A 223,178-nucleotide genomic window follows, 5' to 3' on the forward strand; every position below is an offset into this window, starting at 1 on the left:
TCTGCGACAAGCTGATCGATCAGTCAGCATTCAACGAGGTAGACCCCAGTGACGACTGCAATGGCTCAACAAGGTGCTGCTGGCGTGGCCACAGCGGTAGCCGAAAGTGTTCAGTACCAGGGGCGCAAGGCCAGCCGCCAGGGCAGCGAGCAGCGCCGTCAGCAGATCCTCGACGCGGCCATGCGCATCATCGTGCGCGATGGCGTGCGCGGCGTGCGCCACCGTGCGGTGGCCGCCGAGGCCGGTGTGCCGCTATCGGCCACCACCTACTATTTCAAGGACATCGAAGACCTGCTCACCGACACCTTCGCCCAGTATGTCGAACGCAGCGCGGCCTACATGGCCAAGCTGTGGGAAAACACCGAGGTGCTGTTGCGCCAGCTGATCGCCAAGGGCGACGGCAGCCCCGGCGCCCGCGCGCAGCTGGCCGACGAAGTGGCGAAGATGGGCGCCGAGTACGTGCAGCGCCAGTTGCACAACCGCCGCGACTTTCTGATGGCCGAGCAGGCGTTTCGCCAGGAAGCGCTGCTGTGCCCGCGGCTGGCCGAACTGGTGCGCCTGCATGCGCAGATCCTGCTGCGCGGCACCTGCCAGCTGTTGCAGGTGGTGGGTTCGCGCCAGCCACAGCAAGATGCCATAGTGTTGACGGCCATCATCGAGCAGATGGAATATCAGGGCCTGCTCGATGCTGCACAACCCCAGGCCGAAGCGCAGATGCTCGCTATCCTTACCCGATACCTGCATCTGGTGCTGGCATCGGCCTGAGGCTCTACCTAATTCAAGGAGTATCGGATGAAAGCCTGGCGTGTGCTGTTGGCCCTGTCGTTTGTGCTGTTGAGTGGTTGCCTGGTGACGTTCAACGAGCCGATCCCGACCAACCAGCCGGCGCCCAAGGCCCTGCTCGGCAAATGGACCAGCAAGGACGCCTGGGGCGAGCCGCTGACGTTGCAGATCAGCCGCAGGGGCGACAACGCCTACAAGGCGGTGGCCACCGCCAAGGGCAAGAAGCCTGAAACCTACGCCTTCACCGTGGCCCGCCATGGCAACCGCTGGTACCTCTCGGCCGCCGTGCCCAAGCGCCTGGGGGGCAACTTCCTGATCGGCGGGTTCGAGGTGATCGACAACAAGCAACTGGTGATCTACAACCTGGATGTCGAGCAGATCAACCAGGCCCTGAAGAACAAGGAACTGAGCGGTCGCGCCATCGAGATACCGGAGGAAAACGGCCAGGGCGTGCTCATCGACAGCCCGGCGGCGCGGGTGCTGGCCTACCTGGACGACCCGGCCAACTCCGACCTGTTCATCGAAGTCGCACGTTTTCAGCGGGCCGGCAAGTAGGCTGGCCAACACAAGGAGTTTCGGGTGGACGAGTACCAGCAGACGATACGCACCCTGTCTGATCGCATTGTCCTGGCGCAAACCCCCATTCGCGTACTCGATGCGGTGAAATGGGACGACAGCATTCGCCAGGGTTTCCTCAAGGCCAAGGGCCGGGAAATGCCGGCCGTGGACCGCGCCTACTATCAGGGCAGGCCCTTGTCGTTCGACTCCAGCGCGGTGAAGCTCGAGTTCCAGAACATCGAGCGCGACATCACCCGCCAGCTCGGCCAGTTCAACCCGGTCGGGCAGATCATGCGGCGCATGTGCAAGGAATACCGCATGGTGGTGCGCATGCTCGAGGCGCGCGGCACCGAAGACTTCGGCCTGATTTCCCAGGAGCTTTACGGCGCCGCCTCCGACGCCTTCCATGCCGGCGACCCGACCCTGGCCGACCTGGGCCTGATGCTCTCGGACTACCTGAACAACATCGACGGGCGCGGCGACCTCAAGGACGAACCCAAGGACCTCACCGCCAAGCAGGCCGTGGAGCTGCTCCAGGGCCGCCTGAACAAGGTGTTCGGCGAGGCCGAGGAAACCATCCGCGTGTTCGAGTCCGACGGTATCGTCGCCGACGCGGCGGCGGGCGCCGACTATATCAAGATCCGCAGCGACGCGATGTTCAACAGCCGCGACGTGCGCGCGCTGGAGGTGCATGAAGGGCTGGTGCACGTGGGCACCACGCTCAACGGCCTCAACCAGCCGATCTGCACCTTCCTGGCCAAGGGCCCGCCCTCGTCGACGGTGACCCAGGAAGGCCTGGCGATCCTGATGGAAGTGATCGCCTTTGCCTCCTACCCCAGCCGCCTGCGCAAGCTCACCAACCGCACCCGCGCCATCCACATGGTCGAGCAGGGGGCGGACTTCATGCAGGTGTACGAGTTCTTCCGTGCCCAGGGGTTTGAAATGGCCGAAAGCTATGGCAATGCCAGCCGCGTGTTCCGCGGCTCGGTGCCCAATGGCCTGCCATTCACCAAGGACTTGTCCTACCTCAAGGGCTTCATCATGGTTTACAACTACATTCAGTTGGCCGTGCGTAAGGGCAAGCTGGAGCAGATTCCGTTGCTGTTCTGCGGCAAGACCACCCTGGAAGACATGCGCACCCTGCGCCAACTGGTCGATGAAGGCCTGGTGGAGCCACCCAAGTACCTGCCCGAGCAGTTCCGCGACCTGAACGCGCTGTCGGCCTGGATGTGTTTTTCCAACTTCCTCAACCACCTGAGCCTGGACCGGATTGAAGCCGATTATTCGAACATTCTCTGAGCACTGGCGGGTCGGCCTGCTGGCCGCGCTGCTGAGCCTGGCCGGCTGCAGTTCGCTGTTGTTCTACCCCGAGCGTGGCCTGCCGTTCACGCCCGAGAAGGCCGGGCTGGCCTACCGCGACGTGAGCCTGACCACCGAGGACGGCACGCGCCTGCACGGCTGGTGGTTGCCGGCCAAGGCCGGGGTGCCGGTCAAGGGCACGGTACTGCACCTGCATGGCAATGGCGGCAACCTGGCCTGGCATCTGGGCGCCAGCTGGTGGCTGCCCGAGCAGGGCTACCAGGTGCTGCTGGTGGACTACCGGGGGTACGGGGTGTCCCAGGGCGAACCGACCCTGCCGGCGGTGTACCAGGACATCGCCGCGGCGCTGGACTGGCTGCAGCAGGCCCCCGAAGTGCAGGGCAAGCCGCTGGTGCTGCTGGGGCAGAGCCTGGGCGGGGCGATGGGCATTCACTACCTGGCGCAGCATCCCGAGCAGCGCCAGCGCTTCAAGGCCCTGGTGTTCGACGGGGTGCCGGCCAGCTACCGCAAGGTGGGCCAGTTTGCCCTGAGCACTTCCTGGCTGACCTGGCCGTTCCAGGTGCCGTTGTCGTGGCTGGTACCCGATGGCGACAGCGCCATCGGGTCGATCGACCAGCTGAGCACACCGCCCAAGCTGTTCTTCCACAGCATCGACGACCCGATCGTGCCGTTGGCCAACGGCCTGGCGCTGTACCGCGCCGCGCCGCCACCGCGGGTTCTGCAACTGACCCGTGGCGGGCATGTGCAGACCTTCGCCGACAAGACCTGGCGCCAGGTGATGCTGCGCTTTCTGGATGACCCCGAGCATTTCAACGGGCTGCGGCGCTTGGCCGAAGTCCCCAATTACCCTGACGAGAAGTCGCAATGAGTGAAGAACGCAACGCCATCCCTCTGATCATTACCGGTATCTGCAGCATCATCGGTACGGTGGGCGTGCTCTGGTACTACGGCTACCTGCATTTCGCCAAGCCCCAGGATGCACTGTTGCTGGCCGACTACACCATGCTCAAGACGGTGCCGGGGGAGGACTACAAGATCTCGCTCAAGCCGGCGGCGCAGGTGGCGCAGTGCATCGATGGCGTGCTGGTGCTGTTCGACACCGAACAGAAGGGCCTGACCGGCGTGCTGGTGGACAACCGCAAGCAGGCGGTGCGCTGCATGGGGCAGGAGACGCCCCAGCAGGTCCAGCAGTAAGCGGTTCCCGGTACGCCGCGTGAACACCTGCGGCGTACCGGGCACGCGTCAGCTACGTGACGAAGGGCCCGGGCGCGGCTCGCGCAGAATGGTCCTGGTCAGTTCCATGCGGGCCTGTTCGACCCGTTTCATCAAGGCCTGGTAGGCCGCGCGGTATTCGCTGCTGTTGAGCGACAGCATGTCCGGCAGCGCTTCGTGCAGGCCCAGCCGACCACTCAGGTGCAGGATGTCGCGCAGGCGCGCCTGTTCATCCTCGCTCAAGGGCGGCGGCAGTTCTTCGTTGCTGACGGCGTCCAGGTATTCGCTGATTCGATCCCGCCAGCGGTTGACCTGCTCCAGTTGCGGTGACGCGGCAAAATCCAGGTAGCGCTGCCAGTAGGCCTGCCCATAGAGGTAGTCGGGCAACTGGCTCATCTGGGAGCGCAACACGGCCTCGCAGGCTTCATCGAGCATGGCCGGGGTAACCCAGCGGGTGTAGCCGGTGAAGGCCTGGGTGGCCGGCTGGTCGCGCAGCCCCAGGCGCGTGGTCAACGCTATCCTGAAGTGCAGTTCGATTTCGCTGTAGTCGATCTGGTGCCCCAGGCGGCGCCAGCCCGGCAGGTTGGCGCTGACATGCTCGCGCAGGCGCAGTGCGCGCCAATGGCTGATCGCCATGTCGATCAGTTCGCCCTCGGCTGCCGCATCGCCCACGCTGGCCAGCGCCAGGTCGGCGTGCAGCAGGTTTTCCAGTTGCGAGAACACCACCGCATCGCGGTCGATGCAACTCACCGCCTCGAGCGCCACCTCATACAGGGTTCTGCGCAGGTCCTGGCCGAAAGCCCCCCGGATCAATGCCTGGATTCGCGTGCGCATTGCCGTGTGCCTTGGCGGCAAGGCGTGCAGGCGGTCTTGGCGCAGCAGCAAGGCGAAGAACTCGATCACCGCCGAGCCGTTGTCTTCGAGCAATTGCCGGGCCCGTGCCTGATCGTCAGCGGACATGCCTTCGAACAGGCGCGGTGCGTCGCGCAGTGCCGTGGCGTGGCGCACCGAGGCCGGTTCGACGTCGGTGGAGCCCTGCGAGTCGGAGCTCCCGGCGCTGGATGCATCGGAGTCCTGCAGCGTGTTGCCCGTGGCGATCATGTCGTCCTCGAACCGCTGGCGCTGTGATTCGGGCAGGTACTCGTATGCCATGCGCAGGCCGCGTACAAGGCCGGCCCCTTCGGGCACACTGGTAATGGCCAGCCCGCGCAGGTCGGCGCTGTGCACCCGGGGCAGTCGCTCAAGGCCCGTGGGCCACTGGTCGACGGGCGAGGCCAGGTACGACAGGTCGAGCTCTTCCAGGGCCTGCAGGCGGGTCACGTCCGGCATGCGTGAAAGCGGGTTGGCGGACAGGTCGAGGCTGACCAGGCGCTGCAGGCCACCCAGATCGATGATGTCCTGTTCGCTCAAGCTGATGAGGTTCTGCGCCAGGTTCAGGGTGTGCAGGTGCGTTGCCTGCTGCAGTGCGGCGAAAACGCCCTGTTCGAAGCGCGCGCTCGAGCCCTGCAGGGTCAGAATGCGCAGCGAGTCGCGGGTCAGCAGACGGGTCATGTGCTGGGCCGTCCAGCTGAAGTCGGGCACGTCAATGTCGTTCAGGATCAAGGTCTGCAAGCCGCTCAGGGTGCCCAGTTCGGCCAGGCGAGTCGGGGTCAGTTGGGTACGCGACAGGTTCAGGTGACTGAGCCGGCGCAGGTTCTCCAGACCTTGCGGCAGCTCGGTCAGCGGCAGGTTGACCAGTTCCAGCCTGTACAGGTTCGGAAAGCGCTGCACGAAAGCTGCCAGGCCGTCGATGCGCGGTGTATCCAGGACCCTCAGCGCCACCACTGCCGGCAACGTCACCGACAACGGTGGCAACGCCTGCTGGCTGTCGATGCGAACCTCGTCCCGCCGACGCAGAATGCGGCATTCCCAGGCCCGCACCAGCTGCTGCGCCACCTCTGTGCGCTCGGCGCGGGCAGTGGCATCGGCACTTTGCTCGACCCACCGGTCCAGGCTGCCATCGAGTTGCAGGCGCTCCTGTTCCAGCTGTGTCACGTGCGCGCCGATGGGCTGGTTCTGGCTGAGCAGATGGGCGATGTAGGCATTGACGTAGCGGCGCGCAATGGGCAGCCGATGGTGGCTGATCAGGCGTTCGAGGCGGGTATGCAGTGGTTCGCGATTGAACATGTTCTGCTCGCCACGGCTGGGACTGCGTTGGGTCGGGGCATTGGCGGTGGTGGTCAACCAGCTTCTTTGCACCGGCAGGCCCAGCAGCAGACGGGCGCGGGTGGGGCGCGCCAGCGCCATTTCCATCAGGCGCTGGTGCAGGCGCTGCGGCTCGTTGAGTCCGAAGCCCAGGCGGGCGCTGCGCGACTCGCCCAGTGCATGCAGCAATGCGCGGTAGAACCCGAACTCGCTGGTGTCCTGGGCCAGCAGCACCTGGGTCGCGCTGATCGCGTGCCAGCCCTCGTCTTCATCCAGGTACACCGAGGTGGTATCGACATCGGTCTGGCCCAGCGCTGCAAGCGGGGTGCCGAACCGTGCGCCGCTGCGCAGCAGCAGCGCGGTACCGGCCGGCCAGTGGTCCAGGTGTTCGAGCAGGCGCACGGCCAGGATGAAGGTGTCCTGGTTGATCGAGGCCGGCTGGGTAAAGCCCTCCAGAGCATTGCTCAGGCGCGCGTCATGGTCGAGGGCACGCGCCTGCTCGGCCACGTCCAGAGGCAGGGGCAGCGGCGGGGTCGCCTGCAGCGGGGCATAGATGCGCTGGCGGTTTTCGTCCAGCAGTCGTTGCGCGACACTCAGTGGCAGGTTCGGATAGCGTTGCTGGAGCTCCAGCACCGCATGATCGGTATCCAGTTGTGCCAGTTCGAAGCGGTGCAAGGCGATCGCCCGATTGAGCCGTGGTGACCAGGCATCGTACAGGTCGGCCGGCGGCGGGTTGCAGCCAGTGGTGCAGGGGGTGGCGGTGTCGCCGGGGGTAGGGGTCGAATCGCCGCTGCGACGGGTTCGCCTCGATGCCGGTTCCTTGCCCAGATAGACGGCCACGGCCTGGTAGAAGGCCTGCAGCTGGGGCACATCATCGATTTCGGGTACCGCCAGCCCCTGGGCGATCAGGGCCATGCTGCGCGCTACCTGGTCCTGAATGCGTGCCCGCTGCAGCACATGCACCAGCAGCGCGGGCGCGGGTCGGTCGCGCAGGTACATCTGGCGCAGGCTTGAATTGTCAGCCCCGCTGACGCGCCCCAACTCCAGCAGGCGCGCATCGTCGAAGCCGGCCGCGAGCGGCCCCATGCGACGCAGCAGCGACAGGCGTTCCCAGCGCTGGGGCTGCTCGTGGCGATGGTGCCAGGCTCCGGCACCGTTGTGGTACAGAGGCGGGCAGTAGGCATCCTTGTCGGTGGGGTGGCGTATCTGCCAGTGGCCCTCGGGGGCCTGCTCCACCCGGTAGAACGCCTGGTTTATCATGATCGCCTTGTGCACGCCCTGGGTGTAGAGCCCCATGGCATCCGGTTGCCCGGTCGGGGAGCTGGCGGCGTCAAGGCGGTAACTGCTCAGGTCGGGTAGCCAGCGCCGATAGTCGGCGGGTGCCGGCTTGATCACACGCAGCGGTGTGACCCACTGCGAAGGTGCCTGGCCTTCGTCTTCCTCGGTGCAGCACAGGCCCGCGCCGGCGCCGATCAGCAGATGTGCTTCGAGAGCGCTGGCGAACGGGGTGCACAGGGTGTTCAGGCTGTCGGCCTGCTGCGGTGTGGTCGGGATCAGCAGGCGCGCATCGTCGAGCAGGCGCTCGATCATGTGCTTCTGCACGAACCAGCGCAGCCCCTGGTCCAGGGCGCTGGTGTCCATCGGCAGGTCCAGCATCGCGTCGCTGGCCTGCCAGCTGCTCACCACCCGCTGCTGGTGACGCAGGGGGATGAAGCGCAGAAAGTACTGCTGGAAGGCGGTGCTCGCCAGCGCGCCACGCAGGTTGGAAAAGAAGTGCGTGCGCGAGGGGTACTGCTTCAGCGGGTGCTGCGGGTGGCCCGGCATGTACGCGACGCACGGGGCATCGTCCACCGGCGGGCCGAGCAGAAGGATGCCGGGCACCAGCAGGTCGTCGAACAGCCTGAGCGATGCGCACACCGTTACATCCGGGCCGAAGTACGGGCCCTGTTGTGGGAACTCCACCGAACCGTCCGGATAGGCGCCGATGATCCACTCGAGCAACTGCCTGCCTTGTCTGCCCAGGTGGCCCCGGATGTGCGCGATGCTGTATTCCTCGCGCAGGGTCGCCAGGTAGGCATCCTGCTTGGCGTCAAGCAGCGTACGGCGCTGGAGCATGGCCTGCAGGTAGGTCAGGTAGACCTCGTCCAGGCTCCTGCGCTGCTGCACGCGATGGAACACCTGTGCGGTGACGGTGGCGAAGTCCTTCGCAGACAGGTCCAGAAGGTTGTAGGTGTACAGGCTCTGAACCTGCGCGAATGCCTGCGTTGCCCGCCGTCGGGCCAGTCGACCCAGTACCTGGTACTGGTGCAGCTGGCGTCGTTGCTCGGGGCTGGCCTGCTGCAGCCAGGCCGGTTGCTCCTGGGTTTCAAGCGGCGAGAACAGGGTATCGAATTGACGCACCTGCGCGTCGGTGTTGGAAGTGGGCATGGTGCACAGTCCTGGTGGAGGGGGAATGTGGCATTGATCCAGAGGCCCGGCAGGTGGCGGTGGTAGTTATTTGCGCAAGGGGCAGGCAAAAAAAATCCCGCCCTGTAACAGGCGGGATTCTGCGGGTTGCTCAGCCTGTCAGTAGGCTTTGCTTACCGAGCGTGGCGCTACCGGCTGGTTGTCGTTGGAGATGGTGACCTCCACGCGACGGTTCTGCGCACGGCCCGAGTTGCTGGAGTTGTCAGCCACCGGGAACTCCTTGCCGTAGCCCTGGGCCACGATGCGCGATGGGTCTACGCCGGCACGTACCAGTGCGGTGCGAACCGCGTTGGCGCGACGCTCGGACAGCGACTGGTTGTAGCTGGCAGAGCCCTTGCTGTCGGTGTAGCCCTCGACGATCACCTTGCGGTCAGGGTTTTCCTGGAGGAACTGCGCCAGGGTGGTGATGTTCGGCAGGGCGCTGCTTTTCAGGTTGGCCTTGTCGAAGTCGAACAGCACGTCGCCGAAGGTCACCAGGGTGCCGCGTTCGGTCTGCTTGGCGTTGAGGCTGTTCTGCAACTGCTTGATTTGCGCATCACGGGCATCCAGGCGGGCCTGGGCGCGTTTGGCGGCAGCACTTTTCAGGTTGTTCTCGGCGTCACGCAGGGCGATGGTCTGCTTGGCCACTTCCACGCGCTGGTTGGTCAGGTAGGCGAGCTGGTCGACTTTCTTCTCGTCTTCCTTGTTCATGTAGGCCTGGTCGGCCTTGTTCAGCCAGTCTTGCGCGTCCTTGGTTTCCAGAGCCGCGACCTTGCTCGCCTGCGGGTTGCTCTGCAGGGCGGAGAAGTTGGTGCGGGCGGATTCCAGGTTCGGGTTAGGCGGCGTGGAGCAGGCAGCCAGACCAACGCTCAAGGCCAGAAGGGCGGGGATCATCACGTGTTTACGCATAGTGGGTCATCCTTTATCGATTACGAATGCATGGGTCGGTGAGGCGAGCGGCTTACTGCACGCTGCGCATGCCTTCCTCACGCAGGTCCTGCACGCCCTGGTTGGCGTCCTGCACCGCTTTTTCGGCCTTGGCCGCCTGGGCTTTGCGCTCGGCGACGCGAGCGTCCCATTCGGCCTGTTCGGCCAGGCGCTTGGCCTCGTCGTACTTCTTGTCATGCATGGCGATTTCAGCTTGTTTGAGCTTGTCCTGAGCCGCCTTCATTTCCACCGCCGCGAACTCGGTACCGCCCGCGCTGACGGCGGAGTTCACCGCTGACTGCGTTACGGCGTACTGCTCGGTTGGCGGATTGCCTGCGCAGCCGGCCAGAACCAGGCTGCTGCCCAATGCCAGCGCAGCCAGCTTGAGCCCGCGCAGTTGGGTGAAGGAGGTTTTTTCGGTGCGGGTCTTCATGGTGGTCAACTCCATTGGATCACTCCTGATGAACAACGAATTCCGTAACAATCCATCGGCATGGCCCGTCAGCCTGGGGAACACGATATGCCCGTAGCTTAGGGGTTTTGCCGTAATGGCTATTGGCTGTGACCGAAGCGTTTTTTGAATAGTTCAGAAAAAAGTCTCGCCTTATCGTGTTTTTATCTGACTGATCGGTCAGTAGGTTTTCGGGGGAACTTTGCAGCGCGTGCGTAGTACGCGTGCCTGTATGGGTATAGACGGGGTTTGTGGTTCGGGCCATCAAAGGGTCTTGAATGCGGAGTTCTCGAGGCGGCTGCACGGCCCGTTGCAGAGGCCTGCGGGCTGTGGCGCTCCACAGCGCAGCCCGCAGCCGGCCAGCGGATCACTAGTGCGCCGGCCCGTCCTTGCGCTCACTCATGTCGCGCAGGTAACGGCGTGACAACGCCAGAAACCGAGGGGTGGGGCCGACGTCTTCGTAGAGCGGATTGTCTTCCTCGTCGGTGGCGATCACCTGCTGGCCCTTCACATACGGAAAGCTCGCCTCAAGCTCCTCCAGCGCCGCGCCGAGCAATTCGCCCAGCAACTCTTCGGGCCGGCGCTTGGGGTACATTTCGCTCAGCGCCGCCAGGCGCGCCGCCGCTTCGACGTCCAGGTGCAGGACGTGGCCGGTGGCGCTCAACGGGCCCTTGGCGCTGTGTTCCCAATGCTCGGCTAAATCACGGATCTTCATGGTGGCCTCCCACAGGTGGATGTGTTCGTTAGAGCATCGCCACCGCACATAGTTTGGTTGCATCGCCCACCCGGCTTGAAAGCCCAACCTCGACGGGGCACTCTGGACCCAGAGCTGTTTTCCCAGGATGCGGAGGCAAGGCTGATGACCGATATCGATGTGCGCTTGCGAGAAGATGTTCACCTGTTGGGCGAGTTGTTGGGCGACACCGTGCGCGAGCAGTACGGCGAAGCCTTTCTGCAAAAGATCGAAGACATACGTCGCAGCGCCAAGGCCGACCGCAGCGGCAGTGCCGAGCAGCTGAGTTCGACCCTGAACGACCTTGCCGAAGACGAACTGCTGCCGGTGGCGCGGGCCTTCAACCAGTTCCTCAACCTGGCCAACATCGCCGAGCAGTACCAGCTGATTCGCCGTCGTGATGCCGACCAGCCCGCGCCGTTCGAGTCGCGCGTGCTGCCCGAGCTGCTGGCCCGGCTAAAGGCCGCCGGGCACAGCGACGACGCCCTGGCTCGCCAGCTGGGCAAGCTCAGCATCGAGCTGGTGCTGACCGCCCACCCGACCGAAGTCGCGCGCCGTACGCTGATCCAGAAGTACGACGCCATCGCCGCGCAACTGGCCGCCCAGGACCACCGCGACCTGACCCCCGCCGAACGCGACCAGGTGCGCCAGCGTCTGCAACGGCTGATCGCCGAGGCCTGGCACACCGAAGAGATCCGCCGTACCCGGCCGACCCCGGTGGACGAAGCCAAATGGGGCTTCGCGGTGATCGAGCACTCGCTCTGGCACGCCATCCCGCATCACCTGCGCAAGGCTGACAAGGCGCTGCACGAGGCCACCGGCCTGCGCCTGCCGCTGGAGGCTGCGCCGATCCGCTTCGCCTCGTGGATGGGCGGCGACCGTGACGGCAACCCCAATGTCACTGCCAAGGTCACCCGCGAAGTACTGCTACTGGCGCGCTGGATGGCCGCCGACCTGTTTTTGCGCGACATCGATTCGTTGGCCGCCGAACTTTCGATGCAGCAGGCCAGCGAGGCGTTGCGCGCCAAGGTCGGTGATTCGGCCGAGCCTTACCGCACCCTGCTCAAGCAACTGCGTGATCGCCTGCGGGTGACGCGGGCCTGGGCCCAGAGCTCGCTGGCCAGCCCGCAGCCGGCCCCCGCCGAGGTACTGCACGACAACCGCGACCTGTTCGAGCCGCTGTTGCTGTGCTTCGAATCGCTGCACGCGTGCGGCATGGGCGTGATCGCCGATGGCCCGCTGCTCGACTGCCTGCGCAGGGCCGTTACCTTCGGGCTGTTTCTGGTGCGCCTGGACGTGCGCCAGGACGCCGCCCGGCACGCCGACGCACTCAGCGAGATCACCGAGTACCTGGGCCTGGGGCGCTACGCCGACTGGGATGAAGACGCGCGTATCCGCTTCCTGCAGCAGGAGCTGAGCAACCGCCGGCCGCTGCTGCCTGGCGACTTCAAGCCCCAGGCCGATACCGCCGAGGTGCTCGCCACCTGCCGCGAGGTGGCCGCCGCACCTGCCGCTTCGCTGGGTTCCTACGTGATCTCGCTGGCCGGCGCCGCTTCCGACGTGCTGGCCGTGCAACTGCTGCTCAAGGAAGCCGGCGTGCGCCGGCCGATGCGCGTGGTGCCGCTGTTCGAAACCCTGGCCGACCTGGACAACGCCGGCCCGGTGATGGAACGCCTGCTCGGCCTGCCGGGCTATCGCGCCAGCCTGCACGGGCCGCAGGAGGTGATGATCGGCTATTCCGATTCGGCCAAGGATGCCGGCACCACTGCGGCGGCCTGGGCGCAGTATCGTGCCCAGGAAACCCTGGTGCGCATCTGCCGTGAAGAACAGGTCGAACTGCTGCTGTTCCACGGTCGCGGCGGCACCGTGGGGCGTGGTGGCGGCCCGGCGCATGCGGCGATCCTGTCGCAGCCGCCGGGCTCGGTGGCGGGGCGCTTCCGTACCACCGAGCAGGGCGAGATGATCCGCTTCAAGTTCGGCCTGCCGGACATCGCCGAGCAGAACCTCAACCTGTACCTGGCTGCGGTGCTGGAGGCGACCCTGCTGCCGCCACCGCCGCCGCAACCGGCCTGGCGCGAACTGATGGACCAGCTGGCCGCCGACGGCGTGAAGGCCTACCGTGGCGTGGTGCGCGACAACCCCGAGTTCGTCGAGTACTTCCGTCAGTCCACCCCGGAACAGGAACTCGGCCGCCTGCCACTGGGCAGTCGCCCGGCCAAGCGGCGCGCGGGCGGCATCGAGAGCCTGCGGGCGATCCCGTGGATCTTCGGCTGGACCCAGACGCGCCTGATGCTGCCCGCCTGGCTGGGCTGGGAGGCGGCGCTGAACAACGCGCTGGCCCGTGGCCAGGGCGAACTGCTGGCCGAGATGCGCGAACAGTGGCCGTTCTTCCGCACCCGCATCGACATGCTCGAGATGGTGCTGGCCAAGGCCGACGCCGACATCGCGCGCTTCTACGACGAACGTCTGGTGCAACCGCAACTGCGACCTTTGGGTGCACATCTGCGCGACCTATTGTCGCAGGCGTGCCAGGTGGTGCTGGGTCTCACGGGGCAGCCGGTGCTACTGGCGCACAGCCCTGACACCCTGGAATTCATCCGTCTGCGCAACACCTATCTGGACCCGCTGCATCTATTGCAGGCCGAGCTGCTGGCACGCTCGCGTGCACGCGAAGCCGCTCTGGACAGCCCCTTGGAACAGGCGCTGCTGGTGACTGTGGCGGGTATTGCGGCAGGTCTGCGCAACACCGGTTGAGGGCGGGGCAGGGGTGGCGCGCCAGTGCCCGGCGCGCGCCCCGAGCACCCGGGCGAAGCGGTTTCGCCCCCGGTTGCGCCGGGCGCAACCCGGGCACGAACGGGCCTCACGCAGTATTTTTTTCCGACTTTCGACCGCTTGTGTGGTCCGGGTGCGCTGTGTATCTTGAGCAGCCTTTTGACCGATTTGCGGTCATCACCCGATTCTTGGGATTGGCCCTGAGTGGCGAATCCATTGATTTGCTTATAAAAAATTGAGGAGCACAAGATGCGCGTAATTCTGCTGGGAGCTCCCGGGGCCGGTAAAGGTACTCAGGCAAAGTTCATCACCGAGAAGTTCGGTATTCCCCAGATTTCCACCGGCGACATGCTGCGTGCCGCGGTCAAGGCCGGCACCCCGCTGGGTCTGGAAGCCAAGGCGATCATGGACGCCGGCAAGCTGGTGTCCGACGAGCTGATCATCAACCTGGTCAAGGACCGCATCGCTCAGGCCGACTGCGCCAAGGGTTTCCTGTTCGACGGTTTCCCGCGCACCATTCCCCAGGCTGAAGCCCTGGTGAGCGCCGGCGTCGAGCTGGATGCCGTGGTCGAGATCGCCGTTGCCGACGAAGAGATCGTCCAGCGTATCGCCGGCCGCCGCGTGCACGAAGGTTCGGGTCGCGTGTACCACGTGGTCTACAACCCGCCGAAGGTTGAAGGCAAGGACGACGAGACCGGCGAGCCGCTGATCCAGCGCAAGGACGACACCGAAGAAACCGTGCGTCATCGCCTGTCGGTCTACCACGAGCAGACCAAGCCGCTGGTGGACTTCTACCAGAAGCTGTCGGCTGCCAACGGTGGCAAGCCCAAGTACAGCCACATCGAAGGCGTGGGCTCGGTCGATGCCATCACCGCCAAGGTGCTGGCCGCTCTGAGCTGATCACTGCTCGGATGTGCACACAACGGCCCGCTTGCGGGCCGTTGTTGTTTATAATGCCGTTCTTTTTTCTTGCCCCCTGGAACCCCCGATGACCACCTTGCTGGCCCTGGATACCGCCACTGAAGCCTGCTCCGTTGCCCTGCTGCATGACGGCAAGGTGCTCAGCCACTATGAGGTGATCCCGCGCCTGCACGCGCAGAAGCTGCTGCCGATGATCCAGACGATGCTGGCCGAAGCGGGCATCGCCCTGTCGGCCGTCGATGCGATTGCCTTCGGCCGCGGCCCCGGCGCCTTTACCGGGGTGAGGATCGCCATCGGCGTGGTGCAGGGCCTGGCGTTCGCCCTCGAGTGCCCGGTGCTGCCGGTGTCCAACCTGGCGCTGCTGGGCCAGCGCGCGTTGCGCGAGCACGGCGCCGAGCAGGTGGCGGCGGCGATCGATGCGCGCATGGACGAGGTGTACTGGGGCTGCTACCAGCAGCAGGCCGGCGAAATGCGCCTGCTGGGCAGCGAGGCGGTGCTGGCCCCCGAACAGGTCAGCCTGCCGCCGGGCGCGGCCGGCGACTGGTTCGGTGCCGGTACCGGCTGGGGCTACGCCGAGCGCCTGCCGGTGGCCGTCAGTGGCCAGGACGCCGGCATGCTGCCCCACGCCCTCGACCTGCTGACCCTGGCGCGGTTCGCCTGGGACCGGGGCGAAGGTATTGCGCCCGATCTCGCCCAACCGGTGTACCTGCGCGACAAGGTGGCCACGCCCAAGGCGCGGTAAACCGCTGGTCGTCTATCGCCGTTGCGCATAAACCTTTTGCTCGATATGTGGTCCAGTTATCAGTCGGGCATTTGCGAAGTCTCTCAGGTGCCGCTAAATTGCCATCATTGCTCCTGAGTAATCGTTCATGCGTGTCGACGGCTTCTCTTCCCAGTCCTATCCGATCAAGCGCCCGCTGCGCAAGCCGCCGGTGCGCGAAGAGGACGTGGACGAAGACCTGCCGGGCGAGTTCGAGGCGCAGCCGTCGCCATCAGGTGCTGCAGGCGGCGCCAGCCGCAGCGGCCTGCCGGTGCGCCAGCAGGACATGATCTTCCCGCGGGCGCGCAACAAGCGCACCGCCCAGGCCCTGGCCAGCTACCTGACCACTGCCGGCTTCGTGGACTGGGAGATGGAAGTGCTGGGGTTGGACCTGTACATTTGAGGCATGACGCCTTTACCTTACTTTCTCGGTTGCCCGTCCTGGAGTGAAAACGCCTGGCGCGAGTACCTATACCCCGCCGACGCCAGACCCAGCGACTTTCTCGGCCTCTACTGCCAGGTGTTCAATGCGGTGGAGGGCAACACCACATTCTATGCGCGCCCCGCGCCCGCCACCCTCGAACGCTGGGCGCAGATCATGCCCGCGCACTTTCGCTTCACCGCCAAGTTCCCCGGCGACATCAGTCATGCAGACGACCTGCGTCAGCAATGCGTGGCCGCGCAAACCTTCATCAACCTGCTCAAGCCGCTGGGCGCCCGTGTGGCGCCCTACTGGTTGCAGCTGCCTGCCAGCTTCGGTCCGGCACGCCTGGGCGAGCTGGTGGCGTTCATCGACGAGGTGGACGTGCCGCTGGCGGTGGAGGTGCGCAACAAGGCCTTCTTCGCCAAGGGTGAGGAGGAACGTCTGCTCAATCGGCTGTTGCTCGATCGCGGCGTCGAACGCATCTGCCTGGACCCGCGTGCCCTGTTCAGTTGCACCTCGCGCGATCCGGGCGTGCTGCATGCCCAGTCCAAGAAACCGCGGGTGCCGCCACGCCCTGCCGCCTTCAGCCAGAGCCCGCAGGTGCGCTTCATCGGCCACCCGGAACTGGCGGCCAACGAGCCGTTTCTGCTGCCGTGGCTGGACAAGGTCGCGGCCTGGATCGAGGAGGGGCGCACCCCGTACGTTTTCCTGCATACTGCCGACAACCGCCTGGCAGCCGCGCTGGCGCAGCGTTTTCATCAGGGCCTGATGGAGCGCCTGCCCGGCTTGCCGGCCTTGCCTGAACTGCACAGGGCGCCCGCAGCCGAGCAGCTTGGCCTGCTCTGACCGCCCCGTACCGCCTGCTCTGGAGTCGTGATCATGGATGTGCAAACCCTGCGTGCCGAAGCCTTCAAGGCGCTGCATGAACGTGATGGCGCCTTTGTCATCCCCAACCCCTGGGATGCAGGCTCGGCCAAGCTGCTGGCCAGCCTCGGCTTCGAGGCGCTGGCCACCACCAGCGCCGGCCTGGCGTTCTCGCTGGGGCGCCCCGATGCCGAAGGCGCCATGAGCCTGGAGGAAACCCTGGGCAACGCGCGCAGCATCGTCGATGCCACCGCTCTGCCGGTGGCTGCAGACCTCGAGAACGGCTTCAGCGATACGCCCAAGGGCTGCGCCGAGGCCATCCTGCAGGCCGCCGCTGTGGGGCTTGTAGGCGGCTCCATCGAGGATGCCAGCGGCAACCCGCAAGAGCCGATCTATGGCTTTCATCAGGCAGTGGAGCGCGTCGAGGCAGCCGTTGCGGCGGCGCGCAGCCTGGAGTTCCCGTTCACCCTGTGTGCCCGCGCCGAAAACCTGCTGCACGGGCGCCTGGACCTGGACGACACCATCAAGCGCCTGCAGGCCTTTGCCGAGGCCGGTGCCGATGTGCTGTACGCGCCGGGCTTGCGCAGCGCCGAGGAGATTCGCCAGGTGGTGCAGGCCGTGGCGCCCAGGCCGGTCAACGTGCTGATGGGGCTGAGCGGGGTGGACCTGAGCGTAAGCGACCTGCAGGCGCTCGGGGTCAAGCGCATCAGCGTCGGCTCGTCGCTGGCGCGTGCGGCCTACGGCGCATTCTTCCACGCCGCCGAACGGATCCAGCAGCAGGGCCGCTTCGACTATGCCGAACAGGCGCTGCCGTTCGACCAGCTCAACCAGTTGTTCAGGCGCTGATCGTCCATGCGGGGAGTGGGCATTTTCCTGGTGATAGCGATGGCTGCGGGGTTGGTGGCCTGGCAACAGGGCTGGCGCCTGCCGGCTGCCTGGAACCCGTGGGCGGTGCTGGACGTCAAGGCGCCCCCGAACCTGCTGACCCCCTACAAGCTGAGCCGCCTGCAGGATGACCCCAGGCTTTGCGAACAGGCCCTGGCCACCTCGACGCTGCGCTACAGCAAGCAGGCCGACAGCGCGCCAGATGTGGCCTGCCCGCTGCACAACGTGGTGCGGGTGCAGGGCTCGGGCGTGCGCCTGAGCAGCAGTTTTCTGGCCAGTTGCCCGGTGGCGGTGGCCTTCGCGCTGTTCGAGCGCCACGGCCTGCAACCGGCCGCGCAGCGTGCATTCGGCCAGGCGGTGGTGCAGGTCGATCACCTGGGCAGTTTTGCCTGTCGCAATATGTACGGGCGCAAGGAAGGGCGGCGCAGCCAGCATGCCAGCGCCAATGCGCTCGACATCGCCGGGTTCAGGCTGGCCGATGGGCAGCGCATCGAGGTGCTGCGCGACTGGCCGGGTGAGGGGGTGAAGGCAAAGTTTCTACGCGAGGTGCAGGCTGGCGGCTGCGACAGTTTCAACACGGTGCTGGGGCCTGACTACAACGCTGCCCACCGCAACCACTTCCACCTGGATATGGGCTTCTGGCAGATCTGCCGTTAGGCGGCGATGCGCACGTTGTTCAGTACCACCGGACGGGCCCAGCTGAGGTCGAACTCCAGCTCCGACTGCTGCTTGAGCAGCGTGGCCTGGTCGAACGGCTCCGGCGCCGGGTCGAGCAGGCTGGCTTCCAGCTCCGCGATCGGCAGGTGCAGCGGGTAGGGTTGCGGCGCCGGGCCTGGCTGCGGCAGCGGATGACCCTGGCTCATCACCACCGGGCGCACCCAGTTGTTGCTGATGTCCAGCTGGCGCTGCTGCTCCACCAGTTCCAGCGCGCTGAATGGCGGCGCAGGCTTGTCCAGCAGGTCCAGTTCGAATTCGGCAATCGGCAGGAACAGCGGCTCGGGCGGGGCGACGATGGTGTCGTGCACGTCGCACAGGCGCTGGCTGTGGATCTGCGCCAGGGTCTGGCTGCCGGCAATCGGTTCGCCGGTGACGGTGTCGACCTCGGGGACCGCCAGCTGACCTTCCTGCGCACCTTCACCCTGCTGCTCTGCCAACGCCTGGGCAAAGAAGTCCTGCCACAGGTGGCTGACGCCGCCGAGGGTCTGGGTGTTGTGCCGGGCAAAGTCGCCGACGGGCGACAAATAACCGGAAGGGAGCTGAAGAATGTCTGACATGGCAGTCGAAGGCTGTCCGGGTCTGGCAAAATAGCGATTACTGCGGTTATCGGCACAGGCCGGCAATCATTTAATTTTTTTGTGTGGGGAAGGTGAGCGGTGGAGCAACTGGCGGACGGCGGTATCCGGGTCGAGGCGTTGGCTGCCGAGTATCAGGCACAGGCCGAGCACTGGGCGGTGCGCCTGGGCTTGCCGCTGCAGGATGCGTCGGCGGCCTTTGCCGTGCAGGTGGGCGAGACCGGCCTGCAGATCCAGCAGTTGGGCCCGCAGGCACCGGGCCCGGTGCGGGTGGATTTCGTCGAGGGCGCGGCGGCCCATCGTCGGGTGTTCGGCGGGGGCAGCGGGCAGATGATCGCCAAGGCGGTCGGCATCGCTCAGGGCGTGCGTCCACGGGTGCTGGATGCCACGGCAGGGCTGGGCAAGGACGCCTTCGTGCTGGCCAGCCTGGGCTGCCAGATGCAACTGATCGAGCGCCAGCCGCTGGTGGCGGCGCTGCTCGAGGATGGCCTGGCGCGTGCGGCAGCGGATGCCGAGGTGGGGCCCATCGTGGCCCGCATGCAGCTGCTGGCAGGCAACTCCATCGAGCGCATGCGCGACTGGCAGGGCGAACCGCCGCAGGTGATCTACCTCGATCCGATGTTCCCGCACCGCGACAAGAGCGCCCTGGTGAAAAAGGAGATGCGCGTGTTCCGCCCGCTGGTGGGCGATGACCTGGATGCCCCGGCACTGCTGGAGGCCGCCCTGGCCCTGGCCAGCCACCGGGTGGTGGTCAAACGCCCGCGCAAGGCGCCGATCATCGACGGGCCCAAGCCCAGCCATAGCCTGGAAGGCAAGTCGAGCCGCTACGACATCTACCCCAAGAAAGCCCTCAAGCCCTGACTAGGGGCGGTAGGCCCGTAAAAACACCGCCACCACGTCCTGCACATGTGCCTCGGCAGCCTCGGCGTCCAGCGCCGGGGAGTAGCCGAGCAGCAGGCGATAGTTCGGCGCCCCCTTGAGCAGGCAGAAGAAGTGCTCGGCCGCCCTGGCCGGCTGCTCGATACGCAGCAGACCATGCTGGTCGACGCGCTGCAGCAGTGCCTCCATCTCGCGCAGCACGCGCAACGGGCCGGCTTCGAAGAAGATCTGGCTGAGCTTGGGGTCCTGGGTGCCCAGGGCCATGATCAGGCGGCTGAGCTTGACCGATTGATCGCTGTTGATCAGCGCCTGGAAGCCGCGCCCGATGTTCAGCAGGACCTGCTCCACCGACGTGCCTTCGGTCAGTTCGAAGAACAGTTCGGGCAACTGGGCCGTGCAGGTGGCCACGATCGCCGAGGAGAACAGTGTCTCCTTGTCGTTGAAGTGGCTGTAGACCGTCAGTTTCGAAACCCCTGCCGCATTCGCGACCGCATCCATGCTGGTGTTGGCGTAACCGTGGGTGAGAAACAGGGCTTTGGCCGCCTCGAGGATGGCCTGGCGCTTGGCGAGGTCCTTGGGCCGGCCGGGGCCGTTGGGGGCGCTGGTTTCGTTTGGCATGAATGACACGTACAGGTTCGTTAAGGGGTACAGGGTACACCGTGGTCACCGCCTGGGGGCTGCAATCTGCGCTTTGAACGCCTATCAGCGCCAGTGATGGCGGGTGGAAGTGGCTATTTCGGCTCCACGGAGGGCCCAAGCGGCAGGTCCAGGTGTCAGTTCGGTGCGTGCGACGACCCTGAAATTTCTGTCCGACAATCGCTTCCCGGCGCCGTTGCGCTGATTTACTATACCCGCCGGTATAAATATTAGATGCGCTACTCACGGAAGGTTCTCGATCATGTTGCGCCATGCCTTGCCCCTTGCATTCCCGCTTACCCTTGCCTTGCTGCTGAGCGGCTGCGGGCAGGAGAGTCCCCCGCCAAGCACCCTGCGCCCGGCCATGGTGGTGCAGCCGCAGCTGTCCACGGCGGCGGTCGACAGCTACCCCGGCGAAGTGCGCGCCCGGCTCGAGCCGGAGTTGGCGTTTCGTATTCCCGGCAAGGTCAGCAAGCGCCTGGTGGAGGAGGGCCAGCGGGTCAAGGCCGACCAGCCATTGGCCGAGCTCGACCCGCAGGACGTGCGCCTGCAGCTGGAGGCCAGCCGCGCGCAGATGGCAGCGGCCCAGGCCAACCTGAGCCTGGTCAAGGCCGAGCGCGACCGCTACCAGACCCTGCTGGAACGCCAGATGGTCAGCCGCTCGCAGTTCGACAACGCCGAAAACCTGTACCGCGCAGGCCTGGCGCGAGCCAACCAGGTGCGCGCAGAATTCGATGTGGCCGGCAACCAGGCCGGCTATTCGGTGCTGCGCGCGCCACAGGACGGGGTGGTGGCCAAGCGTCAGGTCGAGGTGGGCCAGGTGGTGGCTGCCGGGCAGACCGTGTTCACCCTGGCCGCTGATGGCGAGCGCGAGGTGCTGATCAGCCTGCCGGAGCAGAACTTCGGGCGCTTCAAGGTCGGCCAGCCGGTGTCGGTGGAGCTGTGGTCGCAACCGGATACGCGCTTCGAGGGTCGCATCCGCGAGCTGTCGCCGGCCGCCGACCCCCGTTCACGTACCTTCGCTGCGCGCATCGCGTTCGCGGCCGGCAAGGTACCCGCAGAACTGGGGCAGAGCGCACGGGTGTTCATCCAGCACGCCGAGCAGGTGCCGCTGGCGGTGCCGCTGTCGGCCCTGAGCGCCGAGAACGGCCAGACCTACGTGTGGCGGGTGGAGCCTGACAATACGCTCAAGCGCACCGTGGTGCGGGTTGGCGCCTACGGCCAGGCCAGCGTGCCGGTGCTCGAAGGCCTCAAGCCCACCGATTGGGTGGTGGCGGCTGGCGGCCATGTGCTGCACGAGGGGCAGCAGATACGACCGGTGGACCGGTCCAATCGCGTGGTGAATCTGGCGGCCAAGGAGTAAGTCCCGATGGGTTTCAACCTTTCCGCCTGGGCGCTGCGCAATCGCCAGATCGTGCTGTTCCTGATGGTGCTGCTGGCCCTGGTCGGCACGCTTTCGTATACCAAGCTGGGCCAGAGCGAAGACCCGCCGTTCACCTTCAAGGCCATGGTGATCAAGACCAACTGGCCGGGGGCGAGCGCCGAGGAAGTCTCGCGCCAGGTCACCGAACGCATCGAGAAGAAGCTGATGGAGACAGGCGAGTACGAGAAGATCGTCTCGTTCTCGCGCCCTGGTGAGTCCCAGGTCACTTTCATGGCCCGCGACTCGATGCATTCCAAGGATGTTCCCGAGCTGTGGTACCAGATCCGCAAGAAGGTCGCGGACATTCGCCACACCTTGCCGCCGGGTATCCAGGGGCCGTTCTTCAACGACGAGTTCGGCACCACGTTCGGCAATATCTATGCACTGACCGGTGAAGGCTTCGACTACGCGGTGCTCAAGGACTACGCCGACCGCGTGCAGATCCAGCTGCAACGGGTAAAGGATGTGGGCAAGGTCGAGCTGCTCGGCCTGCAGGACGAGAAGATCTGGATCGAGCTGTCGAACCTCAAGCTGGCGACCCTGGGCCTGCCGCTTGAAGCTGTGCAGCAGGCGCTGGAGGAACAGAATGCGGTGACCACCGCAGGCTTTTTCGAAACTCCCAGCGAGCGCCTACAACTGCGCGTGAGCGGGCGTTTCGAGACGGTGGAGCAGATCGAGCAGTTCCCCATTCGGGTGGGCGAGCGCACCTTCCGTATCAGCGATGTGGCCGATGTGCGCCGCGGTTTCAACGATCCGCCCGCGCCACGCATGCGCTTCATGGGCGAAGACGCCATCGGCCTGGCGGTATCGATGAAGGCCGGTGGTGACATCCTGGTGCTGGGCAAGGCCCTTGAGGTCGAGTTTGCCCGTATCTCGGCCAATCTGCCGGCCGGCATGCAGCTGCGCAAGGTGTCCGACCAGCCGGCCGCCGTGAAAACCGGGGTAGGCGAGTTCGTGCAGGTGCTGGTGGAAGCACTGGCCATCGTGCTGCTGGTGAGCTTCTTCTCGCTGGGCATGCGCACCGGCCTGGTGGTGGCGCTGGCGATTCCGCTGGTGCTGGCGATGACGTTTGCCGCGATGTATTACCTCGGGATCGGCCTGCACAAGATTTCCCTGGGGGCGCTGGTGCTGGCGCTGGGGCTGTTGGTGGATGACGCGATCATTGCGGTGGAGATGATGGCGATCAAGATGGAGCAGGGCTTCGATCGCTTCAAGGCCGCCAGCTACGCCTGGACCAGCACCGCCTTCCCGATGCTCACCGGCACCCTGATCACCGCGGCGGGCTTTCTGCCGATTGCCACGGCGCAGTCGGGCACGGGCGAGTACACCCGCTCGATCTTCCAGGTGGTGACCATTGCCCTGATTGCCTCGTGGATCGCCGCCGTGGTGTTCGTGCCGTACCTGGGCGAGCGGCTGCTGCCAGACCTGGCCAAGCTGCACGCGGCCAAGCACGGCACCACCGATGGCGCCACCGACCCCTATGGCACGCCGTTCTACCAGCGTGTACGGCGGCTGGTGGGCTGGTGCGTGGCGCACCGCAAGACGGTGATCGTGGCGACCCTGGGCCTGTTCGTGCTCAGCGTGCTGTCGTTTCGCTTCGTGCCCCAGCAGTTCTTCCCGGCCTCCGGACGGCTGGAGCTGATGGTCGACCTGAAGCTGGCCGAGGGCGCCTCGCTGAGCAACACCGCCGAGCAGGTCACGCGCCTGGAGGCCCTGCTCAAGGAGCGCGCCGGCATCGACAACTATGTGGCCTACGTGGGCACCGGCTCGCCGCGCTTCTACCTGCCCCTGGACCAGCAGTTGCCGGCGACCAGCTTCGCCCAGTTCGTGGTGCTGGCCAAGACCATCGAGGAGCGCGAGGCGCTGCGCAGCTGGCTGATCGAGACCCTGAACGAGCAGTTCCCGGACCTGCGTTCGCGGGTCACGCGCCTGGAAAACGGCCCGCCCGTGGGCTACCCGGTGCAGTTCCGGGTCACCGGCGAGCACATCGAGGAGGTGCGTGCACTGGCGCGCAAGGTGGCGGCCCGGGTGCGCGAGAACCCGCATGTGGTGAACGTGCACCTGGACTGGGAAGAGCCGAGCAAGGTGATCTACCTGAGTATCGACCAGGACCGTGCCCGGGCCCTGGGGATCAGCACCGCGCACCTGGCCAAGTTCCTGCAAAGCTCGCTGACCGGTTCGTCGGTCAGCCAGTTCCGCGAAGACAACGAGCTGATCGAGATCCTGCTGCGCGGCACGCGCCAGGAACGCACCGAGCTGACCAACCTGTCGAGCCTGGCGGTGCCCACCGAGAATGGGCGCAGCGTTGCGCTGTCGCAGGTGGCGACGCTGGAGTACGGCTTCGAGGAAGGCATCATCTGGCACCGTAATCGCCTGCCGACGGTGACGGTACGTGCCGACATCTATGGCAAGGAGCAGCCGGCGACCCTGGTCAAGCAGATACTGCCGACCCTGGAGCCGGTGCGTGCCGAGCTGCCGGATGGCTACCTGCTGGAAGTGGGCGGTACGGTGGAGGACTCGACCCGCGGGCAGAACTCGGTGAATGCCGGGGTGCCACTGTTCATCGTGGTGGTGTTGAGCTTGCTGATGGTGCAGTTGCGCAGCTTCTCGCGCACGGTGATGGTGTTCCTCACCGCGCCATTGGGGCTGATCGGGGTGGTGCTGTTCCTGATGGTGTTCCGCCAGCCGTTCGGCTTCGTGGCGATGCTGGGCACCATTGCGCTGTCGGGGATGATCATGCGCAACTCGGTGATTCTGGTGGACCAGATCGAGCAGGACATCGCGGCCGGGCTGGACCGTTGGCAGGCGATCATCGAGGCCACGGTGCGGCGCTTCCGGCCGATCGTGCTGACCGCGCTGGCGGCGGTGCTGGCGATGATTCCGCTGTCGCGCAGCGTGTTCTTCGGGCCGATGGCGGTGGCGATCATGGGCGGGCTGATCGTGGCCACGGCGTTGACGCTGCTGTTCCTGCCGGCGCTGTATGCGGCGTGGTTCAAGGTGCGCAAGCCCTGAGAAGGCGTTCGCCGGCAAGGCCGGCTTCTACGGGGGCACTGCGCATCCTGTAGGAGCCGGCCTTGCCGGCGAAGGGCCCTAGAGGGCGCCGAAGACCTTCTTGGCCAGGCTGGTAGCCGCGGCCGCCGGGTTCTGGCGGATCGTCGCTTCCTGCTTGCCGATCATCTCGAACAGGCCATCCAGCGCCTGCTCGGTCACATAACCCTCGACGTTGGCGTTCTTGCTGTCCAGCAGGCCCAGCGACGAGGCCTGCCCGGCAAAGCTGTTGTACTGCTTGGCCAGGCCGACCTGGTCGGTGGCCTGCTTGACGATGGGCAGGAACTTGGCACGGATCTGCTCGCGGCTGGTCTTGTTCAGGTACTGGGTGGCCGAATCGTTGCCACCGCTGAGAATACCCTTGGCGTCGGCCACGCTCATCTTCTTGACCGCATCCACCAGCAACGCCTGGGCCTGCGGTACTGCCGCCTCGGCCGCCTTGTTCATGCTGGCCTCGAGCTGGTCGACCTCGGCGCCCATGCCGAATTTCTTCATGGCCTTGGCAGCCTTGCCCAGGTTGCCCGGCAGCTCGATGCGCACGTCCGGGTTGTTGCTGAAGCCGCCTGGGGTGCCCAGTTGCTTGACGGCAATCTGCGCACCCTGGGTCAGGGCATCCTTGAGGCCCCCGGTGGCGTCCTTCTGCGACAGGTCGCCGAGTGACAGCGCCAGCGCACTGGCCGACAACAGCAGGCCGGCACACAGGCCGGTAAAGGTAAGAGCAGGGCGGAACATGGCAGCATCCTTATCCAAAGGCAAAAAGGGGATCAGCGAACGGCGTCGACCTTGATTCGTACAGGCTGGGCGTCGCTACCGTCCAGCTGCACGCCGTGGTGTTCGGTGTTGATGAACAGCAGCTTGCCGTCCAGCTCGATGCGCGCGCTCACAGCATAGCGGTGGCCCGGCTTGACCTGTGCCGGGTCGTAGCTCAGGTGAAACGGCAGGGGCACCTGGCCTTTTACCGGGCCGCTCTGGTTGGCCAGGGTGACGGCTGGCGCATCGGCCAGCGACACGTCCTGCAGGCTGACGCTCAGGGTGGCTGCCGGTGGCAGGGCGATGCGCTGCAGGTAGAACACCTCGCCGTCCAGGCTGGCCTTGGAGGGTGACGGGGTGCTGCTGCAGGCGGCCAGCAGGCTGCCCAGCACAGCCAGGGTCAATTTCTTCATCGTGTACTCCTGTTCAGACTTGTTGCTCGGTGTGTTCGGTGGTTTCGTCGCTGCGCTGCAAGGCCACCTGGCGGATCGACAGGCGCACCTCGGCCGACAGCACGCGCTTGGCGGCGCCTTCGGCCAGCTCGCTGAGTTTTTCATGGTAGCCGAGCTTGCCCGCCGCATCCGGGCGCAGCACGCCCTGTTCGATCTGGGTCTGGATGAAGTGGCGGAACAGGCTCTTGTCGAAGAATTCCGGGGCGTTCAGGCCATGCAGGATCGACAGGCGCTGGGCCATGACCACGCACAGGTCTTCCAGCTCTTCGGCGCTGAGGGTGTGCTGGCCGCTGTTGAGCAGCAGCGCGGTGGCCATGTAGAAGCGCTGCAGGGTCTGGGTGATGGCCCGCGCCAGCAGGGTCAGCAGCACGAACTGGCGCGAACTCGGGGCCGGGCGCAGGTACACGCCGTTCTCGAAACGCAGCAGGCCCTGTTCGACGAATGCCTCCAGCCACTGGTCGATCACCCCGTCGAGCTCCTGGGCATCCCAGCGGATGAACAGCTCCGACTGCAGATACGGGTACAGCGCGTGGGTGTAGCGGCCGATCAGTTCGCGGCTGATGCGCGAGCTGCTCTGGAAGAAGCTCGCCAGCAGCGCCGGCAGGGCGAAGATGTGCAGTACGTTGTTGCGGTAGTAGGTCATCAGTACCGCGTTGTTTTCATCCAGGTACAGGATGCGCCCCAGCGCGTCCTGCTGCTCGGCCAGCAGGTCCATGCCGCGCACGTGGCCGATCAGCGCCAGGCCGTCGCCTTCGGGCAGGGTGGTATGGGCCGAGTAGGGCACCTGGCGCAGCAGCGCCAGGTACAGGTCCAGTACCCGCGCCAGGGCGCGTTCGTCCAGGGCCAGGCGGCTGGTGGACAGCAGCGCCAGGGCCACTAGGTTGACCGGGTTGATCGCGGCGGCCTCGTTCAGGTGCTGCGCGACCTTCTCGCCCAGGCGCGAGGTGGTTTCGTTGAGCCAGGCCGGGCGGAACTGCGGGCTGTGGTCCTGTTCGCGCCAGCCCGGTTGCTGCTGGTCGAGGAAGCTGGCCAGGCGGATCGGCTCGCCGAAGTTCACGGCCACCTGGCCGAAGCGCTGCTTGAGCGCGCCGATGACCTTGAAGATGTCGAAGATCGATTCCTTCTTCTTGCTCGCCCCGCGCAGCTCGCCCAGGTAGGTGCGGCCTTCGAGCACGCGCTCGTAGCCGATGTACACCGGCACGAACACGATCGGGGTGCGCGAGGAACGCAGAAAACTGCGCAGGGTGATCGCCAGCATGCCGGTCTTGGGCTGCAGCATGCGCCCGGTGCGCGAGCGCCCGCCCTCGACGAAGTACTCCACCGGGAAGCCCTTGGTGAACAGGGTGTGCAGGTACTCGTTGAACACCGCGGTGTACAGCGGGTTGCCCTTGAAGGTGCGGCGCATGAAGAACGCACCGCCGCGGCGCAGCAGGCTGCCGATCACCGGCATGTTGAGGTTGATGCCGGCGGCGATGTGCGGCGGCGTCAGGCCGTTGCGAAACAGCAGGTACGACAGCAGCAGGTAGTCGATGTGGCTGCGGTGGCAGGGCACGTAGATCACCTCGTGCCCCGGCGCGATGCCTTGCACCTGTTCGATATGGTTGACCTTGATGCCGTCGTAGATCTTGTTCCAGAACCAGCTCAGCACCACTTCGAGGAAGCGGATGGCGGTGTAGGTATAGTCCGAGGCGATCTCGTTGCCATAACGCAGGGCCTGAGCCTCGGCCTTGGCCAGCGGGATGTTCTCGCGCTGGGCCTCGTCGCTGATGGCCTGGCGTACCAGCGGGTCGTGGATCAGGCCCTTGACCAGGTTGCGCCGGTGCGAGATGTCGGGGCCGATGACGGCGGTCTTGAGGTTGCGAAAATGCACCCGCAGCAGGCGCTGGGCCATGCGCACGGTGCGTTCGTGGCCCTTGTTGTGCTCGACCAGCTCACGCAGATGGATCGGCGCGGAAAACTGCACGCGGGTCTTGCGCCCCAGGATCAGCACGGTGAGCAGCCGGCGCAGGCGCCCGGTGACGGCCCAGCTGTCGGCGAACAGCAGCTTCCACGGGCTCGATTCGCTGGCCGGCGACTGGCCCCAGAACACGCTGACCGGAATGATCTGCGCGTCCTGTTCGGCGTGCTGGCTGACCAGGTTGACCAGGCGCGTCAGCGTCGGCGGTGCGCCGCGCTTGTCGTGGCGGCCCAGCCAGTCGGGTTCGGGGGTCAGGTAGAAGAACGCCGCCGGCTCCATCACCGGGCCTACCGCCACGGGCAGCACCGGGCGCGGAAGCCCGGCTTTGGTGCATTCGCGGTCGAGCACGGCCAGATCGGTGAGCGCGGGTGATTGCAGCACGTAGAACACCGGACGGCTGCGGTCCAGGTTCAGCGAGAAGGATGACTGGTTGATGGTTTCGGAGCGCACCCACAGGTACAGCAGTCGGCGCAGGGCGCCGAAGATCAGACGGCGCAAGGGGGAACGGGTCATTCGGTAGGTGCCCTGGGTAATGGGATTCGAGCAGATGCTCGGTAGGTTAGTGTGCCGTATCCGCGCAAGTTCAGCAAAAAGCGCCCCGGTCATGAAAATTGTTGAATGGCTGCGTTATAGTCGGTCCGCCACTTGCAGGACAAATCCGCAAGCGGCGTAGGTGGGGCCTGGTGAGGCCCTGCCGACAAGGCGATTCCAAAATAAAAATCCGGAGTAGTTCAGATGTCGTCTCGTGAGACTGGAAGTGTGAAGTGGTTCAATGACGCCAAGGGATATGGCTTCATTCAGCGTGAGGGCGGTGCGGATGTGTTCGTGCATTACCGCGCGATCCGCGGTGAAGGGCATCGCACCCTGCTGGAAGGGCAACAGGTCGAGTACAACCTGACCCAGGGCCAGAAAGGCCTGCAGGCCGAAGACGTAGTGGGGCTGTAAAGCGGCAGGCGCCAGCCTTGCTGGCGATGGGCTGCGCAGCAGCCCCTTGGCCCGGCGATGCCGGGCTTCGCCAGCAAGGCTGGCGCCTAAGCAAAGCCGGTCAACGGCTCAACTGGTACGCCAGGTGATCTCTTCCTCGCCATCGGCGCTGATGCGGATCCAGCGGTCGGCGTCTTCTTCACCTTCCTCTTCCACCCAGCTACCCGGCGCGCAGCGTACTTCGACATTGAGTGCGGCGAATGCGGCGCGGGCGCAGGCGATGTCGTCCTCCCACGGGGTCTGGTCGCTTTCCAGGTACAGGCTGTTCCATTTGCCCACAGCCTTGGGCAGCCAGGTAACAGGTACGTTACCGGCCTTGCACTTGTAGGTCTGGCCCTTCTGCTGCCAGTCGCTGCACGGGCCGAGGGCCTGGCCCAGCCAGGCGGCGATCTGCTTGTGATCGACGTCGGCGTCCTTCAGGTAAATCTCGATATCGGGTTGGCGCATGGGGCTCTCCGGGTGCGGCTCAGTCTTGGCGCACAAAGTAATCGTAACGCATCGATACCGTCACCTCTAAGGGCTCGGGGTGATCGATGACGGCCGCGCGTCTTTCTGCGCTGGCGCGCCAGCCATGGGGGGTCATGGCCAGCAGGTTGGCGCGGTCGGCCGGGGCCGCCAGGCTCAGGCGAAACTCCAGCACTTCGCCGTGGGCGTGGTGCATGCCCTCGGGCACCAGGGCCAGGTGCTTGTCGTCGGCATAGTCGCGCACTTCATCGTACAGCCGTTCGCGCAGCTCCATCAGGTGACCGCGGGTGGGGCCGACCCGCATCAGGCCGCCGCCGGGGCTGAGCAGGCGCCTGGCTTCCTGCCAGTCCAGTGGGCTGAACACGCTGGCCAGGAACTGGCAGCTGGCATCGGCCAGTGGCACCCGGGCCATGCTCGCCACCAGCCAGGTGAGTGCCGGGTTGCGCCGGCACGCACGCTTGACCGCCTCGCGGGAGATGTCCAGGGCATAGCCGTCGGCCTGGGGCAGGGCGTCGGCCAGTTGCGCGGTGTAGTAGCCTTCGCCGCAACCGATGTCCAGCCAGCGCGCGGGGGCGCGCTCGGCCGCAAGCTCGGCCAGGCGCCGTGCCACCGGGGCGTAGTGCCCGGCATTGAGGAAGTCGCGACGTGCCTCGACCATGGCCTGGTTGTCGCCAGGGTCACGGCTGTTCTTGTGCTGCACCGGCAACAGGTTCAGGTAGCCCTGGCGCGCCCGGTCGAAGCGGTGCCCGGCAGGGCAGCCGACACCGTTGTCCAGGGCGCCGAGCGCGGCGCTGCAGATGGGGCAGATGAGCATCAGGCGAGCAACCGGGTCAGGGTCTGGTAGTAGATCTCGCTCAGCACGTCCAGGTCGCTGGCCAGGACCCGCTCGTTGACCTGGTGAATGGTGGCGTTGACCGGGCCCAGTTCGACCACCTGGGTGCCCAGGGTGGCGATGAAGCGCCCGTCGGAGGTGCCGCCGCTGGTGGAGGCCTGGGTGTCGCGGCCAGTCACGGCCTTGATGCTGGCCGACACCGCGTCGAGCAGGTCGCCCGGTTCGGTGAGGAACGGCAGGCCCGACAGCGCCCAGTCCACCTGCCAGTCCAGGCCGTGCTTGTCGAGGATCGCCGCCACGCGGGCCTGCAGCCCTTCGACGGTCGACTCGGTGGAGAAGCGGAAGTTGAACAGTGCGGTCAGCTCGCCTGGCACCACGTTGGTGGCGCCGGTCCCCGAGTTGAGGTTGGAGATCTGGAAGCTGGTGGGGGGAAAGAAATCGTTGCCCTCGTCCCAGTGCTCGGCGGCCAGTTCGGCCAAGGCCGGGGCGGCCAGGTGGATCGGATTCTTAGCCAGGTGCGGGTAGGCCACGTGGCCCTGCACGCCACGCACGGTGAGCCTGGCGCCAAGCGAGCCGCGACGGCCGTTCTTGACCACGTCACCGACCAGGGTGGTGCTCGACGGCTCGCCGACGATGCACCAGTCCAGGCGTTCGTTGCGCGCCGCCAGGCGTTCGACCACGGCCTTGGTGCCGTGATGGGCCGGGCCTTCCTCGTCGCTGGTGATCAGGTAGGCGACCTTGCCCTTGTGGTTCGGGTAGTCGGCGACGAAGCGCTCGGTGGCCACGATCATGGCGGCCAGGCTGCCCTTCATGTCGGCCGCGCCGCGCCCGCAGAGCATGCCGTCGGCGTCGATCAGGGCGTCGAACGGGTCGTTGGCCCAGGCCTGCACCGGGCCGGTGGGCACCACGTCGGTGTGGCCGGCGAAGCACAGTACCGGGCCGTCGTCGCTGCCGTGGGTGGCCCAGAAATTGTCGACGTCTTCGATGCGCATCGGTTCGAGCATGAAGCCGGCATCGCCCAGGCGCTGCATCATCTGTTTCTGGCAGTCGAAGTCCAGCGGGGTCACCGAGGGACGACGGATCAGGTCGCAGGCCAGTTCAAGGGTAGGCGAGAGGTCGGCTGGGGCCGTCATGAAGGACTCCGGGGTGCAAGGCTGGGGCAAAAAGAAGGGGCGTTATCTTATAGCAAAAGTGCGGGGAAGGGACTGTGGATCTGTGCTGTCTGTGCGGGCCTATCGCGGGTCAAGCCCGCTCCCACAAGGTACTGCGCAATCCCTGTGGGAGCGGGCTTGGCCCGCGATGGCGGTTTATCAGGCGGCAGGTGCGGGCTGCGTGACATCCGCAGGCTTGGGCAGCGACGACAGCATGGCCATGATCAGCGCCGCCAGGTACGGCAGCGACTGCACCAGCAGCATGGTCACCCAGAAGCGCATGTCGTTGCTCGGCAGGCCCTGCACCAGGTAGATGCCCAGCGCCGCGCCCCACAGCAGCAGCATGATGAACAGCTCCTCGCGGGCCTCTGCCAGTGCCACCAGCAGCCCGTGGCTGTCGGCGTTCTTCGGCGTGCGGAAGAACGGAATGCTGCTGGTGAAGAACCCGTACAGCACCGCCTTGGCAATGGTGTGCGACAACGCCAGCCCTGCCAGCGCCGCCGAGAACGCGTCCTTGAGGTTGACCCCTACCGCGCGGCGGTACAGGAACACGATCTTGCCCACCTTGAACACGAACAGCGCCAGCGGCGGGATCGCGAAGATCAGCAGCGGCGGGTCGACCCGCTGCGGCACGATGATCATGGCCGCCGACCACAGCAGCGCACCCACGGTGAAGAAGATGTTCATGCCGTCGGCGATCCACGGCAGCCAGCCGGCCAGGAAGTGGTAGCGCTGGCCGCGGGTCAGCTGGGTGTCCTTGCCGCGCAGCAGGCTGGAGGTGTGGCGCTTGATGATCTGGATCGCGCCGTAGGCCCAGCGAAAGCGCTGCTTCTTGAAGTCGATGAAGGTGTCGGGCATCAGGCCCTTGCCGTAGCTCTCGTGGGAATAGGCCGCCGAGTAACCCTTCTCGAACACGCGCAGGCCCAGTTCGGCATCTTCGCAGATGCACCAGTCGGCCCAGCCGAGCTCTTCGAGCACCGAACGCCGGGTCATGGTCATGGTGCCGTGCTGGATGATTGCGTCACGGTCGTTGCGGGTGACCATGCCGATATGGAAGAAGCCCTTGTACTCGGCGTAGCAGAGCTTCTTGAAGGTGCTTTCGTTCTGGTCGCGGTAGTCCTGCGGCGATTGCACCACGGCGATCTTGGGGTCGGCAAAGTGCGGCACCATGTGCTTGAGCCAGTTGCGGTCGACACAATAGTCCGAGTCGATCACCGCGATCACTTCGGCGTCCTTGGCGGTGTGCGGGATCAGGTAGTTCAGGGCGCCACCCTTGAAGCCGGCCAGCGGTGCCACATGGAAGAACTTGAAGCGCTCGCCCAGCAGCTCGCAGTGGGCCTTGAGCGGCTCCCACACGGCCGGGTCCTTGGTGTTGTTGTCGATGATCAGCACTTCGAAGTCCGGGTAGTCCAGCGCCGCGAGGGCATCGAGGGTCTGCTTGACCATCTCCGGGGGCTCGTTGTAGCACGGCACATGCACCGACACCTTGGGCCGATAGGCGCTGTCGGCCTCCACCGGCAGGAACAGCCGGCGGCGCTTGTGCGTCCATACCGCCTCGGCCAGTTCATGGGCCTCGGTCAGGAGCACGATGAACACTCCCAGCGCGCCGAGCGCCAGCAGGAAACCCACGGTGAGGCTGAACCAGGTGCTGTACTGCTGGCTGTAGTCATAGCCGATCCATACCAGCACCGAGCCGCACAGGAACGCGATGAAGGTCAGGAAGGTGCGCCCGCGCTGGCGCAGCGCCGAGCCGTCGATCAGCAGCAGGGTCAGCGACAGCATCGCCAGCACCACCGAGCCCACGGCCAGCACGCGCCACTGCGGAATGGCCACCACCGGGCCCTCGAAGTTGAATTTCTGCTGGCGCGCGGCATTGAACACGCCCCAGTAGGCGCCCACCGAACCTTCGTCACTGGCTTTCCAGGGCTGGTCGTAGGCTTCGATCACGAAGTAGTTGTAGCCCTGGCGGTTGAGCAGGTTGACCAGGCTGCGCAGGTAGATGGCCTGATCCGCCTGGGTGGCGTCGGCACCGCCGCGCATGCGGCCATTGCTGGGCCAGCCGACCTCGGACAGCAGCAGCGGCTTGCGCGGGAACAGTTGCTTGAGCTCGCGGGCGCGGTCGAGCACGAACTGCTCGGCCTGGCTCACCGGGATGAATTCCCAGTAGGGCAGGATGTGCGCGGCGATCAGGTCGGCGTGCCCGGCAAGCTCGGGGTTTTCCTTCCAGATGTGCCACTGTTCGCTGGTGGTGACCGGCACCTTCACTGCGGCGCGCACGCGGTCCATGTAGTCCATCAGGGCCTGGGGGGTGACCTCTTCGCGAAACAGCGCCTCGTTGCCGACCATCACCCGCACCACGCTGCGCGAGGTGTTGGCCAACTGGATGGCGGTCTCGATTTCGCGCTCGTTGCGTTCCAGGTCGGGGCTGATCCACACACCCAGGGTCACGCGCAGGCCGAACTCTTCGGCCAGACGCGGGATCAGCGCCTGGGTGCCTTCCACCGTATAGATGCGGATGCTGTCGGTCAGCTTGCTCAGTTGCTCGAGGTCTTCGCGCAGCTCGGCTTCGGTCGGGTACTGGCCCTTTTGCGGGCTTTCGCCCAGGCGAAAAGGCGAATACGAGAAGCCGGAGATCTGCTCCGGCCAGTCGGGGGCGGACACCGGGCGGTTGATCAGTGCCCAGAACCCGGTGAATAGCGCGGCAATCGCCATGACGACCACCAGGTTGATACCAAATTTACGCGATGACATAGATATTTCGGGTTCCGAAAAGTGGAACGGGCAAGCGCCGGCGGGCACGGATCCTACGCACCAGGCAGGTAGCGTGGTATAGGAAACGGGTGCATGTAGCGCTTGGATTTTCCTCAGATGCTGAAGTTCTGAAGCCCGTACAATTGCCGTCCAAAGCAGGGTTTGCACCGGTCATTAAAGCAGGGTTGGCGCCAGGTTTACCAATTCATGGCAATCAGTGCGTCGGTTGCGGGCTGTCATCCTGCGTTGTGGGGCCTATAATGCGCGCCGGTTTTTTCAGGGTTGGGCCATGAGTACAGAAGATCCACGCTTTGCCGGTGTTGCCCGGTTGTATGGCCAGCAGGGCTTGCAGCGCCTGCGCGAGGCGCATGTGGCGATCGTCGGCATCGGCGGTGTCGGCTCGTGGGCGGCCGAGGCCATGGCCCGCAGCGGCGTTGGCGAAATTTCGCTGTTCGACCTGGATGACGTGTGCGTGAGCAACACCAATCGCCAGTTGCATGCGCTGCAGGGCAACGTGGGCAAGCCCAAGGTCGAGGTGATGGCCGAGCGCCTGCGCGCAATCAACCCGGACTGCAAGGTGCACGCGGTGGTGGACTTCGTCACCCGCGACAACCTGGCCCAGACCATCACCGACCATATCGACTGCGTGATCGACTGCATCGACAGCGTGATGGCCAAGGCTGCGCTGATTGCCTGGTGCAAGCGGCGCAAGATCCAGGTGATCTGCACCGGCGGTGCGGGCGGGCAGCTCGACCCCACGCAGATCCAGGTGGCCGACCTCAACCGCACGGTCAATGACCCACTGGCCTCCAAGGTGCGTTCGACGCTGCGCCGCGACCACGGGTTTTCGCGCAACGTGAGCCGCAACTACGGGGTGCCGTGCGTGTTCTCCACCGAGCAGTTGCGCTATCCGCTGCCCGATGGCGGTATCTGCCTGCAGAAGAGCTTCGTCGGGGACGGGGTCAAGCTCGACTGCTCGGGCGGTTTCGGCGCGGTGATGATGGTGACGGCGACCTTCGGCATGGTGGCTGCCAGCAAGGCCGTGGAGAAACTGGTGGGTGGCAAGCGCCGCCCGGCCGATCGCGTAGCGGCTCAGGCGCCGGCGGCGAGCTGAGCCATGCGCCGCAGCACGGCGTTCAGGCCGTTGCTGCGGGACGGCGAGAGCTGTCGTCCAAGGCCCAGGGCGGTGAACCAGGCGGGCAGGTCCAGCTGCTGCAGCTGGCTGCCGGTCAAGCCGTCGGCCCGCACCAGCAGCAGCGCCAGCAGGCCGCGCAGCAGCCGCGCATCGCTGGCGGCCTTGAAGTGCCAGCGACCGTCGGTTTGTTCGGCCACCAGCCACACCTGACTTTCGCAACCGTGCACGCGGTTGGCCTCGCACTGCTGCGTCGCGTCCAGGGGGGGCAGGCGCTCGCCCCATTGCATCAGCAGGCGGGCGCGCTGCTCCCAGCCGGCAGCCTGTTCGAATACATCCAGCGCCTCGCGGGCGGCGTCGGGCAGGCTCATCGCAGCAGCTCCAGGGCCTGGTCCAGGGCGCTGAAGAAGCGCTCCAGGTCGTGGGAATCGTTGTACAGCGCCAGCGACACGCGGATCGCGCCATCCAGGCCCAGGCTGTTGACCAGCGGCATGGCGCAGTGATGACCGGCCCGCACGGCGATGCCCTGTTCGGTCAGCAGGTGCGCAAGGTCGGCATTGTGCACGCCCTCGACCACGAAGCTGGCCAGGGCCAGTTGCGGCACGCCCAGTATCCGCACCCCTTCACGATCGTTGAGGCCGCGCAGCAGATGGCGGTGCAGGGCGGCTTCATGTTCGACCACGCTGGTGGCGTCGAGGCTGGCCAGGTAATCCAGGCTGGCACCCAGCCCGATCACGCTGGCGATCGGCGGCGTGCCGGCCTCGAAACCCAGCGGGGCGGCGCGAAAGCTCGACTGCTGGTAGCCGGCCAGTTGCACCATCTCGCCGCCGAACTGCCAGTGACGCAGCAGGCCCAACGCCTCGCGGCGCCCATAGAGCACGCCAAGGCCGTCCGGGCCATACAGCTTGTGACTGGAAAACACATAGAAGTCGCAGCCCAGTTGCTGTACATCGTGACGCCCGTGCACCACGCCCTGGGCGCCATCGACCACGCTGAGGGCGCCCTGGGCGCGGGCGTGGTCGAGCAACGGTTGCAGCGGCTGCCAGGTGCCGAGCACATTCGACAACTGGCTCACCGCCAGCACGCGGGTACGCGGGCCGATCAGTTGCAGGGCCGCCTCCAGGTCGATATGCCCGTTGGCGTCGAGGGGCAGGATCACCAGCCTGAGGCCGCGGCGCTGGGCCAACTGCTGCCAGGGCAGCAGGTTGGCGTGGTGCTCCAGGGCGCTGACGGCGATCTCGTCGCCCGCCTCCAGGCGCCATTCCAGGCCATAGGCCAGCAGGTTGAGCGCCGAGGTGGCGCCATGGGTGAACACGATCTGCTGCGCATCGGCGGCATTGAGCCAGGCGGCGACTTTTTCGCGGCTGGCCTCGAAGGCCTGGGTGGCGAGTGCGCCGGGCAGGTGCTGGGCCCTGTGCACGTTGGCCGCACCCTGGGTGTAGTAGTGGCTCAGGGCGTCGAGCAGGTGCTGGGGTTTCTGCGTGGTGGCAGCGCTGTCCAGGTAGGTCTGGTGCTGGCGTTGCAGGGCGGCGATGGCAGGGAAGTCTGCGCGCCAGGGAGAGGGCTGGAACATGATGTGTAGGGCCTGATATCGGGTCTGGCAGAGGGCCAGACCCGATCGTACCACTTAGTTGTGGGCGTGCAGCGCTTCGTTCAGCTCGATGGCCGACTTGTGGGTCTTGCACTCGACCGCGCCGTTTAGCGAATTGCGGCGGAACAGCAGGTCGGTCTGGCCAGCCAGGTCGCGGGCCTTGACCACCTTGACCAGCTCGTTGTTTTCGTCGAGCAGGTTCACCTTGGTGCCGGCGGTGATGTACAGGCCGGCTTCGACGGTGTTGCGGTCGCCCAGCGGGATGCCGATACCGGCGTTGGCGCCGATCAGGCAGCCTTCGCCGACCTTGATGACGATGTTGCCGCCGCCCGACAGGGTGCCCATGGTGGAGCAGCCGCCGCCCAGGTCCGAACCCTTGCCGACGAACACGCCCGCCGAAACGCGGCCTTCGATCATGCCCGGGCCTTCGGTGCCGGCGTTAAAGTTGACGAAGCCTTCGTGCATGATGGTGGTGCCTTCGCCGATATAGGCACCCAGGCGTACGCGGGCGCTGTCGGCGATACGCACGCCGCTCGGCACCACGTAGTCGGTCATTTTCGGGAACTTGTCGACCGAGAACACTTCCAGCAGCTCGCCCTTGAGGCGGGCTTCGAGTTGCTGCTCGGCCAGTTCGGCCAGGTCGATGGCGCCCTGGCTGGTCCAGGCCACGTTCGGCAGCAGCGGGAAGATGCCGGCCAGGCTCAGGCCGTGGGGCTTGACCAGGCGGTGCGACAGCAGGTGCAGCTTGAGGTAGGCCTCAGGGGTGGAGCTCAGGGTGGCGTCTTCGGCCAGCAGCGTGGCCACCAGCGGCTTGTTGCTTTCGGCCAGGCGGGTCAGCAGTGCAGCCTGGGCGGCGTCGACGCCCTTGACGGCCTCGGCCAGTTGCGCGGCCTGGGCGTTGCTGAACGCGATGGCCTGGTTGCCGCCTTCATAGCCCAGGATCGGGGCGACGGCTGCGACCAGCTCGGCGCTCGGGGCGAGCAGTGGCTGTGCGTAGAAGACTTCCAGCCAGGCGCCTTGACGGTTTTGAGTGCCGACGCCGAAGGCCAGGCTGAACAGTGAAGTGGACATGCGGTTACCTCTTGCGAAATTGAGTGAAGGCGTCGCGGTTCAGCGCAGGGCTGCCGCGTACAGGTCCGGTTTGAAACCGACCAGGGTCTTGCCGCCCAGGTCGAGCACCGGGCGCTTGATCATCGAGGGTTGTGCCAGCATCAGCTCGACGGCCTTGGCCTGGTCGAGGTCGGCCTTCTGCGCGTCATCGAGCTTGCGGAAGGTGGTGCCTGCGCGGTTGAGTACCACCTGCCAGCCGTGCTCGTCGCACCAGCGGTTCAGGTGGTCCCGGTCTATACCCTGGGTCTTGTAGTCGTGAAAGTCGTACTGGATGTGGTGTTCTTCAAGCCAGGTACGGGCTTTCTTCATCGTGTCACAGGCTTTGATGCCGAAGAGAATATAAGCCATTGAACGTTAAGGGCGCGCGGGTATTCCCGCAGCCGCCCCGAAACTCCTCGAAGAATGGGTGGGCTGGATTATGCGACAACATCGGGCAGGGCGCCACGGCTGGCGCCGCCCAGTTGCCGCGCCTGAATGAACTGCACCCCGGCAGCCTGCATCTGTGCCATCGCCGCCGCGCAGGAGCCTGCGGTATCGATGGCCCGGCAGGCGTCCAGCACCACATAGGTGGCAAACCCTTCGCGGCGTGCGTGCAGTGCCGTCCAGGCCACGCAGAAGTCCAGGGCCAGGCCGCACAGGAACAGCGTGTCGATGCCGCACTCGCGCAGGTTGCCGGCCAGGCCGGTGGGGGTGGTCTGGTCGGCTTCGGTGAACGCCGAGTAGCTGTCGACCTGGCGGTTGCCGCCCTTGCGCACGATCAGCTGTGCGTGGGCAATGTTCAGGTCCGGGTGAAACTGTGCGCCGGGGCTCCCTTGAATGCAGTGGTCGGGCCAGAGTGTCTGCGGCCCGTATGACAGTTCGATGACCTCGAACGGATTCTTGCCCGGGTGGCTCGAGGCGAACGAGGCGTGCCCGGCCGGGTGCCAGTCCTGGGCCAGCACCACGCGCTCGAACTGGCGGCCGAGCTGGTTGACCAGCGGCACGATCTCGTCGCCACCGGGCACCGCCAGGGCGCCGCCGGGGATGAAATCGTTTTGCACATCGATGACCAGCAGCGCACGGTTGGGGCTATCGTGGGTCAATAGGGTCGACGCGGGGGTGATCATGCGAGGCTCCTCATTTGTAGCATTGTGTTACAGATTGCCGGCGGGTCTGCGACTTAGGTGGAGCGGTTGTGTTCATGCAGTTCCCGGTAACATGTTGTTTCAATGGCATAACCCTGGCCGTTGAGCGTATTTGAAACTGAACAGGAAAAACACGCCGTATGCAGTCAGCCTATACCGTTCTCATCCTGCTGATGCTGGTCAGTGTCTCGAAACTGGTGGGGCGATTGATCCCGCTGCCACTGCCGCTGGTGCAGATTGGTGCCGGTGCGCTGCTGGCCTGGCCGACTCTGGGCCTGCACGTGGCCCTGGACCCTGAGCTGTTTCTGTTCCTGTTCTTGCCCCCGTTGCTGTTCTCCGATGGCTGGCGCATGCCCAAGCGCGAGTTCTGGCGCCTGCGCGGGCCGATCCTGACCCTGGCGGTGGGGCTGGTGCTGTTCACGGTGGTGGGGGCCGGCTATTTCATCCACTGGATCCTGCCGAGCATACCGCTGCCGGTGGCCTTTGCCCTGGCCGCCGTGCTGTCGCCCACCGACGCGGTGGCGGTGTCGGCAATCAGCCAGGATCGCCTGCCCACCCCGTTGATGCACATGCTGCAGGGTGAGGCGCTGATGAACGATGCCTCGGGCCTGGTGACGTTCAAGTTTGCGCTGGTGGCGGCGATCACCGGGGTGTTCTCGCTGGCCGAGGCCAGTGTGACCTTCGTGCTGGTGGCCGTGGGTGGCCTGGCCATCGGCGTGGCGCTGAGCTGGTTGGTGGGGCGCCTGCGGGTGTGGATGATCGCGCGCGGCTGGGACGACCCGGCCACCCACGTGGTGTTCATGCTGTTGCTGCCGTTCGCCGCCTATGTGCTGGCCGAGCGCCTGGGCGCCTCGGGCATTCTCTCGGCGGTGGCGGCGGGCATGATGCAGAGCTGGCTTGACCTGCTGCCGCGCCAGACCAGCACGCGCCTGCTCAACCGCAGTGTGTGGTCGCTGCTGGAGTTCGCCTTCAACGGCCTGATCTTCCTGCTGCTGGGCCTGCAACTGCCCGATATCGCCAAGGCGGTGACCAGCCATGAGGCATCGCTGTGGCCAACCCTGCTGTACCGCTGCCTGGATGTGGTGGCGATCTTCCTGGTGTTGCTGGCGCTGCGGTTCATCTGGGTGCAGAGCATCTGGCGCCTGATCGGGGTGATCCGGCGCTGGCGCGGCAAGGAAGACCTGGTGCTGGTGCCCAACGCGCGTTCGTGCTGGCTGCTGACCGTGGGCGGCGTGCGGGGGGCGGTGACCCTGGCGGGCGTGATGTCGGTGCCGCTGCTGATCGGCGCGGGCAAGGCGTTCCCCGAACGCGACCTGCTGATCTTCATTGCCGCAGGGGTGATTCTGCTGTCGCTGGTATCGGCCTGCATTGCCTTGCCGTTGCTGCTGCGCGGGGTGGAGAAGAGCCCCGACGATACCCTGCGCCAGGAGGCGCGCGAGGCCTGGCGGCGCACCGCCGAGGCGGCGATCCATGCGTTGGAGGCCGAGGAACTGGTGGAGCCCGGCGCGCCCCAGGATGCCTCCCAGGCCGCACTGGCCGCCGAGTTGAAGGCGCGCCTGATGGCCGAGTACCGGCAGCAACTGGACGTGTTCAACGACAGTGCCGAGGCCCAGGCGCTGGCCGCGCAGATGGATCAGCTGGAGCGACGCCTGCGCCTGCGGGCGCTGCGGGCGCAGCGCCTGGAGCTGTACAGCCTGCACCGCCAGCACCAGATCGGTGATGACGTGGTGCGCCAGGTGCTGGGTGAGCTGGACATGAGCGAGGCCAACCTGGGGCCGGTCAAGTGAAGTGCTCGGGGTCGCATGGCGGCCCCGCGCTGGGGGTCAGTCGCGCGGACAGGTCAGGCGCATGCTGGCGCCCAGGTCTCGCCCGCTGCCGGGCTGGGCGGGGTGTACTTCACGGGTGTACCGGGGTGAAGGGGTAGGCCTTGCCCGCCAGCGCCTTGTCGCCGTCACTGAGCTGCGCCGAGCCGGTGAAGGCCACATTGTTCAGGGTGAAGGTGGCCGGAATCGGGTAGTGCATGACCGAACCCGGGTCGTAGGCGTTGTGCAATGCCTGCGTGCGTTCGATCCTGTTGAGGAAGTTTTCAGCAATCTCTTCCATGGGCATGCCGACCTGTTCGGCGTATTCCAGCAGCTTGGCCAGGTTCCACTGGATGTCCGCATCCGGGTGCTGATGCTCATGGTCCAGGCCCAGCGCGTGCCCGAACTCATGCAGCACGCTGCGCTGGAACTGCTCATCGCCAGGCCAGTCGCTGAGGGTCATGGTGCTGTCTTCGCGGAGCAAGGCGTCGGTACCGACCAGTGAATGGTTGATCCCCGTGCCGCTTGGCTTCATCTCGATCCTGATCTGTGCCTCGGCCCAGTCGGCGGTGCGCTGGAACTTGAGGTTGGCGTACGCCAGCCATTGGCAGGCAACCTCGAAGATGCTCTGTTGCGTCTGTTCCGGTACGTCGGCCGCGAAGGCGATGAGCAGGGTGCGGCCCGGCGCCCACAGGCGGCTGTGGTAGGCAACGCCGCGTTTCTGACGACCCGAGCGCGAGGGCTGCGGGGCGTTGAGCGGGTTTTCTTTCAGGGCTGTTTCGTAGGATTGCTGCTGATCGGCCACCTGGGTGACCTTGCACAAGGTTGGTATGTCCATGCTGGAGCTCCTGTTGAGTGGAGCTCCATGATTGGCGGGCCGACCGGGCCTTGGGCGTTACTTATCTATCGGTCGGCCGACCAGGCGTACCGGCTCAGCCTTCGACGAATGCGCGGATGCGCTGGGCCGCCTCGACACATTCGGCAAGCGGGGCCACCAGCGCCAGGCGCACGCGTCCGGCCCCCGGATTGAAGCCCTCCACCTCGCGAGACAGGTACGAGCCCGGCACCACGGTCACGTGCTGCTGTTCGAACAGGTCGCGGCAGAACTGCGCGTCATCGCCGGGGACCTTCGGCCACAGGTAGAAACCGCCGTCGGGCTTCTGTACATCCATTACCGGGGCCAGCACCTGCAGCACGGCGTCGAACTTCTCGCGATACAGGTCGCGGTTCTCCAGGACATGCGCCTCGTCGTTCCAGGCGGCGATGCTCGCCAGCTGGGTCTGTACCGGCATCGCGCAACCGTGATAGGTGCGGTAGAGCAAAAAGGCCTTGAGAATCTCGGCATCGCCGGCCACGAAGCCCGAACGCAGGCCTGGCAGGTTGGAGCGCTTGGACAGGCTGTGGAACACCACGCAGCGCTTGAAGTCGCTGCGGCCAAGTTCCACGCAGGCGCTGAGCAGGCCGGGTGGCGGGGCCTGCTCGTCGAAGTACAGCTCGCTGTAGCACTCGTCGGCGGCGATCACGAAGTCGTGCTCGTCGGCCAGTGCGATGAGTTTTTTCAGGGTGTCCAGCGGCACCAGTGCGCCAGTCGGGTTGCCTGGCGAGCACAGGAACAGGATCTGGCAACGCTGCCAGATCTCGGCTGGCACCGCGTCGAAGTCCGGGTTGAAGCCGTTGCTGTCCAGGCACGGCAGGTAGTGCGGCTGGGCGCCGGCGAGCAACGCGGCACCTTCGTAGATCTGGTAGAACGGGTTGGGGCTGACGATCAGCGCGTCCTCACCACGGCTGACCACCGCCTGGGTGAAGGCGAACAGCGCCTCGCGGGTGCCGTTGACGGGCAGCACGTGCTGTGCGGCATTCAGCCAGCCGGCCGGTACACCGAAGCGGCGCTCGCACCAGTGCACGATGCTTTCGCGTAGCGCGGGCAGGCCCAGGGTGGTGGGGTACACCGCCATCTTGTCGAGGTTGTCGGCCAGCGCCTTGGCCACGAATGCCGGCGAGGCGTGCTTGGGCTCGCCGATCGACAGGGCGATGGCGCGCTTGTCTGCGGCCGGCGTCACGCCATCGAGCAGGGCACGCAGTTTCTCGAACGGGTAGGGCTGAAGCTGGTTCAAAGCGTTGTTCATTGGCGCTGGGTCTCGTCAATCGGTCAAAGGGTGAGGCGGGTCATTTCGACGCCGGTGGCCTGGTCGACGCGCAACTGCTCGACGATCTCTGCCTGCAGGCGGCGGCACAGTTCAGGGTCGGACAGCGGCTGGTTGTCGGCGTCGGTAATGAAGAACACGTCTTCCACCCGCTCGCCCAGCGTGGCGATCTTGGCGTTCTGCAGCGACAGGTCGAACTCCAGGAAGATCTTGCCGATGCGTGCCAGCAGGCCCGGGCGGTCCGGGGCGCTGAGCTCGAGGATGGTCACCGGGCGCTGGGCATCGTTGAGGATGGTCACCTGGGGCGCGAAGGTGAAGTGCTTGAGCTGGCGCGGTACCCGGCGCTGGATGATGGTGGGGTAGTCGTCGGGGTTGCGCAGGGCTTCGGTGAGGCCTTCACGGATTTCCTTGACGCGCTGCGGGTTGTCGCCGATCGAGCCGCCGTCGTTGTCGAGCACGATGTAGGTGTCGAGGGTGAACTGGCTGCTGGAGGTGATGATGCGTGCGTCGTGGATGTTCAGGTTGAGCTGGTCCATCGCGGCCACGGTCACGGCGAAGAAGTCGTGCTGGTCGGGGGCATAGATGAAGATCTGCGTACCGCCCTCGAACTCGCGCTGGGTGGTCTCCTTGATCAGCACCAGCGGGCCGCCGTCGGCCGGTTGCTGCAGGATCGCGTCGGAGTGCCAGGCCACGTCCGCGGCGGTGTGGCGCAGGAAGTAGTCATCGCCCAGTTGCGACCACAGTTGTTCGACGTCGTCCGGGTCGGTGCCTTCGCGTACCAGGATGTCCAGAGCTGCGCTCTGGGTCTGGCGGATCTGCTCTTCGCGTTCCAGCGGGTTTTCCAGGCCGCGGCGCAGGGCCCGCTTGGTTTCGGTGTAGAGCTGGCGCAGCAGGCTGGCGCGCCAGGAGTTCCACAGGCTCGGGTTGGTGGCGTTGATGTCGGCCACGGTGAGCACATAGAGGTAGTCCAGGTGCACCAGGTCGCCGACCAGCTGGGCGAAGTCGTGGATCACCTGCGGGTCGGAGAGGTCCTTGCGCTGGGCAGTGGTCGACATCACCAGGTGGTTCTGCACCAGCCACACGATCAACCGGCTGTCCCAGGCGGGCAACTGGTGGCGGCTGCAGAATGCCTGGGCGTCCACCGCACCGATCTCGGAATGGTCGCCCTGACGCCCCTTGCCGATGTCGTGGTACAGGCCGGCGAGGTAGATCAGCTCGGGCTTGGGCAGGCGCCCCATGAGCTTGCTGGCCAGCGGGAATTTCTCGGACACGGGGGTGTACTGCAATTTGCGCAGGTGCTTGATCAGGTTCAGGGTGTGCGCATCGACCGTATAGATGTGGAACAGGTCGTGCTGCATCTGCCCCACGATCAGGCCGAACTCGGGCAGGTAGCGCCCCAGGATGCCGTAGCGGTTCATGCGGCGCAGGTTGCGGTGGATGCCGATCTCGCACTTGAACAGCTCGATGAACAGGCTGGTGTTGCGGATATCGTTGCGGAACTCGTCGTCGATCAGGTGCCGGTGCTCGCGCAGCAGGCGGATGGTATCGGCACGCACGCCCTTGATCTCGGGGTGCTGGGCCATCAGCACGAAGATCTCGAGCATGGCGAACGGGGTGCGCTTGAACACGTTGCTGCGCACCGCCTCGATGTAGCCGTCATGCAGCTGGAAGCGCGGGTTCAGCGGCTGGGTGCTGCTGGCGCTGTCATCGGCGAGGATGACTTCCTCGAAGTGCTGGATGATCAGGTCGCTGAGCTCGGCGATGCTCATCACCACCCGGTAGTACTGTTGCATGAACTGTTCGATGGCGCGCTTGGGGTTGTCATCGGCAAAGCCCAGCAACGCGGCGATGCTGCGCTGGTGGTCGAACAGCAGGCGGTCTTCGGCGCGCCCGGCGAGCATGTGCAGGGCGTAGCGCACCTTCCACAGAAACTCCTGTGACGAGGCCAGCAGGTTGTTCTCGCTCTCCAGCAGGAAGCCTTCGCCGGCCAGCGCATGCAGGTTGAGCGTGCCGTACTGGCGGCGCGCTACCCAGAGCACGGTCTGGATGTCGCGCAGGCCGCCGGGGGAGCCCTTGACGTTGGGTTCCAGGTTGTACTCGGTGTCGTTGTACTTGTGGTGGCGCGCCTTCTGCTCGGCGCGCTTGGCCAGGAAGAATTCCTTGCTCGGCCACATGTGCGCCGTGCTGGTGACCTCGAGCATGCGCTGGCGCAGGTGTTCGGGGCCGCAGATGGTGCGGCTTTCCATCAGGTTGGTGACCACCGTGAGGTCGGCGCGCGCCTGTTCGGCGCATTCGTCCACCGAGCGCACGCTCTGGCCGACTTCCAGGCCGATGTCCCAGAGCAGGGTGAGAAAGCGCTCGATCGAGTCGCGAAACACCTCGTGGTCGGCGTCATCGAGCAGGATCAGCAGGTCGATGTCGGAGTAGGGGTGCAGCTCGCCGCGCCCGTAGCCGCCGGTGGCGATCAGGGCGATGTCGGCGGCTTCGCTCCAGCTGAACTGGTTCCATGCCTGTTGCAGGATGTTGTCGACGAACCAGGCGCGGTCCTCGATCAGTCGGCGGATCTCGCGGCCGCTGCGAAAGCGCCCGTCGAGCACCTCGCCGGCCTGGCGGATGGCTTTCTTGAAGGCCGCTATGGGGCTGGCCTTGAGGGCCAGTTCCGCCTGGAACTGGCCGCGGTCGAACAGCTCGGGGTCCACCTGGGGCATCGATGACGTTCCTGTGAGGGTCAGGCCGAAGTGCGCGGGATCGTGTCGTCCTTGCGCAGGGTGAAGATCTCGTAGCCGGTGGCGGTGACCACCAGGGTGTGTTCCCACTGCGCCGAGAGCTTCCGGTCCTTGGTGATGGCGGTCCAGCCGTCGCCCAGCACCTTGGTGTCGGCCTTGCCCTGGTTGATCATCGGCTCGATGGTGAAGGTCATGCCTTCCTTGAGTTCCATGCCGGTACCGGCGCGGCCGTAGTGCAGGATCTGCGGCTCTTCATGGAACACCTTGCCGATGCCGTGGCCGCAGAACTCGCGCACCACCGAGAAGCCGTTCTTTTCGGCGTGCTTCTGGATCACTTCGCCGATGTCGCCCAGGCGGCAGCCCGGCTTGACCAGCTCGATGGCCTTGTACATGCACTCCTGGGTGACCTGGGACAGGCGCTCGGCCCATACCGGCACGGTGCCGACGTGGAACATGCGGCTGGTGTCGCCGTGGTAGCCGTCCTTGATCACGGTCACGTCGATGTTCAGCGTGTCGCCATCCTTGAGCGGCTTGTCGCCCGGGATGCCGTGGCACACCACGTGGTTGACCGAGGTGCAGATCGACTTGGGGAAGCCCTTGTAGTTCAGGGGCGCGGGGATGGCCTGCTGCACGTTGACGATGTAGTCGTGGCACAGGCGGTCGAGTTCCTCGGTGGTGACACCGGGCTTGACGTGTTCTTCGATCATCTCCAGGACTTCGGCGGCCAGGCGGCCGGCGACGCGCATCTTTTCGATGTCTTCGGCGGTTTTGATAGTGACGGTCATTGCAGGCTCTCTACGGCGCGCGCAGGCGCAAATGAAACGGGAAAGGCGTGATTCTAACAGAGCGAGGCGGCGGGCTGGGGCCTGGGCTGCGGGGCATTGCCTACTATTTATGTTGATTGCATCGGTCGCTGCGTGAGCAGGGCGGGTGCAACCCTCGGGTGTCGTCTGTTTTTTCGGTTTCGCTCGGCTCACTTGTGTGGTATAAAATGCGCCGCTTTCGGGGATAGCCCCGTCTGCTCAAACCCACACACGTGTCGACACGATGGCCTGGGTGCCCCTGACTTCGGTTTCGGGGTTGGTCATTGGGATACGTGGAGGCCCAACCCGACTTATCAAGGAACTATCATGTCCCAAGTCAACATGCGCGATATGCTGAAGGCCGGTGTGCACTTCGGTCACCAAACCCGTTACTGGAATCCGAAAATGGGCAAGTACATTTTCGGCGCGCGCAACAAGATCCACATCATCAACCTTGAAAAAACCCTGCCGATGTTCAACGAGGCACTGACCTTCGTAGAGCGCCTGGCCCAGGGCAAAAACAAGATTCTGTTCGTCGGCACCAAGCGTTCCGCTGGCAAGATCGTTGCTGAAGAAGCAGCACGTTGCGGTTCGCCGTACGTCGATCACCGCTGGTTGGGCGGCATGCTGACCAACTACAAGACCATCCGTGCTTCGATCAAGCGTCTGCGCGACCTGGAAACCCAGGCCGAAGATGGTACCTTCACCAAGCTGACCAAGAAAGAAGCGCTGATGCGCACCCGCGATCTGGAAAAGCTGGACCGCAGCCTGGGTGGTATCAAGGACATGGGCGGCCTGCCTGATGCCCTGTTCGTGATCGACGTTGACCACGAGCGCATCGCTATCACCGAAGCCAACAAGCTGGGTATCCCGGTCATCGGCGTTGTCGATACCAACAGCAGCCCGGAAGGCGTTGACTACATCATCCCAGGCAACGATGACGCCATTCGCGCCATCCAGCTGTACATGGGTTCGATGGCTGACGCCGTTATCCGTGGTCGCAACAACGTTGCCGGCGGCACCGAAGTGTTCGCAGAAGAAGCAGCTGCACCGGCTGCCGAAGCCTGAGTAGCTGACGCTTAGCGTCGACTCGGCACGCAAAAAGGGGGCTTGGCCCCCTTTTTGCCACCTTGAAATCCTCTTGTCAGCGTCGCCGTTGCATCATTGCGAACTGCATGTGCTCTGGCAGTGGATTTCCAGAATTGAACGCCCGTCAGGTATCGGGTGGAATGGTTGAAAACCTATCCAAGAGGAATTTGAAATGGCAGCAATTACTGCAGCGCTGGTAAAAGAACTGCGCGAGCGTACCGGCGAAGGCATGATGGATTGCAAGAAAGCCCTGGAAAAGGCTGGCGGCGACATCGAAAAAGCCATTGACGACATGCGCGCTTCGGGTGCCATCAAGGCAGCCAAGAAAGCTGGCAACGTTGCCGCTGAAGGCGCCATCGCCATCAAGGCCGACGACAAGTCCGCTGTCCTGCTGGAAGTGAACTCGCAGACCGACTTCCTGGCCCTGCAAGACGACTTCAAGGCCTTCGTCGCCGAAAGCGTCGAGCAAGCCTTCGCTGAAAAACTGACCGACGCTGCGCCGCTGATCGCTGCGCGTGAAGCTGCTCGTGAAGCCCTGGTGGCCAAGGTTGGCGAAAACGTCAACATCCGTCGCCTGGTGCGCGTTGAAGGTGACGTTGTCGGTACCTACCTGCACGGCAACAAGATCGGTGTTGCAGTGGTCCTGAAGGGCGGCGACGTCCAACTGGCCAAAGAGATCGCCATGCACGTGGCGGCAAGCAACCCTGAGTTCCTGCTGCCGTCGGAAGTTTCGGCCGAAGCGATCGAGCGCGAAAAAGCCGTGTTCCTGCAGCTGAACGAAGAGAAGATCAAAGGCAAGCCTGAGAACATCGTCGAGAACATGGTCAAAGGCCGTATCTCGAAGTTCCTGGCCGAAGCCAGCCTGGTCGAGCAAGCCTTCGTCATGAACCCGGAAATCAAGGTCGGCGAGCTGGCCAAGAAAGCCGGTGCCGAAATCGTTTCCTTCACCTACTTCAAGGTAGGCGAAGGCATCGAGAAGCCAGTCGACAACTTCGCTGAAGAAGTTGCTGCACAGCTGGCTGCTGCCAAGCAGTAAGACAGAGTCACCTCTGTCGCCCCAAAGAGGCTGCCCGCTCACGCGCGCAGCCTCTTTGTCAAAGCGGGGGCGGTTTACAACGCCGCCCTTTCGCTGGCGCAGTCGCTGCGCCACGCTACAGTTAGCAGGCTGAAAACAGCCCGCCCAGATTTTTTTTCAAAACGCCGCAGGAGAGATTCGCAATGGCTCAGCAGGGCAGTGGTTATCAAGCTCGCTATAAACGCATTCTACTCAAGCTTAGCGGCGAGGCCCTGATGGGCTCGGAAGAGTTCGGCATCGACCCCAAGGTGCTGGATCGCATGGCGCTGGAAGTCGGCCAGCTGGTCGGTATCGGTGTGCAGGTCGGCCTGGTGATCGGTGGCGGCAACCTGTTCCGTGGCGCGGCGCTCAGCGCAGCGGGCATGGATCGCGTTACCGGCGACCACATGGGTATGCTGGCCACGGTAATGAATGCGCTGGCCATGCGCGATGCGCTGGAGCGCGCCAACATCACCGCCATCGTCATGTCGGCGATCTCCATGGTAGGCGTGACCGATCACTATGATCGCCGCAAGGCCATGCGCCACCTGAACTCGAAAGAAGTGGTAATTTTCGCGGCCGGTACCGGCAACCCGTTCTTCACCACCGACTCCGCCGCCTGCCTGCGCGCCATCGAAATCGATGCCGACGTGGTATTGAAGGCAACCAAGGTCGATGGTGTATACACTGCAGACCCATTCAAAGACCCGCATGCCGAGAAGTTCGATCATCTTACCTACGATGAAGTGCTGGATCGCAAGCTGGGCGTGATGGACCTGACAGCTATCTGTCTGTGCCGAGACCACAAGATGCCGTTGCGCGTCTTCAACATGAACAAGCCTGGCGCCCTGCTGAACATCGTGCATGGTGGCGCTGAAGGGACCCTGATCGAGGAAGTTCAAAAATGATCAACGAAATCAAGAAAGACGCCCAAGCGCGTATGCAGAAATCCCTGGAGTCTCTGGCTTACGCGTTCGGCCAGATTCGTACCGGCAAGGCACACCCCAGCATCCTGGCAAGCGTGATGGTGCCTTACTACGGTACCGACACCCCGATCAGCGGCGTGGCCAACGTCACCGTGAAAGATTCGCGCACCCTGCAAGTCGTGGCGTTCGAGCGCAACATGCTCGCTGCCGTCGACAAGGCCATCCAGAGCGCCGGTTTGAATCTCAATCCGACCAACCTGGGTGAGCTGCTGCTGATCAGCATGCCAGCCCTGACCGAAGAAACCCGCAAGGGCTTCACCAAGCAGGCGCGCAGTGCGGCCGAAGACGCGCGCGTTGCTGTGCGCAACATTCGCCGCGATGCTCTGGGTGAACTGAAGAAGCTGGTCAAGGACAAGGAAATCAGTGAAGACGAAGAGCGTCGCGCCATCGCTGATATCGACAAGCTGACCAAAGATACCGAGGCCCAGATCACCAAGGCCACCGAAGAGAAAGAAAAGGACCTGATGGCCGTTTAAGGGCCGGGACTTTTTTCAATGGAAAAGACCAAGCAGGGTGTGCCTCCATCGGTGCCGCGCCATGTCGCGATCATCATGGATGGAAATAATCGCTGGGCGAAGAAGCGCCTGTTGCCCGGCGTTGCCGGGCACAAGGCAGGCGTGGATGCGGTGCGCGCGGTCATCGAGGTGTGCGCCGAGGCCAAGGTCGAGGTCCTGACCCTGTTCGCGTTCTCCAGCGAGAACTGGCAGCGCCCGGCCGACGAGGTCGGTGCGCTGATGGAGCTGTTCTTCTCGGCGCTGCGTCGCGAGGCCAGGCGGCTCAACGAGAACAACATCAGCCTGCGCATCATCGGTGATCGCTCGCGCTTTCACCCTGAGTTGCAGGCTGCCATGCGCGAGGCCGAGGCGCTGACCGCAGGCAGCAATCGCTTCATCCTGCAGATCGCCGCCAACTACGGTGGGCAGTGGGATATCGCCCAGGCCGCCCAGCGCCTGGCGCGTGAAGTGCAGGCCGGGCATCTGCGCCCGGAAGACATCACCCCCGAGTTGCTGCAGCCGTGCCTGGCGACAGGCGATCTGCCGTTGCCCGACCTGTGCATCCGCACCGGTGGCGAGCACCGCATCAGCAACTTCCTGCTGTGGCAGCTGGCGTACGCCGAGCTGTATTTCTCCGACCTGTTCTGGCCGGACTTCAAACACGAGGCCATGCGCACTGCATTGGCCGATTTCGCTTCGCGCCAGCGCCGCTTCGGTAAAACCAGCGAGCAGGTCGAGGCTGGAGCCCGTGCTTAATGCTTAAACAACGCATCATCACTGCGCTGATTCTGTTGCCGATTGCCCTGTGCGGGTTTTTCCTGCTCGACGGGGCGAACTTTGCCTTGTTCATCGGCCTGGTGGTCACCCTCGGGGCCTGGGAATGGGCCCGCCTGGCCGGGCTGATCGCCCAGGGCCTGCGGGTTGCCTATGCCGTGGTGGTCGCCGGCCTGCTGATGCTGCTGCACCTGATGCCGGAGCTGGCACCCTGGGTGCTGGGCGTTTCGGTGCTGTGGTGGGCGCTGGCCACCTGGCTGGTGCTGACCTACCCGCGTACCAGCGAGCTGTGGGCCAGTGTGGCCTGCCGCCTGCTGATCGGCCTGCTGGTGCTGTTGCCGGCCTGGCAAGGCCTGGTGTTGATCAAGCACTGGCCCCTGGGCAACTGGCTGATCATGGCGGTGATGGTCCTGGTATGGGGCGCCGATATCGGCGCCTACTTCTCGGGCCGGGCCTTTGGCAAGCGCAAGCTGGCGCCGCAGGTCAGCCCCGGCAAGAGCTGGGAAGGTGTCTACGGTGGCCTGGCGCTGAGCCTGGTGATCACGGCGGTGGTGGGCGTGACCCGCGAGTGGAGCGCCGGCGAGCTGATCCTCGGTCTGTTCGGTGCCGCCGTCGTGGTACTGGTGTCGGTGGTCGGCGACCTGACCGAAAGCATGTTCAAGCGCCGTTCCGGGATCAAGGACAGCAGCAACCTGCTGCCGGGGCACGGTGGGGTACTGGATCGCATCGACAGCCTCACGGCTGCCATCCCGCTGTTTGCCGTGCTGCTGTGGGCCGCCAACTGGGGCGCGCTGTGAGCCGCCCGCAACGGATCACGGTGCTGGGCGCTACAGGCTCCATTGGCCTGAGCACACTGGACGTGATTGCCCGTCACCCCGAGCGCTACCAGGCCTATGCCCTGAGCGGCTATTCGCGCCTGGGCGAGCTGCTGGCCCTGTGCCTGCGCCATGCTCCAGTGTTTGCCGTGGTGCCGGGCGATGAGGCCGCGCAGCAGTTGCAGGCCGACCTGCGTGCTGCGGGGTCGAGTACCGAGGTGCTGGTGGGCGAGCAGGGCCTGTGCCAGGTGGCGGCCGACCCGCAGGTGGATGCGGTGATGGCGGCCATCGTCGGTGCGGCGGGGTTGCGTCCGACCCTGGCCGCAGTGGAGGCGGGCAAGAAGGTGCTGCTGGCCAACAAGGAGGCGCTGGTGATGTCCGGCGCCCTGTTCATGCAGGCCGTGCAGCGCAGTGGTGCGGTACTGCTGCCGATCGACAGCGAGCACAACGCGATCTTCCAGTGCCTGCCCGGTGACTATGCCCGCGGCCTGGCCCAGGTGGGTGTGCGGCGCATCCTGCTGACCGCCTCCGGTGGTCCGTTTCGTGAAACGCCGCAGGCCGAGCTGGAGCATGTCACCCCGGAGCAGGCCTGTGCGCACCCGAACTGGTCCATGGGGCGCAAGATCTCCGTCGACTCGGCCAGCATGATGAACAAGGGCCTGGAGCTGATCGAGGCGTGCTGGCTGTTCGATGCCAGGCCTGCCCAGGTCGAGGTGGTGGTCCACCCGCAAAGCGTGATTCACTCGCTGGTCGACTACGTCGATGGTTCGGTGCTGGCGCAGTTGGGCAACCCCGACATGCGCACGCCGATCGCCAACGCCCTGGCCTGGCCGCAGCGCATCGACTCGGGTGTGGCGCCGCTGGACCTGTTCGCCGTTGCCCGCCTGGATTTCCAGGCGCCGGACGAGCAGCGCTTTCCGTGTCTGCGCCTGGCGCGTGAAGCGGCGGACGCCGGCAACAGTGCCCCTGCGATGCTCAATGCGGCCAATGAAGTGGCCGTCGAGGCATTTCTTCAGCGGCGCATCCGCTTCCCGCAGATCCCGAGTATCATCGAGCACGTGCTCAACCAGGAAGCGGTCGTTGCCGTGCCGACGCTGGAGGCGGTGTTTGCAGCCGACCAGCGTGCACGCAGCCTGGCCGGGCACTGGTTGGATCGTCACGGGGTCTGAGGTGCGACGTCGCCACGGGTTGCGCCCGCTCCCGCTGAACGCTATTCGGAGAAAGACATGAGTGCGCTCTACATGATTATCGGCACCCTGGTCGCATTGGGCGTGCTGGTCACCTTTCACGAGTTCGGTCACTTCTGGGTGGCGCGGCGCTGCGGCGTCAAGGTTTTGCGGTTTTCCGTAGGGTTCGGCATGCCGCTGGTACGCTGGCATGACCGCCATGGCACCGAGTTCGTGGTGGCCGCCATTCCCCTGGGCGGCTACGTGAAGATGCTCGACGAGCGCGAAGGCGAAGTGCCTGCCGACCAGCGGGAGCAGTCGTTCAACCGCAAGAGCGTGCGCCAGCGCATCGCTATCGTCGCGGCCGGCCCCATTGCCAACTTTCTGCTGGCCATCGTGTTCTTCTGGGCACTGGCCATGCTTGGCAGCCAGCAGGCGCGGCCGGTCATCGGCGCGGTCGAGGCTGGCAGCCTGGCGGCCGCCGCAGGCCTTAGCGCCGGCCAGGAGATCGTCGCGGTCGACGGCAAGCCGACCAACGGCTGGGCCGCGGTCAACCTGCAGCTGGTGCGCCGGCTGGGTGAAAGCGGTGCGCTGCAGGTCAGCGTGCGTGAAGAGGGTGCCAGCACCGACAGCAGCCATGTGCTCAAGCTCGATGCCTGGCTCAAGGGTGCCGACGAGCCCGACCCGATCCGCTCCCTGGGCATCCGCCCATGGCGCCCGGCGCTGGTGCCGGTGCTGGCCGAACTTGATCCCAAGGGGCCGGCCCAGGCCGCCGGTCTGAAAACCGGCGACCGCCTGCTGGCACTCGACGGCAAGGCGCTTGACGATTGGCAGCAGGTGGTGGACACCGTGCGCGGCCGTGCCGGCAGCCGCATCGTGCTGAGCGTGGCGCGTGACGGGGCGACGCTGGAGTTGCCGGTAACCCTCGCCAGCCGTGGCGAAGGCCAGAATGCCAGTGGTTACCTGGGGGCGGGCGTGGCGCCGGTGGAGTGGCCTGCGGCCATGTTGCGCGAGGTCAGTTATGGCCCGCTGCAGGGCCTGGGCGAGGGTGTTTCGCGCACCTGGAACATGAGCGTGCTGACCCTCGATTCGCTGAAGAAAATGCTGTTCGGCGAGCTCTCGGTAAAAAACTTGAGCGGACCGATAACCATTGCTAAAGTGGCGGGCGCTTCGGCCCAGTCCGGCGTTGGGGATTTCCTGAATTTCCTCGCCTACCTGAGCATTAGCCTGGGGGTTCTTAATTTGCTGCCCATTCCTGTACTGGATGGGGGGCATTTGCTGTTTTACCTGATCGAATGGGCGCGTGGTCGTCCGCTTTCGGATCGGGTGCAAGGTTGGGGGGTCCAGATCGGTATCAGTTTGGTAGTCGGGGTGATGTTGCTTGCCCTGATCAACGATTTGGGTCGACTGTAACGCTTCGCTCAATTGCGAACCTGCCGCGTCCCGCGGTGGGTCGTTTATTGCCAGTTGGAATAAGAAAGGACTTCATGAAACGTCTGCTGCTAACTGCGGTTCTCGCCGTACTGATGATCGCTGAAGTTCACGCCGAGTCCTTCACCATCTCCGATATTCGTGTCAATGGTCTGCAGCGGGTTTCCGCGGGCAGCGTGTTCGGCGCCTTGCCATTGAACGTTGGGGACGAGGCCGATGATCGGCGCCTGGTGGATTCCACCCGTGCGCTGTTCAAGACCGGCTTCTTCCAGGACATCCAACTGGGTCGCGACGGCAACGTCCTGATCATCACCGTGGTCGAGCGTCCTTCCGTCTCGAGCATCGAGATCGAAGGCAACAAGGCCATCAGCACCGAAGACCTGATGAAGGGTCTGAAGCAGTCGGGCCTGGCCGAAGGTGAAATCTTCCAGCGTGCCACCCTCGAAGGTGTGCGCAACGAGCTGCAGCGCCAGTACGTGGCCCAGGGCCGCTACTCGGCCGAGGTCGACGCCGAGGTGGTGCCGCAACCGCGCAACCGCGTAGGTCTGAAAATCAAGATCAACGAAGGCACCGTCGCTGCCATCCAGCACATCAACGTGGTGGGCAACACCAAGTTCAGCGACGACGAGCTGGCCAGCCTGTTCGAACTCAAGACCACCAACTGGCTGTCGTTCTTCAAGAACGACGACAAGTATGCCCGCGAAAAACTGTCCGGTGACCTCGAGCGCCTGCGCTCCTACTACCTGGACCGCGGCTACATCAACATGGACATCGCCTCCACCCAGGTGTCGATCACCCCGGACAAGAAGCACGTCTACATCACCGTGAACGTCAACGAGGGCGAGAAGTACACCGTTCGTGACGTCAAGCTGTCCGGCGACCTGAAGGTTCCGGAAGACCAGGTCAAGGCACTGATGCTGGTGCAGCCTGGCCAGGTGTTCTCGCGCAAGGTGATGACCACCACCTCCGAGCTGATCACCCGCCGCCTGGGCAACGAAGGCTATACCTTCGCCAACGTCAACGGCGTGCCGCAGCCTCACGATGACGACCACACCGTCGACATCACCTTCGTCGTCGACCCGGGCAAGCGTGCCTACGTCAACCGCATCAACTTCCGTGGCAACACCAAGTCCGAGGACGAAGTGCTGCGCCGCGAGATGCGCCAGATGGAAGGTGGCTGGGCATCGACCTATCTGATCGACCAGTCCAAGACCCGCCTCGAGCGCCTGGGCTTCTTCAAGGAAGCCAACGTCGAGACCCCGGCCGTACCGGGCACCGACGACCAGGTCGACGTGAACTACAGCGTCGAAGAGCAGGCATCGGGTTCGATCACCGCCAGCGTCGGTTTCGCGCAGAGCGCCGGCCTGATCCTGGGTGGTTCGATCAGCCAGAACAACTTCCTGGGTACCGGTAACAAGGTCTCCATCGGCCTGACCCGTTCCGAATACCAGAGCCGCTACAACTTCGGCTTCGTGGACCCCTACTGGACTGCCGATGGCGTGAGCCTTGGCTACAACGCCTTCTACCGCACCACCGACTACGACGACCTCGACGTCGACGTGGCCAGCTATGCGGTGGACAGCCTGGGTGCGGGCGTCAGCGTCGGCTACCCGATCAGCGAGACTTCGCGCCTGACCTTCGGCCTCACCGCCCAGCAGGACAAGATCAAGACCGGTCGCTACACCGTTGACGAGATCTTCGATTTCGTCAAAAAGGAAGGCGACAACTACCTGAACTTCAAGGCATCGGCCGGCTGGTCGGAGTCCACCCTGAACAAGGGCGTGCTGGCTACCCGTGGTCACTCCCAGAGCCTGGTGCTCGAGGCGACCACCCCGGGCAGCGACCTGTCGTTCTTCAAGCTTGACTACCGTGGCCAGCTGTTCAAGCCGATCAACAACGACTACACCCTGCGTCTGCACACCGAGCTGGGCTACGGCGACGGCTTCGGCGGCACCTCGGGCCTGCCGTTCTACGAGAACTACTACGCCGGTGGCTTCAACTCCGTGCGTGGCTTCAAGGACAGCAGCCTGGGCCCGCGCAGTACCCCGAGTAAAGGCAACAACCCTGGCACTGCGCGCGACCCGGACCAGGATCCACTGCCGTTCGGCGGCAACGTGCTGGTGCAGGGCGGCGTGGAACTGCTGTTCCCACTGCCGTTCGTCAAGGACCAGCGTTCGCTGCGCACCTCGGTTTTCTGGGACGTGGGTAACGTGTTCGACACCAACTGCGGCTCCAAGCCGGATTGCGAGAAGGTCGGCCTCAGCGGCCTGGCCAGCTCGGTCGGCCTGGGCGTGACCTGGATTACTGCACTGGGCCCGTTGAGCTTCAGCCTGGCGATGCCGGTCAAGAAGCCGGACGATGCCGATACCCAGGTGTTCCAATTCTCTCTGGGCCAGACCTTCTAAGGGTCTGCCCCGCGTAAACGACAACGGATTCTGTAGGAGTGCATCGTGCGTAAGTTGACTCAACTGGCTGTACTGGCTGCGACCCTGATCGCGACCCCGGCATTTGCCGAGATGAAAATTGCCGTCCTGAACTATCAGATGGCGCTGCTGGAATCGGACGCGGCCAAGAAGTACGCGGTCGATGCGGAGAAGAAATTCGGCCCGCAACTGACCAAGCTGAAAAACCTGGAAAGCAGCGCCAAGGGCATCCAGGACCGTCTGGTCAAGGGTGGCGACAAGATGGCCCAGGGCGAGCGCGAGCGTCTGGAGCTTGAATTCAAGCAGAAGGCCCGTGACTTCCAGTTCCAGTCCAAGGAGCTGAACGAAGCCAAGGCCGTTGCCGACCGCGAGATGCTCAAGCAGCTCAAGCCCAAGCTCGACGGCGCAGTGGAGGAAGTGATCAAGAAGGGTGCTTTCGACCTGGTACTCGAGCGTGGCGCGGTCATTGATGTCAAGCCTCAGTACGACATCACCCGCCAGGTCATCGAGCGCATGAACCAGTCCCGTTGAACATGACTGCGACCATGAAACTCGGCCAGCTGGCCGAGTTCCTCGGGGCCACCCTCAGTGGCCCGGCGGAGCTCGACATCACTGGCCTTGCGACCCTGCACGAGGCTGGCCCGGGACAATTGAGCTTCCTGGCCAACCCGCAGTACCGCAAATTCCTGCCTGAGAGCAAGGCCGCTGCGGTCCTGCTCAAGGCTGCCGATGCCGAGGGCTTTGCCGGTCACGCGCTGATCGTTGCAGATCCCTACCTGGCCTACGCACGTGTTTCCCACCTGTTCGATCCAAAGCCCAGGGCTGTGGCGGGAGTTCATCCCAGCGCCGTGGTGGCTGCAGACGCACAGGTCGATGCCAGCGCCAGCATCGGTGCCTGTGCAGTGATCGAAAGCGGGGCGCAGATCGGCCCTGGCGTGACCATCGGTGCCCACTGCTTCATCGGTGCGCGCAGCGTGATCGGCGAAGGCGGCTGGCTGGCCCCGCGTGTCACGCTGTACCACGATGTGCATATCGGCAAGCGTGTGGTGATCCAGTCCGGCGCCGTGCTGGGGGGTGAAGGTTTCGGTTTCGCCAATGAAAAGGGCGTATGGCAGAAGATTGCCCAGATCGGCGGCGTGAGCATCGGCGACGATGTCGAGATCGGCGTGAACACCGCCATCGACCGCGGTGCACTGGCCGATACCCGTATCGGCAATGGCGTGAAACTCGACAACCAGATCCAGATCGCCCATAACGTACAGGTCGGCGACCACACGGCAATGGCCGCGTGTGTCGGTATTTCCGGCAGCACCAAGATCGGCAAGCATTGCACCATCGCCGGCGGTGTCGGCATGGTCGGGCATATTGATGTGTGTGATGGGGTGTTCGTCTCCGGGATGACCATGGTCACCCGTTCCATCACCGAGCCAGGTGCCTATTCGTCCGGTACGGCCATGCAGCCGCTGGGTGAGTGGCGCAAGAGTGCCGCGCGCATTCGCCAGCTGGATGAGATGGCCAAACGTCTTCAACAAGTGGAAAAGCGACTCGAGGCCGTGACCTCGGGCGACAAAGCTTCATCAGAAGGCTGATACCATTTCCTGATCAAGAGCGCCCAGCCGCTAGACTGCGCTCCTTGATTTGCTAAAGGAGCGCCGCTCGAACGTGCGCGCTCCCTATCTTTACTACAGGCTTCCCCCCGAAATGATGGACATCAACGAGATTCGCGAATATTTGCCTCACCGTTACCCGTTCCTGCTGGTGGACCGGGTGGTGGACTTGGACGTAGAGGCCCAGCGCATTCGTGCCTACAAGAATGTCAGCATCAACGAGCCTTTCTTCAACGGTCACTTCCCGGCGCACCCGATCATGCCCGGCGTGCTGATCATCGAAGCGATGGCCCAGGCAGCCGGCATCCTCGGGTTCAAGATGCTGGACGTCAAACCCGCGGACGGTACCCTGTACTACTTCGTCGGTTCCGACAAGTTGCGCTTTCGCCAGCCGGTGCTGCCGGGTGATCAACTGATCCTCGAAGCCAAGTTCATCAGCTGCAAGCGCCAGATCTGGAAGTTCGAGTGCCAGGCGTCGGTGGACGGCAAGCCGGTATGCTCGGCCGAGATCATCTGTGCGGAACGCAAACTATGAGTTTGATTGACCCTCGGGCAATCATCGATCCATCAGCAAAGATTGCCGACGGCGTCGAGGTCGGCCCATGGTCGATCGTCGGTGCCGGGGTCGAGATCGGGGAAGGGACCGTGATTGGTCCGCATGTGATTCTCAAAGGGCCGACCCGCATCGGCAAGCACAACCGCATCTACCAGTTCTCCTCTGTCGGCGAAGACACCCCTGACCTCAAGTACAAGGGTGAACCGACGCGCCTGGTGATCGGCGACCACAACGTGATCCGCGAAGGCGTGACCATTCACCGTGGCACCGTGCAGGACCGTAGCGAAACCACCCTGGGTGATCACAACCTGGTCATGGCCTATGCCCATATCGGGCACGACAGCGTGATCGGCAACCACTGCATCCTGGTCAACAACACCGCGCTGGCCGGGCATGTGCATGTGGGCGACTGGGCGATACTGTCCGGGTTTACCCTGGTGCACCAGTTCTGCCATATCGGCGCCCACAGCTTTTCCGGCATGGGTACCGCCATCGGCAAGGATGTGCCGGCCTTCGTCACCGTGTTCGGCAACCCGGCCGAGGCGCGCAGCATGAACTTCGAAGGCATGCGCCGTCGCGGTTTCAGCGATGAAGCTATCCATGCCCTGCGCCGCGCCTACAAGGTGGTGTATCGCCAGAACCTGACGGTCGACCAGGCTATCGCCGAACTGGCCGAGCCCGCCCAGCAGTTCCCCGAGGTCGACCTGTTCGTCAAGTCGATCCAGAACTCCGCCCGCGGCATCACCCGCTGACATGGCGCAACTCTGTGTAGCGCTGGTGGCAGGCGAAGCCAGCGGCGATATTCTTGGCGCCGGCCTGATGCGTGCACTCAAGGCCCGCCATCCGCAGGTACGCTTTATCGGCGTCGGCGGCCCATTGATGGAAGCCGAGGGGCTGAGCTCCTACTTTCCCATGGAGCGCCTGGCCGTCATGGGCCTGGTCGAAGTGCTGGGTCGCCTGCGCGAGCTGCTCAAGCGCCGCAAGCTGCTGATCCAGACGCTGATCGAGCAGAAGCCGGACGTGTTCATCGGTATCGATGCGCCCGACTTCACCCTCAACATCGAACTGAAACTGCGCCAGGCCGGCATCAAGACCGTGCACTACGTCAGCCCTTCGGTATGGGCCTGGCGGCAGAAGCGCGTGCTGAAGATCCGCGAAGGCTGCGACCTGATGCTCACGCTGTTTCCGTTCGAGGCGCGGTTCTATGAAGAACAGGGCGTGCCGGTGCGTTTCGTCGGCCACCCGCTGGCCGATACCATCCCGCTGCAGGCCGACCGCACTGCAGCGCGTGAAGCACTGGGCCTGCCCGACGGCCCCTTGGTGGCGCTGATGCCAGGCAGCCGTGGCGGCGAAGTAGGGCGCCTGGGTGCACTGTTTCTGGATACCGCACAGCGGCTTCGCGAGCTGGTGCCGGGGGTGCGCTTCGTCTCGCCCTGCGCCAACCCGGTGCGCCGTGCCCAGCTCGAACAGATGCTCGAAGGCCGCGACCTGCCACTGACCCTGCTCGACGGCCAGTCGCACCAGGCCCTGGCGGCCTGCGATGCGGTATTGATCGCCTCGGGCACCGCTACCCTGGAGGCGCTGTTGTTCAAGCGACCCATGGTGGTGGCGTACCGCGTGGCCCCGGTGACCTACTGGATTCTCAAGCGCCTGGTCAAAAGCCCTTATGTATCGCTGCCCAACCTGCTGGCCCAGCGCCTGCTGGTGCCCGAACTGCTGCAGGAGGCCGCCACCAGCGAGGCCCTGGCGCAGACCCTGGCACCACTGGTGAGCGGTGGCGAGCAGCAGACCGAGAGCTTCGATCAGATTCACCGTACCCTGCGCCGCGATGCCTCCAACCAGGCAGCCGACGCGGTACTGGCCTTGCTGGAACATCGATAAATGCAAATCGGACTGGATTTCAACCTGGTCGAAGACCTGGTCGCCGGGGTTGACGAAGTCGGCCGCGGCCCGCTGTGTGGCGCGGTGGTGACCGCTGCCGTGATCCTCGACCCGAGCCGGCCGATCCTGGGCCTGAACGATTCGAAAAAACTCACCGAGGCGCGCCGCGAAAAGCTCTTCGACGAGATCTGCGAGAAGGCCCTGAGCTTTCACATCGCCCGCGCCGAGGTCGACGAGATCGACCAGCTGAACATTCTGCATGCCACCATGCTGGCCATGCAGCGCGCGGTCGAAGGCCTGCACATCACGCCCAAGCTGGCACTGATCGATGGCAACCGTTGCCCCAAGCTCAACGTGCCATCGGCGCCGGTGGTCAAGGGTGACAGCCAGGTGCCGGCCATCGCTGCGGCCTCTATCCTGGCCAAGGTGACCCGTGACCGGGAAATGGCTGCCTTCGAGCTGATCTACCCTGGCTACGGCATCGGCGGGCACAAGGGCTACCCGACCCCGCTGCACCTTGAAGCCCTGGCCCGGCTTGGCCCCACGCCGATTCACCGGCGCTCGTTCGCCCCGGTACGGGCTGCATTCGAGGCCCGTGGCCTGCAGGCCAACGGCCTGTTGCCGGTGTAGAGGCAACCCCCGTTCAGCCTGACCGCTCCCGCGCAGGCTGTAGTTTTGATCGAGGCCCGGTACAATCCGGGCCTTGTTGTTTTGTGCTGCTATAGGATCATCATGTCGGCTTCTTTCGTTCATCTTCGCCTGCACACCGAATTCTCGCTGGTCGATGGCCTGGTGCGGATCAAGCCGCTGGTCAAGGCCCTGGCCGGGATGAACATGCCGGCGGTGGCCGTCACCGACCAGAGCAACATGTGCTCGCTGGTCAAGTTCTACAAGACCGCCATGGGCAGCGGGATCAAGCCGATCTGTGGGGCCGACCTGTGGCTGTCCAACGCCGACCCCGACCTGCCGCTGTCGCGCATCTGCCTGTTGGCGATGAACGCCAAGGGCTACCGCAACCTCACCGAGCTGATCTCCCGTGGCTGGATGGACGGCCAGCGCAATGGCGTGGTGGTCATCGAGCGCGAGTGGATCGCCCCGGCCAGCGAGGGCCTGATCGCCTTGTCGGCGGCCAGGGAAGGCGATATCGGCATGGCACTGCTGGGCAACAACCCGCAGGAAGCCGAGGCCCTGCTGCGCGACTGGATGGCGATGTTCCCCGATCGCTTCTATGTCGAGGTGCAGCGCACCAACCGCAGCGGCGACGAAGAGTATTTGCACGCCGCCGTGGCCCTTGCCGACCGCCTGGGCGCGCCGCTGGTGGCCACCAACGACGTGCGCTTCATCAAGCAGACCGACTACGACGCCCACGAAACCCGGGTGTGCATCGGCGAAGGCCGTGCCCTGGACGATCCGCGGCGTTCGCGCAACTACAGCGACCAGCAGTACCTGAAAAGCCCGGAAGAAATGGCCGAGCTGTTCAGCGACCTGCCCGACGCCCTGGCCAACACGGTCGAGATCGCCAAGCGCTGCAACATCGAGGTGCAGCTGGGCAAGCACTTCCTGCCCGACTTCCCCACGCCCAACGGCATGGGCATCGACGAATACCTGCGCCATGTGTCCCATGAAGGCCTGGAAGAGCGCCTGGCGGTGCTCTGGCCCAAGGACACCACGCCCAACTATGAAGAGAAGCGCCAGGTCTACCTCGACCGGCTGAAGTTCGAGCTGGACATCATCATCCAGATGGGCTTTCCCGGTTACTTCCTGATCGTTATGGACTTCATCAAGTGGGCCAAGAACAACGGCGTGCCGGTAGGTCCGGGCCGGGGGTCGGGTGCCGGCTCGCTGGTGGCCTACGTGCTGAAGATCACCGACCTCGACCCGCTGGCCTACGACCTGCTGTTCGAACGTTTCCTCAACCCTGAACGGGTCTCGATGCCCGACTTCGACGTCGACTTCTGCATGGACGGTCGCGACCGCGTGATCGAGTATGTGGCCGATGCCTACGGGCGCAATGCGGTGAGCCAGATCATCACCTTCGGCACCATGGCGGCCAAGGCGGTGGTGCGTGACGTGGCGCGGGTGCAGGGCAAGTCCTACGGCCTGGCCGACCGCCTGTCGAAGATGATTCCGTTCGAAGTCGGCATGACCCTGGAGAAGGCCTACGAGCAGGAGGAAATGCTGCGCGACTTCCTCAAGACCGACGAGGATGCCAAGGAAATCTGGGACATGGCCCTCAAGCTCGAGGGCGTTACCCGGGGCACCGGCAAGCACGCCGGTGGCGTGGTCATCGCGCCGACCAAACTCACCGACTTCTCGCCGATTGCCTGTGACGAAGAGGGCGGCGGCCTGGTAACCCAGTTCGACAAGGATGACGTGGAGGCGGCCGGCCTGGTGAAGTTCGACTTCCTTGGCCTGCGTACCCTGACCATCATCAAGTGGGCAATGGAGACGATCAACCGCGAGCAGGCCAAGGCCGGCCTGCCGGACCTGAACATCGACTTCATCCCGCTGGACGACAAGAAAACCTACGACCTGCTGCAGAAGGCCGAGACCACTGCGGTATTCCAGCTCGAGTCGCGCGGCATGAAGGAGCTGATCAAGAAGCTCAAGCCCGACTGCCTGGAAGACCTTATCGCACTGGTGGCACTGTTCCGCCCGGGCCCACTGCAATCGGGCATGGTGGACGACTTCATCAACCGCAAGCACGGCCGCGCCGAACTGGCCTACCCGCACTCCGACTACCAGTACGAAGGCCTCAAGCCGGTACTGGCGCCGACCTACGGCATCATCCTGTACCAGGAACAGGTGATGCAGATCGCCCAGGTGATGGCCGGCTACACCCTTGGCGGTGCGGACATGCTGCGCCGGGCGATGGGCAAGAAGAAGCCCGAGGAAATGGCCAAGCAGCGTGGCGGTTTCATCGAAGGCTGCGCCACCAACAACATCGACCCGGACCTGGCGGGCAACATCTTCGACCTGGTGGAAAAATTCGCCGGTTACGGTTTCAACAAGTCCCACTCAGCCGCCTACGGCCTGGTGTCGTACCAGACCGCCTGGCTCAAGACCCATCACCCGGCCGCGTTCATGGCTGCGGTACTGTCGGCGGATATGCACAACACCGACAAGGTGGTGACCCTGATCGAGGAAGTGCGCAGCATGAAGCTGCGCCTCGATGCACCGGATGTGAACACCTCCGACTTCAAGTTCACGGTCAACGACGACGGCCGCATCGTGTATGGCCTGGGCGCGATCAAGGGCGTGGGCGAGGGCCCTGTCGACGCGATCGTCGAGGCGCGCAGCAGCGGGCCGTTCAAGGACCTGTTCGACTTCTGCGAGCGGGTCGACCTCAAGCGCATCAACAAGCGCACCCTCGATGCATTGATCCGCAGCGGTGCGCTGGACCGCCTGGGGCCGTTCTTCCACGACGAAATCAAGGCCTACCAGGCCAACATCGACCGTAATCGCGCGGTGCTGCTGGGGGCGATGGAAGAGGCGATCAAGTCGGCCGAACAGACCGCACGCACCCACGACAGCGGGCACTCGGACCTGTTCGGCGGGTTGTTCGTGGAGGCCGACGCCGACGTCTATGCCAACCACCGCAACGCCCGCGAGCTGACCCTCAAGGAACGCCTGCGCGGCGAGAAGGACACCCTGGGCCTGTACCTGACCGGCCACCCGATCGACGAGTACGAAGGCGAGATCCGCCGTTTCGCCCGTCAGCGCATCATCGACCTCAAGCCGGCCCGCGATACCCAGACCGTGGCCGGCATGATCATTGCGCTGCGCGTGATGAAGAACAAGAAGGGCGACAAGATGGGCTTCGTGACCCTCGACGACCGCTCCGGGCGCATCGAGGCGTCGCTGTTTGCCGATGCGTTCATGGCCGCGCAGCCGTTGCTGCAGACCGACGCGATGGTGGTGGTCGAAGGGGAGGTCAGCAATGACGACTTCTCCGGTGGCCTGCGCCTGCGGGTCAAGCGTGTGATGAGCATGGAAGATGCACGTACCAACCTGGCCGAAAGCCTGCGCCTGAAGATCCATGCCGACGCCCTCAAGGGCGACCGCCTGGCGTGGCTGGGCGAGCTGTTCAAGCGCCATCGCGGCGCGTGCCCGATCAGCATGGAATACACCGGCAACGATGCGCGCGCCCTGCTGCAGTTTGGCGAAGGTTGGCGCATCGACCCCGCGGACGGACTGATTCAGGCCCTGCGTGACCAGTTCGGGCGTGAGAACGTCTTCCTGCAATATCGATGAATTGATGAATTTTTAATCTCGACCTGAATGCGCCTGATCCCTTAAGGTAGGGCGCCAAACGGATCAACCGGCCGGCCGCCTGGCCGTCGACCCAAGACGGATGCCTATGAACCCGAATTTTCTGGATTTCGAACAGCCGATTGCTGACCTGCAAGCCAAGATCGAAGAGCTGCGCCTGGTCGGCAATGACAACTCGCTGAACATCGGCGATGAAATCGCCCGTCTGCAAGACAAGAGCAGCACGCTGACCGAGAGCATTTTCGGCAACCTGACCAGCTGGCAGATCGCGCGCCTGGCGCGTCACCCGCGTCGTCCGTACACCCTGGACTACATCGACCACATCTTCACCGAGTTCGACGAGCTGCATGGCGACCGCCACTTCTCCGACGACGCCGCGATCGTTGGTGGCATCGCCCGCCTGGACGACCAGCCGGTGATGGTGATCGGTCATCAGAAAGGCCGTGAAGTGCGCGAGAAGGTACGCCGCAACTTCGGCATGCCACGCCCTGAAGGTTACCGCAAGGCGTGCCGCCTGATGGAAATGGCCGAACGCTTCAAGATGCCGATCCTGACCTTCATCGACACCCCGGGCGCCTACCCCGGCATCGACGCCGAAGAGCGCAACCAGAGCGAAGCGATTGCCTGGAACCTGCGCGTGATGGCTCGCCTGAAAACGCCGATCATCGCCACCGTGATCGGCGAAGGCGGTTCGGGCGGTGCACTGGCCATCGGCGTTTGCGACCAGCTGAACATGCTGCAGTACTCCACCTACGCGGTGATTTCGCCGGAAGGCTGCGCCTCGATCCTGTGGAAGACTGCCGAGAAGGCTGCTGACGCAGCCGAAGCGATGGGCATCACGGCCGAGCGCCTCAAGGGCCTGGGTATCGTCGACAAGGTGATCGGCGAACCACTGGGCGGCGCACACCGTGACCCGGCGGCGGCCTCGGCCAACATCCGCGCTTCGCTGATCGAGCAGTTGGACATGCTCAAGGCGTTCGACAACGACGCGCTGCTCAAGCGCCGTTATGATCGCCTGATGAGCTACGGGCTCTGATCTGAACTCATCGGTGGCCCTTTCGCTTCTGTAGGAGCCGGCTTTGCCGGCGAAGGGCCACCGATGATCGACCTGCGCAACACCCTGTCCCCCTGGCACCAAGCTACCGGCTGGTGCGTCGCCCTCTCTGGCGGCCTCGACTCCACCGTCCTGCTGCACCTACTGGCCCAACAGCCGACTGCGCCCCTTCGTGCCCTCCATGTCCACCACGGTCTGCAAGCCGCTGCCGATGCGTGGCCGGCCCACTGCCAGCGCCTGTGCGACAGCCTGGGCGTACCGCTGGACATCATCCATGTGCACGTCGCCCCTGGCGCCAGCCTGGAGCAGGGCGCCCGGGACGCGCGCTATGCAGCCTTCGCCCAGGCCCTACGCCCGGGCGAACTGCTGCTGACCGGCCAGCACCGCGACGACCAGGCCGAGACGCTGCTGTTTCGGCTGTTGCGCGGGGCCGGCCTGCGTGGCCTGTCGGGGATGCCGGCGCAGCGGGCGCTGGGGCAGGGCAGCCTGCTGCGACCCTTGCTGGATACCCCGCGTGATGAACTGCTGGCCTACGCCACCGCGCATGGCCTGCATTGGATAGAAGACCCCAGCAACGATGACACCCAGTTCTCGCGCAACTACCTGCGCCACCAGGTGCTGCCGGCGCTGACCCGACGCTGGCCCCAGGCGGCGCGCAGCCTGGCGCGCAGCGCCGCGCACCTGGCCGAGGCGCAGGGCCTGCTCGATGAAGTGGCGCAGCAGGACCTCGCACAAGCCTCGACCCCTGATGCCTTCGCCTGGTTGGGCTGCCCGTCGCTGGATCTGGAGGTGCTGCGCCAACTGTCCCCGGCACGCCAGCGCAACGCCCTGCAGTACTGGCTGGCGGCGCGCACGCGCCTGCCGGACACCCGCCACTGGTCGGGTTGGGAAGACGTGCGCGATGCCGGCGGCGAAGGGCGTCCTGTATGGCGCCTGGCCGATGGCGAGCTGCACCGCAGTGGCCTGCGTATCTACTGGCTGGATGCGCACTGGCTCACGCCGCCGGCGCAGCCGGTGCCTTGGCTCGACCCGCGCCAGCCGCTTGCACTGCCCGGCAATGGCCAGTTGACACTAAGCGGCAGGTTGCCGCAGGGCCCGCTGCAGGTGCGCTATCGCCAGGGCGGCGAGAGGATGGCGGTCGAGGGTAGAGGCCATCGCGACCTCAAGCGGTTGCTCAACGAGCGCCAGCTACCCTTGTTCGCCCGCCAGCGCGTGCCGCTGCTGTACCGCGACGGGCAGTTGCTGGCGGTGGCCAACCTGCCGGGGCTGGGGCTTGCCGACGGGCAACTGCACTGGTGCGTACCGACAAGCGCGCAAGGTTTGAGATGAAAGGGACATTCCGGTAGACTACGCTCCCTTCTTGATACAACTTCTGTGACTTCATCTGAATCACGGCAGTTGCCGATTACCAAGCAGTTTTTTGCTGGGCGATTCTAAAAATGTTTAGCGAGCTCCTTACCGGGTTTTCAACCCCCGGTCTGACCAGGCGCGGCAGTTTTTTAAGATGCACTGTGATTGACGCAGGTGATCGGGGGCTTCGGCCTTCCTTCGCTTTCCCCGGCGGCACTGACCGCTTTAACGCAGACTTCTAGGGTTTTTCATGACGCGCTACATATTCGTCACGGGCGGTGTTGTTTCTTCATTGGGGAAAGGCATTGCCTCGGCTTCATTGGCGGCCATCCTGGAGGCGCGGGGGCTCAAGGTCACCATGCTCAAGCTGGACCCGTACATCAACGTCGACCCGGGCACCATGAGCCCGTTCCAGCACGGTGAGGTGTTCGTCACCCACGACGGCGCCGAGACCGACCTGGACCTGGGCCACTACGAGCGGTTCATCCGCACGACCATGACCCAGAACAACAACTTCACCACCGGCCGCGTGTACGAGCACGTGCTGCGCAAGGAGCGCCGTGGTGACTACCTGGGTGCCACCATCCAGGTGATCCCGCACATCACCGACGAAATCAAGCGCCGCATCATCAAGGGCGCCGGCGATGCCGACGTGGCCATGGTCGAGATCGGCGGTACCGTGGGTGACATCGAGTCGCAACCGTTCCTCGAGGCCATCCGCCAGCTGCGCTTCGAAGTGGGCGCCAAGCGCGCGATGCTGATGCACCTGACCCTGGTGCCGTACATCGCCACCGCCGGCGAGACCAAGACCAAGCCTACCCAGCACTCGGTCAAGGAGCTGCGCTCCATCGGCCTGCAGCCGGACGTGCTGGTGTGCCGTTCCGATCACCCGATCGACAGCTCGTCGCGCCGCAAGATCGCGCAGTTCACCAACGTTGAAGAACGTGCGGTGATCGCGCTGGAAGACGCCGACACCATCTACAAGATCCCGGGCATCCTGCACTCCCAGGGCCTGGACGACTTCGTCGTCGAGCGTTTCGGCCTGCAGTGCGGCAGCGCCGACCTGTCCGAGTGGGACGCGGTGGTCGATGCCAAGCTCAACCCCGAGCACGAAGTCACCATCGCCATGGTCGGCAAATACATGGAGCTGCTCGATGCCTACAAGTCGCTGATCGAAGCGATGAGCCATGCCGGCATCAGCAACCGCACCAAGGTCAACCTGCGCTACATCGACTCCGAAGACATCGAGAACCAGGGCACCGGCCTGCTCGAAGGCGTGGACGCCATCCTGGTACCGGGCGGTTTCGGCCTGCGCGGCGTGGAAGGCAAGATCACTGCCGTTCAATACGCCCGCGAGAACAAGGTGCCTTACCTGGGTATCTGCCTGGGCATGCAGGTGGCGGTCATCGAATTCGCCCGCAACGTGATGGGCTGGAAGGACGCCAACTCCACCGAGTTCGATCGCGCCAGCGGTCACCCTGTGGTGGGCCTGATCACCGAGTGGGAAGATGCCACCGGCGCGGTCGAGACCCGTACCGAAGCCTCGGACCTTGGCGGCACCATGCGTCTGGGCGCCCAGGAGTGCCAGCTGCAAAGCGGCTCCAAGGTGCACGACTGCTACGCCAAGGACGTGATCGTCGAGCGTCACCGTCACCGCTACGAGGTCAACAACAACCTGCTGCCGCAACTGATCGAGGCGGGCCTGGTGGTCTCGGGTCGTTCCGGCGACGGCGCACTGGTCGAAGTGGTCGAGTCCAAGGACCATCCCTGGTTCGTGGCCTGCCAGTTCCACCCGGAGTTCACCTCTACCCCGCGTGACGGCCACCCGCTGTTCAGCGGCTTCGTCAAAGCTGCATTGGCTCAAAAGAACAAGGCCTGATCCATGACCCAGAAGATCATTCGCGTCGGTAACATCGAGATCGCCAACGACAAGCCGTTCGTCCTGTTCGGCGGCATGAACGTGCTGGAATCCCGTGACCTGGCCCTGAAGGTCTGCGAAGAGTACGTGCGGGTTACCGAGAAGCTCGGTATCCCCTACGTGTTCAAGGCCAGCTTCGACAAGGCCAACCGTTCGTCGATCAACTCCTACCGCGGCCCTGGCCTGGAAGAGGGGATGAAGATCTTCGAAGAGATCAAGCGCACCTTCAACGTGCCGGTGATCACCGACGTGCACGAGCCGCACCAGGCGCAGGCCGTGGCCGACGTGTGCGACATCATCCAGCTGCCGGCCTTCCTGTCGCGCCAGACCGACTTGGTGGTCGCGATGGCCAAGACCGGCGCGGTGATCAACATCAAGAAGGCGCAGTTCCTCGCACCCCAGGAGATGAAGCACATCCTGAGCAAGTGCGAAGAGGCCGGCAACGACCAACTGATCCTCTGCGAGCGTGGTTCGAGCTTCGGCTACAACAACTTGGTGGTGGACATGCTCGGCTTCGGCATCATGAAGCAGTTCGAGTACCCGGTGTTCTTCGACGTGACCCATGCCCTGCAGATGCCGGGTGGTCGCGCCGATTCCGCAGGTGGCCGCCGTGCCCAGGTCACCGACCTGGCCAAGGCCGGCCTCAGTCAGGGGCTGGCGGGCCTGTTCCTCGAGGCCCACCCGGACCCTGACAATGCCAAGTGCGACGGCCCGTGCGCCCTGCGCCTGGACAAACTGGAGCCATTCCTGGCCCAGCTCAAGCAACTGGACGAACTGGTCAAGAGTTTTCCGACGGTAGAAACCGCGTAAACCTCGATTCTCCGGTAAAGTACCGCCCGTTCATCCCCTGACCCCCGGGTCAGGGGCTTGTCCTCGTCAGGCCTGCCCGTGCGCCGACCGCCTGTGACGGACCCGGTTTTTTTCTCAGCTGCGTTGTTTTCGTCAATTCTGGAGTGCTTACAACAATGGCAAAAATCGTCGACATCAAAGGTCGTGAAGTTCTCGATTCGCGCGGTAACCCTACCGTCGAAGCGGACGTACTGCTCGACAACGGCATCATCGGCAGCGCCTGTGCGCCGTCGGGTGCTTCCACTGGCTCGCGCGAAGCGCTGGAGCTGCGTGATGGCGACAAGAGCCGTTACATGGGCAAGGGCGTACTGAAGGCCGTCGCCAACATCAACGGCCCGATCCGCGACCTGCTGCTGGGCAAGGACCCGGTCGAGCAGAAAGCGCTCGACCTGGCGATGATCAAGCTCGACGGTACTGAAAACAAAGGCAACCTGGGCGCCAACGCCATCCTCGCCGTGTCCCTGGCTGCCGCCAAGGCCGCTGCACAGGACCAGGACCTGCCGCTGTACGCGCACATCGCAAACCTCAATGGCACCCCTGGCCAGTACTCGATGCCGGTCCCGATGATGAACATCATCAACGGCGGCGAGCACGCCGACAACAACGTCGACATCCAGGAGTTCATGGTGCAGCCGGTCGGCGCCAAGACCTTCTCCGACGCGCTGCGCATGGGCACCGAGATCTTCCACCACCTCAAGGCAGTACTGAAGGCCCGTGGCCTGAACACCGCCGTGGGTGACGAGGGTGGTTTCGCACCTAACCTGGCTTCCAACGAAGACGCGCTGTCGGCCATCGCCGAAGCCGTCGCCAACGCCGGCTACACCCTGGGCACCGACGTGACCCTGGCGCTGGACTGTGCGGCCAGCGAGTTCTACGAGGACGGCAAGTACAACCTGTCCGGTGAAGGCAAGTCGTTCGACGCAGCCGGTTTTGCCGACTACCTCAAGGGCCTGACCGAGCGTTTCCCGATCATCTCGATCGAAGACGGCCTGGACGAGTCCGACTGGGCTGGCTGGAAGATCCTGACCGACAAGATCGGCGACAAGGTGCAACTGGTCGGTGACGACCTGTTCGTGACCAACACCAAGATCCTGAAGGAAGGCATCGACAAGAAGATCGCCAACTCGATCCTGATCAAGTTCAACCAGATCGGCACCCTGACCGAAACCCTGGAAGCCATCCAGATGGCCAAGGCCGCCGGTTACACCGCAGTGATCTCGCACCGTTCGGGCGAAACCGAAGATTCGACCATTGCCGACCTGGCCGTGGGTACCGCTGCCGGCCAGATCAAGACCGGTTCGCTGTGCCGCTCCGACCGCGTCTCCAAGTACAACCAATTGCTGCGTATCGAAGAGCAACTGGGCAGCAAGGCTGTGTACCGTGGTCGCGGCGAGTTTCGCGGCTAAGCCAGAGATGGTAAAAAGGCCGCAGTGTGAGGCTGAAAGACGCAGCTAATCTTTCAGCAACCCTGTGCAGCAAGTGCTTTCCCCACAAAGCCTGGCTTCGGTCAGGCTTCGTGCCATCAGCCCCTTGCGCACGGGCGGCCTTTTTCCAGTGGATACCCTGATGCGTAGTCCCTATTGGTTGTTCCTCGTCTTGCTCCTGTTGCTGGGTGGCCTGCAGTACCGTCTGTGGGTGGGCAACGGCAGCCTGGCCCAGGTTGCCGACCTCAAGCAGCAGATCGCCGACCAGCACGCTGAAAACGAGCGTCTGCTGGAGCGTAATCGCGTGCTTGATGCCGAAGTGCTGGAGTTGAAGAAAGGTATGGAAACCGTCGAAGAACGCGCTCGTCATGAGCTGGGTATGGTCAAGGAGGGTGAAACCCTCTACCAGTTGGCCCAATGACGGCGTTCCTGCCTGCCTTCTGGGCAGTGATTCCTGCCGCGGGTGTTGGTGCCCGCATGGCGGCCGACCGTCCCAAGCAGTACCTGCAACTGGGCGGGCGGACGATTCTCGAGCATAGCCTCGACTGTTTTCTCGACCATCCATGCCTCAAGGGCGTGGTGGTCAGCATTGCTGCCGACGACCCTTACTGGCCGGGCCTGGCCTGCGCCAGCGATACGCGCATCCAGCGTGCGGCAGGTGGGCGCGAGCGTGCCGATTCGGTGCTCAATGCCTTGCTGCTGCTGCACGCCCAGGGCGCGGCCGACAACGACTGGGTGCTGGTGCACGATGCGGCGCGGCCGAACCTGGCGCGCGACGACCTTGACCGCCTGCTGGGCGAGCTGGCGAATGACCCGGTGGGCGGGCTGCTGGCGGTGCCGGCGCGCGACACGCTCAAGCGTGCCGATGCCAACGGGCGGGTAAGCGCCACCATCGACCGCAGCACGGTGTGGCAGGCGTACACCCCGCAGATGTTCCGCCTGGGGGCATTGCACCGTGCGCTGGCAGACAGCCTGGTGGCGGACGTGGCGATCACCGACGAGGCGTCGGCCATCGAATGGTCGGGGCAGGCGCCGCGCCTGGTCGAAGGGCGCAACGACAATATCAAGGTGACGCGGCCGGAAGACCTGGAGTGGCTGAGGCAGCGCTGGGCCAATCGCGGCAATTGACCGCGGTGGCCCATTCGCTGGCAAGCCAGCCCCCACACGGGACTGCAGTACGTTCAAGGGCGGGTGAACTGCCTGTGGGAGCCCGCGACGTTTTCTACACGCTGCGGTACTCAGGCAGCTGTCCCAACTTCTCCCGTAGATAATCCACCAGCTTGCGCACCTTCGGCGACAGGTGCCGCTGTTGCGGGTACAACGCCCACACCGCCGTATTCGGCGGCTGATGCGCTTCAAGCAGCGACACCAACGCGCCACTGCCCAGATGCTCCAGCACGTAGTAGTCCGGCAACTGGCACAGCCCCATCCCCTGCAGCGCCGCATCCAGCACCGCCTGCCCGCTGTTGCAGCGCCAGTTGCCCTGCACCCGCTGACTGATTTCCCGGCCCTCCTGCTGCAAGGCCCAGATATCCGTGCTGCCGATCAGGCAGTTGTGCCGCGCCAGCTCCGACACGCTGTGGGGCCGCCCATAGCGCTCCAGGTACGCTGGCGAGGCGCACAGGTACATGCGCCGTGGGGCCAGGCGTGCCGCCACCAGGCGTGACTCCTGCAACCGACCCAGGCGAATCGCCATGTCCATGCCTTCGTGCAGCAGGTCGAGGGTGCGGTTGGTCAGCTCGATGTCCACCCGCAACTGCGGGTACTGCGCCATGAAGCGGGTGACCAGCGGCACGATGAAGCGCTCGCCATAGGCCACCGCACAGGTCATGCGCAGCAGCCCCTTGGGCTCGCTGGTCAGGTCGCCTATGGCGCGCAGGGCCTCTTCGCGGCCATCCTGCAGGCGCTGGCAGTGCTGAAGAAAGGTCTGCCCGGCCTCACTCAAGGTCACCTTGCGCGTGCTGCGGTACAAAAGGCGCGTCTGCAGGCGATCTTCCAGGCGCGCCACCGCGCGGCTCACGTGCGACGACGATACCCCCAGGCGCTCGGCTGCCGCGGTGAACTGGCCCGATTCGGCCACCGCGACGAATTCGTCGATCCCTTCCCAGCGGCTGCTCATCGATTATCCCTGCATGGCAATAATGTTTTGTGTTTGGCTCGATTATTAAGCAAAAGACGATGAATTACACTTCACGCCTGAACTGAAACCTTTGTGGAGAACCTTGATGATCAAGTCCCGTGCTGCCGTTGCCTTCGAAGCCAAGAAACCGCTGGAGATCGTCGAAGTCGACGTGGCCATGCCCAAGGCCGGCGAAGTGCTGTTGCGCGTGGTCGCCAGCGGCGTCTGCCACACCGACGCCTACACGCTGTCGGGCGCCGACCCGGAAGGCATCTTCCCGTCCATCCTGGGCCATGAAGGCGGCGCCATCGTCGAGGCCATCGGTGAGGGCGTGACCTCGGTGGCGGTGGGCGATCACGTGATCCCGCTCTACACCCCGGAATGTCGCCAGTGCAAGTTCTGCAAGTCGGGCAAGACCAACCTGTGCCAGGCCATCCGCGCGACCCAGGGCAAGGGCCTGATGCCCGACGGCACCACCCGTTTTGCCTACAAGGGTCAGCCGCTGTTCCACTACATGGGCACCTCGACCTTCTCCGAATACACCGTGCTGCCGGAAATTTCCGTGGCCAAGATCCAGAAAGAGGCCCCGCTGGAGAAGGTGTGCCTGCTCGGTTGCGGCGTGACCACCGGCATCGGTGCGGTACTCAATACCGCCAAGGTCAAGCCGGGTGACACCGTGGCCATCTTCGGCCTGGGCGGCATCGGCCTGTCGGCCGTGATCGGTGCGGTCAAGGCCAAGGCCAGCCGCATCATCGCCATCGACATCAACCCGGCCAAGTTCGAGATCGCACGCCAGCTGGGTGCCACCGACTGCATCAACCCCAAGGACTACGATCGCCCGATCCAGGAAGTGATCGTGGACCTGACCGATGGCGGCGTGGACTTCTCGTTCGAGTGCATCGGCAACGTGCAACTGATGCGTGCGGCCCTGGAGTGCTGCCACAAGGGCTGGGGCGAGTCGGTGATCATCGGCGTCGCCGGTGCCGGCCAGGAGATCGCAACGCGTCCGTTCCAGCTGGTCACCGGCCGCGTCTGGCGCGGCTCGGCATTCGGTGGCGTGCGTGGTCGCACCGAGCTGCCAAGCTATGTGGACATGGCCGAGCAGGGCGAGATCCCGCTGGACACCTTCATTACCCACACCATGGGCTTGGAAGACATCAACAAGGCCTTCGACCTGATGCATGAAGGCAAGAGCATCCGCAGCGTCATCCACTTCTGAGGTCTGCCATGAGCCTGGAAAACATCTCCTGCCAGAAGAGCTTCGGCGGCTGGCACAAGCGCTACCGGCACCGCTCCAGCGTGCTGGGGTGCGACATGGTGTTTGCCGTGTACCTGCCGCCGCAGGCGGAGCAGGGCGGCAAGCTGCCGGTGCTGTACTGGCTGAGCGGGCTGACCTGCACCGACGAGAACTTCATGCAGAAGGCCGGCGCGCACAAGCTTGCCGCCGAGCTCGGCCTGATCATCGTGGCGCCGGACACCAGCCCGCGCGGGCCACAGGTACCGGACGACCCGGACGGCGCCTGGGACTTCGGCCTGGGCGCGGGGTTCTACCTCAATGCCACCGAACAGCCGTGGGCCGAGCACTACCGCATGCACGACTACGTGGTGGATGAGCTGCCGGCACTGGTGGAGGCGCATTTCCCGGCCTCCGCTGCGCGCAGCATCAGCGGTCACTCCATGGGTGGGCACGGCGCGCTGGTGTGCGCCTTGCGCAACCCCGGGCGCTATGTGTCGGTGTCGGCGTTCTCGCCCATCGGCAACCCGATGGACTGCCCCTGGGGCCAGAAGGCGTTCAGTCGCTACCTGGGCGAGGAGCGTTCGCGCTGGCGCGAATGGGATGCCAGCGTGCTGATCGCGCAGGCGCAGGAAACGCTGCCGCTGCTGGTCGACCAGGGCGATCGCGACGACTTCCTGCAAACCCAGCTCAAGCCCGAAGTGCTGGCCCAGGCCGCGCAGGCGGCTGGCTACCCGCTGACGTTGCGCCTGCAGCCTGGCTACGACCACAGCTACTACTTCATCGCCAGCTTCATCGATGACCACCTGCGCCATCATGCGGCGGCACTGGGGCGGGCGTAGGGCTAGTCCTACAAATAAGCCAAACCCCCGGCAAAGCAGGTAGAATCACGCCCTGACTCAATCAGGGCGTTTTTTTATGCGTATTGGCCACGGCTACGATGTGCACCGCTTCGCGGAAGGCGATTTCATCACCTTGGGTGGGGTGCGCATTGCGCACAAGTTCGGCCTGCTGGCCCATTCCGACGGCGATGTGCTGCTGCACGCGCTGAGCGATGCACTGCTGGGCGCCGCCGCGCTGGGTGACATCGGCAAGCATTTCCCCGATACCGACCCGCAGTTCAAGGGCGCCGACAGCCGCGTGCTGCTGCGCCACATCCTGTCGATCATCCATGCCAAGGGCTGGAAGGTGGGCAACGTCGACGCCACCATCGTGGCCCAGGCACCCCGGATGGCCGCGCACATCGAAACCATGCGTACCCTGATCGCCCAGGACCTGCAGGTCGAGCTCGACCAGGTCAACGTCAAGGCCACCACCGAAGAGAAGCTCGGCTTCACCGGCCGTGAAGAAGGCATCGCCGTTCACGCCGTCGCGTTGTTGCTGCGCGCATGACCGAACTCGAACTGCTCGGCCCGCAGGCAGCCGGGCCGGCGCTGGGCAGCGCCATCCTCAAGGCCACGGCCGAAGATTTCCAGGTCGATGAAGTGCTCGACATTCCCCTGTCGGGTGAAGGCGAGCACTTGTGGCTGTGGGTCGAGAAACGCGACCTCAATACCGAGGAGGCCGCCCGCCGCCTGGCCCGCGCCGCCGGCGTACCGCTGCGCACCGTGAGCTATGCCGGCCTCAAGGACCGTCAGGCGCTGACTCGCCAATGGTTCAGCCTGCACCTGCCGGGCAAGGCCGACCCTGACCTGAGCGCGGCTGAAAACGAAACCCTGAGCATCCTCAGACACACCCGCCACTCGCGCAAACTCCAGCGTGGCGCGCACTCGGCCAACGGCTTCACCCTGCGCCTCACAGCGCTCAGCGCCGATCACCAGGCCCTGGACGCGCGCCTCGAGCAATTGCGCATACAAGGCGTGCCCAACTACTTCGGCAGCCAGCGATTTGGCTTTGCGGGCGGCAACGTGCACGATGCGCGCCAGTGGGCCGAGCGCAAGGCCCTGCCCGAGCAGCGCAATGTGCGCTCGCGGCTGCTGTCCAGCGCACGCAGCTACCTGTTCAACCGGGTGCTGGCCGAGCGGGTTGCCGATGGCAGCTGGCAACAGGCTCAGGTCGGCGACCTGCTGGCGTTCACCGACAGCCGCAGCTTTTTCGCGGCGGGCGAGGCCGAGTGCAGCGACCCGCGCCTGGCAATACTCGACCTGCACCCTACCGGGCCGCTGTGGGGCGAGGGCCTGCCGGCCACCAGTGGGCCAGGCGGTGCGATCGAGCAACGCGTGGCCGAACAGGAGGCAGCCCTGTGCCAATGGCTGGGCAATGCCAACCTCAAACAGGAACGGCGCATTCTGCGGCTGCCCATTGGCGGCTTGACGTGGCATTATCCCGAGCCTGATATCCTGCAACTGGAATTCGTCCTTCCGGCCGGATGCTTCGCCACCGTGGTGGTGCGCGAACTCGTCGATCTGGTGCCGGCAGGGCAGACGGACAGCCCATGCGTATTCTGATTTCGAACGACGACGGGGTCACCGCACCCGGTCTCGCCGCGCTGCATGCTGCGCTGGCGGATTATGCCGAGTGCGTGGTGATTGCCCCGGACCAGGACAAGAGCGGCGCCAGCAGTTCGCTGACGCTCGACCGCCCGCTGCATCCGCAGACCCTGGCCAACGGCTACATCAGCCTCAACGGCACACCGACCGATTGCGTGCACCTGGGCCTGAACGGGCTGCTGGAGCATCCGCCGGACATGGTCGTCTCGGGTATCAACCTGGGCGCCAACCTGGGCGATGACGTGCTGTACTCGGGCACGGTCGCCGCGGCGCTGGAAGGTCGATTCCTGGGGGGCACCTCGTTTGCCTTCTCGCTGCTCTCGCGCCTGCCGGACAACCTGCCCACTGCCGCCTATTTCGCGCGCAAGCTGGTCGAGGCGCATGCAAGCCTTGAGCTGCCACCGCGCACCGTACTCAATGTGAACATTCCCAACCTGCCGCTGGAGCACATCCGTGGCATCCAGCTGACACGCCTGGGACATCGTGCACGTGCGGCGGCGCCGACCAAGGTGGTCAACCCGCGCGGCAAGGAAGGCTACTGGATCGCGGTGGCCGGCGACGCCGAGGATGGCGGCCCGGGTACCGATTTTCACGCGGTGATGCAGGGCTATGTCTCGATCACCCCGCTACAGCTTGACCGCACCTTCAACGATGCCTTCGACCGTCTCGAGGGTTGGCTGGAGGGGCTGCTCTGATGCGAGAGCCGGAGGATCTGATGCGCCATGGTATCGGTTTTACTTCGCAGCGAACCCGTGAACGGCTGATCCAGCGTTTGATCGAGGAAGGCATCAAGGACCAGCGGGTGCTCGAGGCCTTGCGCAACATCCCGCGGCACATGTTCGTCGACGAGGCGCTGTCGCACCGTGCGTATGAAGATACCGCGCTGCCCATCGGCAACAACCAGACCATCTCGCAGCCGTTCATGGTCGCGTACATGAGCGAGGTGCTGCTGGAGGACGGTCCGCTGGACAAGGTGCTGGAGATCGGCACCGGGTCTGGCTACCAGACAGCAGTGCTGTCCAGGCTGGTGGAGCGGGTGTTCTCGGTAGAGCGCATTAAGCCCCTGCAGGACCGCGCCAAGGAACGGCTGGTCGAGTTGAACCTGCGCAACCAGGTGTTCCGCTGGGGCGACGGTTTCGAGGGGTGGCCGGCACTGGCCCCCTACAATGGCATCATCGTCACCGCCGGCGCACCCGAAGTGCCCCAGGCCTTGCTCGACCAGCTGGCACCGGGCGGGCGCATGGTGATACCGGTGGGCGCCAGTGGCGAGACACAGCAATTGCTGTTGATCGTGCGCGAAGAACAGGGCTTCTCGCGGCGCAAACTGTGTGACGTACGCTTCGTGCCGTTGCTCAATGGCACATTGAGCTGAGTCGATTTTTTTCGCGGGCGTCGAATTCCCGGTGCATTGCCGGGTCTATGGGGCGTGCGGTTTCTTGAACGATCGCACAACCTGGCAAGCAGTTGATCTGCATTGCCTGTGCGCTCGGTTATAATTGCAACAATATTGCATTCCTACATCGGTCACCACATAAGGGAGCGGCGGGTGAGTCACACAGTCATTCGGCAGCGCATGGGTCTATCGAGCTTAAAGCTTCTGGTGATTGCACTCGCCTTGGGAACCCTGGTTTCAGGGTGTTCCAGTTCATCTTCGAGCAGCGTGCGGGTGGTCGACCGCAACAGCGCCGCGCCCAAGCGCCCGGTGGTCACTACGGGGCAGTACGTGGTTCGCCCGGGCGATACGCTGTTCTCGATTGCCTTTCGCTACGGCTGGGACTACAAGGAGCTCGCTGCGCGCAACGGTATCCCGGCGCCCTATACCATCCGGCCCGGCCAGGCGATCCGCTTCGGCTCCGGCACGGCTACCAGCAGCGGCTCGCGGGTCGTCACCTCCACCTCGCCCTCCAGCAAGACCACGGTCACCCGTCGTCCGGCAGGTACCCCGGCACCGGCAAAAACCACGTCTCCAGGCGGTACCAGCGCGCCGCCCGTCGTCGCCACCACCCCTGTCCAAGTGCCGGCTTCGGAGCGTTCGGCCGGTGGCTGGGCATGGCCGGCCAACGGTGTGCTGATTGGAAAATTCGCTTCAAACGGTAGTTTGAATAAAGGCATTGATATCGCCGGTGATTTGGGACAGCCTGTTTTTGCTGCGTCGGATGGTTCCGTTGTGTACGCCGGAAGTGGCTTGCGGGGCTACGGTGAACTGGTAATCATCAAGCACAGCGATACCTACGTCAGTGCCTACGGTCACAACCGCAGGCTGTTGGTTCGGGAGGGACAGCAGGTCAAGGTTGGGCAGACAATTGCCGAAATGGGGTCCACGGGCACCGACCGGGTGAAGCTTCACTTCGAGATTCGCCGCCAGGGCAAACCTGTAGATCCGTTGCAATTCCTGCCACGTCGTTGATAAGCATGTACCCGGCCTGTTCCTTCGCGTAGTGGGGACAGGCTCAGCGTTGCCAAGGATAAAGGCGCCGCTTGAGTCTGAGTTCGAACTCAGCAAAGGACTATAACAATGGCTCTCAGTAAAGAAGTGCCGGAGTTTGACATCGACGATGAGGTGCTCCTTATGGAAACCGGCATCGTTTTGGAAACGGATGTGGTGTCAGACGAACCTGCTGTATCTCCGGTTCGGACCCGGGCCAAACAAGGCTCACCGCTCAAACAGCACAAGTACATCGATTACACTCGAGCACTTGATGCAACTCAGCTCTACCTCAACGAAATCGGCTTTTCGCCCCTGCTTTCCCCGGAAGAAGAAGTTCATTTTGCGCGTTTGTCGCAAAGTGGCGACCCTGCCGGGCGCAAACGCATGATCGAAAGCAACCTGCGCCTGGTGGTGAAGATTGCGCGCCGCTACGTCAACCGCGGGCTATCGCTGCTCGACCTGATCGAAGAGGGCAACCTGGGCCTGATTCGCGCAGTCGAGAAGTTCGACCCCGAGCGTGGGTTCCGTTTCTCGACCTACGCCACCTGGTGGATCCGGCAGACCATCGAACGCGCCATCATGAACCAGACGCGCACCATTCGCCTGCCGATCCATGTGGTCAAGGAACTGAACGTCTACCTGCGTGCAGCACGCGAGCTGACCCAGAAACTCGATCACGAGCCGTCACCGGAAGAGATCGCCAACCTGCTGGAAAAACCCGTAGGCGAGGTCAAGCGCATGCTCGGCCTGAACGAGCGCGTGTCTTCGGTGGACGTTTCACTGGGCCCGGACTCGGACAAGACCCTGCTCGATACCCTCACCGACGATCGTCCCACCGACCCTTGCGAGCTGTTGCAGGACGACGACCTGTCCCAGAGCATCGACCTGTGGCTGAGCGAACTGACCGACAAGCAGCGTGAGGTGGTGATTCGCCGCTTTGGCCTGCGCGGGCATGAGAGCAGCACCCTGGAGGATGTTGGCCTGGAGATTGGTCTTACCCGGGAGCGGGTACGTCAGATCCAGGTGGAGGGCCTCAAGCGGCTGCGGGAGATCCTGGAGAAGAACGGACTGTCCAGCGAGTCGCTGTTCCAGTAACTGCGACGGCTGTGAAAAGGCGCCTCGACCCAGTCGAGGCGTTTTTGTTCGTGGCTGTCTCAAGCGCTCAGACACGCGCAGAAACACCGATACCACGGCGGCAACCTTTCCCGGTTGCGTATTGTTATTGGATTTGTAGGTTATCGCTTACAAGATCCGTAAGCCTTTACATCAAGAGGGTGTAAATTCCAGTCGGTTTTGACGTGGTATTTTGTCTAACCAATTGATATTGGAAGAGTTTATTTTAAGGTAGCGTCACCTTCCGGACTTTTTTTGAGAGCTTTTACCAGTTGCTCTGCCGGCTGCAGGGGATAGTATCTGAACTGTGTCTACGGACTGACACAGGTTCTCAAGGATGAGCGCCAAGGACATCGCGGGATGCGATTCATCAGGATGATGATAGGGAATACAGGGACTACGGAAAAAAATGTGGGCGGGTCATACCGCCCCTTTTTTTTGCCTGCGAAAAAGTGGCTGGCCCTGCAGCGAACATAAAAAAAGGCCCCGAAGGGCCTTTTTCATTGACCCGGCGTCGATCAACGCTCCAGATCTGCAATCTTGCCCGGCTTGCCATCCCACTCTGCAGCGTCTGGCATCGAATCCTTCTTCTCGGTGATGTTCGGCCAGATTTCGGCCAGCTCGGCGTTGAGCTCGATGAAGTTTTCCATGCCGGCCGGCACTTCATCTTCCGAGAAGATCGCAACGGCGGGGCACTCAGGCTCGCACAGTGCACAGTCGATGCACTCATCCGGGTGAATGACCAGGAAGTTCGGGCCTTCGTAGAAGCAGTCCACCGGACAGACTTCTACACAGTCGGTGTACTTGCACTTGATGCAGTTGTCGGTGACGACGAAGGTCATTTCTAATTTTCTCCTCAGGCGACGGCAGCGTTCCCTTCCAGACAGGGCCGCTCGGTTCGGTAGGTCGGCAGCGAGCCAGGCTAATAACTCGCTGCCCCGCCGAACCGCGCGGGATTCTATCAGTTTGTGCGATGGGGCGTTATAACAGAGTCTTTAGTGTATAGAGCATTTCGATAGCTTGGCGTGGCGTCAGGTTGTCCACGTCGAGCTTGCCGATCTTCTCGATCACCGGATGCGGCAGGCTGGCGAACAGGTCGCTCTGGTGCGGCGTGCTGGGCGCTCCCGGGCTTGCTGGCGCGGTTTCGTGGGGCAGGCTGTTGGTTTCCAGGCGGCCCAGGTGCTCGCGGGCTCGCTGGATCACCGGTGCCGGCACGCCTGCCAGTTGTGCCACTGCCAGGCCGTAGCTCTGGCTGGCAGGCCCTGGCAGCACATGGTGCAGGAACACGATGCGTTCGTTGTGCTCGGTAGCGTTCAGGTGCACGTTGGCCACCAGCGGCTCGCTTTCGGGCAGCACGGTCAGTTCGAAGTAGTGCGTGGCGAACAGCGTGTAGGCGCGCAGCTGGGCCAGGCGCTCGGCGGCGGCCCAGGCCAGCGAGAGGCCGTCGAAGGTACTGGTGCCGCGGCCCACTTCGTCCATTAGTACCAGGCTGCGTTCGGTGGCGTTGTGCAGGATGTTGGCGGTTTCGCTCATCTCCACCATGAAGGTAGAGCGCCCACCGGCCAGGTCGTCGCTGGAGCCGATACGGGTGAAGATGCGGTCCACCAGCGACAGCTCGCAGCTGGCGGCCGGCACGAAACTGCCGATATGCGCCAGCAGCACGATCAGTGCGGTCTGGCGCATGTAGGTGGACTTACCACCCATGTTCGGGCCGGTGATCACCAGCATGCGCGTGTTGTCGTCCAGGCCCAGGTCGTTGGCCACGAACGGCGTGGTCAACACCTGCTCGACCACCGGGTGGCGACCCTGGCTGATGCGCATGCACGGTTCGTCGACGAATGTCGGGCAGTTGAGGTCAAGGTTCAGCGCACGCTCGGCCAGGTTGCTGACCACATCCAGTTCGGCCAGCGCCGCGGCGGTGTCCTGCAGCGGGGCCAGGTGGCCGATCAGGGTTTCGAGCAACGCATCGTAGAGCATCTTCTCGCGCGCCAGGGCGCGGCTCTTGGCCGACAGCGCCTTGTCTTCGAACGTCTTGAGCTCTGGGGTGATGAAGCGCTCGGCGCCCTTGAGGGTCTGGCGGCGGATGTAGTCGGCCGGCGCCTGTTCGGCCTGCTTGCTCGGCAGCTCGATGAAGTAGCCATGCACGCGGTTGTAGCCGACCTTGAGGTTGGCAAGGCCCGTGCGGGCCTTTTCACGGGCTTCGAGGTCGATCAGGAACTGCCCGGCGTTCTCGCTCATCGACAGCAGGTCGTCGAGCTCGGCGTCATAGCCGACCTTGAGCACGCCGCCATCACGGATCACCGCAGGCGGGTTGTCGATGATCGCCTTCTGCAGTAGGTCGGCCAGTTCCGGGTAGGTACCGGCGATGGCCGCCAGGCGCGCCAGGTGCGGTGCCTCCAGCTCGGCCATGGCGTTCTGCAGTTCAGGCAGCGCGCCAAGCGCGTCGCGCAGGCGCGCCAGGTCCCGTGGGCGAGCATTGCGCAGGCCGATACGGGCGAGAATCCGCTCGATATCGCCGATGTCCTTCAGTTGCGGTTGCAGCTTCTCGAAGCGGTAGCCGTCGAGCAGGCAGCGAATCGAGCTCTGGCGGGCCTGCAGCACCTTCAGGTCACGCAGCGGCCGGTTCAGCCAGCGGGTCAGCAGGCGGCTGCCCATGGCGGTCTGACAGCGGTCGATCACCGATTGCAGGGTGTTGTCGCGGCCCCCGGCCAGGTTGACGTCCAGCTCCAGGTTGCGCCGGCTGGCGCCGTCGAGCACCACGGTGTCGTCCAGCCGCTCGTGCTTGAGGCTGCGCAGGTGCGGCAGGGCGGTGCGCTGGGTTTCCTTGGCGTAGGCGAGCAGGCAGCCGGCGGCGCCGATGGCCAGGGTCAGCTTCTCGCAGCCGAAGCCCTTGAGGTCCTGGGTTGCGAACTGCTGGCACAGGCTCTTGCGCGCCGAGTCACGGTCGAAGTCCCACGGCGCGCGGCGGCGCGAGCCACGGCGCTTCTCGGCGGGCAGGCCCTGGGGCCAGTCGTCGGGGATCAGCAGCTCCACGGGGTTGACCCGCTCGAGCTCGGCCAGCAGGTTTTCCCAGCCCTTGAACTCCTGCACGGTGAAGTTGCCGCTGGTGATATCCAGCACGGCCAGGCCGAACAGGCGTTCGTCACCCAGTACGGCGGCGATCAGGTTGTCGCGGCGCTCGTCGAGCAGGGCTTCGTCGCTGACCGTGCCTGGGGTGATGATGCGCACCACCTGGCGTTCCACCGGGCCCTTGCTGGTGGCCGGATCGCCGATCTGCTCGCAGATCACCACCGATTCGCCCAGCTTCACCAGCTTGGCCAGGTAGCCTTCGGCGGCGTGGTAGGGGATACCGCACATGGGGATCGACTGGCCCGCTGACTGCCCGCGGGCGGTCAGGGTGATATCCAGCAGTTTGGCGGCCTTCTTCGCGTCTTCGTAGAAGATCTCGTAGAAATCGCCCATGCGGTAGAACATCAGCTGGTCCGGGTGCTGGTTTTTCAGCTTCCAGTACTGCTGCATCATCGGGGTGTGTGCGGAAAGATCGCTCATTACAGAAACTTGGCTCGCAGTGTCGTTTAGACCAAAGGCAGCGGGCAATGGTACAGGGATTTTTTCCCCGTTGCCGGGCCTAACGCTGCGCAGCGACCTTTTGCCCCTGGCATTGTGTTAATGCATATTTGAATTTGCATTTGTGCACGAGATGGTTACTATGCACGTTATGCAAAAACGCAACGTAGCTACCGTCTTGAGAGCATTGCTCGACCGCCACGGGATCTCCCCCACGGAGCTTCACCGTCGCACCGGCGTGCCCCAATCCACCCTGTCGCGGATTCTCAGCGAGAAGATCGTCGATCCTTCCGACAAGCATGTGTCGAAGATCGCCGAGTACTTCGGCGTGAGCACCGATCAGTTGCGCGGCCGTGCCGACCTGGGCGATACCCGCCCGGCGAACGCGCCGCGCGCCGACGTGCAGCTGCAGGACATCAGCCTGTGGGATGACGATACCCCCGTCGAGGACGACGAAGTGTCCATTCCGTTTCTTCGTGAGGTCGAGTTGGCAGCAGGATCAGGACGATTCGTCATCGAGGAAAGCGAGAAGGCCAGCCTGCGCTTCGGCAAGCGCAGCCTGCGTCACAACGGCGTGCAGTTCGACCAGGCCAAGTGCGTGACGGTGCGCGGCAACAGCATGCTGCCGGTGCTGCGTGATGGCGCCACGGTGGGGGTGAATGCGGGCAAGAGCGGCATCGGCGACATTGTCGACGGCGACCTGTATGCCATCAACCACAATGGCCAGTTGCGCGTGAAACAGCTGTATCGCCTGCCCACGGGTATCCGCCTGCGCAGCTTCAACCGCGACGAGCACCCGGACGAGGACTACACCTTCCAGCAGATGCAGGAAGAGCAAATCAGCATCCTCGGGCATGTGTTCTGGTGGGGCATGTACGCCCGCTAGGTTCTACGCTTTCTCAGAAACCCGCCCCGGCGGGTTTTTTGTGCCTGCTCAAACCCCTTATTGACCCTTTCCGGCAAGACCGATACCTGCAAAAGTTTGCGGGGTCGGCCCTGTCGGAGCAAGCATCAGCGCGCTGGCTACTTCGCCATTTCGGCGGTTTGTGCCGAGCGGGTAAGCCCTTCGGCCAGCGCGGGATAGACCTTGAGCGCCCCCGTGATACTCAGGTGATCATCATCGGAATACAGAAACGCGTTCCCCTCGACCAGCGGGCAGATATCCCCAGGGCACAGCGCGCGGTCGTAGTTGATGATTGTGGCGGATGTCTTGCGCAACGCCGCGTTCACGAATGCTTGATTGCGAACATGCTCTTCGCGGCTGACCGACAACTTCAAGTATTCGCGTTCTATGCCGCGCCCACGCCGTAATACATCCTTGGGCTCATACCGCTGCTGCGGGTTATCCTCGATGAAGATAACGTTCACGCCAATCTGGGCATAGCGAGAAACGGTGTTATCCATTGCCCAGACAAGGTCATGGGTTGAGCTCTGGACCGTTGCCTTTGCGGATGGATCTCTTGCAATGCCATTGAACTCCGAAGGGCGTGACGGTGATGAAGTGTAATACGTCCAGCGATTGATCAATATGACGTGCTTAATACCCGAGGCCCGAACGTCGTTGAAGATGCGCTCGTTCAATGCCTGGCAATTGTGTTTTTCAATTCCGGCTTCGCCACGCAGTGACTGGATACCCAGGAGCGAGGGGCAGCCAGACGTTCCCGTAAACTTCATGCCTACCTTATGGTCGCGTGCAAACTTCTCCAATGCCGGCACCAGGCTCAGTGCATGACTGTCACCGTACGCAAAGTACTCAACGGGCGCACCACGCTCACCCAGCCCGCAGAACCAGCCATCCGGCTTCTTGTAGGCATAGGGTATTTCAAAGCATTCGGCCGCTCGCTCAGTGACTTTTATACTGTTCTGGTAGGCCATGAGTTTTTGGTTATGCGTTCGCTGTGCAATGCTGTCCTGCGTGTAGGTCGCATAGCCTGTTGCTCCGCAGCCAGCTGCCAGCAGCACGAGCACAATGACCTTGGAGCGCCCCTGCCACCTTGAACGCAGGGGAAGCTCCACCAGCCTGTATGTCAGCCAAGCCAGAAGAATAGCCAACAGTACGGCCGCTACGCGAATGCCGACAGTGGGTACTTCGCCTTCCACGATCCTTGCGAAAGACAACAAGGGCCAGTGCCACAGGTAGAGAGGGAAGCTGATCAAGCCGAACCACACGGCCAACTTGTTACCCAGCACCCTGCGATTGAACCAGGCATCAGGGCCCGCCGCAATGATCAACACAGCGCCCAGTACTGGAACGAGTGCCCATTTTCCAGGAAAGTTGAGGCCTTTGTTTATCCTGAAGAAGCCGAATACCAGTAAACACACACCCAGCACGGAAAGCACATGCCCAAGTCGTTTTCGCACGGCACGCGTTCTATAAAGGGTGAGCCATGCGAGAAGCGTGCCGGCCAGCAACTCCCAGAAACGTGTATGTGGTGAATAGAATGTGGCGATCGCATCATGCTTGACGCCTTTGACGCTCAGGAAAAATGAGACAGCACCCAAGAGGATCGTCAAGGCCAGAACGTTGAACCTGAATCGCCACGCCACCCACAACAATATTGGCCAGACAATGTAAAACTGTTCCTCTACGCCCAAACTCCACAAATGCAATAGCGGTTTGGTTTCCACGGAGTTGTCGAAATAACCGACCTCACTCCATAGCACCAGGTTCGAGACGAAACCGGCGCCGCCTGCGATATGTTTTCCCAGTTGCCTGAATTCATCGTCCAGCAACGTGAACCAGCCGAAACCATAACACGCTGAAAGTATCAGCAGCAGCGCAGGAAATATGCGTTTTATACGTCGTGCGTAGAACTCGGTAAAACTGAATGCGCCCCGATCCAGGCTTTCAAAAATGATAGTGGAAATCAGGTAGCCTGAGATGACAAAGAATATATCGACGCCGATAAACCCTCCCCTGAGCACACTGGGGAAGGCGTGATAGATAACTACTGCCAAGACGGCAACAGCCCGCAAGCCGTCGATATCTGGGCGATATTTGGGATGAGAAAGATGAAGGGTAGGTTGTGTCATTTATAGGGTAAGCACTTGATGTCCGACGGAGGAGAACAGCCCCGTCAAAGCGAGGAAAATTCCGCGATTATAGCCTTTCGCCTCACTTCCAATGCAACGTTGATGGCGATGCCACAGCTATCTATCTGCCCGCTCAGGAGCAACTGCGCAGATCTCACCGATCACGAGCAACCAGATGGAAACGGAATTCATCTGCTGGCGCCCGTCAAAATCTCTGCTCCTCATGAGCCCGCTCTTGCCGATTCGCAGCCGGTGTTGACTGCATAAAACAGCCCTGCAGGCCCCACCGCGCAAGGCCCGCATGCGTCAGCGCAAATAAAATGCATAAATATTTCCAGAAATGCATTGACTGCATATGCATTGATGCATAATCTTTGTCTCAAGCCGGTCAGACACCGGCAGTGGCAAGGCAGCGATGAACAGGCCTGAACTGTTCAGAGGGTTGGCAACTGACCCGGGTGTGCAGCGTAAAGCACCGTAAGCAGTTATCCGGCGGGCAGGCGGCCGCGGTCGGAGGAACAATTTGAGGCGGGATCGCACGGCGCACCAGCAGTGGCCGGCGGTCCGACAACGCATTACTGAAAAGCCTGGGCGACCGGGCTTTTTGGAATGCCGAGTGATCGGCTGTTCAACAAGGGAGCACGAGCATGACAAACGAGCAACAGACGTTGCTGGAAATGCCGATCTGGCTGGTGATCGTCCTGGCATTGCTGGGCGGTCTGTCTGGCGAGATGTGGCGCGCAGACAAGGAGGGCGCCCGCGGCTGGGGCCTGTTCAGGCGACTGCTGCTGCGCTCCGGGGCCTGCATGGTCTGCGGCGTATCGACCGTGATGCTGCTGTATGCCAGCGGGCTGTCGATCTGGAGCGCCGCAGCCTTTGGTTGCCTGACCGCCATGGCGGGCGCCGACGTGGCCATCGGGCTTTACGAGCGCTGGGCTGCGAAGCGGCTGGGTGTGAAGGATTGCACACCTGCGCAACCAACCGACCATCCACCCCGCTGACGGGCGTCGGTGTTCGGAGGTGAAGGCCATGAGCCTCCAGTCATCGCCTGCGAGCGACACCTACAGGGCACACGCCCGCATTTGATCAATCAACGGAGAAAGACTCATGTCACTTACTGCTGAACAGATTCAGAACTGCAAGGCCCTGGTCACCAGCATCTGGGGCGCCAGTGTGGCAAACAACCTGGACTACAACGAGGAGGTCCTGGCCGTGGTAGGTACGGCGGTGAACGAAATCGGCACATGCAGTGCTCTGCTGGCTGATTTGTTCCGGGCCCTGGTGATCGCCACCGGGGCGGGTGCCGCATTGATCTACTCACGCATGTGGATCGTGGAAGGCGCGCAGAAGATCGCCGATACCATCAACGACATGAAGGAGGCCAATCTGCAGGCCCGGGCCTGCATCGCCACTGCTGCCGCAACCTATCGATCGCCGCTTGAAATGGCATCGATGGGTATTTGAACCCTTGCAGTAGACCCGGCATCCATCTGTCACGCCCAGGTTCGCCTGGGCGTTTTCATTGCGATGCAATAACAGAACAGCGCACCGATAGCGAGGAGTGACCGTGAACGAACTTGGGACGTTACATCAAGCGATCAGCGCCACCCTGAGTGCGGGCATGCCCCAGTTGCGGCACGTGGAAGCGTTTGCGCTGCCGGACGAGAACACGGCCTTGCCTGCGCTGATGCACACCCTCACCGGCATGAGGCCTGGCGTCGACCCCGGCGATGGGCGTACATGCGTTAACGCCTCGTTCGAGGCGAGGATTCTGGTGAGTAAAGCGCGCCAGCAGGCTTCGCTGGAAGCAATGACACTGGCCGCGCAATTGACCGCGCTGCTGCGCCAGCAGTTCTGGAGCCTGGGTTTCGTCGACGCCATCTCCCAGGTGCAGGCCCGTCCTTCAGCCATACCTGCCGAAGTACCCGGCACCCTGGAATGGCGGGTGCAATGGCAGCAGCCCGTTTACCTTGGCGACCTGCAGTGGCCCTGGCCAGACCAGCCACCCGGTTCGCTGCTGTTCGCCTTCAGCCCCGACACAGGACCCGCGCACAAGGACAGCTACCAGGCACCGGAGGACATGGCATGAGTTACGCCAGCTCCATGCATGACCGCATGCTGGCGGCGCTGGTCATTCCATGTCGGGTGGTCGGCATCGACCTGGCAGCAGCGCGGGTACGGGTCTCCGATGGCGCCGGCTGGACCAGCGCCTGGGTGCGCTGGCACAGCCACGCGGCAGGCAAGGCCCGCCACTGGCGTGCGCCGAGCCTGAACGAGCAGGGCGCACTGCTCAGCCCCAGCGGTGAGCCGGCGCAGGGTACCTTCGTACCGGGCCTGTACGGCAATGCCGGCGCGCCACCCGACAACCGCGAGCACGTCGAGGTATGGCGCTTCGATGACGGTGGTTCGCTGGTCTACGACTGGCAGGCCCGCAGCTACAGCATCGAGCTGCCCGGTGGCACCGTCAGCCTCAAGGTGGCCGGCAGCTCGCTGCTGGTCACCGACAACGCAATCACCCTGAACGCCGCCAACATTGCCCTGACCGGTGAGGTGAGCATCAACGGTGGCCTGCGTGTGACCGGTGACATCCTGGGGGCCGGCAAGATCATCGACACCGGCGGCAACACCGCCAATCACAAGCACTGAACCCCGCCCGCCAACGCGGGTTTTTTTATGCCTGGAGACAACATGGCTAGTGAATGCATTCAGGCCAGGGAGGTACCGCGATGATCGGCATGAGCCGCCACGGCGGGCAGACGCTGTCCGGCATCGGGCACCTGCGCCAGTCCATCGAAGACATCCTCACCACCCCGCTGGGCAGCCGGCGCATGCGCCCCGACTACGGCAGCAAGCTGCGCCGTTTCGTCGACCTGCCAGTCAACGAGGGCTGGAAGAGTGCGGTGCAGGCCGAGGTCGCCCGCGCCCTGACCCGCTGGGAACCACGCCTGAAATTGCAGCGGGTGCGCGTGGTGGCGGTAGTGGGCGGGCAGATCAGCCTGCAACTGAGCGGGCAGTACCTGGGCGACAGCCAACTGCTGGAGATAACGGCATGAGCAACGTGGAACTGTCGGCGCTGCCCGCGCCGCAGGTGCTGGAAGACCTCGACTTCGAGGACATCTTCCAGGATGACCTGGCGGCCTTTCGGTCGCACATGGGCGAGAACTGGGACGCGCTGCTGGAAAGCGACCCGGTAACCAAACTGCTGGAGGTGGGCGCGTACCGCAAGCTGCTCAATCGGGCGCGGGTCAACGATGCCGCCAAGGCGCTGCTGCTGGCCTATGCCCAGGGCAGCGACCTGGACCAGCTGGCAGCCAACGTGCAGCTCAAGCGGCTGGTGGTACAGGCCGAAGACGCGAACAGTGTGCCACCGACCCTCGAAGTGCTTGAGGAAGACGATGCACTGCGCGAGCGGGTGCAACTGGTGTACGAGGGCCTGACCACCGCCGGCCCGCGCAACAGCTACATCCTGCATGCACGCAATGCCTCGGGGCAGGTGGCCGATGCCTCTGCAGAAAGCCCGTCACCGGCAGTGGTGGAGGTGACGGTGCTGAGCCTGGAGGAGGACGGCATCGCCAGTGCGCAGTTGCTGGCCGAAGTGGCCGCCTACCTCAACGACGACGATGTACGCCCGGTGGCGGACCGCCTGGAAGTGCGCAGTGCCGAGGTGATTCCTTATCGCATCGATGCCGTGCTCTACATGGCCGGGACGGGGCCGGAGAACGAAGCGACCCTGGCCGAGTGCCAGCGGCGCCTGCAAGCCTGGGTCAACCCTCGGCGACGCCTGGGCGTGGAGGTTTCGCGCTCGGCCATCGATGCGCAACTGCACATCGCCGGTGTGAGCCGGGTGGAGCTGCGCAACTGGACCGACATCCGCCCGAGCAAGGCGCAGGCGGCCTGGTGCACCGGGTTCGAACTGACGCGGGGGGGCTGACATGCACAGCCTCCTGCCGCTCAACAGCACGCCGCTGGAACGGGCCGTCGAGGCGGCCTCCAACGAAGACCTCAAGGTCACCCTGCGCACCCTGTACAACCCCGATACCTGCCCGGCGAACCTGTTGTACCAGCTGGCCTGGGCCTGGTCGGTGGACCGTTGGGACGACACCTGGCCCGAGGCGATCAAGCGCTCGGTGATTCGCTCCTCGTTCTACGTGCATGCCCACAAGGGCACGATCGGCGCATTGCGCCGCGTGGTGGAGCCGTTTGGCTATTTGATCGAAGTGATCGAGTGGTTCAAGGCCACGCCCCCGGCGGTGCCCGGCACTTTCGCGCTGAAGATCGGCGTGTCCGAGGCGGGGATCAGCGAACAGACGTACCAGGAACTGACCTGGCTGATCGACGACGCCAGGCCCGTCAGCCGACACCTGAGCGGCCTGGTCATCAGCCTGGAAACCGCCGGCTCGCTTTACCTCGGCGCCGCGCTGCAAGACGGCGACGAACTTGACATCTACCCGCCTGCGCCGGCCGACCTCACGGTCATGGGGGCCATCGGGCGTGGTGGGCGAGAACACACCATTGACTATCTGGACATTTACTAATGGTTGATCAGAACTCCCAGTTCTACGCGATCCTGACCAAGATGGGGGCCGCGAAACAGGCCAATGCGGATGCCCTGGGCATTCCTTGGAAAATCACACACATGGCCGTCGGTGACGCCAGTCCGGCAGGGCTGGACAACCCGCCGCTGCCAATGCCCAACGCGAGCTGGACCAGCCTGCTCAACGAGTGGCGGCGGGCGCCGCTGAACCAGCTCAAGGTCGACGAAAAGGACAGTGCGGTCATCGTCGCCGAGCAGGTGATTCCTGCCGAGATTGGCGGGCGCTGGATTCGCGAGGTGGGGCTGTACGACGCCGACGGCGACCTGGTGGCGGTGGCCAACTGTGCCCCTACCTACAAACCGCTGCTCAACCAGGGCTCGGGCCGCACCCAGGTCGTGCGCATGAACCTGGTGGTCAGCAGCGCCAGCAATGTGCAACTCAAGATCGATCCGGGTGTAGTGCTGGCGACCCGCGAGTTCGTGACCGAGGAACTGGCCAAGCGCGACTTCAAGCACTCGGTGCTGGCTGCGACCACGGCCGCGATCACCTTGAACGGGTTGCAGACGATGGATGGTGTTGCGCTACAGTCGGGCGCGCGCGTGCTGGTGAAGAACCAGGCCGCTGCCAAGGACAACGGCCTGTATCTGGTTGCCAGTGGAGCGTGGACACGTTGCCCGGATGCGGACAGCAGCGCCAAGGTCACGCCCGGCCTGCTGGTGCTGGTGGAGCGGGGTACGGCCAACGGTGACAGCGCCTGGCAACTGACCACGGATGCACCCATTACTCTGGGCGTAACGGCGCTGGCGTTTGAAATGGCGTTCGGGCGCAGCGGGGTTGCCGCTGGCACCTATCGCAGCGTCAAGGTGGATGCTTACGGCCGCGTTGTCGCCGCGACGAATCCGACCACGCTGAGCGGGTATGGCATCACCGACAGTTACACCAAAGCGCAGATTGAAGAGATGATCGCCGAGGCCTCGGCGATGCCGGTGGGAGTCATGGCAGCACTGCCGGTGAACAAGATCCCGCCAGGCTGGCTTGAGGTCGATAACAGTGCGAAGAGTATCGCTGCTTATCCCGACTTGGCTGCGTTCCTTGGCGGCGCCTACAACAACGGCACAGAACCGGCGGGTTACTTCCGTTTGCCGGAGTCGCGCGGCGCTGCATTGCGGGGCTGGGATCATGGCCGTGGTATCGACGTCGGCCGTGCGCTGGGTGACGAGCAGCTTGATGCGATGCAGCGGATTACTGGCAAATTTGGCATCCGTGGTGCCTATCAGGGCGGCGTTATGGTTGCCGATCAGGAAGGGGCTTTCAAAGCGTCCTCAACTACTACCGCCGGCTTTTATGTTGCAAATGGCAGCACCAGTGGAGCATTTCAGGGTACTGAGTTCGATACGGGGCTTGTAGCCCGTACTGCCTCTGAAACCCGCATGCGCAACGTTTCTGTGGTCTGGTGCATCAAGGCCTGGAGTGCGCCGATCAATCAAGGAAACATTGATATTGCTGCGTTGGCCGCGTTGGCCGCTCAAGCGACCGAAACCAATTTGGGTATGGTGAGAATCGCCACCCAAGCGCAGGTCAACGCAGGCTTGGCCGATGATGTGCTCGTTACACCAAAAAAACTGCGCTGGGGGCTCACGGCCAGTTTCACTACCAACGGCTACCTGGTTTTCCCTTCCTGGCTTGGTGGGTTCACTGTGCAGTGGGGCTTGTTGTCAGGTAGCGCGGGAGTGCATGACCTCAACTTCCCTCTCGAGTTTCCGAGCAGTGTCCTGCAGTTGATGCTCACCGGACAAGCCACCCAGGCGACCGTCGGCGAGTACAACGACCAGTGGGTGAACTCACTGTCGAAGTCGGGTGCGGTGATCTATGCAGAGGCCGCTCAATCCATACGTTGGCTCGCCCTAGGACGATAAATATGCAGCGCTACTACAGTCTCTCCACCGCTACTACCTATCTGGAGGGCATTCACCTGGAAATGCCACCGGACGCCCGCCCTATCACCGAAGCGCTTTTTCTTGACGTGATCGCCAATCCTGATCCGAGCAAGGTACGCTCCCACGGCCCCGATGGGCTGCCCATTCTGATTGAGCCCCCGCCGGTGGTACTGACTTTGGAACAACATTCGGCCCGCGAGCGCGCAGGCCGTGATTCGCAAATAGGTGCTACGGAATGGTTAGTCACTCGCCATAGAGATGAGCTTGACATGCAGTTGACTACCAGCTTGTCAGCCGAACAGTTCGCCGAGATGCTGCAGTACCGTCAGGCTCTGCGCGACTGGCCCCAGTCGGAGCTGTTCCCAGTTTCTGAGCACCGGCCGGTACCGCCGCTCTGGTTGGAAAGCATGACCCCCTGAAGCCCCGCACTGTCGGGGCTTTTTCATTCTTCAAGACCCTTCAGCAGAAAATCTTAAGGCTTTGCAGATGTTGAAAGATTGCAGATGCGGCAGATGCAAACGACTGCTTGCCCGTATGGGCGAGTTCACAGAACTCCAGATCAAATGTTCCCGCTGCGGAACGTTGAATCATGTGAAGGCCACGAGCCTCGAACCATCGCCTGTGAGCGACATGAACGCGGAATGTTCCGCGACTCAGCATTCGACTCGATAGGTAAACAGACATGGAAGCAGTAAAAGTAGGCAAGCATTTTTATTACGGGCACCCGACCAGCATGATCCAGGTGGTCAACCCGGCCGATAACACCGAAGGTGTCTATCTGCGTACTACCACCCTCTGCACGGGCGGTGGCGCCATCAATGTGTACAGCGGCCCCAAGGCGCCTGCTCGTCTCGGCGATACGACCGTGCACTGCATTTTTGGCGGTATCGACGGACGCAACGACTCGCAGTACACCCTGCCTTATCCGCTGTTCATCCCAGCCGGCTACGGGCTCTGGACCGCAGCCAACAACCCGACTGCAGCGATCTGCCTGACCTGGGATTTCCTGGCCTGAGATTGGCTGTGCGCTCTGCATATCCTCGCATCAGGCTGCATTTCGAAAATTTCTGATTCTCCTTCCGAGGCCCTGCATTGCAGGGCCTTTTTCATACCCGGAGTTTACCCATGAGTGGTTTCTTTCACGGCGTCACCGTCACCAACGTCGACACCGGCGCCCGCACCATCGCGTTGCCGTCGTCCTCGATCATCGGCCTGGTGGACACCTTCACCGAAGGCCCGACCGCCAGCGCCAAGTTCAACGACCTGGTGCTGATCACCAGCGAGCGTGAAGCCATCGCCGCCTTCGGCGCCGACGCGGCCATCACCCGTGCCTGCCAGGCCATCTACCAGCGCGCCAAGGCGGTCATCGTCGCCTGCGGCGTGGCCAAGGTGGCCGACGCCGCCGAGCAGACCTCGGCCATCATCGGCAGCGTGCTGGCCGACGGCAAGCGTACCGGCCTGCAAGCGCTGCTCGACGGCAAGAGCCGTTTCAACGCCCAGCCGCGCCTGCTGGTCACTCCAAAGCACAGCGCAACTCAAGCCGTCGCCACCGCCCTGGTGGCCCTGGCCGACAAGCTGCGCGGCCTGGCCATCATCGACGGCCCGGCCACCACCGACGAGGCCGCCCTGGCCTACGCCGAAAACTTCGGTGCCAAGCGCGCCTTCCTGGTCGACCCGGGCGTGCAGTACTGGGACACCACCACCAGCGCCACCGTCGATGCAGCGGCCTCGGCCTGGGTCGCTGGCCTGTTCGCCTGGACCGACAACGAGTACGGCTTCTGGGCCTCGCCCTCGAACAAGGAGTTCGTCGGCATCACCGGCACCACCCGCCCCATCGAGTTCCTCGATGGCGACGAGACCTGCCGCGCCAACCTGCTCAACAACGCCAACATCACCACCATCATCCGCGATGACGGCTATCGCCTGTGGGGCAACCGCACCCTGAGCAGCGACCCGAAGTGGGCCTTCGTCACCCGCGTGCGCACCATGGACATCGTGATGGACGCGATTCTCTACGGGCACAAATGGGCAGTCGACCGCTCGATCACCGCCACCTACGTCAAGGACGTGACCGAAGGCCTGCAGGCGTTCATGCGCGACCTCAAGGCCCAGGGCGCGATCATCAACTTCGAAGTGTTCGCCGACCCGGAACTCAACAGTGCCAGCCAGCTGGAGCAGGGCAAGGTGTACTGGAACATCCGCTTCACCGACGTACCACCGGCCGAAAACCCCAACTTCCGCGTCGAGGTCACCAACCAGTGGCTCACCGAAGTTCTCGATAACGCAGCTTAAGGAGCACTAGCAATGGCAATGATTCCCGAAACCCTGGCGAACTTGAACCTGTTCGTCGATGGCACCAGCTTCCAGGGCGATGTCACCAGCCTGACCCTGCCCAAGCTCACCCTGAAAATGGAAGAGCACCGGGTGGGCGGCATGGACATGCCCATCGAGATGGACATGGGCATGGAGAAGCAGGAAGCCGGCTTCACCACTACCGGCGTGCGCCGTGAGTCGCTGAAGTTCTTCGGCCTGGCCGATGGTTCTGCGTTCAACGGTACCTTCCGCGGTGCCTTCAAGGGCCTCAAGGGCGCTGTCACCCCGGTGATCGTGACCCTGCGCGGCGCGCTCAAGGAAGTCGACATGGGCGATTGGAAGGCCGGTGACAAGGCCGAGGTCAAGCACACCGTCGCCGTCACCTACTACAAGCTGGAAGTCGGCGGACGCCTGATCTACGAGATCGACCCCATCGGCATGAAGCGCGTGATCGACGGCGTCGACCAGCTCGCGGCACAACGTTCGGCCCTGGGCCTGTAAGGACTTCTCATGACCCAAGCAAAGATCCCCAGCTGGATGAAGCTGAGCGCCGACGGCGTGGTGGTGGCGCTGACCCGGCCGAGCGAAGCCAATGGCATCAAGGTCGACAGCCTGTCGTTGCGCTCGCCTACGGTACGCGACATTCGTGCGGCTCAGTCGGCCGGCAGCGGCGACGACGAGCAGCGTGAGCTGAACCTGTTCGCCTCCCTCGCCGAGGTGGGCATCAAGGACTTGGAGGGCCTCGCGCTCAAGGACTATGGCCGCCTGCAGGCGGGCTATTTTCGCCTGGTGCAAGACGACGAGCTTTGACCCCTCCCTTCAGAAGGTGGCCGCCAGGCGGCTTGCCCGTGAGCTGAATTTTTCTGCCACCGAGATCATGACCATGTCGTTCAACGACATGGTCTGGTGGCTCACGGAGTGAGCCGGTTTTGCACGCACAGGGGGACCGTATGGCAAACGCGTTAGCGTTGAAACTGGTTATCGGCGCCTCGGTCAGTTCGACGATCGGCGCATCATTCAAGCTGCTTGAGGCGCGGATCCGGCAACTCAGGCAATTGAGCAGCGAAGGCAAGGGCGACCTGTACCCGATCGGGCACGAGACGCTGGGCAACGGGATGCTCGACAGCGCTCCTGGTGACCCGCCAGGCGCGAGAACTCAAGCAAAGACCGGGGGCGCCGTACAGGCTGCTGAAACACAGGGCTCCCGGCACAGGCTGACATTGTTGAAGAGCATCGACGGGCACTTGCAGGTGATCAGTTTCCAGGTCGCCGATGTTGCGCGCCGGCTTTCGCAATCGAAGCCCGCCAGGGTATCCGTAAACATCAGATCGCAAGCGGCACCGCAGGCACCCGCAGGGGCAGCTGCGGCTGCTTCACTGGAGACTGCAGCGCCTGCATCTTCGCCAACCGATGGGACACCTGCGGCGGGTCGGGTATCCGACCCGCTCAGCAGGAGGATGGCGGGGAGCGATGATACCGGGCCCCCGGCAAAGGGGCCGCAGCCCATAGGTATCATCGCTGTTGCCAGTGATTTCAGGGCAGGGCCACGGAAGGCTGGCGTGCTGGGTGGCGACGCTCCCAAAGGCGCAAGGGCGCCGCAACGGGTGTTTGTCGTCAATGCCCAGGACTTTTGCTGCGGCGCGATAACTTCGAGAAGGGGTAGAGGGGGAAGAAAGAACAGCCCCTCCAGGCGCCGACCTTCATCTGCTCCGGTTGGGCGCTGGGAAAGCATCAAAGGTTACCTCGGCAAGGCTGTTCCGGCGATCAAGGCCGCTCGAGCGCCCGCAGCCGTCGAGGCCATCTACAAGTTCGGCAAGACCTTCCTCACTGCAGAAACCACCGAGCAGAAGGCCGAGGGATATGGTGGGGCAGTGGGCGGTTTTGGTGGCGCACTGGCCGGGGCTGCGCTGGGCGCTTTCGTTCCTGTCATCGGTCCTGCGATCGGTTCGGTGATCGGGGGTATTGTGTTCAGCGAGTGGGGCTCCTCGTTAGCCAAGAAGTGGTTTGCAGACGACGATGCTGCCAAGCCTCCTGCTGGCGAACCCACTCACTTGTCCAAGTCGCTGGGCGATGTCGCTCGTTCGATGAATCCCGGCGCTGGCGAGCCGATGACAATTCTGTCGTTGCCGCCTGCGCCACCTTCGATCAGCCCTGCGCCGCAGCCGATTGCCCAACAGATCACCTTCGCCCCGAACATGCCCATCACCGTGCAGGGCAGTGTCACCGACCCGGCCCAGTTGGCGATGAACATCGAGCCGATCATTCGACGTCAGTTCCTCGAACTGACCCGTCAGGCTTCGATGCGGCAACTGGCCGACCCCACATTTGTATAAGGAGCTGCCATGACCTACATGGACCAGTTGCACTCGGCCCTGCGGGCGCTGATCGCAGCGGGGGAGGCGGGCCGGCGCAGTGCCGACGAGATGCTGGAGCCCATGACCGGCGCCATCAGCGATATCGCCGAAGCCGCTGCCGCGCTCGAGGACATCCCCTACGTCGGGCCGCTGATCGGCGCCAGGCTGCAACGCACGATGCGCGCCATCAACCGGTCGCAGCGGGGCGTCGACAAGGTGCTGGGCCGTTACAGCCGTGCCGTGGCCAAGGTCGCGCTGGTGCAGGAGCGCATCGTCATCTTCGAGCAGAAGGCGGCCAAGGCTGCCGCAGCCATCAACAAGGTGGCGGGTCGCATCAGCCCGTCGCTGGGCACGTTGCTGCCCACCGGCAGTTTCGCGCCGTCGGTCACGCCGGCAGCCGAGGTGGTCAAGCCGTTCCCGCACCTGCTCATTCTGCAGTCGTTGCAGGCGCAGGCGCAGCCTTACTACTTCAACCTCGACACCGCGACCTTCGATGAACTGCGTCGCCAGAGCGGCTTTCGCTGGGCGGGCCAGGAGCGCCTGAGCCGCCACCCGGCGCAGCAGGCGGTGGGGCTGGGCGAAGAGCGCATCACCCTCAAGGGCACGATCTTTCCCGGTGCCAAAAGCGGGCTCGGCCAGTTGCAGGCGCTGCGCAGCATCGGTCGGCAATTGCAGCCACTGAGCCTGACCACCGGCTACGGCGAGGTACTGGGCAACTGGTGCCTGACCAGCATCGAGGAGGACCAGAGCAGCCTGGTGGCTGGCGGCATTCCTCGCAAACAAGGCTTTTCATTGGAGTTCGTGAGCTATGGCGACGATCTGCAGAACCTCTGACGGCGATCTGCTCGACAGCCTCTGCCAGCACTACTACGGGCACCTCAACGGCAGCGTCGAAGCGGTACTCGATGCCAACCAGGGCCTGGCCGACCAGGCGCAGCCGTTTTGTGCCGGGGTGCTCATCAGGCTGCCCGCGTTGACGCCCGCCCGCCAGGCCCTGGTGCAGTTGTGGGACTGAGCTGGCGCGCCCCCCCTGCCTGCCAGCGCTGCGTGCGCGGGCAGGCCCTTCTGGAGCAGCAACCATGCAACCTGTGTTTCGCATCGTGGCCGATGGCAAGGACATCACCGCGCTGATCAATGATCGCCTGCTGTCGCTGCGTACCACCGACAAGCCGGGCATGGACTCGGACGAGTTCGAACTGCGTATCGACGATCGCGACGGCGAGGTGGCATTGCCGGCACGCGGTGCCTTCATCGAGGTGCATCTGGGCTACGCCGGCCAGGCATTGACCCGCCTGGGGCGCTACGCCGTGGATGAGGTGGAGCTGTCCGGGCCGCCCGACAGCATCGTGATCCGAGGCAAGGCCAGCGACATGCGCGGCAGCGGCAAGACCACCCGCAGCGGCAGCTGGGAGAACGTCACCCTGCAGCAGATTGTGCGCGACATCGCCGCGCGCAATGGCTGGCAGCCAGCGTGCCCGGTGACGCTGCGCATACCGCGCATCGACCAGTTCAACGAGTCGGACTTCAACTTCATCACCCGCCTGGGGCGCCTGTTCGACTGCACCGCCAAGGTAGCGAACGGCGCGCTGCTGGTGATGCCGCGCCAGGCCGGCAAGAGCGCCAGCGGCAAGGCCCTTGGCAACGTCAGAATCAGCCGTGGCGACGTGCGCAGCTGGCAGTTTCGCATGACCGACAAAGGCACCCACAAGGCCGTGCAAACCCGTCATCTGGACAGCAAGAGCGGCCAGCAGAGCGTGGTCGACCTGCCCAACGACGACGCGCCCGACGGCCTCTCGCCTGTGCACACCGACCGCCACCTGTACCCCAACCGTAGCGCTGCCGAGCAGGCCGCCAAGGCCCGCCTGGCGGCGCTCAACCGCAGCACCGCCAGCCTGCGCCTGGAAATGCCGGGCCGCACCGACCTGTTCGTCGAACGCACCCTCGACGCCCAGGGCTTCAAGCCCGGCCTCGATGGCGAGTACCTGATCGAGTCGATCGAGCAGGTGTTCAGCGCGTCCGGGTGGAGCACCACGGTCGAGTGCAATGGCGGCAAGCAAGGCAAGGCCAGGGCCAAGGGCGGGCAGGGTAATGCCGGTCGTTCGCTCAAGGCCGGACAGGCCTGAACCCCTATGCATTTTGGAGAATGATGATGGTCATCACTCAGCAGAACTTGATGCAGATTCTTCCCGGTGCCGGCGCCAATGCCGGCATTTTTGTACCCACCCTGAACACTGCCATGGCCCGTTGGGAAATCGACAACCCCCGACGCATTGCTGCCTTCCTCGCGCAGATCGGCCACGAGTCGGGCCACCTGCGTTACGTGAAGGAGCTGGGCAGCGATCGCTACCTGTCCCGTTACGACACCGGCGCCCTGGCCCTGCGCCTGGGCAACACGCCGGAGGCGGACGGCGACGGTCAGCGGTACTGCGGCCGGGGGCTGATCCAGGTTACAGGGCGCAACAACTACCGCGCCTGCAGCATGGCGCTGTTTGGCGACGAGCGTCTGCTGGAGTTGCCGCAGTTGCTCGAGCAACCGCGTTGGGCCGCCGAGTCGGCTGCCTGGTTCTGGCACTCGCGCGGGCTTAACGCGCTGGCCGACCGCGGTGAGTTCAACCGCATTACGCGGCATATCAACGGTGGCCTCAATGGCCTGGAGGATCGCCTCAAACTCTGGGCCCGCGCCCGCGAGGTGCTGTGTTGAACCGCTTGCACGCTGTGGTGCTGCTGAGCCTGGTGCTGCTGGCCTGCGCATTGACCTGGCAGGTCCAGGGCTGGCGCCTGGGCCGCCAGCTGGCGCAGCAGCAACAGGCCTGGGCATTCGAACGCCAGCAACTGGCCGAGCGTGCTGCCGCCGAGCTGCAGGGCGAACGCCAGCAACGCCATGTGCTGGAGCGCCAGCTGGACTTGAACGACAACACCCATTATCAGGAGCTTCTCGATGCACAACAGGCTCAGGCACGCTTGCGTGATCGGCTGGCTACTGCTGATCTGCGGTTGTCGGTCCTCCTCGACCGCGACGCCCCTCCCGACCTGCCTGCCGCCCCCGGCGCCGGCAGCCTGGATCATGGCGCCCCACGCGCCCGACTTGACCCGGCGCATGCTCGACGAATTATCGCCATCACCGATGCCGGTGACGCCGGACTGATCGCCCTGCGCGCCTGCCAGGGTTACATACGCGCGCTCACACCTTGAGTGTTCAGCCACGCCGATAGCTGGTGTAGGGTAGGCGCCAGACCTTCAAGGAGCCTGCCATGGACCCGATCACCGCACTTTCTGCCCGGCTGGGGGAACACCTGCGCCGTTACAATGCCCAAGTCACCACGGCCGAGTCCTGCACCGGCGGTGGTATCGCCGAGGCCATCACACGTATTCCTGGCAGTTCGGCCTGGTTCGAAGCGGGCTACGTGACCTACTCCAACGCCCAGAAGACTCGCCAGCTGGGGGTAGACCAGGCACTGTTCCCGCAGGTCGGTGCGGTCAGCCAGGAAGTGGTCGAGGCCATGGTGCGCGGCGCCCAGGTTGCCAGCGGGGCACGCTTTGCCGTGGCGGTCAGCGGCGTGGCAGGGCCCGATGGCGGCTCGCCGGCCAAACCGGTGGGCACTGTATGGCTGGCCTGGGGCGACGGTGCGCATGTGGCCAGCGAGCGCCGGCACTTCGATGGCGACCGCGATGCGGTGCGCCGACAAACGGTAATCGCCGCCCTAGAGGGCCTGTTACAGCTTGGCGCAGAGTAAATCGCAAATCGGGGGTAGGCGGAAAGAAAACCCTGTGGAATAATACTGGCTACTTATACAGGTGTTGTGGCCGTCAGGCCCTATCGATGATTACGTGAGGACTTCAATGGACGACAACAAGAAGCGTGCCTTGGCTGCGGCCCTGGGTCAGATCGAACGTCAATTCGGTAAAGGCGCGGTCATGCGCATGGGCGATCACGATCGCCAGGCGATTCCGGCAATCTCGACCGGTTCGTTGGGTCTGGACATTGCTCTGGGCATCGGCGGCCTGCCAAAGGGCCGTATCGTCGAAATCTACGGTCCTGAGTCGTCGGGTAAGACCACGCTGACCCTGTCGGTGATCGCCCAGGCACAAAAAGCCGGCGCCACCTGCGCATTCGTCGACGCCGAACACGCCCTCGACCCCGAGTACGCCGGCAAGCTGGGCGTCAATGTCGACGACCTGCTGGTCTCGCAGCCGGACACCGGTGAGCAGGCCCTGGAAATCACCGACATGCTGGTGCGCTCCAACGCCGTCGACGTGATCATCGTCGACTCCGTGGCGGCCCTGGTACCCAAGGCCGAGATCGAAGGCGAAATGGGCGACATGCACGTGGGCCTGCAGGCTCGCCTGATGTCCCAGGCACTGCGCAAGATCACCGGCAACATCAAGAACGCCAACTGCCTGGTGATCTTCATCAACCAGATCCGCATGAAAATCGGCGTGATGTTCGGCAGCCCGGAAACCACCACAGGTGGTAACGCGCTGAAGTTCTACGCTTCGGTACGTCTGGACATCCGCCGTACCGGCGCGGTGAAGGAAGGCGACGAAGTGGTCGGCAGCGAAACCCGCGTCAAAATCGTCAAGAACAAGGTGGCGCCGCCGTTCCGCCAGGCCGAGTTCCAGATTCTGTATGGCAAGGGCATCTACCGCAACGGTGAGATCATCGACCTGGGCGTGCTGCACGGCTTCCTCGAAAAAGCCGGTGCCTGGTACAGCTACCAGGGCAGCAAGATCGGTCAGGGTAAAGCCAACTCCGCCAAATTCCTGGCAGAGAACCCGGAAATCGCCGCGACCCTCGAGAAGCAGATCCGCGACAAGCTGCTGACCGGTGGTGTTGAAGCTGCAGCTGCTGCGGCTGCTGGTAAAACGGCTGCTGCAGAACCTGAAGATGATCTGGTCGACGCTGACGCCGACGCCAACTTCTGATTTGCAGATAGACCATGTCCGTCGTACTCGATACCCCCGTCGCCGTAAGGCGGACAGCTATGGACCTGCTCGCGCGACGCGAGCATGGTCGTGTCGAGCTGACGCGCAAGTTGCGTCAGCGCGGCGCTGAGCCCGAATTGATCGACCAGGAACTCGACCGTCTGACGGAAGAGGGCCTGCTCAGCGAAGCGCGCTATCTCGAAAGTTTCATCAGTTACCGCTCCCGTTCGGGCTATGGCCCTGCGCGTATCCGTGAAGAGCTCAGTCAGCGCGGTTTGCAGCGTAGTGATATCGAACAGGCCTTGCGTGAGTGCGGCATCGACTGGCAAAGCCTGCTGATCGATGTATGGCAACGCAAGTTTTCCGGGCAACTGCCCTCCGATCCGCGCAGTCGCGCACAGCAAACCCGTTTTCTGGTCTACCGTGGTTTTTCCATGGAGATGGTCGGTCGTGTGCTGAGTGGTCGCAGCCTGGACGATTGAGCGATGGCCGACCCCGAAAGGGGGTAGGCCAGGCATGTTCACGGTGTGACTGTTCAGGTGACCTTGAGGGGTTCACGTGCCCGTTGCGGGGCTTCATTGTGCTGAGGCTTTGCCCAGTTTTCCGAGCGGTTGATGAAGTCCACCAGCTCGCGCAGGCGGCCCTGATCGCGTCCATTGAAGGCAAAAGCCAGGCGTGACAAGTGGCTGAACTGTGCCTCGTCATGTTCCTCGCCTGCATAGGCGTGCTGATGGAAGTCGCCACTCAGGCGCAGGTCGGCGAAGGACTGCTGGATGTCGAGAAGGGCCGCTTCGCTGAGCGGGTGGTGTGTGCGAATCACGAACTGGTTCTTCAGCCAGCGGCTGGAGTGGTAGTTGCTGTAGAACTGGTTGATTTCCGCTACCGCATCGTCGGCGTTGTTCACCAGGCGCACCAGCTTCAGATCGTTCGGCAGGATGTAGCGATTGCCTTCGAGCTGGCGGGTAATGAAGTCCAGTGCATCCTGCCAGAAGGTCCCCCCCGGTGAGTCGAGCAGTACCACCGGCACCAGCGGACTCTTGCCGGTCTGGATCAGGGTCAGCACTTCCAGGGCCTCGTCCAGGGTGCCGAAACCGCCCGGGCACAGTACCAGCGCGTCAGCTTCCTTGACGAAGAACAGCTTGCGAATGAAAAAGAAGTGGAACGGCAGCAACTTGTCCGTTCCATCCACCGTGGCATTGGCGTGCTGCTCGAAGGGCAGGGTGATGTTGAAGCCCAGGCAGTTGTCGACGCCTGCGCCTTCGTGAGCCGCAGCCATGATGCCGCCCCCGGCCCCGGTGATCACCATCAGGTCCGAGCGCGCCAGGGTCGCACCCAGCTCGCGGGCCAGGGCATACATGGGGTGTTCGACCGGGGTGCGTGCCGAGCCGAACACGGTGACCTTGCGTCGCCCCTTGTACTGGTGCAGCACACGGAAGGCGTGGTCGAGTTCACGCAGTGCCTGCAGGGTGATCTTGGCGCTCCAGCGGTCGCTGTCATCGTGCGCCATGCGCAACACGGTCAGCATCATGTCCCGGTACAGTGGCAGGTTGGGGCTGTTGGGGGCGACCAGGTTGAGCTGTTGTTCGAGGTGGGTCAGGTCGATTGCATTGTTCTTGAAATGGTTGGCTAGCAATTCGTTGGTCTGGTACGGCATTCAACTTCTCCTTTTGCAGCAAAACCTTCGGCCTGGCCGCACATCGGTCAGGCCCCTCTGCTTGTCCGCAAAGTGAAAGGTCCTGGCTATAAATCTAGACCTTGTCGCAGGGTTATGCCGGTGTCGATCGTGGGCTCGCGAGGACGCGGCAGGCAATGGGCTGTGCGTGATGTTCAGGTGGGAGCCGGGCGGACAAGCCGGGCCCAAACTGCAGTACAGGCCAACAACCGGGGCCTGAAGTGGCAAGGCCTGTGGTGACTGTGCGTAGAGTACGCGTCACATTCAGGCCTTGATCGCTGAGCTGCGCGCCGATGGCGAGCAGCGGCGCAACAGAGAACGCTGGTTACTTCTTCTGCCCGGAAACGCAACTGGCCTTGTTGAACGACTGGTCGATCACCGGGCGGTTGGTCTTGTACTCGGTGAAACGGTAGGTCAGCACGGCACCGCGGTCCATCAACTGGCGAAAGCCGGTGTTACGGCACACGCTGTCTCCCAGTTGGCCGCGCATGACTTCCGGGTTTTGCTGCATTTTTTGTGCATGGCCGGCGCGAACGCTGAGGTGGTTGATCAATTGGTTGCCTTCGACAGTGTAGCCCTGATCGAGGATGTCTTCGTTGATTGCCCGAGGGGTACCCACGCTGCTTTCCTTGGCGACTTCTTGAAGCTTCTGGTTCAGGGCGTACTCTTGCTTGGAGACGGCATGCGCGCCCAACGGCAGGGCAAGCAACAGGCTCAAGGATGGGGCAATGAAACGCAGCATGAATCTCTCCTGGTTCGATAACTGGCGATTTGACCGGTCATTGCGCGCAGTGTTCCGTCACAGGCGCGATGGCAGTACTGGCAGGTCTGTACAGGCTGGAGATTATAAGGGAGTAGCGCGCAACGCTGCACGGCAAATACGGCCAGTGGAGGCGGGCTCTGGTAAACTGCCGGGGTTTTAGTCTCGCTGAGCCTGCGTCGTGCCCTGCCTTTATTGCCATCCCCATTGCCACCGTTGCGCCCTGTCATGAGCCATGCCGTCTCGCGCCTGCGCGCCGAGCGCCTGGCGCGCAGTGTCAAACCCTTCGTCGCGCGCGGCTCGCGTGCGCCACGCTGTCCCGGTTGCCGGGTAATCCCCGAGTACTGTCTGTGTGCCTGGCGCCCGCGGATGCAGGCGCACTCGGGCATTTGCCTGCTCATGCATGACACCGAACCACTCAAGCCTACGAACACGGGCTGGCTGATTGCCGACGTGATCGGTGACACCACGGCGTTTGCCTGGGAACGCAAGGCGGTGGATGCACAGTTGCAAGCGTTGCTTGATGATCCACAGTGGCAGCCCTACATCGTTTTCCCGGGTGAATTCGTGGCGCCGGAGCGAGTGGTCAGCAGCGTCGCCCCAGCGTCGGGCAAGCGTCCGCTGTTCATTCTGCTGGATGCCACGTGGCCCGAAGCCCGCAAGATGTTTCGCAAAAGCCCGTACCTGGAACGGTTCCCGGTGCTCAATCTGCAGCCTGAACAGATCTCGCGCTACACATTGCGCCGCTCGCGGCGCGACGACCATTTCTGTACCGCTGAAGTGGCAGCCATGTGTCTGGAACTGGCCGATGACCAGCAGGCCTCGCAGGCACTGGATGCCTATCTGGACGTATTCAGCACCCATTATCTGGGCGCCAAGAACAGGCTTGTGCTGGATGAAGACGATGCCGTGCACCAAAAACTGCGGCCCTTCCTATAGTTCAAGGGGCAAGTACGTCACTTTGCTTCATAATGTGTGCACTGGCGCCATGGGCTACGAGACAACCACCGGGCTTTGAACTTGACCACCCGGTCCGGGCTCGGCATCCTTGGCGCCGATTCGGGCACGACGAAGGCTTGAATGCTGTTTTCCTGGCCCCGACGTGCCTTTTTGGCTTCCGGCACTGCCGCCCGATGCCCTTGAGCTGCCCCGCCAGGCGCCCCCACGCTGGCTGCGCCTGCACAGAACAGGATCATTAGATCGATGGCCACATACGAAATCCTGATTGCCGATGACCACCCGCTGTTTCGCAGTGCGCTGCGCCAGGCCGTTACCCTGGGCCTTGGTCCGGACGTTCGACTGGTTGAGGTGGCAAGCATCGCCGAACTGGAAACCCGCCTGGCCGAGAAAAACGACTGGGACCTGGTGCTGCTGGACCTGAACATGCCCGGTGCCTATGGTTTCTCGGGGCTGGTGCTGCTGCGCGGTCAGTATCCGCAAATCCCGGTGGTGATGGTCTCGGCCCAGGAAGAGGCGGCCGTGGTGGTAAAGTCCCGAGAATTCGGTGCCAGTGGCTTTATCCCAAAATCCAGCCCGCTGGAGCAGATTCAGGATGCGGTCAAGAAAGTGCTCGATGGCGATGTCTGGTGGCCGCCGCAAGCCTTCGAGAAGATTGATGTGTCCGCTGAAGCCAAGGCCGCCAGCGAGGGCCTGGCCAGCCTTACCCCACAGCAATTCCGCGTGTTGACCATGGTGTGCGAAGGCCTGCTGAACAAGCAGATTGCCTATGAGCTGAGCGTGTCGGAGGCCACCATCAAGGCCCACGTCACCGCGATTTTCCGCAAGCTGGGCGTGCGTACGCGCACCCAGGCCGCGTTGTTGCTGCAACAATTGGAATCGGTTTCAACGAATTAAGGCCACTGGCCTTCACGCTTTTTTGACTCGGCGTGCACTAGCCTGCACCGCTCCTCATTGGGTTCAAGTGGCTTTCTATGTCGCCTTTCAAGGGCCAGACCGGCCTTAAACGAGTGTTCAACGCCGCCGGCTATTCGTTCGACGGCCTGCGCGCCGCCTTTACCGGCGAAGCGGCGTTTCGTCAGTTGGTGCTGCTCAACGTGGTGCTGATCCCGGTCGCCTTCTGGCTGGATGTAAGCCGTGCCGAACGCGCGATCCTGATCGCGGTGTGCCTGCTGGGGCTGATCGTCGAGCTGCTCAACTCTGCCGTGGAAGCCGCGATCGATCGTATTTCCCTGGACCGCCACCCGTTGTCCAAGAACGCCAAGGACATGGGCAGTGCTGCCCAGTTCGTGGCGTTGAGCATCGTGGCGGTGGTGTGGGCGGTGATTCTGCTCTAGGCAATGTGCGGCAGCACGATTTCGTCGCTGCGTCGTACCCCGGCAGTAAAGTTGCGGCACAACTCCAGAAACTCGCGCATCGCCGAGGTCTGGTACTTCTGCTTGTGCCAGATGAAGTAGAACTGCCGCGCCAGGTCCAGGTCGGGGGTTTCCACCGCCACCAGGCTGCCGCGACGAAACGCATCGCGCAGCGCCAGACGTGAAATGCAGCCGATCCCGAGCCCTGATTCCACCGCGCGCTTGATCGCTTCGGTATGTTCCAGTTCCAGGCGGATGTTGAGTGTCGAGCGATGGTGGCGCATCGCCTGGTCAAAGGTCAGGCGCGTGCCTGAACCCTGCTCGCGCAGAATCCAGGCTTCATGGGTCAGTTCCTCAAGGCTGGCGCGACCCTTGAGCGCCAAGGGGTGCTGCGGCGCGCAGAACACCACCAGTTCGTCCTCGACCCAGGGCTGAACCTCCAGGTCGGGGTGGTTGCAATCGCCTTCTATAAGACCCAGATCAATTTCATAGTGCGCGACCTGATGCACGATATGGGCGGTGTTCTGTACATGCAGTTTGACCTGGCTTTCCGGGTGAACCTGCATGAAGCTGCCGATCAGCAAGGTGGCCAGGTAGTTGCCGATGGTCAGTGTGGCGCCCACTGCCAGAGAGCCGAAGCCGGACTTGCCGTTGAGCAGGTCCTCGATTTCCTTGGCCTGGTCGAGCAGGGCCACGGCCTGGGGCAGCAACTGGTGCCCCAGTGCATTGAGGCTCAGGCGCTTGCCGGCACGATCGAACAGCTGACAGCTGGATTGCCGTTCAAGCTCGGTGATGGAGGTGCTCGCAGCCGACTGCGACAGCGCCAGTATCCCGGCCGCACGGGAGACGCTCTGGTGTTGCGCGACGGCCACGAAGACCTGAAGTTGACGCAGTGTAAATCGCATATCTATATAACCGATAAGACATATCTTGATAATTCATTTAACAGATATTGTCGCTCGCACTAAACTATCGCGCAATCGCGCTCACGGTCAGCGCTGCGTTATTTTTCAGGAGCCCCCGTACATGAGCAACATGAACCACGAACGTGTCCTCAGTGTTCATCACTGGAACGACACCCTGTTCAGCTTCAAGTGCACCCGCGACCCGGGCCTGCGCTTCGAGAACGGTCAGTTCGTGATGATCGGCCTGCAACAGCCTAACGGCCGCCCGCTCATGCGCGCCTATTCGATCGCCAGCCCTAACTGGGAAGAGCATCTGGAGTTCTTCAGCATCAAGGTGCCGGACGGCCCGCTGACCTCGCAGTTGCAGCACCTGAAGGAAGGCGACGAGATCATCATCAGCAAGAAGCCTACCGGCACCCTGGTGCTGGATGACCTGAACCCGGGCAAGCACCTGTACCTGCTGAGCACCGGCACTGGCCTGGCACCGTTCATGAGCGTCATCCAGGACCCGGAAACCTACGAGCGCTTCGAGAAAGTGATCCTGGTCCACGGTGTGCGCTACGTCAACGAAGTGGCCTATCGCGAGTTCATCACCGAGCACCTGCCGCAGAACGAGTTCTTCGGTGAGGCGCTGCGTGAAAAACTGATCTACTACCCCACCGTCACCCGCGAGCCGTTCGAGAATCAGGGTCGCCTGACTGACCTGATGCGCAGCGGCAAACTGTTCAGCGACATCGGCCTGCCGCCGATCAACCCGCAGGACGATCGTGCGATGATCTGCGGTAGCCCGAGCATGCTGGATGAAACCAGCGAAGTCCTGAACAGCTTCGGCCTGAAAGTCTCCGCGCGCATGCGCGAGCCAGGTGACTATCTGATCGAGCGTGCGTTCGTCGAGAAGTAAGCAGGCAGTACCAATAAAAAACGCAGACCGTGGTCTGCGTTTTTTTTTGCCCTGGATTTGTGGTGCGGCATTCGCCGGCGCGGCGTTCCTGCTACCTTGCGGGCGCCGGCCCTACGCCTCGCGCACCACCTCCAGCACCCGGATCGTATCCAGCTGAGGGTAGTGCCAGCGTACCTGCACGTCCCAGAACCTGACCCCGTACACACGCTCGACCGGGGGCACCTGATAGGCCGGGCGTGGATCCTGTGCCAGGCATTGTTCTATCAGCTCCACCAACGGCTCTGCGAGACGCAGCGCATGCGCATGGGCCTGCTGCAGTGCCGAGTCGCTCCACTGCACCGTGATCGGCGCAGGCGGGGCGCTGGCCATGTGATTGACCGCCCCGGCTACGCTGTCGGCATAGGGTACATAGGGCTTGATATCGATGACCGGCGTGCCGTCCAGCAGGTCGATGCCCGACAGCAGCAGTCGCCCGGCCTCGACGCCCTCCAGCTTCACCACCGACTGCCCGATGCCGTTTGGCCGGTGGGTGGCGCGGGTGGCGAACACGCCCATCGACGTGTTGCCGCCCAGGCGCGGCGGGCGCACCTTCAGGCGCGGCTTTTCTTCCAGGGCCTGATGAAACAGGAACAGCAGCCACACGTGGCTGACCTGCTCTAGCCCGGCAACCGCTTCCCCCTGATCGAAAGGCGATACCAGCTCCAGCACCCCGCGCGCAGCCGGAGCCAGCTGCGGTTGGCGCGGGATGGCGAACTTCTCCTTGAAGCAGGAGCGCACGTAGCCGACCGGCTCGACATTGTAGGCCATGATCGAATCAGCCACGCACTCGCAGGGTCAGGCCCTTGAGGAAGTTGCGCAGCAACTGGTCGCCACAGGGGCGGTAGTTGCTGTTGCCGACCTTGCGGAACAGGGCGCTGAGTTCAGGCTTGGATACCGAAAAATCCGCCGCCTTGAGAATGGCATGCAGGTCGTCTTCCTTGAGCTCGAAGGCCACCCGCAGTTTTTTCAGGATGATGTTGTTGGTGACCGGCAGTTCGACCGGCAGAGGCGGGCGGCTCTCGTCGCGACCACGCTTGAACACCACCAGGCCATCGAGAAAATGCGCGATGACCTCGTCCGGGCAGCGCACAAAGCCTTCTTCCTCGTCTTTTTTCAGGTAGCTGGCAATGTCGGCATCGCTGACGTCAAAACCGTTGATGCGGGTGATCTCTGCCATTTTGGCATCGCTGATATCCAGCATGTAGCGCAGGCTGCGCAGCACATCGTTGTGAATCATTGGACAATCCTGATCAAGTGGCAACGCCCGAGTGGCGAGGCCTAGAATTTTTCTTTGCTGGACAGGTAGCGCCACTGGCCCAGCGGCAGCTTGCTCATGGCCACGCCGCCCAGGCGAATACGGCGCATGCTGACCACGCTGACACCGACACTGCGGCACAGCAGCTCGATCAGCCCCGGCGCCGGGTTTTTCAGCACCATGCGCAGGCGCGTCTCGTTCTGCCAGCTGGCCTTGATGCGGGGCAGTTCCTGGCTCTTCCAGGTGAAACCGCGGTTAAGGCGTTCGAGGCCATGGGCAACCATCTCGCCGCTGACCTCGACCACATACTCCTGCTCCAGCTTGGCCAGGTCCGAGGTGACCTTGCGCACGGCACGCCAGTCCTGGCTGTACACCTGCAGGCCGCTGGCGCCCTGTTGCAGCTCGGCGACGCAGGTCAGCCGGGCAAAGTGGCCCTTGAGCGGGCGATGCCCTTCGGCGTGGGCCTCGGACAAGGTGGCCGGGGTCATGCTCAGGCGAGCGCTTTCGCTGTCCTGGTCGGCGGCCTGGTGCAGCAGCAGGGTTACCGGTTCCAGGGCTTCGGCCTTGGCGCCCGGCAGCAGGGCGACGACCTGGCCGTCGACCTTGAGCTGTGGCTCGTCGACGACGTTGCCGTCAACGGTCACCCAACCGCCTTCGATATAGAGTTCGGCCTCCCGTCGGGAGCAGCCGACCAGTTCGATAAGGCGTTTGGAAAGACGAATGGGTTCAGACATGACGGCGGCCGTGGCACAGGGAAAGGCGCCCATTGTAACCGCCCGGGCGAGCTAAGGCCCGGCTACATTCGTGCCGGGCGGCTATTAATGCCGTGAGGGGATGATTTTCGGATCGGCCTTACAGCGTCCTTCAGCCCGTGCTCGCAGACTGTGTACGACCTAGCCTGAGGTGAAGCAGGGGGTAGGGTTTGCCCATGCCGTCCTTTTCCGAGCGCCCGATGACTTCGAAGCCTTGGCTGGCATAGAAGCCGATGGCCTGGGGATTCTGCTCGTTGACGTCGAGCTCATCGGCGTTCAGCTCATTGATGGCATGCCGCAGCAACTGCTTGCCGATGCCCTGACCGCGATACTGCGGGTCGACGAACAGCATTTCGACACGCCCGGCCGCTACACCGGCAAAGCCGGTGATGCGTTGCTGGCTGTCCTTGCAGCAGATCAGCATCACTGCATCCAGGTACTTGGGCACCAGTTCACGCAGCAGCACGATGTAGCTTTCGGGGAGAAAATCGTGGGTGGCACGTACCGAGGCTTCCCATACCTGCAGCAGGCGAGGGTAGTCGTGGGGGCTAGGGGTTTGCACGGTGGAATGCGCGCGCATCGCAGGGTCTCCTGGGGTGTCCGTACTGGACACGATAGTCCAATAAAAAGCCCCGCCATGATGGCAGGGCTTTTCCAGGCCGCAAAGCGTCAGACAGGCTCGGCCCACAGGTCGTATTCGTCGGCATCGGTGACGACGCACCAGACCTTGTCCCCCGGCTTGAAGCCGTGGTCGCCGTCGATGAACACATTGCCGTCGATCTCCGGGGCGTCGAAGAAGCTGCGGCCCACCGAGCCCTGCTCCTCGACTTCGTCGATCAGCACTTCGATGCGCTTGCCGATGCGCAGTTGCAGACGCGCGCTGCTGATGGCCTGCTGGTGGGCCATGAAGCGATCCCAGCGGTCCTGCTTGACGTCATCAGGAACCACGGGCAGGTCCAGGTCGTTGGCCGGTGCGCCTTCGACGGGCGAGTACTGGAAGCAGCCGACGCGGTCGAGCTGGGCTTCGGTGAGCCAGTCGAGCAGGTACTGGAAGTCTTCCTCGGTCTCGCCGGGGAAGCCGACGATGAAGGTGGAGCGGATGATCAGCTCCGGGCACTGTTCGCGCCATTTCTTGATGCGTGCCAGGGTCTTGTCTTCGAAGGCAGGGCGCTTCATCGACTTGAGCACTTTGGGGCTGGCGTGCTGGAACGGGATGTCCAGGTAAGGCAGCAGCTTGCCGGCGGCCATCAGCGGGATCACGTCATCGACGTTCGGGTACGGGTACACATAGTGCAGGCGCACCCACACGCCCAGGCTGCCGAGCGCTTCGCACAGCTCGAGCATGCGCGTCTTGACCGGCCGGCCGTTCCAGAAGTCGGTCTTGTACTTGACGTCGACGCCGTAGGCGCTGGTGTCCTGGGAGATCACCAGCAGCTCCTTGACGCCGGCCTTGACCAGGCGCTCGGCCTCGCTAAGCACCTCGCCCACCGGGCGGCTGACCAGCTTGCCACGCATCGACGGAATGATGCAGAAGCTGCAGGTGTGGTTGCAGCCTTCGGAAATCTTCAGGTAGGCGTAGTGACGCGGGGTCAGCTTGACACCCTGGGGCGGCACCAGATCGATCAGCGGATTGTGGTCCTGACGTGGTGGCACCACTTCGTGCACGGCGTTGACCACCTGCTCGTACTGCTGCGGCCCGGACACCGACAACACGCTGGGGTGCACGTCGCGAATGTTGTTGGCGTCGACACCCATGCAGCCGGTAACGATGACCTTGCCGTTTTCCTTGATGGCCTCGCCGATCACTTCCAGCGATTCGGCCTTGGCCGAGTCGATGAAGCCACAGGTGTTGACCACCACCACGTCGGCATCCTCGTAGGTGGGCACGACTTCATAGCCTTCCATGCGCAGCTGGGTCAGGATGCGCTCGGAATCGACCAGGGCTTTGGGGCAACCCAGGGAAACGAAGCCGACCTTTGGCGTGGTGGGCGTGGCGGTGGTGGACATGGTTAACCTCGGTGTAGAGGGGCTGCTTGGCACGCGAAGGTGGCAGCCCTGACGGGCGCTTTGGGGCGCCTCTGATCAAAAAGTGCGCAATTCTAGCGAGGCACAACGCGCTTGACTAGCAGAAATGCGACGAACGCTGCGCTATGCTTCGCGCCATCGCTCCCGCGTCGTTCAGCGCTGCGTTCGGCACGCTGCGACGGGTTGCAAAAATGATAGCGCCTGGCGCGAATTTCGCCGGCCTCTGGGTCTTGGTTGCGGGAGTGGTTGATGGTTCAGGCAAGCAGTCAGGCCAATGCCGGGCATACGGCGGCAAAGCCGCTGAGCCTGCTGGTGGCGGCAGTCGGGGTGGTATACGGCGATATCGGTACCAGCCCCTTGTATACCCTCAAGGAAGTCTTCTCCGGCGGCTACGGGGTGCCGGTCAACCATGATGGTGTGCTGGGCATCCTGGCGTTGATCCTGTGGTCGCTGATCTGGGTGGTGTCGATCAAGTACGTGCTGTTCATCCTGCGCGCGGACAACCAGGGGGAGGGTGGCATCATGGCCCTGACCGCGCTGGCCCGACGAGCGGCTGCACCTTATCCCAGGTTGCGTGCGCTGCTGGTGGTGTTCGGCTTGTTCGGTGCGGCGCTGTTCTATGGCGACAGCATGATCACCCCGGCGATTTCGGTGCTGTCGGCGGTCGAAGGCATGCAACTGGCGTTCGATGGCATCGATCACTGGGTGATACCGGTGGCGCTGGTCGTGCTGGTGGCGCTGTTCCTGATCCAGAAGCACGGTACCGCGCGCATCGGCATTCTGTTCGGGCCGGTGATGGTGGCCTGGTTCGTGGTGCTGGCGGCCCTGGGCGTGCACGGCATCGTCCAGCGCCCCGAAGTGCTGCAGGCGCTCAACCCGATCTGGGCTGTGCGCTTCTTCATCGTCCACCCCGGCATGGGCGTGGCGATTCTGGGCGCCGTGGTGCTGGCGCTGACCGGGGCCGAGGCCTTGTACGCCGACATGGGGCATTTTGGCCGCAAACCGATCGCGCGGGCGTGGTTCGCGCTGGTGCTGCCGGCGCTGGTGCTCAACTATTTCGGTCAGGGCGCATTGCTGCTGGAGAACCCCGAAGCGGCACGCAACCCGTTCTACCTGCTGGCCCCCGGCTGGGCGCTGGTGCCGCTGGTCGGGCTGGCCACCCTGGCCACCGTGATCGCTTCCCAGGCGGTGATTTCCGGGGCCTTCTCCCTCACCCGCCAGGCCATCCAGCTTGGTTATGTGCCGCGCATGCAGATCCAGCACACCTCCAGCGACGAGCAGGGGCAGATCTACATCGGGGCGGTCAACTGGTCGCTGATGGTCGGGGTGATCCTGCTGGTGCTGGGCTTCGAGTCCTCCGGCGCGCTGGCGTCGGCCTATGGCGTTGCGGTAACCGGGACCATGCTGATCACCACCATCCTGGTGTCGGCGGTGATGTTGCTGCTGTGGAAGTGGCCACCGCTGCTGGCGGTACCGGTACTGCTGGGCTTTCTGTTCGTCGACGGGCTGTTCTTTGCCGCCAACGTGCCCAAGGTGCTGCAGGGTGGGGCATTCCCGGTGCTGGCAGGGATTGCGCTGTTCATCCTGATGACCACCTGGAAGCGCGGCAAGCAGATCCTGGTGGAGCGCCTGGATGAAGGCGCGTTGCCATTGCCGGTGTTCATCGCCAGCATCCGCGTGCAGCCGCCGCACCGTGTGGAAGGTACGGCGGTGTTCCTGACCGCGCGTTCGGACGCGGTGCCCCATGCGCTGCTGCACAACATGCTGCACAACCAGGTGCTGCACCGCCAGGTGGTGTTGCTCACCGTGGTCAACGAGGATTCACCGCGGGTACCGCCACAGCGGCGTTTCGAGGTGGAGGGGTATGGCGAGGGGTTCTACCGGGTGATCCTGCATTTCGGCTTCATGGACGAGCCGGACGTGCCGGCGGCGTTGAAGCTGTGTCACCTGGACGAGCTGGATTTCAGCCCCATGCGCACCACCTACTTCCTCAGCCGCGAGACGGTGATCGCATCCAAGCTGGTGGGCATGTCGCGCTGGCGCGGGGTGCTGTTTGCCTTCCTGCTGAAGAATGCCAACGGCAACCTGAGGTTCTTCAACCTGCCATTGAACCGGGTGATCGAGCTGGGTACGCAGGTGGAGATCTAGCGGGGGCTTTCGCCGCTAAGGCGGCTCCTGCAGGATGCGATCCGTTGCAGGAGCCGGCCTTGCCGGCGAGGCTTCTACTGTTCAGCGACGCTGGACTTCCCCTGGCGCGTTTCGATCTCGCTGATCAGGCGCTTGGCCAGGGCCGGGTAGTTTTCGTCGAAGTGGTGCCCGCCGGGCAGCTTCACGCGCTCACCCACGGCGGTATGGTCGGTGCAGCCGCTTTCATCGGCCTCTTCTTCACCATAGATGCACAGCACCTTGCTCGGCGGCATCCTGGCCATCTCAGGCCCGGTTGGCGCCTCCTTGCCGGCATTGCCCAGCCAGCCCTCGACCTCGATCTCGAAACTGCCACTGCGCGCGAACGCCAGCAGAATCACCGCATCGATGCGCTTCTGGTCTTCGGGTGGCAAGCGGTTGTAGATCGCCGGCAGCACGTCGGCACCGAATGAATAGCCGGTCAGTACGAAGCGTTTGGTGCCCCACTTCTGGCGGTAGTGCTGCATCAGCTCGGACAGGTCGACTGCGCTCTGCTCCGGTGTCTTGTGCTGCCAGTAGTAGCGCAGGGTATCGATGCCCACCACCGGGTAGCCCAGCTTGGCCATCTCGCCCGCCACGTCGCGGTCAAGGTCGCGCCAGCCGCCATCGCCGGACAGGAACAGCGTCACGGTGTCGGTGGTCTGGCCGGCCGGTACCTCCACCACCGGAATGCTCAATGCATTGCCATCCACGCCCAGCAGGGCCTGGGTCAGCTGGGCCTTGAGCACCTGGGGCAGGTGGATGTCGTAATCGCTGATGCTGGTCTGTGCATTGGCCTGGTCGCGCACGAAGGCGGCGCTGGCGTCATCCGGGTTGTCGTTCCAGGCCACGTTCCAGTGACCATGGGCGGCCGACTTGGGCAGCGCGGCGCTGCAGCCGGGCTGCTCGATGCTGAACCCCACGGAGATGGCCTGGGCCTTGTCGTTGGTCTGCCCGGCCAGCCAGCTCCAGGCCAGCCCGGCTCCCGGGCCGATGCCGGCAACCAGCGTCGGCGTGCCCTGCAACTGTTGCAAGGCCTGCTGCAGCGCCTGCTGCTGCAGGTTGCAGTCGCTCGGCGGCAGGATCACCTGTACCAGCTGGGCGCGGGCACTCTGGCTCAGGTCGATCAGTTGCTTGTCGCTCAGGGCCTGGTCCTGCGGCACGGCCACAGCCACCAGGTCCTTGCCTCGCGTGCTTGGGGTAACCCGCACCAGGCTGCTGCCATCGGCCAGGGTCAAATGTTCAAGGTGCGGTTGCGGGGCAGGGCGGGCCCACAGCCAGAAGCCCAGGGCCGCCGCGAGCAGGGCCAGCACCAGGGCGGCCAGTACATGAAGCCAGTAGCGTCGAATCATCAGCGTTTCACCAATCCGGTCAGGCCGCCTGCAATCAGGGCGGCGGTATCGGCCAGGGCCACCAGGGGATCGAGCCCGGCGGGTACGGCCATGTAACGGGGTTCCCAGTCAGGCTGGAACTTGTCTTTGAAGCGGCGCAGGCCCTGGAAGTTGTACAGTTGCTCGCCGCGCTGGAACACCATCGAGCCCAGGCGCTGGGTCAGAGGTGCGCCGCGACGCGGCTGCAGCCCGGACAACGGCACCATGCCGAGGCTGAAGCGCGCATATCCATGCGTCTTGTAGTGTTGGATCAGGCCGATCATCAGAAACTCCATGGTCAGCTTCGGTGCTTGCGGGTGTGCGCGCATCAGGTCCAGGCTGGCCAGCTCGCGGCTGTGGGTTTCCAGCAGGTTGGCAAAGGCCACCGGCTGGCCCTGGAAGCGAATCAGCGCGATGCGGAAGTGCTGCAGGTACTCTGCGCTGAAGCGGCCCAGCGAAAAGCCTTTTTCGCGCACGTTCTTGCCTTCGAGCCAGGCATCGGAAATCACCTTCAGTTCCTCGAGCGGGGCTTGCCCGGGCTCGTGGATCTCCAGGCTCAGGCCGTCGCGCCCGCCGCGGTTCCAGGTATAGCGCAGGTCTTTCATCTCCTTGCCCTTGGCGTCGAGGTCGAAGCGCAGCAGGTCCACGCGGGCCTCTTCGCCCAGCTTGATCGCGGTCAGGCCGATGTCCATATAGAAGGGCAGGTTCTCGGCACGCACCTGGTAGAACACCGGTCGAGCGTGATGGATATCGCACAGGTCGCGAAACTGCCAGATCATCTCGGCGCGGCGCTGGGCCGGGCCGATCGGGTCGTACAGCGCCACCAGGCTGCGCCCGCGGCGGGCGTACATCAGGAAGGCGTCATCCTGAGGGTGGAACAGCAACGCCTTGTCGCCGGTCAGCGCCAGGCCGCCATCGGGCTGGTCGGAGCTCTGCAGGATGCGGTTGGCCCGTTGCAGCTCGTCACCTGTAGGCAGGTGGATGGTCGGGCGTGCGGTACGCAGCAGCCAGGTCAGTGCAACGATCACCAGCAGTACCGCGCTACCGAGCAATGAGCGCAGCCCGCGCGGGGCATCGGCGTCCAGGGTGAACTGCCACCACAGCTGGTGGCTGTAGGGCACGTCCTGGTAGGCGAACAGCAGCAGCCACACCGACGCGCCGATCACACAGGCACTGGCCACCACGTAGACCGGCGAGAAGGGCAGCTCGAGCAGTCGACTGGGCCGGTAGAATGAACCGCGGAACACTGCCAGCAGGCAGGCGGTAAGCGTCAGCAGGCTGGCCTCTTCCCAGTCGAAGCCCTTGAGCAGCGACAGCAGGGCGCCGACCAGCAGCAGCACGGTGGTGAGTATCCAGGCTGCCGACAGGCGCCGCCGCAGGCCCTGGGCCAGCAGCAGGCACAGCACGCCGATCAGGCTGGCGCCGAAGTGCGAGGCATCGATCAAGCGGTGCGGAACCAGGAAACCCAGGTGCTCCAGGCGCGTGTCGATTTCGGGCGTGGCCCCGGAGAACAACAGCACCACGCCCGACAGGAACACCAGAATCGCCAGTACCGGTGCGGCAAGCCCGGAGGCCACCTTCATGGCCTGGCGCGCGAACAGAAAGCGCTTGGCTTCACTGGCCAGCAGGACCACGCAGGCCACCAGCAGCGGCAGCACGACATAGATCAGGCGGTACAGCAGCAGCGCAGCGGCAAGTGGCGCAGCCCCCAGCTGGTCGGCGAAGGCGGCCAGCAGGATGGCCTCAAAGACCCCGACCCCGCCGGGCACGTGGCTGAGCACACCGGCAGCCAGGGCCAGCAGGTACACCAGCAGGAACGCACCGAAGGGCGGAGCCTCGGGCAGCAGCAGGTACAGCACCGTGGCGGCGGCAGCCACGTCCAGTGCGGTGATCAGCAGCTGCAGCAAGGTCAGGCGCGCGCCCGGCAGGCGCAGTGTGCGTCGGCGTATGCGTACCAGCAGGTTGTCGGCCAGCGGCTGTTCCGGCAGTCGACGCCGGTACAGCCCGTAGGCCAGGGCCATGCTCAGGCCCAGTACCGCGACGGCGATGGCTGCCAGTACCGGGGCCGGCGTGCGCAGCGCCATGGCCGCGGCGGGCAGGTTGCTCAGGGTGGCCAGCGCTGCCAGCGGCGGCAGCGCGCAGCCCAGCGACAGGCTGGCAAACAGCGTCATGCGGGCCACTTCGGCACCGCCTATGCCGTGGCGGGCGTACAACCGGTAACGCACCGAGCCTCCGGACAGCAGCGACAACCCGATCGCGTTGCCGATGGCGAATGCACAGAAGCCGCCCATGGCCAGGGTGGCTGAAGGCAGCCGGACCCCGGCATAACGGCTGGCTGACCATTCATAGCCCAGCAGGATGACAAAGCCTGCGACCGTGGCCAGCAGTGCACCGGCCAGGGCGGGCTTGGGCACACTCAGCAGCGAATCGTGCAGGGCATAGATATCCAGCTCGCTGAGCAGATGGCGACAGGCAATCAGGGCGATGCCGAACAGTAGCAGGGTGACCGCCAGGCCGATCGGCTGACGATACCGGCTGAGCAGTTCCAGCCAGCGCAGGCGATGCGGGGCGATGGGCTGGGCGGCGCTAACGGGGGTTTCTGCTTCGGGCGTTTGTGGGCGCATCAATCACCTTTTTGGATTGCGCGCGACTGGACGATGTATCCGACCAAGTTACCAATCCCTATGGAAAAATAATGTCTGGATCTTACTCGCGATCATGCCGATCCGCGCCCATCAGGATAGTTAAAGAAGTTTCATGCTGCCGCAAGGGCATGGAGAGGAGGGGAAGGTACTTTTCGCCAGACGCAAAAAAGGCCACTTTTTTCAAAGTGGCCTTTTCTGTTGTTTGGTTGCGGGAGCCGGATTTGAACCGACGACCTTCGGGTTATGAGCCCGACGAGCTACCAGACTGCTCCATCCCGCGTCTGTGGGGCGGATTCTACAGCGTATGGAGATGCTGTCAATGCTTAATTGTTGATTTACAACAAAAACCTGCTATGGGCCAAACAGCGCCCAACAAAAAAGGCCACTTTTTCAAGTGGCCTTCTCTGATGTTTGGTTGCGGGAGCCGGATTTGAACCGACGACCTTCGGGTTATGAGCCCGACGAGCTACCAGACTGCTCCATCCCGCGTCTGTGGAGTGGATTCTACAGATATCTCAGAACGTGTCAACCGCTAAAATCCAGAAATCCTTTTTTGTTCAATTGCTTAGCGTTTGTGATCTGGCTGCGGGCGCGCTAAGGCGGGGGCTGCAGGGCATTTGCCCGGGGTGACGGGTGCAGGGTGCAGCCGGTGGTGACGAGTGAGATACTGCGCGTACGAATCAACGGTGTTAACGGTCATCCATGTCCCAACGCAAGATCATCCACATCGATTGCGACTGTTTCTACGCAGCCATCGAGATGCGCGACGACCCGCGGCTGGCCGGCAAGCCTCTGGCCGTGGGTGGCTCGGCCGACCGGCGCGGGGTGATTGCTACCTGCAACTACGAAGCGCGGGCCTTTGGCGTACGCTCTGCGATGTCGTCGCACCACGCGTTGAAGCTGTGCCCCGACCTGACCATCGTCAAGCCGCGCATGGATGCCTATAAGGAAGCCTCGCGGGAGATTCACAACATCTTCCGCGAGTACACCGAGCTGATCGAGCCATTGTCGCTGGATGAAGCCTATCTGGACGTATCCGACAGCCCGAAGTTTTCCGGCAGTGCCACGCGCATTGCCGACGACATTCGCCGGCGGGTGTCCCAGCGCCTGCACATCACGGTATCGGCGGGGGTGGCGCCCAACAAGTTCCTGGCCAAGATTGCCAGTGACTGGCGCAAACCCAACGGCTTGTTCGTGATTACCCCGGCACAGGTGCAAGACTTCGTCGCCTGCTTGCCAGTGACCAAGCTGCATGGGGTTGGCAAGGTCACGGCTGACAAGCTGGGGCGCCTGGGCATTGTCGATTGCAAGGATCTGCGCGAGTGGGACCGCCTGGCCCTGGTCCGCGAGTTCGGCAGTTTCGGCGAGCGTCTTTACGGGCTGGCGCGCGGCATTGACGAGCGGGTGGTGCACAACGACAGCCGGCGCCAGTCGGTGAGCGTCGAGAACACCTACGACAGCGACCTGCCGGACCTGGCCAGCTGCCTTGAAAAACTGCCTGAACTGCTGGAATCGCTGGGCGGTCGCATGGCCCGGATCGACGACAGTTACCGGCCGGGCAAGCCGTTCGTCAAGGTCAAGTTCCATGACTTCACCCAGACCACCCTGGAGCAGGCGGGGGCGGGGCGTGATCTTGAAAGCTACCGGCAACTGCTCAGCCAGGCTTTCGCGCGTGGCGCCAAGCCGGTCAGGTTGCTGGGGATTGGCGTGCGGTTGCACGACTTGCGCGGGGCGCATGTTCAGCTGGAGCTGTTCACGCCCGAATGAAACGCCAGGCATCGTGGTCGATGCCTGGCGTTCATGGAGCTGGAGCTACTTCGCGCCGGGGTCTGCCACCAGGCGGCCGGCATCCCTGGTCAGCGCCTTGAGAAACTCCTGTTGCAGCTCCGGATCATTGCGGGTCAGCTCGATCAGGCTCTGTTCCAGCTCGCTGGCTTCCTCTTCCAGGCCCAGTTCGGACAAGCGCTTGACCCGGTGCACCCACTCGCTCACCTCGTCGTCTTCAAGGTCGTCGTAGATCAGCTCATGGGCTTCGACCAGTTTGCCGCGCAGCGTTGGGCTGAGCAGCAGGCTGGCGTCGGCACGCACGTTATTTTCTTCATCGGCCACGGCCAGGTGCAAGGTGCCCACCTGGGTCAGGTTCTGTTCGGTGAACGGGCTGTCGAGCAGGTTCAGGCGCAACACACCATTGCGGTCGGTGGTCAGCTCGTGGGTGAGCTTGCCAGCCTTGACCTCGACCGGGCGTTCGCCCCACGGCAGGCTGGTGTACTCCTGGCGTTTGTCCTTCTGCACTTCGCTGATACTGGCCAGGTTCTGTTGTGCGCGGCCGTTGGACTGCACGTTCATGAACGGGTTGAGCCCGGCCACGCCATAGCTGAGCCAGTCATGGGTCACGCTGTCGGGCAGGTTGCCCAGTGCGAACACATTGACCACATTGGCGCCGATACCGGCAACCACGGCCACTGCGCCCAGCGGGATCTCGTAGATTTCGCGCCAGGGTTGGTAGGGCGTGTAGCGATCATAACGACGGGTCACTTCGAATTCGGTGACTTCGAAGTTCTTCTGTTCGTGAACGCGCACGCGCCGTTGCGGCAGCTCGAGTACCTTGGGCTCTCCGACATCGATCTGCAGGCTGTGCTCGAGCAGCTTGCGCTCGATCCGCTCCTCATGCTCGCTGCGCTGGGACATCTGGTTGGCGCAGCCGCTGAGCAGCACGGCGCCGCACAGGGCGGCGCCTCCGAAGGTGATTCGCTTGAACATGGCTACTCTTGTGTTGGCTATCAGCGACGAATACGGGCTTGCAGGAACGACAGCACCTCGGCCACGGGCAAGGCCTGGGCCTCGCTGTCCTTGCGGTACTTGTATTCCAGGTTGCCTTCGGCCAGGCCCCGGTCGCTGACCACGATGCGGTGCGGGATGCCGATCAGTTCCATGTCGGCGAACTTGATCCCCGGGCTGGTTTTCTTGTCACGGTCGTCCAGCAGCACTTCGAAACCGGCGGCGGTCAGCTCGGCGTAGAGCTTGTCGGTGGCTTCGCGCACTTCGGCGGTTTCGTAGCGCAGCGGTACCAGGGCGATCTGGAATGGCGCGAGGCTATCGCTCCAGATGATGCCCTTGTCGTCGTAGTTCTGCTCGATGGCAGCGGCGACCACGCGCGAAACACCAATGCCGTAGCAGCCCATGGCCAGGGTCACCGGCTTGCCGTTCTCGCCCAGCACCTGGCACTTGAGTGCTTCGCTGTACTTGGTGCCCAGCTGGAAGATGTGCCCGACTTCGATGCCGCGCTTGATCATCAGCGTACCCTTGCCGTCCGGGCTCGGGTCGCCGGCTACCACGTTGCGCAGGTCGGCGATTTCCGGTACGGGCAGGTCGCGCTCCCAGTTCACGCCGAAGTAGTGCTTGTCGTCGATGTTGGCACCGATGCCGAAGTCGCTCATGAAGGCCACGGAACGGTCGATGATGCACGGCAGCGGCAGGTTCAGCGGGCCCAGGGAGCCGGCGCCGGCGCCGATGGCGTCGCGCAGTTCGGCGTCGCTGGCCATCACCAGCGGGCTGGCCACCTGTGGCAGGTTGGCAGCCTTGATTTCGTTGAGTTCGTGGTCGCCACGGACGATCAGGGCAATCAGCTTGCCTTCTTCGGCGGCATGCACGATCAGGGTCTTGACGGTGCGCTCGATCGGCACGCCGTAGTTTTCGACCAGGGCGGCGATGGTTTTCGCGTCCGGGGTATCGACCAGGCGCAGCTCCTCGGTGGGGGCAGGGCGCACGGTTTCCCGCGGGATCGCTTCGGCCTTCTCGATGTTGGCGGCGTAGTCGGAGCTGTCGCTGAAGATCACGTCGTCTTCACCGGACTCGGCCAGCACGTGGAATTCGTGGGACCAGCTGCCACCGATCGAGCCGGTGTCGGCCTGCACGGGGCGGAAATCCAGGCCCAGGCGGGTGAACACATTGCAGTACGCCTGGTGCATGCGGTCATAGGTTTGCTGCAGGGACGCCTGGTCGGCATGGAAGGAGTAGGCATCCTTCATGATGAACTCGCGACCGCGCATCAGGCCGAAGCGCGGACGGATCTCGTCGCGGAACTTGGTCTGGATCTGGTACATGTTCAGTGGCAGCTGTTTATAGCTGCTCAGCTCGTTGCGCGCGAGATCGGTGATGACCTCTTCGTGGGTAGGCCCCACGCAGAACTCGCGACCATGACGGTCCTTCAGGCGCAGCAGCTCGGGGCCGTACTGCTCCCAGCGGCCGGACTCCTGCCACAGTTCAGCGGGCTGAATGGCCGGCATCAGCACTTCCAGGGCGCCTGCGGCGTTCATTTCCTCGCGTACCACGGCTTCGACCTTGCGCATCACGCGAAGGCCCATCGGCAGCCAGGTATAAAGGCCGGATGCGAGCTTGCGGATCATGCCGGCACGCAGCATGAGCTGGTGGCTGATGACGACCGCGTCGGAAGGGGTTTCTTTCTGTGTGGCGAGCAAATATTGACTGGTGCGCATGGTAGGCCGTTGTCGGTTGCTTAACTGAAATGACCCCGCATTGTACGGGGGCGATTCGGTGACGTATAGGATGGTGGCGCGGGAAACTGCGCCAAGTGCATCAACACAAAAGAAAAAGCCCGGCAGGGCCGGGCTTTTTCGAGCTGGGGTCCGTGAGCCGGAAGGCTTACAGGATGCTCAGCGGGTACTCGACGATCAGGCGCAGTTCGTCGATCGAAGGCGACGAGTTGTTGTACACCGCATCGCTGGAGCGGTAGGTGGCCTGGCGAACGCGGAAGCTCAGGTCTTTGGCCGGGCCTTCCTGCAGTACGTACTTGGCTTCGATGTCGCGTTCCCACTCTTTGCCGTTGTTGCCGGAGGAAACGTTGGCATCGGTACCACGGATGTAGCGGGTCATGAAGCTCAGGCCCGGTACGCCGAAGGTGGCCATGTTGATGTCGTAGCGAGCCTGCCAGGATTTCTCGTCTTCGGAGTTGAAGTCCGAACGTGCCACCGAGTTGGCCAGGAACACGGTACCGCCGCCGTCGACGCCGTAGGCGTAGCCGCCGTCGCCGCTGATGCGCTGGTGCGCCAGGGTGAAGGTGTGCGCGCCGATGGTGTAGGCGGCGGACAGGCTGAATGCACGGCTGTCGATCTTGTCGCCGTCGTAGGCTTTTTCCAGCGCGGCGCCGGTGCTCTTGGTGTTGTAGAAGTTGAAGTCGAACACCAGGCCCTGCTCGTCGTTGATCGGCAGGCTCCAGTTCACGTTGGCGTAGTATTTGCGCCAGTAGTCTTCGACCTTGGAGTAGTAGAGGCTGGTGCTGAGCTCGTCGCTGAACGCGTAGGTGCCGCCCAGTACGTCGGCCTTGGTCAGGTGGATGCCGCCGTCACGGTTGGTCTGGTCTTGTGCGGTGATGCTGGTGAAGCGACCGGCGTTGAGCGTCAGCCCCTTGATTTCGTTGCTGGTGATCAACGCGCCCTGGGCCATTTCAGGCAGCAGGCGGCTGTCGTCGGTGGCCAGCACTGGCAGCGAGGTGAACTGGTCACCCACTTTCAGGACGGTGTCGGAAATCCGGAACTTGATGGCTGCGCCGCCTTTGGAGTAGTCGTCCTGCGAGCGCTCGTCGGAGCCGGTCGGGAACAGGCCGGTGCCGGCAGTGCCCTTACCGCCGTCCAGTTTCAGGCCCAGCATGCCGATTGCGTCGACGCCGACGCCGATGGTGCCTTGGGTGAAGCCCGACTCGAAGGTGCCGATGAAGCCTTGGCCCCACTCTGCAGCGCGGCTCTGCTCGGTGTTGGGGACGTTGCGGTAGTCACGGCTGAAGTACAGGTTGCGAAGTTTGACGTTCAAGCTGCTGTCTTCTACAAACCCCTTGGATTCATCCTGAGAAGACGCCATGGCCAGCTGCGAGGTGCCTGCCGCTACGGCCAGGGCGATTATGCTCCACTTCATCACGCGCATCGTGATTTGCTCCTTTGGTTTTGGAAGATTACGGCCTTGCCCCCTGGTTTTTTTATGGGGCGGCTCTTTCTTTTTTGAGTCGGCGAAATGTATATCACGCTGACTGTCGTTGGCGATACTTGCGAAAGGAACCTTTCATTAACTTTATGGTCCCGTCGCAAACGGTTAAATCCCTGTCGCAAATTACGCCCCGGCATGACCGGTGCGTTCAACTACAGCGCTGTTTCGCAGAGCAGCAAAGGCAGCGCAATCACGCCAAGCCTTTGATGCCAAAACTCCCTGGTTGCCCTTGCAGCTGTTGTTATTTGTCGCACTTGGCTTGCTTATGCAGGCGCCATGCCGACGTTGGGCAGAGATGAATGCAACAAGCGTGCTCAATTGCGCGGTGCGTTGATGAAATTTTCACATTTCGTCGGCCGAAGGGCGCGTGGTGCCCGAAAACCGGGGGTGTACAGATCTTTTGGTTTGAGGGTCGATGCCGTCGCGGAATAAGCAAAAAATCGACTTTGAAGTCAAAACGTTACCGGCTTGTAGGACAAGTGAGTAGTTTTCGGTAGGAGGCGGTGCTGATTGTGTTCACGAGGCGCTATTTTGGTGCGAAAAGTAGCGTTTTGTTACCGGCGTGAGCGGACCTCCTGCGTGCAGTGTGGTCTGCCTGCCCCGGGATGGAGCGCCATGTACTCATGCCTGTGACTCCAATCGGGAGTATCCTTGCGTCAATCACCTGCCGCGTGCAGGTATCGGGATTGAAAGGTGCGAGGAGATTGTTCTGTGTTTGCTCTTGATTCACGTTTGCAACAAGACACGATTGCGTTGGGGGACTTTCCTCTTTGTCGCTTGTTACTTAGTAAGGATGCTAACTATCCGTGGTTCATTCTGGTGCCGCGGCGTCCTGCTGTCAGCGAAGTATTCGAACTTGATGAAGAGGCGCAGCAGCAACTCTGGCAAGAGACCACGTTGCTGGCCAAGTTGCTCGACGGGCTGTTCGATGCCGACAAGATGAATGTCGCGACCCTGGGCAACGTCGTGAGTCAGTTGCACATGCATGTGATCGTGCGACGCCAGAGCGATGTGGCATGGCCTGGCCCGGTGTGGGGGCGCGTGCCGGCGCTGGTTTATACCGCCGAGGCGCTGGCTCATGTGCGCCGCATCGTCGAGCGTGAGCTTGGTGATTATCTTCAACCGATCGAGGCTTGAATCATGACCCTGGAAGCACGGGTAACCGAGTTGGAGAGTCGTCTGGCATTTCAGGACGATACGCTGCTGGCGCTGAACGATGTGCTGGTGGAGCAGCAGCGGGTGGTTGAGCGGCTGCAGCTGCAGATGGGCGCGCTGCTCAAGCGTTATGAGGAGATGGTGGGGCAGTACGAGTCCAACGAGGAAGAAGCGCCGCCCCCGCACTATTGATGCATGCGCCTCGCGCAGCGGGCCTAAAGGCTCAGTGCAGATCGACAGCAGAACAGGGCGGGTGAGTAGGCGTAAAAAAACCGCGATCGGCCGAGTGGCCGTCGCGGTTCTTCACGCGAGGATCAGCGACGCGGTGCCGCAATCACATCCTCGGCCTGCAGGCCCTTGTCCCGGTTCATCACCGAAAACTCCACACGCTGACCCTCCACCAGCACCCGGTGACCCTCGCCACGAATGGCCCGGAAGTGCACGAAGATGTCATCGCCGGAATCCCGCGAAATGAATCCAAAGCCCTTGGACGTGTTGAACCACTTCACGGTGCCCGTGTCGCGGTTGCTCATGTCGTAGGCAGGTGCCTGGCTGCGCGCACGGCCAACCTTGGCCAGGCCCGCCACCAGATGCAGCAGCACGGCCAGCAGGGCGCAGACCATGGCCGCGACATTGCCCAGCTCCGGGCGCAGCAGCACAGTGACCGCTTGCAATACCACTGCAAGCACCAGCAGCGCGCTGGCAGTGTGTTGCAGGTACTGGCGCGCGCCGCGGTAGTGCATTGGCAGCACAGGCACCAGGATCAGGTTGAGCAGCCCGAACAGCGCCAGGTAGATGGCATCGGGTTGTTGCAGGAAAGGGACAGCTTCGCCCCTCAGGCTAGGAATCAGGGACAGCAGCAAGGCAGCTGCGCCCGTCAACAGGTGAACGATCTTGAACATGGTGGTTTGGCTCACATTTTATTCAGGCATATCACAGGAAGAGCTGAACCCACGGTGCGCGGTTACCGATGAGGCGCCAAAGCGTGGCTGCAGCCTATGAGCCATTGCACAAAAAATGCGCAATGACGGCACAGTGCCTATTTAACAGCAAAGCCGGGTGCTTCTCAAATCAGCGGGCCAAACGGGCCGCGCGGCTGCAGCCCTGTGTCGCACGCCAGACCGGCAATCGGAGCTGCAGGCACGCGCAACTCTTGGTACAGTGCTTCCAGCATGTTGAACTGACATCACAGGAAGGAAATGTACATGGCAATTGATATTGGTATCAGTGAAGAAGATCGCAAGTCCATTGTTGACGGCTTGTCGCATCTGTTATCGGATACATATGTACTGTACTTGAAAACCCATAACTTCCACTGGAACGTGACCGGGCCGATGTTCAATACACTGCACTTGATGTTCGAAGGCCAGTACAACGAACTGGCCCTGGCAGTCGATGCCATCGCCGAGCGAATTCGTGCACTGGGCTTCCCGGCGCCGGGTACTTATTCCACCTACGCCAAGTTGTCCTCGATCAAGGAGGAGCCAGGTGTGCCGGCGGCTGAAGAGATGATCAAGCAACTGGTCGATGGCCAGGAAGCCGTGGTGCGGACCGCGCGCAGCCTGTTCCCGTTGCTGGACAAGGTCAGCGACGAGCCGACCGCCGACCTGTTGACCCAGCGCATGCAGGCCCATGAAAAGACTGCCTGGATGCTGCGCTCGCTGTTGGCCAAGTGAGTGTTCGGCGCCTGTAAAGGCGCCTGTTGAAAGACGCAAGCCCGATTCTTCCTTAGAGGAATCGGGCTTTTTAATGGGTACTTCCTGCGTGCTGCGGCCGGCGTGGAACAGTTTCAGCAGGTGTGGTACATGAACTCAACTAAAAGGTTATTCCTACGCTGCGCAGGCTCGCGGTCTGCTGGTTGCAATACGATGAACAGCGCTTCATAGGCAGGTACCTGGATAGCAAGTATCCCGGTGATGAACTTCCTGTCAGTCAATGCGTGGGATGAATATGTCGCGAGTCGTGAATGAACGTGCATGCACCGCCGAGCAACTTCGTATGGCCCCTGGTGATCCTTTTCAGGCAGATTTCAATATGGGCCTGGCGCGCCCGCTGTCGCGTTCGGTGCGACTCAACGGCTTCGCCACCTGCTTGCGCCTGGAAGAGGTCTACTGGAAAATCCTCGAGCGCATTGCCGCCGCCAACCGGTGTACGGTCAATGCGGTGCTGTCCCATGTGGACCGCGAAGTCCACCTTCGCCACGGCGGCGTCAAGAATTTCAGCGGCCTGGTGCGGGTGATCTGCGTGGTCTACGTGCTGAGGGGCGGCGCCAAGCCCTGAACCATTCGTGCGCTGGCACGGCGGGCGGGCTGCACAGCCCCGGTTAACCATATATAATCCCGCTTTTTGCTGCGTGGCGCGGCCCGCGCAGTGGTCAACGAGATACGCCAATGCCCCTGTACGACTATCAATGCGGTTCCTGCAGCCACCAGATGGAAGTTCTGCAGAAGATCAGCGCAGCGCCGCTGACCGATTGCCCGGCCTGCCAGGCACCTGCCCTGAAGAAGCTGATTTCTGCCCCGGGCTTCCGCCTGGGCGGCACCGGCTGGTATGAAACCGACTTCAAGACCGGCACCAAAAAGAACCTGGCGGGCGCCGACAAGGCCGACTGAGTTGAACTGTACTGCCAGGGTCTTGCACTATGGGCCCTCTGGGGCCGGCAAGGTCCACACCCGAATTCACGAATGACGAGAAGCGAAACCACCATCATGATGCGCAGCCACTATTGCGGCCAACTGAACGAGAGCCTGGAAGGTCAGGAAATTACCCTTTGCGGCTGGGTCCATCGTCGTCGCGACCACGGCGGGGTGATTTTCCTCGACATCCGTGATCGCGAAGGCATGGCTCAGGTCGTGTTCGACCCGGACCGCGCAGAAAGCTTTGCCGCCGCCGACCGCGTGCGCAGCGAGTACGTGGTGAAGATCACCGGCAAGGTGCGTCCGCGCCCTGCAGGCGCAGTCAACGCCAACATGGCCTCGGGCGCCATCGAAGTGCTGGGCTACGAGCTCGAAGTGCTGAACGAAGCGGAAACCCCGCCGTTCCCGCTCAACGAGTACTCCGACGTGGGTGAAGAGACCCGCCTGCGCTATCGCTTCATCGACCTGCGTCGTCCGGAGATGGCCGAGAAGCTGCGTCTGCGCTCGCGCATCACCACCAGCATCCGTCGCTTCCTTGACGAAAACGGCTTCCTCGACGTCGAGACGCCGATCCTGACCCGCGCTACCCCGGAAGGCGCGCGTGACTACCTGGTGCCAAGCCGTACCCACGCTGGCAGCTTCTTTGCCCTGCCGCAATCGCCCCAGCTGTTCAAGCAACTGCTGATGGTGGCCGGTTTCGATCGCTACTACCAGATCGCCAAGTGCTTCCGCGACGAAGACCTGCGCGCCGACCGCCAGCCGGAATTCACCCAGATCGACATCGAGACCAGCTTCCTGGACGAGACCGAGATCATGGGCCTGACCGAAAGCATGATCCGCAAACTGTTCAAGGAAGTCCTGGACCTGGAGTTCGGCGAATTCCCGCACATGACCTTCGAAGAGGCCATGCGCCGCTACGGTTCGGACAAGCCTGACCTGCGCAACCCGCTGGAACTGGTGGATGTGGCCGACCAGCTGCAAGCGGTCGACTTCAAGGTGTTCAGCGGCCCGGCCAACGACCCGAAATGCCGCGTTGCCGCACTGCGTGTACCGGGCGGGGCGAGCATGCCGCGCAGCCGTATCGACGAGTACACCAAGTTCGTCGGCATCTACGGTGCCAAGGGCCTGGCGTACATCAAGGTCAACGAGCGCGCCAAGGGCGTCGAGGGCCTGCAGTCGCCAATCGTCAAGAACATCCCCGAGGCCAACCTGAACGTGATCCTCGATCGCGTGGGCGCGGTCGATGGCGACATCGTGTTCTTCGGTGCCGACAAGTCCAAGATCGTCAGCGAAGCCCTGGGCGCGCTGCGCATCAAGGTCGGCAACGACTTCAACCTGCTGACCTGCGAATGGGCACCGATGTGGGTTGTCGACTTCCCGATGTTCGAAGAGAACGACGACGGCAGCTTCACGGCGCTGCACCACCCGTTCACCGCGCCAAAATGCTCCCCTGAAGAGCTGGAGGCCAACCCGGCCACCGCGCTGTCGCGCGCCTATGACATGGTGCTCAACGGCACCGAACTGGGTGGCGGTTCGATCCGTATCCACCGCAAAGAGATGCAGCAGGCCGTGTTCCGCCTGTTGGGCATCGAGGCGGCGGAACAGGAAGAGAAGTTCGGCTTCCTGCTCGACGCGCTGAAGTTCGGTGCACCGCCGCACGGTGGCCTGGCCTTCGGTCTGGACCGCCTGGTGATGCTGATGACCGGCGCCCAGTCGATTCGTGAAGTGATCGCCTTCCCGAAAACCCAGAGCGCGGCGTGCGTCATGACCCAGGCCCCAGGCCTGGTCGATGCCAAGGCACTGCGTGAGCTGCACATCCGTCTGCGCGAACAGCCCAAGGCTGAGTAAGCGGGCCCGGGGCGCATCCACTTGGATGCGCCTTTGCGTTACGGCATACCGAATTGATTGCCCACGCCAGGTTTTCTTCTGGCGGGGGCGTGGTTTTGTTTCAAGGATTTCTGGAGTCAGTTATGGCGGGTCATTCCAAGTGGGCGAACATCAAGCACCGCAAAGAGCGCCAGGATGCCAAGAGAGGCAAGATCTTCACCAAGTGGATTCGTGAGCTGACCGTCGCTGCCAAGCAGGGCGGTGGTGACCCGAATTCCAACCCGCGCCTGCGCCTGGCGCTGGACAAGGCCTTGGGCGCGAACATGAGCCGCGACATCATCGATCGCGCCGTGGCCCGTGGTGCAGGCGCAACCGAAGCCGACAATGTCGAAGAGCTCAGCTACGAAGGCTACGGCCCGGGCGGCGTGGCGATCATGGTCGAGGCCATGACCGACAACCGCAACCGCACCGCCGCGGCCGTGCGCCATGCCTTCAGCAAGTGCGGTGGCAACCTGGGCACCGATGGCTCGGTGGCCTATCTGTTCGAGCGCAAGGGGCAGATCAGCTTTGCCGCCGGTGTCGATGAAGACGCACTGATGGAAGCGGCGATGGAGGCCGATGCCGACGACGTGGTCAGCAACGAAGATGGCTCGTTCGACGTGTTCACCTCGTTTGCCAGCTTCTACGCGGTGCGTACTGCCCTGGAGGCTGCCGGCTTCAAGGCTGCGGATGCGGAAATCGTCATGCAGCCGACCACCAGCGCCGAACTCGACCTGGAGGGTGCACAGAAGGTGCTCAAGCTGATCGACATGCTTGAAGACCTGGACGATGTGCAGAATGTGTATTCCAACGCCGAAATTCCTGACGAAGTCATGGAACAACTCGGCTAAGGTTCAGTTCTGGCGTACTCGAGGCCGGATTCGTCCGCAGGCACCTTGTGCCCGTGACGGGTCCGGCTTCTGTCTTTTTAATGGCGCCCCGGTGCGCCACTGGTTGCGCAGGCGATATGACTCTGATTCTTGGTATTGACCCCGGCTCGCGGATTACCGGCTATGGTGTGGTGCGCCACACGGCGCGCGGGTGCGAGTACGTGGCCTCCGGTTGCATCCGTACCGGCAGCGGCGAGCTGCCCGAGCGCCTGCAGGTGGTATACCGCAGCGTGCGCGAAATCATCCAGTTGCACGGGCCGGTGACCATGGGTATCGAGCGGGTGTTCATGGCGCGCAACGCCGACTCGGCGCTCAAGCTCGGCCAGGCGCGCGGCGCCGCCATCGTCGCCGGCGTCGAAGAGGGCCTGGAGATCGCCGAGTACAGTGCCACCCAGGTCAAGCAGGCGGTCGCCGGTACGGGCGGGGCCAACAAGGAACAGGTGCAGATGATGGTCATGCACCTGCTCAAGCTCACCCAGAAGCCGCAGATAGACGCCTCCGATGCCCTGGCCATCGCCCTGTGCCATGCCCATACCCGTTCCAGCCTGGTGCCGCACGGGCTGGGCGCTGCACGCAGCCGCAGTGGCCGCCTAAGGCTCTGATAGCATCATCGGTTAACACAATTTCGCTTGCCGGCCACCGCCGGCTTGCAATCATGGCGGCTGATGGCGGGCTTGATCGCCCCGGCGCCCTGGATAAAGGACCTGAACGTGATTGGACGTTTGCGCGGTACCCTGGCTGAAAAGCAGCCGCCGCACCTGATTGTCGATGTCAACGGCCTGGGCTACGAGCTCGAGGTGCCGATGACCACCCTGTATCGCCTACCCAAGGTTGGCGAGGCAGTGACGCTGCACACCCACCTGGTGGTACGTGAAGACGCGCACCTGCTGTATGGCTTTCACGAAAAGCGCGAGCGCGAGCTGTTCCGCGAGCTGATCCGCCTCAACGGCGTAGGGCCCAAGCTGGCCCTGGCATTGATGTCGGGCCTGGAGGTCGACGACCTGATACGCTGCGTGCAGGCCCAGGACACCTCGGCGCTGGTCAAGGTGCCGGGGGTGGGCAAGAAGACCGCCGAGCGCCTGCTGGTCGAACTCAAGGACCGCTTCAAGGCCTGGGAAACCGCGCCAAGCCTGTTTACCCTGGTGTCCGACGGCCCGCAGCCGGTGGCAAGTGCCTCCACTGCCGAAACCGATGCGGTCAGCGCGCTGATCTCGCTGGGCTACAAGCCGCAGGAAGCCAGCCGCGCCGTGGCGGCCATCGATGCCAAGGGCCTGAGCAGCGAAGAGCTGATCCGGCGCAGCCTCAAGGGGATGATTTAAGTGATCGAAGCCGACCGACTCATAGCCGCTACCGGGCGCGACCGCGAAGAGGTCCAGGACCGGGCGATCCGGCCATTGCGCCTGGACGAGTACATCGGGCAGCCAGTGGTGCGCGAGCAGATGGCGCTGTTCATCCAGGCGGCACGTGGGCGCAGCGAGTCGCTGGACCATACGCTGATCTTCGGCCCGCCGGGCCTGGGCAAGACCACCCTGGCCAACATCATCGCGCAGGAGATGGGCGTTTCGATCAAGAGCACCTCCGGGCCGATCCTCGAGCGTCCGGGCGATCTGGCGGCGCTGCTGACCAACCTGGAACCCCACGATGTACTGTTCATCGACGAGATTCACCGGCTTTCGCCGATCGTCGAGGAAGTGCTGTACCCGGCCATGGAAGACTTCCAGCTGGATATCATGATCGGCGAGGGGCCGGCCGCACGTTCGATCAAGCTCGATTTGCCGCCGTTCACTCTGGTCGGGGCAACCACCCGCGCCGGCATGCTGACCAATCCGCTGCGCGACCGTTTCGGTATCGTGCAGCGCCTGGAGTTCTACAACACCGCAGACCTGGCCACCATCGTCAGCCGCTCGGGCGGGATTCTGGGCCTGCCGATCGAGGACGAGGGCGCCTTCGAGATCGCCCGGCGCGCCCGCGGCACCCCGCGTATCGCCAATCGTCTGCTGCGTCGTGTACGCGACTACGCCGAGGTGCGTGGCAAAGGTGACATCACCAAGGCCATCGCCGACCTGGCGCTGAACCTGCTGGACGTGGACGAGCGTGGTTTCGATCACCAGGACCGGCGCCTGCTGCTGACCATGATCGAGAAGTTCGACGGTGGCCCGGTGGGTGTTGACAGCCTGGCGGCGGCGATCAGCGAAGAACGTCACACCATCGAGGACGTGCTGGAGCCCTACCTGATCCAGCAGGGCTACATCATGCGCACACCCCGTGGGCGCGTGGTGACCCGGCACGCCTACCTGCACTTTGGCCTGAACATTCCGGGCCGCATGGGCGAGTCGGTCAACGGCGAGGGTTTTTCCGACCTGGCCGATGAATGACAGACTTATCCGGCGTTTTCGTGGTCCTATCGGCGGACACGCATGAGTCGCGCTGGCAATACGACATAATCCGTTAAAAACAGTTGGTGGGGCGGATTGGCAAGCTGAGGAGTTAGCACTAGAGTATGCGCGCGCAAAATGGGGTTGAGTCGTTCGCACATCGCTGTCGCGTCTATTACGAGGACACCGATGCGGGCGGCGTGGTGTATTACGTCAATTATCTGAAATTCATGGAGCGTGCCCGCACCGAGCGGTTGCGCGAGCTGGGCTTTGCCCAGTCTGCGATGGCAGAACAGAACACCTTGTTCGTCGTTCATTCCAGCGAGGCGCGCTACCACGCGCCGGCCCGCCTGGACGATGAATTGCGGGTCACCGCACAAGTGCTTGAATTGAATCGTGCCAGCCTGCGCTTTGTGCAGCAGGTCTGGCGCGAGCGTGATGCAACGCTGCTCTGCGAGGGGCAGTTCCTGGTGGCCTGTGTGCGCGCCGATACGTTCAAACCCCGGGCCATTCCTTCCGAGCTGCGTGCAGCCTTTGTGGCGGCGGATGGTGCGGGTAACCAAACAATTGCAGGAGATTAAGCGTGGAAGCTAACGTCGTCGACCATACCTCCATGTGGAGCCTGGTCAGTAATGCCAGCATCGTGGTGCAGCTGGTCATGCTGATTCTGGTGGCCGCATCGGTGACCTCGTGGATCATGATTTTTCAGCGCAGCACCATGCTGCGTGCCGGTCGTCGTGCGCTGGAAAGCTTCGAGGAGCGCTTCTGGTCGGGCATCGACCTGTCCAAGCTGTACCGCCAGGCCGGTAGCAACCCGGACCCGGACTCGGGTGTGGAGCAGGTCTTCCGTGCCGGCTTCAAGGAGTTCTCGCGCCTGCGCCAGCAACCGGGTGTCGACCCTGACGCCGTGATGGAAGGCGTTGGCCGGGCCATGCGCGTGGCCATCTCGCGTGAAGAAGAGAAGCTCGAACAGAGCCTGCCGTTCCTCGCCACCGTCGGTTCCACCAGCCCGTACATCGGTCTGTTCGGTACCGTATGGGGCATCATGAACTCCTTCCGCGGCCTGGCTTCGGCCCAGCAGGCGACCCTGGCCACTGTGGCTCCGGGTATCGCCGAGGCACTGATCGCCACCGCGATCGGCCTGTTCGCCGCAATCCCGGCAGTTATTGCCTACAACCGTTTCGCTGCACGCAGTGAAGTCTTGATCGGCCGCTACTACACGTTCGCCGACGAGTTCCAGGCCATCCTGCACCGTAAAGTGCACACCAGCGAAGAGTGATCAGGTAAAAGCCCATGGCTCGAGTTCGACACAAACGCAAGCCGGTCGCGGAGATGAACGTGGTGCCCTACATCGATGTGATGTTGGTACTGCTGGTCATCTTCATGGTGACCGCACCGATGCTCAACCAGGGCGTGAAGGTCGACCTGCCCAAGGTTTCCAGCGAAGCCTTGCCGCAGGACAACAACGTCCAGATCCTTACCATTTCGATCAAGGCCGACAAGACCTATTTCTGGAACCTTGGCAGCGAAGTCGACACCGAAAAGCAGATGGACAAGGCCATGACCTTGCCGCAAATGACCGACGCGGTGACCAAGATCATCGCGGCCGGACGTGACCAGGGCAAACAGACCCAGGTGTTCATCCGTGGCGACAAGGCCGTCGACTATGGCGCGGTGATGGGCGCCATGGGCGGGTTGCAGAAGGCCGGTGTCGGTAACGTTGGCCTGATTACCGAGGCGCCCTGATGCAACAGCGAGAGCCATCCGCCTCGGAAAGCTATTTCTGGCCCAGCGTCTGGGCCATCGCGCTGCACGTTCTGGTGTTCGGCATGCTGTTCGTCAGCTTTGCCATGACCCCGGAACTGCCGCCGGCCAAGCCTATTGTCCAGGCGACCCTGTACCAGCTGAAGTCCAAAAGTCAGGCCACCACCCAGACCAATCAGAAGATTGCGGGTGAAGCGAAGAAAACCGCTGCGCGCCAGACCGAAGTCGAGCAGATGGAACAGAAGAAGGTCGAGCAGCAGAAGCAGGAAGCGGTGAAGGCTGCGGAACAAAAGAAAGAAGAGGCGGCTCAAAAGGCCGAAGAAGCCCGCGAGGCGGCCGAAGCCAAGAAGGCCGACGAGGCCAAGAAAGCCGACGAGGCCAAAAAAGCGGACGCGGCCAAGAAAGCCGAGGAAGCCAAGAAGGTCGAAGAGAAACAGCAGGCCGACCTCGCCAAGAAGAAAGCCGAGGAAGAGGCCAAGAAACAGGCAGCAGAAGAGGCCAAGAAGCAGGCCGCTGAAGACGCCAAGAAGAAAGCCGCCGAGGATGCCAAGAAAAAGGCAGCCGAGGATGCGAAGAAAAAAGCGGCAGCCGAAGAGGCCAAGAAAAAGGCCGCCGAGGATGCCAAGAAGAAAGCCGCAGCCGATGCGGCCAAGAAGAAGTCAGCAGAAGCGGCGCGCAAGGCGGCGGAAGACAAGAAAGCCCAGGCCCTGGCCGAGCTGTTGTCCGACTCCACCGAACGGCAGCAGGCGCTGGCCGACGAGCAGGGTGACCAGGTGGCCGGCGACTTCGACGACCTGATACGTGCCCGCGCAGCCGAAGGCTGGGCGCGCCCACCTTCTGCACGCAAGAACATGACGGTGGTCCTGCAGATTGGCATGTTGCCCGATGGCACCGTGACCACGGTGAGCGTTGCACGCTCCAGTGGTGATGGTCCGTTCGATGCTTCTGCGGTAGCAGCGGTCAAGAACATTGGCCGCCTGACCGAAATGCAGGGCTTGAAACCGAGCGAATTCAATCCCTATCGTTCATTCAAGATGACATTCACACCTGAGGATCTAGCCTTGTGATTAACCTTCTTAGAGGACTGCTGGTCGTTCTCTGCTGCGCAGCAGGGATGGCCGTTGCAGAAGAAAAGAACATCCTGGTCACCAGCGGCAGTGACCGTGCCACGCCGATCGCGGTCGTGCCGTTCGCCCTGCAGGGTGGCAGTGTGCTGCCCGAGGACATGGCCGATATCATTGGCAATGACCTGCGCAACTCCGGCTACTACGCGCCGATTCCGCGCCAGAACATGATCAGCCAGCCTAGCCAGGCCAGCGAAGTCATCTTCCGCGACTGGAAGGCCCTGGGCGCCCAGTACGTGATGGTAGGCAGCATCGTGCCAGCGGGCGGTCGCCTGCAGGTGCAATATGCGCTGTTCAACGTCGCCACCGAGCAGCAAGTGCTGACCGGCAGCGTCTCGGGCACTACCGACCAGCTGCGTGACATGTCGCACTACATTGCCGACCAGTCGTTCGAGAAGCTCACCGGCATCAAGGGTGCGTTCTCCACGCGCATGCTGTACGTCACCGCCGAACGCTTCTCCAAGGACAACACTCGTTACACGTTGCAGCGTTCGGACTACGACGGCGCCCGCGCCGTGACCCTGCTGCAGTCGCGCGAGCCGATCCTGTCGCCGCGCTTCGCGCCAGACGGCAAGCGCATTGCCTATGTGTCGTTCGAACAGCGTCGTCCGCGTATCTTCGTACAGCACATCGACACTGGCCGTCGTGAGCAGATCACCAACTTCGAAGGCCTCAACGGTGCACCAGCCTGGTCGCCCGATGGTTCGCGCCTGGCGTTCGTGCTGTCCAAGGACGGCAACCCTGACATCTATGTGATGAACATGGCTTCGCGCCAGATGTCGCGTGTCACGGCCGGCCCGGGTATCAACACCGAGCCGTTCTGGGGCAAGGATGGTTCGACCATCTATTTCACGTCGGATCGTGGCGGCAAGCCGCAGATCTACAAAACCAACGTTTCGGGTGGTGGTGCCGAGCGTGTAACTTTCGTGGGTAACTACAACGCCAACCCTAAACTGTCGGCGGATGAAAAGACCTTGGTAATGATTCATCGCCAGCAAGGTTTCACCAACTTCAAGGTGGCCGCGCAGGATTTGCAGCGAGGAAGTGTAAAAATCCTCTCTGAAACAAGTCTTGATGAGTCACCCACTGTTGCGCCCAACGGCACCATGCTAATCTACGCCACCCGCCAGCAGGGCCGGGGAGTCTTGATGCTCGTCTCTCTCAACGGACGCGTGAGGCTCCCGCTTCCTACCGCTCAAGGCGAAGTCAGAGAACCGTCCTGGTCCCCTTACCTGAACTGACGCGGCGCTTTACGTAACACTTAACACATTGGGGTTCATTAGGAGTTTCACGATGGAAATGCTGAAGTTTGGTAAGTTTGCTGCGCTGGCTCTGGCCATGGCTGTAGCTGTAGGTTGCTCCTCCAAGGGCGGCGACAACGCTGGTGAAGGCGCTGTTGATCCAAACGCTGGTTACGGCGCTAACACCGGTGCTGTTGACGGTTCCCTGAGCGAAGAAGCCGCTCTGCGCGCAATCACCACCTTCTACTTCGAATACGACAGCTCGGACCTGAAGCCAGAAGCCATGCGCGCTCTGGACGTTCACGCCAAAGACCTGAAAGGCAATGGCGCTCGCGTCGTCCTGGAAGGCAACACCGACGAGCGTGGTACTCGCGAATACAACATGGCCCTGGGCGAGCGTCGTGCTAAAGCCGTACAGCGCTACCTGGTACTGCAAGGCGTTTCCCCAGCCCAACTGGAACTGGTTTCCTACGGCGAAGAGCGTCCAGTTGCTACCGGTAACGACGAGCAATCCTGGGCTCAGAACCGTCGCGTCGAACTGCGTAAGTAATTCGATATGCGAACGTGCCGCCGTGCTGTAACCGTCCTGGCTCTCGCCCTGCCACTCGTGGCCTGGGCCGAGGTTCCTGTTGTTGATGACAACGCTGGCTATAACGGCGCAAGCAGTTATCCGCCAGCGGGTTATGGTACGAGCGGCGCCTACGCCGGGGGAGGGGTTTCGGCCCCTGCCTCGGCGCAGGGTCAGCTGTTCATGCAATTGCAGCAGATGCAGGATCAGATTTCGCGCCAGCAAGGTGTGATCGAAGAACTGCAAAACGATGTAGCCCGCCTGAAACAGGAAGGCCTGGAGCGTTACCAGGACCTGGATCGGCGTATCGGAGCCGGCGGTGCACCCGCTGCAACTCCCGAGAATTCCTCCACCGGTGGTGATGTAGCCGCCGGTGCCGCTGCAGGCGCGGCCACCGCCCCTGCGGCCAGTAGCGAACCTGGCGACCCGGCGAAAGAAAAGCTCTATTACGACGCTGCTTTCGACCTGATCAAGGCCAAGGATTTCGACAAGGCCAGCCAGGCATTCAATGCCTTCCTGCGCAAGTACCCCAACAGTCAGTACGCCGGCAATGCCCAATACTGGCTGGGTGAAGTGAACCTTGCCAAGGGCGACCTGCAGGGCGCCGGTCAGGCGTTTGCCAAGGTCAGCCAGCTGTATCCGAAGCACAGCAAGGTGCCGGACTCGCTGTACAAGCTGGCCGATGTCGAGCGCCGCCTGGGTCACACCGACCGGGTCAAGGGTATTCTGCAGCAGGTGGTCACCCAGTACCCGGGTACCTCCGCCGCACAGTTGGCCCAGCGCGACCTGCAGAAGCTCTGAACTGCCCGCCTGGAAGAAACCCGCGCTAGTCGCGGGTTTTTTCGTTAGAATCGATGCCCTTTTATTGACACACGCTGCTGCGAACTACGCGATGCCGGGTTCGCTGCAGTGCCTGACGGAGGCGGACAGCCTGTTTAGCTGTTACGCCCGTGGCGACTATGCAAGACACATTACGAATTACCGAAGTTTTTTACTCGTTGCAGGGTGAAACGCGTACCGCTGGGCTGCCCACGGTATTTGTACGTCTCACCGGCTGCCCTTTGCGTTGCCAGTATTGCGACAGTGCCTATGCCTTCAGTGGTGGCACCGTGCGCAGCCTCGACTCGATTCTCGAGCAGGTGGCTGGTTTTCGCCCGCGTTACGTGTGCGTCACTGGCGGTGAGCCATTGGCCCAACCCAACGCCATCCCCTTGCTCAAGCAATTGTGCGACGCCGGCTATGAGGTGTCGCTGGAAACCAGCGGAGCACTGGACATCTCGAAGGTCGACCAGCGCGTCAGCCGGGTGGTAGACCTCAAGACGCCAGGCTCCGAAGAGATGCACCGCAACCTCTACGAGAATATCGAGCTGCTGACCCCGAACGATCAGGTCAAGTTCGTCATCTGTTCCCGTGAAGACTATGACTGGGCGGTGTCCAAGCTGATCCAGTATGGTCTGGAGAAGCGTGCCGGGGAGGTGCTGTTTTCGCCGAGCCACCATCAGGTCAAGGCCAGCGACCTGGCCGACTGGATCGTGGCCGATAATTTGCCGGTTCGTTTTCAACTGCAGTTGCACAAGCAATTGTGGAACGACGAGCCGGGACGCTGATTGGGGAGTGATGTCATGACTGAGAAACGTGCGGTAATCCTGCTGTCTGGTGGCCTGGACTCGGCCACGGTGGTCGCGATGGCCAAGGCCGAAGGCTACAGCTGCTATACCATGAGTTTCGACTACGGCCAGCGTCATCGCGCCGAGCTGGACGCCGCTGCGCGAGTTGCCCGTGACCTGGGTGCAGTCGAGCACAAGGTGATCGGCCTGAGCCTGGATGGCATTGGTGGTTCGGCGCTGACCGACAGCAGCATCGATGTACCCGAGACGCCGGGTGAAGGCATTCCAGTGACCTACGTACCGGCACGCAATACCGTGTTCCTGTCGTTGGCGCTGGGCTGGGCCGAGGTGTTGCAGGCGCGGGATATCTTCATCGGCGTGAACGCGGTGGATTACTCGGGCTACCCGGATTGCCGTCCCGAGTTCGTCGAAGCATTCGAGCGCATGGCCAACCTGGCCACCAAGGCCGGTGTCGAGGGGCAGGGCTTTCGCATCCAGGCACCGTTGCAGAACCTGAGCAAGGCGCAGATCGTTCAGGCGGGCATGGCGCGTGGTGTCGACTATAGCCTCACTGTGTCGTGCTATCAGGCTGACGATCAAGGCCGTGCCTGTGGCAAGTGCGACAGCTGCCGCCTGCGTGCAGATGGCTTCCGGGCAGCCGGCGTGACCGACCCTACCCGATATTTTTGATTTTTTTTACGGTGGGGTGTTGATTTCCTTAAGGAAATCAGTATTATACGCCCCACGCAACGGGTCGTTAGCTCAGTTGGTAGAGCAGTTGGCTTTTAACCAATTGGTCGTAGGTTCGAATCCTACACGACCCACCATTTCGAAAAGCCCGCTTTCCATGAGAAAGCGGGTTTTTTTTCGTCTGTTGAATTTCCCTCCCTGTTCAGCAACTGAACCGTGATCTGCGGGTTGACCTGGAGATTGCGTTCGCGCCAGCTCGGCTGGGTGCGAGCTGGCGCGGGAGGGGGTCACCGGTCTACGGGTTGCCTGCCGAGAGTGTCTGCAGGCCCTGGCTTCGGGCCTGGTCGAGCAGTTCTTCAGTGTCTGCCCCGCCGGGCAGCGCGAGCACGATGTCCGGTCGGCTATCGGCCAGCATGAAGCGGTTGCGCAGGCGTTCGGCCTGTTTGCCGTGGTGCTGCCAGTTGGGTGGGTAGCGCACGATGTGGGCTGCGTTTTCCCGGGCCCAGTCCTCGATATGCGCACCGAGGAACTGACTGCCACCGTGGATGACCACCTGCACCGGGTGCAGGCGCTGGAAAGCTTCCAGAACCTGCCGGCACACCCGGCTGTCGGCGTAATGGCGGCCGGCGCAAATCAGTACGCGCATAGGCGTTCTCCCTGAGCCACGTTCTTCAGAACCACTGCTTGAAGCGGCGGATGTACAAGGTCTTCATGGTCTGGGCGACCACGCAGTAGCTAAGCAGTGTGCCCACCAGCCAAGGGAAGTATTCCCACGGCAGCGGAACCAGGCCGACCATGCTGCCCAGCGGCGAGAAGGGCACGTAGATTCCCAGCGCCATCACCAGCCCCGTCGCCAGCATTACCGGCAAGGCTGCAGTGCTCTGGATGAACGGGATCTTGCGGGTGCGCAGCATGTGCACCACCAGGGTCTGGGACAGCAGCCCTTCGATGAACCAGCCCGACTGGAACAGGCTGGCCATTTCCACGCTGTTGGCGGCGAACACGTACCACATCAGCGCGAAGGTGGTGATGTCGAAAATGGATGAGGTTGGCCCTATCCACAGCATGAACCGCCCGATGTTCCGGGCATCCCATTTGCGTGGCTTGGCCAGGTACTCCTTGTCCATCTTGTCCCATGGCAGCGCCAGCTGGGAGAAGTCGTACATCAGGTTCTGCAGCAACAGGTGAATCGCCAGCATCGGCAGGAAGGGGATGAAGGCACTGGCGACCAGCACCGAGAACACGTTGCCGAAGTTGGAGCTGGCGGTCATGTTCAGGTACTTCATGATGTTTCCGAAGGTCTCGCGACCCTTGATCACCCCTTCCTCCAGTACCATCAGGCTCTTTTCCAGCAGGATGATGTCTGCCGACTCCTTGGCAATGTCGGTGCCGCTGTCCACCGAGATGCCGACGTCGGCGTCGCGCAGGGCAGGGGCGTCGTTGATCCCGTCACCCAGAAAACCGACGGTGTGGCCGTTGGCTTGAAGGGCCTTGAGTACGCGGGACTTCTGCAGTGGCGTGAGCTTGGCGAACACCGTGCGCTCTTCCACCCGGCGCGCGAGCACCTCATCGTCCATGTGCTCGATGTCGCGGCCCAGCAGCGGCTCGCCTGCCTCCAGGCCCACTTCCCGGCAGATCTTGGCGGTAACGGTGGGGTTGTCGCCGGTGAGTACCTTGACCGTCACGCCGTTGTCGCGCAGTGCGGCGATGGCCGGGCCGGCGCTTTCCTTGGGCGGGTCGAGGAAGGTCAGCAAGCCTTCGATGATCAGCTCGCGCTCATCACTGGCGCTGTACTGGGTCTGCGTCTCGCCTGCGGCTATTTGGCGGGTACCCACCAGCAGCACGCGAAAGCCGTCGCGGTTATAGGCCTCGGCGAGTTTGAGCAGGGCCGAACGGCGCTCGGCATCCAGGCTTACGGCAGTGCCCTGCTGGCGGACCCGGCTGGCGGTCTCCAGCATCTCTTCCACGGCGCCCTTGCACACCAGCAGGTGACCACCACTGGCATCGGCCAGTATCACCGACAGGCGCCGACGTACGAAGTCGAAGGGCAGTTCATCGACCTTGCGCCAGGCTGCCGGAGGGGTGAACTGCGGATTGTCCTCGGCGAAACTGACCACGGCGCGGTCCATGAGGTTTTTCATGCCGCTCTGGTGGTGGCTGTTGAGCCAGGCCAGTTGCAGCACCTCGTCGCAGCGGTTGCCGCCGATATCGACATGGTGTTCGAGGATGATGCGGTCCTGGGTCAGGGTGCCGGTCTTGTCGGTGCACAGTACGTCCATGGCGCCGAAGTTCTGGATCGCGTTCAGGCGCTTGACCACTACCTTGCGCCTGGCCATGGCGGCCGCGCCCTTGGCCAGGTTGGCGCTGACGATCATCGGCAGCATTTCCGGGGTCAGGCCAACCGCTACCGCCAGGGCGAACATGAAGGCTTCGGCCCAGTCCCCCTTGGTGAAGCCGTTGATCAGCAGCACGATGGGCACCATCACCAGCATGAAGCGGATCAGCAGCCAGCTCACGCTGTTGACCCCGCGGTCGAAGGCGGTCTGCGCGCGGGAGCCGACGATGGAGCGGGCCAGTGAGCCGAAATAGGTACGAGCCCCGGTGGCGACCACCACGGCCGTGGCGGTCCCGCTGACCACGTTGGTGCCCATGAAGCAGATGTTGGGAAGGTCCAGCAGGTCCTGTTGGTCGGCGGCCTGGGCCTTGGCGGATTTTTCCTGCACCGCACCCAGGGTGTCGTACTTTTCCACTGGCAAGGCTTCGCCGGTCAGTACCGCCTGGCTGATGAACAGGTCGCGGGACTCGATCAGGCGAATGTCTGCGGGGATCATGTCGCCGGCAGACAGCTGGATGATGTCGCCCACCACCAGTTCGCGCATGGGTAGTTCTCGAACCCGCGCCTGGGCCCCTAGCTGCTCGCGCCGCAGCACGGCTGCGGTGGTGCGCACCATCGCCTTCAGGGCTTCGGCGGCCTTGGCCGATCGGTGTTCCTGCCAGAAACGCATCACGCCGCTCGCCAACACCATCACCAGCACGATGATCACGCCGGTCAGGTCGGTTTCTTCGCCGGCCTGCAGCGGCAGCCAGAAGTCGGTGAAGAAACTGATACCCGTCAAGGTCATCAGCACATAGATGAAGGGGTTGTTGAAAGCGTGCAGCAACTGCACCAGTGCATGGGGCGGACGGTCATGGGCGACTTCGTTGTGGCCGTCCCGTTGCAGGCGGCCCTGGGCTTCTTCTTCGGTGAGCCCGGCGGGGCTGGAGTTGACGTTGGCCAGGGTAACGGCCAGGCCGTTCTGGGCCTCGCGCGCGGCGCGCATCGACAGCTTGTTGCTGTCACGGGTGGGGTGGGTGTGGCGGGGTGTTGGGTTTTTTACAGTCATGGTCTGTGCTCCTGCCGCCTGCTCGCGGCACGACACACCGACAACTCAACTAATCATAGGCGAGTGAAAGTATGTCGAGTCGCGGGCAGGCGATCGATTCGAAGAGTGGAATCTTTAGCGGTGACGTTCGCTGCCTGTTGAATGAACGTGCACAGGCAGCGAACCGACTACTGGCCTCTTCCATAATGTGCTCCACAGATTTTTATTAATGCGAAGGCAATAAAGTGCCGGCGAATTTTCCAACTAGGAAATTCGTTTTTTAATAAGCGCAAAGTTGCCGTTTATTCAAGGGGAAGTACGCACCCCGAATGCATGCAAACCTGGATCAGGCGTGCTGCAGAAACAGGGCGGCGCCCCGACTCGGTGGGTCCTGACTGTCGTCCAGGCTCCAGCGCTGCTGGCGTTGGCCGCTTGTGGAGCAGACGCGCCAACGGGCCCGCAAGGCGCTGCTGGCAGGGGAGTCGCAGGGGAGGCTTGGCGCACGCACGGGCAGCCTGGGCGCGCGCAGAAGCCTGGCCCGCAGGGCTGAAGTGAAGGCGCGTACGCCCGGTATTGCAGAAGAAGTGAAGTACATAACGTGTGCCTCGCGACCGGACGAACCGGGGAGGCAAGCCACGTTGGAGCATCAAGCCCTAGCGCAGCTTACCCGACCGCGGAGTCGAGTCCCGTCATTTTCAGGGTTAAGTGCCTGGCGTTGCGCAGCGGCAATGACCAGACAGCGTCTAGATACTATGTCCATTGGCTTCTTTGGTGAGTTGAAAAAAGGCCGGATTTCCGGCCCGCGCAATTTACTCAGGAGGGGGAGCGAAGTCAACAGCAATCAGGCGTGAAAATTGAAACGTTAATAAAATTTCACACAAAGCAGTCAGCGGCAGAGGAGAGTCTGCCTGTGCCAAGAAATAATGCGAAGTGGGCAGAGTTTCACCGGTGGAAGGGTACTGTTTTTTGAAACAGCAATTAATGTCTGTTTTGCTATAGCGATTCTGTATATGGCATTTTTTTATAATTGCTATGGTACTTGGCATGGATTCAAAACCAGCCAGGGAGTGGGGCTATGTCTAAAACTATTGTCGTCGTGGGGGGAGGTGTAGGCGGCACGATGCTCGCCAATCAATTGGTCAGACAACTTTACCCGGAAATACTCAAACACCAGGTCACGGTCAAGCTGCTGTCGAATTCGCCGGATCATTATTACAAACCTGCCTTCATGTACGTTGCCTTCAACAGCTATTTCCAGGAAGACCTGAAACGGCCCGAGCGTTCGCTGTTGCGACCTGAAATCGACTTCCAGGTGGAGGAGGTGACCCGCTTCGACTTCACCGGGCAAACCCTGCACACCCGCTCTGGAAGGCGCGTGGGCTATGACTTTCTGGTGATCGCGACGGGCTGCGTACCCGCTCCCGAGCGCATCGAGGGGCTGCAGGAGGCGGGGGATCATTTCTATCAGTACAAGGCGGCGCGACAATTGGCGCGACGTCTGATGACGATTGAAAAAGGGCGCATCTTCATATCCGTTTCTTTCCCACAGACGCCCAATGTTCCGCATCAGTGCGGTATTGCGCCGGTGGAAACTACCTTGATGCTGGATGACTTGCTGCGCCGTCGCGGTGTTCGCAATAACATTGAAATTGTTTATACCTATCCGACCACTGCGCAATTGCTCAGAAACTGTCTGTTCATGCAGCGGCCAACCGGAGAACTGTTGCCCACCCTTTTTGAACAGAAGAACATCAGGTTTCAGCGTGGCTTCACCCTGGACCGCGTGGACCCGGATCAACGTATTGCCTATTCGGCCGAAGGCCAGGCGCAGCCGTTCGACATCCTGATGGCGACCCCACCCATTCGTGCAGTGGACGCGGTGATACAGAGCGGTGCGTCCCAGGCCCCCAACAACGAGGGCTGGTTGCCGACCAACCACGAGACCCTGCAGGTCTACGGCCTGGAGAACGTCTACGTGATCGGCGACACCATGGACCTGCCCATCAGCAAGGCGGGCGGTGCCTGCCATAACCAGGCACCGGTGGTGGCCAACAACATCGCCGGCGAGATCCGCCTGGGCACCCCCTGCGCCGTCTACGACGGGAAGGTCCAGGCCGTTGCGCAGATGGGCCTCAACGCCGGCATGCCACTGACCTACAACTATCAGCAGGATGTGGTGCCCACCCCGCCGACCAAGCTGGGCGGCCTGTTGCGCAATGGATTCAACCGGGGCCTCTACTGGGCGGTTGCCCGTGGAATGATCTGAGTCGAACGGTGCAGGAGTACGTCGATATGGAAACCTTCGAACCTACCGTGGAACACCTTGCTCACCCGGGCGTTGACGCCCTGATGAAAAAACTCGAACCGCTGCTGGTCAGTGGTCGCATGGACAACATCATCGACTTGCTGTCGCTGGGGTCCGACCTGGTCGACCTGCTCGACACCGCGATGGTGGACAAGCTGGCCCATGGGTTCGAGGACGTGACAGCCTTGACCTGGACCGTGGGCAACGCGCTGCGCATGGCGCAGGCGCAGAGCAGCGATACCCAGCCACCAAGCCTGCTGGGCCTGGTGCAACTGCTGCGCGAGCCGCAAACGCGACGTGGTATCGCGCTGATGTTGAGGGTGTTGAACAATCTTGGACGGCAATATTGATCGCATGGAGCGAGAGGAACGTGGCAATGCTTGTAAAACAGCAACAGGGTCTGCGCGGGAGTACGACCTGGGACCCGCAAGGCTATCAACAGTTTTCGCGTTTGAGGGAGCGTCCGGTGATCGAGTTGCTCGATCACCTGCCCTTGCAGGCACCAGCGTCCATCTATGATCTGGGCTGTGGTACCGGAATCGCCACCCGGCTGCTGGCCGAACGCTGGCCAGAGGCACAGTTGTTCGGCGTAGACAGCTCGGCAGAAATGCTCGCCGAGGCCCGAGCCCTGCCGGTCAATGCCCAATGGCTGAACAGCGACATAGGTCAGTGGGAGCCCAAGCAGCCGGCAAGCCTGCTGTTCGCCGCTGCCGTGCTGCATTTCATGGAGGACCACGAAAACCTGCTGCCGCGGCTGCTCGGCAATCTGCACGCCGGCGGCTACCTGGCGCTGCACATGCCCAACTGGCGGGATGCACCCTGGTACCACCTGATGCTCAGGGCCCTGAGCGAATGCGGGCCTGCGGGCCGGGTGATCGGCACGCTGGAGCTGCGCAAGTTCATGTCGGCGCGCAATGTCCTGTCCCTGGACTGCTACTACCGGTTGCTGGCGCCGCTTACCAGCAAGCTGGATATCTGGGAAACCGAGCATCTGCAGGTGGTCGAAGGCCAGTCGCCGGTGTTCGACTGGGTCAAGGTTTCGGCACTGCGCCCGGTGCTCAGCTCCCTGGATGACGAGGACCGTGAGGCCTTTCTGCGCAAGTACCTCAGGCTTCTGGAAGCGCACTACCCGCGTGAGGACGACGGGCGCACGCTGTTCCCGTTCAAGCGCACCTTCATCGTGGCCTCGGTCTGAGATTGCCCTTGGGCGGTCACTCTCGACAGCCCTGCAAGCCGCGACTGGTCTCTCCCTGAGAATGAGGGGGGCAGCGCGTGCAGGGCTTCTGGAGGGGGGGCGTTTTCGTTTTCTGTTCGCTTATTTTTGTTTGGGTTCGGGTCTGGCGACTGTCGGAGTGTCGGGCAGGAATGGTATGTTCTCCTCCAGAATGAAGATGAAGAAACTGGAATGATCATGCCTAGAGCCTCCCACCAAGATTTGCGCCGTGCCTTTCGTAAACTACTGGCCTCCCCGGTCTGCTATCACACGGCTTCCGTGTTCGACCCGATGTCTGCGCGAATCGCCGCCGACCTCGGCTTCGAAGTCGGCATCCTGGGCGGCTCGGTGGCTTCGTTACAGGTGCTGGCGGCTCCGGACTTTGCCCTGATCACCTTGAGTGAATTTGCCGAGCAGGCCACGCGCATCGGGCGTGTCGCACAGCTGCCGGTGATCGCCGACGCCGACCACGGCTACGGCAACGCGCTGAACGTGATGCGCACCGTCACCGAGCTCGAGCGCGCCGGCGTGGCTGCGCTGACCATCGAAGACACCCTGCTGCCTGCCCAGTTCGGGCGCAAGTCCACCGACCTGATCAGCATCGACGAAGGCGTGGGCAAGATCCGCGCTGCCCTGGAGGCTCGCGTCGACCAGGAGCTGTCGATCATCGCGCGCACCAATGCCGCGCTGATCCCGGTCGAAGAAGTCATTGCCCGCGTGGTCGCGTACCAGAATGCTGGCGCCGACGGCGTGTGCATGGTCGGCATTCGCGATTTCGATCACCTCGAAGAGATTGCCCGCCACGTCAGCGTGCCGCTGATGCTGGTGACCTACGGCAACCCGCAGCTGCACGACGACACGCGTCTGGCCGAGCTGGGCGTGCGTATCGCCGTGGATGGCCATGGCGCCTACTTCGCCGCGATCAAGGCCACCTACGACTGCCTGCGCGAGCAGCGCCGCATCACCAGCAGCGCCTCGGACCTCAGTGCCACCGAACTCACCCATACCTACACCGTGCCCGGCGACTACATCGTCTGGGCGCGGGAGTTCATGGACGTCAACGAGTAACATCGCTTCACCTCAATATGGATAGCAAACGGATCAATTCATGAAGAAAACACTGGGAGTGGTGTGCGGGCTTGCCGTCGCCGTAGCGGCCGTATGCACGGCCGGGGCGTGGTATACGGGCAAGCAGTTGCCTGGCGTGCTGGAGCACGCTACCGCACAGTCCAATCTGCAGATGCAAAAGTCGTTCAAGGGCCTGGGTGCCACGGCGCGGCTTGAGCTGGTATCGCTGGAGCAACACCTGTTCAGCAGTGTCGCGCGTTACAGGTTCACCGTGCAGAACCTGGAGCTGGGCGATGAGCCGAGCAACCTGGAACTGACCCTGGTCGATCGCATCGAGCACGGGCCGTTTCCCTGGCAGCGGGTCAAGGCATTCAAGCTGATGCCGGTGATGGCGGCATCCAGCACCTCGATCGAGAAGGATGCCACCACAGCCGAGTGGTATGCGGCCAGCGGTGATGTCTCGCCGGTGCAGGGCGAGTTCAGCCTGGGCTATGACCAGTCGTATGACGGCACGTTGAGGCTGATGCCCCTGGACATCGCCAAGGACGGTTCGTCGGTGAAGTTCTCCGGCTTCGACCTGGGCATGAGCGGCGACTTCGAAGGCAAGCGCCTCAAGCTCGACGGCAGCATGGGCACCTTGCAGGTGTCGATGGTCGATAGCGAGACGCCGCCGCTCAAGTTCGACCTCAAGGGCCTGAAACTGGTTGCAGACCTCACCCTGACGCCCTACGACTTCTATGAAGGCCAGGCCGACGTGACCCTGGACGACAGCGCCTTCACCTTTGGCGATCGCCAGGTACCGCTGAGCGTCAAGGGTGTGGAGCAACGCAACACCTACAAGGTCACCGGCGACAAGGTCGATGCCAGGGCCGCCTACAAGGTCGACGCCATCACCTATGACGGCAAGGCCGTGGGCGGCGGGCAACTGGTGGTGGCGGTCAACCGCTTCGATATCCCTGCGCTGCAGGCGATCATGGCGATCTATGAGAAGCACATGCCCCAGTTGCAGGAGACGGCCGCTGCCGGCCAACCGCCCGAGCTGGAGCTGAATGCCGAAGAGCAGGCGCTGATGCAGGTGCAGATGATGCAGTTGCTGGCGGGCAAGCCTCAGGTGGCCGTGGAGGACCTTTCCTTCAAGACCGCCAACGGTGAAAGTCGCTTCAACCTCACCCTGGACTTGGCCAAGCCGACGTCGGCCGACCTGCCTTCCGATCAGCTGGTGCGCCAGATGATCGAGAAACTGCAGAGCAGCTTGTCGCTGTCCAAGCCGATGATCGGTGACCTGGCAGCCTTGCAGGCCAGCCTGGAAGGGCAGGACGAGGCGCAGGTCAAGCAGGCCGCAATGGCCGGCGAGATGGTCGGGCAGATGGCCTTGTATTCCAAGCTGGCCACGCTCAAGGGCAATGACATCATTGCCAACCTGCACTATGCCGATGGCCAGGTGGCCTTCAACGGGCAGAAGATGACCGTTGAAGAGTTCGCCGCGCTGGTGATGTCCAGCCTCGGCGGCCTGCAACCGGCAGGCAACTGACCGCTGGGCTGGCGGGCTTGCCCCGCCAGCCTAGTTTGGCAAAAAACCCTTTAGAATTCATTCGATTAACTGTAGCCTTCGGCAACCCATAAAACCCGAGGCCGCAGAGGGTCTTTGGTTCTGTCGTACAGGCTGAACCGTTATCCGATTTGCCAGGGCTCGGTGATACACTCGACTTACGCGCACTAGCGCCTGCAGGTCTTGCGAACATGACCCAGATTTCCGAACGCCTTCTGGTCCAGGCCCACCTCGACGCCAAGCAGCCCAAGCCGCTGACGCCCGAGCAAGAGGCTGACTACCGTGCCGCCATCGCCGCCGAGCTCAAGGCTCAGGACGCCGTGCTGGTGGCCCACTTCTACTGTGATCCGGTGATCCAGGCCCTGGCCGAGGAGACCGGCGGTTGCGTGTCCGACTCGCTGGAGATGGCCCGTTTCGGCAACCAGCATCCGGCCAAGACCGTGGTGGTGGCCGGTGTACGCTTCATGGGTGAGACGGCGAAGATCCTCAACCCCGAAAAGCGCGTGCTGATGCCGACCCTGGAGGCTACCTGCTCGCTCGACCTGGGTTGCCCGGTGGAGGACTTTTCGGCGTTCTGCGACAAGCACCCCGAGCGCACCGTTGTGGTGTATGCCAACACGTCGGCGGCGGTCAAGGCGCGGGCCGACTGGGTGGTGACCTCCAGCTGTGCGCTGGAGATCGTCGAAAGCCTGATGGACAACGGCGAGACCATCATCTGGGGGCCTGACCAGCACCTGGGCCGTTACATCCAGAAGAACACCGGCGCCGACATGCTGCTGTGGGACGGTGCCTGCATCGTTCACGAGGAGTTCAAGTCGCGTCAGTTGCTGGACATGAAGGCGCTGTACCCGGACGCGGCGATCCTGGTACACCCCGAGTCGCCAGAGGCGGTGATCGACCTGGCCGATGCGGTGGGTTCCACCAGCCAGCTGATTGCGGCTGCGCAGCGCATGCCGAACAAGACCTTCATCGTGGCCACCGACCGCGGCATTTTCTACAAGATGCAGCAGCTGTGCCCGGACAAGGTCTTCGTCGAGGCGCCCACTGCCGGCAACGGCGCGGCGTGCCGCAGTTGCGCGCACTGCCCGTGGATGGCGATGAACACGCTTGAGCGCACCTTGCAGTGCCTGCGCGAGGGCAGCAACGAGATCTTCGTCGAGCCGGCGCTTATCCCGCAGGCACTCAAGCCACTCAAGCGCATGCTGGACTTCACCCAGGCGGCGCGGCTCAAGCTCTCCGGCAACGCCTGAAAGCAGCGTCGCGGGTCGAGCCCGCTCCCACAAGGGGGCGGGGCTGACCCGCGATATGGTGTGCGCGCTACCTTGATGCGTGTCAGCGCATCATGTCCTTGACCATCCGCTGCTGTTCCATCAGCTCGCGCTGACGGGCATCGATCTTCGACGACAGCACAAAGTTGTTGCCCGCCCGCTGCTTGGCGTAGTCGAGTTGCTGCAAGGCCTGGTCGAAGTCGCCCACCAGGGCAAAGTACTCGGCGCGAGCCTGGTGCAGGCCGATTGTGTTGCCCGACAGGCCGCGAACCTCCGCCACCTCATACCAGACATCCGGGTCTTGCGGCCGATTCTTGAGCAGCGCATCCAGCGCCTTCTCTGCCTCGGCCGGGCGGTTCTGCTTGAGCAGCAGGTCGATGCGTGACTGCTGCAGCGGGTAGTTGCCCGGGTACAGGGATCGCATCTTCTCCACCCGTTGCTGGGCATCGGCCAGGCGGTTGTTGGTGACGTCCAGGTCGATCTGCGCAAGGTTGTAGGTGATGTCGTTGGGTGCCTTGGCGAGCAAGGGCTTGAGGCTCTCGCGGGCCTCGTTGAGCTGGCCGCCCTTGATCTGCGCCAGTGCCAGGCCGTAACGCGCCGCATCCAGGTTGGGGTTTTCGTCCAGCAGGGCGCGGAAGCGCTTGGCACCCAGGCCCGGCGTGCCTTCGTAGGTCAGTTGCAGGCGTGCACGAATCAACTGGTAGCGCAGGCTGTCGTCCACACCGCCCTTGGGGGCCTGTTCGGCACGGTTGCGGGTGTCGGCGACCCGCGACTCGGTAACCGGGTGAGTCAGCAGAAATTCCGGTGGCTTGGCGCTGTACTGGTACTGGCGCATCAGCCGTTCGAACATGGTCGGCATGTTGCGCGGATCGTAGCCGGCCTTTTCCAGGTTGAGGATGCCGATGCGGTCGGCTTCCTGTTCGTTCTGGCGCGAGAAGCGCCGTTGTTCCTGGATGGCGGCGGCCTGGGTGCCGGCAATCGCGGCGATGCCGGCATCGCCAGCCCCGGCAGCGGCGGCAATGATGCCCACCAGCAGGGCGCCCATCATCGGCAGTTGCATGCGTTGCTGGGCTTCCACGCCGCGGGCGAAGTGGCGTTGCGACAAGTGCGCCAGTTCGTGGGCCAGCACCGAGGCGTACTCGCCCTCGGTCTGGGCGTTCAGGAACAGGCCGCCGTTGACCCCCACGATCCCGCCAGGGGCGGCGAAGGCGTTGAGTTCCTTGCTGTCGATCAGGATGAACTCCAGGCGCCGGTCCTGCAGCTGGCTGGTTTCGGCAAGGCGGTAGACGCTGGTTTCGACGTAGTCCTTGAGCTGGGGGTCGGACAGCTGGCGCACGTTGCCGCGCAGCAGGCTCAACCAGGCGCGGCCCAGTTGATGTTCCTGTTGCGGGGAAACGATGGCCGAGCTGGCGTCGCCGAGTGACGGCAGGTCGTCGGCATGGCTCGGTAGAGCCAGCAGGCAAGCCAGCGTCAGCAGGGTAGGGCGCAGAAAATTCATGCACGAAGCTCGGGTCGACAAAGAACCTTACTGTAGCCGGCTCACACGTTGACGACCAGTGGCGGTATCCTACGAGGTCTGTGCATGCCGCTACCTGCCGTGGGCATGCACCTGCCTGGAGAAGCCCGATGACCGATGCCGTACCCTGCGACGCCGAACTGGATGCCAGCGGCCTGAATTGCCCCTTGCCGTTGCTCAAGGCCAAGATGGAGCTCAACCGCCTGGGCAGTGGTGCAGTACTCAAGGTGGTGGCCACCGATGCCGGCTCGCAGCGCGACTTCCGCACTTTTGCCCGCCTGGCCGGTCATACGCTGCTGCATGAGCAGGCCGACGCCGGGGTCTACACCTACTGGCTCAAGAAAGCCTGAACCCTTCTTTTTAAGGATCACCGATGTTCAAAGTGCTTCGTGGCTGGCTGCACCGCTATTTCTCGGATGAAGAAGCGGTGGTGCTGGCGGTCCTGCTGTTTCTGGGGTTCACCGCGATACTGACCCTGGGCGGCATGCTGGCGCCGGTGCTGGCGGGCATGGTGCTGGCGTTCCTGATGCAGGGCCTGGTCAATGCGCTGGAGCGCCTGCGGGTGCCCAGCAAGGTGGCGGTGGGGCTGGTGTTCCTGCTGTTCCTGAGCGCGCTGGCGGTGTTCCTGCTGGTGCTGGTGCCGTTGCTCTGGCACCAGTTGATCACCCTGTTCAACGAACTGCCGGGCATGCTTGGCAAGTGGCAGTCGCTGCTGTTGCTGCTGCCGGAGCGCTACCCGCATCTGGTCTCGGATGAGCAGGTGCTGCAGGCCATCGAGGCGATGCGCGGCGAGATCGGCAAGTTCGGTCAATGGGCGCTGACCTTCTCGCTGTCGAGCCTGCCGTTGCTGGTCAACATCATGATCTACCTGGTGCTGGTGCCGATCCTGGTGTTCTTCTTTCTCAAGGACCGCGAGCAGATCGCGCGCTGGGTCAGCGGCTACCTGCCGCGCGAGCGGGCCCTGATGACCCGCGTGGCCGAGGAGATGAACCGCCAGATCGCCAACTACATTCGCGGCAAGGGCATCGAGATCCTGATCTGCGGCGTGGCCACCTACATCGCGTTCATCGCACTGGGCCTGAACTATGCGGCGCTGCTTGCGCTGCTGGTGGGGTTGTCGGTGGTGGTGCCGTATGTGGGGGCGGTGGTGGTAACCGTACCGGTGACCCTGATTGCCCTGTTCCAGTGGGGCTGGGGCGACCAGTTCATCTACCTGATGGCGGTGTACGCGATCATCCAGGCGCTGGACGGCAACGTGCTGGTGCCGCTGCTGTTCTCCGAAGCGGTCAGCCTGCACCCGGTGGCGATCATCTGTGCAGTACTGCTGTTTGGCGGATTGTGGGGCTTCTGGGGGATCTTCTTCGCGATCCCGCTGGCTACGCTGTTCAAGGCGGTGCTCGACGCCTGGCCGCGGCGTGAGCCGGTGGTGGCGCCACTGCTCTAGCCGCGGCGCACGCTTCGCCGGCGAAGCGCTTCAGCCCTTGTTCAATGCTTGCGCCTGCGCCAGCACCGCTTCCACATGCCCGGGCACCTTCACGCCGCGCCATTCCTTGCGCAGCACACCCTCGTTGTCGATCAGGAAGGTGCTGCGGTCCACCCCCATGTATTCCTTGCCGTACAGCTTCTTGAGCTTAATCACGTCGAACAGCTGGCACAGGGCTTCGTCCTTGTCGCTGATCAGCTCGAACGGGAAGCCCTGCTTGGCCTTGAAGTTCTCGTGGGACTTGAGCCCGTCACGCGATACGCCGAACACCTCGGTGTTGGCCGCCTGGAACGCCGCGTACTGGTCGCGAAAGCCCTGGCCTTCGGTGGTGCAGCCCGGGGTGCTGTCCTTGGGGTAGAAGTAGATCACCACTTGGCGACCCTTCAGGCCGCTCAGGCTGACGGTCTTGGCGCCGGTGGCTTGCGCCTCGAAATCGGCGACGGGTTGGTCGAGTGCTACGGCCATTGCGGGTTTCCTTACATGGGGTTCTGTGGGCGCCACGGTTCGATCAGCGCATCCAGGTTCAGGGCGTCGGAGAAGTCCAGGAACTGGTCACGCAGCCAGCTGATCTGGGTGCCGGCCGGCAGGGTCACGGTGAACGTGGCGTTGAGCATGGTGCCGCCGGTCTGTGGTGCCTGATAGGTGTCGCAGGTCAGGTTCTCCAGCTCGACGTTGTGGTCGATGAAGAACTGGCACAGCTCGTTGATGATATCGGGGCGGTACGCGGCACTGACATAGGCGACGTAGGGCAGCGACAGCGGGCGCACTTCGAGTTCGGCGCTACGCACCACATTCACGGTGAAGGTGTGCTTCTTGGCCAGGGTCGGCAGCGCCGCTTCGAAACGCGCCAGGGCGTCCCAGCTACCGGTGACCTGCAGCACCAGTGCGCTGCACTCGCCGTGGCGGGTCAGGCGCGAGGTGACGACCGAGCAGCGATTGTCGTTGCTGGCCCGGCACAGAATGTTGGTCAGTTCCATGGGGTTGGCGCCCAGGGCACTGATGACAAGGAATTGTTCGCGAACGGTGGGGGTGGACATGCAGCATTCCTAAAGCGATGAGCGGTCGGTACGTGACGGGGCAAATAGGCTTGTCGGCGTGGTTCCGTGGCTCAGGATCGAGGGCTCGGGCACTGTCGGGGCGCGTTGTCGGCAGCCCGGCGGGCCGCTGTGTACCGATCAAAGAGAGAAGGGTAGCGAAAATGGTCGCCGAGGGGAATGCTCCTGCCGCCTGCTTCGCTTGTGCAAGCCCTGTGGCGCCAGTACCATTACCGCTCTCTTTTTCCGGCAGGAGCAGCTTCATGATTGCGGGCAGTATGGTGGCATTGGTCACACCCATGGATGCACAAGGGCGTCTTGACTGGGACAGCCTCAGCAAACTCGTGGACTTCCACCTGGAAAACGGCACCCACGCCATCGTTGCGGTCGGTACCACCGGCGAATCGGCGACCCTGGATGTCAATGAGCACATCGAAGTCATCAAGGCCGTGGTCAAGCAGGTCAACGGTCGTATTCCGGTGATTGCCGGTACGGGTGCCAACTCCACCAGCGAAGCGGTGCACCTGACCCGCAATGCCAAGGACGCCGGTGCCGACGCCTGCCTGCTGGTGGTGCCTTACTACAACAAGCCGACCCAGGAAGGCCTGTACCAGCACTTCAAGCACATTGCCGAAGCCGTCGACATCCCGCAGATCCTCTACAACGTGCCCGGCCGTACCGCCTGTGACATGCAGGCCGAGACCGTGATCCGTCTCTCGAGCGTGCCGAACATCATCGGCATCAAGGAAGCCACCGGCGACCTCAAGCGTGCCAAGGCGATCGTGGATGGCGTGAGCAAGGATTTCATCGTGCTGTCCGGCGATGATCCGACCGCCGTCGAACTGATCCTGCTGGGCGGTAAAGGCAACATCTCGGTGACCGCCAACGTCGCCCCGCGCGAAATGGCCGACCTGTGCAACGCCGCACTCGAAGGCAAGGCCGACGAGGCCCGCGCCATCAACGAAAAACTGATGCCCCTGCACAAGGACCTGTTCGTCGAAGCCAACCCGATTCCGGTGAAGTGGGCTTTGGTCGAAATGGGCCTGATGCACAAGGGCATCCGCCTGCCGCTGACCTGGCTGAGCGAATCCTGTCACGATACGGTACGCCAGGCCATGCGCCAGTGCGGCCTGAAGTTTTAATTGAGGACGTACACCGCATGAAGCGATTGGCTGGTCTTTCCGCCCTTGCCTTGATCATCTCCAGCACCAGTGGTTGTGGCTGGCTCTGGGGCGAAGAGGGTTACTTCCGTGACCGGGGCAGCGATTATCTGGAGGCCACTCAAAAGCCGCCGATGCAGCTGCCGCCGGATGTCAGCAACGTCAAGCGTCTTGACCCGCTGCTGCCGATTCCGCGCAACGTCGCCGACGACAACGTCAAGGGCGAGTTCGAAGTGCCGCGTCCACAGCCGTTGGCGGCAGGTGCCGACATCAGCGATTTCAGCCTGCAGAAGAGCGGCGCTTCGCGTTGGGTCCTGGCCCAGCGCGCCCCGGCCGAGGTGTGGCCGGTGGCCCACCAGTTCTTCGAGGACAACGGCTTCCGCATCGCCGAAGAGCGCCCGCAGACCGGCGAGTTCAGCACCACCTGGCAGCGTTTCGACGAGTTGTCGGCGTCCATGGCCCAGCGCCTGGGCGGTGTTGCAGGCAGCAGCAACAATGAAATCCGTGCCCGGGTTCGCATCGAGCCGGGCGTACAGCGCAATACCAGTGAAGTCTATGTGGTGACCGTCGAGCGTGCTGCCGGCAGCGCCACCGAACAGGACTTTCCGGCACGCGCCGAGAACACCGGTGTGGACGCTGCACTGGTCGACGAAATGCTTGCCAGCATGACCCGCAGCGCCGAGAAGGGCGGTTCGGTATCGCTGCTGGCGGCCCGTGACTTCGATACCCCGAGCCGTGTCAGCCTGAGCGAAGACGGCAGCGGCAACCCGGTACTGAACCTGGGCGCCGACCTCGATCGCGCCTGGTCCAGCGTCGGCCGTGCCCTGGAACAGGGCGAATGGCGGGTTGAGGACATCAACCGCAGCCTGGGCCTGTACTACATCAACCTTGCCGAAAAAGCCGAGGCCAAGGACCAGGAGCCTGGTTTCTTCAGCCGCCTGTTCGGCAGCGCGCCGAGCAAGGAAGAGCGTGAAGCCCGCGCCGAGCGCTATCAGGTACGCCTGAGCAAGGTGGGTGACAGCGTGCAGGTGACGGTCGAGAAGAACATCAACACCGTGGCCCCGGCCGATGTGGCCCGTCGCGTGCTGAGCGTCATCCAGGACAACCTGGGTTAAGTGCGCTTCGCCGTACTCGGAAGTGGCAGCCAGGGAAATGGCACGCTGATTGTCAGTGGCAGTACCTGCGTACTGGTCGATTGCGGGTTCTCCCTGCGCGAAACCGAGCGGCGTCTGGCGCTGCTCGGCGTGTCGGCGGCGCAGTTGAGCGCGGTGCTGGTGACCCACGAGCATGCCGACCACGTGCATGGGGTGGGGTTGCTGTCGCGGCGCTACAATGTGCCGGTGTACCTCAGTCGTGGCACCTTGCGCGGGATGCGCAAGCCCGTGGAGCCCAGCGGCTTCCTGGCAGCTGGCGATACCCTGCAGCTGGGTGCATTGAGCATTGCCGCCGTTGGCGTCAGCCACGATGCGCTGGAGCCCTTGCAGTATGTGTTCAGCGATGGCCGCCGCCGGTTTGGCGTGCTGACCGACCTGGGCTCGTACGACGCGGCCCTGCTCGACAGCTATCAGGGCCTGGATGCCTTGCTGATCGAAGCCAACCATTGTCGCGACATGCTGGGCCGCGGGCATTACCCGATGTTCCTCAAGCAGCGCGTGGGTGGCGACTACGGACATTTGAACAACCACCAGGCCGCGCGCCTGGTGTCGGAGTTGGGCTGGCAGAACCTGCAGCACCTGGTGCTGGCCCACCTCAGCAGCAAGAACAACCTGCCACAGCTGGCCCGGCAATGTTTCGTCGACGCCCTCGGGTGTGACCCGGACTGGCTGCAAGTGGCGAATCAGGATTACGGGCTCGACTGGCGCGAAATCGCCTAGCCCATTTCAATTTAGCAAGCGGAGCCCATCATGGAAAAACGTGAAGAACTCTACCGCGGCAAAGCCAAGTCGGTGTACAAGACCGACGACGCCGACCGCTTGATCCTGCTGTTTCGCAACGACACCTCGGCGTTCGACGGCAAGCGTATCGAACAGCTCGACCGCAAGGGCATGGTGAACAACAAGTTCAACGCCTTCATTATGCAGAAGCTTGAAGAAGCCGGCATTCCAACCCAGTTCGACAAGCTGCTGGGCGACAACGAATGCCTGGTCAAGAAGCTCGACATGATTCCGGTCGAGTGCGTGGTGCGCAACTACGCAGCCGGCAGCCTGGTCAAGCGCCTGGGCGTGGAGGAGGGCATCAAGCTGGAGCCGTCGACGTTCGAGCTGTTCCTCAAGAACGACGAGAAAGGCGACCCGTTCATCAACGAATCCCACGTGGTTGCGTTCGGCTGGGGCACCGCCGAGCAGCTGGTGAAAATGAAGGCGCTGTCGTTGAAGGTCAACGAAGTGCTGAGCAAGCTGTTCGACGACGCTGGTCTGCTGCTGGTGGACTTCAAGCTCGAGTTCGGCGTGTTCCATGGCGAGATCGTGCTGGGTGACGAGTTCAGCCCGGATGGTTGCCGCCTGTGGGACAAGGAAACCCGCAAGAAGATGGACAAGGACCGCTTCCGTCAGGGTCTGGGCGACGTGATCGAAGCCTACGAAGAAGTTGCCAAGCGTCTGGGCGTGCCGCTGTAAGCGCGTGACTGACGCAAGCGCCTGATACCACGCGAATTTTTTTCACAAGAAGCTTTGCGTTTGGGAAAACTGCTGGTATCATGCGCGCCACTGGAGAGATGCCGGAGTGGCCGAACGGGACGGATTCGAAATCCGTTGTACTGGCAACAGTACCTAGGGTTCAAATCCCTATCTCTCCGCCATACATGCAAGAGCCCCTGAAACCTACGGTTTCAGGGGCTTTTTGCTTTTCGCGTGCGCACAGCAATTGTGCGTAGGAAACACTGTTCCCTGTTTCGGCGCATTCTGGCACTCAAGTAACACCCCATAAACCACGTATTCACGCCTGCAGTCAGGACTTTTCCTATGGGCAGTGAAAGTGGCCGGTATTACTCTCGACCTGCACCTGAAAACAAGTGCGCACATGAATCCATCATGAAAAGGATATTTCCATGGGTAAGTACTGCTGCATGTATATCAACGAGTTCAAGGTCGACCAACCTGCTGAAGACGAAGTGGATAGCGTCAAGCTGGAAGAAGAGTTCACGCCAGAAGAAGCTGCTGTACTGGCTGAGTGATGAAAATGAATGAGGCGCTTGCTGCGCCTCATTTTTCTTTCAGCGTATATGGAAATTCCAGCCGATGAACATGATTGCTCCCGAGCGTACGTTGTCATTGCAAGATGCAGAAAGTGTGATAGATCAGCACTTTATCAACGAAGGAATACAGGTAACCCTGAACCGTTACGGTAGCCCGCTGTCCAGCACTGTGGCCACGCTTGAATTCCCCTTTGACAGCCGTGACATGGAGTCTGTCGGCTGCGGAAAAGGGTATGAAGCGGAGGCGCGCATCGGCGCCAAGTATGAAGCGTATGAACATAGCATGGGGCCACTTCAACTACGCTCCCATAGCGCCTTGCAGTGTTTTGATTCGGTTGTTTCCCAACCGGCCCTGCAGGGCGTACTGCCGGTGCAGATGCTTCGTCATTCGAAGACTGCACAGATGGCTGTCATCCACTTTGCGGCGCATGAAGCATCAGGCGGCGCTGATCTGCACTACCCGTCATTCCTGATCAATCATCAGTATGCCAATGAAGCCATCGCTGGCGATGATACCGACTATGGCGCTGCGCGCCGATATTCCTGTGGTACGGGTGTGGCAGCAGGCTACGGGTTCACCGAGGCGGCGATACATGCCGCGAGCGAAGTCATAGAGCGCCACGGTATCGGCCGCTTTATTGCACAGCACTTCTTTTACGAGTGCAAAACACCCATAAGAAAGATCGCTCACGCCTCGATGCCGCAAGCATTGCTGCAAACCTTGCGCGATGCGCAAGGTGCCATCGGGGCCTCGATCGAAGTGTTCGACGCCACCAGCCAGATACCCTATCCCGTTTTCATTGCCTATTGCCCAGACAAGACAATCGCCGATGTGCATGTGGTTGGCGGTGGCTGTTCGCTGTACCCGAGCCACGCCGCAGCACGCGCCATCAAGGAGCTGGTGCAGCAATACAAAGTCGCCGAAGGCCTGGAAGAGGTCACCCGGGAATGGACAGGTTCAAGGAACAACCTGGCACGGCACCCACGGCTGCTGCGGTGCCTGCGCCTGGCGTTTGATTCGACGCAGCGCGCCAGGATGACATCTGCCCCCATGCCACGCGACCCGGACAGAATGCCACTGGATCAACATTTGCTGCACCTGAAGCACGAGTGCTTCAAGGCGGATCATCCCATCTGGGTAAAGGAGCTGCATTGCAGCGCGGCCCAAGTGAGCCTGGCCTGTGCCGTCATGCCGAAAATGGAAAGGTTCTCCATCGTCTCGCTGGGTGGAAAAGTGGTGCCTTGCTACAAGTACGAGTAAACGGCACCACCCTCAGGTCGCCAGGGGCAGGTCATCATCAACGGGCTGGATCAGCCCTCTCTTTCGGAATCAGGCCATTCATGAGCCCAACCAAAAACGTGAGCCCGCGTGAACGGCAGCGCCGTGATTATCTGCTGTCTTCGCCACTCGGCGCTGCTACCCGCGCGATCCACCTGGGGCAACATGAGGCGGGCCTGGATCAGTTTCCAGTGCCCGCACTGATCTGCAATTCCGCGGCACTGTTGGACTCCGTTGAAGCGGGGAGGGACATGCTCGGCAATGCAGAGGGGGAAAACTTTGCCTACCAGCGCTACGCCAACCCCACCGTTTCCGTCCTGGAGGCGAAGTTTCGTGCCATCGAACACTGCGCCTACAGTCTGGCAGTCAACAGCGGAATGACCGCCTGCCTGCTGGTCTTTCGTGCGCTGCTGGGCGCAGGTGACCACGTCATCGTGCCCCGCGGCCTGTTCTATGAAGTGATCGAACAGCTTGAGCATGAAACACGTCAGCGTGGCATGACGCTGTCGGTCATTGAAGCGTACGAAACGGCGGCGTTTCAGGCGGCCCTGCGGCCCGACACCAGAATGATCTTTATCGAGGCACCCACCAACCCGGCTTTTCTGGACATCAATATTGCGGAACTGGCGAAACTTTGCATGAAGAACGCCGTTCTTCTGGTTGTCGACAATACCTTTCTAACGCCACTTTGCCAGAAGCCGTTGTCGCTGGGGGCGGCAGTGACCTTGTATTCCACCACCAAGCATATCAATGGGCACGGTGATGTAATGGGCGGGATGGTAAGTACCAATGACCCGGATCTGTTCAAGGCATTGAAGTCTCACAGGGAAAGTGCCGGGCTGATCCTCGACCCGTTTTCGGCCTGGCTTACGGTGCGTGGTTTGAGAACACTTGCGCTCAGATTGAAAAAGCATGCCGACAATGCACTTGCTGTCATTGCCATGTTGAATCAGGAGTTTCCCACGTTGCAATGGCGTGCCGTATGGTCGACCAGGAGCGCACAGGCCAACGGCATTGACCCGTCATTGCATACAGGTCTTATTGCCATTGTGTTGCCTTCGCAGGAAGCGGGCACAATCTTTGTTAGTCAACTGCAATTGATACGAACAGGTACCACCTTCGGGAACATTGAATCCCTGTGTTATCACTACGGTAGTTTTGCCCGAGCAGGCGGCACCGACCTGGAGCGAATGGGCGTACCTCGCGGGTTGGTCCGGATCTCTGTGGGGCTGGAAGACACCGACGATATCAATGCAGACATCAGGCGCGCACTGCGCCTTGCCATGCCCGCCGAAGCCTCGGCAGCAGGCGAAGTGTCGCCGGTGTGAAGCTCGAGAATCTGAGCCGAAAATCAGAATGACCGTCGAAGTCGATTCGCAGGCCCTGCCCGGGCAACTAGCACGAACGTTCCATAAGACTTTGAAAGGTGTAACAAATCTTTTGATTTATTGTGCTGACCTCCCTACAATCGCCGCGCCATCAGTAAGACGGCGAATCGTAATTTAAGGGATTTAGAATGAAAAAGTTTATCAAGGCATCGGTCGCAATCGCTGTTGTTTCGGGTGTTGCCCTGCTGTCCGGTTGCACTGGCCAAGTGTACAACCAGCCAAAGAACTGCTCGTACGATTACCTGTTCCACCCTTCGGTTTCCATCTCCAAGGTTATTGGTGGCTGCGGTCCAATCGACAAACTGCCGCAGCAGCAGTAAGTTTGGCGTGATCAGGCCATTGCGGCCTGATCAAGAAACCCCGACACGCCAAGTGTCGGGGTTTTTTTTGGCTTGCCAATTATCTGGCAAAAAAATTGATATCAAAATGATATTAACTGTTGTGGTCAACTAAGATTTATCCAGCACGGCCAGCGGTACAACGCCTAGGCCTTGAGATGGTCGACGATCTCATCCTTGGTCAGCAGCCGTTTCTTGCGCAGTTCCGTCACCTGATCGTCCGTGGCGCTGCCGCTTTCTGCCTCGACCACTTGGGCGTCGATCGCGTTGTACTTCTCGTGCAACGTACTGAGCCGCGGGTCGGTTTTCTTTTTTTCGTCGAAGGCTTCCCTGGTCAGATTCAGGTCTGCAAGCAAATCGTGTTTGACCGGCATCTCTTCACCTCTGCTGATAGGTTGGTGGGCATGAACCTTCAGGATAGACGCGTTTGCCGCCCCCCGCAGATGGGGTAGTCTGTCGAATCATTTCCCCCGACGGACGCCCGAGTCATGCCCCATCTGCACCTGGAATACAGCGCCAACCTGCGCGAGCTTGAAGTCGACAAGGTTCTGCTGCGCCTGAATCACGCGCTGGTCGGCAGTGGTCAGTTCGCCCAGGAACTGGATATCAAGAGTCGCGCGCGCGCCTTCGAACATTTTCGTGTGGGCGTGGCCCCGGTCGAGCGGGCATTTGTCTGTGTGCGGCTGTCGCTGCTCAGCGGCCGCTCCCCGGAGGTCAAGAAGCAGCTCTCGGGCAGCCTGCTCGAGGTGCTCAAGGATGCGGTGGTCGAGGTGAGCGGTCGCGAGCTTCAGTTGAGCGTCGAGCTTATCGACATGGACCGCGACAGCTACGCCAAGGTGCTGTTGCCCGCCTGACCGCTGTTCGGGAGCAGGGCGACAAGGCCCTGTTCCTGAATAAAGGCTGAACAAGAAGTGTTCTGCCCTTCGCTCAATAAAGTGCAATTATTTGTTGGCGTCTTTTTCACGAAAAATTGATGGCACCCTGCCTACAGTCCGCCTTGTTTTTAATTGATGTTGCAATGACATCGTCCCGGACTTTCAAGAAGCGAAGCGCCATGTTCAAGTTAAAGCCCCTGCGTGCCGAATGGGTAACGTTGATTGCCAGCCTGTACCTGTTGATCGGTTTCAACGCGGTGCTGTGGCAGCATGTTTTCAGTATCGTGCCGGGGGATGCCCCGGGCCTGGTTCTGCGCCTGGCGTTTGCCGTGCTGGTGTTCTGCGCGTTCAACCTGGTGCTGACCCTGGTGGCCTTCCGGCCCGTGTTCAAGCCGGTGCTGGCGGGGTTGTTCCTTGTCAGCGCGGGGGTGGCCTACTTCATGAATCGCTACGGCGTGCTGATCGATGTGGGCATGTTGCGCAATACCATGGAAACCAATGCCACCGAAGTGCGTGATCTGCTCTCGTTCACGTTGGCCGGCTATATCCTGTTACTGGGCGTAGTGCCGAGTATTCTTTTATATAAAACCCCGATTCTTTATCGCACCTTCCCCCGTGAGTTGTTGAGCAAGTTGGTGGTCGGTACGGCCAGCGCAACAGTACTGGGCGCGGTGGCATTGCTCAATTACCAGGGGCTTTCCTCGTTGTTTCGCAATCACCATGAACTGCACCTGATGGTCGTGCCCAGCAACTATGTCGGCGCCGCAGTAGCCTATGTCAGCGAGCAGCTAGGCAGCGCGCATGTACCGTTGCGCCGCATTGGCGAAGATGCCGTGCGCCCGCTGGCGGTAACGCCCCAGGCCCGCAAGTCGTTGACTGTGCTGGTGGTGGGCGAGAGCGCCCGCGCACAGAACTTCGGCCTGCTCGGTTACGACCGCGATACCACGCCTCAGCTGAGCAAGGAGGCGGGGCTGGTGGCCTTCAGCGACGTGCATTCGTGCGGCACCGAAACGGCGGTGTCGGTACCCTGCATGTTCTCCACCTTCACCCGCAAGCAGTATGACGCCAGCAAGGCCAGGAACCAGGAGGGCCTGCTCGACGTGCTGCAGCGTGCCGGCATCGCGGTGCACTGGCGCGACAACCAGTCCGGCTGCAAGGGCACCTGCGATCGCGTGGCGTTCGAGGATGTCAGCAACCTCAAGGACCCGGCTCTGTGCGCCGACAGCGAATGCCACGACGAAATCCTGTTGAAGGGGCTGGAGGCGATGCTCGACAACCTGCAGCAGGACACCGTGCTGGTACTGCACCAGATGGGCAGCCACGGGCCGGAGTACTTCAAGCGCTACCCCAAGGCCTACGAGCGTTTCACCCCGGTGTGCCGCAGCAATGCCCTGGACAAGTGCGACCGCCAGAGCATCATCAATGGCTACGACAACACCCTGGTGTACACCGACCACGTGCTGGCCACGCTGATCGACGTCCTGCGCAGCCGCCAGGACAAGGTCGACACCGCCATGCTGTACCTGTCCGACCATGGCGAGTCGCTGGGTGAGTACAACCTGTTCCTGCACGGCACGCCCTACATGCTCGCTCCCGAGCAGCAGAAGCACATACCGATGCTGGCGTGGTTTTCCGATGGCTATCGCAAGGACTATGCCGTCGATACCGACTGTCTGCAGCGCTCGCGCAACCAGCCGCTGAGCCAGGACAACCTGTTCCATTCGATGCTCGGCCTGCTGCGGGTGCACACCTCGGTGTACGACCCGCAACTGGACATGTTCGCCAGTTGCCGTCCGGTGGTCGCTACACACTGACCGCGTGCGCAGGCTGGCGAGGGAACGGCGGTCGAGCGGTTTCCCGGCGGTGGCCTGCGCCGTATATACTGCGCGCCATTGTTCGTGGGAGAGCCTTGTGGCCATCGATATTCACTGGATTTGCGACGACCGCAGCCTGGCCGAGCACTGCCGACAGTGGCGGCAGTTGCCTTATGTAGCGCTTGATACCGAATTCATGCGGGTTGACACGTTTTACCCCATCGCCGGTTTGATCCAGGTCGGCGACGGGCAGCGTGCCTTTCTGATCGATCCGTTGCTGATCGGCGACTGGCAGCCGCTGGCCGAGCTGCTCGAAGACAGCGCCGTTACCAAGGTGCTGCATGCCTGCAGCGAAGATCTCGAAGTGCTGATGCGCCTGACCGGCAGCCTGCCGGCGCCGCTGTTCGACACCCAACTGGCCGCCGGCTACCTGAATCTCGGGTTCTCCATGGGCTACTCGCGACTGGTGCAGGAAGTACTCGGCATCGAGCTGCCCAAGGGCGAGACCCGTTCGGACTGGCTGCAGCGCCCGCTGTCGGAAACCCAGGTCAGCTACGCCGCCGAAGATGCCGTGCACCTGGCCGAAGTCTACGAGCGCCTGCGCCCGCAGCTGTCCGAAGACAAGAATGCCTGGGTGCTGGAAGACGGCGCCGAGCTGGTGGCCCAACTGCGCCGCGAAACCGACCCCTACGAGCTGTACCGTGATGCCAAGCTGGCCTGGAAGCTGTCGCGTGCGCAACTGGCGGTGCTGCGCGAGCTGTGCGCCTGGCGCGAACGCGAGGCGCGTGCGCGCAACCTGCCGCGCAACCGGGTGCTGCGCGAGCAATCGCTGTGGCCTCTGGCCCGTACCCAGCCCGACAATCTGTCGGCCCTGGCCAAGATCGAAGACATGCACCCGCGCACCATTCGCCAGGATGGCGAGTTCCTGCTCGAGCTGATCAAGAAGGCCGCCAGCGTGCCGCCCAGCGAGTGGCCGCCGGCCCTGCCCGAGCCCTTGCCGATCGAGGCTTCGGCGCTGCTCAAGCAGCTGCGTGCCATCGGCCAGGCCGAAGGCGAGCGCCTGGGCATCGCGCCCGAACTGATGCTGCGAAAGAAAACCCTCGAGGCGCTGCTCAAGAGCGGCTACCCCAACGGGCCCTATCAACTGCCTGATTCGTTGCGCGGCTGGCGCCGCGAGCGGATGGGCCAGGCGCTGCTCGATTGCCTGGCCGGCACCGGAGACCAGCCATGAAACGTATCTGCTCGATCTACAAGAGCCCGCGCAAGAATGAAATGTACCTCTACGTGCTCAAGGCCGATGGCCTGGAGCGCGTGCCCGAGGGGCTGCTGCCGGCCTTTGGCAAGCCGGTGCATGCCTTCGACCTGGTGTTGACCCCCGAACGCCAACTGGCCCGCGAAGACATCACCCAGGTGCTGGCCAATCTGGAGAAGCAGGGCTACCACCTGCAGATGCCGCCACTTGAAGACGAGTACATCGAGCATCTTCCCGAAGAGCTGTTGCGGCGCAACGACCCGGTCTGAGCTTTTTTCTGTCTTGCATGGCGCGGCCCGCGCAGTGAGCGGGCCAGCGCCGTGGTTTATGCCAAGGTTATCCAAAACATGCGCGTTCTGATCGTTGAACAGGATCATGCCCTTTACGCTCGCCTGCTGCGCGAGATGGCACCGGACCTCGAGGTAGTGACCAGCGGCGACTCTGCCGAACTGTCGAAGCTGGCAGCAGAGTGCCCGGTGTGGCTCGGCCAGCCCGATCTGCTGGCCACCCTGCTGCGTCAGGGCCACGGCCCTGCCTGGGTGCAGTCGACCTGGGCCGGCATCACCCCGCTGTTGGTCGACGGCTTGCCGCGTGGCTATCGCCTGACGCGGGCGGTGGGCATCTTTGGCCAGGTGATGGCCGAGTACGTGCTCACCTACATGCTCGGCCATGAGCGCGAGGTGCTCGCGCGCGTGCTCAGCCAGGTGGAACGCAAGTGGGACGGGCGCCTGGGGCGCAGCCTGGAAGGGCGGCGCGTGCTGATCGTGGGCACCGGTGACATCGGCCAGCAGGTTGCCGAGTTCCTGCTGCCCTTCGGTGTCACCTTGTATGGCGTGGCCAGCCAGGCCCGCGTACAGGCGCCGTTTGTCGAGGTGGCCGGCCTGGATGAGCTGGGACGGTTGGTGGGCGAGGTGGATTATGTGGTCAACCTGCTGCCCGACACGCCTGCCACCCACGACCTGTACAACGCCGCGCTGTTCGCCAGGTTCAACCCCCAGGCGCTGTTCATCAATGCCGGGCGTGGGGTGTCGGTGGTCGATGCCGACCTGGTCGAGGCGCTGAAGCTGGGGCACCTGGCGGGCGCGGTGATCGATGTATGCCGCCAGGAGCCGCTGCCGCAGCGTCATCCGTTCTGGACCGCCTGGGGCCTGCTGCTGACCGGGCACAGCTCGGCGCCGACCTCGCCGACGGCGATGGTGCGTTTGTTCGTGGAGAATCTGCGGGCATACGAGGCGGGGCAGGCGTTGCGTGGCGAGGTGGATTTCGAGCGGGGCTACTGACTGAAACCGCGTCGCAGCCGTCGTTGGCAAGGCCGGCGCCTACAGGAGATCCTTTAGGCGCCGGCCTTGCCGGCGAACGGGGCGCCGCGAACTTCAGCCCTACAGGCTGAAATCACCCTCGGCCGCCAGCTCGCTCAACGGCTTGCGCGGGCTTGGCACTTCGCGGGCCTGCAGGTACTCGGCCAGGCTGGCCTTGTCGCCCAGCTTGCCGATGGCGACCATCGCATGCAGTTCATAGCCGTCCGGAATCTTCAGCTCCTTGCGCGCCAGCGCCTGGTCGAACCCGGCCATGCCGTGGGTATGCCAGCCACTGATGCTGGCCTGCAACGCCAGGTGGCCCCAGGCCGAGCCGGTGTCGAAGGTGTGCCACAGCGCCGGGGTTTCTTCGCTGGCGCCAGGGGCGGTAAAGGTGGTCTTGGAAATCACCAGCACCAGCGCCGAGGCGTGCTGGGCCCAGCTGCGGTTGAATTCGTTGAGCAGGCCCAGGAAGCGCTCCCAGTTCGGCGTGTCACGGCGCGCGAACAGAAAGCGCCATGGCTGCGAGTTGTAAGCCGAGGGGGCCCAGCGCGCTGCTTCGAAGAAGCTCAGCAGGGTGTCTTCGGCAATCGGTTCGGCGGTAAACGCCCGGGGCGACCAGCGCTGGATGAACTGCTCGGCAATGGCATAGTCGGCAACGCGAGGGTTGGCACTCATGGAGGGGTTCCTGACAGGGTGGGAAAACACACAGCCTGTCAAACTACTGCGTGGCGCCAGCCCTGACAAGCGGTCTGGCAAAGCCCGGCCACACGCCCTAGACTGGCGCCGCCACGCGCGCGCACTTGAATTGAAACAGGACAAAACGCACCATGCCTGCCACCCAACCCTTCTGGATCAGCAAGCCCCTCGATCAGCTCGATCGCCAGGAGTGGGAGTCGCTGTGCGATGGGTGCGGCCTGTGCTGCCTGCAAAAGCTCGAGGACGAAGACGACAACAGCGTCTACTACACCAGCATTGCCTGCAAGCTGCTCGACCTCAAGACCTGCCAGTGCAGCGATTACCCCAACCGCTTTGCCTCGGTACCCGACTGCATCCAGCTCACCCCGGGCAAGGCCGACCAGTTCAAGTGGCTGCCGCCCACCTGTGGCTATCGGCTGGTCAGCGAGGGCAAGGACCTGCCCAGCTGGCATCACCTGGTCAGTGGCGATCGCGAGCAGGTGCACAAGCAACGCATTTCGTGGTCTGGCCGCATGCTCAGTGAAGACAGCGTGGCCGAAGACGATTGGGAAGACTATCTGATTTTCCGCGCCGGCTGAGGCTGCGGCGCAAGGGGATGTGAATGGAGATACGTCGCTGTTTGCTGGGGGCTGCGCTTTTGCTGGCGAGCCATGGCGCCTGGGCGAAGAAGGTCGACCTGGATTACCACGTGCGCCTGTTGCCCCAGAGCGGGCAGGCCGAGGTGCGCCTGACCCTGGCCGACGGCGCAGCGGTGCGCAGCCTGGATTTCGACCTGGGCAAGGAAGCCGTCTACAGCGATTTCAAGGCCGATGGCGCCTGGCAGTTGCAGGCCGGAGCACGCCGTGGTCTGTGGCAGCCGGGGGCGGGAGTGTCCAGCCTGAGCTACCGGGTACAGCTTAACCATGCCCTGAAGAACGCCGGCTACGACAGCCGCATCACTGCGCAATGGGCCTTGTTCCGGGGCGATGACCTGGTGCCTGCCGCACGCCTCGACCAGCAGGACGGCACCGAGCTGGTCGCGCGCCTGGTGTTCGAGTTGCCGGGCGACTGGAAGAGTGTCGAAACGCCCTGGCCGCGGATTGGCAAGCAGCGTTTCCGCATCGACAACCCTTCGCGCTTGTTCGACCGGCCTACCGGCTGGATGCTCGCCGGCAACCTGGGCAGCCGGCGCACCCGTCTGGGCGAGACCGAGGTCACCGTCGCCGGGCCCCAGGGCCAGGGCCTGCGGCGCATGGACACCCTGACCCTGCTGACGTTCGTGTGGCCACAGCTGCAGAGCGTGTTCCCGCGCAACCCGCCCAAGCTGCTGCTGGTGGGCGCCCGCGACCAGTTGTGGCGCGGCACCCGGGCCGGCTACCACTCGATCTACCTCAACAGCAATCGCCCGTTGGTCAACGAGAACGGCAGCAGCCCGTTGTTGCGCGAACTGGTGCGGGTGTTCGCCCAGGTCAACGACCAGGAGCGCAGTGACTGGATTGGCGAGGGGCTGGCCGAATACTACGGCATCGAACTGCTGCGCCGTGCCGGCGGCATCACCGAGGACCGCTACCAGGCCGTGCAGGCCCGGCTGGCCAGGCAGGGTGAAAAGGTCACCACGCTGCGCGGTGAGCAGATCACCGATGCGGGGGTGGCCCGTGCGGTGTTGCTGCTGCAGGCGCTGGACCGCGAGATCCGCCTGCACACGCATAACCAGCGTTCGCTGGACGACGTGACCCAGGGCCTGATGCGGCTCAACAGCGTCAGCACCGCGGAGTTCATCCAGCTCAGTGAAAACGTGCTGGGGCGTGGCTCCGAGGTGCTGGACACCAAGCTGTTGCGTTAGGCCTTGGGGCTTTTGAGCGAGTCGTTGCCGGTGACCGTGGCGCTGTGGGTGGCCGCTTGCGCATTGGCCTTCAGCACGCTGAGCTCTTCACCGGTGCGTTCGATCTTGCTGCGGATCTGATCCAGGTCGCGGCGCCCGCGCTCGATCAGGCTCTTGGCCGAACTGTGTCCGGTGATGCCCCGGGCCAGCGCCACGCCGCCGATGGCGATCTGGATCAGGCCGAAGAAACCGCCGCGACGCAGCCCCTTGCCGACCATCACCACACCCGTGGCCAGGGAGCCAGCGCGCTCCCAGCCTTGCACGTTGTGTTCGGTCTTGCTCTGAAACGGTGTGGCCAGGGTCAGGGTCTTGTTCTGGGACATGGTCGTACTCCTGTGGGGGCATGGATAGTCAGCAGACCGCCAGGGCCGCCAGGACGTTCCCGCGGATTACTTGAATTTGGGCCCGGAGCGGGTGTTCAGGCCCTTGGCCATGCGGTCGTAGAGCACCACGTTGACGGTGGCAGCGAGGTTCATGCAGCCATTGGTCGGGATGTAGATGGTCTCTTCGCACCAGGCGCGCACGTCGGCATCCAGCGAGCCGTCTTCAGGGCCGAAGATGTAGATCGCGCGGTCGGGGTGAGTGTATTCGGGCAGCGGGCGGGCGCCCTCGACCAGTTCGACGGCAACCGGTGTGCAGCCCAGCGGGATGATCTTCTGCAGGTCGTCGATGCCGATCAGCGGGATGTCATAGTGCACCCGCTTGGTGTCGGTGACGAAGTCGCGGGCGCGCTCGTAGCGCTTGCCGGTGTAGAACACCGAGTTCACGCCATAGCAACCCGCCGCACGCATCACCGAACCGACGTTCTCCGCTGATTTGGGGTTGAACAGACCAATGCAGCTGTACCGTTTGTTCGCCACGTGCCGGGGCCCTTGAGAAAAAAGACGCGATTATACGGGCTTGCCGGCACGGGTGGGGCGCAGGGTCAGTCTTTCTTGAGCAGCCCGGCCAGCCCGGCGAACGGGTTATGGGTGGCCTTGGCGATGCTTGGGCTGGCGGTGGAGCCTTCGCTGAAGTACTGCTGGTCGGTGTAGCGCGAGTGCTCGTTGTCGTGGCAGTACAGGCACAGCAGTTCCCAGTTCGAACCGTCCTGGGGGTTGTTGTCGTGGTTGTGGTCGCGGTGGTGCACGGTCAGTTCGCTCAGGCGCTTGCCGGCGAATTCGCGGGCGCAGCGGCCGCACACGTGGGGGTACATGCGCAGGGCCTTGTCGCGGTAGCCCATTTCCTTGTCGCGCTTGGCATCGGCGAGGATGCGGTCCAGCCGCGCGGTGGCGGCGGCGGAAGAGGTTGCCGAACTCATGGTTGTACCTTTCTCGGGCTTGTTACGGTTATGCCGTGAAGTTTAGCGCCATGACGGGCATTTCGGACAGGCAAACCGCAGCGCTTGCGCGTAGCCTGTAGGCAGCACTCTCCAGGAGCCCGCCCCATGCGCCATGCGAGCATTGCCCTGCTGTTGATTGCCTGGCTCGGCCAGGCCCAGGCTGCGGACCTGCAGCCACGCACCCTCGCACCGGTACCGGGTGCACCGGGTACGCCCACGCCCACCCCTTACCCGCAGGTGGCCCCGTCGACCATCCCCCGTGCAGGGCAGGGCTCGTCGGGTGCGCCGCTGTTGCCGCCGATTCCCTTGCCCAGCCCGCCGAAGGACCAGCCGCTGCCAGGGCTTGCGCCGGATGCCGGCAAGGACAAACCGCGCGAGGGCTAGACCTGCTGCGAGAGACGCTGGCCGTCGAGCATGCGCAGGCGACGCGACAGTGCCACGGCCAGGGCGCGGATGATCTTGGCGGCCACCTTGGGCGTTTCGTTGAGCATTTTTTCCAGTGAGTCCTTGCCCAGGTTGAGCAGTTGACAGTCGCTGGCGGCCACGCAGCTGGCCGATCGGCGTTCGCCGTCCAGCACGGCCATCTCGCCAAAGGCGCGGCCCTTGCGCAGGGTGGCGATCTCCACCTGATGCTCGTCGGGGTCGGTCTTGCGTACCGATACCTGGCCCGAGTGGATGATGCACATGAAGGTGCCGGAATCGCCTTCGTGGAAGATTTCCTCGCCCTGGGCGATGGTGCTGATGCTGAAGTAGCCGGCAGCGGTCTGAAAGTCAGGCGGCAGCAGTTGGTCGAACAGGCCGCAGTCCATGAGCATGTCGCGAATTTCGTTGTTCAGGGAGGTCGGGTCGGGCATCGCGGTTGGTCTTTTTCTTGGAGGTTTGTGGTGTCTGGTTTTCGCCGTCAAGGCCGGCTCCTGCAATGGCCAGTGCATAGCTTGCAGGAGCCGGCCTTGCCGGCGAATTGCTGATTCAGACAACAGAAATCCTGAATTACACCAGGCCCAGCACTTTAAATACGAACGCGTACTCCAGTGCCACGTCCTTGAGCCCCTGGTAGCGCCCGCTCATGCCGCCATGCCCGGCGCCCAGCTCGGTCTTGAGCAGCAGCAGGTTGTCATCGGTCTTGTGCACGCGCAGCTTGGCCACCCACTTGGCCGCCTCCCAGTACTGCACGCGGCTGTCGTTGTAACCGGCCACCACCAGCAGGGCAGGGTAGGCCTGGGCCTTCACGTTCTCGTAGGGCGCATACGCCTTGATGCGCGCGTGCACCTCGGGCTCCTGCGGGTTGCCCCACTCGTCATACTCGGTGACGGTCAGCGGCAGATCGGGGTCGAGCATGGTGTTGAGCACGTCGACGAACGGCACCTCGGCAATCGCCGCCTTGAACAGCTCGGGACGCTGGTTGAGCACCGCGCCGATCAGCAGCCCGCCGGCACTGCCGCCACTGATCGCCAGGTGCTCGGCATCGGTCACGCCGGTGGCGATCAGGTGTTCGGCGCAGGCGATGAAGTCGCTGAAGGTGTTGGGCTTGTGCTCCTGCTTGCCGGCCCGGTACCAGGCCTCGCCCAGTTCGCCGCCGCCGCGCACGTGGGCAATGGCGAAGGCCACGCCGCGCTCCAGCAGGCTCAGGCGCGCATGGGAAAACCACGGGTCCAGGCTTTCGCCGTAGGCACCGTAGCCGTACAGGTACAGCGGCACCGGCTTGCCGAGGTCCTCACGGCGCTGAACCAGGCTGATCGGTACCTGCGTGCCGTCGCCGGCGGTGGCCCACAGGCGCTGGCTGACGTAGGCGTCGGGGTCGAACGGGCCGAGCACCGGGGTCTGCTTGAGCACCTGCTGCTGACCATCGGCAAGCGTCAGCTGGCGTACCTGCGCAGGGCGGTTCAGCGCCTCGTAGCGCAGGCGGATGCGTGGGCTGTCGAACTCCAGGCTGTCCTGCACGTACAGGCTGTAGGCTGCATCCGGCAGCTCGACGCGGTAGGTGGGCAGGCCGTGGGGGCGCACCTCGATGATCGGCAGGCCGCCCTCGCGCAGGCTCAGGGTCAGGGCGCTGGCGTTCAGGGTCAGCCCCTCGAGCATCACGGTGTCGCGGTGCGGCACCAGTACCTGCCACTGCTCGTGGGTTGGCAGGGTGTCGGCCGGGCCGTGGAACAGGGCGAAATTGATGCCTTGCTGGTTGCTGCGGATGAACCAGTGCCAGTGGCCGTTCAACTGGCCATGGTCAGGGTAGTACTCATGGCCTTCGACCCGTGGTGCCAGGCAGGTGAACGCCTGTTCCGGGGTGTGCGCATCCAGTACCCAGGCCTCGCTGGTGGTCTTGCTGTTGAGCAGCAGGATCAGCTGGCGCTCGGAGCTGGCGCGGTAGCAGTGCAGGAAGAAGCGACCGTCGGCCTCCTCGAACACCTGCACCGCCCCCTGGGTGCCCAGGCGATGACGCATCAGCCGGTGCGGGCGGTGGGTGTCGTCCAGTTCGGCGAAGAACAGCGTCTGGCTGTCGTTGGCCCAGGTCATGCTGCCGTCGCAGTCTTCGAACGGCAGCTGTTCGACCGCGCCGCTGGCCAGGTCCTTGACGTACAGGGTGTAGACCTCGTCGCCGCTGGTATCCAGGCTGTAGGCCAGGCGCTGGTGGTCGGGGCTGATGTTGAAGGCGCCCAGGCTGAGGAAGCCGCCGGCGGCCAGCAGGTTGGGGTCCAGCAGCAGCTCTTCGCGGCTTTCATCGACCGTCGGCGAATCGTCGGCCGGGCGTGGGCAGCGGTAATGACGCGGGTACTCGTCGCCGGCGGTGGTGCGGGTGTAGTAAAGGTAGGGGCCCCAGGGCGAGGCCAGCGACAGGTCGGTTTCGAGAATGCGGCCACGGATCTCTTCGAACAGCTGCTCGCGCAACCCGGCCTGGTCGGCCAGTTGCGCCTCCTGATAGGCGTTTTCCGCGTTCAGGTAGGCCAGCACCTCGGGGGTGTCCCGGGCCTGCAACCAGGCATAGGGATCGGTGCCGGCATCCTGGCGGGCGATCGGGGCTTGGGGGGCGTTGGCAGCTGCGGACATGCGGGGTTCTCTTTGCTGGGGCGCGCCTGCGCGCTGAAAAGTCGTTATCATAAGCATCTATTTGCCTAGCTTGCCACGGACGCCATGACCGAGAACGATTATCTGCTCGCCTGGGGACTCTATGCCCTGGCCGCCCTGGGTTGCCTGCTGGTGGGCTTTCGCCTGACCGCGTGGATGTGGCGCTGGTTGCGCGAGCCGCTGCGGGTGATCATGGCAGTGCTGCTGCTGACCCCGACCATCATCGACCCGGTGAAGGAGAAGTTCGCCCCGGCCATTGCCATCACTGCCCTGGACCTGGCCTTCAAGGTCGGCAACAACGTGCTGCGCGCCGCGTCCGACCTGGCCATGTACGGCATGATCGCGTTCATCCTGTATGGCGTGTTCGTGCTGCTGCGCTGGCCGCTGGAGCGCCGTGCCAAGGCCCGCCGCGCCGCTGCCGAAGCCGCCGCCAGGCGCGATGCCGACGAGCCGCTGGACGACCAGCCGTTCGCCGCCGACAGCCGTGACCGCTACCGCAGCGAACCCCCTGAAGCACCCGCCGGCGGCAGCCGCGAGCGCCTCGAACCGCGTTTGTAAGATCCGCCCTGGAGCGACCCCTGCATGTGTGAATTACTGGGCATGAGCGCCAATGTCCCTACCGATATCGTGTTCAGCTTCACCGGGCTGATGCAGCGTGGCGGACGTACCGGGCCGCACCGTGACGGCTGGGGCATCGGCTTCTATGAAGGCCGTGGCCTGCGCCTGTTCCAGGACCCGGCGGCCAGCTGCGAGTCGGAAGTCGCCAACCTGGTGCAGCGTTATCCGATCAAGAGCGAGGTGGTCATCGGCCACATTCGCCAGGCCAACGTGGGCAAGGTATGCCTGTCCAACACCCACCCGTTCGTGCGCGAACTGTGGGGGCGCAACTGGTGCTTCGCACACAACGGCCAGCTGGGCGACTTCCAGGGGCAACGCACCTTCTACCGCCCGGTGGGCGATACCGACAGCGAGGCCGCCTTCTGCGACCTGCTCAACCGCATCCGCGAGGCATTCCCCGAACCGGTCGAGGTCGAGGAGCTGATCCCGGTGCTGGTGCAGGCCTGCGCCGAGTTCCGTGGCAAGGGCGTGTTCAACTGCCTGCTCAGCGATGGCGACTGGCTGTTCTGCTTCTGTTCGACCAAGCTGGTACACATCACCCGGCGCGCACCGTTCGGCCCGGCGCGGCTCAAGGACGTGGACATGATCGTCGACTTCCAGGCCGAGACCACGCCCAACGACGTGGTCACCGTCATTGCCACCGAGGCCTTGACCGAGGACGAGATCTGGCACCGCTACGAGCCTGGCCAGTGGGGCCTGTGGCGGCGCGGTGAATGCATTGCCCAGGGTCAGGCCAGCTAAGGATCAGCCTTCATGTTCAGAAGTTACCTGCGTTTGCTGTTGTTTACCTTCGGCCTGCTGGTCGGTGTGCAGATCCCCGGGCTGATCAACGATTACACCCAGCGGGTCGAGGCGCACCTGCTCGAATCGCGCGAGGGCCTCAAGGGCTTCAACCAGACCGCGCAGCGCTTTTTCAATGGCGACCTGCAGGCGCTGGTACGTCACTACCGTGCCAGCGACGACCCGGTGTTCAACAGCGATGCCGACAGCATCGACAGCCTGGTGGCGCGCAATCGCCTGCTCGAAGAAGAGTGGCAGACCCTGCAGCGCCCGTGGCTGGTACGCACCTGGCACGTACTGGTGGCGGCCGACCCGGCCTTGCGCGAGGAAACCCTCAAGGGCTACAGCTACCAGATCCTGCTGGCGCCCGAGGCGATGGCCTGGGGCCTGGCCAGCGCCATGCTGCTGGCACTGGTGATCGAGAGCCTGCTGATGCTGATCGGCTGGGCGATCCTCGGCGGTCGGCGCAAGCCGGTGGAGCCGAGCTGGCGCTAGACGGCCTCCGGGCCACCCCCCACCCGACACAGGAGCAACGCGCGTGAGCCGCCTGCTACTCAATTGCGACATGGGTGAAAGTTTCGGCAGCTGGAGCATGGGGCTGGATGCCGAAGTGATGCCCTTTATCGATTGCGCCAACATCGCCTGCGGTTTTCATGCTGGCGACCCGGGCATCATGCGCACCACCGTGGCGCTGGCCGTGGCCGGGGGCGTGCTGGTGGGGGCGCACCCGGCGTACCAGGACCTGGCCGGTTTCGGGCGCCGCTCGATGGCCTGCAGCAATGAAGAGATTCGCGACCTGCTGCATTACCAGATCGGCGCGCTGGACGGTATCTGCCGCACCCAGAAGACCCAGGTGGCCTACGTCAAACCCCACGGGGCGCTGTACAACGACATGATGGCCGAGCCGGGCAAGCTGCGTGCGGTGATCGAGGCGGTGGCCGCCTACGACCGCAGCCTGCCGCTGATGCTGATGGCCACGGCCGACAATCGCGCGGCCCAGGCACTGGGTGACGAATATGGCGTCACGTTGTGGTTCGAGGCCTTTGCCGACCGTGCCTACGACCCCGCCGGACGCCTGCTGTCGCGGCGCCTGCCCGGTGCCGTGCACCACGACCCGGCCCTGATCGTCGAGCAGGCCCTGCGCCTGGCACGGGGCGAGCCGCTGGTTGCCAGTGATGGCAGCGCACTGCGCCTGCAGGCCCATACGCTGTGTGTGCATGGCGACAATGCCAGCTCGGTGGCTGCGGTGCGGCAGATTCGTCAGGCTCTCGATGCGCAGGCGGCGCCATGAAGTGGCGCGTCGAGGTGGTTGCTGTCGATTGCCTGATGGTGCGCCTGTTCGATGCGATCGACGAGTCCAACATGCCCTGGATGCTCGCTGCCACTCAGCGTCTGCGTGCAGCCTTTGCGGCGCAGCTGATCGATCTGGTGCCGTCGTACACCACCGTGATGGTGCATTTCGACCTGTCGCCCACCCAGGCCCGCGAGCGTATCGCGCAGGCGCTCGAAGGTCTTCGCCCCGACGAGGGCGGGGCAGGGCAGCGCCACGACATTCCGGTGTGGTACGACCCCAGCGTCGGGCCCGAGCTGGCCTTGCTGGCGCAGCGCAGCGGCGACTCCGTGGCGGGGGTGATCCGCCGCCACAGCGCGCGCGAGTACCAGGTGTTCGCCCTGGGCTTCGCCCCGGGTTTCGCGTTCATGGGGCTGGTCGAGGAGGCGCTGGCCGCGCCGCGCCTGGCCACCCCGCGCAAGCGCGTGGCAGCCGGCAGTGTGGGCATCGCCGAGCGCCAGACGGCGGCCTACCCGGCGGTGTCGCCCGGGGGCTGGAACCTGATCGGGCGTACCCCCAGCCGCCTGTTCGATCGCCAGCGTGAGGGCTACAGCCTGCTGCAGCCGGGCGACCGGGTGCGCTTCGTGGCGGTGGAGCGTGCCGAATTCCTTGCACTCGGCGGCGACGACACGCCCCTGCAGGTGTCGCCGTGAGCCGCTTGCTGATCGAGGCCAGCACGCCGCTGTGCCTGTTGCAGGATTCCGGGCGCTTTGGCGTGCGCCACCTGGGCGTGACCCAGGGCGGTGGTCTGGACTGGGTATCGATGCGCTGGGCCAACTGGCTGCTGGGCAATGCACCGCAGGCGGCGGTGGTGGAGATCACCCTGGGCGGGCTGACGCTGGTGGCCGAGCAGGCGTGCTGCCTGGCACTGGCCGGTGCTGACCTGGGCGCACGGCTCGACGACCAGCCGCTGGCGCCGTGGCGCAGTTTCGTGATGGCCAAGGGGCAGCGCCTGCAGTTCACCCAGCCGCTGCAGGGTGTGCGGGCCTACCTGGCGGCGCCAGGGGGATTCGCTGCGCCGCAGGTGCTGGGCAGTTGCGCTACGGTGGTGCGCGAGGAGCTGGGCGGGCTGACGGGACTGGGCAGGGCATTGGCCCGAGGCGAGTGCCTGGGCTACGCCGGCAACGCGCCGGGTGTGCGTGAGGTGCCCGAAGGGCTTCGACCCGTGCCTGGTACCTGCACCGTGCTGGACCTGGTGATGGGGGCGCAGATTGGCGAGTTTGCCGGGCAGAGCCTGTTCGATGCCTTCAACCGCGACTGGACCCTGGACACCCGCGCCGACCGCATGGGCATGCGCCTGCTGGGCCCGGCGTTGCAGTATCAGGGGCAACCGATGATCTCGGAGGGGATACCGCTGGGCGCGGTGCAGGTACCGCCGGATGGGCAGCCGATCGTGTTGCTCAATGATCGGCAGACGATTGGCGGCTATCCGCGACTGGGGGCGCTGACCCCGCTGGCGCTGGCCGGCCTGGCGCAGTTGCTGCCGGGGCGTGTGGTGCGGTTGCGGGCCGTGGTGCAGGAGATGGCATGGCGAGAGCAGCAGCTTTATCTGCAGAGGTTTGTCGACTGACAGGGCCTCTTCGCCGGCAAGGCCGGCGAAGGGTTCACCGCTACTTGGAGAGAAACCGCATCCCTTCCTCCAGCCCGCGCAAGGTCAGCGGGAACATCCGGTCCTCGACCAGCTCGCGCACGATGTTGGTCGAAGCGGTATAGCCCCAGGTGTCCTTGGGGTAGGGGTTTATCCAGATCAGCTTCTTGTACTTCTCCATGAAGCGGCGCATCCACACATACCCGGCTTCCTCGTTCCAGTGCTCCACGCTGCCACCGGGCTGGGTGATCTCGTAGGGCGCCATGGCCGCATCGCCAACGAACACCACCTTGTAGTCGGCGCCGTACTTGTGCAGCAGGTCCATGGTCGAGGTGCGCTCGGAGGTGCGGCGCAGGTTGTTCTTCCACACCGACTCGTACACGAAGTTGTGGAAGTAGTAGTACTCCAGGTGCTTGAACTCGGTCTTGCAGGCCGAAAACAGCTCTTCGCAGATCTTCACGTGGGCGTCCATCGAACCGCCGATGTCGAACAGCAGCAGCAACTTCACGCTGTTGCGCCGCTCCGGCCGCATCTGGATGTTGAGCAGCCCGGCATCGCGCGCGGTGTGGTCGATGGTGCCGTCGATATCCAGCTCTTCGGCCGCGCCCTGACGGGCGAACTTGCGCAGCCGGCGCAAGGCCAGCTTGATGTTGCGCGTACCCAGTTCCACCCCGTCGTCAAGGTTCTTGTACTCGCGCTGGTCCCATACCTTGACCGCCTTGCCCTGGCGCTTGCCGGCATCGCCCACGCGAATGCCCTCGGGGTTGAAGCCGCCCGAGCCGAACGGGCTGGTACCGCCGGTGCCGATCCATTTGTTGCCGCCGGCATGGCGTTCCTTCTGTTCTTCCAGGCGTTTCTTGAACGCTTCGATCAGCTTGTCCAGACCGCCCAGTGACTGGATCTGCGCACGCTCTTCATCCGTCAGGGAACGCTCGAATTCCTTGCGCAGCCAGTCTTCGGGGATCAGCGCCTCCAGGTGGTGGTCGAGGTTTTCAAGGCCCTTGAAGTAGGCCGAGAAGGCCCGGTCGAACTTGTCGAAGTGGCGCTCGTCCTTGACCAGGATGGCGCGCGCCAAATAGTAGAACTCGTCCATGTCGGCGAAGATCACCCGCTGCTTCAAGGCATTGAGCAGGTCGAGCAACTCGCGTACCGACACCGGCACCTTGGCCGCGCGCATTTCATTGAACAGGTTCAGCAGCATGGCAATGACCCCGTTGGCTCAGCGGTTGCCGCGCCGGCTCATGAACGCCAGGCGCTCCAGCAACTGCACGTCCTGCTCGTTCTTGACCAGCGCACCGGCCAGCGGCGGGATGGCCTTGGTCGGGTCGCGCTCGCGCAATACCGCTTCGCCGATGTTGTCGGCCATCAGCAGCTTGAGCCAGTCGACCAGCTCGGAGGTGGAGGGTTTTTTCTTCAGGCCCGGCACCTTGCGCACGTCGAAGAACACGTCCAGCGCCTCGCTGACCAGGTCCTGCTTGATGTTGGGGTAGTGCACGTCGACGATCTGCTGCAGCGTGGCGCGATCGGGGAAGGCGATGTAGTGGAAGAAGCAGCGACGCAGGAAGGCGTCGGGCAGTTCCTTCTCGTTGTTGGAGGTAATGATGATGATCGGGCGCTGTTTGGCCTTGATGGTCTCGTCGATCTCGTAGACGTAGAACTCCATCTTGTCGAGTTCCTGCAGCAGGTCGTTGGGGAACTCGATGTCGGCCTTGTCGATTTCGTCGATCAGCAGGATGACCCGCTCCTCGGCTTCGAAGGCCTCCCACAACTTGCCCTTTTTCAGGTAGTTGCGCACGTCGTGCACCTTGTCCACGCCCAGCTGCGAGTCGCGCAGGCGGCTGACCGCATCGTACTCGTAGAGGCCCTGGTGGGCCTTGGTGGTGGACTTGATGTGCCAGGTGATCAGCTTGGCACCGAAGGCTTCGGCCAGTTGCTCGGCGAGCATGGTCTTGCCGGTGCCGGGTTCGCCCTTGACCAGCAGCGGGCGCTCCAGGGTGATCGCCGCGTTGACGGCCAGTTTCAGGTCATCTGTGGCGACGTATGCGCTGGTGCCTTCGAACTTCATGTACCGATCCTCAAAAAATGGTCATGCGGTGACTATCATGCGACGACTATAACGCGGGGCTTGCGTGGCTGTGAACGCGGACGGGGTATTCAGTCTGTGGATGATTGGTCATGGAACCGGGGTGGCAGGCCTGGCCTCGTCGCTGGCTTGCCAGCGAAAGGGCCAGTACCGCGATGGATCAGTCAGCTTTCGGCGGCCCCTGTTCATACCGCGCATTGAATGCCTGCACGAAGCCGTTGCGCAGAATCTGCAAAAACGCCTCGAACGCGCTGATATCGCTGTGATGCACGCTGCCGCTGAGCTCCACGCGCGTGGCGAACTGGTTCTTGCGCTGGTTCTTGAGCACCGTTTCGGTACCGCCCACCAGGGCCTCCCAGATCGAGCGCAGAAACCCCTTGTCCTTGTTGTCCACGTCCTGCTGCCAGTTGAACACCTCGACATCGCGCAACAACGGCTTGATGTAGCCCTTGAGCTGGCCCTTGTTCGCCTCGGCCTCGATCACCACGTCGCCGTGCCCGGCATTGAAGTCGAACTTGCCGTAGGCGCTGGCAAAGTCGTTCATCTGGCGCAGCTGGATGCCGGTGGCGCGCAGGCGGAACTGGAAGTCCTCGAAGTTGCTCAGCGGGTCGAAGGTGGCCGTGCTTTCCACCCGCGCGTCGCCCAGCAGCCGGGCCTTGCCCTCGAAGCGGGCGTCGCGCTTGCCTTCGACGTCCACCACGTTGGTCAGGTTGTAGACGCTGGCGTTGAGCTGGGTCGCTTCAAGGCTGACCGGCGGTTTGGAATTGAAGTTGCGAAAGGTCAGGGTGCCGTCGTCTATGCGCAGCTCGTTGAGGGTGATCGGCAGCAGCTTGCTCAACTGCGCGCGCCAGTCGGTGCCCTTACCGGTCTGCGACGCCTGGGTGTTGCCGCCATCGACGAAGTTCAGTTTCGGGCGCAGGAAGGTCACTTCGGCCACCACGGCATGGTCGTACCACAGTGAATGCCAGCTCACCGACAGGTCGATCAGCGGCGCCTCCAGAAACGGCACCGGCACCTTGCCCGTGGTCTTGACGATGGTCAGGCCGTTGATCTTGTAGGCACCCCGCCACAGGGCCAGGTCGACATCGGTGACCTGGCCGCGGTAGTCGCCCATGTCGGCGAGCTTTTCGTTCAAGTAGTTGCGTACCAGGATCGGCAACGTCAGGTGCAGGGCCAGCAGCAACAGTGCAATGCCCAGCAGCCCCCACAGGGGCCAGCGGTAGCGGCGTTTCATCGGCGTGGGTTCCGTGATTGAGGATGATCGGTTGACCGCCGCACGGGCGCATCGGTTCGTTCGGGGTGGACGCACCGCAGGGGCAGGCATACCCTTGAAGTTTTCGCACGGTGCCAAAAGGACCCAAGCCATGAGCCGTATCTTCGCTGACAACGCGCACTCCATCGGCAACACGCCGCTGGTGCAGATCAACCGCATCGCCCCGCGGGGCGTGACCATCCTGGCCAAGATCGAGGGGCGCAACCCCGGCTATTCGGTCAAGTGCCGGATCGGCGCGAACATGATCTGGGACGCCGAAAGCAGCGGCCGGCTCAAACCGGGCATGACCATCGTCGAGCCGACCTCGGGCAACACCGGTATCGGCCTGGCCTTCGTGGCCGCTGCGCGCGGCTACAAGCTGATGCTGACCATGCCGGCCTCGATGAGCATCGAGCGGCGCAAGGTACTCAAGGCGCTGGGCGCCGAGCTGGTGCTGACCGAGCCTGCCAAGGGCATGAAGGGCGCGATCGAGAAGGCCGCCGAAATCGTAGCCAGCGATCCGGCCACCTACTTCATGCCGGCGCAGTTCGACAACCCGGCCAACCCGGCCATTCACGAGAAGACCACCGGTCCGGAAATCTGGAACGACACCGACGGCGGGGTCGATGTGCTGGTTGCCGGCGTGGGCACCGGCGGCACCATCACCGGTGTGTCGCGCTACATCAAGAACACCCAGGGCAAGCCGATTCTGTCGGTGGCGGTCGAGCCGCTGGTGTCTCCGGTGATTACCCAGGCCCTGGCCGGCCAGGAAATCAAGCCCAACCCGCACAAGATCCAGGGCATCGGCGCAGGTTTCGTACCCAACAACCTGGACCTGTCGATGGTCGACCAGGTCGAGCTGGCCAGCGACGAGGAGTCCAAGGCCATGGCCCTGCGCCTGATGCAGGAGGAAGGCATCCTGTGCGGTATCTCCTGTGGCGCGGCGATGGCCGTGGCGGTACGCCTGGCCGAAAAGCCGGAAATGCAGGGCAAGACCATCGTGGTGATCCTGCCCGATTCGGGCGAGCGCTACCTGTCGAGCATGCTCTTCAGCGACCTGTTCACCGAGCAGGAAAACCAGCAGTAACCACCGCCAGGCTCCACCGAGGCTGATCCGCCTCAATGTTCGGCGCACTGCGTTGTTGCACAATTGCCAACACTGAATGTCCGGCCCCGGTTGTTTTTACCGGGGCCGGATCGGTTTATCATGTCCGATTATCCGGCAGCGATGGCCTGATCGAAATTCAAGGAGTGTTGCATGACCTTTTCCTTTGTCGCCAAGGCAGGTGTACTGCTGCTGTTCTTCGGCAGCACCCTGTACGTGCACCTGCGCGGCAAGGCGCGTTTGCCCGTGTTGCGCCAGTTCGTCAACCATTCGGCGCTGTTCGCCCCCTATAACGCCCTTATGTACCTGTTTTCCGGGGTGCCTTCCAAGCCCTACCTGGACCGTAGCCGCTTCCCCGAGCTGGACGTGCTCAAGGACAACTGGCAGGTGATCCGCGAGGAGGCCATGCACCTGTTCGACGAGGGCTACATCCGCGCCGCCGAAAAAGACAACGATGCCGGCTTCGGTTCGTTCTTCAAGAAGGGTTGGAAGCGCTTCTACCTGAAGTGGTACGACAAGGCGCTGCCATCGGCCGAGGCGCTGTGCCCCCGCACCGTCGAGCTGGTCAACAGCATCCCCAACGTCAAGGGCGCGATGTTCGCCCTGCTGCCGGGCGGCAGCCACCTGAACCCGCACCGCGACCCGTTCGGCGGTTCGCTGCGCTATCACCTGGGGCTGTCCACGCCGAACTCGGACGACTGCCGCATCTATGTCGACGGCCAGGTGTACGCCTGGCGCGATGGCGAAGACGTGATGTTCGATGAAACCTACGTGCACTGGGTGAAGAACGAAACCGAGACCACCCGGGTGATCCTGTTCTGCGATATCGAGCGACCGCTGACCAGCCCGCTGATGACCCGCATCAACCGCAAGGTCAGTGCCTTCCTGGGCCGGGCCACCGCGCCGCAGAACACCGACGACGAGCGCGTGGGCGGCATCAACCAGGCGTATGCCTGGAGCAAACGCTTCAGTACCGTGATCAGCAGCCGGGTCAAGACCTTCAAGCGCGCCAACCCCAAGGCCTACCGCGTGCTGCGCCCGGTGCTGGCGGTGCTGGTTGCTTACCTGCTGTACCGCTGGCTGTTCTGACCACACTCGGTGCAAGGTTGGCCCCTGCCGGGGCGGGCCTTGCACCGTGTCGCGAGTGTGGCTATATTCACCCACAGTTCACCTCACCGAAGACCTGCACATGCCAGCTTCCCGCCCCACCACCGTATTCGCTACCGCGCCCGACGCGGTCGTGGTCGTGCGTGGGTCCCAGCAGCCGGTCATGATCAGTCACTACCCACCACCTGTCAGTAGCCCCGTGGCGTGCGTTGTCGCACCACCCGGCGTGGTTGTAGTGCTGGGCTGAGCGGCCACTGGCTGCGCCCCCACCACACCTGAACCCTACTGAATACGGCCGGCTGCACTGCGCAGCTCGACCGTTCGGCTTACTTGCCCGAATACAGGTGGCATTTCATGTCAGTTATCTCGAAACAATCCGTGGCCTCGGCGGCCACCACCAGCCTGTTCGTCCTGCTCTGGAGCAGCGGCGCCATCGTCTCCAAGCTCGGCCTGGCGCAGGCCTCGCCCTTTGCCTTTCTGCTGATCCGCTTTGCGATTGCCTTTGTCGGCCTGCTGCTGCTCGGCCCGTTGCTGCGCCTGCATTGGCCACGCGGTCGCGGCCCGTTGCTGCAAGCCATCGCCACCGGCTGCGTGCTGCTCGGTGCCTACCAGATCTTCTACCTGCTGGCGCTGGACCTGAAGGTGACGCCCGGCATCATGGCCACCGTGATGGGCGTGCAGCCGATCCTCACGGTGGTGCTGATGGAGCGCAAGCGTTCGTTCAGCCGCCTGTTCGGCCTGAGCCTGGGGCTGATCGGGCTGGTGATGGTGGTGTACCAGGGCATCGGCCTGGGCGGCATCTCGCTGGCGGGCATGCTGTTCGCGCTGCTGGCGCTGGCCAGCATGACGTTCGGCTCGATCATGCAGAAGCGCATCACCAGCAACCCGGTGGGCACGTTGCCCTTGCAGTACCTGGCGGGGCTGCTGATGTGCGCGCTGTTTGCACCGTTCCAGCCGCTGGCGGTCAACCCCAATGCCAGCTTTGTGTTCTCGGTGCTATGGATGGGCCTGGTGGTGTCGTTGCTGGCGACCTTGCTGCTGTACCGGCTGATCGCCAAGGGCAACCTGGTCAATGTCACCAGCCTGTTCTACCTGGTGCCGGCGGTGACGGCGGTGATGGACTACCTGATCTTCGGCAATCGCCTGGCGGCCTTGAGCCTGCTGGGCATGGGCTTGATCGTGGTGGGCCTGCTGTTCGTGTTCCGCACGCCCGCGACCAAGCCTGACACGGTGGATCAGTCGCTGGCCAGCTGACGGGCCTGGCGGGCCGGCTTGAGCACCAGCCACAAGGCCACGGCAATCAGCAGCCCGCCATACAGGTGCGCCATCGACAGGGGCTCGTCCAGCAGCCACGCGCCCCACAGCACTCCGAAGGCCGGGATCATGAAGGTCACGGTGGTGGATTTTACCGGGCCGATTTCGCTGATCAGGCGAAAGTACAGGATGTAGGCGAAGGCGGTGCACAACAGGCCCAGCCCCAGCAGCGACAACCACACCTGCCAGCCGCCCCAGCTGGCAGGTGGCTGGGTGATCACGCTGAAGCCGAATAGCGGCAGCAACAGCAAGGTGGCGCCCATCATGCTGCCCAGCGCCGACAGGCGACTGTCCAGGCCGCCCTGGTGGTCGAGCCAGCGCCGCGCCAGATACCCCGAGAAGCCATAGCAGGTGGTGGCCGCCAGGCAGGAGAGGGCGCCCTGCATGAGCCTGGCGTCGAAGGCCACCGGCCCCGCACCACTGAGAATGCCGACCCCGAACAGGCCCAGGAAGATGCCGCCCAGCTTGGGCAGGGTCATGGCCTCGCGGAAGAACAGCGCGCCGATCAGCACGCCCATCAGCGGCGTGGTGGCGTTGAAGATCGCCGAGTAGCCGGCGGGCAGCACCTGTGCGGTCACCGAGTAGAGCGTTGCGGGTATTCCCGAGTTGATCATGCCCAGAAACAGGCAGGCCTTGAGTTTGCCCTGGAAGTCCCAGCGCACGCGCAGCAGGGCGAGAATCACCAGCAACCCGGCGCAGGCGATGGAGACGCGAAAGAAGGCGGTGGGCAGGGTGCCCAGCACCGGCGCAATGATGCGCATGAACAGAAAACTGGCCCCCCACACGGCAGCGAGAATCAACAGTCGGGTGATGGCGATGGGGCTCACGGGGGTTCTCCGGGTAACAGGGGCAGGGGCGGGAGTTTACGGTAAAAGCCAGGGTGGGCTCTCTCGCTTTCTTGCGGTGTCAATTCGGGCGCTTTCGCCAGCACCGCTGGCTCCTGCTGTGGGGGCGGTATCTGTAGCAGCCGGCCTTGCCGGCGAAGGGCGCGAAACGGTTCCTAAGTAGGCTATCGCAGCCTTGCGTGACTGGCTAAGCTCAGGTCTTTGAAATTCCCGCAGAGGTCTTACCCATGCCCCAACAATGGCCGGCCGCCGCCATCGCCCGGATGATTCTCGATGGCTTCGACAGCTACCGTGAGCACTTTCGCCAGATCACCGACGGGGCACGCCAACGCTTCGAGCTCGCGCAATGGCAGCAGATCCAGACGGCCTCGGCGGCACGTATCAATCTCTACGAGGAAAAGGTCAGCGAGGTCAGCGGCTGGCTGGCCGGCGCTTTCGAGCCCGAGGTTCTGCTGGATGCGACGTTCTGGCCGCTGGTCAAGAGCGCCTACATCAGCCTGATCGACCCGCGCCTGGACGATGAACTTTCCGAAACCTGGTACAACTCGATCTTCTGCAGCCTGTTCAGCCATGACCTGATCAGCGACGGCTGCATGTTCATCCATACCACGCGCCCGGCACTGCGCGCCCATGAGCGCGCCGCGCAGACCCGCACCTACCGCCCCCAGGGCGGGCTGGGCGAGATGCTCGCGCAGGTCTTCGCCGACTACGCCTTCGCGGTGCCCTTCGCCGACCTGCCCGGCGACCTGGCGCGCCTGGAGGCGCAGTTGCGCGAGAACCTGCCCGATTGGGTGTGCAAGGACCCGCAACTGCAGGTGGAGCTGTTTTCCTCGGTGCTCTATCGCAACAAGGGGGCCTACCTGGTGGGCCGGCTGTTCACCCACGATGAACAGTGGCCGCTGGTGATTCCGCTGCTGCACCACGAAGGCCACGGCATCGAAATCGATGCGCTGATCACCGATGAAGCCGATGTGTCGATCATCTTCTCGTTCACTCGCTCGTACTTCATGGTCGATGTGCCGGTGCCGGCCGAGTTCGTGGGCTTTCTCAAGCGCATCCTGCCGGGCAAGCACATCGCCGAGCTGTACACCTCCATCGGTTTCTACAAGCACGGCAAGTCCGAGTTCTACCGGGCGCTGATCAATCATCTGGCCAGTACCGATGACCGCTTCATCATGGCCCCCGGCGTGCGCGGCATGGTCATGAGCGTGTTCACCCTGCCGGGCTTCAACACCGTGTTCAAGATCATCAAGGACCGCTTCTCGCCGTCCAAGAGTGTCGACCGCGCCACGGTCATCGAGAAGTACCGCCTGGTAAAGAGCGTCGACCGCGTGGGGCGCATGGCCGATACCCAGGAGTTCGCCGACTTTCGCTTCCCGCTGGGCAAGTTCGAGCCCGAGTGCCTGGCCGAGTTGCTGGAAGTGGCGCCGTCGACCGTGGTGGTGGAGGGCGACACGGTGCTTATCCGCCACTGCTGGACCGAGCGGCGCATGACCCCGCTGAACCTGTACCTGGAAAACGCCAACGAGGCCCAGGTGCGCGAGGCGCTGGAGGACTACGGGCTGGCGATCAAGCAACTGGCGGCGGCGAACATCTTCCCCGGCGACATGCTGCTGAAGAACTTTGGCGTTACCCGGCATGGGCGGGTGGTGTTCTATGACTATGACGAGATCTGCTTTCTGACCGAAGCCAACTTCCGCTATATCCCGCCGCCGCGTTTCCCCGAGGACGAGATGGCCAGCGAGCCGTGGTACTCGATCGGGCCGCTGGACGTGTTCCCCGAGGAGTTCCCGCCGTTTCTGTTTGCCGATATCGGCCAGCGGCGCCTGTTCAGCCAGCTGCATGGCGAGTTGTATGACGCCGATTACTGGAAGGGGCTGCAGGCGGCGATACGGGAGGGGAAGGTGATCGATGTGTTCCCGTACCGGCGCAAGTGCCGGGAGAACTGAGCAGCTTCGCCGGCCTTGCCGGCGAATCGGTTCAGGATTGCAGGCACTTGAGCTTGCTGAAGTCCTGCTGCACCTTGGCCAGCCTGCCCTGCAGGTGCTGACGTTGCTGCTCGCTGCTCTGCGCCATCAGGTCCACCAGCAGGCTGCGCGCCTCCTGTTCGGTACGCTGGTAGGCCATGCGGTACTCCGGCGTCCACAGGCTTTCGCGCTGCTTGAGCAGTTGTTCCAGCCTTGGTTCGAATGCCTCGCTGCGCCGTTGCTCCATCGCCGCACTGAACTGCGCCTGCCAGTGTGCGCGGTTGGCGATCCACTGACGGTTCTGTTCGCCCAACGCCTGTGACCACTGCGCCACGCGCAGGCGCTGCTGCGGGTTCAGTTCGCCCAGCCATGGCGTCAGGCGTTTTTCCATGCGCTGCTGGCGCTGCTCGATCTGCCTGGCCAGCGGCGTCTTCACGTACTTGGCCTCGCGCTCGCGAATGTCTTCGGCAAACGCCTCGCGCATGTCGCTGACCTGTTCGTCGTCCATGCCGCGCAGCAGCTGCGTGGCCGACGGCATGATCTGGTCGGCCACCTCGGCGATGGCCTGCTTGGCCTGCTCGGTGCGCAGCCTTAGCTGCGCGTCGGTGACCTCGTTGTGCGCGACCATCTGTCGAATATCGCCCAGCCATGTCAGATAGCCCGGCAACTGTGTACGACAATGCCATGCCAGGTGCGCCTTGAGTCGTTCGTCCAGCCAGCCTTTCTGCTGGCGATTCATGCTCAGGTAGTCGCTCAGCGACCAGGGCACCAGTACATCGAGGTTGCGGTAGGCGAGGTCCATGCGGTTGCAGCCGACCAGCAGCAGCGTCGACAGCACCAGCAGCGAAAGGCAGCGAAACAACGTGGACAGGCAGGCATCCATGGGTGCATATCCTTGCAGGGGCGTGCTTGTGTTTATAGAACAACGGCGCGCCTGGCGGTTCCCGTAGCGTGTAGAATGCCAGCCTCGCAACGAGGATTTCAGCAAATGGCTTTAGTTGGGCGTTACAACACTTTGCAAGTGGTCAAGCACACGGATTTCGGTCTGTACCTGGACGGTGGGGCGGACGGCGAGATCCTGCTGCCCAACCGTTACATCCCCAAGGACACGCCCACCGAGGTCGAGGACTGGCTCAACGTCTTCGTCTACCTCGACAGCGAAGACAAGCTGATCGCCACCACCGAGAAGACCAAACTGCAGGTGGGCGAGTTCGCCAGCCTCAAGGTGGTGGAAATCAACAGCATCGGCATCTTCCTCGACTGGGGCCTGCCCAAGGACCTGTTGATGCCGTACTCCGAAGAAAAACGCCAGATGAAGGCGGGCGAGTACTGCGTGGTGCATGCCTACCTCGACAAGCGCACCCGGCGCATCACCGCCACCGCGCGCCTGGACCGCTACCTCGACAAGCTGCCGGCCAACTACAGCGTGGGCCAGGAAGTCGACCTGCTGGTGGTCGAGGAAACCCCGATGGGGTTCAAGGCCATCATCAACAACAAGCACTGGGGCCTGATCCACAAGAACGAAGTGTTCAAGTTCTTGCGTTCGGGCAAGCAGGAGAAGGGCTACATCAAGGAGCTGCGCAGCGACGGCAAGATCGCCCTGAGCCTGCAGCCGGTCGGCCAGGCCCTGGCCAGCACGCTGAACGACAAGATCCTCGACAAGCTCAAGGCCGCCAACGGCGTGCTGCCGGTCAGCGACAAGAGCGACCCGCAGGTGATCAGCGACCTGTTCGGGGTGAGCAAGGGCAATTTCAAGAAAGCGATCGGCGCCCTGTACAAGGACGGGCGCATCGTGATTCACGCCGACCGCATCGAACTGGTCTGATCAGACCTGCACGAAGGCGGCAAAGCTCAGGTTTTCGCCGCCTGGACGCAAGTCCTGCAGCAGCGAGTCGCGGTCGGCGCTCAGCGCCAGGCTGATGGTCGAGCGACGCTTGCCCGGCTTGCGTACTTCCATCTTCTCCAGGTGCGCACGCAGGAAGTTGACCGGCACCTTGAGGTGCTGCAACTGGTCGGTCTCCGGGGTGTAGAGCAGCAGGTTGACCCAGTCGGCCACGCTCTTGGGCAGCACCAGCTTCACCGGCACATCGAACCACCACAGGCTGCGCTTGGTATCGAGCACGGCAAACAGGGTGTTGTCGCTGTTGAGCACAGGGCGTTCCAGCGCCTGGTTGCGACGGGCGATGGCGGTGGGTTTGTCGAGTTTCATGCAGGTTCCTACGGGTGACGCTTGAAAGGTCGGCCATTGTGCTGGGATTGCGCTGAAAACTAAAGCGGGGCCTGCTGACAGGGCCGACCATTTGCAGACAATCCCTGCCGACGAATGGCCGCCCCGCGGTCCTCAGCGCGCCAGCGCCTTGCTCAACTCCGAGGTGGCCCCGTCGGACCGGGTGACCGTCGCGGTGAACGCCTGCAGCCCATCTGCTTGCGGCAATACATACTCGAACTGCGCCTGACCCTTGGCATCCGTCGCCACCATCACTTCGCCCAGATACTGCTCCGCTTCACTGGCCTTTGAGTCAGCATTGCCGAACACCTCCACCCGCAACAGGCTGTCGGGCTCGCCACTCACCTGGCCCAGCAAGCGGTCACCTTTGACTGCCTTGAGCAGCGGGGCCGCCTGATCGTGATTGGGTACCGGCTGGCAACCCTGCGGTGCGGCCTTGTCGGTGCAGATGATCGCCCGGTTGGTGCCCGACGGGTCGACACCGATGCCACGCGAGCCCACATAGATCGCATGCTCCAGCGCCGGCACCGAAAACACGATGGCACCGGTGCGCTGATCGGGCACGCACGAACCGCCCGCTTCGCAGCGCCGGATATCCTGGCTGTTGTTCCAGATGCGGTTGGCGGTCAGGCGGTTGCTGGTGGAGGTCGGCTCCGGGCGCAGCGCCACGCCGATGCGGTTGCCGTGGATCAGGTTGCCATCGAGGATGTTGCCCGCACCGCTGACGCTCACGCCGATGGAGTTGCCGGTAAAGGTGTTGGCCCCCAGGTAATTGCGCTGGCCCCAGTTGATCTGCAGACCGTCGGAATAGTCCTCGAAGCGGTTGCGCACCACCGTGTTGTCATTGCCCCACAGGATCTCGATGCCCTGGGAGGGCTCCGCGTTGGCCGGGGTGGAGCGAAACAGGTTGTCGGCCACCAGGTTGAACGCCGCGCCGCGGGTCAGCTCCAGGCCGTCGCCGTTGTCCACCAGCTGGTTGCGCAGCACCTTGTTGTTCACCGTGGTGGTGGCGGTCGAATTGCCCTGGCCGTCGTCGCCGGTCAGCATGATGCCGGCGCCACCCTTGTTGGCGGTGATGCGGTTGTCCTGGATGACGGTGTGGCTGGCGCGGTTGACCAGGATGCCGATGCAGAAATTACGCACATCCAGGCCGGAAATCTCCACGCCCTGGGTATCGCGTATCACCAGCCCCGGGCCGGTGGTGGTGCGCACATTGGTGCCGAACTGTCCGGGCACGGCGCCAGGGCATGCGCGCGTACCGTTGCCGACGATATAGGCCGAACCGTCGATGGCGATGTACTCGCCGCTGCGCTTCCAGGCCGCACCTTCGAGGCTGACCGGGCCGAGAATCGGCGGCAGGGCCGAAGCGGGCTTGATCACGTAGGGCGGCTGGCCGACCGGGCGGATCTCGATCCGGTAGGTGCCGGGCGCCTGGTTGTTGCGCTCGATGGCCCAGCGCAGGCTGCCGGGCTGCTCGTCGTCGGCATAGCGATCGACCACCAGGGTGGTCAGGGCGGCGGGCTGTACGGCAGGTGCTGCGTGCAGGGCATGGGCAGGTACGGCCAGCAGCAGGGCTGCCAGCAAGGGGGAGATACGCATGGGTAGTGATCGCTGTGTCTGTTGTTTTTATCGCGCCCGGGCTGCAGGGCGCTGGTGCCCGATTCTAGGCAAAGCCGACAGCCCCTGACGCAGGCCAGGCACGATTGGGGGCGATATTCGCCCGCTGTTTATCCATTGTGGGAATCCACACCGCACAAAAATATTTGAAACTCTCGCAGAAGCGGGCGGGTCCACTGACTGTCGACACTGACAGCTATCTGTTCCCCTTCAGGAGAAATGCCATGAGCAGCACTTCGGACAAAGCAAAAGGCTTGGCCAACGAAGCGGTAGGCAACATCAAGCAAGGCGTGGGCAAGGTGACCGATAACGATAAACTGCGCGCCGAGGGCAAGGCCCAGGAAGTCAAGGGCGAAACCCAGCAGGCAGTGGGCAAGGCCAAGGATGCGGTCAAGGATGCTGTGAAAAAGCCCTGACCGGCTGCGCGTGTAGCCGATAACGGCCATCTTCGGGTGGCCGTTCTGCTGTCTGTGGCAATCAATCGTAACCTCACAGACGTGGTCTACTAGACTACCGTCAGGTAAAACACCCCCCCAACGCTTGGATTACTGCCTATGACAGTGGAGCGGCGAAAGGAGACGCTATGATTTTCCCCAACTTGCACGGCCTGCCGTTGCATCGTGTTCTGGTGCGCACGGTAAGCGAGTTTCTCGATGACGAGATGTCCACCTATGCGTCGGCCCTGGCCTACCAGATGCTGTTTTCGCTGTTCCCCTTCCTGCTGTTCCTGATCGCCCTGATCGGGTTTCTGCATCTGCCCGACTTCTTCACCTGGCTGCGCCTGCAGTCGGAACTGGTGTTGCCGCCCCAGGCGCTGGAGCAGGTCAACCCGGTGATCGACCAGTTGCAGCAATCCAAGGGCGGGCTGCTCTCGGTAGGTATCGTGATCGCCCTGTGGACCGCGTCGGCGGGCGTGCGCCTGATGATGAGCGCGATGAACGCCGCCTATGACGTGGTGGAAGGGCGCCCGGTGTGGAAGCGCATCCCGCTCTCGGTGCTGTATACCGTCGGAATCGCCGGCATGCTGCTGGCCGCCGCCGCCTTGATGGTGCTCGGCCCGCAGGTGATGGAATGGATCGCCTCGCAGGTAGGCATGCAGGAGTTCATCGTCACGCTGTGGACCATCCTGCGCTGGCCGGCCATCATCATCCTGATGATGGTGGCGGTGGCATTGATCTATTACGTGATGCCCGATGTGGAGCAGGAATTTCGCTTCATCACCCCCGGCTCGGTACTGGCGGTGGTGGTGTGGATCATCGCGTCGCTGGGGTTTGGCTACTACGTCAAGACATTTGCCGACTACAACGCGATGTACGGCAGCATCGGTGCGATCATCGTGCTGTTGCTGTACTTCTATATTTCTGCCGCAGTATTGCTGCTGGGGGCGGAGATGAATGCGGTGATCGAGCACATGTCGGCCGAAGGCAAGGACCCTGGCGAGAAGGAAATGCCCGACGACGATGCGCCGGAACATGATAAAAAGCATGTTTCCGGGCTGGGGCGCGATCACTCCATCCCGTCCGATTCCGCGCCTGAACCCGTGAGCCGAGCCCCGCATGATTCGTGACATCCTGAAGATGGACGACGAGCGCCTGTTGCGCGTTGCACCGCCCGTACCGGCCCGCCTGTTCGGCACTGCCGAGCTGGAGCAGCTGATTGCCGACATGTTCGACACCATGCAGCACGTGGGCGGCGTGGGGCTGGCGGCGCCGCAGATCGGGGTCGACCTGCAACTGGTGATCTTCGGCTTCGAGCGTAGCGAGCGTTACCCGGATGCCGAGCCCGTGCCGCAGACCATTCTGCTCAACCCGGTGATCACCCCGGTGGGCACCGAGGTCGAGGATGGCTGGGAGGGCTGCCTGTCGGTGCCCGGCCTGCGCGGCGTGGTCAGCCGCTACCGGCACATTCGCTACAGCGGGGTCGACCCGCAGGGCCAGCCCATCGAGCGCTCGGCAGAGGGTTTTCATGCGCGGGTGGTGCAGCACGAATGCGATCACCTGATCGGTCGCCTGTACCCCTCGCGCATTCATGACTTCAGCAAGTTCGGTTATACCGAGGTACTGTTCCCGGGGCTGGACCCGGCCAGCGACGACTGATCCCGCGCCAACGCGATCAACGATTTGCTGCGCTGATAGCGCGCCAGGCGCTCATTGAGCTGCAGCGGCAGTGCGCCGGCAGGGCTGAACCCCAGTGGCTGGTAGAAGGCCAGCAGGTCCGGGTGGCAGAACAGCCACACCGTGCCCGGCTTGTCGGCGCAGGCATGCTCGATCAGTTGTCGTGCAATGCGCCGGCCGCGCCAGGCGGGTGCCACCAGCAAGCCGGTCAGCCAGAACCCCTCGGGTACCGCGCTCATGTTCACTGCGGCGACAAGCTCACCCGCACGCGCCACCCAGGCCTCGCCCTTGGCACTGGCACGCATGGCCGTACCTTCGGCGCGATAGAATTTGTTCAGCAAAGGGCGCTCTGCAGCGCTTAGCAGGCTGTAGCGTATTTCACTCACGGCGGTTTCCAGCAAGGGCTCTGGCACGGGCTTTTACACGGGCTTGGGTAGGCTGTCGAGGGCTTGTCGTGCGGTTATTGTTACCGAGGCGGTAACAGTGAATGTCCGGCTTCGGGCTTCAACCACCTTCGCAACCTTATAAACTTGACCCATCCCAGCAACTAGAAGCGTAACGGGATCGGTACTTCGTGTTATGTCCATTCGTTGATATGACAACTTCTCCGCGCCAACTCGGCTGATGAAGTCAAACACTTCGTTTGATTGCTTTGCAGGCCTAATACCATGAAAACCTTACTTGCACTTGTATTGGTGGGTGTCTCTTCGTTCGCCCTGGCGGACGAGGTCAAGACCGCTGCTGCGCAGCCGGTGGTCGAGCAATATGACTATTCGACCAACCTGGACATCGCCCGGGTGATCAGCCTCTCGACCCTGCCCAATGTCTGCGAAGTGGTGCCGGCCACCATGACCTATGAAGACCATCAGGGCCAGCGCCACACCATCGAATACCGCGCCATGGGCGACGGCTGCAGCCAGGGCTGATCATTACAGGTCACTGGGCTGTTGTTCCCGGGCCAGGAGCGCCTGCTTGCGCTCCACGCCCCAGCGGTAGCCGGACAGGTTGCCATCACTGCGTACCACCCGATGACAGGGCACTGCCACCGCCAGGCTGTTGGCGGCGCACGCCTGGGCCACTGCCCTGACTGCCCTGGGCGCGCCAATGCGCTGGGCGATCTCGGCGTAGCTGGCGGTGCTGCCTGCCGGGATGCTGCGCAACGCCTGCCACACCCGCTCCTGGAAGGCCGTGCCGCGCAGGTCCAGTGGCAGGTCCAGGCCCAGGGCGGGCGCTTCTATGAACCCCACCACCTTGGCCACCCACTGCTCGAATTCGGCGTCGGCGCCAATCAGTTCGGCTTTGGGAAACTTGTCCTGCAGGTCGTGCAGCAACGCCTCGGGGTCGTCGCCCAGCAGGATGGCACACACCCCGCGCTCGCTTTGGGCCACCAACAGCGCGCCGAGTGAGCACTGGGCAATGGCAAAGCGGATCGAGGCATTGGCGCCGCCCGCGCGATAGGCGGCCGGGGTCATGCCCAGCCGGGCGTTGCTGTCTTCGTAGAAACGGCTGTTGGAGTTGTAGCCAGCCTTGTACAGGGCGTCGGTGATCGAGCCCGGCTGCTCAAGCTGCCGGCGTACCTTGTGCGCGCGTCTGGCATTGGCGTAGGCCTTGGGGGTGAGGCCGGTCGCGGCCTTGAACACCCGGTGGAAGTGATACGGGCTCATGCCGACATGGGCGGCTACTTGCTTGAGGCTGGGCTCGACCTCGGCCGTTTCGATCAGCTGGCAGGCCCGGGTGACCTGGGTGGCATGCTGTTCGGCCAGTTGGCGCGGGTCGGCGGCGTAGTGCCGGCTGGGGCGATAGCCGGCGGCCTCGGCCTGGGCGGCAGTGTCGAAGAACTCGACGTTCTCCGGGCGCGGCAACCGTGACGGGCTGGAGGCGCGGCAGTAGACCCCGGTGGTGCGAACCCCATAGACGAAATCATCATCCGCCGCGGCGTCGCGGGCCAGCACGGCTTGCCAGCGTGGGTCGTTGACATCGATCGAAGGTGTGCGGGGCATGGCGTGTGGCTCTTGGCTGAGGGCGAGGTGGTGAGGGTAGGTGGTGCCGTGCGGGGCGGCACTCCGGGTCTTGCGGTGGAATTCGCCCGGGTTTCATCCGGTGGCGGGTACGCGCCACAGGTACCAGGCGGCCACGGTGCGATACGGGCTCCACGGGGCGCCCAGTTCCAGCATCTGCTTGCGCGTGGGCTGGGCGGGCAGGGCGAACAGGCGACGGTAGCCTTCGCGCACGCCAAAGTCATCGGCGGGCAGGGTGTCCATGTGTTCAAGGGTGTAGATCAGCAGCATCTCCACGGTCCAGCGTCCAACCCCGCGCAGTTGCGTCAGGCGCTCGATCAGGCTGGTTTCGTCGAGACGGCGGGCCAGCTCATGGTCGGGTACCAGGCCGTCGAGGCGAGCCTGGGCGATGCCCTGGATAGTGGCCAGCTTGCTCGCGGAAAACCCGCAGGCACGCAGTTGCTCGGGCGCGGTGGCCAGCAGTTGCTCGGGGCTGGGGAAGGCCTGCCCGGGGTACAGCGCCAGGAACCGCCGCAGGATCGCTTCGGCGGCCCTGGCGTGCAATTGCTGGTAGGCAATCGACCTGACCAGCGCCTGATACGGGTCGCGGGTGGGCAGCGTTTGGTGCAGGCATGGGCCGATGCGCTCGATATGCGCGGCCCACTTCGGGTCGAGGCTGGCCAGGTGGGCGCAGGCCTGGGTGTAGAACAGCGGGTTCATGCCGGTTTCCGTGGGTAAGGGAGCAGGTTCAGTGTAGAAAAGGTGACTGGGGTTTCACTCCGGATGTTGCGATTGAATTGGAGGGCCTCTTCGCCGGCACCGGTATCGCGTTCTCTGCAGGAGCCGGTCTTGCCGGCGAAGGGGCAGCCCGCTCACCCTGAAACCACTGCCGCCACCCTTTCCAGCGCCTGCTTCAACTGCGCCCGGCTCTGCGCCGCCGACAGGCTGATGCGCACCGCTGCCCGGTCGCCCTGGCGCACCGCGAACACCTCGGCTGGCACCACTGCCACGCCGGCATCACGGCACGCTGTGGCGCGCACACCGTTGACCCAGACATGCGGCGAAGGCACATCCCCCACCAATGCCTTGCCCAGTATCCGCCTGGCCATCCGCCAGCGCTGACCCACTTCTTCACGCTGCCAGGCCACGCGTCGCGCCGCGGTGCCGTCATCGATCCAGCGGCAGGCGATCTCCAGGTCCAGCGGCGACACCGGCCAGTGTGTTGCCTGGGCATGCGGGTCGATGCGCGCCAGCAACTCGGCGCTGCCGACGATCCAGCCCAGGCGCAAACCGGCCGCGACGCTCTTCGACAGGCTGGTGACCAGCACGCCGCGCCCGCCCACCTGTGCCACCAGCGCCGGGGTATCGGCCAGGGCACCGTAGACATCATCCTCGATCAGGGTCAGGGCATGGCGCTCGATCACTGCGGCAATGGCGGCCTGGCGCGCAGCGCCCATGCAGGCGCCGGTGGGGTTCTGCAGGGTCGGCGTCAGCACCACGACCCGCGCGCCGGTGGCCCGTGCGACACGGTCCAGGTCGTCGGGCAGGATGCCCTGGCCGTCCAGCGCAACCTCGTGCAACGGCAGGCGCAACTGTCGACAGGCCGCCTTGATACCGGGTGCGGTCAAGGCCTCGACCATCACGGCGTCTCCTGGCTGGCACAGCGAAAGCAGCACGTTGAACAACCCCAGCTGGGCACCGCCGCACAGCAGCACCTGGCGCTCGTCCAGTTGCAGGCCGCGCCGGCGCAGCCAGGCGGCGCCCTGAAGGCGCCCGCGCAGCAACTGTTCGGCACCCAGGTAATGCTCGAGCTGGCCGGCAGGGCCTTGTTCCAGCAGATGGCGCAAGGCATGCGCCAGGTCGGGGTTGCTGTCGTCGGCCACCGGCACATTGGTCGACAGGTCGATCTGCGTCGCTTGCTGGCCGGGTTGCTTGAGGCGGAACAGCGTGGCTTCCTTGCTGCCCGCCAGCACGTAGGTGCCTCGCCCTACCTCCCCGGACACCAGGTGCCGGGCCGCTGCCTCGCGGTACGCCTGCTGGGTGGTGCTGGGGTTCAGGCCCAGGTTCCAGGCCAGGCGCCGCTGCGGCGGCAGGCGCTCGCCCACTTTCAGCTCGCCGCTTTCGATCGCCCGCGCAATCGCCTCGACCAGTTCGAGGTAGCGGGGCAGGGAGGTGTCGCCTAGGGTGGGGGTCCACATTTATTGTTGGCCATGCAATATAAGGGTTCACCCATACAATGCGGCGCGACTAGGATCAGGTCAATTCCCCTGGCCATCGAGGTGCCTCATGTTCGACCTGTCCGCCCTGCGCGACGCTGCCCGCCTGGTACACACCCGCGTTCCTGCAACGCCCCAGTACGCCTGGCCGCGCCTGGCCGAGCGCGTGGGCTGCCAGGTGTGGGTCAAGCACGAGAATCACGCGCCCACCGGTGCCTTCAAGGTTCGCGGCGGGCTGCTGTACGTGCAGGCGCTGCTGGCGCGCTCACCCACGGTGCGCGGGCTGGTCACCGCCACCCGTGGCAACCACGGGCAGAGCCTGGCGCTGGCGGCGCGCAGTGCCGGGTTGCCGATCATCATCGTGGTGCCCGAGGGCAACTCGCGGGAAAAGAATGCCGCCATGCGCGCGCTGGGTGCGCAACTGGTGGAGCATGGCGCCGATTTCGACCTGGCGCGGGCCGAGGCGGCGCGACTGGCGCAGGTGCACGGCTATGAAAGCGTGCCGCCGTTCCACCCGGACCTGATCCGCGGCGTGGCCACCTACGCGCTGGAGCTGTTCGAGGCCGTACCGGCGCTGGACTGCGTGTACGTGCCGATCGGCATGGGCTCGGGCATCTGCGGGCTGATTCGTACCCGTGACCTGCTGGGGCTGCACACCGAGATCGTCGGGGTGGTGTCCACCGAGGCCGATGCCTTTGCCTCGAGTTTCGAGCAGAACCGCATCGTCACCACCGAAACCGCCAACACCTTCGCCGACGGCATGGCATGCCGCATGCCCTTGCCCGAGGCGTTCGAGATCATCCGCCAGGGCGCGGCGCGGGTGGTGCGCGTCAGCGACCCTGAAATCGCCAACGCCATGCGCATCTTCCACGAAGACACGCACAACACCGCCGAAGGCGCCGGTGCGGCGGGGCTGGCGGCGTTGTTGCAGGAGCGCGAGCGCCAGCAGGGGCGCAAGGTGGCAGTGGTGCTCAGTGGCGCCAATATCGACCGGGAGCGGTATGCGCAGGTGCTGTCGGGTCACTGAAAGATCCTGAATGACTCCTTTGGAAAAAATGCTATCTTATTTTGATAGCATTTTCCGATGAACAATCGATATCGAAAGACCCTCGATGCCATTTTTCGGATACCGACCCTTTCTTCTGTGGTCTTCTCCGATATTGAAGCGCTGGTTCTCCATCTTGGGGGGCGGGTCATCGAGCGTGAGGGCTCAAGGCTCAAGCTGGTGCTGGGCGATCAGCAGTGGCGCTGCCACCGCCCGCACCCAGGCAAAGAGGCCAAGCGATATCAGGTTGAAGAAGCCCGTGAATTTCTCTCGCGGGCAGGAGTTCAGGTATGAGCAGCATGACTTACAAGGGCTATTCGGCTCGTGTCGAATACGACGCACGCGACGATATCTTCGTCGGGCGGGTACTCGGGGTTCGAGACATCATCAGTTTTCACGCAAGCTCCGTGAGTGCGCTGCATGAAGCGTTTAGCCTGGCGCTTGAAGACTACCTGGCCGATTGTGCTGAACAGGGCATCGCTCCCGAGAAACCGGCTTCTGGCAAGGTGATGCTGCGTATCCGGCCAGAGGTGCACGCCGCTGCCAGCATCGCGGCGCAGGCTGCAGGCAAGAGTCTCAATCAATGGGCCGATGAGGTCTTCGAGCGGGCCGCGCGGGCCTGAGCACGGCAATTTCTTCCAATACACCACCCTCCCTCACTGAGTCTAATGGCGCCTGCCCTTCATCGTCGGTAGTCGAGCCTTCATGCCATTTTCCAACGGATTTCTTCTCAGCCTGTCGTTGTGCCTGGATATCGGCGTGGCCAATATCGCCATGATCACCCTGGCCATGCAGCGCGGCTTTCTGCAGGGCTTCTGGCTGGGGCTGGGCACCTGTGTGGGGGATCTGATCTATGCCGTGGCGGCATTGCTCGGCATGACCGTGCTGCTGCAGTTCACCAGCGTGCGCTGGGTGTTGTGGGTGGGCGGTTCGCTTTTGCTGGTGTGGTTTGCACTGAAGATGCTGCTGGCCGCCTGGCGCGGCAATGCGCATATGGACACCAGCCAGCAGGTGGTGCGCGAATCGCCCTGGCGCGAGTTTCTGCGCGGCATCTTTCTGGCCATGTCTTCGCCCAGCGCGATCCTGTGGTTTGCCGCGGTCGGCGGGGTGCTGATCTCGCGCTCCGGCGCAGGCGGCATGCTCGAGGCCGGGTTGTTTCTCAGCGGGTTCTTCATTGCCGGGCTGCTGTGGTGCGCGTCGCTGTGCACCTTGGCCAGCCACGGCGGGCGCCTGCTGGGCGACCGTCTGCTGACCTGGTCGTACCTGGCCTCGGCGGGTATCTTCTGCTATTTCGCGGTGTACGTGATCGTATCGGGCTACCGCGAATTCATCCTCGCCGCGCCGGTCGCCGGGGCGGGTCTATAATCAGTCGGTCACCGGCAAGCAGGTGTCGCGCTCAGCGGAGGGCCTGTCATGAAAGGTCTGGATGCGAAAAAATCGGTCAAGAAGAAACCCGCCAAAACCGCCAAGGAAAAGCGCACGGCAAAACGTTCCAAGGACGGGACGGCAGGCTTTTTGCCGCATTGACCGGTCAGGGCTGCGCCAGCAGCTCTTTTGCTTTATGAAGGCTTGAACGCCTGCCAGTAATGATGGGGCGTGGCGCCCATTACCCGGCGAAAACTGTTGATGAAATGGCTCTGGTCGTAGAAGCCCAGAAGCTGGGCCACATCCAGCGGGTGCAGGCCGGCGCGCAGGCAACGGCGTGCCTCGATCAGGCGCAGTTGCATGTGGTACTGCAGCGGTGCCAGCCCTGTGGCCTTCTTGAAGCTGCGCACGAAGTGGTACTTGCTCAACCCGGCCACCTGCGCAAGCTCGTCCAGCTCAAGCTTGTGCCCCAGGTGCTGGCGCATGAACTGCAGTGCCTGGGCCAATGCGTGGCTGTATTCGCCGGGCCTGCCGGGCGACTGCTCCAGCCATTGCGCCAGCAGGGCCAACAAGGCTTCCTCCTGATGGCCGGAGTGTGCCGGCGCACGGGCGAAGGCCACGATCGCCTGGCACAGCGAAGGCTGGTCGAACACGCCTTGCTCGAACAGCGGGCTGTTCAGGTTGTTCTGGCTGACCAACCGGGCAATCGCCTCGGGTGCCAGGTGCAGGCTGATGTACTCCACGCCTGCCGGGTCGAAGGTGGAGGCCTGCACCGCCAGCGGGTTGTACAGGGTCACCTGACCCGGCGCCGCCTGCAGCTCACGTCCGTCCAGCCAGATCTGCTCGCAACCGCTCAGGTTAACGCCCAGCACATACTCGTCATGGGCATGACGCGGAAAGCTGGCGGCGCTGGCCCTGACCCAGTAGGCCTCGACCAGGCCGCCCGCCTGCAGGTGCTCGGTCACCAGCGCCATGGGCCGCTATCAGCCGATGGTGATCGGCGGCGGGCTCACCAGGTCGACGCTCTGCTGCTTGCGCGGGGCGAGGATCTCGGCTTCGCCGTCCACCACCAGTTCGTCGTGCTGGTTGAACACGCGGGTGGCAATGCGCACGCGGAACTTGGGCAGCTTCTCGAGGATTTCCAGGCGTACGGTCAGGGTGTCGCCGATCTTCACCGGCTTCTGGAAGCTCATCTGCTGGCCCAGGTAGATGGTGCCGGGGCCGGGCAGTTCGCAGGCCACTGCGGCACTGATCAGCGCGCCGCTGAACATGCCGTGGGCAATGCGTTCCTTGAACATGCTCCTGGCCGCGAATTCGGCATCCAGGTGCACCGGGTTGTGGTCACCGGACATCGCGGCGAACAGCTGGATGTCGCGTTCTTCGACCGTCTTGCTGAAGCTGGCGGTCTGGCCCACTTCGAGGGCTTCGTAAGGCGTGTTGGTGACCTGGGTCATGCAGGCTGTTTCCTTCAAGGTTCGGACAAGGTGCGTACTGTATCACTCGCTGCGGGCAGGGCGGCCCTGGGTCAGCCCCTGCTCGAGCCAGGCGATGAGCGCCGCCGTCACCTCGTCACGGTTGGTTTCGTTGAGCAGTTCATGGCGTGCCTGCGGGTAGAGCTGCAATTGCACGCGCTGATTGCCGGCAAGGCGCAGGGCGCCGACCAGATCCTTCAGACGCTTGCCGGCGCTCACCGGATCACATTCGCCGCCCATCACCAGGATCGGCAGGTTGGGATCGATCTGTGCCAGGTGCCGCGGCTGGCTGATGTGTTCCAGGCCCATCAGCAGGTCGACCCACAGGCGGTTGGTGCAGCGAAACCCGCACAGCGGGTCGGCCACGTAGGCGTCGACCTCGGCGCTGTCGCGGCTGAGCCAGTCGAAGGCCGTGCGGTTGGGCTTGAACGCCTTGTTGAACGAACCGAACGACAGCCAGTCGATCAGGGCGCTGCGTCCCAGCGGGCCCTGGCGCCAGGCTTCGAGGCGGGCGATCACGCAGGCCGCGCGGTACAGCGCCGGTGGCTGGAAGTTGGAGCCGCTGAGCACCGCCCCCTGCAGGCTGGCGCTGTGGTGCAGCAGGTAGGCCTGGACGATGTAGCTGCCCATGCTGTGGCCGAACAGGAACAGCGGGGCGCCGGGGTGCTGCTGGCCGATGTGCTGGGCCAGGCTGGCCAGGTCGTTGACCACGCTGTCCCAGCCCTGGTGGCTTGCGAACAGCCCCAGGGTGCCGTGTTCGGCGGTGCGCCCGTGGCCGCGCTGGTCGTGGGCATACAGCGCGAAGCCGGCAGCGCTCAGGGCCTGCCCGAGGCGCTGGTAGCGCCCGGCATGCTCGGCCATGCCATGGGCCAGCAGCACCACGGCCCGGATCGGCGCGACGGGCAGCCATTGATACACATGCAGGCTGCAATGGTTGCTGGCCGGCAGCCAGAACACGTCGTGGTTCATGGCGGTTCCCTTGCGCAAGTGACTGATCCTGCAAGTGTATAGCCCATTTGTGTAATTGAACGGATGATGGCAACAAGATTCAGAATGTTAATGACAGGTCTTGGCATGTTTGCCCCCTGCGGCTTAACTGCTAACGTCGGCACACGATGCGATTTTCTGCATGCAGGCAGCCCACAGGCTCAGGAATGAGGACAAGAATAAATGCAAGCTGACTTCTGGAATGACAAGCGCCCCGCGGGCGTGCCCTCACATATCGACCTGACTGTCTACAAGTCGGTGCTGGAGGTGTTCGAGCGCTCCTGCAAGCGCTTCGCCGACCGCCCGGCGTTCACCAACCTGGGCGTCACCCTGACCTACGCCGATCTGGATCGCCAGTCCGCAGCCTTTGCCGGCTACCTGCAACAGCACACCGACCTGGTCCCGGGTGATCGCATCGCGGTGCAGATGCCCAACGTGCTGCAGTACCCGATTGCCGTGTTCGGCGCGATGCGCGCCGGGCTGATCGTGGTCAACACCAACCCGCTGTACACCGCGCGCGAGATGCGCCACCAGTTCAAGGACTCCGGCGCCCGTGCCCTGGTGTACCTGAACATGTTCGGCAAGCTGGTGCAGGAGGTGCTGCCCGATACCGGCATCGAGGTGCTGATCGAGGCGAAGATGGGCGACCTGCTGCCGCTGGCCAAGGGCTGGCTGGTGAACACCGTGGTGGCGCGGGTCAAGAAGATGGTGCCGGCGTATCACCTGCCCCAGGCGGTGCCGTTCCGGCAGGTGATGCGCCAGGGCCGTGGCCATGCGCTCAAGCCGGTGCAGGTGACGCTCGATGACGTGGCGGTGCTGCAGTACACCGGCGGCACCACCGGCCTGCCCAAGGGCGCGATGCTCACCCACGGCAACCTGGTGGCCAACATGCTGCAGGTGCTGGCGTGCTTTTCGCAGTTGGGGCCGGACGGGCAGAGGATGATCAAGGAAGGCCAGGAGGTGATGATCGCGCCGCTGCCGCTGTATCACATCTATGCCTTCACCGCGAACTGCATGTGCATGATGGTCACCGGCAATCACAACGTGCTGATCACCAACCCGCGCGACATACCGGGCTTTGTCAAAGAGCTGAAAAAGTGGCGCTTCTCGGCATTGCTGGGCCTGAACACGCTGTTCGTGGCACTGATGGAAAATCCGGATTTCAAGAACCTGGACTTCTCCTCGCTGAAGGTCACCAACTCCGGCGGCACGGCGCTGGTCAAGGCCACTGCCGAGCGCTGGGAGAGCATCACGGGGTGTCGCATCGTCGAAGGCTATGGCCTGACCGAAACCTCGCCGGTGGCCAGCACCAACCCCTACGGCCAGCAGGCGCGCCTGGGTACGGTCGGCATACCGCTGCCCGATACGGCGTACAAGGTGATCGATGATGACGGCAACGAGCTGGCCCTGGGCGAGCGCGGTGAGCTGTGCATCAAGGGGCCGCAGGTGATGAAGGGCTACTGGCAGCGTCCGGACGCCACCGCCGAGGTGCTCGATGCGCAGGGCTGGCTCAAGACCGGCGATATTGCAGTGATCGACCCGGACGGCTTCACGCGCATCGTCGACCGCAAGAAGGACATGATCATCGTGTCGGGCTTCAACGTGTACCCCAACGAGATCGAGGACGTGGTGATGGCGCACCCCAAGGTGGCCAACTGCGCGGCCATCGGAGTGCCGGACGAGCGTTCCGGCGAGGCGGTGAAACTGTTCGTGGTGCCACGCGATGGCGGCGTGAGCGTCGAGGAACTCAAGGCCTACTGCAAGGCCAACTTCACTGGCTACAAGGTGCCCAAGCAGATCGTGCTGCGTGATTCGCTGCCGATGACCCCGGTGGGCAAGATCCTGCGCCGGGAATTGCGCGATATCGCCTGAAAGCCATTCGCCGGCCAGGCTGGCTCCTACTTTGCCGTGTAGGAGCCGGCCTTGCCGGCGAAGCTTTTGCTGAATAGACCCTTTACTCTAAAAATGACTACTGGGTATTCTTTAGTCATTTATGTGACTTTGCGGCCCACTTTGGCTCTAGGCGCCCTCTGGCAAAGCTGCTACTCTCGGCGCGCTTCTGATGCTTCGGTTTGTAGCAATCCGTCATCACATATCAATAATAATCGCGTCGACTGCGGAGAAGATTTCGCTGTTGCTGGAGGAGTGGGCTTCCATGATCGAACACTTTTGGAAGGATAAGTACCCAGCCGGGGTTGCCTCGCAAATCAATCCTGATGAGTATCCGAACATTCAAGCGGTATTGAAGCAGTCCTGCCAGCGTTTCGCCGACAAGCCGGCGTTCAGCAACCTGGGCAAGACCCTCACCTATGGCGAGCTGTATGAGCTGTCGGGGGCGTTTGCCGCCTACCTGCAGCAGCATACCGACCTGCAGCCCGGTGACCGCATCGCGGTACAACTGCCAAACGTATTGCAATACCCCGTGGCCGTCTTCGGTGCGATGCGCGCCGGGCTCATCGTGGTCAACACCAACCCGCTGTACACCGCGCGGGAGCTGGAACACCAGTTCAACGATTCCGGTGCCAAGGCGCTGGTGTGCCTGGCCAACATGGCCCACCTGGCCGAAAAGGTCGTTCCCAAGACCCAGGTCAAGCACATCATTGTCACCGAAGTGGCCGACCTGCTGCCACCGCTCAAGCGTCTGCTGATCAATAGTGTGATCAAGTACGTGAAAAAGATGGTGCCGGCCTACCACCTGCCCAAGGCCGTCAAGTTCAACGATGCGCTGGCCAAGGGGCAGGGCAAGGCGGTCAACGAAGTCAGCCCCGACAGCGGCGATGTCGCCGTGCTGCAGTACACCGGTGGCACCACGGGTGTGGCCAAGGGTGCGATGCTGACCCACCGCAACCTGGTGGCCAACATGCTGCAATGCCGTGCGCTGATGGGCTCGAACCTGGGCGAGGGCTGCGAGGTCCTGATCACGCCGCTGCCGCTGTACCACATCTATGCCTTCACCTTCCATTGCATGGCGATGATGCTGATCGGCAGCCACAACATCCTGATCAGCAACCCGCGCGACCTGCCGGCGATGGTCAAGGAACTGTCCAAGTGGAAGTTCACCGGCTTCGTCGGCCTGAACACCCTGTTCGTGGCCCTGTGCAACAACGAGACCTTCCGCAAGATGGACTTCTCGGGGCTCAAGCTCACCCTGTCGGGCGGCATGGCCCTGCAGGTGGCGGTGGCCGAGCGCTGGAAGAGCGTCACCGGTTGCTCCATCTGCGAAGGCTACGGCATGACCGAGACCAGCCCGGTGGCGGCGGTCAACCCGGCCGAGCACAACCAGATCGGTACCATCGGCATTCCGCTGCCGTCGACCCTGTGCAAGGTGATCGACGACAATGGCAAGGAGCTGGCGCTGGGCGAAATCGGCGAGCTGTGCATCAAGGGCCCGCAGGTGATGAAGGGCTACTGGCAGCGCGAAGAGGCGACCACCGAGATCCTGGATGCCGACGGCTGGCTCAAGACCGGTGATATCGCGGTGATCCAGACCGATGGCTACATGCGCATCGTCGACCGCAAGAAGGACATGATTCTGGTGTCTGGCTTCAACGTTTACCCGAACGAACTCGAAGACGTGCTGGCGACCCTGCCGGGCGTATTGCAGTGCGCCGCCATTGGCGTGCCGGACGAGAAATCGGGCGAACTGATCAAGATCTTCATCGTGGCGCGGCCGGGTGTGACCCTGACCAAGGACCAGGTGATGGAGCACATGCGCGCCAATGTCACGGCGTACAAGGTGCCGCGCCTGATCGAGTTCCGCGATGCCTTGCCTACCACCAACGTGGGCAAGATCCTGCGGCGCGAGTTGCGCGATGAGGAGTTGAAGAAGCTGGGCCTCAAGAAGATCGCCTGAGGTTTAACCTTCGGGCCTCATCGCGGGTCAAGCCCGCTCCCACAAGGACAGTAGTGATCCCTGTGGGAGCGGGCTTGACCCGCGATGTTTTCAACGCAGCTTCTCAAGCATCTGGTAGTACCACATCCCCGCCGCCAGCAATGGGTTGCCCAGCACATCGCCCATCGGCACCTTGATGTGGCTGCAGCCGGCAAAGGTATCGAATCGGCTCAATGTGCCGGTGATCGCTTCGGCCATGATCTCGCCCATGATGTGGCTGGTGGCAATGCCATGCCCCGAATACCCCTGGCAGTACCACACGTTGTCCGACAGCTTGCCCAACTGCGGAATGCGGTTGACCACGATGCCCATCGCGCAGCTCCACTGGAATTCGATCGGCACGCCCTTGAGCGCCGGAAAGGTCGCCTCGATGCACGGGCGCAGCTCCCCCGCGATATCCCGCGAATCACGTCCCGAATAATTGGCCCCGCCACCGAACAGCAGGCGCCCGTCTGCGGTCATGCGGTAATAGTCGAGCACGAAGCGGCAGTCGTACACCGCCAGGTCCTGCGGGTTGAGCTTGCGGGCCAGCTCGCCCAGTGGCGTGGTGGTCACGATGCCGCCCATGGCCGGGAAGATCTTGCCCTTGAGCTGGGGCTTTTCCAGCTTGTGGTACACGTCGCCGGCCAGCATCACCTGGCGTGCGTTGACCCGGCCCTTGGCCGTGACCACCGCAGGTTTGTCGCCATGCACGATCTCCAGCACTTCGGAGTTCTCGAAGATCAGCGCCCCCAGCTGGTGCGCCGCCCGCGCCTCACCCAGGCACAGGTTGAGCGGGTGCAGGTGCAGGTTGCGCAGGTTCTTCAGCGCGCCCAGGTACAACGGGCTGTCCAGGTGCTGGCGCACCGCCTCGCGGTCGAGCATCTGCACCTGCTCGCCCATGCCGCGCCGCTGGGCTTCGTCGGCGAAGGCCTGCAGTTCGGCCATGTGCGCAGGCTTCATGGCCGCGTGCAGGTGGCCGTGCTTGAGGTCGCAGTCGATGGCATAGCGTTCGACCCGTTGCTGGATGATGTCGTGGCCGCGAAAGCGCAGTTGCCAGATGAAATCGTCCACGTCATCGCCCAGGCGCTTGCGCATCTGTTTGCGCATGGCCTCGTCACCCGACAGGCTGCCGGTGACCTGGCCGCCGTTGCGCCCGCTGGCGCCCCAGCCGATACGGTTGGTTTCGACGATGGCCACCTTCAGGCCGCGCTCGGCCAGTTCCACCGCGCTGGCCACGCCGGTGAAGCCGCCACCGATGATCACCACGTCGACCTCGACCGTGCCCTGCAGGGTCGGGTACTGGGTGGTGTCGTTCAGGCTGGCGGTGTAGTAGGAGGCGCTGCGCTGGGCGGTGCCGTGGTTGAGGGCTGCATTCATGGGTGTGTTCCTTGAAGAATAGGGGGCTCAGGCCTGGGTCAGGTACCAGCGCCAGTCCTGCTCGCCGACCTCGGCCATGAACTGGCGGTACTCGGCGCGCTTGACCGCCAGGTACACCCCGAGGAAGGCCTCGCCGAACGCTTCGCGCGCCCAGCTGGAGCGCTCCAGCGCGGTCAGCGAGGTCAGCCAGTCGGTGGGCAGCAGCGTCTTGGCCTGGGCGTAGCCGTTGCCCTGCACCGGGGCGCCGGGGTCCAGTTGCTGGCGGATGCCATGGTGGATGCTGGCCAGAATGGCCGCGGCTGCCAGGTACGGGTTGGCATCGGCGCCGCAGATGCGGTGTTCGATATGTCGGGTATTGGCCGGCCCGCCGGGCACGCGCAGGCTCACGGTACGGTTGTCCACACCCCAGGTCGGCGCCAGCGGTGCATAGCTGTTGGCCTGGAAGCGGCGATAGGAGTTGGCGTTGGGGCAGAACAGCAGCAGCGAGTCGAGCAGCATGGCCAACATGCCGCCCACCGACTGGCGCAGCAGGGGCGTGCCGGCCTTGTCTTCGCTGGCGTACAGGTTGTGGCCGGCGGCGTCGGCCAGGCTCACGTGCATGTGCATGCCGGTGCCGGCCAGGTGCTCGAACGGCTTGGCCATGAAGCAGGCCTGCATGCCGTGCTTGTGTGCCACGCCCTTGACCAGGCGCTTGTAGCGCACCGCCTGGTCCATGGCCAGCAAGGCGTCGCCGTGCTCCAGGGTGATCTCCACCTGGCCGGGGGCGTATTCGGAAATCGCGGTACGCGCAGGAATGCCCTGGGCCTTGCAGGCGCTGTACAGGTCGGCCAGAAACGGTTCGATCTGCTCCAGCTCGCGCAGGCCGTATACCTGGGTAGCGCGGGGGCGACCGCCGTCGGTATCCAGTGCCGGTTGCGGGTGGCCCAGGTGATCGCGCTTCTGGTCGAGCAGGTAGAACTCCAGCTCGCAGGCCATTACCGGCTCATAGCCATCGGCCTTGAGCGCGTCGATCACCTTGGCCAGCAGTTGGCGTGGATCGGCGACGGTGGCCGGCAGGCCTTCGCTGGGGTGCATGCTCACCTGCAATGCCGCCGTGGGGATCTGCCGCCACGGCATGCGCACCAGGCTGCCGGCCAGCGGGTATGCGCGGCAGTCGATATCGCCCACGTCCCACACCAGCCCCGAGTTCTCCACATCGTCGCCATTGAGGGTCAGGCCGAGGATGGTGCTGGGCAGCGGCCGCCCGCTTTCATACACGGCCAGCAACTCCTCGCGGTGCAGCAGCTTGCCGCGGGGCACGCCGTTGGCGTCGAGGATGAACAACTCGATCATCTCGATATCGGGGTTGGCGGCCAGGAAATCCTCGGCCTCGGAAACAGGGGCAAACTGCATGGTGCACTCGCTTACGCCGTGGCGGCGTACAGGATCGCGCGCCAGTGGGCACGTCGATCGGTCGACAGGGTGGCCGCAACCGGGCCAGCGGTATCAGTGGGGTGCGAGGGCGGTATCTGGTGGGCGGGCATGGCGGCAATGCCACAAGGCCCAGAACGCGAGGATGCTATTGAACAGCGGATTTTCACCGGGGCGCGCCCGCACCTTCGGGAACGAAGGGCGCATCAGGGGGCGGGGCGTACACGCTGGCAAAGTCATGCACGGATACTCCCACGCGTGGGAAGGTTCATTAAATCGGCCTTTGTATACCTTCAGTTAATCAATGGCTAAACAATGGCCCTGCATGGCGAACCGTGCCGTGGCAGGGCAAATCTGCGACAATCCCCGACCAAACTACGCCGATCATGTGAAAGCAGGCTCACCTGCATTATTAAAAAGACGTCATGACTGACCAGAACGCCGCCATCGAGCAACTGCTGAAAAACCTTGACCACGCCATGATCGCCGAGCGCCATCGCCTGCGTCGGCAACTGCATGACCTGCGCAAGCGCCCCGACGAGGCCAAGCTGGCCCAGTGGGCCGCCCGGGTACAGGCCTCCTGCGATCAGGTCGCCGCGCGCAAGGCCAGCGTGCCGCGCATCCACTACGACGACAGCCTGCCGATCGCGGCCAAGCGTGACGAAATCAAGAAGGTGCTGGCCGCCCACCAGGTGCTGATCATCGCGGGCGAAACCGGCTCGGGCAAGACCACCCAGTTGCCCAAGATCTGCCTGGAACTGGGCCGCGGCCAGCATGGCCAGATCGCCCACACCCAGCCGCGCCGGATTGCCGCGCGCAGCGTGGCCACCCGCGTGGCCGAAGAGCTGGGTACGCCGCTGGGCGCGCTGGTCGGCTACCAGGTGCGCTTCGAAGACCAGAGCGATGCCAACACCCTGGTCAAGCTGATGACCGACGGCATCCTGCTGGCCGAAACCCAGCACGACCGCTTTCTGGAACGCTACGACACGATCATCGTCGACGAAGCCCACGAACGCAGCCTGAACATCGACTTCCTGCTCGGCTACCTCAAGACCCTGCTGCCGCGGCGCCCCGACCTCAAGGTCATCATCACCTCCGCGACCATCGACCTGGAGCGCTTTTCCAGGCACTTCAACGATGCGCCGATCATCGAGGTGTCCGGGCGTACCTACCCGGTCGAGACCTGGTACCGGCCGCTGACCAGCGAGCAGGACGAGGAGGGCAACCGCGTCGAGGACGATCTGACCGTCGACCAGGCGATCCTGGCCACCCTCGACGAGATTGCCGCCCATGAGCGCAGCATCGGCAAGGGCCCGGGCGACGTGCTGGTGTTCCTGCCCGGCGAGCGCGAAATTCGCGATGCCGCCGAGATGCTGCGCAAGGCACAGCTACGCCACACCGAAATCCTGCCGCTGTATGCACGGCTGTCGCCGGCCGAGCAGCAGAAGATCTTCCAGTCCCATCCGGGGCGGCGCGTGGTGCTGGCCACCAACGTTGCGGAAACCTCGCTGACCGTACCGGGCATTCGCTACGTGATCGACAGCGGCACGGCGCGCATCAGCCGCTACAGCTACCGTGCCAAGGTGCAGCGCCTGCCCATCGAGGCGGTGTCCCAGGCCAGTGCCAACCAGCGCAAGGGCCGTTGCGGGCGGGTCGAACCGGGCATCTGCGTGCGCCTGTACAGCGAGGACGACTTCAATGGTCGGCCCGCCTTTACCGACCCCGAGATCCTGCGCACCAACCTGGCTGCGGTGATCCTGCAGATGCTGCACCTGCGCCTGGGCGAGATCGACGCCTTCCCGTTCATCGAGCCGCCGGATGGCAAGGCCATCAGCGACGGCTTCAACCTGCTGCAGGAACTCTCGGCAGTCAATCGCGAGAACCAGCTGACCCCGCTGGGCCGCCAGCTGGCGCGCCTGCCGGTGGACCCGCGTCTGGGCCGCATGCTGCTCGAAGGCGCCAAGCAGGGCAGCCTGCAGGAGTTGCTGATCGTGGCCAGTGCACTGTCGGTGCAGGACCCCCGCGAGCGTCCGCCCGAGCGCCAGCAGGCTGCCGACCAGGCCCATGCGCAGTGGAAGGACAGCGACTCGGACTTCGCCGCGCTGGTCAACCTGTGGCGCGGCTTCGAAGAACAGCGCCAGGCCCTGACGGCCAGCCCGCTGCGCAACTGGTGCCGCAAGAATTTCCTGAATTACCTGCGTCTGCGCGAATGGCGCGATGCACACCGGCAACTGAGCCTGATCTGCCGCGACCTGCAGTTGAGCATCAACAAGGAGCCGGCCGACTACCCGCGCCTGCACAAGGCGATTCTGTCCGGGCTGCTCAGCCAGATCGGCCAGAAGACCGAGGACGGCGACTACCTGGGCGCGCGCCAGCGGCGCTTCTGGGTACACCCGTCCTCGGGCCTGGGCAAGAAACGCCCGCAATGGCTGATGACCGCCGAACTGGTCGAGACCACCAAGCTGTATGCGCGCATGGTGGCCAAGATCGAGCCGGACTGGATCGAGCCGCTGGCCGGGCACCTGATCAAGAAGAACCACTTCGAACCGCACTGGGAGAAGAAGCGCGGCCAGGTGGTGGCCTTCGAGCAGGTCACGCTGTACGGCATGATCGTGGTCGGCCGGCGCCCGGTGCACTACGGGCCGATCGACCCGCAGGCCTCGCGCGAGCTGTTTATCCGTCAGGCCCTGGTGGGCGGTGAGATCCAGTCGCGGGCCAAGTGCCTGGCGGCCAACACGCGCCTGCTCGAGCAGCTCGACGAGCTGGAGGCCAAGGCCCGCCGGCGCGACATCCTGGCTGATGAAGAGACCCTGTACGCCTACTACGAGGCGCGCCTGCCGGCCGAGATCCACCAGACCGCGACCTTCGACAGCTGGTACCGCGTCACCAGCCAGAAAGACCCGCAGTTGCTGATCATGCGCGAAGAGGACGTGCTGGCCCGCGAGGCCAGTGAAGTCACCGCCACGCAGTACCCCGATACCCTGCGCATCGGCGACCTGAGCCTGGCGCTGAGCTATCACTTCGAACCCAACCACCCCCGCGACGGCGTTACCGTGAGGGTGCCGGCGCCGCTGCTGCCCAGCCTGCCGGGCGAGCGCCTGGAATGGCTGGTGCCGGGGTTGCTGGAAGCCAAGTGCATTGCGCTGGTACGCAACCTGCCCAAGGCCTTGCGCAAGAACTTCGTGCCGGTGCCCGACTTCGTCAAGGCCGCCTTGCAGCGCATGACCTTCGCCGACGGCTCGCTGCCCCAGGCGCTGGGCCGCGAACTGCTGCGCATGACCGGTGCGCGGGTCAGCGACGAGGCCTGGGCCGAGGCGGCTGCGCAGGTGGAAGGCCATTTGCGCATGAACATCGAAGTGGTCGATGCCCAGGGCAAGTTCCTGGGTGAAGGCCGCGACCTGACCGAGCTGACGGCGCGCTTCGTTGCTGCCAGCCAGGCCGCGCTGGCCGTGCCGCAATCGGCCAAGGCCCAGCAGCCGGTGCAAGCCAAGGTGTTTGCCGAGGTGGCCCAGACCGCCCAGCAGAAGATCGCCGGGCTGTCGATGACGGTGTACCCGGCGCTGGTGGAAGAGGGCGGTACGGTCAAGGAAGGGCGCTTCTCGACCCAGGCCGAAGCCGAGTTCCAGCACCGCCGAGCCTTGCAGCGGCTGCTGCTGCAGCAACTGGCCGAGCCGGCGAAGTTCCTGCGCGGCAAGCTGCCGGGGCTGACCGAACTGGGCCTGCTGTACCGCGAGCTGGGGCGTGTCGATGCGCTGGTCGAGGACATCCTGCTGGCCAGCCTGGACACCTGCATCCTCGACGGCGAGAGCAGCCTGCCGCGCGACGGTGCCGGGCTTGCTTCGCTGGCCGAACGCAAGCGCGGCCACTGGGCCGATCACGCCGAGCGCCTGGCCCGCCTGACCCTCGAGATACTCAAGCTCTGGCACGGTCTGCAGAAGCGCTTCAAGGGCAAGATCGACCTGGCCCAGGCCGTGGCGCTCAACGACATCAAGCAGCAACTGGCCAACCTGGTGTACCCGGGTTTTGTGCGGGAAACCCCGGGCATCTGGCTCAAGGAACTGCCGCGCTACCTCAAGGCGGTGGAGCTGCGTCTGGAAAAACTCGGTTCGCAGGTGCAGAAGGACCGCGTGTGGAGCGGCGAGCTGAGCGGTCTGTGGGCACAGTACAAGGCGCGTGCCGACAAGCATGCCCAGGAGGGCAAGCGCGACGAGCAACTGGTGCTGTACCGCTGGTGGATCGAGGAATACCGCGTGTCGCTGTTTGCCCAGCAGTTGGGTACCAAGGTACCGATTTCCGACAAGCGCCTGGCCAAGCAATGGAGTCTGGTGGAAGCCTAATCCCCGGAACTTGTGGCACACTTGGCGAACTTCGCTACCGTGTCAGGTACCTGCCACGGTAGCTACAGAATGCAGCACAGCGTACTGCCCCGCTTGCCGGGTGCATTGCCTGTATTAATTGGTACTTTCGTGCCATTTGACCGACAGAACAGGCCGTTGCCCGGCAGGCAGCGGCCCCGAACAGAGGAACGACCGTGCATAACGTCGTCATCAGCGGCACCGGCCTGTACACCCCGGCCAACAGCATTTCCAACGAAGAGCTGGTCGAGTCTTTCAACACCTATGTGCAGCAGTTCAATGCCGACAATGCCGCTGCCATCGAACGGGGCGAAGTGCAGGCACTGGCCGAGTCGAGCGCTGCGTTCATCGAGAAGGCCTCGGGCATCAAGAGCCGCTTCGTGATGGACAAGGCCGGCATCCTCGATCCGCAGCGCATGAAGCCGCGCCTGCCGGAGCGCAGCAACGACGAGCCGTCGATCCTCTGCCAGATGGGCGTGGCCGCCGCCGAGCAGGCCCTGGCGCGTGCCGGGCGCACCGCAGCCGATGTCGACGCGGTCATCGTCGCCTGCTCCAACCTGCAGCGCCCTTACCCGGCCATCGCCATCGAAGTGCAGCAGGCTTTGGGCATCGCCGGTTTCGGTTTCGACATGAACGTGGCGTGTTCGTCGGCGACCTTCGGCATTCAGGTCGCCTGCAACAGCGTGCAACTGGGGCAGGCCCGTTCGGTGCTGGTGATCAGCCCCGAGATCTGCACCGGCCACCTGAACTTCCGTGACCGTGACAGCCACTTCATCTTCGGCGACGCCGCCACGGCGGTGCTGGTCGAACGTGCCGACCTCGCTACCTCGGCGCACCAGTTCGATATCGTCAGCACCAAGCTGCTGACCCAGTTCTCCAACAACATCCGCAACAACTTCGGCTTCCTCAACCGCGCGGCGGAAGAGGGTATCGGTGCGCCGGACAAGCTGTTCGTGCAGGAAGGCCGCAAGGTGTTCCGCGAGGTGTGCCCGATGGTGGCCGAGCTGATCGGCCAGCACCTGAGCGAAAACAACCTCAACGTCAGTGACGTCAAGCGCTTCTGGCTGCACCAGGCCAACCTGAGCATGAACCACCTGATCGTCAAGAAGCTGCTGGGCCGCGACGCGCTGGTCGAGGAGGCCCCGGTGATTCTCGATACCTACGCCAACACCAGTTCGGCCGGCTCGGTGATCGCGCTGCACAAGCACCAGGACGACCTGCCCAAGGGTGCCCTCGGGGTGCTCAGTTCGTTCGGTGCCGGCTACTCGATCGGCAGCGTGATCCTGCGCAAACGTTGATCGCCCACGCCAGTGACGGCTGACGAACAGCGCTTGCTCGACCGCCTGCTGGCGGGAGAGCAGCGCGCGTTCGCCGAACTGGTTCAGACCTGCCAGGGCGCCATGCGCGCGGTGGCCTATGCCATCGTCGGCGAACGTGGCGCCGACGAGGTGGTGCAGGATGCCTGGCTGGCGGCGGTACGCGGTCTGGCGGGCTTCCAGCGCCGCTCCAGCCTCAAGACCTGGCTGCTGACCATCACCGCCAATACGGCCAAGACCCGTTACCGGCAAAACCGCCGCGAGGTGCTGCTCGACGACCTGCCGGCCCCCCATGGCAGCATCGACGACGCGCGTTTCGCCAGCGACGGTCACTGGCTGCTGGCGCCTTCGGCTTGGCACGAAGACAGCCCCGAGGCCCTGCTCAGCCAGGAGCAGTTGCGCGAATGCCTGGAGCACACCCTGCTCAGCCTGTCGCAGCTGCAGAGCAGTGTGCTGTTGTTGCGTGAGCGCCAGGGCCTCGAACTGGTGGAAATCTGTAATCTGCTCGACCTGTCGCTCTCCAATGTACGTGTGCTGCTGCACCGTGCACGCCTCAAGGTCTTCGCGACCCTGGAACATTTCGAGGACACCGGCCAATGCTGACCTGCAAGCAACTGGTCGCCTGCTCCAGTGATTACCTGGACGGGCAACTGACCCTGGGCGAGCGCCTGATGACGCGCCAGCACCTGCTGTTCTGTCGCAATTGTCGTCGCTTCATCAAGCAGTTGCGCCTGGCCCAGGCAACCCTCAAGGCGCTGCCGCCGGCGCCTGTGGAGGGGGCCGAGGCCCTTGCGGCGCGGCTGGCCGCCGAGCGCCGGGCAACGCGCTGAAACCCCGCAACCAGCCCTGCAACGGGGCGAATTTTCTTATTCACATTCGAAGTAAAAAGTTCCCCTGTCACTAAATATTTATCTAACAGCCACTGATCTGAAATAACCCCCCGCCAAGATTCGTCCCCAGCACAAGTGGCCTGAGCCGCGTGTTTTTTCAACGTAATCAAGACCATAAACGTTATGAACGTAGGGGAGTTCCTTCGATGATCCGTAAGCACTTCGCAGGTTTCGCAGCCAGCGCCTTGGCAATGGCCGTTACCGCCCAGGCTTTCGCGGGCACCGTGACTACTGACGGCGCCGATATCGTAGTCAAGACCAAGGGTGGCCTGGAGGTCGCTACCGCTGACAAGGAATTCAGCTTCAAGCTGGGTGGCCGGGTCCAGGCCGACTACAGCCGCTTCGACGGTTTCTACACCAAGAACGGCGATACCGCCGATGCGGGCTACTTCCGCCGTGCCTACCTGGAACTGGGCGGTGTGATGTACACCGACTGGGCCTACCAGATCGCCTACGACTTCTCGCATAACTCCGGTGGCGACAACCGTTCCGAAGACGGTTACTTCGACGAAGCGTCGCTGGCCTACAACGGCTTCAAGCCGGTATCGATCAAGGTCGGTCGCTTCGACCCCGAGTTCGGCCTGGAAAAAGCCACCAGCTCCAAGTGGGTGACTGCCCAGGAGCGAACCGCTGCCTACGACCTGGTGGACTGGACCAACTCGCACAACGGCGGCTTCGGTATCCAGGCATCGGGTAACGCCGGTGACTCGCTGTACGGTTCGGCCGGCCTGTTCGCCAAGGACGCCACCAACCAGGACAAGGACGGCGACAGCTCCAAGCAGTTCAACCTGCGCGGTGTGTTCGCACCGATGCACGAGGCCGGCAACGTACTGCACGTTGGCCTGAACTACGCCCAGCGCGACCTTTCCGACACCGCGTTCGACGGCCGTATCCGCAGCCGCCTGGGCATGCGTGGGGTGAGCACCGACGGTGGCCAGGACGCCGGCAACAACGGCAACCGCCTGGTGCTGGGCGGCAACGCCACCACCCCGGCCGGTGCCTACGACACCGACAAGGCCTGGGGCCTGGAAGCCGCCTACGCGCTGGGCCCGTTCTCGGTGCAGGGCGAGTACATCAAGCGTGATGTTCAGGCAGACGACTCGGCCTTCTCCGACATCAAGGCCAAGGGTTACTACGGCCAGGTGGCCTACACCATCACCGGTGAAGCGCGTGGCTACAAACTCGGCAAGTTCGACAGCATCAAGCCTTCCAACAAGCAGATTGGTGCGTGGGAAGTGTTCTACCGCTACGACCACCTGAGCGTCGACGACAACAACGGCGCATTTGCCGACATCGGTGACGTGGAAGCCAAGGTGCACAACCTGGGTGTGAACTGGTACGCCAACGAGTCGATCAAGCTCAGCGGCGTGTACGTCAAGGCCAAGACCGACAACGCGCAGAACGCTGCCGGCGACGACAGCGGCGACGGTTTCGTGATGCGCGCGCAGTACGTGTTCTAAGCGTTACCCCTGCAACACACTCCTTCATCCGTTAGATCTTCGCCCCGCACCTGCGGGGCTTTTTTTTGCTCGCACGAGGGGGCAGACTGCGCGCATGCCCATCTCAATTCTGCCGCACCTTGCCGATATCGACGCCGCCACCTGGGATGCCCTGGTGCCGGATGCCCAGCCGTTCCTGCGCCATGCCTTCCTGCGCAGCCTGGAAGACAGCGCCAGCGTCACCCCACGCACCGGCTGGGCACCGGCCCACCAGGTCCTGACGGACACTCAGGGCCAGGTGCGGGCGGCCATGCCGGCCTACGTGAAGACCCATTCGTTCGGCGAGTACGTGTTCGATCACGGCTGGGCCGACGCCTGCGACCGCGCCGGTATCGACTATTACCCCAAGCTGCTGTGCGCGGTGCCGTTTTCACCGGTCAGCGGCGCGCGCCTGCTGGGTGACGCGCAGGCGGCGGGTGAGCTGATCGACGGCGTCAGCGATGCTTTGCTCGAACAGGGGCTGTCGGGCCTGCACGTGAACTTCACCGACCCGGCCAGCGACGAAGTATTGCGTGGGCGTGCGGGCTGGATGGAGCGCCTGGGGTGCCAGTTTCACTGGCGCAACCAGGGTTATCGGGACTTCCAGGATTTTCTCGACAGCCTCAGTTCGCGCAAGCGCAAGCAGATGCGCAAGGAACGCGAGCAGGTGGCGGGGCAGGGTATCGAGTTTCAGTGGTACCACGGCCATGAGCTGAGTGAGGCGCAGTGGGATTTCGTGTACGCATGCTATGCCAACACCTACGCCGTGCGCCGCCGTGCCCCGTACCTTGCCCGGGCGTTTTTCAGCCTGCTGGCCGAACGCATGCCCGCGTCGATCCGCGTGGTGATGGCGCATCAGGGCGGGCGGGCGGTGGCGATGGCGTTCAGCCTGGTGGGTGGTGACAGCCTGTATGGGCGCTACTGGGGCTGCCTAGCGGAGTTCGACCGGTTGCATTTCGAGACGTGCTTCTATCAGGGTATGGACGTTGCCATTGCCGAAGGGTTGCAGCGTTTCGATGCCGGGGCGCAGGGCGAGCACAAGCTGATTCGCGGGTTCGAACCGGTGATCACGCGGTCCTGGCATTACCTGCTGCATCCGGGGTTGAAGGCGGCCGTGCAGGACTTTCTGGCGCAGGAGCGGGTGGGGGTGCTGGGGTATGCCGAGGAGGCGCGTACGGCGCTGCCCTTCAGGCAAGCCTGAGGGCCGAGCCCGCACCCGCAGGCGCAGTGAAATCCCTGTGGGAGCGGGCTTGACCCGCGATACCGTCGCCGCGGTGTTCAATCGACCCCGACAAACCCTCCCGTCTGGTGATGCCACAACCGTGCGTACAGCCCCTGGTGCGCCAGCAGTTCGGCATGGGTGCCCATCTCGGCAATCCGCCCCTGCTCCAGCACCACCAGCCGGTCCATCCGCGCGATGGTCGACAGGCGGTGCGCAATGGCGATCACCGTCTTGCCCTGCATCAGGGTCTCCAGGCTCTCCTGGATGGCTGCCTCCACTTCCGAATCCAGCGCCGAAGTGGCTTCGTCCATGATCAGGATCGGTGCATTCTTGAGCAGGACCCGCGCAATCGCGATGCGCTGGCGCTGGCCGCCGGACAGTTTCACGCCACGCTCGCCCACATGCGCATCGAAACCGGTGCGCCCCTGGGCATCGGACAGCTGAGGGATGAACTCATCGGCCCGCGCCCGGCGCACCGCCTCCCACAACTCCTCTTCTGTCGCATCCGGCCGGCCATACAGCAGGTTGTCGCGAATCGAGCGGTGCAGCAGCGAGGTGTCCTGGGTGATCATGCCGATCTGTGCGCGCAGGCTGGCCTGGCTCACCTGGGCAATGTCCTGGCCGTCGATCAGGATACGGCCACTTTCCAGGTCGTACAGGCGCAGCAGCAGGTTGACCAGGGTGGACTTGCCGGCGCCCGAGGGGCCGATCAGGCCGATCTTCTCGCCGGGGCGAATGTCCAGGGTCAGGTTGCTGATGATCCGGCTGCCCTGACCGTAATGAAAGTCGACATTGTCGAAGCGCACCGCGCCGCGATCGACCTTGAGCGCCGGAGCATCTGGCGGATCGGTGACGGTGACCGGCTGGGCGATGGTCTTGAGGCCATCCTGCACCATGCCGATGTTCTCGAAGATGCCGTTGACCACCCACATGATCCAGCCCGACATGTTGACGATGCGGATCACCAGGCCGGTGGCCAGGGCGATGGCGCCCACGGTGATCAGCGACTGGCTCCACAGCCACAGCGCCAGGCCGGTGGTGGTGACGATCAGCAGCCCGTTGAGGCTGGTGATGACCACATCCATGCTGGTGATCACCCGCGAGGCCAGCTGGGTCTTTTCGGTCTGCTCGCGAATCGCTTCGCGGGCGTACTGGCGCTCGAAGTCGGTGTGGGCGAACAGCTTGAGGGTGGCGATGTTGGTGTAGCCATCGACAATGCGGCCCATCAGCTTGGAGCGCGCATCCGATGACACCACCGAGCGTTCCTTGACCCTGGGCACGAAATAGCACAGTGCGCCGATGTAGGCGAAGATCCAGACGGTCAGGGGCAGCATCAGGCGCCAGTCGGCCTCGGCGAACAGTACCAGCGAGCTGATCGCGTAGATCAGCACGTGCCACAGGGCGTCCACCGCCTGCACGGCCGAATCGCGCAGCGAGTTGCCGGTCTGCATGATGCGCTGGGCGATGCGCCCGGCAAAATCGCTCTGGAAGAAATTGAGGCTCTGCTTGAGCACATGGGTGTGGTTCTGCCAGCGGATCATGCTGGTCATGCCCGGGCTGATGGTCTGGTGCACCAGCAGGTCGTGCAGGCCGAAGAACAGCGGGCGCAGCAGCAGCGTGACCACCACCATCCAGATCAGCTCGCTGGCGTGATCGCTGAAGAAATCGGGGTTTGGCGCGCCCTGGGCCAGGTCGATGATACG

The 223,178-nt window shown here is 63.6% G+C and carries 218 protein-coding genes and 4 tRNA genes (1 of these 222 running past the window's edge); 151 read left to right on the forward strand and 71 right to left on the reverse strand.

Annotated features, from left to right (window positions below; all coding sequences use genetic code 11):
- Positions 1-60: 60 nt before the first annotated feature.
- The 5 genes from B4I46_RS13115 to B4I46_RS13135 are packed head-to-tail and all read left to right on the forward strand — an operon-like array spanning position 61 to position 3,855.
- Complete coding sequence (locus B4I46_RS13115; RefSeq protein ID WP_043863214.1) at positions 61-765, forward strand: TetR/AcrR family transcriptional regulator; 705 nt, start codon at positions 61-63, stop codon at positions 763-765.
- A 27-nt stretch (positions 766-792) separates the two neighbouring features.
- Positions 793-1,338 carry a hypothetical protein gene (locus B4I46_RS13120; protein ID WP_078480082.1) on the forward strand — a complete coding sequence of 182 codons (546 nt, stop codon included), beginning with the start codon at positions 793-795 and terminating at the stop codon, positions 1,336-1,338.
- A 24-nt stretch (positions 1,339-1,362) separates the two neighbouring features.
- On the forward strand, positions 1,363-2,640 hold the full coding sequence (locus B4I46_RS13125) for a flavohemoglobin expression-modulating QEGLA motif protein (protein ID WP_088514554.1): 1,278 nt from the start codon (positions 1,363-1,365) through the stop codon (positions 2,638-2,640).
- Positions 2,612-3,529, forward strand: a complete 918-nt coding sequence (locus B4I46_RS13130; protein WP_058541471.1) for an alpha/beta hydrolase — start codon at positions 2,612-2,614, stop codon at positions 3,527-3,529. Before B4I46_RS13125 ends, B4I46_RS13130 begins: the two co-directional genes overlap by 29 nt.
- The gene (locus B4I46_RS13135; protein WP_043863218.1) at positions 3,526-3,855 is read left to right on the forward strand and encodes a hypothetical protein; all 330 of its coding nucleotides are present in this window, start codon (positions 3,526-3,528) and stop codon (positions 3,853-3,855) included. Before B4I46_RS13130 ends, B4I46_RS13135 begins: the two co-directional genes overlap by 4 nt.
- Positions 3,856-3,903: 48 nt before the next feature.
- On the opposite strand, the gene B4I46_RS13140 is transcribed toward B4I46_RS13135, so the two are convergent.
- The 4 genes from B4I46_RS13140 to B4I46_RS13155 form a co-directional block, all read right to left on the reverse strand.
- Positions 3,904-8,484: an NEL-type E3 ubiquitin ligase domain-containing protein gene (locus B4I46_RS13140; protein ID WP_286900587.1), complete on the reverse strand. Its 4,581-nt coding sequence runs from the start codon at positions 8,482-8,484 to the stop codon at positions 3,904-3,906.
- A 138-nt stretch (positions 8,485-8,622) separates the two neighbouring features.
- Positions 8,623-9,411: an OmpA family protein gene (locus tag B4I46_RS13145; RefSeq protein ID WP_043863220.1), complete on the reverse strand. Its 789-nt coding sequence runs from the start codon at positions 9,409-9,411 to the stop codon at positions 8,623-8,625.
- 52 nt (positions 9,412-9,463) lie between these two features.
- Positions 9,464-9,877, reverse strand: coding sequence for a DUF4398 domain-containing protein (locus tag B4I46_RS13150; RefSeq protein WP_043863221.1), 414 nt, complete (start codon positions 9,875-9,877; stop codon positions 9,464-9,466).
- 373 nt (positions 9,878-10,250) lie between these two features.
- The gene (locus B4I46_RS13155) at positions 10,251-10,595 is read right to left on the reverse strand and encodes a hypothetical protein (protein ID WP_043863222.1); all 345 of its coding nucleotides are present in this window, start codon (positions 10,593-10,595) and stop codon (positions 10,251-10,253) included.
- A 144-nt stretch (positions 10,596-10,739) separates the two neighbouring features.
- On the opposite strand from B4I46_RS13155, the gene ppc reads away from it, so the two are divergent.
- The 7 genes from ppc to B4I46_RS13190 all read left to right on the forward strand — a co-directional run bounded on the left by ppc (position 10,740) and on the right by B4I46_RS13190 (position 17,896).
- A complete protein-coding gene (gene ppc, locus B4I46_RS13160; RefSeq protein WP_286900590.1) occupies positions 10,740-13,367 on the forward strand; it encodes a phosphoenolpyruvate carboxylase in 2,628 nt (875 codons plus the stop codon).
- 267 nt (positions 13,368-13,634) lie between these two features.
- Entirely contained in the window at positions 13,635-14,285 is a 651-nt protein-coding gene (adk, locus tag B4I46_RS13165) for an adenylate kinase (protein ID WP_043863224.1), read from the forward strand.
- Between the two features lie 88 nt (positions 14,286-14,373).
- Positions 14,374-15,048 carry a tRNA (adenosine(37)-N6)-threonylcarbamoyltransferase complex dimerization subunit type 1 TsaB gene (gene tsaB, locus B4I46_RS13170; protein WP_286900592.1) on the forward strand — a complete coding sequence of 225 codons (675 nt, stop codon included), beginning with the start codon at positions 14,374-14,376 and terminating at the stop codon, positions 15,046-15,048.
- 127 nt (positions 15,049-15,175) lie between these two features.
- Entirely contained in the window at positions 15,176-15,469 is a 294-nt protein-coding gene (locus tag B4I46_RS13175; protein WP_043863226.1) for a hypothetical protein, read from the forward strand.
- A gap of 3 nt (positions 15,470-15,472) precedes the next feature.
- Positions 15,473-16,336, forward strand: coding sequence for a DUF72 domain-containing protein (locus B4I46_RS13180; protein ID WP_104571835.1), 864 nt, complete (start codon positions 15,473-15,475; stop codon positions 16,334-16,336).
- A gap of 33 nt (positions 16,337-16,369) precedes the next feature.
- On the forward strand, positions 16,370-17,200 hold the full coding sequence (locus tag B4I46_RS13185) for an isocitrate lyase/PEP mutase family protein (protein WP_043863228.1): 831 nt from the start codon (positions 16,370-16,372) through the stop codon (positions 17,198-17,200).
- A gap of 6 nt (positions 17,201-17,206) precedes the next feature.
- Complete coding sequence (locus tag B4I46_RS13190; RefSeq protein ID WP_104571834.1) at positions 17,207-17,896, forward strand: extensin family protein; 690 nt, start codon at positions 17,207-17,209, stop codon at positions 17,894-17,896.
- On the opposite strand, the gene B4I46_RS13195 is transcribed toward B4I46_RS13190, so the two are convergent.
- Entirely contained in the window at positions 17,893-18,513 is a 621-nt protein-coding gene (locus B4I46_RS13195; RefSeq protein ID WP_043863230.1) for a hypothetical protein, read from the reverse strand. The genes B4I46_RS13190 and B4I46_RS13195 overlap by 4 nt on opposite strands.
- Before the next feature lie 99 nt (positions 18,514-18,612).
- Between B4I46_RS13195 and B4I46_RS13200 the strand changes: the two genes are divergently transcribed.
- Entirely contained in the window at positions 18,613-19,392 is a 780-nt protein-coding gene (locus B4I46_RS13200) for a class I SAM-dependent methyltransferase (protein ID WP_043863231.1), read from the forward strand.
- Here the strand turns inward: B4I46_RS13200 and B4I46_RS13205 are convergent, their stop codons facing one another.
- The gene (locus tag B4I46_RS13205; protein ID WP_043863232.1) at positions 19,393-20,028 is read right to left on the reverse strand and encodes a TetR/AcrR family transcriptional regulator; all 636 of its coding nucleotides are present in this window, start codon (positions 20,026-20,028) and stop codon (positions 19,393-19,395) included.
- A gap of 280 nt (positions 20,029-20,308) precedes the next feature.
- On the opposite strand from B4I46_RS13205, the gene B4I46_RS13210 reads away from it, so the two are divergent.
- Together B4I46_RS13210 and B4I46_RS13215 are read left to right on the forward strand one after the other, a co-directional pair.
- The gene (locus tag B4I46_RS13210) at positions 20,309-21,409 is read left to right on the forward strand and encodes an efflux RND transporter periplasmic adaptor subunit (protein ID WP_043863233.1); all 1,101 of its coding nucleotides are present in this window, start codon (positions 20,309-20,311) and stop codon (positions 21,407-21,409) included.
- 6 nt (positions 21,410-21,415) lie between these two features.
- A complete protein-coding gene (locus B4I46_RS13215; protein ID WP_043863234.1) occupies positions 21,416-24,481 on the forward strand; it encodes an efflux RND transporter permease subunit in 3,066 nt (1,021 codons plus the stop codon).
- Positions 24,482-24,559: 78 nt separating this feature from the next.
- On the opposite strand, the gene B4I46_RS13220 is transcribed toward B4I46_RS13215, so the two are convergent.
- From B4I46_RS13220 to plsB, 3 genes are read right to left on the reverse strand one after another with little or no spacing between them, the layout of a single operon-like run.
- On the reverse strand, positions 24,560-25,249 hold the full coding sequence (locus tag B4I46_RS13220; RefSeq protein WP_043863235.1) for a DUF4197 domain-containing protein: 690 nt from the start codon (positions 25,247-25,249) through the stop codon (positions 24,560-24,562).
- Positions 25,250-25,281: 32 nt separating this feature from the next.
- Positions 25,282-25,680: a YbaY family lipoprotein gene (locus B4I46_RS13225; protein WP_043863236.1), complete on the reverse strand. Its 399-nt coding sequence runs from the start codon at positions 25,678-25,680 to the stop codon at positions 25,282-25,284.
- 13 nt (positions 25,681-25,693) lie between these two features.
- The gene (gene plsB, locus B4I46_RS13230; RefSeq protein WP_058541480.1) at positions 25,694-28,189 is read right to left on the reverse strand and encodes a glycerol-3-phosphate 1-O-acyltransferase PlsB; all 2,496 of its coding nucleotides are present in this window, start codon (positions 28,187-28,189) and stop codon (positions 25,694-25,696) included.
- A gap of 222 nt (positions 28,190-28,411) precedes the next feature.
- Between plsB and B4I46_RS13235 the strand changes: the two genes are divergently transcribed.
- Positions 28,412-28,621: a cold-shock protein gene (locus B4I46_RS13235; protein ID WP_038996759.1), complete on the forward strand. Its 210-nt coding sequence runs from the start codon at positions 28,412-28,414 to the stop codon at positions 28,619-28,621.
- 108 nt (positions 28,622-28,729) lie between these two features.
- Here B4I46_RS13235 and B4I46_RS13240 read toward each other — a convergent pair whose 3' ends face one another.
- The 4 genes from B4I46_RS13240 to B4I46_RS13255 form a co-directional block, all read right to left on the reverse strand.
- Positions 28,730-29,107 carry a hypothetical protein gene (locus B4I46_RS13240; protein ID WP_043863238.1) on the reverse strand — a complete coding sequence of 126 codons (378 nt, stop codon included), beginning with the start codon at positions 29,105-29,107 and terminating at the stop codon, positions 28,730-28,732.
- Between the two features lie 19 nt (positions 29,108-29,126).
- Positions 29,127-29,939, reverse strand: a complete 813-nt coding sequence (locus B4I46_RS13245) for a putative RNA methyltransferase (protein ID WP_054915009.1) — start codon at positions 29,937-29,939, stop codon at positions 29,127-29,129.
- Complete coding sequence (gene dapE / locus B4I46_RS13250) at positions 29,939-31,090, reverse strand: succinyl-diaminopimelate desuccinylase (RefSeq protein WP_286900598.1); 1,152 nt, start codon at positions 31,088-31,090, stop codon at positions 29,939-29,941. Before dapE ends, B4I46_RS13245 begins: the two co-directional genes overlap by 1 nt.
- Positions 31,091-31,267: 177 nt before the next feature.
- A complete protein-coding gene (locus B4I46_RS13255; RefSeq protein WP_043863241.1) occupies positions 31,268-33,859 on the reverse strand; it encodes a glycosyltransferase in 2,592 nt (863 codons plus the stop codon).
- A 289-nt stretch (positions 33,860-34,148) separates the two neighbouring features.
- Here B4I46_RS13255 and tcdA point away from each other — a divergent pair, with 289 nt between their 5' ends.
- Positions 34,149-34,973, forward strand: coding sequence for a tRNA cyclic N6-threonylcarbamoyladenosine(37) synthase TcdA (gene tcdA, locus B4I46_RS13260; protein ID WP_058541484.1), 825 nt, complete (start codon positions 34,149-34,151; stop codon positions 34,971-34,973).
- Here tcdA and B4I46_RS13265 read toward each other — a convergent pair.
- From B4I46_RS13265 to pncA, 5 genes are all read right to left on the reverse strand, one after another.
- Positions 34,952-35,362: a SufE family protein gene (locus B4I46_RS13265; protein WP_286900600.1), complete on the reverse strand. Its 411-nt coding sequence runs from the start codon at positions 35,360-35,362 to the stop codon at positions 34,952-34,954. The genes tcdA and B4I46_RS13265 overlap by 22 nt on opposite strands.
- A complete protein-coding gene (locus tag B4I46_RS13270) occupies positions 35,359-36,564 on the reverse strand; it encodes a cysteine desulfurase (protein WP_210014270.1) in 1,206 nt (401 codons plus the stop codon). The genes B4I46_RS13265 and B4I46_RS13270 overlap by 4 nt, the downstream gene beginning before the upstream one ends.
- 54 nt (positions 36,565-36,618) lie before the next feature.
- Positions 36,619-37,653 carry a 2,3,4,5-tetrahydropyridine-2,6-dicarboxylate N-succinyltransferase gene (dapD, locus tag B4I46_RS13275; RefSeq protein ID WP_043863245.1) on the reverse strand — a complete coding sequence of 345 codons (1,035 nt, stop codon included), beginning with the start codon at positions 37,651-37,653 and terminating at the stop codon, positions 36,619-36,621.
- 39 nt (positions 37,654-37,692) lie between these two features.
- Positions 37,693-38,040 carry an ArsC family reductase gene (locus B4I46_RS13280; RefSeq protein ID WP_043863246.1) on the reverse strand — a complete coding sequence of 116 codons (348 nt, stop codon included), beginning with the start codon at positions 38,038-38,040 and terminating at the stop codon, positions 37,693-37,695.
- Between the two features lie 68 nt (positions 38,041-38,108).
- Entirely contained in the window at positions 38,109-38,798 is a 690-nt protein-coding gene (pncA, locus tag B4I46_RS13285) for a bifunctional nicotinamidase/pyrazinamidase (RefSeq protein WP_058541486.1), read from the reverse strand.
- A gap of 158 nt (positions 38,799-38,956) precedes the next feature.
- Between pncA and B4I46_RS13290 the strand changes: the two genes are divergently transcribed.
- Complete coding sequence (locus tag B4I46_RS13290; RefSeq protein WP_043863248.1) at positions 38,957-40,603, forward strand: Na+/H+ antiporter; 1,647 nt, start codon at positions 38,957-38,959, stop codon at positions 40,601-40,603.
- Between the two features lie 109 nt (positions 40,604-40,712).
- Here B4I46_RS13290 and B4I46_RS13295 read toward each other — a convergent pair whose 3' ends face one another.
- The 4 genes from B4I46_RS13295 to map form a co-directional block, all read right to left on the reverse strand.
- A complete protein-coding gene (locus tag B4I46_RS13295; RefSeq protein ID WP_052504292.1) occupies positions 40,713-41,456 on the reverse strand; it encodes a M12 family metallopeptidase in 744 nt (247 codons plus the stop codon).
- Between the two features lie 94 nt (positions 41,457-41,550).
- The gene (dapC, locus tag B4I46_RS13300; protein ID WP_054915003.1) at positions 41,551-42,744 is read right to left on the reverse strand and encodes a succinyldiaminopimelate transaminase; all 1,194 of its coding nucleotides are present in this window, start codon (positions 42,742-42,744) and stop codon (positions 41,551-41,553) included.
- 23 nt (positions 42,745-42,767) lie between these two features.
- Positions 42,768-45,470: a [protein-PII] uridylyltransferase gene (locus tag B4I46_RS13305; protein ID WP_286900602.1), complete on the reverse strand. Its 2,703-nt coding sequence runs from the start codon at positions 45,468-45,470 to the stop codon at positions 42,768-42,770.
- 20 nt (positions 45,471-45,490) lie between these two features.
- Entirely contained in the window at positions 45,491-46,273 is a 783-nt protein-coding gene (gene map, locus B4I46_RS13310) for a type I methionyl aminopeptidase (protein WP_043863251.1), read from the reverse strand.
- Positions 46,274-46,618: 345 nt separating this feature from the next.
- Between map and rpsB the strand changes: the two genes are divergently transcribed.
- The 23 genes from rpsB (at position 46,619) to ispD (ending at position 72,562) form a co-directional block, all read left to right on the forward strand.
- Complete coding sequence (rpsB, locus tag B4I46_RS13315) at positions 46,619-47,359, forward strand: 30S ribosomal protein S2 (RefSeq protein ID WP_043863252.1); 741 nt, start codon at positions 46,619-46,621, stop codon at positions 47,357-47,359.
- Between the two features lie 193 nt (positions 47,360-47,552).
- Positions 47,553-48,416, forward strand: a complete 864-nt coding sequence (gene tsf, locus B4I46_RS13320) for a translation elongation factor Ts (protein WP_043863253.1) — start codon at positions 47,553-47,555, stop codon at positions 48,414-48,416.
- A gap of 182 nt (positions 48,417-48,598) precedes the next feature.
- Entirely contained in the window at positions 48,599-49,342 is a 744-nt protein-coding gene (gene pyrH, locus B4I46_RS13325; RefSeq protein ID WP_038614006.1) for a UMP kinase, read from the forward strand.
- A complete protein-coding gene (gene frr, locus B4I46_RS13330) occupies positions 49,339-49,896 on the forward strand; it encodes a ribosome recycling factor (protein ID WP_043863254.1) in 558 nt (185 codons plus the stop codon). The genes pyrH and frr overlap by 4 nt, the downstream gene beginning before the upstream one ends.
- 18 nt (positions 49,897-49,914) lie before the next feature.
- On the forward strand, positions 49,915-50,670 hold the full coding sequence (gene uppS, locus B4I46_RS13335; protein WP_043863255.1) for a polyprenyl diphosphate synthase: 756 nt from the start codon (positions 49,915-49,917) through the stop codon (positions 50,668-50,670).
- Positions 50,670-51,485 carry a phosphatidate cytidylyltransferase gene (locus tag B4I46_RS13340; RefSeq protein ID WP_054915002.1) on the forward strand — a complete coding sequence of 272 codons (816 nt, stop codon included), beginning with the start codon at positions 50,670-50,672 and terminating at the stop codon, positions 51,483-51,485. The genes uppS and B4I46_RS13340 overlap by 1 nt, the downstream gene beginning before the upstream one ends.
- Positions 51,482-52,672 (forward strand): 1-deoxy-D-xylulose-5-phosphate reductoisomerase, encoded by a 1,191-nt coding sequence (gene ispC / locus B4I46_RS13345; RefSeq protein WP_043863257.1) that lies wholly within the window; start codon positions 51,482-51,484, stop codon positions 52,670-52,672. The genes B4I46_RS13340 and ispC overlap by 4 nt, the downstream gene beginning before the upstream one ends.
- A 57-nt stretch (positions 52,673-52,729) precedes the next feature.
- Positions 52,730-54,082 (forward strand): RIP metalloprotease RseP, encoded by a 1,353-nt coding sequence (gene rseP / locus B4I46_RS13350; protein ID WP_229589586.1) that lies wholly within the window; start codon positions 52,730-52,732, stop codon positions 54,080-54,082.
- 74 nt (positions 54,083-54,156) lie between these two features.
- Positions 54,157-56,505, forward strand: coding sequence for an outer membrane protein assembly factor BamA (gene bamA / locus B4I46_RS13355; protein ID WP_043863259.1), 2,349 nt, complete (start codon positions 54,157-54,159; stop codon positions 56,503-56,505).
- A 45-nt stretch (positions 56,506-56,550) separates the two neighbouring features.
- The gene (locus B4I46_RS13360; protein WP_043863260.1) at positions 56,551-57,054 is read left to right on the forward strand and encodes an OmpH family outer membrane protein; all 504 of its coding nucleotides are present in this window, start codon (positions 56,551-56,553) and stop codon (positions 57,052-57,054) included.
- A 2-nt stretch (positions 57,055-57,056) separates the two neighbouring features.
- Entirely contained in the window at positions 57,057-58,112 is a 1,056-nt protein-coding gene (lpxD, locus tag B4I46_RS13365; protein ID WP_058541488.1) for a UDP-3-O-(3-hydroxymyristoyl)glucosamine N-acyltransferase, read from the forward strand.
- A gap of 112 nt (positions 58,113-58,224) precedes the next feature.
- Positions 58,225-58,665: a 3-hydroxyacyl-ACP dehydratase FabZ gene (gene fabZ / locus B4I46_RS13370; protein WP_038613986.1), complete on the forward strand. Its 441-nt coding sequence runs from the start codon at positions 58,225-58,227 to the stop codon at positions 58,663-58,665.
- Positions 58,662-59,438: an acyl-ACP--UDP-N-acetylglucosamine O-acyltransferase gene (gene lpxA, locus B4I46_RS13375; protein WP_088514540.1), complete on the forward strand. Its 777-nt coding sequence runs from the start codon at positions 58,662-58,664 to the stop codon at positions 59,436-59,438. Before fabZ ends, lpxA begins: the two co-directional genes overlap by 4 nt.
- 1 nt (position 59,439) lies before the next feature.
- Complete coding sequence (lpxB, locus tag B4I46_RS13380) at positions 59,440-60,567, forward strand: lipid-A-disaccharide synthase (RefSeq protein WP_058541489.1); 1,128 nt, start codon at positions 59,440-59,442, stop codon at positions 60,565-60,567.
- Positions 60,568-61,197, forward strand: a complete 630-nt coding sequence (rnhB, locus tag B4I46_RS13385; RefSeq protein WP_054914999.1) for a ribonuclease HII — start codon at positions 60,568-60,570, stop codon at positions 61,195-61,197.
- A gap of 102 nt (positions 61,198-61,299) precedes the next feature.
- Positions 61,300-64,821: a DNA polymerase III subunit alpha gene (dnaE, locus tag B4I46_RS13390; RefSeq protein ID WP_058541490.1), complete on the forward strand. Its 3,522-nt coding sequence runs from the start codon at positions 61,300-61,302 to the stop codon at positions 64,819-64,821.
- 106 nt (positions 64,822-64,927) lie between these two features.
- Positions 64,928-65,875 carry an acetyl-CoA carboxylase carboxyltransferase subunit alpha gene (locus tag B4I46_RS13395; protein ID WP_043863266.1) on the forward strand — a complete coding sequence of 316 codons (948 nt, stop codon included), beginning with the start codon at positions 64,928-64,930 and terminating at the stop codon, positions 65,873-65,875.
- Positions 65,876-65,938: 63 nt separating this feature from the next.
- Positions 65,939-67,222: a tRNA lysidine(34) synthetase TilS gene (tilS, locus tag B4I46_RS13400; protein WP_286900610.1), complete on the forward strand. Its 1,284-nt coding sequence runs from the start codon at positions 65,939-65,941 to the stop codon at positions 67,220-67,222.
- A 271-nt stretch (positions 67,223-67,493) separates the two neighbouring features.
- Positions 67,494-69,122, forward strand: coding sequence for a CTP synthase (locus B4I46_RS13405; protein ID WP_043863268.1), 1,629 nt, complete (start codon positions 67,494-67,496; stop codon positions 69,120-69,122).
- A 3-nt stretch (positions 69,123-69,125) separates the two neighbouring features.
- Entirely contained in the window at positions 69,126-69,971 is an 846-nt protein-coding gene (gene kdsA, locus B4I46_RS13410; RefSeq protein ID WP_043863269.1) for a 3-deoxy-8-phosphooctulonate synthase, read from the forward strand.
- 155 nt (positions 69,972-70,126) lie between these two features.
- Entirely contained in the window at positions 70,127-71,416 is a 1,290-nt protein-coding gene (gene eno / locus B4I46_RS13415) for a phosphopyruvate hydratase (protein WP_286900611.1), read from the forward strand.
- 160 nt (positions 71,417-71,576) lie between these two features.
- On the forward strand, positions 71,577-71,855 hold the full coding sequence (gene ftsB, locus B4I46_RS13420; RefSeq protein WP_043863271.1) for a cell division protein FtsB: 279 nt from the start codon (positions 71,577-71,579) through the stop codon (positions 71,853-71,855).
- Positions 71,852-72,562 carry a 2-C-methyl-D-erythritol 4-phosphate cytidylyltransferase gene (ispD, locus tag B4I46_RS13425; RefSeq protein ID WP_043863272.1) on the forward strand — a complete coding sequence of 237 codons (711 nt, stop codon included), beginning with the start codon at positions 71,852-71,854 and terminating at the stop codon, positions 72,560-72,562. The genes ftsB and ispD overlap by 4 nt, the downstream gene beginning before the upstream one ends.
- 94 nt (positions 72,563-72,656) lie before the next feature.
- Here the strand turns inward: ispD and B4I46_RS13430 are convergent, their stop codons facing one another.
- Positions 72,657-73,553 (reverse strand): LysR substrate-binding domain-containing protein, encoded by an 897-nt coding sequence (locus B4I46_RS13430; RefSeq protein ID WP_043863273.1) that lies wholly within the window; start codon positions 73,551-73,553, stop codon positions 72,657-72,659.
- 106 nt (positions 73,554-73,659) lie between these two features.
- Between B4I46_RS13430 and B4I46_RS13435 the strand changes: the two genes are divergently transcribed.
- From B4I46_RS13435 to rpoS, 8 genes are all read left to right on the forward strand, one after another.
- Complete coding sequence (locus B4I46_RS13435; protein ID WP_043863274.1) at positions 73,660-74,772, forward strand: S-(hydroxymethyl)glutathione dehydrogenase/class III alcohol dehydrogenase; 1,113 nt, start codon at positions 73,660-73,662, stop codon at positions 74,770-74,772.
- A gap of 8 nt (positions 74,773-74,780) precedes the next feature.
- Positions 74,781-75,629 (forward strand): S-formylglutathione hydrolase, encoded by an 849-nt coding sequence (gene fghA, locus B4I46_RS13440; protein ID WP_043863275.1) that lies wholly within the window; start codon positions 74,781-74,783, stop codon positions 75,627-75,629.
- Positions 75,630-75,705: 76 nt separating this feature from the next.
- Positions 75,706-76,179, forward strand: coding sequence for a 2-C-methyl-D-erythritol 2,4-cyclodiphosphate synthase (gene ispF / locus B4I46_RS13445; protein ID WP_043863276.1), 474 nt, complete (start codon positions 75,706-75,708; stop codon positions 76,177-76,179).
- Positions 76,176-77,234, forward strand: coding sequence for a tRNA pseudouridine(13) synthase TruD (gene truD / locus B4I46_RS13450; RefSeq protein WP_286900612.1), 1,059 nt, complete (start codon positions 76,176-76,178; stop codon positions 77,232-77,234). The genes ispF and truD overlap by 4 nt, the downstream gene beginning before the upstream one ends.
- Positions 77,222-77,971 carry a 5'/3'-nucleotidase SurE gene (gene surE / locus B4I46_RS13455; RefSeq protein ID WP_043863278.1) on the forward strand — a complete coding sequence of 250 codons (750 nt, stop codon included), beginning with the start codon at positions 77,222-77,224 and terminating at the stop codon, positions 77,969-77,971. Before truD ends, surE begins: the two co-directional genes overlap by 13 nt.
- Positions 77,971-78,648 carry a protein-L-isoaspartate(D-aspartate) O-methyltransferase gene (locus B4I46_RS13460; protein WP_162484879.1) on the forward strand — a complete coding sequence of 226 codons (678 nt, stop codon included), beginning with the start codon at positions 77,971-77,973 and terminating at the stop codon, positions 78,646-78,648. Before surE ends, B4I46_RS13460 begins: the two co-directional genes overlap by 1 nt.
- A gap of 174 nt (positions 78,649-78,822) precedes the next feature.
- Positions 78,823-79,683 (forward strand): peptidoglycan DD-metalloendopeptidase family protein, encoded by an 861-nt coding sequence (locus tag B4I46_RS13465; RefSeq protein WP_043863279.1) that lies wholly within the window; start codon positions 78,823-78,825, stop codon positions 79,681-79,683.
- A gap of 108 nt (positions 79,684-79,791) precedes the next feature.
- Positions 79,792-80,799 (forward strand): RNA polymerase sigma factor RpoS, encoded by a 1,008-nt coding sequence (rpoS, locus tag B4I46_RS13470; RefSeq protein WP_054914992.1) that lies wholly within the window; start codon positions 79,792-79,794, stop codon positions 80,797-80,799.
- Between the two features lie 536 nt (positions 80,800-81,335).
- On the opposite strand, the gene fdxA is transcribed toward rpoS, so the two are convergent.
- Together fdxA and mutS are read right to left on the reverse strand one after the other, a co-directional pair.
- Positions 81,336-81,659 carry a ferredoxin FdxA gene (gene fdxA, locus B4I46_RS13475; RefSeq protein WP_043863281.1) on the reverse strand — a complete coding sequence of 108 codons (324 nt, stop codon included), beginning with the start codon at positions 81,657-81,659 and terminating at the stop codon, positions 81,336-81,338.
- Positions 81,660-81,798: 139 nt separating this feature from the next.
- Entirely contained in the window at positions 81,799-84,366 is a 2,568-nt protein-coding gene (gene mutS, locus B4I46_RS13480) for a DNA mismatch repair protein MutS (protein ID WP_054914991.1), read from the reverse strand.
- A 169-nt stretch (positions 84,367-84,535) separates the two neighbouring features.
- Here mutS and B4I46_RS13485 point away from each other — a divergent pair, with 169 nt between their 5' ends.
- On the forward strand, positions 84,536-85,270 hold the full coding sequence (locus B4I46_RS13485; RefSeq protein ID WP_078480062.1) for a LexA family transcriptional regulator: 735 nt from the start codon (positions 84,536-84,538) through the stop codon (positions 85,268-85,270).
- A 137-nt stretch (positions 85,271-85,407) separates the two neighbouring features.
- Here B4I46_RS13485 and B4I46_RS13490 read toward each other — a convergent pair whose 3' ends face one another.
- Positions 85,408-87,417, reverse strand: a complete 2,010-nt coding sequence (locus B4I46_RS13490) for an acyltransferase family protein (protein WP_156326214.1) — start codon at positions 87,415-87,417, stop codon at positions 85,408-85,410.
- Between the two features lie 647 nt (positions 87,418-88,064).
- Between B4I46_RS13490 and B4I46_RS13495 the strand changes: the two genes are divergently transcribed.
- From B4I46_RS13495 to recX, 23 genes are all read left to right on the forward strand, one after another.
- Entirely contained in the window at positions 88,065-88,418 is a 354-nt protein-coding gene (locus B4I46_RS13495; RefSeq protein ID WP_043864289.1) for a phage holin family protein, read from the forward strand.
- A gap of 106 nt (positions 88,419-88,524) precedes the next feature.
- The gene (locus tag B4I46_RS13500) at positions 88,525-88,881 is read left to right on the forward strand and encodes a hypothetical protein (protein WP_043864288.1); all 357 of its coding nucleotides are present in this window, start codon (positions 88,525-88,527) and stop codon (positions 88,879-88,881) included.
- A gap of 103 nt (positions 88,882-88,984) precedes the next feature.
- Entirely contained in the window at positions 88,985-89,506 is a 522-nt protein-coding gene (locus B4I46_RS13505; protein ID WP_043864287.1) for a hypothetical protein, read from the forward strand.
- Positions 89,503-90,063 carry a phage baseplate assembly protein V gene (locus B4I46_RS13510; protein ID WP_043864286.1) on the forward strand — a complete coding sequence of 187 codons (561 nt, stop codon included), beginning with the start codon at positions 89,503-89,505 and terminating at the stop codon, positions 90,061-90,063. The genes B4I46_RS13505 and B4I46_RS13510 overlap by 4 nt, the downstream gene beginning before the upstream one ends.
- A gap of 80 nt (positions 90,064-90,143) precedes the next feature.
- A complete protein-coding gene (locus B4I46_RS13515) occupies positions 90,144-90,470 on the forward strand; it encodes a GPW/gp25 family protein (RefSeq protein WP_043864285.1) in 327 nt (108 codons plus the stop codon).
- The gene (locus tag B4I46_RS13520; RefSeq protein ID WP_043864284.1) at positions 90,467-91,348 is read left to right on the forward strand and encodes a baseplate assembly protein; all 882 of its coding nucleotides are present in this window, start codon (positions 90,467-90,469) and stop codon (positions 91,346-91,348) included. Before B4I46_RS13515 ends, B4I46_RS13520 begins: the two co-directional genes overlap by 4 nt.
- A gap of 1 nt (position 91,349) precedes the next feature.
- Positions 91,350-91,952 carry a phage tail protein I gene (locus tag B4I46_RS13525; RefSeq protein WP_100633086.1) on the forward strand — a complete coding sequence of 201 codons (603 nt, stop codon included), beginning with the start codon at positions 91,350-91,352 and terminating at the stop codon, positions 91,950-91,952.
- Positions 91,952-93,868: a phage tail protein gene (locus B4I46_RS13530; protein WP_286900615.1), complete on the forward strand. Its 1,917-nt coding sequence runs from the start codon at positions 91,952-91,954 to the stop codon at positions 93,866-93,868. The genes B4I46_RS13525 and B4I46_RS13530 overlap by 1 nt, the downstream gene beginning before the upstream one ends.
- 2 nt (positions 93,869-93,870) lie before the next feature.
- Entirely contained in the window at positions 93,871-94,308 is a 438-nt protein-coding gene (locus tag B4I46_RS13535) for a phage tail assembly chaperone (protein ID WP_043864281.1), read from the forward strand.
- Between the two features lie 67 nt (positions 94,309-94,375).
- Positions 94,376-94,561 (forward strand): Com family DNA-binding transcriptional regulator, encoded by a 186-nt coding sequence (locus B4I46_RS13540; RefSeq protein WP_080922947.1) that lies wholly within the window; start codon positions 94,376-94,378, stop codon positions 94,559-94,561.
- Between the two features lie 10 nt (positions 94,562-94,571).
- Positions 94,572-94,904 (forward strand): hypothetical protein, encoded by a 333-nt coding sequence (locus tag B4I46_RS13545; RefSeq protein ID WP_043864280.1) that lies wholly within the window; start codon positions 94,572-94,574, stop codon positions 94,902-94,904.
- 110 nt (positions 94,905-95,014) lie between these two features.
- Positions 95,015-96,181 (forward strand): phage tail sheath subtilisin-like domain-containing protein, encoded by a 1,167-nt coding sequence (locus tag B4I46_RS13550; RefSeq protein WP_043864279.1) that lies wholly within the window; start codon positions 95,015-95,017, stop codon positions 96,179-96,181.
- A 12-nt stretch (positions 96,182-96,193) separates the two neighbouring features.
- Entirely contained in the window at positions 96,194-96,703 is a 510-nt protein-coding gene (locus B4I46_RS13555) for a phage major tail tube protein (RefSeq protein WP_043864278.1), read from the forward strand.
- Between the two features lie 9 nt (positions 96,704-96,712).
- A complete protein-coding gene (locus B4I46_RS13560) occupies positions 96,713-97,012 on the forward strand; it encodes a phage tail assembly protein (RefSeq protein ID WP_043864277.1) in 300 nt (99 codons plus the stop codon).
- 140 nt (positions 97,013-97,152) lie between these two features.
- The gene (locus B4I46_RS13565) at positions 97,153-98,535 is read left to right on the forward strand and encodes a hypothetical protein (protein WP_286900618.1); all 1,383 of its coding nucleotides are present in this window, start codon (positions 97,153-97,155) and stop codon (positions 98,533-98,535) included.
- Positions 98,536-98,544: 9 nt separating this feature from the next.
- Positions 98,545-99,390, forward strand: a complete 846-nt coding sequence (locus tag B4I46_RS13570) for a phage tail protein (RefSeq protein ID WP_286900620.1) — start codon at positions 98,545-98,547, stop codon at positions 99,388-99,390.
- A complete protein-coding gene (locus B4I46_RS13575; protein WP_043864274.1) occupies positions 99,365-99,571 on the forward strand; it encodes a tail protein X in 207 nt (68 codons plus the stop codon). The genes B4I46_RS13570 and B4I46_RS13575 overlap by 26 nt, the downstream gene beginning before the upstream one ends.
- A gap of 64 nt (positions 99,572-99,635) precedes the next feature.
- A complete protein-coding gene (locus B4I46_RS13580; protein ID WP_213607084.1) occupies positions 99,636-100,679 on the forward strand; it encodes a phage late control D family protein in 1,044 nt (347 codons plus the stop codon).
- 26 nt (positions 100,680-100,705) lie between these two features.
- Positions 100,706-101,257: a glycoside hydrolase family 19 protein gene (locus tag B4I46_RS13585; protein ID WP_286900624.1), complete on the forward strand. Its 552-nt coding sequence runs from the start codon at positions 100,706-100,708 to the stop codon at positions 101,255-101,257.
- A complete protein-coding gene (locus tag B4I46_RS13590) occupies positions 101,254-101,748 on the forward strand; it encodes a lysis system i-spanin subunit Rz (RefSeq protein ID WP_286900625.1) in 495 nt (164 codons plus the stop codon). Before B4I46_RS13585 ends, B4I46_RS13590 begins: the two co-directional genes overlap by 4 nt.
- A 59-nt stretch (positions 101,749-101,807) precedes the next feature.
- A complete protein-coding gene (locus B4I46_RS13595) occupies positions 101,808-102,290 on the forward strand; it encodes a CinA family protein (protein WP_286900627.1) in 483 nt (160 codons plus the stop codon).
- Positions 102,291-102,396: 106 nt separating this feature from the next.
- Positions 102,397-103,479 carry a recombinase RecA gene (gene recA, locus B4I46_RS13600; RefSeq protein ID WP_043864269.1) on the forward strand — a complete coding sequence of 361 codons (1,083 nt, stop codon included), beginning with the start codon at positions 102,397-102,399 and terminating at the stop codon, positions 103,477-103,479.
- Between the two features lie 14 nt (positions 103,480-103,493).
- Positions 103,494-103,961, forward strand: a complete 468-nt coding sequence (recX, locus tag B4I46_RS13605) for a recombination regulator RecX (RefSeq protein ID WP_116053094.1) — start codon at positions 103,494-103,496, stop codon at positions 103,959-103,961.
- A gap of 53 nt (positions 103,962-104,014) precedes the next feature.
- Here recX and B4I46_RS13610 read toward each other — a convergent pair whose 3' ends face one another.
- A complete protein-coding gene (locus tag B4I46_RS13610; protein WP_043864267.1) occupies positions 104,015-105,133 on the reverse strand; it encodes an LOG family protein in 1,119 nt (372 codons plus the stop codon).
- Between the two features lie 343 nt (positions 105,134-105,476).
- On the reverse strand, positions 105,477-105,893 hold the full coding sequence (locus B4I46_RS13615) for a quorum-sensing-regulated virulence factor family protein (RefSeq protein WP_213607085.1): 417 nt from the start codon (positions 105,891-105,893) through the stop codon (positions 105,477-105,479).
- Between the two features lie 246 nt (positions 105,894-106,139).
- Between B4I46_RS13615 and B4I46_RS13620 the strand changes: the two genes are divergently transcribed.
- From B4I46_RS13620 to B4I46_RS13630, 3 genes are all read left to right on the forward strand, one after another.
- A complete protein-coding gene (locus tag B4I46_RS13620; RefSeq protein WP_213607086.1) occupies positions 106,140-106,850 on the forward strand; it encodes a tRNA-uridine aminocarboxypropyltransferase in 711 nt (236 codons plus the stop codon).
- Positions 106,851-107,114: 264 nt separating this feature from the next.
- Positions 107,115-107,765 carry a response regulator transcription factor ErdR gene (gene erdR / locus B4I46_RS13625; protein ID WP_054914978.1) on the forward strand — a complete coding sequence of 217 codons (651 nt, stop codon included), beginning with the start codon at positions 107,115-107,117 and terminating at the stop codon, positions 107,763-107,765.
- Positions 107,766-107,842: 77 nt separating this feature from the next.
- Complete coding sequence (locus tag B4I46_RS13630) at positions 107,843-108,205, forward strand: diacylglycerol kinase (protein ID WP_054914977.1); 363 nt, start codon at positions 107,843-107,845, stop codon at positions 108,203-108,205.
- Here B4I46_RS13630 and B4I46_RS13635 read toward each other — a convergent pair.
- On the reverse strand, positions 108,202-109,128 hold the full coding sequence (locus B4I46_RS13635) for a LysR family transcriptional regulator (protein WP_043864262.1): 927 nt from the start codon (positions 109,126-109,128) through the stop codon (positions 108,202-108,204). The genes B4I46_RS13630 and B4I46_RS13635 overlap by 4 nt on opposite strands.
- A gap of 121 nt (positions 109,129-109,249) precedes the next feature.
- Here B4I46_RS13635 and fpr point away from each other — a divergent pair, with 121 nt between their 5' ends.
- A complete protein-coding gene (gene fpr, locus B4I46_RS13640; protein ID WP_043864261.1) occupies positions 109,250-110,029 on the forward strand; it encodes a ferredoxin-NADP reductase in 780 nt (259 codons plus the stop codon).
- A gap of 111 nt (positions 110,030-110,140) precedes the next feature.
- On the opposite strand, the gene tsaA is transcribed toward fpr, so the two are convergent.
- From tsaA to rimO, 5 genes are all read right to left on the reverse strand, one after another.
- On the reverse strand, positions 110,141-110,836 hold the full coding sequence (gene tsaA, locus B4I46_RS13645) for a tRNA (N6-threonylcarbamoyladenosine(37)-N6)-methyltransferase TrmO (RefSeq protein ID WP_104572120.1): 696 nt from the start codon (positions 110,834-110,836) through the stop codon (positions 110,141-110,143).
- A 7-nt stretch (positions 110,837-110,843) separates the two neighbouring features.
- The gene (locus tag B4I46_RS13650; protein ID WP_104572121.1) at positions 110,844-111,305 is read right to left on the reverse strand and encodes a DUF1456 family protein; all 462 of its coding nucleotides are present in this window, start codon (positions 111,303-111,305) and stop codon (positions 110,844-110,846) included.
- Between the two features lie 41 nt (positions 111,306-111,346).
- The gene (locus B4I46_RS13655) at positions 111,347-112,057 is read right to left on the reverse strand and encodes an rRNA pseudouridine synthase (protein WP_286900630.1); all 711 of its coding nucleotides are present in this window, start codon (positions 112,055-112,057) and stop codon (positions 111,347-111,349) included.
- Positions 112,058-112,187: 130 nt separating this feature from the next.
- Complete coding sequence (locus B4I46_RS13660; protein WP_054914976.1) at positions 112,188-112,655, reverse strand: acetyltransferase; 468 nt, start codon at positions 112,653-112,655, stop codon at positions 112,188-112,190.
- A gap of 89 nt (positions 112,656-112,744) precedes the next feature.
- Positions 112,745-114,082, reverse strand: coding sequence for a 30S ribosomal protein S12 methylthiotransferase RimO (gene rimO / locus B4I46_RS13665; protein WP_043864258.1), 1,338 nt, complete (start codon positions 114,080-114,082; stop codon positions 112,745-112,747).
- A 267-nt stretch (positions 114,083-114,349) separates the two neighbouring features.
- On the opposite strand from rimO, the gene B4I46_RS13670 reads away from it, so the two are divergent.
- The gene (locus B4I46_RS13670) at positions 114,350-116,248 is read left to right on the forward strand and encodes a potassium transporter Kup (RefSeq protein WP_043864257.1); all 1,899 of its coding nucleotides are present in this window, start codon (positions 114,350-114,352) and stop codon (positions 116,246-116,248) included.
- 74 nt (positions 116,249-116,322) lie between these two features.
- Here the strand turns inward: B4I46_RS13670 and B4I46_RS13675 are convergent, their stop codons facing one another.
- The 4 genes from B4I46_RS13675 to B4I46_RS13690 all read right to left on the reverse strand — a co-directional run bounded on the left by B4I46_RS13675 (position 116,323) and on the right by B4I46_RS13690 (position 120,767).
- Complete coding sequence (locus B4I46_RS13675; RefSeq protein WP_043864256.1) at positions 116,323-117,615, reverse strand: virulence factor family protein; 1,293 nt, start codon at positions 117,613-117,615, stop codon at positions 116,323-116,325.
- Positions 117,615-120,257 (reverse strand): bifunctional lysylphosphatidylglycerol flippase/synthetase MprF, encoded by a 2,643-nt coding sequence (mprF, locus tag B4I46_RS13680; protein WP_058541507.1) that lies wholly within the window; start codon positions 120,255-120,257, stop codon positions 117,615-117,617. The genes B4I46_RS13675 and mprF overlap by 1 nt, the downstream gene beginning before the upstream one ends.
- A 224-nt stretch (positions 120,258-120,481) precedes the next feature.
- Positions 120,482-120,558 (reverse strand) — tRNA-Met (locus B4I46_RS13685).
- A 132-nt stretch (positions 120,559-120,690) separates the two neighbouring features.
- Positions 120,691-120,767, reverse strand: a tRNA-Met gene (locus tag B4I46_RS13690).
- A gap of 213 nt (positions 120,768-120,980) precedes the next feature.
- On the opposite strand from B4I46_RS13690, the gene dinB reads away from it, so the two are divergent.
- On the forward strand, positions 120,981-122,045 hold the full coding sequence (gene dinB, locus B4I46_RS13695) for a DNA polymerase IV (RefSeq protein ID WP_043864254.1): 1,065 nt from the start codon (positions 120,981-120,983) through the stop codon (positions 122,043-122,045).
- Positions 122,046-122,090: 45 nt separating this feature from the next.
- Here the strand turns inward: dinB and B4I46_RS13700 are convergent, their stop codons facing one another.
- The 3 genes from B4I46_RS13700 to B4I46_RS13710 form a co-directional block, all read right to left on the reverse strand.
- Positions 122,091-123,038: a lipoprotein gene (locus B4I46_RS13700; protein ID WP_043864253.1), complete on the reverse strand. Its 948-nt coding sequence runs from the start codon at positions 123,036-123,038 to the stop codon at positions 122,091-122,093.
- Between the two features lie 20 nt (positions 123,039-123,058).
- Positions 123,059-124,774, reverse strand: a complete 1,716-nt coding sequence (locus tag B4I46_RS13705) for a proline--tRNA ligase (RefSeq protein WP_043864252.1) — start codon at positions 124,772-124,774, stop codon at positions 123,059-123,061.
- Positions 124,775-124,940: 166 nt separating this feature from the next.
- Positions 124,941-126,215, reverse strand: a complete 1,275-nt coding sequence (locus B4I46_RS13710) for an OprD family porin (protein WP_043864251.1) — start codon at positions 126,213-126,215, stop codon at positions 124,941-124,943.
- 771 nt (positions 126,216-126,986) lie between these two features.
- On the opposite strand from B4I46_RS13710, the gene B4I46_RS13715 reads away from it, so the two are divergent.
- Entirely contained in the window at positions 126,987-127,412 is a 426-nt protein-coding gene (locus tag B4I46_RS13715; RefSeq protein WP_078480040.1) for an HIT domain-containing protein, read from the forward strand.
- 3 nt (positions 127,413-127,415) lie between these two features.
- Positions 127,416-127,622, forward strand: a complete 207-nt coding sequence (locus B4I46_RS13720; protein WP_043864249.1) for a SlyX family protein — start codon at positions 127,416-127,418, stop codon at positions 127,620-127,622.
- A gap of 122 nt (positions 127,623-127,744) precedes the next feature.
- Here B4I46_RS13720 and B4I46_RS13725 read toward each other — a convergent pair whose 3' ends face one another.
- Positions 127,745-128,332 (reverse strand): cold-shock protein, encoded by a 588-nt coding sequence (locus B4I46_RS13725; protein WP_043864302.1) that lies wholly within the window; start codon positions 128,330-128,332, stop codon positions 127,745-127,747.
- A 303-nt stretch (positions 128,333-128,635) separates the two neighbouring features.
- Here B4I46_RS13725 and B4I46_RS13730 point away from each other — a divergent pair, with 303 nt between their 5' ends.
- The 18 genes from B4I46_RS13730 (at position 128,636) to B4I46_RS13815 (ending at position 142,328) form a co-directional block, all read left to right on the forward strand.
- Complete coding sequence (locus tag B4I46_RS13730; RefSeq protein ID WP_043864248.1) at positions 128,636-129,106, forward strand: Dps family protein; 471 nt, start codon at positions 128,636-128,638, stop codon at positions 129,104-129,106.
- Between the two features lie 274 nt (positions 129,107-129,380).
- Entirely contained in the window at positions 129,381-129,710 is a 330-nt protein-coding gene (locus tag B4I46_RS13735) for a ribbon-helix-helix domain-containing protein (RefSeq protein WP_043864247.1), read from the forward strand.
- 110 nt (positions 129,711-129,820) lie between these two features.
- Positions 129,821-130,042 (forward strand): FmdB family zinc ribbon protein, encoded by a 222-nt coding sequence (locus B4I46_RS13740; protein WP_043864246.1) that lies wholly within the window; start codon positions 129,821-129,823, stop codon positions 130,040-130,042.
- A gap of 96 nt (positions 130,043-130,138) precedes the next feature.
- Positions 130,139-131,914, forward strand: a complete 1,776-nt coding sequence (aspS, locus tag B4I46_RS13745; RefSeq protein ID WP_043864301.1) for an aspartate--tRNA ligase — start codon at positions 130,139-130,141, stop codon at positions 131,912-131,914.
- 122 nt (positions 131,915-132,036) lie between these two features.
- The gene (locus tag B4I46_RS13750; protein ID WP_043864245.1) at positions 132,037-132,783 is read left to right on the forward strand and encodes a YebC/PmpR family DNA-binding transcriptional regulator; all 747 of its coding nucleotides are present in this window, start codon (positions 132,037-132,039) and stop codon (positions 132,781-132,783) included.
- 116 nt (positions 132,784-132,899) lie between these two features.
- Positions 132,900-133,424 carry a crossover junction endodeoxyribonuclease RuvC gene (gene ruvC / locus B4I46_RS13755; protein ID WP_043864244.1) on the forward strand — a complete coding sequence of 175 codons (525 nt, stop codon included), beginning with the start codon at positions 132,900-132,902 and terminating at the stop codon, positions 133,422-133,424.
- Positions 133,425-133,532: 108 nt separating this feature from the next.
- The gene (gene ruvA / locus B4I46_RS13760) at positions 133,533-134,141 is read left to right on the forward strand and encodes a Holliday junction branch migration protein RuvA (protein ID WP_043864300.1); all 609 of its coding nucleotides are present in this window, start codon (positions 133,533-133,535) and stop codon (positions 134,139-134,141) included.
- Complete coding sequence (gene ruvB, locus B4I46_RS13765) at positions 134,142-135,197, forward strand: Holliday junction branch migration DNA helicase RuvB (protein ID WP_043864243.1); 1,056 nt, start codon at positions 134,142-134,144, stop codon at positions 135,195-135,197.
- Positions 135,198-135,322: 125 nt separating this feature from the next.
- A complete protein-coding gene (gene ybgC / locus B4I46_RS13770) occupies positions 135,323-135,778 on the forward strand; it encodes a tol-pal system-associated acyl-CoA thioesterase (RefSeq protein ID WP_043864242.1) in 456 nt (151 codons plus the stop codon).
- Between the two features lie 2 nt (positions 135,779-135,780).
- The gene (gene tolQ / locus B4I46_RS13775) at positions 135,781-136,476 is read left to right on the forward strand and encodes a protein TolQ (RefSeq protein WP_043864241.1); all 696 of its coding nucleotides are present in this window, start codon (positions 135,781-135,783) and stop codon (positions 136,474-136,476) included.
- Between the two features lie 14 nt (positions 136,477-136,490).
- Positions 136,491-136,943: a protein TolR gene (tolR, locus tag B4I46_RS13780; protein ID WP_043864240.1), complete on the forward strand. Its 453-nt coding sequence runs from the start codon at positions 136,491-136,493 to the stop codon at positions 136,941-136,943.
- Entirely contained in the window at positions 136,943-138,028 is a 1,086-nt protein-coding gene (gene tolA / locus B4I46_RS13785) for a cell envelope integrity protein TolA (protein WP_043864239.1), read from the forward strand. The genes tolR and tolA overlap by 1 nt, the downstream gene beginning before the upstream one ends.
- Before the next feature lie 47 nt (positions 138,029-138,075).
- The gene (gene tolB / locus B4I46_RS13790; RefSeq protein WP_213085823.1) at positions 138,076-139,326 is read left to right on the forward strand and encodes a Tol-Pal system beta propeller repeat protein TolB; all 1,251 of its coding nucleotides are present in this window, start codon (positions 138,076-138,078) and stop codon (positions 139,324-139,326) included.
- Positions 139,327-139,378: 52 nt separating this feature from the next.
- The gene (gene pal / locus B4I46_RS13795) at positions 139,379-139,876 is read left to right on the forward strand and encodes a peptidoglycan-associated lipoprotein Pal (RefSeq protein WP_042121796.1); all 498 of its coding nucleotides are present in this window, start codon (positions 139,379-139,381) and stop codon (positions 139,874-139,876) included.
- 6 nt (positions 139,877-139,882) lie between these two features.
- Positions 139,883-140,695, forward strand: coding sequence for a tol-pal system protein YbgF (gene ybgF / locus B4I46_RS13800; protein ID WP_054914972.1), 813 nt, complete (start codon positions 139,883-139,885; stop codon positions 140,693-140,695).
- A gap of 158 nt (positions 140,696-140,853) precedes the next feature.
- Positions 140,854-141,501 (forward strand): 7-carboxy-7-deazaguanine synthase QueE, encoded by a 648-nt coding sequence (gene queE, locus B4I46_RS13805; RefSeq protein WP_043864236.1) that lies wholly within the window; start codon positions 140,854-140,856, stop codon positions 141,499-141,501.
- A gap of 15 nt (positions 141,502-141,516) precedes the next feature.
- Positions 141,517-142,191: a 7-cyano-7-deazaguanine synthase QueC gene (gene queC, locus B4I46_RS13810; RefSeq protein WP_058541509.1), complete on the forward strand. Its 675-nt coding sequence runs from the start codon at positions 141,517-141,519 to the stop codon at positions 142,189-142,191.
- A 61-nt stretch (positions 142,192-142,252) separates the two neighbouring features.
- Positions 142,253-142,328 (forward strand) — tRNA-Lys (locus B4I46_RS13815).
- A gap of 158 nt (positions 142,329-142,486) precedes the next feature.
- On the opposite strand, the gene B4I46_RS13820 is transcribed toward B4I46_RS13815, so the two are convergent.
- The gene (locus tag B4I46_RS13820; protein ID WP_078480038.1) at positions 142,487-142,837 is read right to left on the reverse strand and encodes a DUF2493 domain-containing protein; all 351 of its coding nucleotides are present in this window, start codon (positions 142,835-142,837) and stop codon (positions 142,487-142,489) included.
- A gap of 25 nt (positions 142,838-142,862) precedes the next feature.
- A complete protein-coding gene (mgtA, locus tag B4I46_RS13825; protein ID WP_043864233.1) occupies positions 142,863-145,574 on the reverse strand; it encodes a magnesium-translocating P-type ATPase in 2,712 nt (903 codons plus the stop codon).
- A 1,054-nt stretch (positions 145,575-146,628) separates the two neighbouring features.
- On the opposite strand from mgtA, the gene B4I46_RS13830 reads away from it, so the two are divergent.
- The 6 genes from B4I46_RS13830 to nadA all read left to right on the forward strand — a co-directional run bounded on the left by B4I46_RS13830 (position 146,629) and on the right by nadA (position 152,938).
- A complete protein-coding gene (locus B4I46_RS13830; RefSeq protein WP_286900646.1) occupies positions 146,629-147,819 on the forward strand; it encodes an NAD(P)/FAD-dependent oxidoreductase in 1,191 nt (396 codons plus the stop codon).
- A 26-nt stretch (positions 147,820-147,845) separates the two neighbouring features.
- Positions 147,846-148,208 carry a DUF1641 domain-containing protein gene (locus tag B4I46_RS13835; protein WP_058541513.1) on the forward strand — a complete coding sequence of 121 codons (363 nt, stop codon included), beginning with the start codon at positions 147,846-147,848 and terminating at the stop codon, positions 148,206-148,208.
- A gap of 26 nt (positions 148,209-148,234) precedes the next feature.
- Positions 148,235-149,053, forward strand: a complete 819-nt coding sequence (locus B4I46_RS13840) for a methyltransferase domain-containing protein (protein ID WP_043864230.1) — start codon at positions 148,235-148,237, stop codon at positions 149,051-149,053.
- A 216-nt stretch (positions 149,054-149,269) separates the two neighbouring features.
- Positions 149,270-150,139 carry an isocitrate lyase/PEP mutase family protein gene (locus B4I46_RS13845; RefSeq protein ID WP_043864299.1) on the forward strand — a complete coding sequence of 290 codons (870 nt, stop codon included), beginning with the start codon at positions 149,270-149,272 and terminating at the stop codon, positions 150,137-150,139.
- Positions 150,140-150,179: 40 nt separating this feature from the next.
- A complete protein-coding gene (locus B4I46_RS13850) occupies positions 150,180-151,670 on the forward strand; it encodes a YdgA family protein (RefSeq protein ID WP_286900647.1) in 1,491 nt (496 codons plus the stop codon).
- Between the two features lie 209 nt (positions 151,671-151,879).
- Complete coding sequence (nadA, locus tag B4I46_RS13855) at positions 151,880-152,938, forward strand: quinolinate synthase NadA (RefSeq protein ID WP_043864228.1); 1,059 nt, start codon at positions 151,880-151,882, stop codon at positions 152,936-152,938.
- A gap of 82 nt (positions 152,939-153,020) precedes the next feature.
- Here nadA and B4I46_RS13860 read toward each other — a convergent pair whose 3' ends face one another.
- A complete protein-coding gene (locus B4I46_RS13860) occupies positions 153,021-154,454 on the reverse strand; it encodes a M48 family metalloprotease (RefSeq protein WP_196932125.1) in 1,434 nt (477 codons plus the stop codon).
- A 128-nt stretch (positions 154,455-154,582) separates the two neighbouring features.
- On the opposite strand from B4I46_RS13860, the gene B4I46_RS13865 reads away from it, so the two are divergent.
- Together B4I46_RS13865 and B4I46_RS13870 are read left to right on the forward strand one after the other, a co-directional pair.
- The gene (locus tag B4I46_RS13865; RefSeq protein ID WP_043864226.1) at positions 154,583-154,822 is read left to right on the forward strand and encodes a sulfurtransferase TusA family protein; all 240 of its coding nucleotides are present in this window, start codon (positions 154,583-154,585) and stop codon (positions 154,820-154,822) included.
- Positions 154,823-154,845: 23 nt separating this feature from the next.
- Entirely contained in the window at positions 154,846-155,916 is a 1,071-nt protein-coding gene (locus B4I46_RS13870) for an AI-2E family transporter (RefSeq protein WP_043864225.1), read from the forward strand.
- A gap of 30 nt (positions 155,917-155,946) precedes the next feature.
- Here B4I46_RS13870 and B4I46_RS13875 read toward each other — a convergent pair whose 3' ends face one another.
- Together B4I46_RS13875 and B4I46_RS13880 are read right to left on the reverse strand one after the other, a co-directional pair.
- Positions 155,947-156,420, reverse strand: a complete 474-nt coding sequence (locus B4I46_RS13875; RefSeq protein WP_286900651.1) for a peroxiredoxin — start codon at positions 156,418-156,420, stop codon at positions 155,947-155,949.
- An 11-nt stretch (positions 156,421-156,431) separates the two neighbouring features.
- On the reverse strand, positions 156,432-156,992 hold the full coding sequence (locus B4I46_RS13880) for a glycine cleavage system protein R (RefSeq protein WP_043864223.1): 561 nt from the start codon (positions 156,990-156,992) through the stop codon (positions 156,432-156,434).
- 260 nt (positions 156,993-157,252) lie between these two features.
- Between B4I46_RS13880 and dapA the strand changes: the two genes are divergently transcribed.
- From dapA to B4I46_RS13925, 9 genes are all read left to right on the forward strand, one after another.
- Positions 157,253-158,131, forward strand: coding sequence for a 4-hydroxy-tetrahydrodipicolinate synthase (gene dapA, locus B4I46_RS13885; RefSeq protein ID WP_286900653.1), 879 nt, complete (start codon positions 157,253-157,255; stop codon positions 158,129-158,131).
- Between the two features lie 17 nt (positions 158,132-158,148).
- Positions 158,149-159,264: an outer membrane protein assembly factor BamC gene (bamC, locus tag B4I46_RS13890; protein ID WP_213607179.1), complete on the forward strand. Its 1,116-nt coding sequence runs from the start codon at positions 158,149-158,151 to the stop codon at positions 159,262-159,264.
- Positions 159,265-160,023 carry an MBL fold metallo-hydrolase gene (locus tag B4I46_RS13895; RefSeq protein WP_286900655.1) on the forward strand — a complete coding sequence of 253 codons (759 nt, stop codon included), beginning with the start codon at positions 159,265-159,267 and terminating at the stop codon, positions 160,021-160,023.
- A 30-nt stretch (positions 160,024-160,053) separates the two neighbouring features.
- On the forward strand, positions 160,054-160,764 hold the full coding sequence (gene purC / locus B4I46_RS13900; protein WP_010223163.1) for a phosphoribosylaminoimidazolesuccinocarboxamide synthase: 711 nt from the start codon (positions 160,054-160,056) through the stop codon (positions 160,762-160,764).
- Positions 160,765-160,856: 92 nt separating this feature from the next.
- Positions 160,857-160,946, forward strand: a tRNA-Ser gene (locus tag B4I46_RS13905).
- Between the two features lie 249 nt (positions 160,947-161,195).
- Entirely contained in the window at positions 161,196-161,321 is a 126-nt protein-coding gene (locus B4I46_RS13910) for a hypothetical protein (protein WP_254996984.1), read from the forward strand.
- Between the two features lie 64 nt (positions 161,322-161,385).
- Positions 161,386-162,603 (forward strand): YcaO-like family protein, encoded by a 1,218-nt coding sequence (locus B4I46_RS13915; protein WP_286900657.1) that lies wholly within the window; start codon positions 161,386-161,388, stop codon positions 162,601-162,603.
- Between the two features lie 80 nt (positions 162,604-162,683).
- Positions 162,684-163,949 carry a trans-sulfuration enzyme family protein gene (locus tag B4I46_RS13920; RefSeq protein ID WP_100634612.1) on the forward strand — a complete coding sequence of 422 codons (1,266 nt, stop codon included), beginning with the start codon at positions 162,684-162,686 and terminating at the stop codon, positions 163,947-163,949.
- A 188-nt stretch (positions 163,950-164,137) separates the two neighbouring features.
- A complete protein-coding gene (locus B4I46_RS13925; protein ID WP_043864211.1) occupies positions 164,138-164,329 on the forward strand; it encodes a YhfL family protein in 192 nt (63 codons plus the stop codon).
- A 164-nt stretch (positions 164,330-164,493) separates the two neighbouring features.
- Here the strand turns inward: B4I46_RS13925 and B4I46_RS13930 are convergent, their stop codons facing one another.
- Positions 164,494-164,721, reverse strand: a complete 228-nt coding sequence (locus B4I46_RS13930; protein ID WP_043864210.1) for a YdcH family protein — start codon at positions 164,719-164,721, stop codon at positions 164,494-164,496.
- A gap of 114 nt (positions 164,722-164,835) precedes the next feature.
- Between B4I46_RS13930 and B4I46_RS13935 the strand changes: the two genes are divergently transcribed.
- From B4I46_RS13935 to B4I46_RS13955, 5 genes are all read left to right on the forward strand, one after another.
- Positions 164,836-165,201 carry a 5-carboxymethyl-2-hydroxymuconate Delta-isomerase gene (locus tag B4I46_RS13935; protein WP_286900659.1) on the forward strand — a complete coding sequence of 122 codons (366 nt, stop codon included), beginning with the start codon at positions 164,836-164,838 and terminating at the stop codon, positions 165,199-165,201.
- A gap of 200 nt (positions 165,202-165,401) precedes the next feature.
- The gene (locus B4I46_RS13940; protein ID WP_078481643.1) at positions 165,402-167,036 is read left to right on the forward strand and encodes a phosphoethanolamine transferase; all 1,635 of its coding nucleotides are present in this window, start codon (positions 165,402-165,404) and stop codon (positions 167,034-167,036) included.
- Between the two features lie 97 nt (positions 167,037-167,133).
- The gene (gene rnd / locus B4I46_RS13945) at positions 167,134-168,267 is read left to right on the forward strand and encodes a ribonuclease D (protein ID WP_043864207.1); all 1,134 of its coding nucleotides are present in this window, start codon (positions 167,134-167,136) and stop codon (positions 168,265-168,267) included.
- Positions 168,264-168,557, forward strand: a complete 294-nt coding sequence (locus tag B4I46_RS13950; protein ID WP_043864206.1) for a YcgL domain-containing protein — start codon at positions 168,264-168,266, stop codon at positions 168,555-168,557. The genes rnd and B4I46_RS13950 overlap by 4 nt, the downstream gene beginning before the upstream one ends.
- Positions 168,558-168,635: 78 nt before the next feature.
- A complete protein-coding gene (locus B4I46_RS13955) occupies positions 168,636-169,568 on the forward strand; it encodes a D-2-hydroxyacid dehydrogenase (RefSeq protein ID WP_043864205.1) in 933 nt (310 codons plus the stop codon).
- A gap of 99 nt (positions 169,569-169,667) precedes the next feature.
- On the opposite strand, the gene B4I46_RS13960 is transcribed toward B4I46_RS13955, so the two are convergent.
- Positions 169,668-170,261, reverse strand: a complete 594-nt coding sequence (locus B4I46_RS13960) for a nitroreductase family protein (protein WP_043864204.1) — start codon at positions 170,259-170,261, stop codon at positions 169,668-169,670.
- A 152-nt stretch (positions 170,262-170,413) separates the two neighbouring features.
- On the opposite strand from B4I46_RS13960, the gene B4I46_RS13965 reads away from it, so the two are divergent.
- Entirely contained in the window at positions 170,414-170,860 is a 447-nt protein-coding gene (locus B4I46_RS13965) for a YcgN family cysteine cluster protein (protein WP_043864203.1), read from the forward strand.
- Between the two features lie 23 nt (positions 170,861-170,883).
- The gene (locus B4I46_RS13970; protein WP_043864202.1) at positions 170,884-172,104 is read left to right on the forward strand and encodes a hypothetical protein; all 1,221 of its coding nucleotides are present in this window, start codon (positions 170,884-170,886) and stop codon (positions 172,102-172,104) included.
- On the opposite strand, the gene B4I46_RS13975 is transcribed toward B4I46_RS13970, so the two are convergent.
- The 3 genes from B4I46_RS13975 to B4I46_RS13985 form a co-directional block, all read right to left on the reverse strand.
- Positions 172,101-172,466, reverse strand: coding sequence for a YgaP family membrane protein (locus tag B4I46_RS13975; protein ID WP_043864201.1), 366 nt, complete (start codon positions 172,464-172,466; stop codon positions 172,101-172,103). The genes B4I46_RS13970 and B4I46_RS13975 overlap by 4 nt on opposite strands.
- A gap of 66 nt (positions 172,467-172,532) precedes the next feature.
- The gene (locus tag B4I46_RS13980; RefSeq protein WP_043864200.1) at positions 172,533-173,003 is read right to left on the reverse strand and encodes an RNA methyltransferase; all 471 of its coding nucleotides are present in this window, start codon (positions 173,001-173,003) and stop codon (positions 172,533-172,535) included.
- Between the two features lie 65 nt (positions 173,004-173,068).
- Positions 173,069-173,443 carry a YajD family HNH nuclease gene (locus tag B4I46_RS13985; RefSeq protein ID WP_043864199.1) on the reverse strand — a complete coding sequence of 125 codons (375 nt, stop codon included), beginning with the start codon at positions 173,441-173,443 and terminating at the stop codon, positions 173,069-173,071.
- A 126-nt stretch (positions 173,444-173,569) separates the two neighbouring features.
- Between B4I46_RS13985 and B4I46_RS13990 the strand changes: the two genes are divergently transcribed.
- Entirely contained in the window at positions 173,570-173,848 is a 279-nt protein-coding gene (locus B4I46_RS13990; RefSeq protein ID WP_043864198.1) for a hypothetical protein, read from the forward strand.
- On the opposite strand, the gene B4I46_RS13995 is transcribed toward B4I46_RS13990, so the two are convergent.
- On the reverse strand, positions 173,845-174,318 hold the full coding sequence (locus B4I46_RS13995) for a cyclic nucleotide-binding domain-containing protein (RefSeq protein WP_054914963.1): 474 nt from the start codon (positions 174,316-174,318) through the stop codon (positions 173,845-173,847). The two genes, B4I46_RS13990 and B4I46_RS13995, sit on opposite strands and share 4 nt — an antisense overlap.
- A 136-nt stretch (positions 174,319-174,454) precedes the next feature.
- Positions 174,455-176,506 carry a S9 family peptidase gene (locus B4I46_RS14000; RefSeq protein ID WP_043864196.1) on the reverse strand — a complete coding sequence of 684 codons (2,052 nt, stop codon included), beginning with the start codon at positions 176,504-176,506 and terminating at the stop codon, positions 174,455-174,457.
- An 84-nt stretch (positions 176,507-176,590) separates the two neighbouring features.
- On the opposite strand from B4I46_RS14000, the gene B4I46_RS14005 reads away from it, so the two are divergent.
- The 6 genes from B4I46_RS14005 to B4I46_RS14030 are packed head-to-tail and all read left to right on the forward strand — an operon-like array spanning position 176,591 to position 180,822.
- Positions 176,591-177,082, forward strand: a complete 492-nt coding sequence (locus B4I46_RS14005; RefSeq protein ID WP_043864195.1) for a hypothetical protein — start codon at positions 176,591-176,593, stop codon at positions 177,080-177,082.
- A gap of 24 nt (positions 177,083-177,106) precedes the next feature.
- On the forward strand, positions 177,107-177,883 hold the full coding sequence (locus B4I46_RS14010) for a class II glutamine amidotransferase (protein WP_043864194.1): 777 nt from the start codon (positions 177,107-177,109) through the stop codon (positions 177,881-177,883).
- A gap of 12 nt (positions 177,884-177,895) precedes the next feature.
- Positions 177,896-178,417 carry a DUF2937 family protein gene (locus B4I46_RS14015; protein WP_054914961.1) on the forward strand — a complete coding sequence of 174 codons (522 nt, stop codon included), beginning with the start codon at positions 177,896-177,898 and terminating at the stop codon, positions 178,415-178,417.
- A gap of 43 nt (positions 178,418-178,460) precedes the next feature.
- Complete coding sequence (locus B4I46_RS14020) at positions 178,461-179,213, forward strand: 5-oxoprolinase subunit PxpA (RefSeq protein ID WP_043864192.1); 753 nt, start codon at positions 178,461-178,463, stop codon at positions 179,211-179,213.
- Positions 179,210-179,905: a 5-oxoprolinase subunit PxpB gene (pxpB, locus tag B4I46_RS14025; RefSeq protein WP_210014570.1), complete on the forward strand. Its 696-nt coding sequence runs from the start codon at positions 179,210-179,212 to the stop codon at positions 179,903-179,905. The genes B4I46_RS14020 and pxpB overlap by 4 nt, the downstream gene beginning before the upstream one ends.
- Positions 179,902-180,822 (forward strand): biotin-dependent carboxyltransferase family protein, encoded by a 921-nt coding sequence (locus B4I46_RS14030; protein WP_286900666.1) that lies wholly within the window; start codon positions 179,902-179,904, stop codon positions 180,820-180,822. Before pxpB ends, B4I46_RS14030 begins: the two co-directional genes overlap by 4 nt.
- 40 nt (positions 180,823-180,862) lie before the next feature.
- Here B4I46_RS14030 and B4I46_RS14035 read toward each other — a convergent pair whose 3' ends face one another.
- The 3 genes from B4I46_RS14035 to B4I46_RS14045 form a co-directional block, all read right to left on the reverse strand.
- The gene (locus tag B4I46_RS14035) at positions 180,863-182,041 is read right to left on the reverse strand and encodes a vWA domain-containing protein (protein ID WP_043864189.1); all 1,179 of its coding nucleotides are present in this window, start codon (positions 182,039-182,041) and stop codon (positions 180,863-180,865) included.
- 18 nt (positions 182,042-182,059) lie between these two features.
- Positions 182,060-182,905, reverse strand: a complete 846-nt coding sequence (locus tag B4I46_RS14040; RefSeq protein WP_043864188.1) for an AAA family ATPase — start codon at positions 182,903-182,905, stop codon at positions 182,060-182,062.
- Between the two features lie 178 nt (positions 182,906-183,083).
- Positions 183,084-184,157 carry a DUF748 domain-containing protein gene (locus B4I46_RS14045; RefSeq protein ID WP_258662354.1) on the reverse strand — a complete coding sequence of 358 codons (1,074 nt, stop codon included), beginning with the start codon at positions 184,155-184,157 and terminating at the stop codon, positions 183,084-183,086.
- 130 nt (positions 184,158-184,287) lie between these two features.
- On the opposite strand from B4I46_RS14045, the gene cysK reads away from it, so the two are divergent.
- From cysK to B4I46_RS14060, 3 genes are all read left to right on the forward strand, one after another.
- On the forward strand, positions 184,288-185,262 hold the full coding sequence (cysK, locus tag B4I46_RS14050) for a cysteine synthase A (protein ID WP_043864186.1): 975 nt from the start codon (positions 184,288-184,290) through the stop codon (positions 185,260-185,262).
- 171 nt (positions 185,263-185,433) lie between these two features.
- Positions 185,434-186,369, forward strand: coding sequence for an aspartyl/asparaginyl beta-hydroxylase domain-containing protein (locus B4I46_RS14055; protein ID WP_043864185.1), 936 nt, complete (start codon positions 185,434-185,436; stop codon positions 186,367-186,369).
- A gap of 372 nt (positions 186,370-186,741) precedes the next feature.
- The gene (locus B4I46_RS14060) at positions 186,742-187,641 is read left to right on the forward strand and encodes a DMT family transporter (protein ID WP_286900669.1); all 900 of its coding nucleotides are present in this window, start codon (positions 186,742-186,744) and stop codon (positions 187,639-187,641) included.
- Here B4I46_RS14060 and B4I46_RS14065 read toward each other — a convergent pair.
- The gene (locus B4I46_RS14065; protein ID WP_286900671.1) at positions 187,623-188,528 is read right to left on the reverse strand and encodes a DMT family transporter; all 906 of its coding nucleotides are present in this window, start codon (positions 188,526-188,528) and stop codon (positions 187,623-187,625) included. The two genes, B4I46_RS14060 and B4I46_RS14065, sit on opposite strands and share 19 nt — an antisense overlap.
- A 245-nt stretch (positions 188,529-188,773) precedes the next feature.
- On the opposite strand from B4I46_RS14065, the gene aceK reads away from it, so the two are divergent.
- On the forward strand, positions 188,774-190,495 hold the full coding sequence (aceK, locus tag B4I46_RS14070) for a bifunctional isocitrate dehydrogenase kinase/phosphatase (RefSeq protein WP_043864182.1): 1,722 nt from the start codon (positions 188,774-188,776) through the stop codon (positions 190,493-190,495).
- Positions 190,496-190,526: 31 nt separating this feature from the next.
- On the opposite strand, the gene B4I46_RS14075 is transcribed toward aceK, so the two are convergent.
- Positions 190,527-191,396: a DUF6279 family lipoprotein gene (locus tag B4I46_RS14075; protein WP_088514499.1), complete on the reverse strand. Its 870-nt coding sequence runs from the start codon at positions 191,394-191,396 to the stop codon at positions 190,527-190,529.
- A gap of 105 nt (positions 191,397-191,501) precedes the next feature.
- Here B4I46_RS14075 and B4I46_RS14080 point away from each other — a divergent pair, with 105 nt between their 5' ends.
- Positions 191,502-192,338, forward strand: coding sequence for a CvfB family protein (locus tag B4I46_RS14080; RefSeq protein WP_043864180.1), 837 nt, complete (start codon positions 191,502-191,504; stop codon positions 192,336-192,338).
- Here the strand turns inward: B4I46_RS14080 and B4I46_RS14085 are convergent, their stop codons facing one another.
- Entirely contained in the window at positions 192,339-192,722 is a 384-nt protein-coding gene (locus B4I46_RS14085) for a hypothetical protein (protein WP_043864179.1), read from the reverse strand. It abuts the gene before it with no gap.
- A 132-nt stretch (positions 192,723-192,854) separates the two neighbouring features.
- On the reverse strand, positions 192,855-194,339 hold the full coding sequence (locus tag B4I46_RS14090) for a right-handed parallel beta-helix repeat-containing protein (protein WP_286900672.1): 1,485 nt from the start codon (positions 194,337-194,339) through the stop codon (positions 192,855-192,857).
- A 242-nt stretch (positions 194,340-194,581) separates the two neighbouring features.
- Between B4I46_RS14090 and B4I46_RS14095 the strand changes: the two genes are divergently transcribed.
- From B4I46_RS14095 to def, 3 genes are all read left to right on the forward strand, one after another.
- Positions 194,582-194,773 carry a CsbD family protein gene (locus tag B4I46_RS14095; RefSeq protein WP_043864177.1) on the forward strand — a complete coding sequence of 64 codons (192 nt, stop codon included), beginning with the start codon at positions 194,582-194,584 and terminating at the stop codon, positions 194,771-194,773.
- Between the two features lie 167 nt (positions 194,774-194,940).
- Positions 194,941-195,924, forward strand: coding sequence for a YihY/virulence factor BrkB family protein (locus tag B4I46_RS14100; RefSeq protein ID WP_043864176.1), 984 nt, complete (start codon positions 194,941-194,943; stop codon positions 195,922-195,924).
- Positions 195,914-196,453, forward strand: a complete 540-nt coding sequence (gene def / locus B4I46_RS14105; RefSeq protein WP_286900675.1) for a peptide deformylase — start codon at positions 195,914-195,916, stop codon at positions 196,451-196,453. Before B4I46_RS14100 ends, def begins: the two co-directional genes overlap by 11 nt.
- Here the strand turns inward: def and B4I46_RS14110 are convergent.
- Positions 196,405-196,857, reverse strand: coding sequence for a GNAT family N-acetyltransferase (locus B4I46_RS14110; RefSeq protein WP_286900676.1), 453 nt, complete (start codon positions 196,855-196,857; stop codon positions 196,405-196,407). The genes def and B4I46_RS14110 overlap by 49 nt on opposite strands.
- Positions 196,858-197,139: 282 nt before the next feature.
- On the opposite strand from B4I46_RS14110, the gene B4I46_RS14115 reads away from it, so the two are divergent.
- Entirely contained in the window at positions 197,140-197,397 is a 258-nt protein-coding gene (locus B4I46_RS14115; protein ID WP_043864173.1) for a DUF2790 domain-containing protein, read from the forward strand.
- A gap of 3 nt (positions 197,398-197,400) precedes the next feature.
- Here the strand turns inward: B4I46_RS14115 and ada are convergent, their stop codons facing one another.
- The 3 genes from ada to B4I46_RS14130 form a co-directional block, all read right to left on the reverse strand.
- Positions 197,401-198,471 (reverse strand): bifunctional DNA-binding transcriptional regulator/O6-methylguanine-DNA methyltransferase Ada, encoded by a 1,071-nt coding sequence (gene ada / locus B4I46_RS14120; RefSeq protein ID WP_043864172.1) that lies wholly within the window; start codon positions 198,469-198,471, stop codon positions 197,401-197,403.
- Positions 198,472-198,564: 93 nt separating this feature from the next.
- Positions 198,565-199,188, reverse strand: coding sequence for a DNA-3-methyladenine glycosylase family protein (locus B4I46_RS14125; protein ID WP_054914952.1), 624 nt, complete (start codon positions 199,186-199,188; stop codon positions 198,565-198,567).
- A 152-nt stretch (positions 199,189-199,340) separates the two neighbouring features.
- Positions 199,341-200,666, reverse strand: coding sequence for a PLP-dependent aminotransferase family protein (locus B4I46_RS14130; protein WP_286900677.1), 1,326 nt, complete (start codon positions 200,664-200,666; stop codon positions 199,341-199,343).
- Between the two features lie 88 nt (positions 200,667-200,754).
- Here B4I46_RS14130 and B4I46_RS14135 point away from each other — a divergent pair, with 88 nt between their 5' ends.
- The 4 genes from B4I46_RS14135 (at position 200,755) to B4I46_RS14150 (ending at position 203,094) form a co-directional block, all read left to right on the forward strand.
- The gene (locus B4I46_RS14135; protein WP_054914950.1) at positions 200,755-201,711 is read left to right on the forward strand and encodes a threonine dehydratase; all 957 of its coding nucleotides are present in this window, start codon (positions 200,755-200,757) and stop codon (positions 201,709-201,711) included.
- A gap of 57 nt (positions 201,712-201,768) precedes the next feature.
- Complete coding sequence (locus B4I46_RS14140; RefSeq protein WP_081315179.1) at positions 201,769-202,023, forward strand: type II toxin-antitoxin system HicA family toxin; 255 nt, start codon at positions 201,769-201,771, stop codon at positions 202,021-202,023.
- A complete protein-coding gene (locus B4I46_RS14145; RefSeq protein WP_043864168.1) occupies positions 202,020-202,352 on the forward strand; it encodes a type II toxin-antitoxin system HicB family antitoxin in 333 nt (110 codons plus the stop codon). The genes B4I46_RS14140 and B4I46_RS14145 overlap by 4 nt, the downstream gene beginning before the upstream one ends.
- 82 nt (positions 202,353-202,434) lie before the next feature.
- The gene (locus B4I46_RS14150; protein WP_078481629.1) at positions 202,435-203,094 is read left to right on the forward strand and encodes a LysE family translocator; all 660 of its coding nucleotides are present in this window, start codon (positions 202,435-202,437) and stop codon (positions 203,092-203,094) included.
- A 194-nt stretch (positions 203,095-203,288) separates the two neighbouring features.
- Here B4I46_RS14150 and B4I46_RS14155 read toward each other — a convergent pair whose 3' ends face one another.
- Genes B4I46_RS14155 through B4I46_RS14165 form a run of 3 tightly spaced genes read right to left on the reverse strand, consistent with a single transcriptional unit; the run spans position 203,289 to position 205,535 of the window.
- The gene (locus B4I46_RS14155; RefSeq protein ID WP_078481628.1) at positions 203,289-204,068 is read right to left on the reverse strand and encodes a helix-turn-helix domain-containing protein; all 780 of its coding nucleotides are present in this window, start codon (positions 204,066-204,068) and stop codon (positions 203,289-203,291) included.
- 9 nt (positions 204,069-204,077) lie between these two features.
- Complete coding sequence (locus B4I46_RS14160) at positions 204,078-204,548, reverse strand: MaoC family dehydratase (RefSeq protein ID WP_043864165.1); 471 nt, start codon at positions 204,546-204,548, stop codon at positions 204,078-204,080.
- Between the two features lie 42 nt (positions 204,549-204,590).
- Positions 204,591-205,535 (reverse strand): alpha/beta hydrolase, encoded by a 945-nt coding sequence (locus tag B4I46_RS14165; RefSeq protein WP_286900713.1) that lies wholly within the window; start codon positions 205,533-205,535, stop codon positions 204,591-204,593.
- A 201-nt stretch (positions 205,536-205,736) separates the two neighbouring features.
- Here B4I46_RS14165 and fadD2 point away from each other — a divergent pair, with 201 nt between their 5' ends.
- Positions 205,737-207,425: a long-chain-fatty-acid--CoA ligase FadD2 gene (gene fadD2 / locus B4I46_RS14170; protein ID WP_043864163.1), complete on the forward strand. Its 1,689-nt coding sequence runs from the start codon at positions 205,737-205,739 to the stop codon at positions 207,423-207,425.
- Positions 207,426-207,708: 283 nt separating this feature from the next.
- On the forward strand, positions 207,709-209,406 hold the full coding sequence (gene fadD1, locus B4I46_RS14175; RefSeq protein WP_043864162.1) for a long-chain-fatty-acid--CoA ligase FadD1: 1,698 nt from the start codon (positions 207,709-207,711) through the stop codon (positions 209,404-209,406).
- Between the two features lie 90 nt (positions 209,407-209,496).
- Here fadD1 and B4I46_RS14180 read toward each other — a convergent pair whose 3' ends face one another.
- On the reverse strand, positions 209,497-210,804 hold the full coding sequence (locus B4I46_RS14180; RefSeq protein WP_043864161.1) for an NAD(P)/FAD-dependent oxidoreductase: 1,308 nt from the start codon (positions 210,802-210,804) through the stop codon (positions 209,497-209,499).
- Between the two features lie 27 nt (positions 210,805-210,831).
- A complete protein-coding gene (locus B4I46_RS14185; RefSeq protein WP_088514505.1) occupies positions 210,832-212,196 on the reverse strand; it encodes a glutamine synthetase family protein in 1,365 nt (454 codons plus the stop codon).
- 443 nt (positions 212,197-212,639) lie between these two features.
- On the opposite strand from B4I46_RS14185, the gene hrpA reads away from it, so the two are divergent.
- From hrpA to B4I46_RS14215, 6 genes are all read left to right on the forward strand, one after another.
- The gene (gene hrpA, locus B4I46_RS14190; protein ID WP_054914945.1) at positions 212,640-216,551 is read left to right on the forward strand and encodes an ATP-dependent RNA helicase HrpA; all 3,912 of its coding nucleotides are present in this window, start codon (positions 212,640-212,642) and stop codon (positions 216,549-216,551) included.
- Positions 216,552-216,745: 194 nt separating this feature from the next.
- Complete coding sequence (locus B4I46_RS14195) at positions 216,746-217,867, forward strand: beta-ketoacyl-ACP synthase III (protein ID WP_043864158.1); 1,122 nt, start codon at positions 216,746-216,748, stop codon at positions 217,865-217,867.
- 12 nt (positions 217,868-217,879) lie between these two features.
- Positions 217,880-218,488, forward strand: coding sequence for an RNA polymerase sigma factor (locus tag B4I46_RS14200; RefSeq protein ID WP_043864157.1), 609 nt, complete (start codon positions 217,880-217,882; stop codon positions 218,486-218,488).
- Complete coding sequence (locus B4I46_RS14205) at positions 218,482-218,715, forward strand: anti-sigma factor family protein (protein WP_054914943.1); 234 nt, start codon at positions 218,482-218,484, stop codon at positions 218,713-218,715. The genes B4I46_RS14200 and B4I46_RS14205 overlap by 7 nt, the downstream gene beginning before the upstream one ends.
- 206 nt (positions 218,716-218,921) lie before the next feature.
- Positions 218,922-220,235: an OprO/OprP family phosphate-selective porin gene (locus B4I46_RS14210; protein WP_043864155.1), complete on the forward strand. Its 1,314-nt coding sequence runs from the start codon at positions 218,922-218,924 to the stop codon at positions 220,233-220,235.
- Positions 220,236-220,329: 94 nt separating this feature from the next.
- Complete coding sequence (locus B4I46_RS14215) at positions 220,330-221,454, forward strand: GNAT family N-acetyltransferase (protein ID WP_286900683.1); 1,125 nt, start codon at positions 220,330-220,332, stop codon at positions 221,452-221,454.
- 77 nt (positions 221,455-221,531) lie between these two features.
- Here B4I46_RS14215 and B4I46_RS14220 read toward each other — a convergent pair whose 3' ends face one another.
- A protein-coding gene (locus B4I46_RS14220; RefSeq protein WP_058541540.1) for an ABC transporter ATP-binding protein crosses the window boundary here: on the reverse strand, positions 221,532-223,178 show its 3' portion. It continues 183 nt past the right edge of the window; the window shows 1,647 of its 1,830 coding nt (coding positions 184-1,830); the start codon falls outside the window, past its right edge; its stop codon occupies positions 221,532-221,534.

Source organism: Pseudomonas sp. UBA7500, from assembly GCF_002478435.1.
GTDB lineage: Bacteria > Pseudomonadota > Gammaproteobacteria > Pseudomonadales > Pseudomonadaceae > Aquipseudomonas > Aquipseudomonas palmensis.

Coding starts and splice junctions, on each gene's coding strand:
- B4I46_RS13115 (WP_043863214.1), top strand. CDS start 61: ATGGCTCAACAAGGTGCTGCTGGCGTGGCCACAGCGGTAGCCGAAAGT.
- B4I46_RS13120 (WP_078480082.1), top strand. CDS start 793: ATGAAAGCCTGGCGTGTGCTGTTGGCCCTGTCGTTTGTGCTGTTGAGT.
- B4I46_RS13135 (WP_043863218.1), top strand. CDS start 3,526: ATGAGTGAAGAACGCAACGCCATCCCTCTGATCATTACCGGTATCTGC.
- B4I46_RS13140 (WP_286900587.1), bottom strand. CDS start 8,484: ATGCCCACTTCCAACACCGACGCGCAGGTGCGTCAATTCGATACCCTG.
- B4I46_RS13145 (WP_043863220.1), bottom strand. CDS start 9,411: ATGCGTAAACACGTGATGATCCCCGCCCTTCTGGCCTTGAGCGTTGGT.
- B4I46_RS13150 (WP_043863221.1), bottom strand. CDS start 9,877: ATGGAGTTGACCACCATGAAGACCCGCACCGAAAAAACCTCCTTCACC.
- B4I46_RS13155 (WP_043863222.1), bottom strand. CDS start 10,595: ATGAAGATCCGTGATTTAGCCGAGCATTGGGAACACAGCGCCAAGGGC.
- ppc (WP_286900590.1), top strand. CDS start 10,740: ATGACCGATATCGATGTGCGCTTGCGAGAAGATGTTCACCTGTTGGGC.
- adk (WP_043863224.1), top strand. CDS start 13,635: ATGCGCGTAATTCTGCTGGGAGCTCCCGGGGCCGGTAAAGGTACTCAG.
- tsaB (WP_286900592.1), top strand. CDS start 14,374: ATGACCACCTTGCTGGCCCTGGATACCGCCACTGAAGCCTGCTCCGTT.
- B4I46_RS13175 (WP_043863226.1), top strand. CDS start 15,176: ATGCGTGTCGACGGCTTCTCTTCCCAGTCCTATCCGATCAAGCGCCCG.
- B4I46_RS13180 (WP_104571835.1), top strand. CDS start 15,473: ATGACGCCTTTACCTTACTTTCTCGGTTGCCCGTCCTGGAGTGAAAAC.
- B4I46_RS13185 (WP_043863228.1), top strand. CDS start 16,370: ATGGATGTGCAAACCCTGCGTGCCGAAGCCTTCAAGGCGCTGCATGAA.
- B4I46_RS13190 (WP_104571834.1), top strand. CDS start 17,207: ATGCGGGGAGTGGGCATTTTCCTGGTGATAGCGATGGCTGCGGGGTTG.
- B4I46_RS13195 (WP_043863230.1), bottom strand. CDS start 18,513: ATGTCAGACATTCTTCAGCTCCCTTCCGGTTATTTGTCGCCCGTCGGC.
- B4I46_RS13205 (WP_043863232.1), bottom strand. CDS start 20,028: ATGCCAAACGAAACCAGCGCCCCCAACGGCCCCGGCCGGCCCAAGGAC.
- B4I46_RS13210 (WP_043863233.1), top strand. CDS start 20,309: ATGTTGCGCCATGCCTTGCCCCTTGCATTCCCGCTTACCCTTGCCTTG.
- B4I46_RS13215 (WP_043863234.1), top strand. CDS start 21,416: ATGGGTTTCAACCTTTCCGCCTGGGCGCTGCGCAATCGCCAGATCGTG.
- B4I46_RS13220 (WP_043863235.1), bottom strand. CDS start 25,249: ATGTTCCGCCCTGCTCTTACCTTTACCGGCCTGTGTGCCGGCCTGCTG.
- B4I46_RS13225 (WP_043863236.1), bottom strand. CDS start 25,680: ATGAAGAAATTGACCCTGGCTGTGCTGGGCAGCCTGCTGGCCGCCTGC.
- plsB (WP_058541480.1), bottom strand. CDS start 28,189: ATGACCCGTTCCCCCTTGCGCCGTCTGATCTTCGGCGCCCTGCGCCGA.
- B4I46_RS13235 (WP_038996759.1), top strand. CDS start 28,412: ATGTCGTCTCGTGAGACTGGAAGTGTGAAGTGGTTCAATGACGCCAAG.
- B4I46_RS13240 (WP_043863238.1), bottom strand. CDS start 29,107: ATGCGCCAACCCGATATCGAGATTTACCTGAAGGACGCCGACGTCGAT.
- B4I46_RS13245 (WP_054915009.1), bottom strand. CDS start 29,939: ATGCTCATCTGCCCCATCTGCAGCGCCGCGCTCGGCGCCCTGGACAAC.
- dapE (WP_286900598.1), bottom strand. CDS start 31,090: ATGACGGCCCCAGCCGACCTCTCGCCTACCCTTGAACTGGCCTGCGAC.
- B4I46_RS13255 (WP_043863241.1), bottom strand. CDS start 33,859: ATGTCATCGCGTAAATTTGGTATCAACCTGGTGGTCGTCATGGCGATT.
- tcdA (WP_058541484.1), top strand. CDS start 34,149: ATGAGTACAGAAGATCCACGCTTTGCCGGTGTTGCCCGGTTGTATGGC.
- B4I46_RS13265 (WP_286900600.1), bottom strand. CDS start 35,362: ATGAGCCTGCCCGACGCCGCCCGCGAGGCGCTGGATGTATTCGAACAG.
- B4I46_RS13270 (WP_210014270.1), bottom strand. CDS start 36,564: ATGTTCCAGCCCTCTCCCTGGCGCGCAGACTTCCCTGCCATCGCCGCC.
- dapD (WP_043863245.1), bottom strand. CDS start 37,653: ATGTCCACTTCACTGTTCAGCCTGGCCTTCGGCGTCGGCACTCAAAAC.
- B4I46_RS13280 (WP_043863246.1), bottom strand. CDS start 38,040: ATGGCTTATATTCTCTTCGGCATCAAAGCCTGTGACACGATGAAGAAA.
- pncA (WP_058541486.1), bottom strand. CDS start 38,798: ATGATCACCCCCGCGTCGACCCTATTGACCCACGATAGCCCCAACCGT.
- B4I46_RS13290 (WP_043863248.1), top strand. CDS start 38,957: ATGCAGTCAGCCTATACCGTTCTCATCCTGCTGATGCTGGTCAGTGTC.
- B4I46_RS13295 (WP_052504292.1), bottom strand. CDS start 41,456: ATGGACATACCAACCTTGTGCAAGGTCACCCAGGTGGCCGATCAGCAG.
- dapC (WP_054915003.1), bottom strand. CDS start 42,744: ATGAACAACGCTTTGAACCAGCTTCAGCCCTACCCGTTCGAGAAACTG.
- B4I46_RS13305 (WP_286900602.1), bottom strand. CDS start 45,470: ATGCCCCAGGTGGACCCCGAGCTGTTCGACCGCGGCCAGTTCCAGGCG.
- map (WP_043863251.1), bottom strand. CDS start 46,273: ATGACCGTCACTATCAAAACCGCCGAAGACATCGAAAAGATGCGCGTC.
- rpsB (WP_043863252.1), top strand. CDS start 46,619: ATGTCCCAAGTCAACATGCGCGATATGCTGAAGGCCGGTGTGCACTTC.
- tsf (WP_043863253.1), top strand. CDS start 47,553: ATGGCAGCAATTACTGCAGCGCTGGTAAAAGAACTGCGCGAGCGTACC.
- pyrH (WP_038614006.1), top strand. CDS start 48,599: ATGGCTCAGCAGGGCAGTGGTTATCAAGCTCGCTATAAACGCATTCTA.
- frr (WP_043863254.1), top strand. CDS start 49,339: ATGATCAACGAAATCAAGAAAGACGCCCAAGCGCGTATGCAGAAATCC.
- uppS (WP_043863255.1), top strand. CDS start 49,915: ATGGAAAAGACCAAGCAGGGTGTGCCTCCATCGGTGCCGCGCCATGTC.
- B4I46_RS13340 (WP_054915002.1), top strand. CDS start 50,670: ATGCTTAAACAACGCATCATCACTGCGCTGATTCTGTTGCCGATTGCC.
- rseP (WP_229589586.1), top strand. CDS start 52,730: ATGAGTGCGCTCTACATGATTATCGGCACCCTGGTCGCATTGGGCGTG.
- bamA (WP_043863259.1), top strand. CDS start 54,157: ATGAAACGTCTGCTGCTAACTGCGGTTCTCGCCGTACTGATGATCGCT.
- lpxD (WP_058541488.1), top strand. CDS start 57,057: ATGACTGCGACCATGAAACTCGGCCAGCTGGCCGAGTTCCTCGGGGCC.
- fabZ (WP_038613986.1), top strand. CDS start 58,225: ATGATGGACATCAACGAGATTCGCGAATATTTGCCTCACCGTTACCCG.
- lpxA (WP_088514540.1), top strand. CDS start 58,662: ATGAGTTTGATTGACCCTCGGGCAATCATCGATCCATCAGCAAAGATT.
- lpxB (WP_058541489.1), top strand. CDS start 59,440: ATGGCGCAACTCTGTGTAGCGCTGGTGGCAGGCGAAGCCAGCGGCGAT.
- rnhB (WP_054914999.1), top strand. CDS start 60,568: ATGCAAATCGGACTGGATTTCAACCTGGTCGAAGACCTGGTCGCCGGG.
- dnaE (WP_058541490.1), top strand. CDS start 61,300: ATGTCGGCTTCTTTCGTTCATCTTCGCCTGCACACCGAATTCTCGCTG.
- B4I46_RS13395 (WP_043863266.1), top strand. CDS start 64,928: ATGAACCCGAATTTTCTGGATTTCGAACAGCCGATTGCTGACCTGCAA.
- tilS (WP_286900610.1), top strand. CDS start 65,939: ATGATCGACCTGCGCAACACCCTGTCCCCCTGGCACCAAGCTACCGGC.
- B4I46_RS13405 (WP_043863268.1), top strand. CDS start 67,494: ATGACGCGCTACATATTCGTCACGGGCGGTGTTGTTTCTTCATTGGGG.
- kdsA (WP_043863269.1), top strand. CDS start 69,126: ATGACCCAGAAGATCATTCGCGTCGGTAACATCGAGATCGCCAACGAC.
- eno (WP_286900611.1), top strand. CDS start 70,127: ATGGCAAAAATCGTCGACATCAAAGGTCGTGAAGTTCTCGATTCGCGC.
- ftsB (WP_043863271.1), top strand. CDS start 71,577: ATGCGTAGTCCCTATTGGTTGTTCCTCGTCTTGCTCCTGTTGCTGGGT.
- ispD (WP_043863272.1), top strand. CDS start 71,852: ATGACGGCGTTCCTGCCTGCCTTCTGGGCAGTGATTCCTGCCGCGGGT.
- B4I46_RS13430 (WP_043863273.1), bottom strand. CDS start 73,553: ATGAGCAGCCGCTGGGAAGGGATCGACGAATTCGTCGCGGTGGCCGAA.
- B4I46_RS13435 (WP_043863274.1), top strand. CDS start 73,660: ATGATCAAGTCCCGTGCTGCCGTTGCCTTCGAAGCCAAGAAACCGCTG.
- fghA (WP_043863275.1), top strand. CDS start 74,781: ATGAGCCTGGAAAACATCTCCTGCCAGAAGAGCTTCGGCGGCTGGCAC.
- ispF (WP_043863276.1), top strand. CDS start 75,706: ATGCGTATTGGCCACGGCTACGATGTGCACCGCTTCGCGGAAGGCGAT.
- truD (WP_286900612.1), top strand. CDS start 76,176: ATGACCGAACTCGAACTGCTCGGCCCGCAGGCAGCCGGGCCGGCGCTG.
- surE (WP_043863278.1), top strand. CDS start 77,222: ATGCGTATTCTGATTTCGAACGACGACGGGGTCACCGCACCCGGTCTC.
- B4I46_RS13460 (WP_162484879.1), top strand. CDS start 77,971: ATGCGAGAGCCGGAGGATCTGATGCGCCATGGTATCGGTTTTACTTCG.
- rpoS (WP_054914992.1), top strand. CDS start 79,792: ATGGCTCTCAGTAAAGAAGTGCCGGAGTTTGACATCGACGATGAGGTG.
- fdxA (WP_043863281.1), bottom strand. CDS start 81,659: ATGACCTTCGTCGTCACCGACAACTGCATCAAGTGCAAGTACACCGAC.
- mutS (WP_054914991.1), bottom strand. CDS start 84,366: ATGAGCGATCTTTCCGCACACACCCCGATGATGCAGCAGTACTGGAAG.
- B4I46_RS13485 (WP_078480062.1), top strand. CDS start 84,536: ATGCAAAAACGCAACGTAGCTACCGTCTTGAGAGCATTGCTCGACCGC.
- B4I46_RS13490 (WP_156326214.1), bottom strand. CDS start 87,417: ATGACACAACCTACCCTTCATCTTTCTCATCCCAAATATCGCCCAGAT.
- B4I46_RS13495 (WP_043864289.1), top strand. CDS start 88,065: ATGACAAACGAGCAACAGACGTTGCTGGAAATGCCGATCTGGCTGGTG.
- B4I46_RS13500 (WP_043864288.1), top strand. CDS start 88,525: ATGTCACTTACTGCTGAACAGATTCAGAACTGCAAGGCCCTGGTCACC.
- B4I46_RS13510 (WP_043864286.1), top strand. CDS start 89,503: ATGAGTTACGCCAGCTCCATGCATGACCGCATGCTGGCGGCGCTGGTC.
- B4I46_RS13515 (WP_043864285.1), top strand. CDS start 90,144: ATGATCGGCATGAGCCGCCACGGCGGGCAGACGCTGTCCGGCATCGGG.
- B4I46_RS13520 (WP_043864284.1), top strand. CDS start 90,467: ATGAGCAACGTGGAACTGTCGGCGCTGCCCGCGCCGCAGGTGCTGGAA.
- B4I46_RS13525 (WP_100633086.1), top strand. CDS start 91,350: ATGCACAGCCTCCTGCCGCTCAACAGCACGCCGCTGGAACGGGCCGTC.
- B4I46_RS13530 (WP_286900615.1), top strand. CDS start 91,952: ATGGTTGATCAGAACTCCCAGTTCTACGCGATCCTGACCAAGATGGGG.
- B4I46_RS13535 (WP_043864281.1), top strand. CDS start 93,871: ATGCAGCGCTACTACAGTCTCTCCACCGCTACTACCTATCTGGAGGGC.
- B4I46_RS13540 (WP_080922947.1), top strand. CDS start 94,376: ATGTTGAAAGATTGCAGATGCGGCAGATGCAAACGACTGCTTGCCCGT.
- B4I46_RS13545 (WP_043864280.1), top strand. CDS start 94,572: ATGGAAGCAGTAAAAGTAGGCAAGCATTTTTATTACGGGCACCCGACC.
- B4I46_RS13550 (WP_043864279.1), top strand. CDS start 95,015: ATGAGTGGTTTCTTTCACGGCGTCACCGTCACCAACGTCGACACCGGC.
- B4I46_RS13555 (WP_043864278.1), top strand. CDS start 96,194: ATGGCAATGATTCCCGAAACCCTGGCGAACTTGAACCTGTTCGTCGAT.
- B4I46_RS13560 (WP_043864277.1), top strand. CDS start 96,713: ATGACCCAAGCAAAGATCCCCAGCTGGATGAAGCTGAGCGCCGACGGC.
- B4I46_RS13565 (WP_286900618.1), top strand. CDS start 97,153: ATGGCAAACGCGTTAGCGTTGAAACTGGTTATCGGCGCCTCGGTCAGT.
- B4I46_RS13570 (WP_286900620.1), top strand. CDS start 98,545: ATGACCTACATGGACCAGTTGCACTCGGCCCTGCGGGCGCTGATCGCA.
- B4I46_RS13575 (WP_043864274.1), top strand. CDS start 99,365: ATGGCGACGATCTGCAGAACCTCTGACGGCGATCTGCTCGACAGCCTC.
- B4I46_RS13580 (WP_213607084.1), top strand. CDS start 99,636: ATGCAACCTGTGTTTCGCATCGTGGCCGATGGCAAGGACATCACCGCG.
- B4I46_RS13585 (WP_286900624.1), top strand. CDS start 100,706: ATGGTCATCACTCAGCAGAACTTGATGCAGATTCTTCCCGGTGCCGGC.
- B4I46_RS13595 (WP_286900627.1), top strand. CDS start 101,808: ATGGACCCGATCACCGCACTTTCTGCCCGGCTGGGGGAACACCTGCGC.
- recA (WP_043864269.1), top strand. CDS start 102,397: ATGGACGACAACAAGAAGCGTGCCTTGGCTGCGGCCCTGGGTCAGATC.
- recX (WP_116053094.1), top strand. CDS start 103,494: ATGTCCGTCGTACTCGATACCCCCGTCGCCGTAAGGCGGACAGCTATG.
- B4I46_RS13610 (WP_043864267.1), bottom strand. CDS start 105,133: ATGCCGTACCAGACCAACGAATTGCTAGCCAACCATTTCAAGAACAAT.
- B4I46_RS13615 (WP_213607085.1), bottom strand. CDS start 105,893: ATGCTGCGTTTCATTGCCCCATCCTTGAGCCTGTTGCTTGCCCTGCCG.
- B4I46_RS13620 (WP_213607086.1), top strand. CDS start 106,140: ATGAGCCATGCCGTCTCGCGCCTGCGCGCCGAGCGCCTGGCGCGCAGT.
- erdR (WP_054914978.1), top strand. CDS start 107,115: ATGGCCACATACGAAATCCTGATTGCCGATGACCACCCGCTGTTTCGC.
- B4I46_RS13630 (WP_054914977.1), top strand. CDS start 107,843: ATGTCGCCTTTCAAGGGCCAGACCGGCCTTAAACGAGTGTTCAACGCC.
- B4I46_RS13635 (WP_043864262.1), bottom strand. CDS start 109,128: ATGCGATTTACACTGCGTCAACTTCAGGTCTTCGTGGCCGTCGCGCAA.
- fpr (WP_043864261.1), top strand. CDS start 109,250: ATGAGCAACATGAACCACGAACGTGTCCTCAGTGTTCATCACTGGAAC.
- tsaA (WP_104572120.1), bottom strand. CDS start 110,836: ATGGCCTACAATGTCGAGCCGGTCGGCTACGTGCGCTCCTGCTTCAAG.
- B4I46_RS13650 (WP_104572121.1), bottom strand. CDS start 111,305: ATGATTCACAACGATGTGCTGCGCAGCCTGCGCTACATGCTGGATATC.
- B4I46_RS13655 (WP_286900630.1), bottom strand. CDS start 112,057: ATGTCTGAACCCATTCGTCTTTCCAAACGCCTTATCGAACTGGTCGGC.
- B4I46_RS13660 (WP_054914976.1), bottom strand. CDS start 112,655: ATGCGCGCGCATTCCACCGTGCAAACCCCTAGCCCCCACGACTACCCT.
- rimO (WP_043864258.1), bottom strand. CDS start 114,082: ATGTCCACCACCGCCACGCCCACCACGCCAAAGGTCGGCTTCGTTTCC.
- B4I46_RS13670 (WP_043864257.1), top strand. CDS start 114,350: ATGGTTCAGGCAAGCAGTCAGGCCAATGCCGGGCATACGGCGGCAAAG.
- B4I46_RS13675 (WP_043864256.1), bottom strand. CDS start 117,615: ATGATTCGACGCTACTGGCTTCATGTACTGGCCGCCCTGGTGCTGGCC.
- mprF (WP_058541507.1), bottom strand. CDS start 120,257: ATGCGCCCACAAACGCCCGAAGCAGAAACCCCCGTTAGCGCCGCCCAG.
- dinB (WP_043864254.1), top strand. CDS start 120,981: ATGTCCCAACGCAAGATCATCCACATCGATTGCGACTGTTTCTACGCA.
- B4I46_RS13700 (WP_043864253.1), bottom strand. CDS start 123,038: ATGTTCAAGCGAATCACCTTCGGAGGCGCCGCCCTGTGCGGCGCCGTG.
- B4I46_RS13705 (WP_043864252.1), bottom strand. CDS start 124,774: ATGCGCACCAGTCAATATTTGCTCGCCACACAGAAAGAAACCCCTTCC.
- B4I46_RS13710 (WP_043864251.1), bottom strand. CDS start 126,215: ATGCGCGTGATGAAGTGGAGCATAATCGCCCTGGCCGTAGCGGCAGGC.
- B4I46_RS13720 (WP_043864249.1), top strand. CDS start 127,416: ATGACCCTGGAAGCACGGGTAACCGAGTTGGAGAGTCGTCTGGCATTT.
- B4I46_RS13725 (WP_043864302.1), bottom strand. CDS start 128,332: ATGTTCAAGATCGTTCACCTGTTGACGGGCGCAGCTGCCTTGCTGCTG.
- B4I46_RS13730 (WP_043864248.1), top strand. CDS start 128,636: ATGGCAATTGATATTGGTATCAGTGAAGAAGATCGCAAGTCCATTGTT.
- B4I46_RS13735 (WP_043864247.1), top strand. CDS start 129,381: ATGTCGCGAGTCGTGAATGAACGTGCATGCACCGCCGAGCAACTTCGT.
- B4I46_RS13740 (WP_043864246.1), top strand. CDS start 129,821: ATGCCCCTGTACGACTATCAATGCGGTTCCTGCAGCCACCAGATGGAA.
- aspS (WP_043864301.1), top strand. CDS start 130,139: ATGATGCGCAGCCACTATTGCGGCCAACTGAACGAGAGCCTGGAAGGT.
- B4I46_RS13750 (WP_043864245.1), top strand. CDS start 132,037: ATGGCGGGTCATTCCAAGTGGGCGAACATCAAGCACCGCAAAGAGCGC.
- ruvC (WP_043864244.1), top strand. CDS start 132,900: ATGACTCTGATTCTTGGTATTGACCCCGGCTCGCGGATTACCGGCTAT.
- ybgC (WP_043864242.1), top strand. CDS start 135,323: ATGCGCGCGCAAAATGGGGTTGAGTCGTTCGCACATCGCTGTCGCGTC.
- tolR (WP_043864240.1), top strand. CDS start 136,491: ATGGCTCGAGTTCGACACAAACGCAAGCCGGTCGCGGAGATGAACGTG.
- tolA (WP_043864239.1), top strand. CDS start 136,943: ATGCAACAGCGAGAGCCATCCGCCTCGGAAAGCTATTTCTGGCCCAGC.
- tolB (WP_213085823.1), top strand. CDS start 138,076: ATGGCCGTTGCAGAAGAAAAGAACATCCTGGTCACCAGCGGCAGTGAC.
- pal (WP_042121796.1), top strand. CDS start 139,379: ATGGAAATGCTGAAGTTTGGTAAGTTTGCTGCGCTGGCTCTGGCCATG.
- ybgF (WP_054914972.1), top strand. CDS start 139,883: ATGCGAACGTGCCGCCGTGCTGTAACCGTCCTGGCTCTCGCCCTGCCA.
- queE (WP_043864236.1), top strand. CDS start 140,854: ATGCAAGACACATTACGAATTACCGAAGTTTTTTACTCGTTGCAGGGT.
- queC (WP_058541509.1), top strand. CDS start 141,517: ATGACTGAGAAACGTGCGGTAATCCTGCTGTCTGGTGGCCTGGACTCG.
- B4I46_RS13820 (WP_078480038.1), bottom strand. CDS start 142,837: ATGCGCGTACTGATTTGCGCCGGCCGCCATTACGCCGACAGCCGGGTG.
- mgtA (WP_043864233.1), bottom strand. CDS start 145,574: ATGACTGTAAAAAACCCAACACCCCGCCACACCCACCCCACCCGTGAC.
- B4I46_RS13830 (WP_286900646.1), top strand. CDS start 146,629: ATGTCTAAAACTATTGTCGTCGTGGGGGGAGGTGTAGGCGGCACGATG.
- B4I46_RS13835 (WP_058541513.1), top strand. CDS start 147,846: ATGGAAACCTTCGAACCTACCGTGGAACACCTTGCTCACCCGGGCGTT.
- B4I46_RS13840 (WP_043864230.1), top strand. CDS start 148,235: ATGCTTGTAAAACAGCAACAGGGTCTGCGCGGGAGTACGACCTGGGAC.
- B4I46_RS13845 (WP_043864299.1), top strand. CDS start 149,270: ATGCCTAGAGCCTCCCACCAAGATTTGCGCCGTGCCTTTCGTAAACTA.
- B4I46_RS13850 (WP_286900647.1), top strand. CDS start 150,180: ATGAAGAAAACACTGGGAGTGGTGTGCGGGCTTGCCGTCGCCGTAGCG.
- nadA (WP_043864228.1), top strand. CDS start 151,880: ATGACCCAGATTTCCGAACGCCTTCTGGTCCAGGCCCACCTCGACGCC.
- B4I46_RS13860 (WP_196932125.1), bottom strand. CDS start 154,454: ATGAATTTTCTGCGCCCTACCCTGCTGACGCTGGCTTGCCTGCTGGCT.
- B4I46_RS13865 (WP_043864226.1), top strand. CDS start 154,583: ATGACCGATGCCGTACCCTGCGACGCCGAACTGGATGCCAGCGGCCTG.
- B4I46_RS13870 (WP_043864225.1), top strand. CDS start 154,846: ATGTTCAAAGTGCTTCGTGGCTGGCTGCACCGCTATTTCTCGGATGAA.
- B4I46_RS13875 (WP_286900651.1), bottom strand. CDS start 156,420: ATGGCCGTAGCACTCGACCAACCCGTCGCCGATTTCGAGGCGCAAGCC.
- B4I46_RS13880 (WP_043864223.1), bottom strand. CDS start 156,992: ATGTCCACCCCCACCGTTCGCGAACAATTCCTTGTCATCAGTGCCCTG.
- dapA (WP_286900653.1), top strand. CDS start 157,253: ATGATTGCGGGCAGTATGGTGGCATTGGTCACACCCATGGATGCACAA.
- bamC (WP_213607179.1), top strand. CDS start 158,149: ATGAAGCGATTGGCTGGTCTTTCCGCCCTTGCCTTGATCATCTCCAGC.
- purC (WP_010223163.1), top strand. CDS start 160,054: ATGGAAAAACGTGAAGAACTCTACCGCGGCAAAGCCAAGTCGGTGTAC.
- B4I46_RS13910 (WP_254996984.1), top strand. CDS start 161,196: ATGGGTAAGTACTGCTGCATGTATATCAACGAGTTCAAGGTCGACCAA.
- B4I46_RS13915 (WP_286900657.1), top strand. CDS start 161,386: ATGAACATGATTGCTCCCGAGCGTACGTTGTCATTGCAAGATGCAGAA.
- B4I46_RS13920 (WP_100634612.1), top strand. CDS start 162,684: ATGAGCCCAACCAAAAACGTGAGCCCGCGTGAACGGCAGCGCCGTGAT.
- B4I46_RS13925 (WP_043864211.1), top strand. CDS start 164,138: ATGAAAAAGTTTATCAAGGCATCGGTCGCAATCGCTGTTGTTTCGGGT.
- B4I46_RS13930 (WP_043864210.1), bottom strand. CDS start 164,721: ATGCCGGTCAAACACGATTTGCTTGCAGACCTGAATCTGACCAGGGAA.
- B4I46_RS13935 (WP_286900659.1), top strand. CDS start 164,836: ATGCCCCATCTGCACCTGGAATACAGCGCCAACCTGCGCGAGCTTGAA.
- B4I46_RS13940 (WP_078481643.1), top strand. CDS start 165,402: ATGTTCAAGTTAAAGCCCCTGCGTGCCGAATGGGTAACGTTGATTGCC.
- B4I46_RS13950 (WP_043864206.1), top strand. CDS start 168,264: ATGAAACGTATCTGCTCGATCTACAAGAGCCCGCGCAAGAATGAAATG.
- B4I46_RS13955 (WP_043864205.1), top strand. CDS start 168,636: ATGCGCGTTCTGATCGTTGAACAGGATCATGCCCTTTACGCTCGCCTG.
- B4I46_RS13960 (WP_043864204.1), bottom strand. CDS start 170,261: ATGAGTGCCAACCCTCGCGTTGCCGACTATGCCATTGCCGAGCAGTTC.
- B4I46_RS13965 (WP_043864203.1), top strand. CDS start 170,414: ATGCCTGCCACCCAACCCTTCTGGATCAGCAAGCCCCTCGATCAGCTC.
- B4I46_RS13970 (WP_043864202.1), top strand. CDS start 170,884: ATGGAGATACGTCGCTGTTTGCTGGGGGCTGCGCTTTTGCTGGCGAGC.
- B4I46_RS13975 (WP_043864201.1), bottom strand. CDS start 172,466: ATGTCCCAGAACAAGACCCTGACCCTGGCCACACCGTTTCAGAGCAAG.
- B4I46_RS13985 (WP_043864199.1), bottom strand. CDS start 173,443: ATGAGTTCGGCAACCTCTTCCGCCGCCGCCACCGCGCGGCTGGACCGC.
- B4I46_RS13990 (WP_043864198.1), top strand. CDS start 173,570: ATGCGCCATGCGAGCATTGCCCTGCTGTTGATTGCCTGGCTCGGCCAG.
- B4I46_RS13995 (WP_054914963.1), bottom strand. CDS start 174,318: ATGCCCGACCCGACCTCCCTGAACAACGAAATTCGCGACATGCTCATG.
- B4I46_RS14000 (WP_043864196.1), bottom strand. CDS start 176,506: ATGTCCGCAGCTGCCAACGCCCCCCAAGCCCCGATCGCCCGCCAGGAT.
- B4I46_RS14005 (WP_043864195.1), top strand. CDS start 176,591: ATGACCGAGAACGATTATCTGCTCGCCTGGGGACTCTATGCCCTGGCC.
- B4I46_RS14010 (WP_043864194.1), top strand. CDS start 177,107: ATGTGTGAATTACTGGGCATGAGCGCCAATGTCCCTACCGATATCGTG.
- B4I46_RS14015 (WP_054914961.1), top strand. CDS start 177,896: ATGTTCAGAAGTTACCTGCGTTTGCTGTTGTTTACCTTCGGCCTGCTG.
- pxpB (WP_210014570.1), top strand. CDS start 179,210: ATGAAGTGGCGCGTCGAGGTGGTTGCTGTCGATTGCCTGATGGTGCGC.
- B4I46_RS14035 (WP_043864189.1), bottom strand. CDS start 182,041: ATGCTGCTGAACCTGTTCAATGAAATGCGCGCGGCCAAGGTGCCGGTG.
- B4I46_RS14040 (WP_043864188.1), bottom strand. CDS start 182,905: ATGAAGTTCGAAGGCACCAGCGCATACGTCGCCACAGATGACCTGAAA.
- B4I46_RS14045 (WP_258662354.1), bottom strand. CDS start 184,157: ATGAAACGCCGCTACCGCTGGCCCCTGTGGGGGCTGCTGGGCATTGCA.
- cysK (WP_043864186.1), top strand. CDS start 184,288: ATGAGCCGTATCTTCGCTGACAACGCGCACTCCATCGGCAACACGCCG.
- B4I46_RS14055 (WP_043864185.1), top strand. CDS start 185,434: ATGACCTTTTCCTTTGTCGCCAAGGCAGGTGTACTGCTGCTGTTCTTC.
- B4I46_RS14060 (WP_286900669.1), top strand. CDS start 186,742: ATGTCAGTTATCTCGAAACAATCCGTGGCCTCGGCGGCCACCACCAGC.
- aceK (WP_043864182.1), top strand. CDS start 188,774: ATGCCCCAACAATGGCCGGCCGCCGCCATCGCCCGGATGATTCTCGAT.
- B4I46_RS14075 (WP_088514499.1), bottom strand. CDS start 191,396: ATGGATGCCTGCCTGTCCACGTTGTTTCGCTGCCTTTCGCTGCTGGTG.
- B4I46_RS14080 (WP_043864180.1), top strand. CDS start 191,502: ATGGCTTTAGTTGGGCGTTACAACACTTTGCAAGTGGTCAAGCACACG.
- B4I46_RS14085 (WP_043864179.1), bottom strand. CDS start 192,722: ATGAAACTCGACAAACCCACCGCCATCGCCCGTCGCAACCAGGCGCTG.
- B4I46_RS14090 (WP_286900672.1), bottom strand. CDS start 194,339: ATGCGTATCTCCCCCTTGCTGGCAGCCCTGCTGCTGGCCGTACCTGCC.
- B4I46_RS14095 (WP_043864177.1), top strand. CDS start 194,582: ATGAGCAGCACTTCGGACAAAGCAAAAGGCTTGGCCAACGAAGCGGTA.
- B4I46_RS14100 (WP_043864176.1), top strand. CDS start 194,941: ATGATTTTCCCCAACTTGCACGGCCTGCCGTTGCATCGTGTTCTGGTG.
- def (WP_286900675.1), top strand. CDS start 195,914: ATGATTCGTGACATCCTGAAGATGGACGACGAGCGCCTGTTGCGCGTT.
- B4I46_RS14115 (WP_043864173.1), top strand. CDS start 197,140: ATGAAAACCTTACTTGCACTTGTATTGGTGGGTGTCTCTTCGTTCGCC.
- ada (WP_043864172.1), bottom strand. CDS start 198,471: ATGCCCCGCACACCTTCGATCGATGTCAACGACCCACGCTGGCAAGCC.
- B4I46_RS14125 (WP_054914952.1), bottom strand. CDS start 199,188: ATGAACCCGCTGTTCTACACCCAGGCCTGCGCCCACCTGGCCAGCCTC.
- B4I46_RS14130 (WP_286900677.1), bottom strand. CDS start 200,666: ATGTGGACCCCCACCCTAGGCGACACCTCCCTGCCCCGCTACCTCGAA.
- B4I46_RS14135 (WP_054914950.1), top strand. CDS start 200,755: ATGTTCGACCTGTCCGCCCTGCGCGACGCTGCCCGCCTGGTACACACC.
- B4I46_RS14140 (WP_081315179.1), top strand. CDS start 201,769: ATGAACAATCGATATCGAAAGACCCTCGATGCCATTTTTCGGATACCG.
- B4I46_RS14145 (WP_043864168.1), top strand. CDS start 202,020: ATGAGCAGCATGACTTACAAGGGCTATTCGGCTCGTGTCGAATACGAC.
- B4I46_RS14150 (WP_078481629.1), top strand. CDS start 202,435: ATGCCATTTTCCAACGGATTTCTTCTCAGCCTGTCGTTGTGCCTGGAT.
- B4I46_RS14155 (WP_078481628.1), bottom strand. CDS start 204,068: ATGGCGCTGGTGACCGAGCACCTGCAGGCGGGCGGCCTGGTCGAGGCC.
- B4I46_RS14160 (WP_043864165.1), bottom strand. CDS start 204,548: ATGACCCAGGTCACCAACACGCCTTACGAAGCCCTCGAAGTGGGCCAG.
- B4I46_RS14165 (WP_286900713.1), bottom strand. CDS start 205,535: ATGAACCACGACGTGTTCTGGCTGCCGGCCAGCAACCATTGCAGCCTG.
- fadD2 (WP_043864163.1), top strand. CDS start 205,737: ATGCAAGCTGACTTCTGGAATGACAAGCGCCCCGCGGGCGTGCCCTCA.
- fadD1 (WP_043864162.1), top strand. CDS start 207,709: ATGATCGAACACTTTTGGAAGGATAAGTACCCAGCCGGGGTTGCCTCG.
- B4I46_RS14180 (WP_043864161.1), bottom strand. CDS start 210,804: ATGAATGCAGCCCTCAACCACGGCACCGCCCAGCGCAGCGCCTCCTAC.
- B4I46_RS14185 (WP_088514505.1), bottom strand. CDS start 212,196: ATGCAGTTTGCCCCTGTTTCCGAGGCCGAGGATTTCCTGGCCGCCAAC.
- hrpA (WP_054914945.1), top strand. CDS start 212,640: ATGACTGACCAGAACGCCGCCATCGAGCAACTGCTGAAAAACCTTGAC.
- B4I46_RS14205 (WP_054914943.1), top strand. CDS start 218,482: ATGCTGACCTGCAAGCAACTGGTCGCCTGCTCCAGTGATTACCTGGAC.
- B4I46_RS14210 (WP_043864155.1), top strand. CDS start 218,922: ATGATCCGTAAGCACTTCGCAGGTTTCGCAGCCAGCGCCTTGGCAATG.
- B4I46_RS14215 (WP_286900683.1), top strand. CDS start 220,330: ATGCCCATCTCAATTCTGCCGCACCTTGCCGATATCGACGCCGCCACC.